Raw genomic sequence first — 165779 nt, 5'->3', positions numbered from 1 at the left:
GTGCTAACGGAGCGGCAGCAACATGATGTTTTTTGTGCGAAAGCATAGTGCTAACGGAGCGGCAGCAACATGATGTTGGTCACTCAGTCGCTGCCACAGGATGTGGCGTTCTTAGACTGAGTTCCTCTTTTTCAGTAGATGGTTGGACACCCAATGAAAAGAAACCAAAACCGCATTCATCTCACGACCTGTAGAGGTGGGAGACTTCTGCTGAATGAAGATAGAATTATTACATGTGAAGGTGGGATAAAAAATGATTATTGGCTTGCATCATGTTCAGATTACCATACCACAAGGTGCTGAAGCACAAGGCAGGGATTTTTATTGTCAGGTTTTAGGGTTGAAAGAGATTGAAAAACCTAATTCCTTAAAAGGAAGAGGTGGATTTTGGTTGCAAGTAGGAAAAATGGAGGTGCATGTTGGAACAGAGGAAGGCTTTAATCGCTTTACTACTAAGTCTCATATTGCCTACCAAGTTGAGGATATAGCATTTTGGAAGGCTAGATTAACAGCGCACTCCATAGAAATAATTGAATCCATTCCAATCCCAAATTTTGAGCGCTTTGAATTTAGAGATCCCTTCGGTAATCGTGTGGAAATGATTCAACAATTATAATCTTTCGAGCAGCCAGTTTACAATTGGCTGCTTTCTATACTGGTACATTTCAATTGATGCTAAATTAAAATCAACTTCGCATTGGCGTAATTGTTGCTGTAGCTATGCTTTCGATACAAAAAACAATTACTGAATGAAGATCAATACATCCTATTGAAACAATTGTAACGAAACTGTAAACTCAGGCGATGAAGCCTTTTATATCAAGCTATTAGGGCAATTTCCAGCAATGCGTGGTAACATTTACCTCAAAGAAGCCTTGCTTTTTCATGCTACGATTAATTCCAATGGCGAGCCAAAATAGGATTAATCCTAGCATTAGCTTTAGGAGGTAACTAACAACATGAATAAACGATTTTTAAGCACTACATTAGCATTATCAATAGGTTTTACTACATTAGGAATGGTACAGCCAGCTGTTCAGCCAATAGAGGTCGAAGCTGCTACTATTAATAATCTCAACAATCAACAGGCTGTTGCTGCAAAGGCAGAGCAACTAATTCAAACTGGTAAAAGTTTAATTGGAAAGGCAACATACAGCAATACGGTATACAAGCCTACATATCCATATAAATTTTCCTGCGCTTCATTTTTGATGTACATTTTTGAGAAAAATGGTGTCGATCTTGCAACGTACAATGAAGATTATATGATGAAGCAAGGAACATATGTAGCTAAAAATCAACTACAAAAGGGTGATTTATTATTCTTTAAAAGTAAAAAAACTGGTACAGATCCTGATCACGTAGGGATGTATATTGGGGATAATAAAATCATTCACATGGCTGATTCTAAACAGAACATCGTAATTTCAGATTTAAGCAGCAAACCCTATTATACAGAGAATTATGTAACAGCCCGTAGAGTATTACCTACCCTACTTTCCGCTAACCCTGCAACAAAGGGTGATAAAGTTGTCGAAAACGCTTATAGCTATAAAGATAAAGTGACGATGAGTTCAACGATTAATGAAAAAAGTCTCCGTTTTACTGGCCCTGGATTTGTCGAGTATGTTTATCGTAAAAGTGGTGTAAATCTTGGTACAACCAATTTAAAAGAGCAAATGAAATTAGGAACTACGGTTTCACGTGCAAATTTAAAGAAAGGTGATTTAGTATTCTTTAATAGTACCCCGGGATCTCAAACACCTTCAATGGTAGGCATATATGCAGGAGATTATCGTATTATGATTCCTAATTCAAATGGAATTATTACTAGAGTAATGTTCGTTGATTATTATGATAAGCATTATATTACGGCTAAACGTGTTTTTTCAAATTAACAACAAATTCAATTTGAGTGAAAGGCTATGACAAAAGCTTATAAACTTCTTTGGTTGCATACTATAGAATAATTATATAAAGAAGTATTCCTCCATGAGGGTACTTCTTTTTTTAAGCGTTAAAAAACATGACCGAGGTAATATTTGAAGGTAAAATTTTTGTCGAAATATAAGAAAATCTTTGTTTTAGGGGAGGCCTTGCTGAATTGGTGAGAATATGTGCACAATTGATTCGTATTGATGTTAGATAGAAGATCATCTGTACTTAATAGAATGATTGGTCAAGGGACATAAGAAATTAGATTGTGGCATAGTTTGTCATATGAATAATTTCTATGAGCGAGTGATGACCCGCTTCCAACGCCAGTGGAACGAAGAGACAAATTTCACGTTCAATGGCAAGTTATCTGTGCGAAAGATAGCAACAGCAACAACGAGTCGGCATCACTGTCGATTCTCTTTCGCACAGAAGTTATTGAGGCTACAATCCTATTTATTGCTTAGGCTTCGTTTTGATACAAAATTTCTTCTAGGTTTTTTATTTTTCTTTCAATTGATTGGCAAACTCTATCATGGATCGACTCGACATTGGTCCCTTTATTAATACAATCGTTTCAGAATCAAGCTGGGATTTTAGTAGATCCAAAACACCTGTGACATCCTTAAATATATGAATTTCTGCCTTCGAGCCTTCCTTTATCGCTTGCTTTGCGATATGCTCGGCTCGATTGCCAATGGTAATAAGCGTATGAATATCTCTTTTGGCAACCAACGAGCCAATTTCTCGATGATACTTTTCCTCAAACCTACCTAATCGTTTAATATCTCCTAAAATAAGAATGACTTTCTTTCCTTTTCCTATTGTATCTAATACTTTTAAGGCTGCTTCAACAGAAGTTGGATTATTGGTCCATGTATCATCTACTATTGTACTTTCTCCTATGCCCGTTGAAAATTCTAGATGTCTGGCCATTGGTTTAAATGTTCTCAAACCAGCGATGGCTGTATTGAACGATAATCCCATTTCCTTTGCCGCAGCGATAGCTGATAAGGCATTGTATACTTGGTGTTCTCCATAGCCAGGGACAAATACATTATACTTTGCACCTGACACCTGCAGTACAAACTTCATGCCATTTTTCATAAATTGTATGGTAGTGGCTTTATAGTCTGCCTGTTCATGTACACCAACGGTAATAATTTTCCCTTTGAAAGTATGCAAGGGAATTTTTTTGGTATTTTCATCATCTGCATTAATAATTAATGTGCCACCTTCTGAAATACCTTCTAAAATTTCCGCCTTTGCTTTTATATAGCCTTCAAGATTTCCACATCCATCAAGATGATGTACACCAATATTTGTAATAATACCAATAGTAGGCTGATAGATCATACATTGATGTTTAATATTTCCTGTATTTCCTAAACCTAATTCAAATATGGCTGCTTCTGTTGACTTATCGATTCCCGTTAAATACGGTAAGGATTGACGAGGTTCATTTTTACTGCTAACAGATGCTTGAACATTCCATTCTCGACTAGCAATATGCTTAATCATTTCTTTTGTTGTTGTTTTTCCACAGGTCCCTGTCAAAGCAACCACTGGTATTTGAAATAGATTTCGATAATAGTCAATAAATGTCCAATATGCCTGCCCAATGCTTTTCACTTGGATAACAGTTGTATTGGCTAATGCATTTTTTAATTCTGCTGACGATTTATCTGAAATAACTAGTGCCGGACCTTTGCGATCTATCTCCTGCCAATTGATAGTATCTCCCCTACTTACAAACATGAGCGTATGACTTTGAGTCAAATCATGCCGGTTATAATAAATTGCCTGCTTGACAGACCATTGTTCAGAACCGCACAATAAATCCCCTTGCAATACCTTCCTTAGGTTTTTTACTTTTATTTGTTGCAAATTTACTCTGCCCCCTTTCTTTGAAATACATCGCTAAGCTAGCGAGAGGTGAAAACAAATTTTATTAAAATATTGTAATGAATTGATAACCAAACTATTCAGGTGGTAATCCTTTCTTTCTTTTTAGATCTGTTGCTAAATTAGAAACCTGCTTACTATACATATCTCCTTTAACAAGAAGAATCGTATTTTCGTCCACTATATCTTGTAATAGTTTATAGGCGAGCAAACTATTTTTAAATGTATAAACTGGTGAACTTAACCCTAAGTCAACAGCATGATCTGCCATAATTCGTGCATGCTCTCCGATAGTAACTAGAACATCTACACCAATTTGATGAATCAATTCTCCTGCCTGCTCATGAATGATATATCCCCATGAGCCTAAATCGGTAATTGTTCCAATGACTGCAATTTTCTTCTTGTCCTTTCCAAGCGTCTGTAAAACTTTTAAAGCTGCCTCCAACGAAGTGGTTGTTATACTCCAGGTATCATCTATAAGCACGGAATGATTAATACCTTCAAATAACTGAAGCTGCTTATTCAGATGCCGAAAGGATTGTAGTTGTTTTGCTGCCATTGGAATGGTTATACCTATTTCATAAACAGCTGCAATAGCTTCTAATGCATTATATACTTGATGTTCACCAAACCCTGGTACGAATACCTCAAAGCTCTCGTTATTATAGATAATTGTAAATAGCATTCCATTATTATGATAGCGAATATTGACAGCCCTAAAATCGCAACATTCATGTTTTCCTATTTTAATAATGTTGCCGTGAAATCTTGAAAAATCTATTTTTTTGGTGTTCTTATCCTCAGCATTAATAATTAATGTGCCCTTTGGATGAATAATATCTAGCATTTCTCCCTTTGCCTGGATATAGCCCTCCAATGTTTTACAATAATTTAAATGGTGTGCCCCAATATTCGTAATAATGCCGATTGTCGGTTTGAAATATTTTCCTGCCTTTGTTACATCTCCAGGTGAGCCAACAGCAGTCTCAAAAACAGCCGCCTCTGTTTCCTCATCAATGCTTAGTAAATATTGTAAAGATGCTGTCCTAGAATTACTGCTAAGAGTTGTTGCAGATACTTTTTTCTCTGCTGAAAGTATATGTTTGATCATCTCTTTTGTTGTGGTTTTACCAGAAGTACCGGTAATGGCTACTACCGGAATATTAAATTGATCTCGATAAAAGTTTACAAATTTCCAGTAAGCTTCATCTGCATTTGTTACTTTTATAGTAATGATTTGCCTAGGAATTTCATTATGACTGTATGACCAATCTGTAACTAACACTAGTGGATAAAGTGGTTCAAGACTTTTCCAATTAACAATACGTTTACTCGTAAAAAGAGCCGTATTAGTTTTTTTCACTTGCTTTAGTCGATAAGCCCCGTGCTGAATCAATGTTTCCTCGGACCCTTGCACTAAATTGCCTGCAGTTATCACTGTTAAGTTCTTCACCGTAAGAGGCTTCATATCAATTTCCCTCCTTTCCTAACTAGTATATGTCTGGTCATAAAAGTTGCTTGGATGTAGACAAGATACATAACTAGAGGAAAACTATTTCTTCGCATATATATAATTGTGATTAAGTATCTCAGTACCACTAAAAGGAGTGATATACCTGAAAACGATTATATTTATCGGTACAAACAAATCTGGGTCCAGTCGTGAAGCAACGAGAGCAGCAGAAAAAATGGGCTTTTTTACAGTACTTTTTACAAACAATGAAAAGCAATTACAGCAGAGAAGAGCCTATCCAGATATCCATAAAATGATTCTTATTGATACGTCAAAAATAGAAGACATGAAGGATGAAATTTATAAATTAACAAAATCAGGATTAGAAATAAAAACGATTGTTAGCTTTGTCGATCCCTATGTCCATATTGCTTCCATCTTATGTGATGAATTTTGTGATAACTATACATCATCAACTGCCATTGAAATGATGGAGGATAAGGAAAAAACTAGAAATTATTTAAAAAATCAATCCTATTCGCCAAAGTTTTTTCTTATCAAACCACATGAATCCGTTCCGACAAACCTAGAATTCCCACTGATTGTCAAATCTCCAAAGTCAACGGGCTCAAAAGATGTTTTATTAGCCAAAGATTCAAGTCAACTAAACGATCATCTCCGTTATCTTCGAAGTAAGAATTTAGGAGAAACTATTATGATTGAAGAATATATTGATGGTCCTCAATATTTAGTAGAGGCAATTGTCTATAAGCGAAAGCCTCATGTGATCGGTATTGTAGAGCAAGAAATTACAAAAGGTAAACGTTTTATCATTACAGGCTATGGGGTTCTTGTAAAAGTTCCATCAGATATACAAACTGGTCTTGAAGAAGTACTTCAATCCATTGTTAAAACATTTAACATTGAAAATGGTGCACTGCATTTAGAGCTTCGTTTAACAAAAAACGGCTGGAAGCTTATTGAGATTAATCCAAGAATTTCCGGTGGCGCTATGAATAATATGATTTTTGCAGCATTTGGCTTTAATTTAGTGGAAGAAACATTAAAGCTATTATTAGGGGAGCCTCCAAATATTCAGCCAAGACATAAAAAATTTGTCTACACAAAATATGTCATTGTCGAAAGTAAAGGCATTTTAGAGAGAGTTATTGGTAGAACCAGGGCATCTAAATCACCAGGTGTGGTAGATGTCTATGTGAAACCTAGAAGAGGAACATTGCTAACCCCTCCTCTATCCATGGGCCATCGCTACGCATATGTCATTGCAGAGGGCACTACATTGGCTGAGGCTAAACAAAATGCTGTCAATGCAGCCAAGGAAATAAAATTCATCTTAAAGGTCGCATAAAAAAGGTGGGGGTACATATATCCCCCACTGCTTTAAAAATATCCCGAGTAATTGTCCTTTTATAATTAGACAATTACTCGGTTTTTTTTTACGCCTTATAAGTGTCATCTAAAAATTTAACTGTCTCAAACATATTCGTTTTACTAGCACCCTTAACTAAAATGGTGTCATGTGGTTCGATTATTTTCTCTAACAGTGCATGGAGCTCATCTTTATTTAGAAAATGATAAACTTTCGCTGGGTCCATCCCTATTGCCCTTGCAGCGGCGCCCATTTCCTCCGTTCTAAAGCCATATGTGATAAAAAGATCTATATCCTGCTCATAAACATATTCACCCAACTTACGATACTCCTCTTCTCGCAAATCCCCTAATTCCCGCATTTGACCAATGATGGCAATTTTACGTTTCTTTGCTATGTTTGTCAGTACATCAATCGCCGCACGAACACCCTGAGGATGAGAATGAACTGTATCATCAATAACAGTAATATTATCACGACAATTATAAATCGTAAGCCGTCTAGGCGGTTTTTTGAAATTCAGCCCTGCTTGAATGTCAACTGGACTAAACCCTAAAGTATCTGCAGCTGCGATGGCATTCAAAGCATTATAAACATGATGTTCTCCTAAAATAGGAATATACATTGTTATTTCCTGTCCCTGAAGCTTTATTTTAAAGGTCATACCAACATCCTTATATTGAATATCATAGGCTTTATAATCTGCGGGACGATGAATACCAACCGTTATAATTTTCCCTTTAAATTGCTGTGTTTCTAAAAACTTAGAGTTATCATCATCTTTATTCAAGATTAATAAACCACTTTGATCCATTCCATGAATTAATTCAGATTTTGCCTTTGCCACACCCTTAATATCTCCATCAAAATTACCAACGTGTGCTAACCCAATATTTGTAATAATACTAATATTCGGTTGAATAATACTACAGTGATTCGTAATGATACCTGGGTAAGCCATCCCATACTCAAGCACTACCGCCTCATGAGAAGCGTTAATTTCCTCAGCATGTTTTTTTGTATGCTCAGTCGTATTCCAATAATCCTTCGACTCGAAAATTTTCCATTTTCTCGATAATATTGAGCCTAGAAAAGCTTTAGATGTTGTCTTCCCAGCACTTCCTGTAATAGCAATAATTGGTTTCTGCTGCTCTTTTGGTTGTGGGTGTGGTTGTGATTTTTGTTGTAGTTTTTGTTGTGGTTTTTGTTGACTAATTTCTTTTTTCACTTGTTTTTGGTTTTTCGCAAGATACATTGCATAGCGAATAGAATTAATCACAACATCTAGTTCTAAATAAAAAGCAGGAGGACAACCTGGTCGCCAGTTTACTTCATACATCCAAATTTTTTGTTGCTCATCTAAGCCCACATCAATCCCAATTTCATCAATCACCTCTCCAAATTGCACCATCTGAATTTCATCTAGGTGTTGAGCTAATGTTAAGGAGAAATGCTCTAGCATGCGTCGAATATCAAAGGCCTCTTCCTTGAATTCCTGCTCCAAGAAAGGATCTAAATAATTCGTAAATCCTCCATTATTGATATTCGGAATAATCGAACCAGCAGGGGCAATTCTCGGATAAATAGTAGTGATAACCCATTTACCCTCGCCATTTTTTTGGACGTGAAGACGGAAATCATAAACCTGACCTGCCTTCGTTTTAGATTGGATATATGGCTGCATGATAAAGGTTCCTGTAGCAAGTTGCCCTTTAATTAATTCATCAAGCTGGTGCTTGGAATATAATCGCTTTTCACTATCCTTTCTTACCTCAAAATTCGTACTACCTGCTTTCGTTATAAAATAAATGCCTTTTCCCTTGCGACCGTCTATCGGCTTAAATACGACTTTTTTATAGTAAGTAAAAAATTTATGAAATAACTCAGCATTTTTTACAACTTCTGTTGGTATTAAATATTTATCAAATTCCTTTGCTTCCTTAAGACGCTTCATTACGTTCCATTTATTCCCTATAGAATGCGTTGTAAATGGGATTTCATCTTTTAATTTATCAATAATTTCCTTTGAAACTGATAATTTTTCTGGACTACCTGCATTATAAACTACATCTGGGAAAGGCATTATTTTTTCGAGCCATTCACCATTTTCATATACCTTTCCTCTTATGGAGCGTTTGTTAAAATCTATGCTTTTTGGTGTAAAATAAAAAAATTGAGCCCCTTCCGCTTTTGCAACGGCTGCATATGCATATGACTTAATAACGGTTGTTGGGTCAAGTCGATGATGCAACATTCCGATAATTGTCATTTATCTCTCCCTTTCATATGATTCTCTCTCTAATCAATTCTGCCAATGCAAATGATTTAGTAGTTTTTATTACCATTTTGGTTCAATGATGAATTTCCCTTTTAGCATGTCAGGTTTTAATAATTGGATTGCAGATATACCACTAAATTCAATGGATTTTTCAGTGGATGTTCTTTCTAACCTCACAACATCAGCTATTAAATTTGTATCTTTTCCTTCATAATCATAGGCTCGTAGCAGTGAAACCGTCCCCCGACAACGCTCGATATCAACACCCTCTATACGGAAATACTCTGTTTCAAACTGATTAACAGTATCCATTAATCGTAAATGTGAGCCATTATGTGTTATGAGAAAGAAGGGAATCGTATCACTTCCAACAATTTTCACAAGCAACTGACCAAAGTATTTAGAATGAAAATCCTTCATGATATCCTGTAGAACCTTAATGTCGTTTAGTGCTTCACATAGAAAATGATTTCTTCTTTTTTCATGATTCAATTTTCTCCAGCCCCTCCCGCGACTTATTGAGTCATCTGTTGAAGCTATAACAAATGATTCAACCCCTCTCGATATCATATGTAGAATGAAGGAATATGACGACTTTTTTCGTCATGCAAACTCAAACTTCCTAATTTTGGAATATTTTCAAAAAACAATTGAAGCTCTAACAAAAAAATGGATCACTAAATAAGTAATATCGTGCCATAGCATTACACTGTTGTTATATCTTATTGTTCAAAGCATAAATAAATTTTTACATAGTTGTTTACCTTTTTCCAATTGAATCGTTATCTAATTAGGAGGGTTGATATGAATGAGGAATTTGGTATTCAATTACATGAAAAATTAAAAGCAGTATACTTTACGCTACTCAAAATGGGCGCTAATAAGCAGGATGCTGAGGATATATTGCAGGAGACAGCTTATCAATTCATCAAATACATAGACGGGATTGATGCAAATTATGCGGAAGCATGGCTATATCGTGTAGCGATTAACAAATATTATGATGCCATACGAAAGAAAAAGCATGCGAACAACTATGTACTCACATTTAACTTGCAGGATTTATTAGATGAACAAACACCTGAATCATACGTACTACAAAAAGAAGCTCAGACTACCATTCAACAAACATTAAGCATGCTTCAGCCTAAAGAAATGGAGTTATTATTATTAAAATATAGCGCTGAATTAACATTAAATGAAATCGCTATTCTTTTTCAAACGACAGATAAAAGCATTAAAACGCAGCTTGCCCGAGCACGAAAAAAATTTAGTGAAGTTTTCGAGAGGACTGGTGATTATGGAGAAAATATCAATTATTAATAACAATGAATCATTTCAACATTTAGTGAAGAATGCCAAACGAAAGTCAGTAAAAAGGATCATTATCATTTCAATAAGTGTTTTTATAAGTATTGTACTCTTATTATGGGGACTAATTGCCATGGGGCAATATTTTATGTATAAGGAAATGGATAAGCAAACTTTGCAGGATTATACCGATAGCCTATTTACAGGCGCTAATATCCAAACAATTAATACTAACTACAATTATTTTTTCTTAGCAGGTACGACAAAATCCGATCAATTTAAGGATATTAATGGTCACCAAATTAAATGGGGTACCATTGAGCATTTTTATACAATTTTAGGAACAAAAGCATATGTTGAAAATAATAGTAATCTAAATGGATACAATAATAGTTATCGAGTATTCCAATTTTATCCCTACACAGAACCAAAAATTGAAAACGACCTGTCTTATTTAAAAACTTTACCACCCTTCTACAATGTAGAGGTTGCTGTTTCCTTCACACAAGAAGTAACGTTTGAAGAGATGATTAAACAATTTCCTACTGCACAATGGGCATGGATTATTCAAAATGGGCTGCTTGAATCTATAGAGGAAGAAAAAGCAGAGGCAGAAAAAATGAAAAAACAAATGCCTACTTTCATACCCCGAAATTATGGTTTAGTAAATGGTGATTCAGCATATGGCTTTCACATCTTAAAAGATCAACCGTTTCAGTCCGCGCAAAATTTTTTAGATGAAGTAGCTACATATGGTAATGATGAACAAGAAGGACTTGCTATTTTAAAAGAGAGAATAAAAGAAAGAGGCGAAGATGCAACAGGATTAAGTTTTCCATACCATGAAAAAGTATACGATGCCGAGATTTTAAAAAATACTATTGGTAACGCAGATGAACATTCCTTAAAGGTTAGTGGTGCTGTCTTAACGGGTACAATTGAAAGCATCCTGCCCTATTTAGAAAATGATGTTGTACACCATATAAGTGTAGGCGTTATTCTACCATACTAAGGAGGTACAGGTAATGAGAATGTTTAGTTATCTATTTATACTTTTCTTTTCAATAGTATTTCCCTATTTTATTATTCAGCATCAGCTACCAAGTCGATTCATACAAATGGCAGCTGTCTTTGTAATCATGCATCTATTAGCACTGCTTTTTGTACATGCTGTGCTTCCTAACTCTCGTAAAACAATAGGCCTTTACCATACCGTTTTTTCAATTGTATTATTCGCGCCCATCTTCTATTGTAGTCAGGTGATATTTGATCAATCTATTGAAAATATTCACAGATTTTATAGCGTTATTCCAACTAGCTATGTCATCTTATTATTAACCGTTATATTCTCTATTAATTTTTATAAGTTTAAAGATTCTTCCAAATAAAAAAAACGTCCATTCATTTGGGCGTTTTCTTGTTGAGACTCTATGGTGTTGTATGTTGTTGATCTCCATGATTTAGTAGAATGACACCGCCAATAATCATGACTATTCCAATAGCTGAGTATAGATTAAATAAATCTCCCCATATAACGATACCCACAATTACGGTAAGTGCCGTTCCTACTCCAGACCATATCGCATATGCTAGACTCAGTGGTAATGTTTTCAAGCACAGGGATAATGAGAAAAACGAAAGCCCATATCCGAATCCAACCGCTATTGATGGACCTAAAATGGTAAACCCCTCTGAAAGCTTAAGCATTGTTGTCGCAAACACCTCACTAATAATCGATAACGTTAAAAACAGATAACCTCTCAATTGTTACTCCTCCTTAATGTCCGCCACCTGCAAGGTTGAGAACAATTACACCAATAATAATAAATAAAATTCCATAAAGTTTTTTTCGATTCATTAATTCCTTATAAAAGATCACACCAATAATGGCTGTTAGTGCCGTTCCCACTCCAGCCCATATCGCATATGCAGTACCAATGGCTAAAGATTGCAATGTTAGGGAAAGAAAATAAAAAGCTGTACCATATCCAACTACGACACCGATAGACGGTAGTATACGTTTAAAGCCATCTGTTTGTTTTAACATTGAGCTGGCAAAAACCTCTGAGATGATTGAAATAAATAGAAAAGCAAAAGCCTTCATGTTTGATTGTCCCTCCTAACCCACTGTTTCAAAGATAGCATTCATTATATAATATTTATTCATAAATAAAGAGACCCTGGGAGCATTCTACTCTTAAGGTCTCTATGATTCTTCATCCTCTACATATTCTAGAATATCTCCTGGCTGACACCCCAATGCCTTACAGATTGCATTTAATGTAGAGAAACGCACGGCACGAACCTTTCCTGTTTTTAAATTGGATAGATTGACAATTGATACATCTACTTTTTCTGCTAGCTCACTTAGCTGCATTTTTCGATCAGCAAGCATTCGATCTAATCGAATAATTATTGTCATTTTTTCACTTCCTAAGCTGTTGCATCATATTCATCTTGTAAAAACGCTCCATATCGGAATACACGGGCAATCGTCCAAATGACTAATCCACATAGTAAAAGAGTCCAATTAACCCCCGTAAATTGGTAGGCTACCCCTTTGATTAATCCCGTTTCGACTAGCAATTCTGCTAATTTAAATTGTTCAAAAATGGTATAGGTTACATACGTACGGAATGCTCCAACTGTTAAGCTTAAAAATACGATAGCATAAGCAATCCATTCCATTTTTCTACTATTCGTTCCTGAAAAAATAATTCCTTTGCTTAAGTTGCTTAACACATTTCTAACTTGCACAACGATAAATAATAATAGTGCTATGTATATTGTAGCAGTAAATAATAATTTCAAGACATTCCATTTAGAGAAATGAAAATCATTGGCTACTTGATTGGCTAATTCGATTTTCAAGCCTCCAAGGTGAATAGAGGCGGCGATCTGCCCATGTACAAGTATATTATGGACTTCCTTTTCCGTCACTATAAATACTGCTACCAAAAGAACACCTATCATTGTTAGCGCAAAAATCATCAGAACCATTAAAATGGTGAAAATTGTGCGTAATCCTTTAGTTAACAATCGAAATTCCTTACTTTGGATTGTCTGCTCCATATCAAGCATCCCCTTTCTTATCTTTTATTATACATTCCATTTTATCTTTTACAATAATTATTTAATGTTTATCGTTAATTAATTATTAAAAGCTAGATAATAAAGTATATTTCATTTCCAACTTGAATTTTTTATTGATGGAAATTCAACGGTAGATCTAGCTAGGAACTAATTGAAGTTAGTGACGTTCTATTAATGACGGAATCTATTCAACTAAACATCTCTTTATTTCTTTTGCACTCTTTGCAATAATTAGAGATAGCTAAACTTTGATAGAAAGGAGGGAGATGTTGTAATCTACCAACATCAATGAAACTATGAAATACATCATAAATTTCTTCAAAGGTCTAATGATTGCTACTATTGTTATCTGTATTTCATTTTTTATGGTAACGCAGCTGTTTAATACGCGTGAAACCACAATTCCTGAAGTTGTGGATGATCGTCCAAGCGTGGAAGAATTTATTGGCTCCATTGCGGAAACTGCACGAAAACTTGGAGCTGAAAATGATTTATACGCATCCGTTATGATTGCACAAGCCATTTTAGAAAGTGAGCATGGTCAAAGTGGACTTAGCGCTGCACCAAATAATAATTTATTTGGAATGAAAGGTCGTTACCAAAATAACTCAGTAACACTTGAAACATCTGAGGACGATGGTTCAGGGAACATGACAACTGTGATGGCTGAATTTCGCAAATATCCTTCCTATGAAGAATCCATGAAAGACTATGTAAGATTACTGCGTAACGGTGTTTCCTGGAATAAAGATTTCTATGCAGGAGTATTTAAAAGCAACACGAAATCCTATACAGATGCCACTAAATTCTTAACAGGTTCTTATGCAACAGATTCCAAATACAATGAAAAACTCAATACAGTCATTGCAAAATATGACCTAGGGCAATACGATAGTCCTGTAAAAAATAAAAAAACAATTACCGTGGCTGACGGTGATTCTCTTACGCATATTGCCGAGGCACATAAGGTGAAAGTAACATCCCTTAAACAATGGAATCAGCTCCGATCTGATAAAATCGAAGCAGGCCAAGAATTAAATATTTATCAATATTAAAATCTCCATGCTACTTTGGGACACCCCTTTGTGGCATGGAGATTTTTAAACTCTTCTTATACAAACATTTATAGCAATAAGCTAAACTACTAACATTCATTTTACTGATTCGTCAATCTTTGAATCACTGTCTCAACTTCAAAAACACGTTTATTTAATGCACCCGTCCTATCCTCTACTTGATGAGCAATTTTTTCAGTGAAATTCCCTAAATTTTCAACAATGTTTTTCTGAAGCTCAGCTTGTCCAGCTTTTAGTTCCTGTACATCACTTTCAATTTTATCTAAGCGCTGCTCAATACCGTCAAATCGTTTATCCATGCCATTTAATCGTATATCCATGCCACCTAATCGTTTATCCATGCCATCTAATCGTTGATTAATCGGTGCTAACTCTTCCCTTAAAACAGAACGCAATAATTCTTTTAAATCAGTGTCCAATACATCCCCTCCTGTCCTTTTACTTTTGATTTATTATAGCATAAAATAATCCCATTCTAACTAACTATTATTAACCATTCATTGAGGATATACATCGATTTTATCTGCTATTTACCCGTAAGAAATTTCATGATCTTCCATCTCCATTTCACCTATGACGATTGCATATTTTACCCCCATAGTTTGATGAAAACAAAAAAGATGCACTCTGTTTTTATACAGAAGCATCTTGCTCAACAAAGGTATTCTTGAAATGATTGGAAATAAACAATTGCACCAATTCACTTCTCCACATTCATTAAAATAAATTAAATAAATATGCTTCCCACAGCCGTAAGTCTTGTAGCTAGGTCTTTGCGATAAAGTGAATGTTTGCTATCCAAACTATTTATACTTACCTCACTCCCTCCAAGTGAAGAATGAATATAAAGGCTATCACCCATATATAAGGCCATATGTCCTGGAAAATATAATAGATCACCCTTTTGCAGATGCTTGAAGGGTATTTGTTTAATCGGAAAACCATCAACAATTTTAGCATCTCGGTAAATCAGTACGCCATGTAGCATATAGACCATTGAACAAAGCCCAGAACAATCAATGCCTAAAGGAGATTTACCTCCCCAACGGTAGGGAGCATTTAAATAGCTTAGTGCTGTTTGCACAACATTTTCTCGGAATTGCGAATCTAATAATCTATTTTCAGCAACTTTTGGTTGAAGCCATTTTCTTCGTGTATATCCTATTTCACCAGATGCTATTTGTACAGACACCCACTCCGAATCGTCCTCTTTACTTGCTAAAAATCGGACAATTGAGCCTTTTACTAGCGTCATTATTTTGCTACTTTGAATTTGCGGATATTGTAAAATATCTGCAAAGCTTTGAATAATGAAATGATTGGCTTCTTGTAGCCAAGTGTTTGTTTTTTCCTCATCCATAATTAAATATTTTTTTTGGCAAAATCCTTCATATCGATAGGCTGTCTGTATACGTACCCAATTAGCATCTATGTTAGCAATAATCTTTACAGGCATGCCATTAAGTACCTCGTCGACCAGTTCGGATTCTTCCTGTGGCATGGCATGTAAATTTGCAATCATTGCCGTCACAATAGCATTCATTTGGTCACCCCTTTCGCTTCATCAAATGCTCATAAGCACTTTTTGAAATCCGACCGATAAGCTGTTTTGCATACTCATTGTTGGTTACCCCAGTTATAAAAACGCCTATCAGATAATCATTTGAGCCATTGTAAACAATGCCAACATCATGCTCGACTGTTTCAAGATCACCTGTTTTATGAGCCATTTTCACATCATCTACTAAATAACGTTTTAGTGATTCATGGACACGCTGACGACTTAAAATATCGATTGTCAACTTACTAAATTGTTTAGGTAGCAGATCTTGTTGATAGATTCGTGAAAAAAGATGAGCCATATCATTTGCTGAAGTGAGATTGTCAATTCCTCTTTCCAGCTTTTCGAAGTCCATCATCTTCCTTTGCAATCTTGTTTGACTAAGACCAATTTGTCGAAAATAATGGTTGAGGAATTCCATTCCGATAAAGTCAATCAGGACATTGGTAGCTGCATTATCACTTGTAATAATCATCCACACCAGTAGCTCATAGATAGTACTTTGTTCAATCCGCTGTTCACTGATAACACTATAGTCAACCCATTCTTCTGGTGCTATTCTAATCTCTTGATGGACATCTTGATGGTAGCGTTCTAAATATGTCAACACCCCAAGTAAAATAGGCACTTTAATTAAACTGGCGCTGGAAAAAACCTCATGTAGCTTTTCCTGTATGAAATAGTGATTTGTATTTGGGTCTTTGACAAATAAATGTACGTTATATGGAGCTTCTTCAAGCATTCTTTGAATAGCACATTCCATATAATATACCTACTCAATAACTCTTATTTGTTGGTTTTCTGTATTCAAAGAGATGGTGCTACCAAGAGGTAAAGACATTGTTGGTAAACAGTGACCACACGTTAAATCCATTAGAATGGGCTTTTTTAGTGGCACTAAAATCTCTTGAAAAATAGTCTGTAACGTTAAACTATGCTCTGGATGCTTCGGGTTATCTGGCCCGCAATTAGTCCAAGCTCCTAATAAAATACCCGCAGCCTCATCAAGCTTGCCCGCTAATTTAAGCTGTGTGAGCATTCGATCTACCCGATGTTCAGTTTCATCAATATCCTCTAAAAATAATATTTTATTCTTAGTATCTATTTCATATGGGGTGCCAAGTGAGGCTGTTACTAGTGTTAGATTTCCTCCAATTAGCTGTCCCGTTGCTTGACCAGCAGCAAGCGTTGTCAAACTGCGACTAGGTGGATTTTTTAGCAGGTAATCATGACAAGTTGTTGCCATCACCTGTTGTTTAAAGGAATTCCATGTATATTCATCCATATCCTGCTGAATAAATTCCGTTGATGGCATAGGCGTATGATAGGTCACAAAGCCACATTTCTGATTAATGGCAATGTGTAAAGCTGTAACATCGCTATAACCAGCAAAGACTTTTGGATTGGCTCTTATTACATCGAAATCTAAAAGTGGTAGAATTTTTGTAGCCCCATAACCTCCACGAATACAGAAGATACCATCAATCGCTGAATCATTAAACATTTGATTGACGTCAGACGCACGAAGTTGATCAGTTCCCGCTAAATAACCATGCCTTGCCTGACATGTTTCTCCAACAACCACCTTTAATCCAAGCCTTTCAACACTTTCAATTGCTGGCTTTAATTTGTCAGGTGGAGTGGCACCTGAAGCGCTAATAAGACCAACTGTATCCCCTATTTTTAAAGCTTTTGGAAATATCATTTGTGTACCTCCATTTGTAGTGATGTTTGGTATTTTGCCATTTCCTCTTCATTTGCCAAGACAAAATGCCCTTCTTCTACTTCTTTAAACGACGGAGGATTTCTATCATAACAATGCTGTGCTGGATCATAGATGTCTACGATTTTATTACGCTCCTTATAGGGATTAGGCTCTGGTACGGCTGATAGCAATGCTCGCGTATAGGGATGAATAGGATTAGAAAACAGCCGCTCTGTTTCTGCTAGCTCAACGATTCTTCCCTTATAAATAACTGCTGTTCTGTCCGTAATAAAGCGTACTACTGACAAATCATGTGCAATAAATAAATAGGTTAAATTTTTTTGCTGCTGTAGGTTTGCTAATAAATTTAAAACTTGTGCACGAATAGAGACATCTAAGGCCGAAATGGGTTCATCTGCAATAATAAATTCCGGCTCCATTACTAAAGCTCGTGCAATACCTATACGCTGACGTTGACCTCCTGAAAATTCATGTGGAAAGCGACTTGAAAACTCTGGTAATAATCCTACATTTAAAAGTGCAGCCCGCACCTTTTGTTGGCGATCCACATCATTGTTGTAGTTTTTGGTATTGAGTAATCCCTCAGAGATAATATAATCAACCTTAGCCCGTTCATTAAGGGATGCCATAGGGTCTTGAAAAATCATTTGGATTTTCTGGGTAATTTCCCGATCCCAGCTTTTCGCAATTTTGCCATGAATGTTCCGACCACGATAAATGATCTGCCCCTCAGTCACATCATTGATACGCATAATAGCTCGACCAATTGTAGTTTTCCCTGAGCCTGATTCTCCAACTAAGCCAAATATTTCACCTTTAAAAATAGTAAAGCTAACATCATTAATTGCCATAAATTTATGCTTACCCTTACCAAAAGCTATCTTTAAATTTTTAACCTCAACTAGAACCTCCTTATGACTCATGTGCATATCGTCTCCCTTCTTCAAAAAATGCCTGCAGTGCTTCAGGAGGTTGTACTTTAGGAGCAAGAGGATCTAACAGCCATGTACGGGCATAATGTGTATCACTTACTTGAAAAAATGGAGGACGTTCCACAAAATCAATCTTTAACGCGTATGGATTGCGTGGCGCAAAGGCATCTCCTTTAATATCTTGGAACAGATTTGGCGGTGTGCCCTTAATGGAATAAAGCTGCTCGCCCTTTGAGCCTAGCTGTGGTAATGAGGAAATGAGTGCCCATGTATAGGGATGCTTAGCATTAAAGAAAATTTCATGTGTCTTACCAATTTCGATAATATCTCCTGCATACATAACGGCAATACGATCGGCTACCTTAGCAACGACACCTAAATCATGCGTGATGTAGACGGTTGTTAGCTCATATTTTTGTTGGAGATGCTTTAAAAGCTGTAAAATTTGCGCTTGTATTGTAACGTCTAGGGCTGTTGTCGGTTCATCGCAAATTAATATTTTCGGTTTACAAGCTAATGCAATAGCGATGACTATTCGTTGACGCATTCCACCTGAAAATTCATGTGGATATTGCCTGAAACGTTTTTCCACATCGTGAATGCCAACATCCTTTAATAATTTCAAGGTTTCTATATATGCCGCTTTACCCTTTAGGGACTGATGTAAAATTACGCATTCCTCAATTTGCTTGCCAATCGTTTTCAGCGGATTTAATGATGTCATTGGGTCCTGAGTCACCATCGCCACTTCTTTTCCTCGAATAGCTAACCACTCCCGCTCAGTGTTAAATTGTGTCAAATCCCGGTTGTTGTACATAATCTGACCCTGATCAATGTAACCATTTTTATCAAGCAAGCCCATGATTGATTTCATTAGCACCGATTTTCCCGAACCCGATTCACCCACTATTGCCATACTTTCACCCTTATACAAATCAAGAGAGATATTACGAATGGCTGTTAGCACCCTGCCACGGAGCGAAAATTTAATCACTAGGTTTTGAATAGTTAAAATACAAGATAGTGCTTGTGTCAATATCCTCATCCTTTATACGTGATTTTTGGGGTCTGCTGCATCTGCAAATGAATTTCCTATAATATAAAATGCAATTGTAATCACACTTAAAACGATACTCGGAAATATAAGCTGATATCGTAATTCTGGAGACATCATTAGCACCCGTCCTTCATTAATTAAATTCCCTAAGGATGGCTCACTAATTGGTAGGCCTAATCCAATGTAGGTTAAAAAAACCTCAGCACCTATAGCAAATGGAATTGCCAGACTCATGCGTAGCATTATGACTGAAATTAGATAAGGTAAGAGGTTTTTTAAAATAATGCGATAATCTGGTGTCCCTAAACATTTTGACGCTAAGTTATATTCACGATCACGCAAAATGACAATTTGATTGCGAATAAACCTCGCCATTTCAACCCAACCTGTAATACACATCGCAATAATAATGGTGGAAACACTAGGACGTAAAATATAAGACATTAAAATCAACACAATGGTTGTCGGAATATTATCAACGATGTTGTATAGTTGTGTAATTGGTAACTCCAATTTACGCGAAAAGCCCCAAAGTGTACCGATTGTTATTCCGATAATAGCTTCTACGATGGCTACGACGTAGCCAATCAATAAAGAGGTCCTTGTCCCTGCCCAAATACGAGACCATAAATCCTGTCCAATGGAGTTTGTCCCAAACCAAAATTCAGTATTTGGAGCAATATTCCGTGCCTGTAGACCTGTTTGTTCATCTAAATAAATTTCAGTAGGAGATTTTTGTGCTGGTAGATATGGTTGAAGAATTGTGAAGGTTATGACCATTAATACGCCGACTAACAATAAGATGGCGATTCGATTTTTTAAAAAGGATTTCCAGGTTGAACGCCAATAGGAATAGTTTGAGTAGGCTGTTTCTTCTGCCTGACGCTCATCCGTTACTGCAAATTCAAATAATGCTTCACGTGATCTATGAGAAATATTATTAATTTCCTCTGAATACATACCCATTAGCGTACACTCTCCCCTTTCCCCAATTTAATCCGTGGATCAACAAGTGCCATGGCAATATCCCCTAAAATCAATCCAATAATCCCAAGTGAAGAAAAAACAAGGACTAAGCCCTGTACAATGGTGTTATCTTGGCGCTGTATCGCATCAACGAGTAAGCCACCCATTCCAGGAATAGAGTACAAAGACTCAATATAAATGGAGCCGGTAATGGTAAAAAGAATCGTTGCAGGTAAATATTGTGCCATAGGTATAAAGGCATTTCGTAAAACATGTTTAAACATTAATGTCCGCTCTTTCATGCCTTTTGCTCGTGCTAGCTTAATATAATCCTTGTTTAATTCATCCACCATATAACGTCGCATCCACATGGCATAGGAGGCAGTTGGTGCTAATGCCATTGAAGCAAGTGGTAAAATCCAGGTAATGGGCTTATACACATCAAAAAGCATTGGCAAATGAAAAATTTCCGTAATATACATTTGAATAACTAAATAGTAAACAGCAGCTGGCACTGCGACGACAATCACTATATAGCCAGTCCCCAATCGATCCAGCCAACGCCCTTTCATTTGAGCCATTAAAATACCAAGTGGAACACCAAGCATTAGAGATAACACAACAGCCCCTAAACCGAAAGCCAAGGAATACATAATTTTATCTGCAATAATTGTAACGACTGGTACATCTGTCCTGTAGGTAACAGATTTCCCCAAATCTCCTTGGAACAATTTACTGTAAAAGTTACCCAGTTGGACCAATAAAGGATCACGTAATCCTAAATTTGTTAAATAAATTTCTTGTTGCGCAGGCGACATTTTATCAGCTGCTGCTCCTAAATAACCTTCCTCTGGCATTAATCGTAATAATGAAAAAACAATTGTTAGGATGATAAAAAGAGTAACCACAGATTGTAAAAGTCGCTTCCCTATATACCACAGCATGGAATTATCCTCCTTTTTCAGAAAGATGAAAGGAGATGCCGATATTTTTTATTCGGAATCTCCTTGTTAACACTACGCCCAACGTTGATCCTACTGTGCTGCTTTTGCTAAGGCATTCGCACGTTCCTGCTCCCACTTTGCTAGCGCTTCTTTAAATTCATCATTGCTCATTGGTTTATCTAAAAGCTGTTGTCCCTTAAATTTCTCTGCTGTCACTCCAAATGGGGAATATTGAGCCTCGAAAGGATTTAATTTAGAGGCAACATAGCCGCTTCCACCTACTGAATAAGGAATGACAAATGCTTCATCAATAAGGAAAGCCTCAGCCTTCGCAAACAATTCATATCGTTTTGCTGTATCGATTGCCGATTTTGCTTCGTCCACTAAGTTTTGATAGTTTGATTTACCATTAGCTTCTGTATAGCCTTCCGCTAGTTCTGGTTTATTGTAAGTTCCATCTACAGTAAATGGGTCCGTATACGTTGATGGATCAGCATAATCAGGTCCCCAGTTGGCTTCTAGTAATGCAAATTTACCAGGGCGACGAACTTCCGATAAGAAGCCTGTGGATGGTCCTGCCTCTACAATAATATCGATATAGTCTGTTCCTAATAATTTCTCAATTTGCTGTTCCACCACTTGAGAACGATTAGCCCAATCTGGACTACCAGCATTATATGGCATTAACACTTTTACAGGGAATGTCGCCTTTCCTTCAAGTGCAGTCATTGCTTTTTCCTTGTATGCCAATGCCTGTTCTTTTTTAAAGGAATCCTGATTCGCAATATCCGCTAACGGTGCTAGTTGCGTATAATCGAGACCATCTACATCAACAAAATTTTTAGGAGTAATTGTATTGCTAAGCAAATCTTTTGGATTATATGGTTCTAAAGTTAACATGGCAGAAACCCGATCAAGAGCATGGAATAAGGACTTACGGAAATCCTTGTTGTTGACTACGACATTCCAGTTGTCAGGCTCATACTCTGCATCAAATTGAGGATTGAAGTTTAGTGCATAGAAGTACGTATAGAAGTTATTTTGCGTTTGACGAACTTGTGATTTTTTCTTATCATCTTTGAACCATTCATCAATAATGGATGTTGGAATACTTGCGGAGTCGATTTCCCCTCGTAAAAATAATTCAGGTGCAACCGTAGCCGCTTCTTTATTGTATTTATAGCGAATACGATCAATAAGCACATTGTCCTTATCCCAATACAATTCATTTTTTACAAGTACACGCTCATTTTGTGGTTCAAATTTGTCTAAAATATAGGATCCGTTATACAGGAAATTTTCACGTGTTGTTCCAAAGCTATCCCCTTTTTCCTCAATAAATTTTCCGTTTACTGGGAAGAAACAGACATAATTCAACATAGAAAGAAAATAAGGAGTAGGTGTTTCTAAAGTATATTCTACTGTATGTTCATCTGTTGCCTTTATGCCAACCTGCTTAAAATCCGTTAACTCACCGTTATAGAAGGCTTCCCCATTTTTAACAACCGTAGCAATCCACGCTGTTGATGATTCATTCTTTGCGTCCAGAACATAATGTAAGCCATCTACAAAATCCTGGGCAACAACATTCGAATATTCCTTCCCATCATGAGTAATCCACTTTGCATCTTCACGAAGCTTAAATGTCCATACCGTGGCATCATCATTGGAAGACCATTCCTTCGCTAAGCCAGGCTGTACGACACCATATTTATCATACTCAATTAATCCATCGACTAAGTTCGCTGCCACCGCAAACTCATTGGTTTCAGAGGTTTTTAAATAATTTAACGTTTTTATTTCCCCTGAATAGACAACGCGATACTCTGATTTTTTTTCACTCGAAGAATCATCACTACAGGCTGCACAAAGCAATGCGACAAGACATACGAAAAGCCACCAATACCTTTTCATCATAGGCATCCCCCTTAGTTTCTTTTTTGTCTCGCATAAAATAAGCAGTTAGATTCACCCCACCTTCACGTTAGAGGCAAGCCGTTAAAATGGAGCGATAAAACTGCTCGAAATAGCACCTGAATGTTCATCTGAATCACATTATTTTATTGTTGATAATCTTGGATAATTTGATATTTGCCCCGATGTTAAAAACGGTTGCTTGCCTAATAGACAAGAAGAGCGTGTCCAATTGCTCGACAAATTGCCAGAATTTATTCCCCTCTCTATAAATTTGCTTATGTTAAGAACTGTAAAATTCGAAGCACTTCATAAAAATCATCTGTGATAAATTCCACTGTATTATGTGGTTTAAATGTAGCATTAGGGTAAAAGGAATTGCGATATGCGCGTGTATGGTCACGATAAATAATTTCTATTTTAAAGTGTTCAGGTAAGGATACTTGTAAGGATTTACGTGGAACTTTCATAGCCTCCTCCACTAGTCTCTTTGTTTCCTGAATGGCCAATTTAGGACTGACACTAATCGTTGCATTACCGATTCCTTCTTTCGTGGCAAAAGTGACAATGTTTTCATTTATGGTCTGAATTTCTTCTGTTAGCCCAACATCCCCGCTAACAAATGAAACTGGAACCCCATGTAATGCTGCTGCATACGTATTAATGAGAAATTCGCTGGCATACTCCCCGTTAATTTTGACATCTGCAAATACACAGAGTGTATGGGCCAAAGGATTGCGCTCACTTCCCCCTTTACTGTGATAGCCAATAAAAATGGCTCGATCAAACGTTTTATCTAATCCTGCGACCATACACATTGGGTCATAGGTCCATCCACGAATAATCTTGCAATGAATGGGTAGATTTGAAATGTCTAAATTTCGAGCTGAATCATGTGCATCCTTTAATAATATTTCAGTAGCTCCGCCAGCAATTGCCCCTTCAATCGCAGCTTCTACCTCCAGGGTCATCTGTTTTTGGAAAAACTGATAATCTGGGGCATTTAGTTCCGTTTCACTCCATACTGTAGTCCCCGTAATTCCTTCAATATCTGCGCTTATATAAACCTTCATATAAAATTAAACTCCTTTACATAATGATTATGAATAACTGCCTGCACTGCTCCGTAACTCGCTGACTGTGCTTGAACTCTCCTAGCCCAAGCAATATTGTTGTAATCAAAATGCCACCATTCCTCTGAGTAGTTGGTAAAGCCTGCCATAGTCATGCAATTATAGAGAAGCCTTCTATAGGTGCAGGCTTTGGGATTCTCATTTGGAAATAGTTCAAAATAACGTGTCGCGGATTTTGCACTGATTTCATCAAAAGCTGTGCCAAGATTCAATGCATGACCATTTATATCCCCCAATGTGATATCGACAGCACCCCCTGTTAAATGGGGAACAAGATGAGCGCAATCAAGGCTTGGAAATGCAACATATCTTCGCGTTTCACAGTCAATTTCTTGTGCAGACAAATGCGGAAATCGTTGTGCAATCTCCTGTGCAAAATGTGTAAACAAATACTGTTGTACTTGAAAGGGACGATAGCCATCATATAACACTAAACTATATATTTTTGGCAATATCGAAAGCGCTTCTTTTAATCGCTCATAGACACCTTCACGTACGTAGATCACCTGTAAGCTATTAGGTATCTTTTGTTGATGGTAAATAGGCTTTGTAAAAATTCTAGGATGCTGTCCTTCGATTTTAATTAGCGGCTCAAAGCTTTCACCCACAGCAATTTCCGAGGAATGAAATGAAGCGTTATTAGCTGTAATCGGATGAAAAATGCTTTTCTTAATATGCATCACTCCAATCAAGCAAAAAAATAAATATTTTTCAGATAATTCAGTTTCTTTACCTATATGCCGTTGACTAGATAAATAGTGAATAAATACATAATAATAGTTATTTTCTAATCATCAAACAATGGACGACATAAATGACTGCTAATAGTCGAAATTTATTCTTTTTCACTTTTTTATGGAGTTTATTCGTAGCGAGTGTTGATAATAACTGAAAAAATAAAAAAAGCTATTGAACCATTTTCATGACTCAATAACTTTTATGAGCTACTACTTTTCGAAAAATGGGTAGGCTTCTACTTTATGCCCATCTCTGCCTACTGTAGTTATTGCCTGTGATAAGGAATTCAAAATGGCTTCCTCTGCTGCCTCTGCCGCTGCCGTAAATAGCTGATTCATAATAGGATGATCCTCGCGAAGCTGTGTGCGTGTCTCCACAAGTTGATTTGATATATGAGGAATACAATGTGCAGTGGTAAAGCCAATAACAATATCACCACTTCCATGGGAAAAATGGCTTCCTGTTCGACCAAGTCCGATACCACAGCGTTTAATAACACGTGTTAATTGACGACTGCTAAGTGGGGCATCCGTTGCCAGTACAATGATAATGGAGCCATCTGTTGGAGGTATAGTCGATTGAGAAGATACAACTGTCTCACCATATCGTTGCGCTAAAAATTCTGTGCTTTGCCCAAAATTACTAAGCACCATACAGCCTATGGTATAGGTGATTGTCTCATAGTGGACAATGCGAGAAGAGGAGCCAATTCCTCCTTTATAGCCAAAACACATCATTCCTTTACCTGCCCCAATTGCTCCTTCCTGTGCAACATCATTTGTTGCAATGCGAATCGCTTCTATAGCATGCTCCGGTGTTACTGAACAGGCGCGTATTGAATTTAAATAACTATCATTACATTCGCCCACGATAATATTAATCGTTCCTGTTGTTTGCCCAATATCATGATTCATGTCAAGCATATATTGCAATGCCCCCTGTGTAACAGCTGGAACACCGAAAGTATTGGTGAGCATAATAGGTGCTTCAATAACCCCCAGCTCATTTACCTGTATTAGTCCCGTTGTTTTTCCAAAGCCATTTAAGACATAGCTTGCTCCTGTAACCTTTTGCTGAAATAAATTACCCTTATGCGGTAAAATGGCGGTTACACCTGTACATGCATATGCGCCATCTTGCGTTAATGCTTCATCAATTGTCATATGCCCCACACATACGTCTGCTACATCTGTAATGCAATTTTTTTCGCCAACGGGCAGCGTCCCAATTGAAATGCCTCTATCCCGAATTTTACCTGGCAATTTTATTCCCCCTTTTGAATAGCTTTCATGACAGCAGCATGGGCATGTATCATCGTTGTATCAAAAACAGGAATATGTATATCATCCTGCTTGATTAGCAACCCTATCTCTGTACAACCAAGAATAACTCCTTGCGCACCAGACTTTACAAGGCTATCAATTACTTGTAAATAATAATGTTTAGAAGAGGGCTTAATTTCCCCTAAACACAATTCATCATAAATGATTCGATTGACCTCTACTCTCTCCTCCGCCTGTGGAACAAGTACAGTAATTCCGAAGGTTTCCACTCTATTCTTATAGAAATCCTGCTCCATCGTATACTTTGTCCCGAGAAGAGCTATTTTTTGTAAACCCGTCTCTACTATTTTATGGGCTGTTGCATCAGCTATATGTAAAATGGGGATCTTAATCCTCTGCTGAATGCTATCCACCACCTTATGCATAGTATTGGTGCATATAACAATAAAACTTGCGCCTGCATTCTCTAAAGAATAGGCAGCTTCAGCAAGCACCTCACCAGCCTTGTCCCATTCCCCCCTCGCTTGAAAATGTTCAATTTTCTGAAAATCTACACTATACAATATACACTTTGCCGAATGTAAACCTCCTAACAGCCTTTTTACCTCTTCATTAAGTAGTCGATAATACTCCGAAGAAGATTCCCAGCTCATGCCACCAATCAGTCCAATTGTCTTCATTTACTTTTCTCCTTTTCTACCATTATATATTAATTTAATCTCAAAAAGGTATTTTCCACTTATGAGGATTCGCTTCGTCTATTGCGCTTCTCCATTTCTTCAGCCGTTCTTTTCAAATATTGCAAATACCTAATTAATAAAATTGGAAGAATTGTGGTCAATAGATTAATACTAGTAAAAAATAGATAAGCCTGTTCCATTTCAATTAAACGTGAGTAAATCAAACCAATTAGGCCGCTAAAAGCCAGAACTAATACAGATGGAATACGTGGAATGAGAAAAGTGATTAATCCTGCCAACATGATTATCACCATAATCATCAGTAAAAAATGCCAGTAAAGTTGAAAATAGAATGCCATCCTCTCTCCTCCTTTTAACATAATATCTTTTTCTTTACTCTTGCATCGATATCCCCATCATATTTTGATGTTATTTTGACTTCAGAAAGTAAACATTTCCACAACCCTTATCTGTTAAGATAGGCTATAATTCTCGATTTTAACACCATAATATTACCATAATTCATTATTTTCAAAAAGTTGATTTTTAATAAAAAATAAGTGTAGACTAAAACGTATTGTGAAAGGAGGAAAGCTGATGGAATGGATATCTACTATTGTCAATAACACGAACTCAATATTATGGACCTATATTCTTATCATACTATTATTAGTAGCAGGATTATATTTTTCATTCGGCACAAAATTTGTACAAATTAGACTTTTCCCAGAAATGTTCCGCTTAATTGTTGAAAAAAGAGAAGGGGAATCAGGAGTTTCGCCATTCCAAGCCTTTACGATAAGCGCAGCCTCGCGTGTAGGGACAGGTAATATTACTGGTGTTGCTTTAGCAATTGGTGTAGGTGGACCAGGTGCAGTATTTTGGATGTGGATCATTGCTATATTAGGGATGGCAACTGCCTTTATTGAAAGTACTTTAGCTCAGGTATACAAGGTGAAGGATGGCGAAACATTTCGTGGTGGACCAGCTTATTATATGGAGAAGGCGTTAGGACAACGCAAGCTTGGGATTATTTTTAGTATTCTGCTAACATTAAGCTTTGGCTTTATTTTTAATGCTGTACAGTCTAATACAATTGCAACCTCTGTAGGTGAAGCGTTTGGTATAAGACCTTGGATTATTGGAGTTATATTAGTCGTATTAACAGCCTTGATAATTTTTGGTGGGGTTCAAAGAATTGTAAAAGTGACACAGGTCCTTGTACCCGTTATGGCTATTTTCTATTTATTTGTCGCACTCTATGTGGTTGTCACAAACTTATCTGAAATCCCTGCCGTTTTCAAGCTTATTTTCACACAAGCTTTTGGACTTCAGGAGGCTGCTGGAGGAGCAATTGGTATCGCCATTATGCAAGGTGTACGTCGTGGTTTGTTTTCTAATGAGGCTGGAATGGGGAGTGTGCCTAATGCAGCGGCTACAGCTAATACCTCACATCCAGCTAAACAAGGGCTTGTACAGAGCTTAGGTGTCTTTTTTGATACGATTATGATTTGTACAGCAACCGCATTTATCATTATTTTAGCGGGCTTATATGACAAAGGAGAAAGCAATGGCATTATCCTTACGCAAAACTCACTTGCTGTCCATGTAGGTGAATGGGCACCTTACTTTATTGCTATTGCCATTATCTTCTTTGCCTTTAGCTCAATTGTTGGTAACTACTATTATGGAGAATCCAATATTGAATTTATGAATGCCCATAAAGGATGGATGTTTGGCTATCGTACGTTAGTGCTGGCAATGGTCATGTTTGGTTCCGTTGCACAAGTTCAGCTAGTATGGAATTTAGCAGATTTATTTATGGGATTAATGGCATTCATTAATATAACGATTATTATGATTCTTGGAAAAATTGCCTTTCTTATTTTAGACGATTTTACAACTCAACGTAATACAGGCAATAATCCAGTATTTTATGCAAAATCAATTCCAGCATTGAAAAATACAGATTGTTGGGACGAAGATCGCTAATACCTTAAAATGCCACTCCTAAATGGAGGTCATTGATTGAAATTAAAACTAAAAAAGTCGATTTGCAGCACATTTTTTGTGGCAAATCGACTTTTTCAGTGTCCTACTATAATGAAATGGCGTTTTTGAAGTTAATAGTTAAATTGACTAATTAACTGTTTTAATTCATCTGCCATATGTGCTAAAGCCTGTGCAGATGCATTGATTTCTTCCATTGAAGCCAATTGCTCCTCAGTAGAGGCAGCTACATCCTCAGATGCACTTGCATTACTCTGTGCAGAGAAGGCCAAGTCCTCTGTAATAGCTGTTACTTCTTGCACGCTTGCTGACATTTGCTCAGAGGCAGAAGAAACCTCATTCATTTTTGGCATAATATCATTCATGCTTGTGAGGATCACTTGGAATTTAGTAATAGCTTCATCAGATACCTTTAAACCATTTTGAACATCCTCTGAAACTTTCGCCATAATATTAACAGATTGTTCAGTCTCTAGCTGAATACTATGAATAAGCTCAAAAATTTGCTTGGCTGATGTCTGAGACTGCTCAGCTAGCTTCCTTACTTCATCAGCAACAACGGCAAACCCTTTCCCATGCTCCCCTGCTCTCGCTGCTTCAATGGCAGCATTTAAAGCTAATAAGTTAGTTTGATCCGCAATGCTCGTAATGACATCTAGAATCGATGTTATTTGCTGTGAGCGTTCATGTAAAGTTTGGATTTTCTGGTTGGATTCTGTCACCGATACATGGATTGATTGCATTTGATCTTTTGTATTTTGGACTGCCTTTCCACCTTCATCTGCTTGATGCGTAGCGTGTTGGGAGAGATCTGTCACACTAGAAGAGATTTCAGCAATATGAAGAATTGCCTTTGAAAGCTCATGAAGCGATTGTGCGTTCTTATTGGCACTCGTTGTTTGTGTATCAGCACTTGATGCAACATCCTGAATGGATATGGCAACCTTCTCCGTTGCGATACTTGTTTGATTCGCATTGGCAGTTAGCTCTTCGGCTGAAGATGCCACTTCCTCAGCATTTTGCTCAATTTTTTGGATAAGTGCACGTAAACTACCTTGCATATCATTAAAGGCTTGACCTAGCTGCCCAATTTCATCCTTAGAGGTTACCACGACTTTTTCTGTTAAATCACCCTTACTAATCGTTACAGCACTATCCTTTAATGCTCTAATCGGTTTAATCACAGCCTTCATAACAAAATAGAAAACAATGGAGCTGATTACAATAGCTGCGCCTAATACCAGAAGTGTATGAGATAAGATCGTTGAAGCAGATTCATCTATTTCCTTCGCAAAAATTGTGCCAGTAATTTTCCAATTGGTCAGCTCATTAGTTGTAAAAAACATAATACGATCATCGCCATTAAAGACATATTCGTATGTCCCAGATGTGCTGTCGTATAATTTATCAAGGAAGCTCTCTTTTAATTCTCCGCCCGCTTCTAAGGTAGGATGAGCAATTACCATATTATTGTCACCGAAAATGGAAGGATAGCCATTTTTACCGATGCTAATGGAGTCTGAGATTTTTTGAAGGTCCGTTAATTTTATATCAACAGCGACTACTGCAGACTGATCCTCTACCTGTCTGGCAATTGTTACAACCATTTCTCCGGTCCCTGCATCAATATAAGGATTAGTAATTACCGTGTCACTCTTAAGTGATTTTGCTTTCTTGTACCAATCTCTTTCCAATGGGTTATAATCTTCCGCATTTATTCTAGGCTCTTGTAAAAATTCACCTTTATCTGTTCCAACATAAATACTTAAAACATCTGGATGAAGCTTTGTATATTGTTGAAATTTTGCGAGTACGGTCTTTTTTGACTCCTCATACTGCGTGGCATCTATTTCTTTACTGAATATACTTACATCATTTATTTTTTCACTAATCGTTTTATCAATAAGTTTATTTAAAATTTCTACGCTTTCATTTGCACTAAACAAAATTTCTTGTTCTATAGAATTTTTAGCCGAAAGGTAGGACAGACTCCCAACAGAAATGACTGGGATAAGTAATATAAGAGCAAATAAAGTATAAAGCTTGCCCTTAAAGCTTCCAAAAAATTGTTTCATGCAACAGTTCTCCTTTTGTCTTCGTTAGCTATAAAAGTTTGTTCTAGAGATGTGTTTGTACGCTATATGCTTATTGGCACTTTAGACACAAAAAGAATGCCGCTTCCCTCCCCTGTTCAACCTTCCCTTCCTTTTCAATTCACCCCAAGCTTTTATCGGACGAAATAACTATTTTCTAACCTCATTTTCATTTTTTAAATATTTCTAAATTTAAGGCTTCTCGATAAATCATATAAAACTTTCGATAAATGCTCAAAATTAATCGATAAATTTAGATTTCCTCTCGATATAACAAATTTAAGCGTATTCGATTGCTAGATCGAATACGCTTACGTGTCAAAAATGAATATTAATATTTAAATGACTGAATGGATTCTTGTAGGTCAATCGCCATTTTAGCCAAATGGGAGGAGGCGGCTGCAACTTCTTCCATCGCTGCGTTTTGTTCCTCAGATGAAGCAGCCACACTTTGCACATTGCCACTTGATTTTATGGATACCTCGCTAATATAGTCGATTTCTTTCACTAGTTTTTCAATATCTAGATAAATTGCTCGTATAGCTGCCGTGACAGCCTGTGTTTGTGCCTGTACATCATTTATAGCCTCATCAATTGCTAGGAAATTATCTCTTGCCACATTCACTTTGTCCCGACCAACCGTTACAGACTCATTACTGTTGACCATGTCTTCCTCGATAATTCGAGTGCTTTCCGTAATTTGCGCAACAACCTTTTCAATATCTATAGCAGCTAAATTCGATTCATCTGCTAAATTTCGAACCTCTTCGGCAACTACTGCAAAGCCCTTACCATGCTCACCGCTTCGTGCTGCTTCTATCGAGGCATTGATTGCTAATAAATTCGTTTGCGTGGCAATATTTTTGATGACGTTCACTGCTGAAACAATCGCTGCTGTATTTTCATCTAAATCATTAACGCGAGTGCTTAGTTCTGCCGTATTATCTGAAATCTCATTCATTTGTTCACTAACATCCCGAACTGAGGAACGCCCTGAACTTGCCATGTTTTTCGTTTCCACTGTGGCATTATTCATATTATCAATACTTGTTGAAATCTCGTTCATTTTTTTCAAGATATGTGAGGATAAATTTCGAACATCCCCCGTAAGAGTGTCCTGCTGTTCAATCCCTTGTGCAATATCTTGAATGGATTCTGTCACCACTTCAGTTGCCTGCGTTACCTCCATACTGCTTGCTGTCAGCTGCTCAGAGGTTGCTGCTACTTGTTCAGAGGATTGCCCAACTTGCTTCATCGTATGTCTTAGCTTTTCTGACATCATATTAAAGGAATTCGCCAGTTGAGCAAACTCATCCTTTGTTTTAAATTGAAGGTGCGTTTGCAAATCACCATTTGAAAACTTATCCATTTCCACAACAGTTTGTTGAATATTTTTTGCAACTCTTCTGCCAAATACAGTGGCAATAATAATACTGATAAGCAGTGAGATAATTGCCAATACTGCAATTTCTTTACCACTTCTATCGCCACTTTGCCTTGTTACCTCGATAAGGGATTGCATCTCCTTTTGCTGTGCTGTTGCCATTGTTTTACCAAAGGTAACTAATTTTAACGAGCCCTCTCCTAATATTGGTAATGCAAGCTGCTGTGCTTGTTGAGACTCACCATTTTGAAACAGCGGCACTATTTTTTCATCAATTGGCTTTTCCCACTCATCTAATTGCGTTAAAAACTGATCAAAATCTGCATTTTTATAGCCAAGTTCTTCAATACGACGAATGGACTTATGTAAGGTATCTCGAATTTCAAGATGATTGTTAAGCATTTCTTCCTTTCCATACAGCATATAACCTCTTATAGCTGCATTTGCTCGAACTGTTTGAAAGGAAATATCCTGATATAAATCGATAAGTTCTGTTTTTTCTTGAATCTCTTTAAGGGTGTGACGGTTATCATTTAAATAGTACATGGAAATACCCGTAATTAATAATAAAAAAATCAACACTAGCCCAAAAGCAAACTGCAATTTTCTTTCTACCGTTATCTTCATAAAGCTCCCTCTATTCTGCTATTGTCATAAACTCTCTTGAGTATAGCCTATCTATAACTATTATCCTAGATGAAGTAAAACGAAAATCTTCATATAAAACTAATTTTTTACAATAAATAAACACATTTTAAAATTTCTTGACTTTTCTATGTTTCAATCGACTGTAACAATTTATAAAATAGATATTGCCTTTTCCATTCAATTCTCCCTTATTTATATTTTAATGTTTTTATTTCCCTTAACTAGATAGAATGACTTATACTAACGGTAAAGTACCTACAATCAGCGGTGCTTTACGGGCAGTTGATCTTCCATTTGTAGTGGGGATCTTGTACCTGACCCTTCGTTTTTGGTACAGTTAAATTACTGCGATAAGATAAAGGAGGTCATTTATATGAGTAAACCAGAATTATATGTGAGCATAGTAGTTGGTCCAAATTGTGATATCGAATCCATTGCTTTAAGATCTGTCTTGGAGTCTTTTGGTGCAAGAGTGACGTTTCATTTGATTGGAAGACCCAATGATTTGATAGATGTACTATCAGGTCAGGATCTTGATCAAAAATTGGATTATTTAATTCTTAATTTTCATGGTGATGAGGGGCGCTTTATTATGCCTGAGCTAGGGGAGGAGGTTTATGAATTAAATGAACCAAGAGGGGTATTTTTTAGTTCACAAGAGGTACTACAATATTGTCAACTTCATGGTGTAAAGGTGATTGCCTCTGGCTGTTCACTAGGTGAAAAGCAATTAGCTTCTGCCTTTTTAGAAAGCGGCTGTCACTCCTATTTAGGACCAGATGATTACATAGATGGCAATGCAAATTTAATGTTTTTAATTAGTTTTATGTATGAAATTATAGCGCATGGAAAAACACAGCAGGAGGCATATGAAATCGCCAAAGCTATAGATACAGAAACCTCCATGTATCAGCTATATTTTTCATAAAATTCAAAAAATCGTAGCTAAAAACAGCTACGATTTTCTTTATTGATGCTTTTTTACCATCGCATCTGTAAAATTCTGAGATTGCCCTCTTGGAATACTTAATGTTTGCCATTGTGAGCCAGTTACTTGTTTCGCAATGTAAATAATTTGTCCCACATGCTGAGCGTAATGTGACATCTGTCTTTCAATCGCATCAATCACCGAATGCTGTTCTCCCCTGATTGTAATAAATTTTTCTAAGTCAGCTTCTGTTAATTGCTCGATGGCATCCAAAAAAACTTGCCATCCTTTTTCCCAAGTTGTTAAAATTTCTTCTGTAGTAGTAAAACTGTCTATAAATTCATCATCCCGATTTCTCGTTGCTTTCTCACCATCCGTTGTTAAAAAATCCGTCCATCGGGATATCATGTTGCCGCTAATATGCTTGACTATAACGGCAATGCTATTGGACTCTTCATTAATAGTCCAATGGAATTGTTCATGATTTAACTGTGATAGTGTTTTGTCACCTTGCTCTTTGAGATTTTTAAACCTTTTACTAATTACATCTAAATAGATTTGTTCGAAGTTCATAAATATTCCCCCTTCTTCAAATGATACGTCAAATTTTGTGAGACATCCAGCAATCAAGGAAGCTCCCTAATAATTGATGTTATCTTTATTTTATATTATTTAACACAGGGAAAGTAGCGTTATCATTATGACCGAGTATAAATTCCTTTACCAACCCAATCATTTTCTTTTGCATAGCCTCTTCATTTGAATTGACTAGATAGGCGATATGAAAAACATAACCATTATGATAGGTGTAAAGCTCATTGGCTGTTGTCGAAGCAAGACTAACCTTATTATTTTTTACATCAAAATGATAATAGTTATACGCCAACGCACCCCCTTCAGTTGGAACAATTTGATGGAATAGTGGACTATTACCTATCATACCTTCGTTTTTAATTTTATTGCCCAACAAATCGCTTGTATCTTCGTTAACATAAAAGCTTGTCAATGGATTACGTTCTACATTCGTAACCGAGAAAATAGCAAATTGCTGATCATTACCGTCTAATGATTTTTGTAAGTATGAAAATTGGAGCTGCGTCTGCAAACGTCCATCTGCCATTTCTGAAGTGACTGCATAAACCTCCTGGTTATTAGCCTTAAAAGGTAATTTCCCAGGTTCAATCGGATGAATTGCATTTCCCATAGCAGCGGCTACCTCTTGCATGGCTTCATAACCTTTAAGTGGATGATAAAATTCAAGGTTTTTGCGAGCATTGAGATGATCCGCAATTTGGAAATGTTGACTATATGTTATATCAGTTCCCTTCACCTTTGTATCAAATAAAGAGGCTAAAGTTGTAGTATCTATGGTCGCTTGTAGTTTGTTTTCTGGCTTAGTTAGCTGTGAGGCGATAAAAAATAAAATAGCAAAAGTAATAGTCAGGGTAATGACTCTATTTGGCCAATGTCGTCGTCTTTGCAGTGGCTGTTCCTGCTTTATTTTCAATTTCACCTGTTCAATAATCGTTTCTTTTCGTCCTGATATATCTGTTAACACTTTTAAAGTATGTTTATTCATTGTAAAGTACCTCCCATTCAATATCCTGAAGATCCCTCTTTAATAATTCCTTCCCCTTTTTCAAACGAGATTTGACGGTTCCCTCTGGAATTCCCAGTAATTCAGCAATTTCCTTTATAGGCATGTCCTCTAAATAAAAATATACAATAGGCTCCCGCTGCTTTATCGGTAATCTTAAAATAGCTTCATCTAAAATTGTTTGTTCATCATGTTGAATAAGTGCATCTTTTATAACGGTTTTTTGCTTTGAAAACATTTTATGTTGCAATACTATCTTTCGAAATGCCCAGCTCTTTAAGTAATCCTTACTTCTATTAATAGTCATTCGTGCTAAGTAAGCTTTTATCTCTCCTCTCTCCTCATAATGTTTTTGATGATGATAGAATTTAATAAATACATCTTGTACAATATCCTCTGCTATTTGTAAATCCTTTGTATAATAGTAAGCAATTCGGAATAATCGCTCTGTATGTTGTTCCATAAGTTGTTCCAAATTTTCTATATCAGGCAATATTTTCCCCTCCTTCTATACTATAAACGAAGCTCAATCTATAAAAGATTATTTTCTACCATAAAAAAACCGTCTCTTCATGTAGAGACGGTTTCCTTCTTGTTTTTATAAATTTTCATCAATATATGTTTCGATATCAGAGGCCATTGTATCAATGGGTACATCTTCAATATTTTTGGCATATCCAGTATACATTTTTACTAAAACCCCATCTTTATCCACTAAGAAAAATTGATTTCCGTGAATCACTTGGTCGGTATTAGGATCATCCTTTACCATAATTTTAGTTGATTTTACTGCGAATTGTTCAATATATTTTTGTGAATAACCAGTAAGGAGATTCCATTTTGATTCATCAGGTACATTATATTTGCTTAGATAATCCGCAAGTACCTCTGGCTTATCAACATCAGGATCCACTGAAAACGCAACAATCTGATAATCTTCCACACCTTTTTTCTTCAGCTTTTCTTGAACCTGCGCCATATTAAAGGACATTGGCGGACAAATAGAAGTACAATTCGTGAAAATATACATCCCAATCCATGGTTTTCCTTTTAAACTCTTCAAAGAAACAGCTTCTCCCCGTTGATTAATATGCTCAAAATCTGGCAGTGCTAAGTCATAATCTGCCTTAAATTTTGTATTTCCACATGCACTAAGTACAGTTGTCAGCATCAAAAGTAGAATGAATCCAATTATTTTATTTTTCATCTTAACACGCTCCCTACCTACATTATCCTCATCCTATCGTATGATCATAATGTTGACAAGGACTCCCAAGTGACAGCTTTCGAACATCTTTGTGAAATAGATTTCACTTTAAGGAAATAAGTGCATCATGAATCGCATCCAGCTTAACCTCTACTCGGTTCAATAAATAAAACGACACTAGAATCGGAAAGCCAATTTCTGAAATCATGTTTAACCACTGCTCCATCTTTAAATTCCTCCTTCACAATTAAAAAATTGAGTATTCTCCTGTTTAAAAAGGTCTTTGTAGTATCATCCCACAAAGACCTTTTCTTCATTATGCCATCACTAATTCAAGTTCTGTCACTTGGCGATCAATGATCCGTGCCCCTTTTATGGCAACTAGAGTACCTGCTTGTCCTTCAAAAACATTTTTAGCGATAATCGTCTGCATAACCTGTTGTATTTCTGCAGTTGTAATAGTTGGCTTCGGTGCATCAATCGTAAGCACGGTTGTTTTTCCTATGGCTGTTTCAAATTGCAGCTCTAAAACTTGTGTCATCTTCTTTCCCCCCTTAGGATAAATCTGTTGTTTCTACTTTGGAAATACTGTCTAACTTATATGAAGATAGACTCGCAATAGCATTCGCTACAGCTACTAAATCCACTGTTGAATGCGAACCATTTACATTTCGGTATGTCTTTGTGGAGAACTTTGGCTCGTTTTGTTCATTGTAGCCAGTAACATACTTTAAACGAAGTGTTGCATTGACAAAATTTACGTTTGTCATAGGTGTCACCCCCTTTCTTACACAATATATACGGACTTATTGCTAAAAGAGGGACATTAAGGATGAATTTTTTTATATTAGCTTTTATAATAGAGTGAGAGAAGGCAAAGAGGTGAACGATTTGTTAACAGGCTGGTTTTTATGGTTTATCTTGTTTTGGGTTGTCGTATTGATTACCTTTATGGGGATAGGCGGATTTTTTATGTTCCGCAAGTTTTTAAAGGCACTACCAAAGCAGGATGGTAAATCGGATTTAGATTGGCAAGAGTTTTATTTAGATAAAACCATTCATTTATGGGGACAACCTGAGAAGGAGCTTTTATATGAACTTGTTAGCCCCGTCCCTGAGCTGTTTAGACAAGTAGCAAAGGAAAAAATAGCTGGCAAAATTGGCGAGCTTGCATTAGAAGAAAAAGCAGCTGCCATTAACCATGACTTAATTATTCGTGGTTATATTCAAGCTACCCCGAAGCGAGATCATAAATTTTTACGTAAAAAATTAGCGGAAATGAAAATTGACATTACCCCCTATGAACATCTATTTGATTAATGGCTACGCTGCACAAATACGTTGTGCGGCGTTTTTCTCTATAGAAAAAGAAACCCCTGCAGAACAATGGATGCATGACCACTTTACCCCGCTGCTATAATTTGTACCCAGATATTTAACAAGGAGAGGATATGGAGCTCCTATTAGAAGCATGCGAAACACTTTGAGCCAAATTATAACCTGGTCCAATATAGCGATTGTGAAATGCCTTGGAAATTGGTCTTCTGCTTTTTTAAAAGTGGAATCGCTGCTTTACGTCAGAAAATGGAGAGATGATATATTGTTATCTTTTGCCTGTTCCCCTTCACTATAGCTGATTAGAAATAGGGAAAAAGAAAGAAATAAAATGGCAAATGAAATTCTTTTCATAAACGCGTAGCTCTTGTTAAAAGGGTACAAATTCCTTTTTTTAAACTTTCCTTAAATAGCTATTGTAAAATTTATTGAAAAGGGACAATCTCGCTTCTCTTTAATAGATTGAACTTTGGATTTTATAAAAATAGAGTAGCAAAGGCATTATCTTCAAAATATACTATGAATGACTACCCATTTACTACTCTTTATGTGCACTTTCAAATGAAAAATACGGTTTAACCTTTTTAGAATGTCCTACTAAATTTCCGAATTGAGTGGAATCTTCTATTTTGATTAGCTTTTTTCAATTAGCTCCTTTATATTAATCTTTGATTTCCTTGAATGTAGGTTGGTTAGAGAACATCTGCATTCAATACTTTCATATTTACTTGCGATGTTATAAGGAGCTTTTTTTAGTTGTATTTGTACCCTATGGTCACATTAAGAGGATTTGCTTCGACTAATTGCTTTTGTTTAGCTTTATTGAATGTTACCCTACTTTTAATTCATGTTTTTTCTGAATCAAATAGTTCGTCAACAGTAGTTTTCAAATTTTTCGCTAAATCAAAAGCTAGTGAAAGCGAAGGGTCGTATTTATTATTTTCAACCGCATTGATAGTTTGCCTTGATACATCACATAATTTCGCTAATTCTTCCTGCGACAATTTTAAAGCCTTCCTAATTTCCTGTATTTTATTTTGCATCTAATCACCATATTTCTTTTTATACACTAATAATGTAATTAAATAAACGATAGACACCACTACTAAGAAAATATAAGGATTTATTCCTCCAGAGTAGCCGCTCGAAAAAAATGAAAGATATAGATTCTGACCGATTTCAATCAACAGCAAGACGATGACCACACTAAAAGCATAAGATTGTGCACGCATTTTAATAAACTTTTTTCTTTCATCTCCTAATGGCACTAATGAACCAAGTGTTAGGAAAATTAAAACAACTGTAATTACTATTACACCCAAAAAGACGAATAACAGCCAATCCACTCAAAATGCACCTCCTTATAAGTAAAACATGTTTTACATTTAGAGTATAACATGTTTTACACTTTTTAGTCAAACATGTTTTACATTATGGATTTTTCAAGGTATGCTATGCTATACATAGAGTTTAATAATTCATAAAAAAAGAGCTATTTGACAATTAAAGATGTCATAATAGCTCTTTGTTATTATTTTCGGATAAATTATGGAGCGATAACATTACATACAGTTTTAGTTACTGAATTATAATTACCGTATGCATCACAAAATTTCTTAGCACCATAATCTAATAATTTCTCTGCTAACCATGAAAGCCCAGCGGCAGCTAAAACTCCTGCTGCCCAAACTAATATTGGAGCTACCATCACAGACACTTCATCATCTTTTTGAAGTTTTGCTAAATCTTCAGCTTCTTCCGTAGATAAATTCTCATAATAAACCTCAATTTGACTAGCTACTTGTTTGTCTAAACCTAATGAAATAGCTTTTTCCTTGTCAAAATCAAAAGATTTAGTATCCTCTTGATAAGTTGAGGATTCATAAACAGCCAAAGCAAGTTTTTCAACTTCTTCTTTAGAATCTACTTCAGCCGCATTAGCAACAGGTTGAGCTAAAATAGCAAAAATTAATGTGAAAACAAGACTTAATGTAACCCAAAATCTAACTTGCTTACCAACAGAATTTAATACCATACCCAAACCTCCTAGTTTTGTTTGCATCTATATTTATACATGTTAATACAATGACACTAACTTGTAGAAAAATAGAGAGCAAGCAATTAAAGATTAATGCACACGCGTGATAATGTAACTATATATAAATTCTGTAAAAAAGTCTATATTGTTTTACATTTCAGTTATATATAACTATTATAAATTGTAATAATTGTTAAATTTATATTTTCGTTATTAAAAAACAATTTAATTTCTACAACATAATCATACGGAAAATATTAATATTTATTCATACAAAACTCATAAATTTAATCTATAGCATAAGTAACTTTGTTTTATACAATATCTATTCTGATAGAGGTAATTTAATCAATGCAACACTCGATAATAACAAGATATCACATTGCAAACACGATTTTGATGGGCTGGTTGCTATTAATCTTTTGGGGTGTAATAATAGTTACAGTTGATTGAAATTGGTTAAAATATATATCTTTGATTTTTTTCAAGTAGCTACTATGGAAGAAATAAACCTGAATGTAGAATGGAGTCATGGACACATCCTGGTTAAGTAAGTATTATTATAACCAAGAGAGGACGTGTCTTTTTTATGAGTCAAAAAAGATTTAATAAAGAATTTAAACAAACTGTTGTGGAGCTTTATCACTCTGGTACACCAGTCAGTCAACTGTCTAGCGAATATGGCGTTTCTGAAGTAACTATTTATAAATGGATTAAGTTACATTCTCCAATCGAAGGTGCAGAAGAATTAACTGCAGCGGAAGTTTCTTCGATCCAAAAAGAAAATCTTCGGTTAAAGCAGGAGATTGAAATCTTAAAAAAGGCTATGACCATATTCGCGAAAAAGTAACAGAACAAGAACTCATTGACCATATTGAAAACGAAAGCGAACATTATCCTATTCAATTAATGTGTCGCGTTTTAAAGGTACCCAAAAGTACGTATTATCAGTCTTTCCACAAGAAACCAAGCGTGTACGAAGTTGAAAACAAAAAAATTACAGGACGTATTTGTGCCATTCACAAAGAAAGTGATGGACGATACGGTGCGCCGAAAATACATGCACAGTTACTCAAAGAAGGCGTGAAAGTTAGTATTAAACGCGTACAACGACTCATGAAAAAAGCTGGTATTCGCTCGAACATCATAAAAAAGTACCGTCCGACGCCAACACAAAAGCCCGTGGAAGAACGTGAAAATATACTTGAACAAGATTTCCATACAACGACGATTAATGAAAAATGGGTAGCTGATATTACGTATATCCATACAATCCGCGATGGATGGTGCTACTTGGCGTCGGTTCTTGATTTACATTCGAAGAAAATTGTAGGGTATAAATTCGGACGAAAAATGACCGTAGATTTGGTCGTTGAGGCATTGGATCACGCTGTACAAGCTCAAAATCCATCCTCAGAATTAATCATCCATACCGATTTAGGTACGCAATATACGAGTGAAACATTTCAAGAAAAACTAAAAAAACACGAAATGATTCCGTCGTTCAGCCGTAAAGGATGCCCGTATGATAACGCATGTATCGAGTCTTTTCATGCGACATTGAAAAAAGAAGAAGTCTATCGAACACGCTATGAAAATTATGAAACAGCTAGAGTTGCACTATTTCAATACATTGAAGGTTGGTACAATCGCAAACGAATTCACGGTGCTATAGGCTTTCTAACACCTGATGAATGTGAAGGTATGTGCCGAGCTATGGCGTAACATTTTGGGATACAAGAAATGTTCCCCTTCACATTTTTGATGCGCAACCTCCATGGATTTCTCGCTCTACATCCTGAGTAGCCTGTCAAAGGCTCTTTTCACTTTGACTGGCTACTCGGGATGTGGAACACTCCATAAATGGTGGTTGCCACAAAACAAAAACTTAACTTTAATGTGTCCGGAATCTTGACTTAGATCCAACCTTTATACATGTTCTTAATAGAGGTGTCTATCGTTTAATTAATTACATAATTAATGTATAAAAGAAATATGGTGATTAAACTGCGAAATAAAATCCAAAACATTAGAAAGGTTCTAGGGCTGTCGCAAGAAGAGTTAGCGAAATTATGTGGCGTTTCGAGGCAAACTATCAATGCGATTGAAAATAATAAATACGACCCTTCACTTTCACTAGCTTTTGATTTAGCGAAAGTTTTAAAAACGACTGTTGACAAGCTATTTGAACCAGAAGAAATATGAGTAAAATTCGCAATATGTACGAAGGAATGACAATGCAATTGGTTTCATAACTCAATTTTTAGTCAATAAAAATGCAGTATAAGGCGAGATATTAGAAGTAGAGCTTCTGAACCTTCTCAAAAATATCGACAAAGTACATCTTGCATTTATAGAAAATTTAGGCTGGACGATTCAATCATTTGATTTAACTGAGCAAGTATCACTGAAATTAGCACCTGAACTATTGCAATCTAAAACCCGCTACTATCAAATTAATGGAAGAGTATATCGGAAAAAAGTAAACAATAACATAAAAAAGGAGCCATCTGAAAAGTCATTTTGAGATGGCTCCTTTGCGACTTGGATAGTGACAATTTATTGTAACTACCGCAGATACAATGTTTTTTAGTGAATAGTTATTATAGAAGCCAGGACTGTTTAAAAAGGTACGATCATGGTTAGGGGCTGTCCAGAAAGTCCCTTTTTATTTCTACCTTCTATCTTTCAGACAAAAGATCTTTATTCTTAAATGGATAGGGTCTTACTTATATTTTTAATGCTTGTTTCAAATTTTTAAACGAGCCCTTTGCAAATAGAAGAATTCCTCCTCTATAGACAATTGCTGTCATAAAAACAACTAGAATGGTTGTCGCGAATAATGCGAAGATTGATAAAATGATGGAAACATAGTGGATTTCAACAAATGCTATTCGGATAAACATAGTAATCGGCGTGAGAAAGGGAATATAGCTAGATATTTGTAACAATGTTGAATTTGGCGACATCACACCGTCCATACCAATAAATAATGCGGCAAGTAATAAAGCAACTATTGGGAAAATGGCTTGTGAAGCTTCTTCTCCATTTGTCATTAGCGAGCCTACTAAACAAGATAAAGAACCATATAACACAAATCCAACAACATAAAATAAGATACCTAAATATACTAGTGTAATGTTTAATTGATCTAGTGCTATATCCTGCAATAATGTTAATCGCTCATAACTCCCTGTTTTGATGGATATAGTGAACACTAATATCCAAATGCTGATTTGTGTTAATGATAACGCTAACGTTGCAAAAATTTTGGCAAACAAATAAGCTTTTGCGGAAATACTAGAAATCATTAGTTCCATCACACGTAAGGATTTTTCTGAAGCAATTGTATTAGCTAGCTGTGAAGCATATAAAATAATTGAAAAGTAGAAAATAAAGATGAAAGCATACACAAAAACCAAATTTGTCGTATTATAGCTACCTGCTTTAACCTCCTTCCTTAAAGAATCTGTTGCTATGTTTACAGATGCGTACATTTCTCTATATTCATCTGCCGTTAAAGAAGCTTTTTGAACATACATATAGTTTTGATAGACATTTAAGAATGTTTGGATCGCATCCATCTCGATATGTTGTTCTGTTTCAGAAATAAGTGTTGCTGAAATTCGTGATTTCTCATTTTCTCCAATAGTTAAAATGTATTCATACTCATTTGTATCCGTTAACATCTTTTGCGCTTCTTCCAAGCTATCAACAAATTGTAAATTTAGTAGTCCCTTTACATAACCAATTGAATAAAAATCCTGTAAATTGGTTGCGACTTCTTGATTGCTGGCAGTTACTAAAATTGGGGCATGCTGCTCTTTTATACCTATCATTTGATAAAGACGATCTATATTAAAAATTGCTGCAATGGCTAAAGCAATCATAATCGTCACAATAAAAAAGCTTTTTGTTTTAAACATCGTTTTAAAATTAACGCAAAACATAATCCAAAAATCATTCATCATGGTGGTCTACCTTTGCAATAAAGATTTCGTTTAATGAAGGTGCTTCTAGTGAAAATTTTGTTATCCTATTGTATTCTTTTAGTCTCGTAAAAATAGTTTGTGCAACACTGCGAGATTGGATTGTGAATGTCACACCTTGTTTTGTATATTTAAAATCCGAAATCCCCTCTAGCCCTTGCAGTAATGAAAAATCCTCACTTCCTTCAATCACCAGCTTATTTTGTCTAAAACTCCCCTTTATATTATTAATATAGCCAGATAAAACAGGCGTTCCATGCTTTAAAATACAGATCCTTTCACATAGTTCTTCCACATGATCCATACGGTGTGAGCTAAATAAAATAGCCGTTCCTTTATTTTCCATTTCATAAATCACATTTTTTAGCAATTCCACATTAAGAGGATCTAAACCACTGAAAGGTTCGTCTAAAATTAACAATGAAGGTTCGTGAATAATGGCAATAATCAGCTGTATTTTTTGCTGGTTTCCTTTCGATAGTTCACCTACTTTTTTGTCTAGTTGTTCTGTTAATACTAGACGTTCTGTCCAATAAGAAATGGCTTTATCGGTTGTTCTTTTTGTCATTCCTTTTAGACGTGCAAATAGTTGAATTTGCTCACGTACTGTTATATGAGCGAACAATCCACGTTCCTCTGGTAAATAGCCTATTGTTGTTTTTGGTAAATGCTGAATTATTTTATTGTGCCAAAGAATCGTACCTGAGGTAGGTGGAACAATCCCAAGTATCATTCGAAAAGTAGTTGTTTTACCTGAACCATTAGGGCCTAAAAATCCTAGCACTTCGCCTGCTTTTACTTCTAGATCTATATTATTCACAGCCGCTTTATTAGCATAAACCTTTGATAGGGCTTGGGTTGCTAACATTTCTTTTGCCTCCTTTGAATAAATAGAATCCCTAATAATAAACAACAATTTACGGTTGAAAAAATAGTTGTATAATTGTCAAAGTTTTTTCTTAAAGCGTAGATCAAAATGACATTGCCTATTAAATAAATCATGACAAGAATCTTGATTTTCATTACTTTAGCTCCTTTCATTAAATTCTAAGAAACCCTTTCTATGAATTCATAACCCAGCGATTCTTCATAAACAACATACGGCAGATACAAAAGATGATGAAAGTTAGCACAAAATTACTAAGAAGTGTAGCGGTAATATGTTGATACTGTACAATTCCAAAGAATAGCTCTTTAAAAATGGCATATAAATTGACAACCGGAATAGCAAAATAAGTAAATTTCAATTCATTCACACCTAAGCCCATCATGTACATTGCTGGGACTATGACCAAGAATAAAATAGGTGTGCTATAAGTTTGCGCCTCTTTTGTCGTTTTCGCTAAAATACTTGTCAGCATTAAGAAAGACGCACAAACTGTTGCGTAAAGAATAGCTACTACGGTTGTAATAACTATAACCATATATGTTTTATCTCCTAGCGAAATGGCTGCCTTTAAATCAGATGTTAAAAAGTTGATTTCTAACATAATCACGATTAATGTGACAATTCCTGTAAGTGCGGCAATCGTGGAAATAGTTAGCCACTTTGCTACTAGTAAAGTTGAACGTTTTACAGGCGTCATTAAAAGAGCCTCCATCGTTTTACGCTCCTTTTCACCAGCAAACAAATCTGATGCTGACGGACCGGCTCCAACTCCAATTGATGCTGCCAAGATTAACGGGATTAAAAAAGCAAGCATCGTTAGTGAAGAATCTCCCTCAACTGTTTGCTCATAAACTATTGAAAATGGTTCAATCATAGAAACATCCATTTGATGTTGTTGTAAACGGTCACGAATAATTGTTTTTTCATAGTTCGATAAGGCGCTCTCTATTTCAGACATAACAACTGAAGAGTTTTGACTTAGCGCATCTCCAATGATTGTAATTTTCATCGTATCATTATTTTTTCCAATATCCTTAACGGCTCCACTAAATTCAAGCCCAATAATGGCATGCCCATCTATAACTGCATTTTTAGGATCTTCTACTTCTATAAATTCAAGATTTTTATAGTTTGCAAAAATAGCCTTATCTGCCTCTTCTATTGATTGTGTCACAGCAATTGTATACACTTCGTTTTTCCCTTGTGAGGCAAGATTTTCAAAAAGAAAAACAAAACCTGTCATCAGTACAATAGGAAGAACAACAGTTAATAAAAGTGTACGACGGTCTCGAAAACAATCTTTTAATTCCTTGATGTAAATTCTAAATAGCATAGTCATCTCCACTCCTTACTAACTTACTCATAAAGATATAATTTAAATCTCGACTACCCTCTTGCTCATATAGTTGTTCAAGGGATCCGTGAAATACTAACTCTCCCTTATGAATCATGGCAACAGCATCACAAAGCATGGATACCTCTTCCACAATATGACTAGAGAAAATAATTGTTTTGCCTTCCCTTTTCAATTGATGGACTAGCTGTCTAAATACATTTGATGAAGTAATATCTAGACCTGTTGTTGGCTCATCAAATAAAATAATGGATGGATTATGAATAATAGTACGGGCAATAGCGACCTTTTGACGCATCCCCTTTGAAAAACCTCCAACTTTCCGATTTAAATAATCTCTCATACCAAACATTTTCGAAAGCTCATCAATCCGTACTTTTGTTTCATGCTTACCTAAACCATACAGCATAGCGAAATATTCAAGATTTTCTCGGGCTGTCATTCGATCATATAGCCCCGTTTCACTCCCGAAAAGCACCCCAATCTGTTTTTGAATCTCTGCCGGTTGCTTTACCGTATTAAACCCTCCAACTTGGACCTGCCCGGTTGTGGGATCTAATAGCGTGGCAATCGTACGAAGTAAAGTCGTCTTTCCAGCACCATTCTCTCCCAGCAGACCTAATACTTCTCCTTGCTTCACTTCAAACGATACATACTTCAAAGCCGTAACATATTTCTTTTTGTCTTTAAACTGCTTTGTTACTTCTTGAATGTTAATCATTGTCTCACCTCATTCAGCTATCTTAGATTAATCTTACAAAGCAATTAAAGGTATGTCTGCCTTTATGTCGCGAATATGCCTTTTCATGTCGTGAATCGGTAATATTATGGAAAAATAGATAAGGGAATCTGTTATGATAGGAAGGGAAGAATATATATTTTGTTGAAGGTGTTATAAATGAAAATTGGTATCGTAGATGATCGTCAAATAGATTTAGATAAAATTCATGGCATTATTTCTTCAGTAGAGGGTGTAGATATTGTTTTTTCAACAACATCAGCAGAGGAAGCTTATGAACAGATTAAGAAACAGTCCATTGAGCTATTAATTGCAGATATTGAAATGCCTCATTTATCTGGATATGAGCTGGCTGATATCATTCATTCTCATGCTTTGAATATCACGGTAATTTTTGTTACTGCGAATAGTGGTTATGCTGTTCATGCCTTTGAGTTGCAAGTACATGATTATATAATGAAACCTTACACAAGGGATCGCTTACTGCAATCTATTGAGCGTTTAATGGAGAAGCAAAAGAAAGCAGAAATTACGGGGCGGCTCTATTTAAAACAGAAGAACAATATACATATTATTCAGAAGAAGGATATTATCTTTATCGAGCGTTCTGGACGTTCTACAACGATATTTACAAAAACAGGTCCAATCAAAACATATCAGACCCTCAATGAGCTGGAGGGAGAGCTACGCGAGCGTGATTTTCTTAGATCTCATCGTTCATTTATTATCAATATTCATTTCGTAACAAACTTCTCTCTTTATGCGAAGAACTCATATATTGTGTCATTTGAAGGAATCGAAGAAAAAGCGATGATTACAAAAGAAAACGTTGATTTTTTACAGAAACATTATTTTTGAGGTGGTTGTGATTTGGCCCGAATTAATACTATTGTCTACTATGCGGTTTTGTTTACCATTCATTTACAAGCACAAATAATATTTTTACAGCTACCTGTTCCAATGTATATGACTGCCTTTATCGTTTTGACCGCTGTCATATTGCTCAGAAATCGCATGGCCTCACCACAGCGAATTTTTTACATCATTCAAGGAATTGTATGTAGTATTTATTTCGTTGTATCCCCTTCTACAATTTATATAAGTGCAATCATGCTTTTCATTGTATTGGAATGGTATAGGAGTAAAGCATTGCGGGAGTTTAAGTCGCTTCAAGAAACATTACGTCAGACAGAAGCACAGCAACAGCAAATTAATGAAACCTTTCGAGTAGTTCGTCAGGAGCGCCATGATTTTTTAAAACATGTGGCAGCATTGCATTTTTTAATGGAAAGAAGCGAGTATTCTGAAGCTAAGGAATATTTACACCAGCTTGTGGATAGTTATGAGGAAACTAATCTCTCCATTAAGGGAGAACGAGGAGTCATCGCAGGGGTTTTACATGAGATGTATAATAAAGCAAAGACATTAAATATAGCTATCCATTATGATTTAGACATCCCATGCTCACAGTTACCGATAGCAGATACACAGCTCGTTGCATTATTAGGAAACATACTTAGCAATAGTATTGAAGCCTGTCAGGAATGGCAAAAACTTAATCATGCACAGGGAAATATTAGTCTTCAGCTATATAAACGAAGCGGCTTATATATTATCACCTGTAAGAACAATACAGTCCCACTTCCTAGAGATATTGTAGATTCTTTATTTGGCCGCTCTGAGATTACAACAAAACAGGGGCATGATGGACTTGGAACGACAATTATAAAAGATGTGGTCCAAAAATATAAAGGTTTCTTAGACTTCACCTATAAAGATGAGATATTTACTTTAAAACTTAAATTCCCTGCCATCCATTAAAAGTAATTTTAGTGCTAGAAAACCGTCACTTTTGAAGTTCTATTCGTCATTCCGTTAGTGCTATCAGTCATTACTAAGATGTCTACCTGTCCCCAAAACGATAAAAAGCCTGCACTAAACACTGGTGTAGGCTTTCCTTTACAAATTTTTAAGCGGAATGGATTTTTTGACTTTGATAAATTGAACAAGCATGGCAATTCGCCAAGGAAGTAACATGGCGAAGGCTAAAATCCAAAACATTCCTGCTAACTCACCAACATCAATGGAGCTACTTAATATCATTTTTGCCACAACTCGGAACACTAATAGCCCAATTAAAATAAAAACGAAGGCTTTTGAACGTTTTAAATAAATATCTTGTCCCTTTACTTCAAATTTTGAAGTAGCAATTAGTATTGTTGAGAACACCATTCCGACTGCAGCAGCCTCTAAAATTTGCATAGGCGGCACACGGAATTGTTCAAATAAAAACATTAACGCACCTGAAGACATTGCGATAGGTGGAATGATAATTTTCTTCTCATTTGTTGGTTTTTTGGATGCTCTCATCCGTATTACCATGACAAAGCTACCCATTAAAATGGCCATTATGGTCGAACCTATAACATAATAGTGAGAAGGGATATTGCTTAACATAAAAAAATCCTCCTCTAATGTCAAATTAACAATTTTGTCCAAGCAATTGATCAACTACAGATTTCAATCTTTCTGGCTCAAATGGTTTTGTGATAAAATCTTTCGCACCACTTTCAATCGCTTCCACAATTAATTTTTGTTGGCCTAAAGCTGTAATCATAATTATTTTTGCATTTGGGAATTCAGGGATGATTGTTTTTACTGCCGCAATACCTGTCATAACGGGCATCGTTACATCCATCGTGACAAGATCTGGTTGTAACTCTCTATACATCGCCACAGCTTCCTTCCCATTGGCAGCCTTGCCGACTACCTCATAACCCCACTCCGTAAACATATTACTTATGGCAACACGCATAAAAAGCGTATCATCCACTACCAAAACTGTAGGCATCTGTTCAACTCCCTCCACGTTAAAGTACGGTATGCCTCTTTAGTTTAGCAGATTAGAAGCCTGTAAATCCACCGAAAATAGGCTGTAACAAGCGTGTAATATATGTTAACCCATCAAAGAATAACAATATCCCAACGGCAATCATGATATAACCACCGATTTTCACTATTTTTTGGCTGTGTGTTCGAATCCAAGTCATACGTGAAATAAAGAATGATAACACGAAGAATGGAATCGCAAAGCCTAAATAATAAGCAAGCATATAGCTAAAGCCTGCACCAGGGTTTGTACTAGCTAACATTATAATCGACGCTAAAATTGGACCAGTACATGGTGTCCAACCAGCCGCAAAGGCTATTCCGATTAGAACGGACCCCAAATATCCTGATGGCCTATTTTTAAATTGGAATTTACGATCCCTCATTAAAAAGTCAATTTGTAGTAAACCTACAATCATTAAACCAAATACGACGATTAAAATAGCCCCAACCTGGCGTAATAAGGTTTGATAATTAAGGAAGAACTCTGCTGCTAATGATGCGCCTAGTCCTATCATAATAAAGATAATTGAAAATCCTAGTAAAAAGAACAAGGTGTGAAAAACTGCACGCTTTTGCATCATGCCCCGCTCAGATTTTAGCTCATCTAAAGTCATACCCGTTATGTATGATAAAAATGCTGGATACAATGGAAGGGTACATGGAGAAATAAAACTCAAAAACCCTGCACCAAAAGCTAAAAATACGTTAATATCTGTTCCCATATTTTTTAATCGCTCCTTACAGTTACTGCATTCATCGTACCAAAAAACACTGTAAAATGCGCCCTTCCTGATTGTGAACGTTTCATGGCAATAAAGTGTTAAAAAAGTGAATTATCCTACTACTCATAGGCAACAATTTCACAATCAGCCTAAGTAGTATAAATGATGGCTCGTGTACTTATGCATTATGCCCCCCGCTTGCATTATCTGTCAACAAAATTCGCGTTATTTCCACAAACATAATTTTCCATTTCAAAGAACCATAGCAGCAGTTGGATCAACAAGTCGTTCCATTCAAAACTTGATTATGTAATTAGGCATAAATGTTAAGGCTTTCCTAAGACATTTACACCTTTGAGTATCATATTGCGCCTTCACAATTGTAGCTCTCCAATTTGAAAACAGGGGTTATAATAATCCAATCAATTGCTACTAGCTCATAAATCGTTCCTTGAGAAGCAGACATAATAGCTGTTGATATACTTTAAAGCAAAAACAGCCAACAGGTAAGACACAAATAGCGTCGTCGTTAACCCGCCATATACTCCTTCATTTTTACCGCTACAGATGCTGATCCCCCATGACTATCTCCAGAAGCTGTGAATTTTGTATAAATGTCAAATTCCAACTCCCATAGAATTCCCCCAAATTCACTTTTACGCACACTATTAATCGAGTATTTTTTCCCTTCTCAGGTCAGTCAGGTACATACCCGAAAGTCTTTACATTGTAAGCTGTATTCTACTATCGTTTTTTCTGTCGATTCCGTTCCCTTCTTGTAGAAATAACTTCTTGCATAAGAAATACACTATCGCTCACATGTTATTGTAATAAACCTTCAAATTCTACCACCTTTTGTTAAACAACAGAATATTAGGTCGTCAGATGATCGAATGATACTAACTATATTTTCGAAATTCAATATTTCCCCAAAATCTTAAAATTCGACATATCAAAAAATTTATTTCCTGTAGTTCCAGGCCATTACACAAAGTATTCACGTTAAAGAGTAAGTAATTTACTTTTCTTCATGTATAATAGAGGTATGATTGAGCATAAAATGAGGTGTAACTTCTTGGAATTAAGAAAAATTAAACCGAAAAAAATATATGAGGAAGTATCTGAAATCCTTTACGAAAAAATCAGAGCAGGGGCATTGAAACCTGGTGACCGTCTTGACTCTGTTGAACAGCTTGCAGAGCAATTACAGGTAAGTAGATCTGCTATAAGAGAGGCACTTTCTGCTTTAAAGGCTATGGGATTAATTGAAATTAAACAGGGCTCAGGAACATTTGTTAAAGGTATCCAGCCTAGCCAACTCGATTTTCCCCTATCGACAGCGATTTTAACAAATAAACAAGATGTCTCCCATTTGCTAGAAGTACGTAAAATCATTGAAGTAGGTGCTGCTGCAAGTGCAGCTATCCATCGAACGGACGAAGACATTCAAACAATGATTCAAATATTGGATGAAATGAAACATGTACAAGGTGATGGCGAGCTAGGTGAAAAAGTAGATTTCCAATTTCACGCGGCAATTTCAAAAGCTTCTCAAAATCCCCTACTTGCAACTATATTAGATCAAGTCTCAGGATTAATGATTGAAACGATGAAAGAGACACGTCGGATTTGGCTATATTCTAAAAAAACAACAAGTGAACAGCTATACGATGAGCATATGCAAATCTTCCTTGCCATTAAACAGCAAAATGAAGAGCTAGCAAAGCATGCTATGGCTTCCCATTTAAGCAATGTGGAAAAGGTTTTAATGCAATATTTTGAAATAACTGAATCAATGAAATAACAGTGGCTGCCTAATTATAGGCAGCTTTTAAATTTTTTGAAAATTTTTGATAAACTCTTTTACTCATTTAAAAAGTTGTAGTATTATAAAAACAATCTATTTGCCTTACCCAAATCATCAGATGACCAGTTGAATTATTAAAATGTATCATTTTAGAGAAGAACTTTGTATAGACAGTGATTCTCTCACTTAGTAAATGTTTCTATCTTGGAGATACATTAAAAGGAGCGATAATCATGAAAGTTACACTATTTGCAACTTGTTTAGTTGATATGTTTCAAGGAGATGTAGGAAAAGCTGTTGTTGAAGTACTTGAAAGACTTGGCTGTGAAATTGATTTTCCAGAAAATCAAATTTGCTGCGGCCAGCCAGCCTATAATAGTGGCTACGTAAAAGAATCTAAAAATGCCATGAAAAAAATGATTACAGCATTTGAACATGCTGAATATGTGGTCTCTCCTTCAGGCTCCTGTGCGTATATGTTTAAGGAATATCCAGAGGTTTTTAAGGAGGACCCGATTTGGGAACAAAAAGCACAAGCATTAGCAGACAAAACCTTTGAATTTACAGAATTTATTGTCAATGTATTAAAGATTGAGGACGTTGGAGCCCATTTAGAAGGGATAGCTACTTATCATACATCCTGCCATATGACACGCCTACTTGGAGTAAAAGAAGCACCACTTAAATTATTACGTCAAGTGAAAGGTTTACAATATGTGGAACTGTCAGGAAAAGATCGCTGTTGTGGATTTGGTGGTACCTTTTCAGTAAAAATGGGCAACATCTCAGGAGAAATGGTTACTGAAAAAGTACAAAATGTAGAACAAACAGGAGCAGATATCCTTATTGGCGCTGATGCTGGTTGTTTAATCAATATTGGCGGTCGAATTGATCGGCAGGGGAAGCCAATTAAAGTGATGCATATTGCAGAAGTATTAAATTGTCGATAGATTAAAGGGGGTAATAGCAATGGCAATGAAAACTAGTGACGATCAATTTAATCATCGAGTAACGAAGGAGTTAGACAATACATTTATGCGTGGAGCAGTGTCAAGTGCACAGGAACGCTTTCAAACACGTCGACTTACACAGGCTGAAGAGCTTGGTCATTGGGAGGAATGGCGCTCTCATGGAGAAGAAATTCGCAAGCATGTGCTAGCAAACTTAGATTTTTACTTATATCAGTTAAGTGAAAATGTTGCACAAAGAGGTGGACATGTTTACTTTGCACAAACAGCAAAAGAAGCAACAGACTATATTCAAGGTATTACAAAAAAGAAAAATGCTAAGAAAATCGTAAAGTCAAAATCAATGGTTACAGAAGAGATCAATTTAAATACTGTGCTAGAAGAGCTTGGTTGTGAAGTTATTGAAACAGATTTAGGTGAATACATTTTACAGGTGGATGATCATGAGCCACCATCCCACATTGTTGTTCCAGCCTTGCATAAAAATAAGGAGCAGATACGGGATGTTTTTAAAGAAAAGCAAGGCTATGATAAAACTGAAAAACCAGAGGAGCTTGCCCTCTATGTCCGTGAAAAACTTCGGAATGAGTATTTGACTGCTGATATTGGCATCACAGGCTGTAATTTTGCCATTGCAGAAAGTGGCTCTATTACACTTGTTACAAATGAAGGTAATGCAGATTTAGTGACTGCCCTACCGAAAACTCAAATTACCGTTATGGGCATGGAACGAATTGTTCCTACATTTGAAGAGATGGAGGTCCTTGTCAGTTTATTAACAAGAAGCGCTGTTGGTCAAAAGCTAACGAGCTATATTACAACTTTAACGGGGATTAAAGAAGAAGGCGATACAGATGGCCCAGAGGAATTTCATTTAGTCATTGTTGATAATGGGCGCTCCGATATTTTAGGAGGCGAATTCCAACCAATTCTACAATGTATTCGCTGTGCAGCATGTGTCAATGCATGTCCTGTTTATCGTCATGTTGGTGGTCATACGTACGGCTCCATCTATTCAGGGCCTGTGGGTGTTGTGCTCTCTCCATTATTAGGAGGTTACGATGATTTTAAAGAACTACCATATGCCTCCACATTGTGCGGGGCATGTACAGATGCTTGTCCTGTGAAAATTCCATTACATCAGCTTATTCATCGCCATCGTCAAGTAATTGTTGAAAACGAAGGAAGAGCCCCTGTTTCTGAAAAATTACTCATGAAAGCTTTTGGTCTAGGTGCCTCCTCCCCTACTCTTTATAAAATGGCGACAAAGATGGTCTCACCTGCAATGTCACCATTTACTAAAGACAATAAAATCTCAAATGGTCCTGGTCCTTTAAAAGCGTGGACAGAAGCAAGAGATTTTCCTGCACCCAATAAAGATAGTTTCAGAAATTGGCTAAAGCAACGTTCTAAAGGAGGAGAGCAGTGATGATAGGTACTATAGAAAATAGAGATGCCTTTTTATCAAAAATCGCTCAGCAGCTTGGACGTGCACCCAAAACTGAGCTTACACAACCTATATGGCAATATCAGCCACAAGAGAGAGTGCTCAAAAATGCAACAAAAGATGAATTAGTAGAGGTTTTGGTGGAGCAATGTAAAAATATTCATACAGACATTGTGTTAACAGATACAGCTAATCTTACAAAGGATTTACAAAAAATCGTTGATAATTATGGAGGTCATACAGTAGTTACATGGAAAGATGAACGTTTTGAACGTTATGGCCTAACATCATTTATGACAGAGCACTGGTCACAAATGGGCATTCAATTGTATGAATGGAACCCGGCACAGCATGAGGAAAATATTCGGCAGGCTGAAAAAGCAAATATCGGCATTACCATAAGCGAAATAACATTAGCTGAATCAGGAACTGCTGTACTTTTTAGTAGCAAGAATAAAGGTAGATCTGTTAGCTTCTTACCGGAGAAATCCATTATTTTAATTCCTAAAAGTACAATCGTTCCACGTATGACACAAGCCGCCCGCTTCATTCGTGAAAAAATAAGAGATGGAGAGCAAATCGCCTCCTGTATCAACTTTATTACAGGACCAAGTAACTCTGCTGATATCGAAATGATTCTGATTGTTGGTGTACATGGGCCTGTTAAAGCAACATACATTGTCATTGAGGACCAGTAATTTTCTCTGGCACTATCGCTACTGATTTTAAATTCATAATGCAGCTAGAAAAACCAGACATCCTTTAAACTGAAGAATGTCTGGTTGTTTTTTGTATACTTAATAAAAGCCTTATTAATTTGTTACTCCCTCAGTGACAATTTCTTTATTATAAAATTCTGGGTGTGCTTCTTTTAAGACAGAAACCCGGAGCAACACCAATGTAATCGTTACAATAATTGCACTTGTAGAGAGTAAAATAGCCGTTGCTGGTAATGTATCGTACAAAATGCCGTACACCATCATCCCTATTGGCATCATCGACATCGCCATCGTTTCCATTAATCCAAATACACGTCCTCGATATTCTTCTGCTATTAACTTTTGCATATAAACACCAATAGGCATATTAATACCCATTTCAAAGATTGCAAAAATAAAGTAAATCACAATATAAAAAATCACAATCGTTAAATACGATAATTTCATCAATAATGGTAATACGGCTAAGCTCAAACTACTTGCTAGCAGCAATAAGCTGATTTTAGAAAAACGTAACGGTACTTTAACCTCTGCCCTTGTCGCAAAATAAATGGAGGCAATGAGCATACCAAAAGCACCAGAAGCTTCGATAAAGCCAAAATGTGTAGATTTTACTTTTAGTAATTCAATAATAATATAAGTCCCACCAACAACAATGGCAGAGAAGAATAAATTAATCCATAATGACATCCACATTACGGTTTTAATAACCTTTTGCTGCTTAATATAGCGAAAGCCACTAGTAAGCCCTTCCCAAATCTTTTCCTTTTTCACATCTTCTTCCCTTGTACTATAAAGATTAAAGTTCATCGTTGCTTCCAAGAGAAAAGCAATTGAATAGGCAATCATATTGACTATTAAAAATACTTTCATTGAGAAAAACCCATACATCATTCCCCCGATTACTGGCCCCCCAATTGCAGCAACAGATACCGATAATTGGTTGAATGACATGGCACGCTGTAATCGCTCTGGATTGACCAATGTTGCGATAGCAGAAGAGAATGTTACACCTGAAAAAGCGGAGCATATCGCAGTAAAAACTGTTGCTACATAAATAGCATAGACCGACATCCCTACTGTTTCTGTATAGAGCAGTAAGCCCCCTACTGTTAAAATCGTTCCTGCTTGTGCAATTAGAACTGTACGTTTTTTCGAGTAATTATCAGCAACATGGCCAGCTATTGGTGCAACAAGTGCTCGCGGTAATACTGAACATATCATGTTGGTCGCAAAGCTTGTTGCAGACCCCGTCATGGCTAAGATATACAAACTAATCCCAAAGGATAGCACATTCGTCCCTAGCATCGCTATCAATTTGCTGGCTGTAAATGTCCATAAATGATAGGTTGCTTTTTTATATTTTGCTGCTTCATCCATTCTAAAACCCTCCAAATTTTTAATAAAAATTAAAAGTTTAATTTTATTAAACAAAATATAGCATAACTTCTACTTTTCACGCAAGAGAAAGTTTAATATAATTAAACAAAGGTTATGTTATAAATAAAGGAGGCGAGGCAGTGAACTCTTTAGGTACACGAATTCGCAATTTAAGAAAGGAACGAAAATTAACATTAGAGGCTCTTGCTGGCGATCGTCTTACAAAAGGAATGCTAAGTCAAATTGAAAATGATAAGGCTAAGCCCTCGATGGAAAGCCTTGACTATATCGCGGAGCGTTTAGGGGTAAAAGCAAGTGAATTACTTGAAGAAATAGCACCTTCTACAATACGACATCTTTTAGAGCAGGTGGAAATTTTTTATGCAGAAATACAGCTTGGTGATACTAAAAACCTGGAACAAACTATAGAGATGATTAAGCCTTATGTTGAAGAGCTCCCACTTAGCTATGAAGCAGGTCGTTTACTGTATATTTACGCGGTAGCACAATATCAAGCAGGCGTAACGACATGGGAATCGCCACTCAATCGTGCACGCTTTATATTTAAAGAAATTAATTTACTGAGTCATTGGTTTGAAACCTATGTTATACAATCAGTTGTATTCATGGAAGGTCGAAACTATAATATGGCTTATTCCTGTATCTTACAGGCTAAGGAAGAGGCTGAGCAGGAAAATTATCAACTTGATTCACGAGATGCTGGGAAATTGGCTTATTATATTAGCATTTTTCAATTAGCCATCGGAGAACATGAAGCAGGGAAACAACTCGTTAAAGAATCGATTGCCAATGCACATAAAAACCAATTTTATTATTATATTGATGATATGTATCGTATAGCAGCGTTTTGTGCCATGGTTGACAATGATTTCGAACAAGCAGAGCATTTGATAACAAAGCTTGAGCAATATCGTGTTTTTGTGGAACAAGCAGATGTGGATGCTTTTATTTTCACATTACGAGCTCACTATTATAACAATTACACCCATGATTATAAAAAGGCACTAGAGGAGATAGAGCGTTTTCGTCCACTTATGGATATGGGAGCCATCAAATTTGATAAAAACCTATATTATTGCGAAAAAGGTAAATCCTTATATTTACTAGGTCGATATGAAGAAGCTAAGGAGGCTTTTGAACATTTTACAAACATTCCTTCCTTCATCCTACATCCATTTGACATTTTAGGCTTTAATGAATGCTTCTCCTATAAGGCACTCTGTTATGCACATTTCGGTGAGTTAACAACAGCCTATGAAATTGCAAAAATGGCCTATATGGATTCACAGGATTTAATCGATCTTCCGTATAAGCAAAAAATTGAAGAAACCTATTATTCCATTAAGGGACAAATTGACACTGTGAAATAAAAATGATCTATTGTGAATTATATATTGCTCATTTAAATAAATTCGAAACTTTATTACTAAAAAAAGGGTAGAGAAAAAAAGAAATTTTCCTCTACCCCATCTAACCCTTACCTGTTATCCCTTCTCATTTCCTTCTGAATCTTGCGTAGAGCTTTTTTCGAGCCACGATCAATATCATGCTGAAGCTTGCGTTCCTTATAGTCTACAAATAATGTTTCCAAATCATAATCTTCAGGATATAGTTCAGTTGCAGAAAGCTCTAATACCAAACGCTTACTATTTACCTCCATAAACTGTTCCTTATAATACACGACAACATTATAGTAATTATCTACTTCTTTGTAGACAAGCCCAACATCATCATAATCTAATAATTTCACTCGATCCCCTTTGGAAAATTTATGGTTCATCTTTGTGCTCTCTTTTCCTATTTTAGGCCTTCTAATTTTACTGTCATGAACCCGTTCTAGCTGGTAATCCTTATTGTCCAAATAGTCCTTGGCACGCTGTAATACTGTTTTGCGAATATTCATTTTCTGTGAAATCCAAAGCGCATTACTTTCGCCAGAGGCACCAATCATTAATTGATACAATGGCTCCAATGTTTCGCTATTAAAACGCATAGCCGCATTCATAAAATCACTGTGCATTTCAGAAAAACGTTTTATTTCACCGTAATGGGTTGTAGCAACTGTTATACAGCCCATATGATAGAATTCCTCTAAAATAGATATAGCTAATGCCGCTCCTTCGTTTGGTTCCGTCCCACTGCCTATTTCATCAAAAAGTAATAATGTATGATTATTCGATGCCATCATAATGTCCGAAAGATTTTTCATATGAGATGAAAATGTACTAAGGGCATTTTCAATACTTTGATTATCACCAATATCTACGAAGATATTATCAAATACAGCTATTTCTGTTCCTTTTTCTGCTACAATATGAAAGCCTGACATGGTTGCCAATGTTAAAAGGCCGATCGTCTTAAGGACTACCGTTTTTCCACCAGCATTAGGCCCTGTTATAATCAAGCTTCGGTAATCTTGACCAATTTCAAACGTTAATGGCACCGCATTGCCTGGTAACAAAGGGTGCTTCCCATTGATTAATTTGATAGTGCCATAATCATTCAAGCTTGGCTCAATGCCTCCTACTTGCTTGCTATACTTAGCTTTAGCAAAAACCATATCATACTGACTAATCAACTCCATATTAATCGTGATTTCTCGAATATTTTCCATCAGAAGTCCTGATAATGAAGCTAAAATCTGATATTCCTCGATAGCTTCCTCCGCTTTCAGGGTCGCCAACTCTACATTTAATTTTGCAACTGCGCTAGGTTCTATAAAAACTGTAGCACCCTTCGCTGAAATTTCCACCACTGTTCCCTGTACATGATTTTTATAGGACACCTTAATAGGAATTGTGTAACGATCGTCCTTTTTACTAATAAAAAATTCCTGTATATAGGTTTTATTTGCACTACTGTTTAAAAATTTTGTTAAGCGTTCTTTAATTTTCTCCTCTGTCGCATCAATATGGTTTCGGATGCGCTTTAGGTCTCGACTAGCCGCTGAATCTACGCGATTAGCTTTAATCGCAAAATTTATTTCCTCTTCTACACTTTTAAATTCAGCCATCGACAGAGCATAGGATGCAAGAACTGGCGCAAAAAACTCCTTCTCCAACATAAATTTTTTTATTTTGCGGCATCCCCGTAAAAAATCTGAAATGCTTATTAACTCACTTGGGTCTAAAATAACCCCTTTTTCAAGCTTCTTGATGGTACTGTCGATATTTGTTACGCCTAAAAAAGGAATATGCCCCTCAGCATCTAAAATGGCCCGTGCCTCTGTCGTTTCGTTCAATCGATTTCGCACAACAGATATGCTAGAACTTGGCTCTAATTTATCCAATAGCTGTTTACCTAACCCACTCACACAGTAGCATTTTACCTTTTCCTTCAATTCATTATATTGTAACTTCTCAAGAGTAGTATAATTCATTGTTAATTCTCCTCACTATGATTTTTTAGAATCATTCATGAAGATACCTATTATTAGATAGCAATGATTTTATAAAAATAAAAAAAGCTGCGGGGATACCACAGCTTTCACATTACAAAGGGTATGTAATAAGCATCCTGAAAAAACCTCATCAACATGAAGTTAGTCAGTGCATTACACGCTTTATAAAGTATTGTAGGTATCTTCATAGGTATTGAAATAAACGCATGACCAAATAAGGGGTTGCTTTTCCATAAATCCCCTGTCGTCAATCATTTTATTTCGATGTAATTATTCCTATTTAGAACCTACTACACTCACAAAAAGCACCTCTCAATATTTTTCATTGTTATCTAATTTGTCATTATCTTACTATATGCAATAAAAAAAGTAAAGGTGCTTTCATCTTCTTAGTAAGACTGAGATATGCTCTTGGCTAACTGACATAAATGTAACAAAGAAAAAACCTGTAGAAAATTTCTACAAGTTCTTATAAGCAGATTTATGATGAGCCTTTCTCGTTTCAATGATTTTCGAGCCAGAAAACAGTAGTAAAGCTACCCAAATAATACTAAATGCAATTAACTCTACCTGACTAAATGGCTCTTTATATAACACAATCCCTAAAATTAAGACAATAGTCGGTGAGACATATTGTATAAAACCTAGTAAATAAAGCGGAATATTTTGTGCACCTTTTGCAAATAAAATTAAAGGTATAGCTGTCACCAAGCCACTAACAATCATCAGGATGTCTGTTTTTGCATCAACATGTAAAAATGAAGCTTGCTGCGTTGTGAACAGATAGACGTAATAGCCTAATGCAATTGGTAAAATGAATAATGTTTCTATAGCTAGTCCTCTAGTGGCATCAAGTGAAATTTTCTTTTTCAATACACCGTAAATGGCGAAGGATAATGCAATAAGCAGTGCTACCCATGGAACAGAACCATAGTTAATCGTTAAAATAATGACTGCAAGAAAGGCAATTCCTGTAGCTCCCCATTGTGCACGATTAAGCGTCTCTTTAAAGAAGATAACCCCAAAAATAACTGAAAGCAGCGGATTAATATAATAGCCTAAGCTTGTCTCAATTAAATGGTTATGTGTAACTGCCCAAATATATAAATACCAGTTCATAGAAATGACAAAGGATGCTCCTGCCAACTGCCAGAAATGCTTTTGGTGTGACCATAAATACTTTAAATCTGCTAGAAGATCCTTACGCATGCCAAATAGGACTACTGCTAGTACCGTAAAGACAAAGGACCAGATGACTCGAGATAATAATATTTCCATACTCGGTACATGCTCGAGTAATTTCCAATATAGAGGAAAGGCACCCCAGAAGACATAAGCCAAGAACGCTGCCAAAACCCCTTTTTTTTCATTTGACATTGCCTCTAACTCTCCTACTCTTGTTGAAATCGATTACGACTTTGCGCAATTTTTAAAGAATAGACTAATTATAGGACTTAGCTCTGGAACTGTAAATGCTTAATTTACAGCCTTTCTATATGGAGCTATCATTATCCTCAGATTCAAGCTCAGAAATATAGTTACGCACCATTCTATAGCTAATATCTGGATTAATTTGCCGCTTAATACGAATATGGATTTCCTTAATACCTACACCCTGCTCCCGCATATCACGAATCATTGATTTGAGAGGGCCTGAAAGTGACTCTCTCGACAATGCAGTGTATTTACTTAATTCAAAAAGTAGCTCAGTATTTTGTCTGCGAAGCTCCTTCAGCTCATCAACTGCACAATTATATTCAGTCAACTTCTTTTGTAATACCACATTTTGCTGCTTTAATTTTTGCACTTCTTCCGTAAGCTGTAATTTTTGTTTTTTTAATCGTTTTCGCTCCTGCTCTAAAATATGATGTTTCTCATCTACATCAATATGCATGGCGTTATACAGCTCTTCCATATGCATTAATCCCTGATACCGATTTTGTGATACGAGTATAAGCGTTTCCGTCGTATTAATGGCAAGTGCCCCATCTTTTAATGTTTCACAAGACAATCCTGTTGCATTTACTTTGCCCATTATTGTTTCTTCACTCCACTACTAGAATCTTCGTGTAATGGTATTGCTATAATAACCATCTATCCACACACTCCCTCCATTGATAATCATTCTCATTAGAATAATCATAATGACTATTTTCTTTTTTGTCAAAGACAAATCTAGGAGAGATCTGAAAAGTAGCTTAAATTCGTATTCATCTCACCACCTATTGAGATGTGAGAATTCTGTATCTCACGCATTTGCTGAAAAAATTAAATATCTTGCGCAAGAAAAAGCTTCTTGCATACTGCAAGAAGCTTTAAGGTTACATTTTTTTCAGTTTTTCATATTCAAGCTGTAGGCGTTCTATACGTTTTCGGCCTTCCTCACGATTTCTCGCTGTCTCCGCTTGAATTTGCTTTGTTTCTTGAATACCAGCCATAATTGTTTGCCATGTTGTTTCAATTGTTTCAATTTTTATGCTTGGGCTACCTGCAGAACGTGCGATATTGACACTATTTTTACTAATATTTTCTGCGTTTCTCACAAGCATTTCATTTGTACGACGGTCCAGCTCACTCATTGAATCTGAAATAAGCTTTTGGCGTTTTAACGTTACAGCATGAATGAGTCCTTGCTTAAAAATCGGTATTGTTGTAACGAACGCAGAGTTAATTTTAGCAATTAAATGATTATTCCCTTGTTGCATCAATCGAATTTGTGGAGCAGACTGGAATGAAACTTGCTGTGCCATTTCTAGATCATAACGACGTTGCTCAAGTAACTCCACAGCACGGAGCAATGTTTCATATTCCATTGCTGCTAATTGATCACCAGTTTGAGCTTTTTGTTCAAGCCCTGGCAATGACGCACGTACTTCGTCAGTTCTTACTTCAATCGCGGCAACAAACTTACTCAACGTTTGGAAGTAGTCTAAATTTTGATCATAAAGATTTTCGAGATCAACCGTATTTCGTTTCATCTCAACTTCATATTTTTGAATTTCACGATAGATCACATCAACTTCCTTATTCATGCTGTCATATTTGGATAGAAACTTTTCTAATTGTTCCTTTCCTTTTGTAAATAGCCTTGTTAGGAAGCCTCCCTTTTTGTCCTCCGCAAAATCTTGAGGATCAAATTTATCCATAATTCGATTTAAGTTATTTAATAATACACTTGATTCCTCAAGCTTACTCGTTTTCATTGTTGCAAGCATTTTATCTGAAAAAGTAGAAATGCCATTCGCTGTTTCTTTTCCAAGCTCTAGCATTGCAATTTGATCTTTTACATCAATTTTTTGTGCTAAGGCATGAACCTCAGGATCTTGCTTTAATGCCAACTGATTTTGAGCAATTTGAGATAACTCTTGCTCAGAAACAAGTACTGGTTTTTGCTCTTGCTCCACTTTTGCTAATGGATTAGGCTGTAATAATGGATTTTCTGATGCGAATGGATCTTTCGATTTTAATAGGTCATTGTTGAATTCAGACATATTGATTTACCCCCTGCGATTTATCTTCTACTATTTACGATTCCAGTACAAAAAAGTTTCATTTATTCAAGCATTGCAAAAAATGAGTTTGTCAATCTATATGAACCCTCCGAATGCTCAAGCTGAAGTCTAAAACTTGTTGGGTTAGAAATATCGACAAAAACCTGCAATTGCTCACGATTATTCAAGATTGAGACTAATTCATCACTCTTAGGTACCTGTTGCTTAAGCTTGTCAAAAAACAGTTCCTTCTCTTCCTTTGATGCGGGACGTTCATTTGATTTTTGTTTTAAAATAGCATCAATTTGTGCTTGCGATAACATAGTTTCAACCCCTTTTATAAATTATAGCTTGTTTTACGAGGAAATTCGACAGAATCCATTAAAAACTTGACATTGTTTTCTATGTTTGACATGCACACACTAAAAAGTAGCTATACTCTGTAAGATTAAGTACAAGTAATTGTACATGAAGTCTTAAAAGTTGCTTAGTTGGAATTAAACTGAATAATTCGATATGAAATAGGGTCATTTTATCAATAACGATAAATTGATCCTTTATGATTTGACAACTTATTCTTCATGAATGATTTTTGTAGTCTCACTATACTATTGTGTTCAGACTTAGAAATAAACTTAAAAGTAATGTTTCTCGCTGGACATACGTCACTTCTTTTCATAATTAATATTAGTGTGTAAAGAATGGAAATCCATAATGGGGGAAATACTGTAGTTCTCTTTTGCAAATAACAAGTCAAAATTAAACAAAATCAATACGGAGGTAAAAAAATGAATGTCCTTGATTGTATCATTATAGGTGGAGGTCCTTCTGGGTTAAGTGCTAGCTTAACTTTAGGAAGGGCTAGGAGAAATATTGCATTAATTGATGATGGGACAAATAGGAATAGAGTGACACAAGCGTCACATGGATTTATTACACGAGATGGGATAAAACCACAAACGTTTAAAGAAATAGCGTTAAACGAATTGGAGAATTACCCATCCGTATCATATCTTAATGCAACAGTTACTGAAATTATGAAGGATATAGGTAATGAGCGATTTACTGTCAAAACATCTACTAGTCAGGAAATTGTTTCAGAAAAAATAATACTTGCCACCGGTGTTCAAGAAATATTTACTTTACCAAGTATAAGAAAGTTTTATGGGAAAAGTCTATTTAGTTGTCCGTATTGTGATGGCTGGGAGCAAAAGGATAAGCCATTAGTGGTTATGGCAGAAAAAGAAGAGCATGTACTGCATTTGACTAAGTTAATTTATAATTGGTCGCAGGATTTGGTTGTCTTAACGAATGGCGTTCACTTATCTAAAGAAGGTACAATGGAGTTACAAAAACACAATATCAAAATTATATCAGAAAAGATAAAAGACTTCATAGGTAAAGACGGGTACTTACAAAAAATAGAGTTTGAAACAGGAGCAACCATTATAAGGTCGGGTGGATTTGTTGCCCCATCTTATTATCGCCCCAATCAGTTTGCTGAGAAGCTTGGCTGTGAAATTGATGAAGATGGAAAAGTAATAACAGATGGTGTTGGTAGAACAACTCAAAAAAACGTATATATTGCAGGGGAAACCGAAAGATCTAAACCCTCCTCTTTAATGATTTCAGCTGCTAAAGGTAATAAAGCTGCGGTTTCAGTAAATACTGATTTAACGATGGAACGCTTTTAATTACGTCATAACACCTTCTGCTTCACCTAAATAGGAACTACACATCAGCGCCAATGTGTTGCCACATATACTTCAAACATTGTGTTAGAGTTAGTATAAGAATTTACGAAGAATGGATTTTGATTTTAGAATTCGTTTTTTCTTGTTGTTTAAAAGGATTGAAGGTTTTTTGTTAAAGTTATTGAACTAACAGCACAGCTTAGTTTATAGACTTATTCTACAATCGGGCGCTATTTTTGAGGAAAACTTAGATAATCAAACGACTTTATAGTTATTTTTTTAGTGTAGTGAAGAATCTTACATCAAAAATTAAACAACTATATTTTTAACCTCGTCCTAAATTTAGAGCGAGGTTATGCTTGTTTGAGCTTTTAAAAAAACTTTATTGTCATTTTACAGCAGGTTCGTTCAATAAGAAAATAAATAAGGCTGTACCGAAAAATCGATTAGCATCGACTTTTCGGACTGCCCCTTTTGAATTATAATAAAATGTTTAGCATCTTATCGCAACTTAACTATTTCAATTTGTTGAACGCTTGACTTTTAATAGTTGCTTCTATCATTTATGTTGTCACTTTTAAGACCGTTTTAATTTTTTGGATCACGCCGCCTGTGCTATAAGTTAAAACACTACGCTTATAGAAGGATAGGCTAAATAAATAAGCGACAATAATCGTTGCTACTAAAATACCTAATGATAAAAGTGGTACCATCCCCCCTATATCAGTAGCCCCAATGCGCATCGGCATAACCATGCCAGATGTAAATGGAATATAGGAGAATATCTTAATAATAAGCGTATCTGGATTGCCGATACCAGATAGCATTACATAGAAGCCGATTAATGTAATCATCATTGCAGGCATTAATACCTGGCCTGCTTCCTCAACTTTGGAAACTAATGAACCGAATAGAGCCCCTACAATTAAATAGAGGACGATTGTCAAGAGTAGGAAAAGTATTGCATAAATAACGTATCCCAGCGACAATTCCTTTACAATGCTTGTAGCAGCATCCCAAATAACTCCATTCTTCACAAATTTAGCATACACAAGGAAAACCACTGCAATAATTCCCATTTGTGTTAAAGCTAATAACAATACACCAGCAATTTTTGCCTTAAAATGGGTAGCAGGTTTGACACTCACTAAAAGCATTTCCATTGCACGTGAGCCTTTTTCGGAGGCAATCTCTGTTGTAATCATAGATAAGAATGTGGAAATAAAGAAGTAGATTAATATACCAACTGCATAGGACACCCATAGTCCTGATTGCTTTTCCTCTTCACTTTTACCACCAGAAGATTCTTCATTTAAATTTTTATTGGAGATAATTGTTTTAGCACTCATAATTTGCGCTGCCTGCTCAGATGTTAATGATAATTTTTGAACAGCATAATGCTGACCCGCATATTGCAGTAATGAAGAGATAGTAGTTTGATCATTTAGTTTTAACGGTGTGTACGTTGCTATTTCAGCATGTAATTGACCATTCTGATCTGTTATTTTAACGATTGCATCAAGCTTCTCGTCCTTGACCTTTTTCTCTAGCTTTGATAGATTGTTTTCATTCTGTAAAAATTTCATATCATCATTGGAAACGAACAGCCCACTTAAGTCGGCAGTTGTTTCATTTACAATGGCTATTTGCTTTGCCTGATCATTACCTGTAAATAATTCCTTTATATCCGACCAAAAAATGGCAACGGACATCGCGAGTATATAAAGACATGTCATTAATACAAAAGACTTTGATTTTAATTTTGATCTATATAGCTGTTTCATTAATAAATTAAACTTCGACAATGTTGCCACCAACCTTATCCTTAAAGATCTCATCTAATGATAAGTAATCTAAACTAAATTTCTCAATATATTCGCCATTGGAAAGCTGTTGGAAAATGCTCTGTGCAAAGCTCTCGTCCTTCAAAGTTAGCACTGTTTGCTCTTTCTCAACGCGTACATCTTTCACACCCTCAAGTGTCAGCAATTGAGTGGTTGACCAATCTGTACGTACAGCCAATTTGGTTTTCCCGTATTGTTTCTTCAAATCCAGCAAACTACCTGAAAACAGAGAGACACCACGTTTCAATAAACAAAGGTGATCACACAACTCCTCAACATTATCCATTTGGTGACTAGAGAACAAAATCGTTGTGCCCTGTTCTTTTAAAAGTAATATGGCATCCTTCAGTAAATCTTTATTGACAGGGTCAAGCCCACTGAATGGTTCATCTAATATTAAGAACTGTGGCTTATGAATAAAGCTCGCAATTAGCTGTACTTTTTGCTGATTCCCCTTCGATAGTGTTTCTGCTTTATCTTTCCGCTTTTCCTCAAGCTCAAATCGGCTTATCCAAAAATCAATATCTCTCTTTAACTCCGCCTTTTTCATTCCACGAAGCTCACCAAAAAAGTATAATTGATCCTCAACCTTCATCGTTGGGAATATACCCCGTTCCTCAGGTAAATAACCGAGAACATCACGGTTAATAGCATTCACTGGTTTACCATCCCATGTAATCGTCCCCTCTGTTGTTTCTTGCAAATCCAAAATCATACGGAAGGTCGTTGTTTTACCAGCACCATTTTGCCCAATTAACCCAAAAATCTCCCCTTTTTCTATGTTGAAATTAAGATTATCTACTGCTGTAAAATCCTTATACTTCTTTGTGACATGCTGTAATTGTAATGTCATTCTTTTTCCTCCCTATTAGTCTATGTAATACTTGTAAGCAATCTGTCTTCCTCTAATCCTCATAAATATGAGTAAGCCATTTTAATTTCTTTTTATGTTTATGATTTCTATAAATCTCAATCGTTAATAAGGAAATTAAGAAGACATTCAATAAACAAATCAATGTTCAATATTCATCGTATCTAAAAAATAAAAAAATCTTTTTTTCGTTTTAATACCATTTCATTGCGATAAATATATTGGTCAGATATACCATTTTCAAATAGAAAAACGAATGGCCAAAACTTTTTTAAATGCTAACCTTGTTCTGCCATATTATTAATCCATTGTTCTTCTCGTTCATAATCAATAAAAAACGAAATTTAAACTTTTTCATAAAGTTACCCCCTTCCTAATCTGAAAATACATCCAGTTCCTTCTTCAAATTTTTACGCACTCGCATAAGCTTAAGGATTGGTCCCACTAATAACATAACGATAAGAATATTAGTACTATTCAATAGCAACTTCAACATATCTGTATGCTGCCCTCCGGAAATACTAACAAGTCCTGTTATTCCAAAAAACAAATTCAGTAGGAGAATTAATGATAGCAACGTAATTTTTTTGGACAAATTACTGATTTTAGTTTTTTTATCAGAGTAAAGTTCAAAGGGCCCTTCATGAGCAGGCTTTCTAAAGAAAACAAAGTTTCCAGAACGGTCTACTTGTTCTATCCCAGAGGATTTGAGTAAATCTAGGTACTCATCCTCATAGGTAGAACCAAATCGCTCCAATTCATCATGGCGATAAATATAGCTACCTGGTTCATCTTGCTCAAATGTAAAACGAATCCAAGTAAATTTTTTTAAATGCCAGCCTTGACTAGCCATCTCATTAACTCTTTTCTCAATATCATACGGATTCATCACTAACCAATATTTATGCAAAGTTCCCATCCTCTTTCGTTATACGGATACCATTATCAAAAAGTTCCCTTAATCTTAAAATTTCATAGTGCACAACTTCTTTTCCACTCTCAGTGATTACATATTCCTTTTTTCGCCCATCATCTTCTAGCGCTTCTATCCAGCCCCGTTCCAGCAAGGTTTTTATCGCACCATAAATTGTTCCAGCCCCAAGCCGAACACGACCATTACTCATTTCCTCTACCAATTGCATAATCCCATAACCATGCCTCGCATCAAATAAAGCTAATAAAATATAATAAACGCCTTCCGTTAACGGCGGATGCTCTTGTGTCATACAAATCCCCCTCTATATCGCACAACAATATATCGACATACGATATAATAAAGAATATATCAGCAGACGATATAGTTGTCAATGTTATTCATGTAGATTCCGATTCTATCTGAGCAGTTCTCTTCGGCATCCGAGCGCTTTCTCGTCCTACCTGAGCAGTTCGCTTCGGCATCCGAGCGCTTTCTCGTCCTACCTGAGTAGTTCGCTTCGCCACCCGAGCGCTTTCTCGTCCTACCTGAGCAGTTCGCTTCGCCACCCGAGCGCTTTCTCGTCCGGCCTGAACAGTTCGCTTCGCCACCGAGCTCTTTCTTGTCCTGCCTGAGCAGTTCGCTTCGCCACCCGAGCGCTTTCTTGTCCTACCTGAGCAGTTCTCTTCGCCACCCAAGCACTTTTTAACCTAATTTTATTGCATACGAAAGCACACTATGCTAGCATGTAAGTAATCACTTGCATGAAAGGAAGTAATTTTTTGTCAACGAAAGGGACCGCTGATCGAATTATTGAAGCTGCATTACATCTTGTCAGTGAAAAAGGTTATACCGCAGCAACAACGAAGGCTATAGCTGAATTAGCTGGGGTTAATGAAGTAACCATTTTTCGCCATTTTGGTAGCAAGCAGGGCATTTTAAAAGCCATTATTGAAAAGTTTTCTTACTATCCTCTAATGCAGCAAGAGCTCACTACAAATGTGACATGGGATTTGGAAAATGATTTATTGAATTTCTCCCTGAAGCACTTTAATTTTTTAATGTCCATCAAAGACTTTGTCATGATTGGCTTTAAAGAGGGTCTACAATTTCCAGAAATTAACGAAGAAATTGCAAGTATCCCTCTTCTTATTAAAAATGAACTTGTTCATTATTTGAAGGAGATGCATCAAAGAGGGAAAATAAAAGAAATCAACTTTGAGGCAGCTGCATTATCTCTAATCGCTATGAATTTTGGACACTTTATGTCACGTGCACGCTTGGGGACTATTGTTTCAGAGATGCCAACGGAGGAATTACTTCAGACAAGTATTGCGATTTTTTCTAGGGGACTCGTTTCCTAGAAAAAATTTTTCTTACTAATGCAAGTAAGTACTTACTTATAAAGGAGGCCTATAGATGAAAGGTTTACAAGCTTTATTTCGTATAAAAGAAACATATATTGGTATAGTTGCTACCATTGCTTTTCAACTTATCTTTTTTTCAGTTTGGATGACTGCCTATGACGGTGTAAATGAGAGAGCTGAAAATTTAAAAATTGGCGTTATTAGTGAGGATCGTGAGATGGGTCAAGAGGTAGCAAATGGACTGAAAACATCACTACCATTTGTCATCGAAGAATTCACTTCAATAAAGCGGGCTGAAGAAGAGTTGAATAAACGTCATATTCAAATGTTGTTGCATATACCAAAAAACTTTACTGCACAAATCCAAGCGGGAAATGAAGGAAAAATTACTTATTCTATTAATCAAGCTAGTGCAAGTATGGTTAAAAGTATGATGGAGAGTACCGCCAAACAACTAACAGAGGAAATCAATCACAATATTTTTCCACTAAAGCAAGAAAAGTCGATTGAAATGTTTTCCCAAAAGTTCGCCCAGCTTCCATTAGAACAAAATATGGCACTACAAATTACAGATTCGGTTGAAGCTACAATTTTGCAGATAAAAGATCGCTCAATTGATTCCACAATCATTAAAACAAATAATGCAGAAGGATTTGCGGCAAACTTTGTACCACTAATGGTCATCATCTCATCATTTGTTGGTGCGATGGTAATGATTATGCAGCATCAACAGGCAGCACAACTAGTGCAAACTTTCGTTTCAAAATGGCAATTGTTCCTAGCAAGGCAAATTATAAATATTGGAGTAGCTTTTGTCTTACCTCTATTAACGATTGCGTTAATGCACCTCTTTAATATTTCAAGTGAGGTAAGCTTCCTAACTATCTATCTCTTTCAAGCATTTATGTTCTGGGCATTCCTATGTCTCGCACAAGTTTTTGTCATGATTTTCGGCAATTTAGGTATGGTTTTCAATATTTGTGCCCTTTCTCTACAGCTTGTAACATCAGGTGTACTTGTACCAAAAACCATGCTTTCTGATTTTTATAACAAGCTGGCTTCTATTCTTCCAGCCACTTATGGAGCAGATGGCTATTACACGATTATTTTTGGCGGAAGTGCTGAAAACCTTCAGCAGAACAGTAGTGCATTAGGAATCATTATTGCTGTCACATTGATTATTTCCTTTATAGCCGTTGCTCTACAAAAAACAAAAAATAAAGAAATAACACCTACTACTGTTCAATAAAAAAATGGTAACTCTGCTTTAAAGCCTTCTTGGATTTTTACCATTAGGTCAATTCTAATTAATTGTCAATAATCTCTTCCAGTGCTGCTTCTTAAATTTCATAGAGGGCCTCTGGTGCTATATCTTTAATTTTGCTCTCAATCAATATTGGAATGAAGCATCTTTAAAAATAGAGGGTTTAACATTCACAGCTCACAAACTTCAACAACTCCCTTCTATAATAAATGTCCGTATTATAGAAGGGCAATATCTCGCCTCTCATCTAACGAGAACAACAGTTAATGGCCAAATCGCAAAATTGCTGCTAATTGTTTATTTAATGTGCTTACACTATCTGCAAAATCTTGACGATACCATTGAATAATTAGACCAATAATTGCATTCGCCTGGTATGCACTATAATAATCAATAGCTATTTCATCATGTAACTTATGCTGAGCTGTAATATCTCTCTTGAGAAGTGAATAAATTCCATCAAATAGCATGTAATAATAGGTTAGCGGAACATTTTTTGAAAAAACGATGCGGTAAAACATTTTAAAGCGCTCAATATGATGAAAAATTCGTATGGTATTTGGATCTAATTGATTCTTGTCTAATCTCGTTACTGCACGGTATGGCTCCTCATAGGAATTATATAAATCCTCCATTATTTCCTGAAAGTACTCCTCAAATAACCCTTCCTTCTGCTCATAGTGCAAATAGAAGGTTCCTCTATTTATGTTTGCAACTCGGCAAATTTCAGCAATTGAAATGTTTTCGAGTGGCTTTTCACTTAGTAAAGTCATTAATGCATTGTGCAATGCTTGCTTTGTTTTGATAACTCTTAAATCATTTACTTTCAAATTTTCTCCCCCATATTCAACAGATTTGTTATATGTGTTCATTACTAAACAGTTCTTTATATTTTGCTTATTGAAATCGCTTACAAATATATTATATTATTTTAATGAACACATGTTCAATATCTAGCTTCATATATTGGAGAAATGTTCATGTAGATAGGGACATTTTCTAAAAAAAATATACAGGAGGTCCTTAAGATGAGATTGGAAGGTAAAGTAGCTATCGTAACAGGTGCCGCATCAGGAATGGGTAAAGCAATTGCAGAAGGTTATGCAAAAGAAGGAGCACAGGTCGTAGTTTCTGACTTAAATTTAGAAGGTGCAAAAGCTGTAGTTGAAGGTATAGAGGCAGCTGGTGGCTCAGCGATTGCTGTTCAAACAAATGTCGCTTCAACAGAAGATTTACAACGCTTGTTTGATGAAACAAAAAAAGCTTATGGACAATTAGATATTTTAGTAAATAATGCTGGTATTATGGATGGAATGGAGCCAGTTAGTGAAATTTCTGATGAGCGTTGGGACAAAGTATTCGCGGTAAATACAACAGCTGTGATGCGTTCAATGCGTATGGCAACAGAGATTTTCCTTGCTCAAGGACATGGTGTATTTGTGAATAATATTTCTGCTGGTGGTCTCTACGGCGCTCGTGCTGGGGCTGCTTACACTGCTTCTAAGCATGCTGTTGTTGGGCTGACAAAAAACACAGCCTTTATGTATGCAGATAAAAATATTCGCTGTAATGGTATCGCACCAGGTGCAGTTATAACAAACATTGCTTCTACCATGACAAACGTGAGCCAAACAGGTGCAGCACGTCAAGGGCTTGGTTTGGCCATTAATCCCCGTGCTGGACAACCTGAGGAGATTGCACAGCTTGCTATTTTCCTTGGTTCAGATGAAGCAAGCTTTGTTAACGGACAAGTTATTGCTGTTGACGGTGGCTGGACTGCTTATTAAAAAATATAAGACACAACTCGATCTGAATTAGGTTGAGTTGTGTCTTTTTTTGTATGAGGAAGAGAAGATTGTGTTCATCCATCTATCGTAAAGCTACGAATTTTTACAGTCAAATGCTCTTGTAGTATAACTGACTGCATTATATGTGACATTAAACTTAAAGTAAAAACAATATTTAATACTACTGACCTGTAACATTACTTATTACAAAATCGACTAAATGAAAAAAGGAGTATGGTCATGAAAAAATTATATGTTGTTTTATTCTTTATTATAATAATTTATGGATGTGATGTTCCTAATCAATCACAGGATATCAATATGGACCCCGATATATTTCCTTACCCTCAGTTGCTAGAAGATATAAATGACAAGCAAGGTGAAATAGAGAATAAAGAGCGATTTGAAAAGTTTTATAATAATGTTCAGCAAAATAAAACAGATCGTATAAGATTAGTTAGATATACACATGAAGGTAATCTGGTGTTTTATTACCTTGAATATCAAAACGAAATAATTGATTTAACAATTGATACTCGAAGTAATATTTATAAGCAAAAAAGTCTTATTCAAACAAATTGTAACTCACTTAAAAAAGTACAAACGACCATTAGTGAAAAATACTCGCTTGAAGGCTGCGATCAACCTATCGACAACAACCTTTTAATTATTGAGAAATAGTAGCTAGTCTTTTATTAGAAACTATTCTCTAAAAGGATCTCAATTTTTAATGAAGCTATAGACCATAATACTATGACTAGATTTAATGAACATTTGTAATATAAGAAAAAGACACACGCTAGGATCAAAAATCCTGTATGTGTCTTACTCCATATTAGTTAATACATACTTTTACCTTTTCTTGAAGGGAATATAGAGCCTATGAAGGCACCTAGTAGAGCAGGCAACATCCATCCTAAGCCAATCTCATAAAAAGGTAGAAAATCTGAATATAGCTGTTCAACTGCTTCAAATAGACCAAATTTTACTGCTGGTATACTTGTAGCTAATGCTCGATAGCCATCGATTAGACTTATGAAAAAAGTGAAGAATATGGCTGTTAAGTAAACAGCCTGCTTATTTTTAAATAATGAAGAGCCTAGTGCTAGTAAAATTAGCACAATTGCAAGTGGATATAAGAACATAAGCACTGGGATTGCATATTGAATAATATTCGTTAAGCCAAAGTTAGCGATGGTAAATGATACTAGACATAGTATGAACACAAACCATTTATAACTAATGTTCGGGAATACTTCGTGGAAAAACTCACTACAGGATGTAATTAAGCCGATACTCGTCTTTAAGCAAGCAAGGACAATAATGATTGCCAATAAAATAGCCCCAAATGAGCCGAAATAGTGATCGGCAATTGCTGCAAAAATTAAACCACCATTCTCGTATGGACCAACCGCTTCCATACTAGATGCCCCCATATATGTGATCAGTCCGTATATGAGCATCATTAATGCCATTGCAAAGATTCCTGATGTCCATGTGGCCTTCGCAATCTCCTTTCGATCCGTGATTCCTGCACTTTTAATGGCATTAATAACAACAATCCCAAAGGCTAATGATGCTAAGGCATCCATTGTGTTGTAGCCTTCTTTAAAGCCTGTCATAAATGCAGTATCTATATAGTCATCCATTGGCTGCTGAAAATGCCCCATCGGCCTTACAATACTAGTAATAATTAAAATAAATAACACTATTAAAAAAGCTGGTGTTAAATATTTACCGATATAATCCATAATTTTCGCTGGATTTAATGAGAAGTAATACACGATGGCAAAAAATACAAAGCTAAATAATACAAGTAGCAGTGTTGTATGCTGTGCTTGAATATATGGTTCAAAACCAACGACAAATGGTACTGTGGCTGTTCGTGGTATTGCAAAAAATGGACCAATTGTTAAATACAGTGCTAATGAAAAAATCACCCCAAATAAAGGATGGACACGACTCGCTAAATCACGTAATCCATTACTACCTGATAAACCAATTGCTAGTATACCTAAAAAAGGTAAACCGATTGCTGTTACTAAAAAGCCTATTAATCCAAACCAAAAGTTAGTGCCCGCTAATTGCCCAAGCTGGATTGGAAAAATAAGATTCCCCGCTCCAAAATACAGTCCGAAAAGCATTGTACCGATGACTGCATAGGTTGAGAAAGGTATTTTCTGTTGCATTTTTGATGTACTCCTTCGATGTAATTGACGATAGCAAATTATTTTAACCAAATGATTTTTCACTACAATTCAATCATAGTATCAGGCATTTATTATAAAAACAATAGTTTTTTCGTTTATCCTTATTCATCCCGCATAAAGGACTGACATCAAGGAAAAAAACTCCGTGAAAAATTCATTCGGAATGTCCTTGTTCTTAGTCCAAAAGAAAAGAGCTGTCATTAGACAGCTCTTAGTTTGCTACAGACCACTCTACATGATCTAAAAATTTATAAACATCCTCATACACTTTATCACGCTCTTTATCTAACGTAATAATATGACCAGAATTTTCATACCAGATAATCTCTTTATCATCTGTTTTTACTGTATTTAGAATAAAAGGTGCACTCTCTTGATACAAATCATCATCTAAAGAACCTTGCATGACTAATGTTGGTGCCTGAATTGTCGATAGTTCTTCTCGCGTTTCAGTTGTTAAACGTGTCACACCATCTAATGAATCTTTAGGTGTAATACGCAGTTCATGTAATTCTGAAATAATTTGATCCTTTGATTTATTTTCAAAGTGTTTATATAAACGAGCATAATGGTATAAACGAGTAAATAAGCCTTTTGAGTTATCGCGTGTAATTGGTGCACACATGGCAACACATGCTTTTACAGGAAACTTCTCGGCTACTTTTAACGAGAAGACGCCGCCAAGTGAAATTCCTACTACTGCAATTTCTTCATAGCCTTTATTTTGTAGGAAGTTATAACCTTCCACAACATCGTTCCACCAATCCTCTGGTTTTGTTTCTAATAATGCTTCTGGCTCTACACCATGCCCACTATATATTGGTGCATGAACGGTATAACCACGTTTGGATAAAAATTCTCCTAGCTTTTTCACATCTTTTGTGCTACCTGTAAATCCATGCAGTAATAGTACGGCTTTTTTGCCTCCCTCAATTGTTAGAGGTTGTGGCTTTATAAACTTCATTTTATAATATCCCCTTCACGGAAATTTGTAATTGTGTATTTTATGTGTCTATCTTAACACCCTTTATTCATAATGTACAATTTATAGTTTTTATCATATCAATGCATTTTACGCATTAACGATGTGAGGTTAAAACGTATTAAATAGCCTTTTCTTCATACTTTGAAAGTACAAAATTTGGATTCGTTTATTTTCAGTACGAATTCTTTTTAAAAATTTTCATGTTACCTATACTTCCTACCCTTTTCTCGTTATAATGCAGTTAGCTCAAAAAATACGGGAATAGAGGTGTTGAGGAAATGGAGTGGCAACAATTAGAATATTTTGTAACAGTTGCAAAGCTTGAGCATATGACACGTGCTGCGGAAGCATTAGCGATTTCCCAACCAGCATTAAGCCGTTCAATTTCAAAGCTTGAAGAAGAATTGGGTGTTCCTTTATTTGACCGTCAAGGACGTTCCATTATGCTCAACAGATATGGGGAATTGTTTTTATATCGTGTTCAACGAATGCGAAAGGAATATGAAAAAGCAGTTTTAGAATTACAGGAGCTCAATAACCCTGAGCTTGGTGATGTCTCACTCGGTTTTCTACATACTCTTGGAACTAGCATTGTACCAGATTTAATTCGTGCTTTTCGTCAACAGCACCCCCAAATCCGCTTTCACTTTACTCAAAATTACTCACACTCACAACTTAAGCAATTACTGGCTGGTGAACTAGATCTATGCTTACTGGCAGCAATTGACACAGAACCTCCTGTTTGCTGGAGGGAGTTATGGCGTGACGAGCTTTTTATCATGGTGCCCATTGATCATCCGTTTGCTCAACGTACAAGCATCAAAATGAAAGAACTGGAACAGGAAAATTTTGTTCTGATGAAAAAGGGATATGCCTTACGTAGAACAGCAGATCGCTTGCTAAATGCCGCTGGGATTAAACCTAAAATTACGTACGAAGGCGATGAAGTATCAACAATTGCTGGTTTTGTGGGTGCCGGACTTGGTGTCTCACTACTACCAGATGACGAAGATTTAAATCCAAAAAAATTAGCTAAAATTCGTGTGGAAGATATGGTCTGTGAACGTATCATCGGGATGGCCTGGATTGAAAATCGTTATCTCCCACCTTCAGCAAGACAATTCCAACAGTTTGTTTTTGATTTTTATAAGAAAAGATAAAAATAAGCGGCAGGTTGCTAAGTCAACCCACCGCTTTTTATTACTTTCCTATATATTTTACTCGATATGAATAAATATCTGAAAAATCACCGTCAACCTCAAAAAGACCTTGCTTTGCTAGAGCTTTCAAGCGATTTTCGATAAATTCTTCATTTAAATAATCATCTATTGCACAAATTGTCTCACCAATGATGCGGGCTGGCAGCAACCATTCTTCATTCTGGTGAACATGTACTCTTTTTGCGCACTCGATTATAATCGCATCTAATGCATCTTCCTCTACATGCACAATACTATCTTTCCATATACGTAGTGTACTTGGGTGGAGTTTCAGGTTCTCCCATTCCTTTGCAAGTCGCTGACATTCATTTATAGAAAAACGTTTTGCCTCTGGACGAAGCTTCATTAACATTTCTGCTGAAAGCTCTCCTGTATGACGTATCATCATGTTGGGCTGAATGCGTTTCAAACCTTCTGTGGCATCAATTCCATAGACCATACTACATTTGTTAATAAACTCACTCATAACATAGCGTAAGCCAATCTCTTCATGTGTATTTTGACTATACCAAACCCAAACATCTACATCGCATGGTAATCTATCAATTTTTTTCATCCAATCTTGATGAAAATCCTCATACAATTCAAACTCTTCATGATCCCTAAAAACAAAGTCTTTAAGCCAATTTTTTCGTTCTTCTAGGTTATTCAGAGGACCAATCGAGAACACATCATTTATACAAATAACAGACTCTTCTCGTTGTAAATGGTTTTGTCGGATTGCATGTTTTATTGAACCTTGTGCGGATAAGCTAAAGGTGATATGTAAAATTGCCATGAACAATTCCCCCTTCTACTGTTTACTCAGTGCAATTTTTATGCCGATAAAGGTAAAGATAACACCTTGCACCATATTTAATCTTTTCGCAATTGCAGGCTTCCCAATTATCACTTTTCTTACTTTACCAGCAAAAATACTAAATAATGAAAATAGGAAAAGTGCTTGAATTAAAAAAATAATACCCAAAATAAGCATCTGTAAAGCCACATGACCATTAGATGGATTTACAAACTGTGGCAATAGTGCTAAGAAAAATAAGGAAACCTTTGGATTTAATATATTCATTAAAATTCCTTTTCTATATAACGCTAAGTAGGCCTGGGCATTTTGTTGGTCCAATGTGAATGGATCGCCTTTCGCTCGAAAAGATTGCCACGCTAAATATAGTAAATATGCCGCACCCGCAAATTTCACAATAGAGAAAATAACAGTCGATTGATAAATAATGGCTGAAATACCAAGTACAGCAGCGCCAATATGCACAAGCAAACCTGTACATAAACCAAACGACGTAGCAATGCCTGCCTTTTTGTCTTGTGTAATGCTTTGTGCTAAAACAAATAAATTATCTGGTCCAGGCATTAATGTTAATATAATTGATGCTCCTAAAAAAGCTAATACTGTTGATAGCTCCAATAAAACTTCCCCTTCTCTCCATTACTTTCAACCATTCCCAAAATGGTTTTATTGTCATTATACTACAGGACATTGCTGTCACCTGATGTTAGTTTATGACTTTATCATGAATTTTGGAAGAAAAAAATTATATACTTAATAATGCTCGTTTTTGCAATACTTTTCTCCTTCAATATCTTATAATGAACATAAATATATTGAAACAAGGTGCATTGTTTTAAAGGAAGAGGTGTTTGTCGATGGCAGTAAGTGATATTGTGGAGCAATATGAAGATGAGCATGGAAATATCTATTATAAAATGAAAACATATGACATTGAAGTGCGTGCTACACAAACTACAGGCTTAGCACCTGTACTTACCTATTGGATGGGTGCTAAAGAAATTACGGACGATATTCGCAATTTACGCTTCAGTCCTCGAGCCCCCTCAAGCTATATACAAGATTATGAGGAATTTCAAGCATTGCTCTACACGAAGGAGCAGCGTGCCATCAACCAACTTTATGAACAAATGAGTATCAAACCCAGAAATATGTCTTCGGGGAAACAGATATTATGGAGCTTCTTTGTAATTGTTATAGCTATGCTTCCACTACTAATCGCCGTTTGGTGGTTCAAGTAATATAGCTATGGTAAATCCTCGTTTACTCACCATTCCTCTCTCGTTTATTCAAAATTTTCTATTAATTTTCCCATTCAGCTTGACAGCAACACGGAAGTAGTGCATTCTTTAGTCAATTACCAAAAAACTGAACTTCTTTATCAAACATATTAATATACTAACGCACGAAGACCAGTACTTAGCAACTACTTGATAAGAGAGCAATGTCCATAGGCTGAAAGGCATGCACAAGAAGACTAATGAACCTCCTTCGTGAATCGTCCTAGCAAAACTAGGCGCAGTCTCAAGCGTTATGAGTAAAGTGGAATGTCAATGATGTTCAATGTAGGTGGTACCACGGAAAGCAAGCCTTTTCGTCCTAGTTTCTAGGATGGAAGGCTTTTTATTGTGAAGGTGTGAGCATTCGCTGAGGTGACAGAAACTAGTAAAAGAATAATTTAGAGAAATGAAGAAGGAGGAAAAAGGCGTGGAAAGAAAAAGGATTGTCGTCAAAATTGGAAGTAGCTCCTTAACCAACGCAAAAGGTGAAATTGATAAAATACGTTTAATGGATCATGTTCAAGCAATTGCTGAGCTGAAAAAATACGGTCATGAGGTATTACTTGTATCTTCTGGAGCAGTCGCAGCAGGCTTTAAACAGCTTGGCTACCCTTCACGTCCAGTAACAGTAAAAGGAAAGCAAGCCGCTGCAGCAGTTGGGCAAAGTTTACTCATTCAAACCTACAATACTTTATTTGGGATTTATGATATTGTGCCTGCTCAAATTTTATTGACTCGTACTGATTTTTCAAAAAAAGAACGTTATAAAAACGCTTGTGCCACATTTGAGGAATTACTTGAGCGCTCAATACTGCCTATTATTAACGAAAATGATACAGTCTCGGTCAGTGAATTAACCTTTGGTGATAACGACATGCTATCGGCACTTGTTAGTGGTCTGGTTCATGCTGATCAACTCATCATATTAACAGATATCAATGGGCTATATAATGCCAATCCCATTAAAAACCCTCAAGCCAAACGCATTGATCGCTTAACAGAGGTGTCTGATGAAATGTTAGGCTTTGCAGACGGATCAAGCTCTAAGGTTGGTACAGGTGGCATGGAATCCAAATTGCTTGCAGCGAGAGCAGCCTTAAATGCTGGTGTCAAAATATTTATAGGAACTGGGCACGGCGCGAATAAGCTTGTAGATATTATGGAAGGTCGTGGAGATGGTACATATGTTGAACATGATGCACTCGCAGTTCTAACAAATAATAAACAGTGGATTGCACTCACAGAGGTATCTGGTAAAATTTTTATTGATAGTGGTGCAGAGCATGCGTTATTAGCAAATGGAAAAAGTTTACTGCCTGCCGGTGTCTTTTATGTAGAAGGTGATTTCGAGAAAGGCGATGTTGTAGAGGTTTATAGTGAAAAGGGATTGCTTGGTCGTGGTGAGGTTTTATACTCTTCCCTTGAGTTAGCACATGCGATGGGAAAACGAACAGCTGAGTTGGCAAACTACCCAATTGAGGTTATTCATCGAGATAAATGGCTAAAAATTCAAACAAATCAAGGAGGAATTTAGATGACAAGCGAAGTTCAACTAAAAGGAAAACTGGCAAAAGCCGCGAGTTATGTGTTAAATATTAAAACTACTTGTGAAAAAAACGATGCTCTTACAAAAATTGCAGATCAATTAATAGTGGATCAGGATACTATTATCGCTGAAAATGCAAAGGATTTAGCTTATGGTGAGGAGCAAGGAATGCCTGTTTCGACACTGGATCGTATTATGCTTAACAAGGAACGAATAGAAGCAATGGCAAACGCCATCCATCTACTTGTAAAATTAGAGGATCCAGTAGGTAATTTACTAGAAAAAATAGAAAAAGATAATGGGCTACTAATTGAAAAACGGTTGGTGCCAATTGGCGTTATCGGAATGATTTACGAAGCCCGTCCTAATGTAACTGTTGATGCAGCAACATTATCTTTGAAAACTGGCAATGCAGTCATTTTACGTGGAAGCTCTTCAGCTAAATTTTCCAATGTAGCAATAGTGGCAAGTATTCATCGTGCACTTGAAAAAACCTCAATTCCTGTTGATGCAGTACAATTAATTGAGGATACAAATCGAGAAACAGCAAAAGAATTGTTCCATCTAAAAGAATACTTAGATGTCTTGATTCCTCGCGGTGGAAAGGCACTCATTGATTTAGTAGTAAGAGAAGCCACTGTACCTGTCCTTGAAACAGGTGCTGGTAATTGTCATATTTATGTGGATCAAACAGCCGATTACATAAAAGCAGAAAAAATTTGTTTAAATGCAAAAACACAACGGCCTTCTGTGTGTAATGCAGCAGAAAGTTTACTTATTCATCCAGATTGGTTTAAAGAATATGGACCACAGCTTCTCAGCACTTTGCACCAGGCAGGTGTCACAATTATTGGCGATGAATTCGTTTGTCAAGCGCTCGATTTCGTTCTTCTAGCTATGGAAGAGGATTATGCAACTGAATATTTAGATTTAAAGGTAAGCGTAAAACTGGTGGAAAATGTGTATGAGGCAATTGAGCACATTAATAAATATGGTACGAATCACTCTGAAGCTATCATTACAGAGGATCAACTAGTGGCAGAAACGTTCTTAAACAGCGTAGACGCAGCAGCTGTCTATCATAATGCTTCCACTCGTTTCACAGACGGTTTTGAGTTCGGCTACGGCGCTGAAATCGGCATTAGTACGCAAAAATTACACGCTCGAGGCCCTATGGGTTTACCAGCCCTTACCTCTACAAAATATTTCATTCACGGTAATGGGCAGATCCGTGAATAATAGTAGAAATTAAAAATAAGCCAGCAGTTGATATACGCTGTTGGTTTTCTTTACTTTTCACGATTGGTTCCGCTAACTTTGTAGAACCTTTCCTCTTGGCTGAGCGGAGGCTTTTCTTGGCCGAGCGATTTTCTTGCTTACCTGAGCGGGGGCTTCTCTTGGCCGAGCGACTTTCTCGCTTACCCGAGCGAGGGCTTCCCTTAGCCGAGCGATTTTAGCTGATACCTGAGCGGAGGCTTCCCTTGGCCGAGCGACTTTCTCGCTTACCCGAGCGAAGGCTTCCCTTAGCCGAGCGACTTTCTCGCTTACCTGAGCGGGGGCTTGCCTTGGCCGAGCGACTTTCTTGCTTACCTGAGCGGGGGCTTCCCTTGGCCGAGCGACTTTCTTGCTTACCTGAGCGGGGGCTTACCTTGGCCGAGCGACTTTCTTGCTTACCAAAGCGGGGGCTTCTCTTGGCCGAGCGACTTTCTCGCTTACCTGAGCGGGGGCTTGCCTTGGCCGAGCGACTTTATAGCTTACCCGAGCGAGGGCTTCTCCTAGCCGAGCGACTTTCTCACTTACCTGAGCGGAGGCTTGCCTTAGCCGAGCGACTTTATAGCTTACCTGAGCGGATTCTTCACTTGGCTGAGCGATTCACTCTTATACCTGAGCAATTTCTTCCCTTGGTCGAGCAGTTTTCACTGTTACCTGAGCAGGTTCTTCCCTTGACCAAGGGATTCGCTCAGACTGAACTTTAAAATGAAGAGAAACTAACCCTGCCCACCTTCATCAAAAGTTAACAACATCATTATAAAAATTTTAGAAAGAAGGTTTTGTATGAACATTTCTGCGATTATAAAATTAACTGTTTCAATGGCACTTTTTGGCTCTATCGGATTTTTTACTGTTCATACTGGCGTGCCTGCGACCGAGCTAGTATTTATCAGATGTATTTGCGCTACCCTCTTTCTGGGAGGACTATGGCTCATCACTGGTGGACATAAAACAGAGATATGGGATAAAAAAGAAATAGTGCGAACACTTATTTGTGGCGTCTTTATCGTCTTAAATTGGGTATTTTTGTTTAAGGCTTTTGAAGAAATGTCGATTTCCATTGCGATTTCTATCTATAATTTAGCACCGATTTTTGTCTTAATTTTTGGCGCGTTATTTTTAAAAGAAAAAATGACCATCCAGGCACTCCTTGCAACAATCACATGTTTTATAGGAAGTATGTTCATTATTGGCTTAAATAATTTTCTATCACTATCCGAATTTATGAAATCAGGCTTTATTTGGGCATTATTGTCTGCCATATTTTATGCGTTTACAATGCTAACAAGTAAAACGATTACAAAGCTTAGTTCCTATGCTTTAACCTATATTCAAACAGCAGTTGGAATTATTATCCTCCTACCATTTATAGATTTTTCACTGTTCGATGGGTTAACGACAACAAATTGGCTATATATTTTAGGGACTGGTTTTATTCACACGGGCTTTGTTTATTATTTATTCTTTGATAGCATTCGCAGTCTTTCTACAATTCTAGTTTCTGTATTAGTTTTTGTAGACCCAGTAGTGGCTATCTTGCTTGATATGTTATTGCTCGATTTTATGCCAAGCCTTCTGCAAACAATGGGCATATTATTAATTTTTGGGGGGATTTTTTATACCATCTACGTTCCAAAGAAAAAACGTGTGTCCCATACGTCAACTTAAACCTAGAGGAGGTTTCTTATGGGTAAGCTTTATACCATTGGTGAATTGTTAATTGATTTTACACCTACTGAACACGATAGTCTCCCTACTGAAGTTGAGCTTTTTACTAAAAATGCAGGTGGTGCTCCTGCCAATGTTGCAGCAGCTTGTGCAAAACTTGGTCAAGAGGCAGCCCTCCTCACACAAGTAGGTCAAGATGCCTTTGGAGATTTTCTTGTGGACACAGTAAGACGGGCAGGTGTCGATACAAATTATATTATGCAAACTAATGAGGGTGAAACAAGTCTAGCCTTTGTGTCACTGATGAAAGATGGAAACCGCGAATTTTTATTTTATCGGCGTCATGCAGCGGATTTACTTTATAGTAAAGAGCAGCTTCCTGCTAATCTATTAACAGCGATGGATATTCTTCATTTTTGTTCTGTAAATCTAGTGGAAAGCCCAATGAAAGAGGCACATATAGCCTTGATCGAACAGGCACATCAAGCAGAAAGTCTTGTGTCATTTGATCCTAATGTTCGTTTGCCATTATGGCAAGATGATAAGGCATGCCGTCAAACCATTTTAGAATTTATTCCAAAAGCCCATATTGTAAAGCTGTCCGAGGAGGAGCTTTTGTTTTTAACAGCGATCGAAGATGAAGAACAAGCAGTCCAAACATTATTTCAAGGAAAGGTACAAATCCTGATAATTACTTGTGGAGCAGAGGGTGCAAGTCTTTATACTAGAAAGCTACATGTCAAAGTACCAGCTGACATGGTCCATACGATTGACACAACTGGAGCGGGTGATGCCTTCATTGGCGCTGTATTAAGCATTTTCCTTCGTCAACAGATAACAGTTGGAAAGCTAATCGATTTTTGTGAGCAATACGCAGTGCCTCTCCTGATTTTCGCTAATCATTATGCTGGAGCCTCCACTGAAAAACATGGTGCTATCGCTTCTTATCTAACAAAGCATGAACTAGCATTTGACTATAATGCCTTCTTTTAATTATAAAAGAGGATGCTACACGCTACTAAATAGTGTTGCTTCAATATTATTTAACCCTCTTTAGTTGACAAAAGCGCAAGAAATCAATTTAGACACTTTGATTTCTCGCGCTTTTTAAGGTTTTGACTAACATCTACTTTTCACTCATAAAATGTTGAATATCCTCTGATAAAATGGCCGTTTCTGACGGATGCCAAAAATATGTATTACCGTCATAGTGAACACCGTATTTATAGGCTGTGGGTTCATCTGTATATAAGATAATCTGATAGCTTATTGGATCTCCAGCGCTTGTATTCGGTTGAAATGCCGGAGCGTCATTACTATTCGATAGGATTTCTAGAAGGTTCTCCATTTTAGCTTTTTCAGTAATTGTAGCTATCTGCTGATTTCCCGCTGGTGTAGCTGATTTATATATCTCTATCTTTTTTACTTGGTCTAAAGATACATCCTCAAAATGCCATTTGTATTCTGAATTATCAATTGCAAAATATATACGATACCCATTTATAGCGGCTTTATCCTTGACAGCAATGATATTGTCTTCCCCTTTAATGGAATAAAGCTTTGTCCCTTTTTCATGAAACGCAGCATCTCCATCTTTTAATTGATAGGATGAATTTGTAACATTATCAGCCACTTTAAAGCGAACTTCCCCTATTTCTTTATCTATGAATGATGCATCGGCTAATTCACTATTCAGAACACCAGTATAATCATGATCGTTCCATTGGATAAAATCTACCCAGTCAATTACTGATTGACCGCCTATAAAAGGTTGACATCCCGCTAAGTAGATTAAGAGGATACTAAGCATTAACCATTTTTTCATCACCATCACCCCTTCAAAATATAGTAAGAAGTTGGTATAAGGGCACCTCAACCGTAATATAAAGATGCTGTTTGGTCTTACCCCTACTTCCTTTTACTTTACAACGTCATTTCACCAATTCTTCTTCATGTCATTTTTGAAATGCTCGAATAGCTTTCGACGTCTGCCAATTTTTTAGCGGACTTAACAGCAGTAAGTATTGCATCCTCCATCACTTTTGTTGCTAAGTAGCCTATATAGTCCACTGGATAGATTGTATTTCCTGTACCTAGTACAAAAATCGTATCACCATCCAGCATGGTATGAACAGGGTATATTGTCCGGGCAAGAGCATTTTGAGTGAGCTGTGCAATTTTCTTTGCCTCTGCTTTCGTAAGCCTGGCATTTACCGCAACTACACCAATAGTCGTATTTGTACCCGACAATGCTTCAGATTGCACATGCTCCTCTAAATATGCACAACAATCAATCCACTCCGCTTTTTCCTTATTCCATGCGCCAGCTAGCGTTTTTCTTGTAGAAGGATCTTTTATATCTCCAACAGCATTTACCGCAACAATGGCACCGACAACTAGATTATCTTTGCCTGCTATAGAAGCACTACCTAGTCCTCCCTTCATGCAAAATTGAGGCCCTGCTAATTTCCCAACAGTGGCACCATACCCAGCACCTGTATTGCCATTTGAAAAAAAGCCAACCCGAGCATTTTTAGCGGCTTCATAGCCCATTGCAGCAGTCGGTCTTGTTTTAGGATTACCAATAAACAAATCAAATAGCACTGCACTTGGAACAATAGGTATTTTGGCAACTCCTGTATCCACTCCAATATCCTGCTCCTCTAAAAATCGCATGATTCCTGTAGCTGCATCCAGCCCAAATGCACTACCACCAGATAAGCTAATAGCGTGTACACGGTCAATTTCATTGATTGGATCTAATGCATCTGTTTCACGGGTGCCAGGAGCAGAGCCTCTTACATCGACACCACAAACTGCACCATTCTCTACTAAAATAGCTGTACAGCCTGTTATTCCTTCCTTATTTTCCACATGTCCCACCTTTACGCCGGGTACATCTGTAATATTTCCAAACATCCATAGTCACCTCTACTTCAAAAAAACTAAATATTCGAATTATTTTATGTAAACACCCTCTTTCGCCGTAGAAGATAATTAAGGAAATCATCATTCCACTAGAAGTCCTGGAGGATAAATGGGGTTAATTTCTATAACCTCACTATTATTACATGAAATCCTTTTCATATTTCCAGTTCATTCAATGATATCATACAACTTTGCTGAAGATATAATCAGTGCTCCGGAAAAACATTGCTTCGATTTGTAACACATGATCTTACAAGCAATTATTAACCAAATTCCTCTCTTTTTTCACGGGTTTTCACCTTCTTTTCGACCGCTCCTCTCTCTTCTAATTTTCAAAAGTAAAAACCAACACCATATTTAACAAATAATTGTTCAAATAGATGCTGGTTTATATAGTTATTGTTGACGTGATTCAGTCATTTGCTTCCACACAGAGCCTTTTGCTTCCTCGCCCTGTTCGATTCGAGCAATCGCCATTTTCACTTGTAGCTTTACCTCAAACTCTTTATCGTCTTCTGCAGCCTTTAATGCAGGTAATGATTGCTCAGTACCTACCTCATATAAATACATGGCTGCTCGCCAGCGAACAAGCTTGTTTTTATCTTGTAAAGCATGCTGCATAGCGTTTTCAAACTCCACAAATCCAAGGTCACTCATACAATCCCCTGCTGTTCGGCGTACGGCTGCACTTTTATCCTGTAATGCCTTTTCCAAATACGGCACAACTGCTACATCCTCAACCATACCTAAATATACAGTAGCCAATCGTCGAATCGACATCTGCTCATCCTCTAAAGCTAAATCAAGCAGAGGTAAGTCATCCAGCTCAGGGTCAGCCATTTGGTCGAGCAACTGGAAACGCTTCTCCCATTCTGGTTGCATAAACTGCTCAACTGTTACTTTTCGCTTATCTGTTTTTATAGCTGCTTTTTCATCATCATTAACGGCTACAACTATTTCTGCTATACGTTCTGAAGAATAAGTGACATCGATCTCCTGTTTGACCGCTTCTGCAATTTCCTCAAGCTCACCATAACGCACACCATAGTCAATCCACTTGCGTTGGAAGATATAATTCTCATCGTCTGCTGTTTCAATAATTTTATTGAAAGCTTCCACAAAGCGTTCACCACAGCTTACACGATACTCTCGTTGATTATCAAATACCTTTACTTGTAGTGGCACCTGCTTATAAAATTGTACATGGACATAAACTTCCCCATAAAATTCATTTGTAGCATGTATTTCGTTTTCTTCTTGTACATTATCTTCCCCTAAAACTTGACGAATACTTGCTAAAATACCTTCCCATGCATATTTCGCATTTCGTTCAACTGCAAAAAAATCAGCCACATGGTAAACGCCCTTGACCCCTTCGATTGCCAAAATTGCTGCAGCTTCACCAGTTGCTTCATTTTTATTATCTTTTGTAAAATTATAGCTTTTTCCAAATGGTAATTCTGTATCCACGACAATCTTCATTGAATTAGGGCTTGGTGTCGGTTCAATTGTTATAATCTTCATGTCTAATCGCTCCTTATCCATTCACAATTTCTTCTAAATAAGACCATCTTTCAATCAAATTTTCGTACTGAGCATTAAGCTCATCTAGCTTTGCCGTTAATTCCTGTAGCTTCGTGAAATCAGAGCCAGCATTCGCAATTCCTTCTTCAGTTTCCATAATGGCAGCCTCTGTTTTTTCAATATCGTCTGCAATCGTTTCCCACTCTTTTTGCTCTTTAAAGGATAGCTTTTTCTTGTCCGATTTTGGCTTTTCCGTTTTAGGTTTCTCAGTCTTCGGCAACTCTACTTTTACAGCAGCCTCCTGCTCACGTTTTGCCAAATACTCACTATAAAGATCCAGTGTCTCCTCTACCTGACCCTGTCCATCTAAAATCCAAAGCTTTTTAGCAATTCGGTCAAGGAAGAAACGGTCATGAGATATAGTGATCACAACACCAGGGAAATGCTCAATAAAGTCTTCCAGCACGCCCAATGTTTCAATATCCAAATCATTGGTAGGCTCGTCTAGTAATAGAACATTCGGCTGCTCCATTAATAAATGTAATAAATGAAGGCGTTTACGTTCCCCACCAGATAATTTACCGATTGGCGTCCCATGTGCATGGAGCGGGAATAAGAATCGCTCCAGCATTTGAGCTGCAGAGTAACGCACCCCCTCTGCATCTGTAATATCATTGGAGGCTTCACGAATATATTCAATCATGCGCTCATTTTCATTCATTTTCGGTAACGTCTGTTTGAAATGTGCTAGCTTTACTGTTGAGCCAACAAGAATCTCACCTATATCCGGTATCAGCTCACCTGCTAGCATGTTCAATAATGTTGATTTTCCTACCCCATTGGCACCAATAATACCGATACGATCACCTTGTTGGAGTATAAATGAAAAATTTTCAAGAATTTTTTGCTGTCCAAATGCCTTTGAAATGTTTTCAGCCTCTAATACTTTTCGACCAAGTCGTGTAGTAGCTAGCCCCATCTCTAACGAAACATCCTCAGTTTTATGCTCTAGGTTTTCTTCAAGTTGTTCAAATCGTTGAATTCGTGCCTTTTGTTTTGTTGAACGTGCTTTCGCGCCGCGACGAATCCATTTCAATTCTGAGCGATAGCGATTGCGGTCTTTTTGGGCAGAGGCTGCTCTCATTTCTTCACGAATAGCACGGGCCTCTAAATAGTCCCCATAATTCCCTATATGACGATACAACGTTTGATCAGCTAGCTCGTAAATATGCGTAGATAATTCATCTAAAAAATAACGATCATGGGTAATAAAAATAACGGCCCCTTTTAATCGTAATACCATTTCTTGCAACCATTCCGTCGATTGTACATCTAAATGGTTAGTAGGCTCATCCAATAAATACAGATCTGCAGGCTCAATTAACACCTTCGCTAAAGCAACCCGCTTTTGCTGACCACCTGACAGTGTTAATACTTCCTTATCGAATGTCTCAATGCCAAGCTTCGTTAGTGCTGTTTTTGCTAGTGCATTGACATCCCATGCTTGCTCCTCATCCATACGCTGCTGCAAGCTAAACAACGTTTTTTGTAGATTTTCTGAGGTAGGGTTTGAAGCAAGAGCCGCTACTGTTTCCTCATATTCACGATTTAACTTTAAAATGGGGGAATCTCCTGCAAACACAGCCTGCAAAACCGTTTCTCCACTAGCAAATGTAGGGTCTTGTGGCAAATAAGCAACCCGATATTTATTAGGTCTATCAATATTCATTGAATCTGCCTCAATCTGCCCAGCTATTATGGACAATAAAGTGGATTTTCCCGTTCCATTAATTCCAATTAAGCCAGCTCGCTCTCCCTCATAAATTGTAAATTCAATATTTTGAAAGAGCGTTTTATCGCCCACTGTTTTTGTTAAATTTTGTATAATTAAATGACTCATTCCACTATTCCATCTCTTTCACGCTTAATATGTAGACGTATTATTGATATCCATTATTAATCATAACACCAAACGACTGGTAAACAAAGAACAACAAACTGAAGAGTGTAGGTCTATCATGAGTGTGCTGATTGATCGTTATCTATTTTTCTTTATAAAATTTGGGGACACTGGTGGTGGAATTCTTTCCACGAATCATCTTCTATCATCATGAGACTGTACAAAATTTTGATATAAAGCTTAACCAAACCTATATGTAAAAAAAAGGCATAGGTGTGCAATTTTAATGCGACACCTACGCCTTTTTCATGATTCATCATTCTAAACCTGCTTGAACTTGGAAATGCGAAGCAAATAGAATATGAGTGTTCCATTTCCTGTAATATCCAGAGTAGTTTCAGGCAATAGAATCGCTGATTAAACGCTCTTTACTTTATCGGCCAATCTCCTTTTGTAACTGCTGTAAAAAGCCTTCCATAAACTGATGGCGTTCATTAGCCATTTGCTTGCCTTTTTTAGTTGTCATTAAATCCTTTAAGAATAAAAGCTTCTCGTAGAAATGTGTGACTGAGGATGTATTTTTAGTGCGATATTCTTCCTCCGTCATAGTTGTTCGCGCTTGTTCTGCTGTGTCATACAGTTTTCGCCCCTTTGCACCACCATATGCAAATGTACGTGCAATTCCAATAGCTCCAATGGCATCTAAGCGATCAGCATCTCGTACTATTTTTGCCTCAATAGATGTTGCTTCAAGCTCATTCCCCCCATTAAATGATACTTGAGCAATACAATCTTGAATATGCCGCTTTTTATCTTCGCTTAATGTTAACTCAGCAATTAGCTGATTTTCTTGCTCTTTATTATTGGTATACTTTTTATCACTTACATCATGCAGCAGCACCGCAATTTTCACGACTTCCGCATCTGCTGCTGGCTCACTATGTAAAATGTCCATAGCATTTTGGTAAACGCGTTCAATATGCTGAAAATCATGGCTGGCATCAAACTGCTCATAAATGCTTCGTACTTTATCCATCAAATCGTTCATGTTCTTCACTCAGTCCCTTCTTTTGCTATTATACTGATAAGTGATATTCTGCAGCAATAAAATTTAGATAAACAAAACGTTTCAATTGACTAATTTTTCAGAATATTATATGATACATATACAGAACAACTTTCTTGTTCTGTATCTCACTATTTCAATGTACGGTAACTATGTTCTTCACAGATTAATGATTAACTTCAGCGGGCTTACAATTGAATAATGTGTTACAAGATGATGTATGTAAACATTTACCAATCATCTAAGAAAAAAAATAAAAGTGAACACTTTCCCTTAGAAATTCTTTGTTTTAACCCGCATAGTGTTTGTACAAATTGAAATAGATGAGCAGTCTGTTAGGCTTGTTTCCACGACCATGAAGCTTAGTTCATATGTTGCAAGTGTACATTATTTTTGTCATTAATTGATGTTACCTTCTTTTATTCAATACAGAATAAGAATGAACGTAGCTTCTCCCTTTAATGAAAAATGTGTACAATCGTTTGCTGACATGATGTAAATAGCTGGCTAATTAGAGTTGTGTGAACAATAAAAGATAATTTATGTAGGCAAATTTTTTCGAGTTACATTTAAGCCATAGAAGAAGTATTATGCTATGAAGGAAGTAGGAACAATTTTTATGTACAGTTATACCCACCCGCTGAAGGGACAATAAAAGCTGCCCATCTCACTTACATGTAGATGATGGCAGCTTTTATTTATTAGGTTTCCGTCCGATATTTCCTACATTGTTATAGAACCTTACCAATAATCCTGTCAATTTCCTGTAGCAGCTCTGCATTTTTCATTGTTGAGCTTAAATATAAATGGCTTTGATCAACTTGAATAACAGCTATATGCATACCTTCTTTAATGCTAGCACTTGGTACTGGCACCATCCTTTCAATATCAAATGTCATCATTAAATCTGGAAATCTCGATTGGATCATTCCTGCCTTTGATAATGTCATATATTCATTCCAGAAAGTTAATTTAACATCCTCAACCGTTAAACTACCAACGTCAAAGCCATTTTCCTTTAAGAGAGAAAAATCCTTCACTTTTCCAGATACGATATGCTTGCCTTTTAATAAATGAATAATATTTTTTAACTTCTCCTCTATTGTTCGCCCTTTTAGGAAGCTATATCCGAGCTCAATAGCGGCAGATATTGCTTTTGGTGCACCGTGCTCCTTCAAATAGCCTATTGTTACTGGATTACGAGTCACCGCTACCAATCCTCCAGCTAAAATAGAAGCATGACGAACTGTTTTTGCTGTGTTTTGTAAGTTTCCTTCAGCAAATCCTTGAATAGCGTAATTCTTTTTCCCACCGGCATAAAATTGAACCGATTGATAATCTAGTTGCTCATGTAGACTTAAGGAACCCATAATGCCAGTCGGGTGGGCTCGTCCATTACAGGGAGCATCGACGACTGGTACGTTTAGCAATACCGATTGTAGCCAGCCATTAATTGTCGTTATGGCACCATTTTCATTTGTAATAATTCCTTTTAGTCGATGGTCCATATACGCATTCATTTGTTGATAACTCCAGCATAACTGTTTATTGGATACATATTGTTCCTCCGCTGAAGGTGCTCCAACCATTGCTACGCACGCTACTAAATCTTCTTGATTTAATGCCGTTATATCGATAAGCTGAGGTTGTCCAGCAGCGAAAATTTCCTCCACTAACTTTAACCCTTCCTCTAGGAGGCCACCACCGCCGCCTCCGAGGATTGCACCCCCATAAACAGCGGCTAAGCCATCTTCATACGTTAACACTTTTACCATTTGCTCTTACTCCTTTCTATTTTCCTATCTTAAGAATGGAAGAGAAGAAGCTATATAAAGCGTCTCCAGCTATAACACCTGCTGCAAAGACGGTCATTTCAGACTCTCTCTCACCTTTCGTTACAGAAGTGAAAATAACACGAAGTAAAATACCGACTAATACAGCCCAACCAGCTATAGGATTAATAAGTAATAAACCGGTTGCAAACAGAATACCCATTTGTCTCTTTGAGCCACCAATTAATTGAATCAATGCCCCGGGAATCGCCCATAGCAATAGCTGCTTCGCTACGTCTCCAGTCACTCCTGATTGGATAGTAGCTGCATATACATGATTGACAGGTGCTACTAAATCCTGCGCAAAATAAGATTGATACGATAGTAAAACAACAACTGCAGAAATTGAAAAGGCTAGCATACCTGCAATCATTTGCTGTTTACGCCCTTCTTTTTCTAATGCAGGATCACTACCGTTTCCGCGTAAAATAAAACCTGTTTTCAAGTCATAGCCCATATCAGCAAATGCTACCCCTGTTGCCGCACTATAGCCAGCTAACAAAGCAAGAGCGGGTGCTGGGAATCCAATTAATATACCGACAATTAGCGTAATAAACGCTACTGCGAATGCGGGGAACCAGCCTGCATGCATCGCAGCAATCCCAACAATAAGCTCGTGCACAAATGCTGCAATTGTTGCAAAAATAATAAAGCCTACTAACATACCAAAGGACATATGTGAAATAATACCACCAAATACAGCGATTAATAACGAAATCGCTAAATAAGCAATAAAGCCTACACCAAAACCTTGTCGAATTTCTTTTGGATCTTTCGAATAGATTAATTCTTCTGATTTTTCAGTCGCTCTTTTACTTAGTAAAGTAAAAGCAACTTGGAAAAGGGCTACAATGCCCGCTCCAATCATAATGCCATGTGGAATATAATATTCATTTAAATCGACATTAAATAATTGGACAGAATATCCTCTTAATAAAAGACCAATTCCAAACATTGTAAGTGCCCAAATATTTCCGATAAATGCTACCCCAAAAGCTGACATTGGAATTTTAAGAACAGACCCCACAATACCGATTAACACCCCACCAATTAATACCTTTGCATTTTTACCGCCTTTATCGCCAGCTTTAATGGCTTCAGCTGTTGCAATCCCTGGTGGCCAAGTACCTGTTGCTGGGAAAATCTTTGTATCAAAAAATTTATATAATAATAAAGCATCCACAAACATCGCTAAAATAACACCAATAAACAAAGGCAATACTAAATTTTCATAGCCTAAAACATACGGAATACCGATTGGTAACATTAGGCTACTCGCTGCACTAAAAGTAGCCGATGATATCGCCGTTTGTATAATATTTTGTCTATGCACGGATTTGAAAGCAATTAGCTTACCAATTGGAATTCTTCCTAAAATCATCGCAAATATAGCCCCGATGATGGATGTATTAGCAGAAATCCCCAAAGTCGTAATCAGCTGTATCCCAATAATTGCCCCTACGACAGATGTTAAGACAATCATTAGTAGAGTTACAGGCTCTAAAGCCCGCGGATGTAATACTTTATTATTCATAGTGTCAGCTCCCCTATTGTTGTTATAGTTTAGATATGTGTGATTGAATTTGATGAGCAATTTTCACTAACTGTTCAAGCATGTATTTCTCCCTTTGTTCGTCAATGTCATATACTAATCCAGAAATCGTCAAAGATGCTATGATTTCTTTCTTATGATTGAATAATGGTACACTTATACCAAAAGCATGTTCATTATACTCCCCTACAGTAACACACCAATTGTTTTGTCGTATGGCTTGCAGTTCCTCTTGTAAATTAGCAAGAAGTTTTTTATGTTCCTCATCAGACTGCTTTTCATGAAAATAGGCTAATAATTCAAGCTGTCTTTCTTCGTCTAAATAGGCAAACATAACTTTACAGGAAGCACCGATATAAAGTGGTGTTTTTGTACCTAATGACACCGCATACTTTATATTTTTATTACTTTCAGCAATTTTTGCTGTCACACCATACTCATTATCCATATAAGTTAGAAATACGGATTCATTGATTTCACTCGCAAGACTTTGCATCAATTCATAAATTGTAAAATGCGGGTCACTTGTATTGGAGAGCGCATCATGAAATATAAACATTTTATAACCTAATTTATATTTTTTCGTTGCTTCATCCTGTAATAAATACCCTGCTTCTGTAAATGTATTGATTGTTCTTTGTACAACACTAGTATGCAATTTTGTCATGCGTGAAATTTCACGTACACCTAATGAGCTTTCTGTAGTTGCGAAGCATTCTAGTATATCCAATGAGTTTTTTAATGTCTTGACAGTCATTTATATATTTCTCCTTTTATGCGTTTTGGTAACCGTAACGTTTTTTAGCTACCTCTAAAGAAATATATCCATTTACCAAATCTTTTTCAATCGCTTTCGTACTTCTCTCTTTTGGATTGCCATAGCCACCCCCTGTTGCTGTGACAAGCTCAATACGATCTCCTTTTTGTAATTCATAATTGGCGAGTACTCCTACTGGCCCCACCTTTGTACCATCTTTTTTATGAATAATGAGATAGTTATGTGAGCCTTCCTCGCCATCATTTAAGCCAAATGGTGCAAATTGATGTCTACCTAAGTTGACGGAAACCTTTTGACCATCATGATTAACGGTATAAACTCGGCGTACACCTAAGCCGCCTCTAAATTGCCCAGCACCAGCCCCATCGCAATTTAAGCTATATTCATCAATTTGAATACCATATTTTGTCTCCGCAATTTCAATAGGAAGATTATACGTTTCTCCATCTCCCATACAATATTGCCCGCTTTGACCATCCTCATCATTTGACGCTCCCCAACCACCTACAGAAGGTTCAACGATTAAGAAGGACTCATTATTTTCAGGATTTTTACCTGTTAAGATAAAAGTGCAAACCGACTGCAAATGTCCTGCTGATAATCTCTCTGGTAAATATGGCGCAAGAGCCTTCCAAATTAAATCTGCCGCTCCAATACGTGCCTCAAAGTTCATGGATACTGGGTGTGGGCGTTTAGCCGAGACAATGGAATTTTCATCCGTTAAAATAGTCAAACGTTTAAAGACTCCCTCGTTAATCACATCAATATCGCCGAGTAATGCTAAGAACATGACACGAACACTAGCCATTAAGCCGAATTGTGAGCAGTTTACTGGCACATTCACAGCAGGATGTGAGCCTCTAAAGTCACAGATAAATTCTTCATCACTAATCGTTACTTTCACTTTTATTGGATAAGGTCCACCCTTTAATGGATCACCTTCAATAAAGTCCTCCGCATAAAATTCACCCTTTGGTAAATGTTGAAGCTCAAGCTCTACAATTTTTTCACCCTTGTCCAATAATTTTTGAATGGACAGCTTCACAGATTCAGCACCAAATTTCTGACAAAGCTCTGCAATTCGTTTTTCACCTGTTTTTAAGGCTGCTACCTGTGCAAACATATCGCCAATGGATAGCTCTGGTAAACGAACATTCGTAGAAATAATTTCATATATACCTTCATTGAGCTCGCCCTTTTGATAAAGCTTCACCCCTGGTAATTGGAGACCTTCCTGATAGATTTCGTTCGAATTACTTGTAAATGAGCCAGGGTCCATTCCCCCTACTTCAGTCCAATGTGCTTTATTTGCAGAATAAGCAATAATTTCTCCATTATAGAAAATCGGTAAAACCAAACCTACATCCGATAAATGCGACCCTCCACCAACATAAGGATCATTAATAATGATGACATCTCCTTCGTTTAATTTCTTTCCATTATCATATTTTTCAATGACACGTTGAACCATAGGACTTAGCATCCCAATAAAGCTTGTCACCCCATTACCTTGGCTAATCAAATTACCCTTGGCATCCGTTAGACCACAGGCATAATCTAACACTTCATAGATAACGGGACTCATGGATGAACGAGCTAATGCAACAAACATTTCATCGCCAATTGCCAGCAATGAATCCTGAATAATTTCTATAGCAAAAACATCTTTTTTCATGTTTTATTTCCCCTCCATCTCTACAATTAGATTGCCGTATTTATCTATTTCAATAGATTGTTTTTCATTTATCACAACTGTAGATGTAGGACTTTCTACAATAGCAGGACCAGCAATCACATAACCAGGTACTAATTTTTGTTGATCGTAGACATTTACCTCTACCCAGCCTGCTTCCTTGACATATAACTTTCTTGTTGCTTTTATACAAGTAGAAGCGTCAATATGTGAGAAATCTAACTCCTTAAACTGGACCGCTTCATCTTTCCCATAAATTGTGAGATGTAAATTCACTAGCTCTATTGGCGTCTCTGGTAAATCAAAAGAGAACTCCTGTTTATGTTTGACATGGAATGCTTTTGCTAATTGAGTTAGCTCTTCTTCATGAAGCGCAATATTTGATGCATTTAATTTAACGGCATGCTCCTGACCTTTATAGCGCAAATCGTAATTTATCTCGAAATAATAATGTTCGTTTGATAAAGGTGCTTCGGCATAAGCATTTTCAATTGCTTCATCAATATTTTTTTGAATAGTAGCTAGATGATGATGATCAAAATTCATTAAACATGTTTGAATATAATCTTGTCGGTATTCTGTCATCATCATCCCTAGTGCTGAAAAGACCGATGAGCCATACGGTATAATGACTTTCTTCATGCCCAATTCCTGCGCTAAATTAATCGCATGTAGTGGACCCCCACCGCCAAAGGCAACCATTGTAAAATCTTCGGGGTCATAGCCTTTACGAATAGAAATTAGCTTGAGCGCATTTAGCATATTAGAGTTGGCAATATCTAAAATCCCTTGCGCAGCTTCTTCTGCTGTCACATTAAACGGCTTTGCGATTGCTTCAGTTAGTGCCTCCTCTACTTTGTCAATAGACACTGGATTATCGAAGTTTTCTAATGATAATCTGCCTAAATAGACATTTGCATCTGTAATTGTTGGCTGTGTATTGCCTAAGCCATACGCAACTGGTCCTGGATTTGCACCTGCAGAATCTGGACCAACCTTTAAGGAGCCAAATTGATCGACACGTGCGATGGAACCACCACCATTACCGATTTCAACAATATCAACAACAGGTGTTTTAATCGGATAACCAGCAAATTTTTCATTTCTTTCAATATAGTAATCTGTTGTAACATTTACCTTTCCTTCTGTAATAAGTGAACATTTTGCTGTTGTTCCGCCTACATCAAAGGCAATGATATTTGACTCATTTAAAAGCTCCCCTAGCTTGGCAGCACCAAACATACCTGCTACTGGACCAGATTCAACGAGATTAATTGGTAATTCCATCGCTTTATCAAAGCTTGTCGTGCCTCCATTTGATTGCATAATTTTCAAATGATCTGTTATTCCGATCGTGCTTAATTTTTCTTTTAAGTTTTTTAAATAAGCATGTGCAATTGGCTTAACATATGAATTTAAAACAGTTGTATTTGTTCTTTCGTATTCCCGATATTCTTTAATCGTTTCGCTTGAAAGTGTGATATACACCTCTGGCCAAAGCTTTTCAATTTCTTCCTTTAGCTGTAATTCATGAATTGGGTTTTTATAGCCATGAATCAATGAAATGGCAATAGCCTCTACACCCAATTCCTTAAATTTGCGAACAATATCACTAACTTCCTTGGTATTAAGCGCTTTCATAACATTTCCTTTATAATCGATGCGCTCATCAATTTCTTGCCGCAAGTACCGCTCTACAAAAGGTTCAGGTTTTTTATACTTAAAATTATATAAGTCTGGACGATTACCACGAGCAATCTCCAATACATCACGGAAGCCTTTCGTTGTAATTAACCCAACTACGCCCCCTTTTCTTTCCGTTAATGTATTAATAATGACTGTTGAACCATGAATAAATGACTCAATCAGTGAATCTTCCGTCACATGTCGCCCTAATACATTTAAAATACCATCCTCAAAATGACCTGGAGTTGTATGTCCCTTGTCAAAATGAAGATTTCCCTTCTCATCTGTATAAACTAGGTCGGTAAAAGTACCACCAATATCTGTTGCGATTTTCAAGTCTTCATCCCTCCGTGTTCCTATTATCGGAACAGTGTTCCAATTAAGAATTAAATAAATTATATGTAAAAGAGAAAGAAAATTCAATGTATTTTTTAAATAAAAATTCATTTGACAATTAAATTTATAGTAAAATTCCACTTTTTCTTACCAATGTTGGGTAGTTATTTATAAAAAGCACCAAATATTACATTACATAAATTTTCCCTAATAGGTAATAAAAGAAAAAAGACCCTGGTCATACACCAAAGTCCTTAACTTCATAATAAGTTTAAACTGCTCATATCCTTTTTAGGAGAGGATGATTATATTTGAAAAGCCTTTTAGAAAATATAAGCTTGTTAGAGAACGTTTACGAATTATCTATGGCCGTACTTCTTCTATGTTCCCTGTTTTCTGTAAGACTTTTTAAAAAATTAAAGCGAGAAAGAAAGCTTTCTGTCTTTGAATTTACAATGTATATGCTCATTCGAATAGCCATTTTTTTATGGCTAACTAGTTTCTTACTTATTCGATATGGTACCTATTTACCTTTGAACTTTTGAGAAATAGTAAAAGCTGCCCTTTCTAACTTAAATGGAGCAGCTTTTTTGTATCTTTATATGCTATGATGTACAACCAAACAATTTTTAGGGCATTTTAGTTAATAAATCAATATTAAAGACAAAAACCAAAATTGCTACAATTCTTCCTGTTTTTTAATAAATATCAAATAGCCTTTTCCCTACTAAATTTGTAGATCCAGTAGCCAACAACATTTAATAAAGCAAATATCAGTATCCACCCAATAGTTAATCTTTTTTGATGGTACGCATTAATCGTTGCCCAAATTGTAAATAAAACTGCATAAACTGCAACACCTATTAAGAATACTACAATCATCAGAATATCCATATGCCTTATTTCCATACTGATATACCATTCTGAATTTCCATTGCCAAATGGATATATATCAAAAATCCATTCAGGTGCCCATGCCGCTTTTTCAAGTTCATAATTTGGCACTGCATTATCTACATATTCAAAAATAGATGTATAATTTTCTGCGTCATGCTTAACATCTTGTATATTATAAATTTGAACTTTTATAATTTGATTTGTACTTTGTACTAAGTTTTCAATTTCTTTGCTTATATCCTCTGTAATGACTTTTTTATTTTCTAAAATATCGAATATTTGTGAGGCAATAACTGCATTTTCATGTGATTTTTGCTCACCTATAGCCCACATAGATCCGAATACAGTTGAACTAAGAACAAGAATTGTTATTGCAAGATAAAGCACCCACTTTGCAAAGGTTTTTTGTGCCCTAAACAATTGCCCTAAAACAGTTCGTATCTCCTGTTCTCCACCAAATCTCTCAATTGCAATTTCGATAGCAACTTCTTCTGATTTTCCTTCTCCCCTTAGCTCATGTACAGCCTCTAATAAATGACTTTTCATTTCTGCCTTTAATTCGATTATTTCTTTTTTATTACCCTCAAAATTGTGATATACCGAATCTACAAACTCTTCGATTTTATTCATGTTTTTTACCCCCTTCCAAAAATGTATCAATAATTGTTTTAACGAAATCCCATTCTAAACACTTTTCTTCAAAACCAACTATACCAAGTGATGTGAGTTTATAATATTTCCTTCTCCCACCCGGTCCTTGTTCTTCGCCCCAGTAAGATTCAATCCATTTATTTTTTTCTAATCGCTTTAAAGACAAATAAAGTGTACCTTCTTTTAATTCAAATTGTTTATCACTTTTTTCTCGTACCATTTTAGCAAGTTCATAGCCATACATATCCTTACTATGTAGCAGTGACAGAATTATTGTGTCAATATGACCTTTTAAAACCTCTTTATTCACTTCCATTTTTTACTCACCCCAATTCAATATAATATATAATACCTAATAATACAAGGTATTCATTTTTATAAAGAAATGAAAAAAGCTGCTCCTATTAGTAAAAGGAGCAGCTTTAACATTTTATATTATCTAGAACAACCCTATTGCATGGCCCTCATTATCCACATCCATACGCAATGCAGCTGGTGCTTTTGGTAAGCCTGGCATTGTCATAATGTCACCCGTTAAGCAAACTAAAAAGCCTGCACCTAGCTTTGGAATAACCTCACGAATTGTAACCGTGAAGCCTTCTGGACGGCCTAGTAAATTTGGTTGATCGGATAAAGAATATTGCGTTTTTGCCATACAAACCGGGAGCACATCCCAGCCAAATTTTTCAATCTGGGCGATTTGTTTTTTCGCTTGGTCGGTAAATTGTACATCTTTCCCGCCATATACCTTTTGTACGATGGTACGAACTTTTTCTTCGATGGATTCTGTTACATCGTATAAAGGGGAGAAGTTGTTTTCTTCATCTAAAACAGCTAGTACTTGTTCAGCTAGGGCAAGACCGCCTTTTCCGCCCTCTTCCCAGACATTTGTACGAGCAATGCGCACATGATTCATTTTACACCAATTTAGTACTGCCTCTAACTCCGCTTCTGTGTCTGTTATAAATCGATTTAATGCGATAATCGGTTCAACGCCAAATGTACGAATTGTCTCAACATGTTTCGCTAAATTTTCGATTCCTTGTAGTAGGGCAGCAACATTTTCCCCTACAAGCGCTGTTTTCGCAACACCGCCATGCATTTTTAAAGCTCGAATCGTTGCTACAATAACAACAGCACTTGGTTTAAAACCAGCTTTACGAGCTTTAATGTTCATGAATTTCTCAGCACCTAAATCAGAGCCGAATCCAGCTTCTGTAATTACTATATCCGCTAACTTACGAGCAGTTTGTGTCGCCATAATCGAGTTACAGCCGTGTGCAATATTAGCAAATGGTCCACCATGTATAATTGCAGGTGTGCCCTCAAGCGTTTGTACTAAGTTTGGTTTAAAGGCATCTTTTAATAATAGTGTTAAGGCACCCTCTACTTGCAAATCACGTACAAATACAGGCTCACGCTCAAATGTGTAGCCAATCACAATACTTGCTAAACGCTCACGTAAATCTTCTATGCTTGTCGCTAAACAAAAGACAGCCATAATTTCTGAAGCAACTGTAATGTCAAAGCCATCCTCACGCGGCATCCCTTGAACAGGACCACCTAGACCAACGACTACTTTTCGCAGTGTTCGATCATTTAAATCCATCACACGCTTCCAAATGATACGACGTGGATCAATGTTTAACACATTGCCTTGATGGATATGATTATCTATAAAGGCTGATAATGCATTGTTGGCAGTTGTAATCGCATGAAGGTCACCAGTAAAATGTAAATTAATATCTTCCATCGGTACAACCTGTGCATATCCACCACCAGTTGCGCCACCCTTTACCCCCATTACTGGACCTAGGGATGGCTCACGTAAAGCCACGACTACATTTTTATTTAACTGATGGAGGGCATCCGCTAGTCCAACGGTTACAGTTGACTTTCCTTCACCTGCTGGGGTAGGACTAATCGCTGTTACTAAAACTACCTTTGCATCCTCACCGTGTGCTGTAATTTTTATTGGATCAATTTTTGCCTTGTAGCGTCCATACTGCTCAAGGGCATCCTCTGGAATACCTGCTGTTTTTGCAATATCCGTAATAGGCTTCATAACCGCTTGACTCGCGATTTCTAAATCTGTTAATGGTTGATTTTTCGTTGTCATTTGGCATCCTACTTTCTATGTTGTTCAATTTCATTATAGACTTTATTGTGAAAGAAAACATAATTAGTTATGCTAGCAATTCGACAATCAATTGACAACTTTGTTCAATTCATGTATGTTCTTAATGAAAATGCATTTTTTCACATTTTCTCGTGTCAGACTTAATTGATGAGTTTTACATTCAAGCGCATTGGAGGCGAATGCTTATGCAACAGGGAATCGTAAAGTGGTTCAATAATGAAAAGGGTTATGGCTTTATTGAATGTGATGATGGAGAAGATGTATTTGTACATTTTACGGGGATCCAAGAGGAAGGCTTCCGTACACTTGAAGAAGGTCAAAAAGTTTCATTTGATGTGGTAGAAGGCAATCGAGGACCACAGGCATCAAATGTTGTGAAATTATAAGCATAAGGAGCTGTTCTTCCACTGAACAGCTCCTTTTTATATTCCAAGTCAACGATTTACCCAATAAAATGCAGCTGGAAAAATAAGCGTTTCCTTTGTTCTATTTGGATCTTTAAGTGTTACCCCAAATGGACCCTCTTTTAAATGACCTAGTGTCATTGTACTTGCAGCGGCTTTCTCATAAAAATCCAAACGAATATTGGGCAATTGTAAGGATGTAAATTGCGCATGTTGCTGAGGCTCGGGTAATTCTAACACTTCCTGCCATAATGCAACCGTAGTCTGTACATCCTTCACAAAAAATTGAACAGACTCCATCGTTATAGTATGATTCGTATCAATCGCTCCACTTTCCTTTAGCTGCAAATATCGCTTCTCATCCTCTTCAGCCCACTCTATCAAAAATGGAAAATCAATCGGCAGCCCTGGTTTCCCAAAGTGTAATAGCTTCCATTCTACAACAGAGCCGTCTGGACGCGTTCTGCTACAGGCATCAGGTCCGTAAACTTCTAGCCCCATTGCATGTAACCTTGCCCCTTGTTCTTCAATATTGTTAGTTCGTAATGCAATTCTTGAAAAACCATAGCGCTCTTTGTCATTCTTAAACGTATAATGTAAGGAATATGGCAATTTTGCTGCCTGTTCAAATAGATCACGATCATAGATAGCAATTTGCTCAATATAGTTTAATCCAAAATAGCTTAACGTATTATATGTCCCCCACATTGTGTGTTGGCCCCCGTTCACTGTATGGATATTACGTTTGTTTAAAAAAACCCTTGAATTCTCTGGTGATTGAACTTGATGAACCAAATGATCAAAATACAAAGTCATATCTAAACCCCCTTTTTTCTCTTTCATTATATACTTTACCTGTTAGTTTTGTTGGTTTAAATTAATATTAAAAAAATTCAAATAGTTACGAATTCACTCTATTTTATGATTACTATTTTTTAATGCGCATCGAAAAGGTTTTTCATTTCTAATAATTAATGGTATATTCACTTAATAATGAGGCGTTAATCCTTAAAAGAGATAAAATATCAAGAGGTGATTAGAATGTCAGACAAAATAGCCGCTTTTAAACTAGCATTAGGGAATTATCCTACAGGTGTTACAGTTGTCACTGCTTGTAATGATAAAAATGAACCAATTGGTCTAACTGTAAATTCCTTTGCATCTGTTTCTATAGATCCACTCCTAATTTTATGGTCACTTGATAAAAAATCGCAGCTCCATCCATATTTTACAGCTACCCAAAAATTTGCGGTCAATATTCTTGCAAGCAATCAGGAACATTTATGTACACTATTTTCAAGTAAAATTCCAGATCGTTTCGCACAGGTGAAGTGGTCAACTTCCATTCACGATCTACCGATTTTACATGATACAGCGGCCATATTACAATGTAAAACATTTCAGCAAATTGACGCTGGTGATCATACCGTATTTATTGGGCAAGTCCTTGAAATTGATGCTACCCAAATAGAGCCTCTACTCTATCATCGAAGACATATCGGTCAAATTCCAAAAAGCTTTTATGAATAGATGATTTCGAAATAATGCAAAAAAACAGGATGATTCAACGTCATCCTGTTTTTTGTATCACTTTTTAAGTCACCTTTTCCTCAACAATCTATTAAGGCAACTTCTCATAAGCTCAAGTTTTTCAGGGAGTTTGGATGAAAAGCATTCCGATATATCATCTCCCCATAATTCGTTATTTTTTCTGTGGAAATCTTTGCTTTTCGAGTCTGTTAATTTGAACGATGACACCGTCCTGAATCGTAATTTGCACTTCACCAAATTCTAAATTTTGAATTGCTTTGGCAATTGCTTCTATTTTTTTGTCATCTACCTTTGCTTGCTGAGCCATACGATACACCCCTTCTTTTCATTCTTTTGTACAAAAGAAGCCTACGCATCAAACTGATTGATAGCCCCTTATTTCCTTCTATTGGATTTGGCACCTACAATGTTGGCAATCAAGGCTTCATGAGGCCAAGTCCCTCTATCTCTCTAGTTAAAAGTATTACGTTTCTTGGAAATAATTCTATAATTCTGAAAACCTAATGTCAATATAAATATTACAAAACCTAGAAGAATACTTTGTTATTTAAAAAATGGGTGTATCTTCTGTAAAAAGTGAGCTTCTGTTCATGTATTTCCTGTTCTTTCTTTTGCCGCAATATATATCCTATGATCCCCAACCTGCATTATTTCTCCATCGTAGTATCGTTTAGTTAGATGGAGCGCACAATAATGAAAAGGACTTATATTTGGGAATGCGTTTGGGAATCTTATTCTTCATCATTAATCTCCCCAATGACATTTTCAACAGCCTCCTTCCAAATGTCTTTGTAATTTAACGTGCTACCAGTAAGCATGAAATTTCCAATATTATCGTAAACCATTGCGAGTACATGTGCTTTTGCTTCAATATTTACATCATGGATAGCTTTAATTTGTACAGCATATTTCAATAATTCATAAAAACTCGCTAAAAAGGTAGATTGTAAATCATATAATCTTTTCATATAGCTTTCATCACGAGATGCTAACAGCATATATTGATTAAATATTTTATTAAAATATGGATCCTTCTTTTGTTCTTCAATTGAACTATACCCAATTTCTAAGAGCTTTGCCTTTAGATTACTTTTTGAAAGATCCTTGAAGTCAAAGGTAATTTCAAGTTTAATTTCTTTACAGATTTCCTCAAATAAATAGGCTATTAATTGATCTTTGGATTGAAAATAATAGTAAATTGCTGGTTTTGATATTCCTACTTCTGCTGCAATCATTGCTAAGCTTGATTTTTCGAATCCCTTTTCCGCAAACATAACATATGCGACTTCTAGAATTTTATTAAAGGTTTGTTCTCGATTCCCCATGATATCCCTCCGTTTTTACCGACCGTTAAGTGAATAATAAATTATATTACTTTGTAAAACAAGAAAAAGCCATGTAGAGTTTTGAATATCTACACAGCTTAACGATTAGTCTTGTTGTAAGCATTCCATTAATGCCTTGGCCGCTTCTGCCTTACCTATCATCTTGATTGGTTGACCTTCTGCTGGAACAATCCAATGCGGTTCTTGTCCACCATATAATGATTGAGAGCTATTTGCTACCATAAATTGAGCATTGGCTGTTTGCATTCGTAGTCTGGCCCTTGATACTAAAAACTCCTCATCATCTGTTGCTTCAAGCTTAAAGCCCACTAAAGTCACATTGGGCTGCCAATCTTTTATTTGTCCTAGTATCTTTGGCGCTTTTTTAAAGTGAATAATAGGTGGCTCATCAGATGGCATTTTACCTGCTTCTTTCATTAAATTACCTGATTGATCATACACCTTGTCAATGACCCAGTCAGAACCAGCTGCAGCCATAATTACAATATCTATCTGTTCTTCCTGCACTGCATGACGAATCTTCTCGCCTAAATCCTCGATGCCCTCAAATCTGATTGTACGCATTTTATCTTTATTTGCTGGGAGCTGTGCAAAATAACCATGCATATATAGAACCCGTGCGCCAGCAGCTAGTGCTGCCTCTGCTAAATAACAGCCCATTGTTCCTCTAGATAAATTTGTATGCCCTCGTACATGATCCCATTTTTCAAGTGTTCCCCCACTTGTAATGAGTACGGTTTTCCCTTGTAATGTCCCCATACACTCACCCATTTTCTTAAAAATCTACAAATACTATTTTAACGTAATGCTAGGAGATGCATCAATGCCGTTTTTCTTGTTCTCTCACTCAACAATTATGCATGATTATTTTGCTCTTGAAGCCAGGTACTTAAAATTTCTGCAAATTTCTTTGTAACAGGAGATGCATGATGCTTCATTGCGATACCAATTGTACGATATCCACCTTGCTTTAAAGGAATTGCTTTTAAAGTAGGCGGTAATGTATTTATCACTAGCTTTGGTAAAATACTGATACCGAGATGGTGGGAGATCATCGAAATAATCCCTACTTCTTCTGATAGTTCAAAGCGAATATTTGGCTTCACATGATATTGCTCCAAAATGACTTTTACATCATTTGTTCCTTTGTAAGAAGTCATGATAAAGGGCATATCCTCTAGTTCAATAATATCAATTACTGTCTTATTGAATAATGGGCTTTTATCAGAGACGATACATAACAGTGGATCCTGCTGAAGTTCTGTAAATAGAAATTGCTCTGATTTTTGCCCATTTAAAAATCCTACCTCCACCTCTCCACTTAGTAGCCATTGTTCAATCTCATAATAGTCTCCCTCACGTAATTCAACTTGTATCCCCGGAAATTGATTGTCCATAATTCGAATAATTTCTGGCATCCAATTGGAGGAGATACTTGAAATAACACCTATTCGTACTTTACCACGAGTAACGCCAAGTATATGTGCCGCTTCCTGCTGTAGCAACTCTTGTGCATCGAGAACATGTCTCATAGCCCTTAGCATAGTATCTCCCTCACTTGTTAATGTAACACCAGCTCGACTTCTATGAATGAGCGCAAAACCGAATTCCTTTTCTAAACTAGAAACGGCGTGACTTACTGCGGATTGCGTTAATCCTAATGCATCTGCAGCTTTTGTAAAGCTTGCCACCTCCGCAACCTTTGTTAAAATCTCATATTTAACTAAACTCATCGTAATCCTCTTTATACATGAATTATTTTAATCCTAATCATTATAAACATTCGTTTTACTAATCACAATACAAGATATATAGTAATTTTTAGTATAAAAACTGTTTTAGTACACAGATTGCAGGTGAACATAATGAGTATCCAAGGAAAAGCAAATTTATTAATGGTAATTGTGACAATGTTTTGGGGATTGTCCTATACCTTTATGGTGATGGGTCTAGAGACATTGGCGGTTTATAATGTAGTGGCATTACGTTGTATCATTGCTTTTGTCGTAGCAGGCATCATCTTTTATAAACGTATGATAAAAGTCGATGTAAAAACATTTAAATATGCAGCTATTCAAGGGTTACTGTTATTCATTGTGTTCGCTCTTAGCTTATTTGGTCTTGAATCAACTTCTGCCTCAAATGCTGGCTTTATTTTAAGTTTAACGGTTGTGTTAGTGCCTATCTTTAGTAGTTTTATCGAGAAAAAATTACCTTCTAGAGCTGTAAGTTTTGCTATTGTATGTACAATGATTGGCATTACTGTTTTAACCGCAAATGGCTCCTTTTCTTTTCAAAAAGGTGATATTCTAGTTGCTATCGCTGCACTATGCTATTCAATTTATCTACTGTTAAATAGCTCTTTTACAAGAAATGTTGAATCCATTTCTTATGGAATTTACCAACTTGGTTTTGCTGGATTATATGCACTTGTTTTAACCTTCTTATTGGAAACACCTACACTTCCAAATTCGTCTAGCTCATGGATTGCTATTATAGGACTTGGCGTCATCTGTAGTGCATTTTGCTTTGTAGGGCAAACTGTTGCACAACAGTATACATCTGCTACACATACAGGTCTAATATTTTCCTTAGAACCGATTTTTGCAGCGATGTTTGCAATGATGTTTATCGGGGAAGGATTGACGTTAAAATTAATAATCGGTGGTAGCTTTATTCTAATTGGAAACCTTTTTGCACAGTTAGAGCATCTTCATGTACTACGTTTTCTTAGAAAGCATCAACATGAAAAAGCGATACACGAATAAAAGACAGTGTGCTCTACACGCTGTCTTTTTCATGTCAATGTATTGCTTTGTAGTAGAAATGAGGTCATTCAATTAAACACTTGTTGCCTTCTATCAAGCGTAAATACTCGGCGCATATATTCAGATCAGCAATCCTACCCTCAAAACAAAAATTTCCTTATGTATTCGATAAAATAACCCCCGCATAAGAGATTTTTATTTAAAAAGACAGAGCGTTCTACACTCTGTCTTTTCATGTTGTTGAAATACTATTATCTCAATGAAATCAAGGTGACAAATTAAAAAGTGAGCAACTTTTTCAAAACGAAGGGCTGATCTCCGTTCCGACTGAGTGCTTTGTAGCTGTCGCTTTGCTTTCGCTACAGAAAACATTTGCCGCTGACGCTTCGCTTTCGCGCTGAGCTTCCTGGGGGCGTCCGATGAGCCGCTTCACTCGCGTTGTGAAGCTCCAGGTTTCATCTGTGACGCTGAATCCCCGAGAAATCACTCAGTCTACATTCCAATCAACCACTGCTCATAGTATTTTCTTCTGGCATTTCACATAATAGTATAGAGATAAATTGAAGTCTTAACCATCACTATTTTGCGTAAAATGGAGCTTTGGTAACATTTTCTATTCAAAAGAAGCGTCAGCAATAAGTGACTTTATGTAAAGTTACAAAGTAGTTTTATGCATAAAATGTAGGTTGATAGCTATTTTGTACCACTATTCTATCCATTTAATGATGGTGAGTAACATGCTTTTACATTACTTTTGAGGAAAGAAAATATTTAAAATTCTACACTATTGCTGATTGGAGTGCAAGGCTACTCGACTCCCGTGGGATAGCGAGACAGACGAGAAACTGAGGCCAACACGAGGTTGGTCACGAAGGCGTTGTCACAGGACGTGACGCACTTAGCCTTCGTTCCTCCAGCGCAGGAAGCGGCTCGTCGCTCGCCCACAGGAAGCTTTGCTCTGTGCGAAAGCGAAGCGACAGCAACAAAGCGAGTAGCCTGGAACGGAAATCACCTTCATTTTAAATAAATATTCACAAAGAGTCCCTTGACCATTTAGTTTTTCAACATATGAAAAAGACAGAGCGTTCTACACTCTGTCTGTTAGTTCTATAAATATCTTCTTAATTGCTCTGCCTCATTCATTCGCTCTTCAGCCTTTAATCGTTCTTCTCGTTGTGAAGCTGTTTTACCAGCTAACAATTCAGGTGCTGTTAAACGTGGATCTAGTGGATCATGTCGGTAATGATTTTCTTCTGAATCGTCTGCTGTTCCCCTGGGATCAACTAAATCTTCACGCTCTGCAAATAAAACAATGGCTCCTTGTTCCACTAGCTGCGCATAATACGCTGTTTGTCCCTCGGTCAAATCGAAACGCTTTAAGCCTTCTGTTACTGCTGTATCGCCAGTGAACCACGATTTAAATTGATCTAGCCAATTACCTGCCTCATGAGTTTTCACATCAGCATCCCATTTAACATCCTCGAATTGATTGGCATCCTTTGCAATAATATGAATGTCCTCTGTGCGATAGCCTTCTAATCGCATACTTTCTAAAATATGAAACATTTCTTCCTTTGTATGTGCCACTTCAATTCTCGGGTTTTGTTCATTCATCATGTTCAATTCCTCCTATTTTGTATGGCTTACTAGGATATTACCCTACTCTCCACTGTAAAAAACCCTTTTCATAAATCCTTTATCAAACTGTCATAATTGTTATACAGTTTTGATATCTGTTTAATTTTTGTCATTTTCGTATCAATTTCGCCTTGGCATAATTGTAGCTGCCGCTACGCTTTCGCGCAAAAAACATCTGCCGCTTTGCTTTCGATACAAAATACATTTGCTGAATGAAGATAAAAATAAAAAATAGGCTAATTGGAGCTGATGCTGCTCCAATTGCCTATTTGTAAAATCCAATTGCTTGTCTCTATTTTTATTTACCAAGGAAGGCTTTTAACATCCACGTATGCTTTTCTAGAGATTGGTACATGGCATTTAGCATATCCTCTGTACGGTCGTCCCCTTCCTCCGCAGCTAGCTCCATTGTTGAGTTTAATGCTTTCATCAATTTTTGGAAATCCGAAATCGTTGTTGCCACCATTTCTTCGGATGTTTCATTTCCTGTTGCCTCTTCTACATATGATAGCTCAAGATGCTCTTTTAACGTCGCGACAGGCTTACCATCTTTGGAAAGAATGCGCTCCGCAGTATCATCGAGATTTAAGGTTGTTTCATTATATAATTCTTCAAATTTTGCATGCAGTGTAAAGAAGGCGTTCCCTGTCACATACCAATGATAATTATGCAATTTCGTATAAAGTACAGACCATGTTGCTACAAGCTTATTCAATTGTTTGTTTAAATTTTGTGTCATCATTTCTCCTCCATCGTGTCAATTGTTCTAGCCATTAGTATGCGTTACATTCATGATTGGCTATACACACATTTTTCCCAATTGACACATTTTCAAACACAGCTATTTTCAGATAAGGTTTTTATTCTTTCTTCATTATGAATATTTAAACTATTCTATAAAATTATTTCACTTTCCGAAATAGTTTCGTTATAATTAAATCACTTACTTTTAAAGGGGTGTTTTTGATGGAGGTTTTACCATTACGAAAAGATGTGCCAGTAGAACAAACGTGGGATTTGAAGGTTTTACTTGAAAATGAAGCAGATTTTGAACCTGTTTTAGCGCAGCTTGTCGAGAATGCATTGTATTTTGAACGCAACTATCAAGGTACAATTACAGATGCTCATAAGGTCATTGAGGTTCTCACAGCTTTTGAGGCATTAGAAAAAAGCATTGTTCCAATTGGTACTTATGCTAGCTTAACAATACAAGCAGATCATACAGATGATGTAGCCCAAATGCGTGCTGCAAAGTTTAGTACAGCAGTCGGAAAAATCACTAGCTCACTATCTTTTGTCCGTAGTGAATTGCTATCATTAGACGAGGAAATTTTAAAGGAAGCAAGTCTTCTTAGCCCTGTTTACAAGCTCTATTTAGAGGATTTGTTAAAAAGAAAGCCCCATCAGCTACAACCAGAGGTGGAAAAAGTATTAGCTGCATTAAATCCTACTTTTGAGGCACCTTACGAAACATACAATACAGCAAAATTAGTGGATATGCATTTTGGAGAATTTGAGGCAAATGGTGAAAAACATCCATTAAGCTTCGTTTTATATGAAAACGGCTGGGAATTCGAGGCAGATACAAATGTGCGCCGTTCAGCATTTAAAGCATTCTCGAATAAACTACGAGAATATCAGCATACTACTGCCAAAATTTATAACACACACATTCAACAGGAAAAAACAATGGCTGATTTACGAGGCTTCGACTCAGTTATTGATTACCTATTATTTGATCAGGATGTCGATCGCTCACTCTACAATCGTCAAATAGACCTTATTACAAAAGAGCTTGCTCCACATATGCGTCGCTATGCTAAGCTAATTCAAAAAGCTAATGGTATCGATAATATGACATTTGCTGATTTAAAAATTGCCCTTGATCCAGATTATGATCCAAGGCTAACGATGGCTGAAGCGAAAAATTATGTTGAAAATGCGTTAGCAGTACTCGGCCAAGATTATACAAATATGATTGAAAAAGCGTTTAATGAACGATGGATTGATTTTGCGCCAAACAAAGGAAAATCCACTGGTGCCTTCTGTTCAAGTCCATATGGAAGTCATCCATATATTTTAATGTCGTGGAATGAGCGTATGAATGAGGTCTTCACACTTATTCACGAGCTTGGACACGCTGGTCATTTTGCCAATACGCATGCTCATCAATCTTATTTTAACAGTCGACCATCCTTATACTTTATCGAAGCACCATCAACAATGAATGAAATGCTACTAGCTAATTATTTATTAACGCATAATGAGGACCTTCGCTTTAAACGATGGGTTATTTCTAATATCGTGTCTAAAACCTATTATCATAACTTTGTCACACATTTACTGGAAGCAGCCTATCAGCGAAAGGTATATGAATTAATTGATGCTGGTGAAGCTGTTAATGCTACAATTTTAAATCAATTAAAACGCACTGTTCTGGAAGATTTCTGGGGTGATACTGTCGATATTATCGAGGGTGCAGAGCTTACTTGGATGCGTCAGCCTCATTATTATATGGGCTTATATCCATACACATATAGTGCTGGTTTAACCATTTCTACTCAAGTATCTCAGCGTATATTAAAAGAAGGCGATAAGGCTGTTGATGAATGGTTGGCTGTTCTTCAGGCAGGCGGTACAAAGTCACCTGTCGAACTTGCTCAAATGGCAGGCGTCGATGTTACAACAGATCAACCACTGCGTGAGACCATTGCTTATATTGGCCATCTTATTGATGAGCTGGAACGATTAACAGTGGAAATGGAAGCAATAAAAGGCTAACATAACAATTTAAGGACCATCTATGCTTTACTATAAGCGTAGATGGTTTTCTTTTTTTGTTCTATTCAGAAAAATTCGTACATATACTAGAACTAGGGCGTCCCTCTATATTTTTTGATATTTCTAAATAGACAATCATTTTTCTTCATACAAAAGTACCGTTATTATTAAATGTATGCAATTTATTTAGCAAAAACCGACTAACAATTTTCAAAGGAAGTGTATCCAATTATGGTAAAACGTAATGATCCATGCCCATGTGGTAGCGGCAAAAAATACAAAAAATGTTGCGAAGGTAAACAGCAGGTAACAGTTGAAACTGTAGCAATTGAAGAATTAGAGCGTGTGCTGCAAACATTTTACATGGAATATCCAGAGCGTAAAGATGTTCGTGCCTATATCGAGCATGTAGGAACATGGCAGCCTAAATTAGAGAGCGTGTTACAAAGAGAACTGATTGAGGCAGTTGCGTTAGATGACTTCTTCTTCCATCAAGAGCCATCTATTTGGAAAGGCTATTTAAAGAAAACAAAGAAAAAAACGGTCAGACCTTCTACTTTAAAGGTTTTAGAAAACTGGTCACAGCCTCATTTATTTATTGGATCTGTCTCCACTGTAGAAGAGAAATATTTCAAGGCTATCCATGTGCTAACAAATGAAGAAATTTATATTCGTCGAGAAAACGACAAGCCAATTCCTGAAGGCATGCATGTTTTTGCCTTCCTCTTACCAGATGGAACAAAAAAATCAGAGCATTATTTAGCTGTTTCAACACTGATTTTCTTCCCTCAAGATCATGCAAAAGTATTTGAGAAATTTAAGGAATCCTTTGAGGGCTCAGAGAAAAAGGTTGGCACATTCCTAAAAGAAAAGCATCTATCCTTCTGGGAATTACTTGTGTCTAATGGCTATAAAGGAGAGGAATTCACAAACTTTGAGAGCAATGTCTTAACCCAAGTAAAGGATTTCCTTGAGCAAAATGATCGCGAGACAGCTCCGATGTTAGAGCTTTTAGAGGATTATTTAATTGAAGGACAACCATCTGCACGCAAAGAAGCTGCGATTGCTGCGGGTGCGATTCGCTATGGACAAGAAAAGGCGTTATTCGAGTCCCTATCCTTGACAGTAAAAGAAATTGCCGCGACGTTCGATATTTCTGCTTCCTCTCTTACAAAATATTATCAAGATTTAAGTAATTATGCGGCTACTAAATAGAGAGTAACTTCGCTTGCACTATTCTAATGGCATAGTGGAAGACCACTAAAATCGTTTCAAAAAATTCAACTTTTGGATTGTATTTGCAAAATTTACTTAAAAATGCGCCGTACGCTGGAGAATACCCCTCAAGCGTACGGCGCATTTATGTATATCAATTTCGCATTAGCGTAATTGTAGCTGTCGCTTTGCTTTTGCTACAGAAAAACCCTTTGCCGGATGAAGATAAAATAGAAAAAAGCTACTTTGTTATCAACAGAGCCAACAACAAGGTAACTTTTTCTATGGTAACCAACCAATAGTAGCATTTCCGATCATATAGTTATTTATGCATTAGTTTTAGTATATATGATTAAGTTTTATTAAAAAGTAAAATTTCGATTACTTACAGCTTTTTACTATAAACTTTTAAAAGCTCGTCTCCTAGAAACTGTAGCCGCTCCCCCACTGTGCATGCCTCGATGCAGAAACGATGAGCTCCTGGTTTTCCGCGATCTTTACGCAGCTGCTTAATCACTAAGCAATCCGCGCAATACGTATCATGCAGTTCATCAATATCTTTCATAACTGTCACTTTATCCATGTTGAACTCTCGCTCCTCCCCTGTCCAAAATTCGCTTCTTCCTATTATGAAGTGAACATTTTGAACAAGCAACTATTTTGTTTATTACCTGAATAAAGTGTAACTACAATCAGGCTTACTTTACTTCCTTCTTCAATGGAGACTTACTGCCCGTCTATACGATAAAAAAATGGCATGAACGAATAATACCTTTGTTGTACAATTAAAATAAAACAAAGAGGTAGGGATTTTATGTTAGAGGTATATATAGATGCTGCTAGTGCAGGAAATCCTGGTCCCAGTGGCATAGGTATATTTATTAAAGGTGAGGGCCATCATATACAAATTAGCGAGTTTATAGGTTCTGCCAATAACCATATTGCTGAGTTTACAGCTTTAGTCCGTGGCTTAGAGGAGGCTCAAAAACTTGGTTCAAGCCTTGTCTCAATTCGTTCTGATTCAAAAATTGTTGTAGCCTCTATGGAAAAAGAATATGTGAAAAATGAGGAATTTAAACCATTTCTCGAGAAGGCATTAGCCCTTGCAGATACCTTCGATTTATTTTTTATCAAATGGGTCCCAGATACTCAAAATAAAGCGGCCGATACTTTAGCCCGTAAGGCCATTCAAAAAGAAAAAAACTAAACCAAGGACTAGGAACTGTTTTTGCCTTAGCGTGCAGTTCCTTTTTTCTATCTCCCCATTTAATATCCCCTAATTTTTTATTTTTATCAGCTTTCTTAGTCATCAAATGTTGCTCTAACATGTAGGCATTTTCTAATAATTCAATACGGATATTGACAATTTTAAAGTACGATGATATTCTTTATCACATTAGTGATTTAGTTAACGAAAGCGAATGATAAAAATCTATTTAGAATGTTAGGAGAATGCTAAAATGAAACGAATATTCGTATTATTTTTCATGCTGACAGCCGTGATGTTTGCATTAGCAGCATGTGGTTCATCAGAGGAGAAAACAAGCGGAACAGGAACAGATAAAACAACTGCTGACAACAAATCCACTGATAAAGAAAAATTAATTATTGGTATTGACGATAAATTTGCACCAATGGGCTTCCGAGACGAAAAAAATGAAATCGTAGGCTTCGATATCGACTTAGCTCGTGCAGCAGCAGAACATATGGGCGTAGAAGCAGAGTTCCAACCAATTGATTGGAAAACAAAAGAAGTAGAATTAATTAGTGGTCGTATCGATTTAATTTGGAATGGCTATACAATAAACGATACTCGCAAAAAACAAGTATTATTTACTAAACCCTACTTAGAAAACGCACAGGCTGTAATGATACTTAAAGATTCATCTATAAAAAAATTAAAGGATTTAGCTGGTAAGGAAGTTGGACTTCAATCACAGTCTTCTGCAGCAGATGCTTTAAATGAAAATCCAATAAACAAAGAAATTAAAACAGTTACTGAATTCGGAGATAATGTTTTAGCATTAACAGATTTAAAAACAGGTCGAGTAGATGCAGTTATTATCGATTCAGTTGTAGCTGAATATTATATGACAAAAGAGCCTGACACATTCAAATTGTTAGATGAGTCATTAGCACCTGAGCAATATGGGGTTGGTGTCAAGCCTGGCAATGAAGCATTATTAGAAAAACTTCAAGCTGCATTAGATAAAATGAATGAGGATGGCACTTCCGCTGAAATCTCTACAAAATGGTTTGGGGAAGATAAAGTTTTAAAATAATTGAATGCTATAAATCGTTAAGAGTTTCCTTGCGAAGCTCTTAATCTATTTGGAGGGAAAAAGAAATGGCGGACTACTGGCAAACAATGGTTTTGCCGATGCTTGAAGGCGCAAAAATGACAGTATTACTGTTTTTCATCGCCATTCTAGTATCGATTCCACTTGGTTTCATATTAACATTAGCAGCAAAGAGCCGTTTTAAACCCCTCTCTTGGCTTGCACATACGTATATTTATGTCATGCGTGGTACACCGCTATTACTACAGCTTTTATTAATTTGCTTCGGTTTACCTATGCTGCCAGTCATCGGCGAGTACTTAGTGCTTGATCGATTTGTCGCAGCATGTCTTGGCTTTATTCTAAATTATGCTGCTTATTTTGCTGAGATTTTCCGTGGTGGATTACTGGCCATTGATAAAGGACAATATGAAGCAGCTCAAGTACTAGGTTTATCAAGATGGCAAACCACGACACGCGTTATATTGCCTCAAATGTTTCGAGTAGCCTTACCAGCCTTATCAAATGAATCGGTCACATTAATAAAAGATACAGCTCTTTTATATGCAGTCGCTGTCCCAGAGCTACTGCACTTTGCACAAACAGCTGTTAATCGTGACTTTACAATTGTGCCGTTCTTTATTGCTGGTGCTATTTATTTAGCGATGACACTTGTTTTAACTGTGCTGTTTAAATGGTTAGAAAAACGCTTTAAATTTGAATAGAGGTGACAATATGGCGCTGATTGAAGTAACAAACTTAAAAAAATCCTTTGGTGAGCTTGAGGTCCTCAAGCGAATTACTTTTTCTATAGATAAAAATGATGTGATTGCTGTAATCGGCCCTTCTGGATCAGGTAAAAGCACTATGCTCCGAAGCTTGATTCATTTAGAAGAAATCAATGGCGGTAGTATTTGTGTAGACGGTGATTACTTGGTGCAAGATGGGCAATATCCAAAGCAGCAGGAAATTAAAGCAATTACCGCAAAAATGGGAATGGTTTTTCAGCACTTTAACCTATTCCCACATTTAACGGTTCAACAAAACCTTGAAATGGCACCAAGCCTAGTAAAAAATGAATCTGCAGATGAAATTACTCATCGCTGTCAAGATTTATTAAAAAAAATTGGACTTGCTGATAAAGCGAAGGCTTTTCCAGCCAATCTTTCTGGTGGTCAAAAACAACGTGTAGCCATTGCTCGTGCACTTATGATGAACCCACAAATTTTATTATTCGATGAACCAACCTCAGCTCTTGATCCAGAACTTACAGGCGAAGTGTTAAACGTTATGAAGGATTTAGCTGAGGAGCATATGACAATGATTGTGGTCACGCATGAGATGGGCTTTGCACGTGAAGTGGCAAACAAGGTGTTATTTATGGATGGTGGCGAAATTATTGAAGCTAATCATCCTGAAGAGTTTTTCAACAATCCTCAGCATGAACGAACAAAGGCTTTTTTAAAGAAGAATTTAAAATAGAAAGACGGAGAGTAGCTTTATGCTATTCTCCGTTTTATTATGTTTAATTGTATCCTTAATGTTATTTTATTGACATACATTTGTAATGTTCTAATGTTAATATCATTTATATATTAAGAAACACGCTTTCAAGTTATAGGAGGATACATAATATGAAGAAGAATAAAAAGTATAGATGGGGATGGGGAATAAAATTAGCGGCACTAGCATTAAGTTCATCTGTACTTTTTTCATCGCTTGAGACAGCATCTGCTGCAACGTACACAGTAAAATCTGGTGATTCTTTATGGAAAATTGCTAGTCAACAGGGAGTTTCTTTACAAACATTAATGAGCTGGAATCATTTATCTTCTTCCACGATTTATATTGGCCAAAAGTTAAACCTTAATACGACGCACTCTACTGTACCTAAATCACCTGCCAATCTAGTACAAATTGCCAAACAACAACTTGGTGTTAAATATACATTTGGAGGAACGAAACCAAGCACAGGTTTCGATTGCTCAGGATACATCACATATGTTTATAATAATGCAGGTATTTCAACGCCACGTAAAACGGCTGCAGGCTTTTACAATACGGCCGAAAAAGTAAGTACACCTCAAGTAGGTGATTTAGTATTTTTCGCAAATACATATAAAGCAGGCATTTCCCATGTAGGTATTTATGTTGGTAATAATCAAATGATCAATGCAAGCAATAGTGGTGTGACGATTGCTAATATTAATAGTTCTTATTGGAAGAAGTACTTTGTAGGATATGGCCGTTTATAGAAACTAGCTGAACTAATATAACCATTAGTTCGGTTTTTTTTTGAAATGAAATCCACTTCAAAAACCTGCTTGCACTTGCTAAAAGAATATGCGGTGTTTTACCATAGTAAACAATAATATGGGCAAGTATCCCTTTGTATATCAGAAATTTTAATCCTAAGGAGTGATAGAATTGTCACGAGTTTTATTTATAAATGGCGGATCTGAGGGGCATATCAATCCAACTATTGGCGTCGTACAAGAGCTTATATCACGCGGAGAAGAGGTGGTGTACTTTACAATAGAAGGTTTTAGAGAGCGTGTGGAGAAAACAGGTGCCACTGTTCGAACATTTGATGGTCAAAAATTTATAAAAGCATTTATTTCAGGAGGAAGAACGTATTTGCTTGAAAGAGTCAATGGACTTTTACTGACAGCAGATATTGTTATCCCTGCCGTACTTGAACAAATTAAAGGTGAGAAATTTGATTATATCATTCATGATTCTATGTTTGGATGCGGACGTCTCCTTGCACAAATTCTTCAGCTTCCTGCAATCAATTCATGCACAACTTTTGCTGAAACCAAATTATCGTTTGATCACACAATAGAGCAATTGTCACAGCATATTCCAAATGCAATACTAGATAAAATAAATGAAAATTATCAAGCGCTGATAGCTAAAATCAAAGCTACCTATAATATTGATATTTATTCTCCCTATGAAGTATTTTGTAACCCTGCCCCACTTACAATCGTTTATACAACTAGAGAATTTCAGCCCTTTGGAGATAATTTTGACCAAACCTATAAATTTGTAGGCCCATCCATTTATCCTCGAAATGCACAAAGGAATTTTGATTTTACTGCTATCAAGGACAAAAACCTTATTTACATTTCAAGGGGTACCGTCATTAATCAAGCCCCGGAATTTTACAAGCTTTGTTTGAAAGCTTTCGCAAACACTCCATACACTATCGTTATGTCTATTGGACAAAAAAACCAACTAGATGAATTAGGAGAGATTCCTCCAAACTTTATTGTCCAGGATTATGTTCCACAAACTGAAGTATTAAAAAACGCTAAACTATTTATTACGCATGGTGGAATGAACAGCACGAATGAAAGTCTCTACTATGGTGTTCCACTAATTGTCATTCCTCAAGGCGCAGACCAGCCCATAATTGCAGAGCAGGTTGCCAAAATAGGTGCTGGTATTCCACTACAGATGCAAACATTAACTGCACAACAGCTGTTCGAAGCAACAGAGCATGTTTTAAAGGAGTCCTCCTTCCAAGAGGCTGCTGTAAATAGCAGTAAAACATTTCAAAATTCAGGTGGCTATCATCGTGCAGTTGATGAAATTTTCAAATTTAAAGATCAAACTACTATCTAGACTTCTTTTTTGTCGCTTTTTAAGCTGAACTACTATTACTAGTGGTTCAGCTTTCAATTTTCTTTAAAATCGTATATCCCCTGTTACATGTTTTGTTTTTATTTTGGCTAAACGCAGTAAATAGATAATAAAAACAACGACCAGTAAACCTGCACCGGTTAGATAAACAGCACTATAACCCGCTTGTACCGCTATTATACCTAAAATATAAGAACCTAAAGCAATTCCAAGGTCAAACATTGTAAAGTATGTTGCAGTTGCATAACCACTACGTTGAAGTGCTGTTGATTGCACGGCTAATGCTTGCAAGCTTGTTGTTACTGCCCCATAGCCAAACCCAATAAAAATAGCTGCGCTTAAAAATAAAACTGGTCCTGCCACAAATGCAAGCATAACTAGCCCTATAGCAAAAGATATAATACCAGGAATAATGACAAACTGCGGTCCTCTTGTATCATAAAGCTTACCAGTATAAGGTCTTGTAATTAGCATGGCTGCTGCAAAAACTGCATAAAATAAACTGGCGATGGCCATAAGTCCTTTTTGCTGAGCGTACACGGATAAAAAGGATAAAACACTCGCATAGGAAAAAGCAACTAAGCTAGCAATAGCCGCTGTAGGAAGTGCTTTGCGCTCAAATAAATCATTCAATTTAAAGGTTAATTTCCCCTGATGTGCAGGTTTAGGTAGATCATCTGTATTCACAGTAGCAGCTAAAATGCCACCAGCTACTATACAAATACTCATCACAATAAATAATACATTGAAGCTACTATATTGAATAAGTAATAAACCGACGAATGGTCCAATCACGACAGCCAAATTAGTGGACATAGTGAAATAGCCAAGACCTGCGCCTTTACGCTTCGTGGGTACAATATCCGCAGCTAAAGAACCTGCTGCAGTTGTGATAATACTAAAGAAGATTCCTTGAATAAAGCGTAGTCCAAGTAAAAGTCCGAATGGATGAATAAATAAATATAAAACTGTACATAAAAAATAGCCGGCAATCGATAAAACTAAAAGCATCTTTTTTCCAAAAACATCTAATAATTTACCTGAAAAGGGACGTACAATAATAGCTGATAATAAAAAACCTGATAGTAATAAACCTGCCTCCTTATCAGTTTGGTGAAGCTCACCAATTGCATAAAGCGGTAAGGTCGTTACGAGCCCATAAAAAACAAAAAACACTGAAATATTTGTTAGAAACAGACTAATAAACCGCTTCGTCCATATTTTAGAATTTTCCTCATGCTGCATGTCAATCAACCTTTCATTTTTTCCAGTAGACTTATAAATTGCTGTTGTTCTTCTACAGAAAGCGACCCTACCATTTCTTCCTCAAATGCTAAAATTGTTTTTGTAATAGCAGGTAATCGTTTTTCTGCTTCTGGTGATAGAGTAACAATCTTTTCTCGTTTATCTGCACCATCTATTCTTTGTACCCACCCTAACGTTTCGAGTCGAGTAATTGCTCTAGTAATACTCGGTGCTTCAACATTTAAATACTTCCAAATTTGAGTTAATGTCATTGGACCATGCGTATGTAAGCAGTATAAAATGGTCCATTGTGAGCTATACAAATTATGCTGTTTTAGAACTTCATTTAAACAATTCGTTAAATAGCGACTTTTTTGGAATAAGGCATGAAATAACGGTATCAAATTTTACCTCCTCGGTTATCCCGCATTAACGGGCAATAAATTTGTATTTATACAAGTTAGGTGAAAGTTCGATTGATGAAGACTAAAAGTCATGCTTCAATTCTAGATTATTTACCTAGCTAAACAAATACTATACGCTTCATTTTTTTCATTGTAAAGTAGGTTGTTTGAGCTTCATAGCAATTTGTTATTATGTACATCTACTTCTTTCAGCTTTTCTAAAATATCAGCAGGGAATTTTTTGAAAGTGTCGAATTTAGCTAGTAAATCACAATAAAGGAGATGGAATCATGGGGAAAAAAGTATTAATAATCGCCGGGGACGCTGTAGAAGCGTTGGAAATTTTTTATCCTTATTACCGCTGCTTAGAGGCTGGCTATGATGTAACGATTGCAGCACCATCAGCAAAGAAACTACAAACTGTATTGCACGATTTTATAGATGGGGTCGATACATATATCGAGCGCACAGCATATGGCTTAGAGGCACATTCATCGTTCGCTGATATTGATCCAGCACAATTTGACGGACTCATTATTCCTGGTGGTCGAGCACCAGAATACATTCGTTTAAATGAGTACGTTCCAGCACTAGTGAGCCATTTCTTTGAAGAGAATAAACCAATAGCCGCTGTCTGTCACGCTGCACAAATATTTGCAACTATTCCTGAGGTGCTAAAAGGTCGTGAACTCACAGCTTACATTGCCTGCAAGCCAGAAGTTCAAGTAGCTGGGGGCACTTACATTGATGCGAACCTTCATACTGATGGCAATTTAGTTAGTGGTCATGCATGGCCAGATTTACCTGGATTAATGCGTGAGTTTATTCAAAAATTAGAACAATAAGGGCAATCGAGTAGGAGACTATCCATTAATTGACTAGTCTCTCTCACACCACCGTACGTACGAATCCGTATACAACGGTTCCATGAAGTCTAACGGACAGCTATTTTGTATCTTCCTGTCCGTTATGCTTTCTGTCTCTCATAGCCACTTGTATTCTCAGCCTTCTTAGTATCGCCTATGGGATTTACCATTGCTATCCACTAAGGAAGCCCATCTTTGGATTGTCTGCTTCATCAAACAAACGAAACTCAAGTTTATATCACACTCCTGTTAGCCTTCCATGAAGCGCAAAATAAGCACTTCACCATAGATAATGAAAGAAGATTAAGCTCTTTCATGGAGTTCAACAAGGAGTCAATTAACTTATATCAATTATTGTGAATATGTAGTGTTAGTGTCTCTTTTCAACAAATAACAAAATTAGTGTTGCCAATGGACCTAATACAAGAGAAAGTAAAAACCAATTTAACCCCGTTCTGTTCTTCCCTTGTGCAAGTGCAGCATTTATCAACGCCAATGTACCCCAACCTACAACATATTGGTTATCCATTATCTGTCCCCCTATTTCATTAACCAGACTGCACCATTAATGTACATTCTAGTGCGTTTAGTTATTACTTACCTTCTAAAGCCTTATAGATAGTGTGAATTGTTTTTTCAGAAATGACTTTAGTTCTTGAGACATAACTATTGCCAGTATCTGCTGATAACAGAGTTTGGAACAAATTTAACAGTACACCACCTGCGTGAGTATGTGCACCATCTACTGCAAAACTTGTAATCTCCTCTACTGATGCAAATATACGAAATCCTTGTGAATCAGCGTAACCTCCAATAATCGTATCATCATTAGGACGACGTGTGATTTTATTGTATGTTATTTCTGGACCTTCATAAATTGGATACATAAATTCTTTTCTCTCCTCTTGGTCTTCTATAGTTTTTGGCTGTTGTGTAATTAGATTCATAGTTTGTAAATCTAAGTATTGTGTATTATTCAAACCAACATTTAGGTTTTTAACTTTACGATCACCCCAACGCATCAGTTTAATAATACCTTCTGCCCATACACTAGCACTAAATGTTTTTGCACTTAGCCCCAAATAATTTGAAACTATGATATGCAAATCGGATTGATGAATATCATCTTTATCTATAATTAATCCTATATTATCTTTATAGGGGCTAACTTCAGGGTATTTAACGATGTAGTTAAAGTTTCCTGTGTGATAGAAGTTACTATATAGTACATCGTATAACAACTGTTCAAGATATTCGCTCAATCGAAGAGGTAGCACACCAGTATTATAATCCTGCTCAGACTTAGCAGCGATCTCTGCTGCTGACGAATTAATCATAATTTCTTTATTAAACTTAGTTATGTGATATTTAATAAAGTCAACAAGATTTTCATAATAAGCACGCTCATTATCATAAATCTTAACAGTGTCATTATCTGGATTACCGATAACATGGTCTAAAGGTAATATTTTAAAAGCACTACGTAGTTGACGGAGTTCAATAGGTGGTATCTTTATGTTGTATGTATCCGTCAACATTGAAATTGTTCGATTAATATGATCCAAACGAATAGCTGACGTGCTTGAAGTTAAGATAGCTACAATTTGTTTCATGCGATATAAGAGGTTTGGGTATGGACTGTATGTACCTTGGAACGGAGTATCAGCATAAGGTTCTCCTATAATATGGGAAACAATTATTTCTGCATCTGGCAACCTAACACCTAATTTATCAGTATTCGTATTCTGATTCAAAGTTTTATTTGGATGTTTGTAAGAAACATCATCCACCATTATACGTCTTCTTAAAGTGACCGCCGCCTGCCAATCTCCATATACATAAGCTAGCAACCCTTCTGACACTGGCGAAGTTCTTTGCGTGACTAATTCTAAAGGCACATTAACAAGGATATCAATGTCTTCCTGTGTAAATGAAATATTTAATTTAGTTAAACGCTCAGCTAAACCTTTACTTGCAAGATCCTTCTTATCTGAGTTGTTAATCATGTTTTCAAACCACCTAAGAAGGTTGTGACTATTCTTCGTGTCTGTTCTAAATTTAGTTAATATATAAGGTAAAACTAAACCTGTTGCCTCATGATATCTTAACCTTACCCCCTCGGTACCGCCTATTAGTTCTAGAGTTTCTAGTGTTAATTCACTAGCCTTAAATTTTGTTTCTGAATCATAAATTAAAAATCTACCATCGTAATACCTCATATTTTGTTACCTCCTCCTGTATACTAAAGGTTTCCATTTACAACGATAAATACTAATGATTTTTCTCGCTTTTATGCCACCTTTAATATATCCCATGACAGGTGGCGTTTGTTGATGATCATATAGAAATAGGCCACAATCTCGTTGCTACATACATCCTTGTTTCCCTGTATTAAATGTACGTAATATCCTACATTCCTTTGAGTTACATTACCTCTTGAACAACTTCATAAGATCGCTAGCTGCGGTCTATTCCCCCTTGTTTGCCAAACATGTTGCGAAATACTTTAATGGTGTGCTGATGTTCAGCCTATTCAGCAATTCTACAAGCTTCTTCAGGAATATGCTTATAAAAACAACCATCTTCAGCGAAAATATCATACGAATGATAGTCGTGCTCAAACGAACCGCCAAAGTCCGCTATTTTAACTATTCCAACCAATTCATGGCCATTGAATGTGAATCGAACTTTTTCACCCAAATTAAATTTCATTGGAGGCAAATTTCCTAACATAATATGTCTTGTTGCAGCCTCCTTCTCCAATTGTCTACGTGTTGCTTCCAATATTTTTAGTGTGTCATTAACTGACATATATTATCTTAAGTAAGGAGTATATAACAAGTAATAAACCCTATAAAATCAACTGCATTTTTTATTATATACTTTAAAACATCTAATACGTAATTGAAAAAACTCTACTAACGATTCAGCCCTAAATGCCATCCTCTTTTAATAACAATGGGGATGATTATTAAGAAATGTTATTTATGATTCTTCTAATAATATCTCCGATTATTACTCCAAGAAAAACAAACAAAATGGGGTCTGTGTAGCAATGGAACAAAATCATGCAATAAGCATTAGCCTACATTTTTGAAACATGGCTGAAGAACAAAAGGGAACATCGAGTGCCATTTATTCTTACTGGAACAAGGCATAGAATGACACTATTTTGCCGTTAGCACAAGAGGCGACTGCCCTTATTGAACAATCGCACTCGTTAGTTGAATAACATAACTTCCAATTTGAATCAATAATCAATTGAATTGGCTATATGCTCATTTTGTGTATTCTAATGTTTTTTTAGGTATGATAAAATAACATTAAATAAAGTATAATTGGTGTAAATTATAAATTCAGGGAATTTAAGGAGTGTGATTCAAGTTTTAATCTCTTTATTCTTAGTGTTTACAATTTTGTTTATAATGGCTTTCTTTCTAACTTATAAACGCTCTTGGAGCTTAAATTTAATTACTTGGGGAGTTTTCTCTGTACTAATTTTTTCACCTATAATCAGCTTTTTTCTTATAATAATACCTCAGTATGTGACAGGAAACTCTTGGGCAGGGTTAATTGGTATGTATGCTTTTCCACTTCTAGAAGTAATTTCACTTCTTATGTTTATAATTGGATGTATAGGTTATATAATAAAGAAAAAAACAATTGAAAAATCGGAAGACATCGTCGGTTAAAAAAAGATAGTAAAGCAGAAATGTTGTTTAAACTAACATTCCTGCTTTTTTTGTATTAAAATATCGCAGAATTTAATTGATTTCGCTTGATACAATTTATCTTAATACATATACGTAATTTGAATATCCCCTATACTCCAACTTTCTCACTTTTGTTTAGCTATTTACAAAATCCTTAACCATAAATATCCCTGTTAGCATTTTCCTTACGCAGTTTTAAATCAATACTGAAGGAAAACCAAAGTTCTTATTCAACTAATCTGCTCCATTAGTTTAAGTACATCTCTTCACAATCTCCAAAGTGATATTACCATAAATTCCTAGCAAAAAACCTCACCTCCAAAATTCTATAGAGATGAGATGTTTATATTCAAACTTTATTACAAATGATCAAACACTTTTATAAAGCTACAACAATCTACTTAACAATTCAGCTAACCTCTAAAAAAAAATCCTTCTAAATTTGATATTGTTTCAAATTCAGAAGGTAAATTAATATTTTTTTGTTGCTAATATTCTTTACTATTTCGAGATGTACAAAAGTTTTTATCGTTCATTTTTTGCGTTTGGTGGTTATTGGGTATTAATAACATGCAATTAGCACAACTAATTATATAATCTTATTTTGTATAAGCATATTTATTATTATGTATTCCAATAATTTACTAGAAATAAAAGAACAATATGGTTGGAAATCATCTGTTTTAGTATTATCAGCGTAATCAGATACCGTTTTAAAAGCAATAAAATCAGGTTTAGGAGACTTAGAGAGGAAACACCCTCTGTATAGCCCGTATATTTCCATATCCACACCTAATAATTTTCTTTCATTTCTTATGATACCTTTTAGAATACTTTCATTTGCAATAACTGCATTCCCACTACTAACTGGACCAATATGGACTGTTGGTAGGGTAGTTGGTTTTTTTCCCTCAAAACTTTTATATAATTCTGCTAATAAATCTTTATTAAAAGCAATTTCCTGTGCTAAAGAATTTAAATTTGTGCTTGAGCTAACATGGGTTGAGGTGGGTTCAAATTCAATAATCCCTCCTTCACCATTAATGTACTTCCCACTTTCATGAGTGTAGCAAGGGTTTGCAAATACGATATCTCCTAAGTTTACTTTAGATTTTATCCCTCCCATTATTCCTAACATGAAAATACATCTTGGCTTAAAATTATCTATCATTTTAAGAGTTGCTATTGTAGAGTCTGCTATACCCATCTGGTCTGGTGTTGAACATACTATTTTAATTTTCCTGCCATCAATTTCTATAGTAGATGTGAAGTATAGTGTACTTAAATCATTGGGAGCTCTTTTAGGTTCCCAATTAAAATCTAACTCTAAAACAAATTCTAATTCTTTTCTTAAAGCGCATAAAATACCAATATGATAATCGTAGTCTAAATTTACTGTACTAGCTATTTCTTTTATAGCACATGTATGTTCAATAGAATACAAAAGTGGAGAGTGCCAAGAATCAGTATATCCGTCGAACTTAGCAACTTTAAAAATAGAATCACTAAACTGAATATTAAATTGAGCGATACTATCGTCATGTTCAGTTAGTACTAAAATAGACGATGGTCTTTGTAAAATATTTTTAGTACGTCTTGTTTCATAAACTAATTCTGAAAGCAAACTAATTCCAGCATCAGCTTTAATACTAGTATTTCTAAACTCAGGAAGTTGAATATCTAGTATTAGTAAATCGAAAGCCTTCTGGATTAATTCAATTCTAGCGTCACGTATATTATTTTGAATAGTAATCTCACAATTATTATCTAACTCTTTAACTATATAATCTTTTAACATTTCTGTTTTTTTAGTACTGTCGTCAACAATTAATATATCTATCATACATAAAATTCCTTCAATAACCGTTTGATATCTATCTCCCAATCAGACTTTCCGGCTTCATAATAAATCATATCTAATAATGTAGAAGTGAATTCTTCTTGAAGCTCTTTTTTCATTTCGCTGAAACTCTTTAAAGCATCGTTTTCACCGAAACTAGCGTATTGTGTAATCACAATTACTGGTGTAAAGATCTTTTTTCTTTTCATTTGAGATAAAATTTCTTTACCAGCAAATTGAACTAATTTCCCCCCTGATGAAGAAGAGGTTTTATCAAAGGTTGGCATAGTCATATCTAATAATATTAAATCGTATTTCTTAAACAATATATTACGCAAGCCACTATTGTAAGAATTTGATGTTTCTATTGTGATTCCAGTGAACTCTGAACATAAAAAGGATTTAATTTTAGCGATTTTGTTAATGTCATCTTCAACTAGTAGTATTTTCAATAGCAAATCCCCCAGTATTTAGTTTTATCTCTAAAAAGTAGTGATTATCATCTGTTATACCGAAGTTTAAGATTGGGTAATCGGATTTAATATCGTATTTCAGTAGTTTGACTATTTTATAAAGGCCTGATCCACCTTCTTGAGAAGCAGGGGAGATCAAACTTGATTCTTCATGATTAGCTATAAACTCAATTTCCTTCTTTTTATTACTCAAGGATTTTTTTCTGGAAATAATCTCTTTATCCGGCAGGTCAAGAGGATTCTTACATAAAATAATTAGTTGTTTATCTTCATTTAGATAGACATTTAAATTTATTTCAAAAGATGTTCGAAAACCACTTCTTTTTAAAATGTTATCGAAGATCGTAATGAATAGTTCGCTAAACCAGTTTAAATATTTCCCGTCTATTTGTAAGTCTGATTCCAATGAGAAATTGGATTGTATATTAGCATTAACGTTTCTACTTTTTATAAATTCCAAAGCAATATTTATTGGAAGATCAATTGGAAAATTATCGATTTCTATTACCTTTTCTTTTGTAAACCAGTTTGATACCTTCTTTATTTGATATTCTAAGTCAGTTTTTAAATCTATCGTTTTTTGATTAAACTCTTGTAAATTTAGTTGTTCATTTGCACATTCATTTATCTCAATAATAGTTTGTATAAAATCGTTAATTTCTTTAAGAAGTAATTCTCTAAATTCAGTTGTTAGATATTCCCTAACTTTAGATAAATTAACTTCTGTAATACTCCATAATTTATCAATAATAGAATTTATAAAGGTATTTAAGGTTAAATTTTTATCGTAAGAGTTTTCAGAGAACATTACCATTAAATCAAAATTAGGGATATTGTAGTTGAATAATGCTAAACTATCATTATTTTTTGTGGTAACTTGTAATGTTTGATCTTTTAAGTTCAATAGTAAGTTATCAATCTGCTTATTAAAATGTTGGAAAGCGTTATCTATATCTTCTCTTATTTTATAATTAGTTATTGCCATTTTACCTATCCAATAATCATTACGTTTATACTGATTTTGACTCGAAACAAAAAGCGTCAAGAAATTATCTTTTTCAAATAATTTTCGTAATTGACCAAATATAGTTCCATGTCTGATTCCCAAACTTAAATAAACATCTAATCCATATTCTTTACTAGAAATAAAAGTATCCCTTACTTGAAAAACTAGTTCGTTGTAAATATCTGAGTATCTGTTTCCTTTTATATTTTCTGCAGTTGGATCCATAGTGAAAACCATAGGCTCCCCTTTATTTCTAGCGCTAGTAAAATACTCGACTATACGATTAAAATTTTCTTCAATTTTTCTAGTAGTTTGCTTTTTAATACCGTCTATATCAACATAAATTTTACTTTTTTCAAGAGCAGCACTATATTCCCTTATTTGCATTTTTTGTGTAATTTCTTTTATTTCATTATTATATATCTCCGAATTTATTTCATCAATTTCAGTTAGTAATATACAAATTCTTATACGTTCCTCTTCCACTTGTTCTTGACTTTCAAAGTAAAAATATTTAGCCATGTTATCTACGGTACAGTATTCATTTAATACATACACTAGCTTTTGCTTATCGTAATTAGTATTTTTAATATCTAATTTGCTTATCAAAGGTATTTCATTGGCTTCTAAGAATTCTTCTAAAAAATCATGCTTTTTTATAGGTAGTCCTGAATTAACAAATTTCGAAAATAGTTCAACGAAAATTAATATATTTATATTTGAGGCATCAAATTCACTAATTAATAAACCTTCATAAATTGAATTGGCATTCACTTCCGTAAGTAAGTTTTTTCCTGTGAAATATGATTCAACAATAAGATTTATAGCAAGTTCAATTTTATCTAAAGCAATATATGATTTAACCTTGCCAATATTAATTTCCGACATGTAAATCTGAGAATTTTTATTATCAATTGCATTGAAACACATTAAAGCCTCACTATATTTTTTGTTTAACAGATATAGATTACCTTTCAAACGCAAGCTTCTGTTAGCTTCAATATTCAATTTACTTATTGAATCGATATCTAATGAATTATATGCTTCATGCACTTTCCTGGTAATACTCTTTTCTTGGTAAATATAGGAAATGTAGATAGTTCTATCCTCTATTTCAGTGAAAAGGTAAGTAAGAACTTGCGGTTTTACAAAATAAGATAATTTATATCCTTTTTTAAAAGAGGGGATATTATCCAAAATGTTATTTCCAAATTTTAACGCAGTACAATAACTCAATAATTTCCAAGCCCATTCATTAGATATATGATCTGAGCAAATTTTTAATATTTTATTAATTATTAATTCAGATTGGTTTTCTTCCTTGTTTGTATAATAACTTAAAATTAAGTTCAAAATATTTTTGTAATATATCCCAGTACCATTTTGAATGAATTTAATATCTTTAGTTAAAAGAGATTTCAAATAGATTTCATAAACCTCTATTTCACTAGGATTTGCTTTTAAAATTCTTTCGCAATGCAACACAGTTTGATCATAATTACCAGTTGAATATTGATCGAAGGTTTGAATTTCTAAATCAAAATTCTCATAAATTTTAGAAACCGGTGTAAGTGTCTGAGATTTAATTTTATAATATGGTGAAAGTTGTAATATCGAGATTTTGTCAATAATACGGATAGATTTATTTATAATATCTTGGTGAATATCGGGTTGGGGCATGTCTATTAAATGTTGTGTTAAATTTACTAATGTGTAATATCTATCAATTATAGAAAAGTTCTCTTGAATATTTAATATTGAAAGTAAATCTAAATCTGCTTTTGGGGCACCCATTGAAAATTTAAAATTAATAAAAGTATTTAAATTATAATTGTCTATTAATTTCCAAGTTTTGATTATTCTCTCTAATTCAATTTCAAATCTTGCAGATGAAACCATCTCATCAGATTTCATTAAAATTATCCATCCAATAATTTTGTAATAAATATTAGCATTACTTTTCATAAGATTATCTATATAGTTCTCACTGGATTCATAAGATTCGTCAATTTTCTTCATCAAATTTATTTTACTCTCAATTAACCATAAACTTAATCCAAACTGAGATTCGATTTCTTTTAAAATTTGTTTACATTCTTCATATTCGGAATTAAAATACAAAAATGTGTACTTGTTTTTCAAATTAAGAAATTTTTGAATTTGTATTCTATAAAACGAAACCCATTCTAATAACCACTCTATTTCGAAATGAATAGAAGTTTTTTCATTTATAAACAGAAAAGGTGGAGATACATTTGTGCTTTGAAAAAGCTGATTGAAAATAATTTTTTTATGATTAGGATTTCTATGTATTTCAAGTAATTTAATTTTTATTGATGAGACTTTTGTGTTTTCTTTTATTTTATATAGATTTAAAGCAGTTTTAATTTTCACTATTTTTGCCCCCTGGAATAAATTTTCTTTAAAAACTATAAATTTGGAAGGAGTTTGACCGATGTTACAAAGTTTTATAGATTTAAAAGATGCTCAAAAAATATCTTTAATTACATCGTTAATAACTGCAACAGTTACAATAATAACTTTATTCTTTACAATAAAAATCAATAAAAATACAATATATACAAATTCAGTTACAAAAGAACGAATTGAGTCAATGAAAAATTTAAAAATAAATTCTTCAGATTTCAATGCGCTCATCTATAATTTCACATCTAATCCAACAGAACCTATAGATCGTAAAAAAATGTATAGTTTAAAAAATCTTATTGAGTATCAACTTAATGATACTCGATTAAATGAATCAGAACTACTAGTTAAAATTAATAACCTAGTATGGTTACATGACTATTATTTTGATTCATATAATAATGATGTGTCTATTTTACATACGGATCTAAAAAATAGAGGAATCGATTATTCAGAGCAACTAATTTACCTAAACAATAAAAAGTTAGTACTTAGCCTTTTAAAAATTGAGTTTGCTTTATTTGAGTCAGCAATAAAAAAACATATTAAATCAGAATGGAATAAAATTAGATCAGAGGTAGATTCCTAAGCTTTTTTATAAACTAATGATAAAAAGACAGAAATATAACTGTTCCTATGAAAACCTTATACAATGCCTAGGGTTTTCACGGGAACAGTTTTATTCTTTCGATTTAGAAAATTATACAATAGTTTAGCATGATTCTGTCCTTTAGAACAGAATTAGGTAATCTTTAAACAGTTCAAAATATCATCAGCTAAAATCTTTGAGCCGTTCTTCACCACAGAGAATGAAAATAAGGCTGGAATAGGAAGGTCGATGAACTATGGTGCATTCCCTTAACATCCGGGATCTGTATAGCAATGGAACCTAATCCAAAATCAAAAAATGTTTTCGTTTTTTAAGGTAATAACCTTTTCTATTTGCTCACGTAGCTTTTTATTCTCAGCCTTCAATTCTTCCATCTCGACTAATTGAATAATGAGATTCTTTTTATCTACTTTTAACTTTTTTATTTCTTCGTGCATAGCTTTTATTTTTTTGATCTTTGCTTGGGTTGGTGTTAAAATGACTTCCTCTAAATCTTGGTACTTATTATTTTTCTTTGCTTGTTTCTCAGCTTCTTTTTCTGCTTTCTGTAGGGCTCTTAAACTTTCTATACGCTGTTTTAATTGTAGGTTGTTGTAAAGGGTAGCTGTTGCTATCCCTGCTTCTTCTGCGACTGTTTTAAAGTTAATATTCTTCGTTTTAGAACGTTTTAGTCGTTTTATTGCTTTATCGACTTTCTCTAATGTTTCTTGATTTCGCTTTCTTGCATGTTCTTTAATACCATATGTGTTATTTTTCATTAATTTGTTCCTCCAAACTATCTACAATCGGCTTTAAGTATATCCACTTCGCTTTTAAGCGTTGATATTCGCGTACCCTACCATCGTTTTCATAACGCTTCATTTCGCTCTCTAAGAGGTTTAATTCACGTTTATGGATTGGATAATAATTTTCAGTTGTGACATAGTTAGGACAGTTGATGAAAATACAGCCATCTCCATTGTCGCAATCACCTCTACGAGTATCTTGAAGGCACACACCGGTAGGTAGTGGGTTTACATACATATTCTTTGAAAGTTCGGAGACAAATGTTTCGATCTCTTCTTCGGTTTTCCCTTTAAATTGTTCACTTAGATTTCTTTGTATAATACTTGCGTTTATTCCTGCGATTTTACTATTTGGGTTCAGAATATCCTTCATCATTTGAGCAATTTTCTCCATCTTTAATCGACTATACCAAGCTGTCATTTCAATACTAACGTGATTGAAGTGTTTCATGATAAAAGTCAAAGGAATTTTTTTATCAATTAAATCGTTGACAAAGTTAACTCTGAACTGATGACTATTCAACTTATACAACTGACCATTTTCATCTCGAATGTCGTGTCTTTTCATAAAGTTAGGTATGCGATTTTCTTGGAATTTACTTGTTTTTAATACGATAATACCATTATATCGAATAAGAAACAGTTCTTCATAACCACTTTCCTTACGGAGATGCTCTGTATATTTTTCTAATTCTTTTACAGTATCTACAACCAACTGATTCACGAATATTTTATGTGTTACGGAGTCATCTTTCTCTGTTTTTGATGTACGGACAATCATATAATAGTCACCATGTGATGTTTTAGAAATACACCCTTTTTTTATTCCTAATACTTCGCTAAGTCTCAATCCTGTTTGACTTTGAATGATAATTCCTGCTTTTGTTAATATATTATTTTCTTTGTGTATGGCGAATTTTAATATTTCGCTAAAAACCTTTGGAGGAATAGATTGGGTTTTTCTGTCTTCTACTTCTGTTCTCCTTTGCTTTGAAAATTGAACCGAAATTTTTGTTAAGTTTTGATTTGGTACAAACCAACCTTCAATTTGTCCTACTTCAATTAATTCTTCTATTGCTTGAAAACATGCATAACATGTAGCTGGTGCAAAAGGTTTCCCTTGTTTTGATATTTGGCTTTTTAAATATATTGCAAAATCTATTAATATTGCATTGTTTATTTCTTGAAAACTATTAATGGAGTGTTCTTTACAGTAACTAATGAACAAACGCATTTTGACAATTTTATACCATACCGTTTGTGGCTTAAGTTTGCTTAATAGATAGTACAAGTAAATTTTAATGACTTCCTTCATTTCCTCACTATGAATATACGAAAAATCAATTATTTTATGAGATTTCTTTGTAGTCTTAGATTTAATTAGAATGGATAAATCCCAAACATCATCCTGAAATTTCGAATTACCAACTGTTGTATCATGCAGCTGAGAATCATTAATCCTTACTTGTTGTTTGGTTTTGTCCATATTTTATTTCCTCCAACTTTTTAATAATATATCTCAAAATATCCATCGTAGGTTTGTAATGGTTTACAAAGTGTTCACCAAACTCTCTATTTACTTCTACTTGTTTTTCTAAGTCAGCTAAATGCTTTTTATGTTCATCAAGATATTGGGGTGTCGTCACAAATCGATTGCATCCAAAACATTCTGCATTTTTAAATAGGTAGAGCATATATCTTCACCTTCAAATGGCTTGGTACAATAACCATCTCTTAACCTTGCTCCTTTGTCTTTGTTTTCAAAAAACCATTTTCGATCTTCTAGATGAATAGTTGAATCGTCCACCTTATTAATATCTCCAATAATTCCGATAGTTCGAAACACGTCAGCTCGTTCCTTATCTTTTACAGTAGCGTAATGTTTCCATGTAACACTCGCATTTGAATGTCCTAACAAATTACTAACGGACTGTAATTCTGCACCTTTGGAAAGCATATCAGTAGCAAGGGTTCTTCGGAACTGATGTGAAGTTAGATTATATAATTCACAATTTGAGTCAAGAATGTTATGTCTTTTTATAAATGATGAAAACCAATAATTATAAGCGCTATGAGTTGGTACACTTACTGGATTTTTATTGTGACCTCTTGCTTTGTGAAGAAATAAATAATTTTTCGTATTTTCATCTGCTTCTTTTCTTAATTCAGAAGTATATCTCTCAAGTTGACGAAAGGCTTTAACACAAACTACATTGATAGGTGTAGGTTTTCGGAGTTGTTGTTTTTTGCTATCCAACCATTTCAACTCCCAACCATGTACTGGATGCTTTTGAAGGTAATCCACTTTTAATAATCGTAACTCGGATATCCTCATGCCAGTTTCTTGTAGGATCGTAATACCCCACTTGATATATGGATTTTTTTCTTTCTTTAAAGCTTGTTTGATTTGTTCAACGACATCATCGGGTATGAAATCAATTTTCAACACTTTATTGATATTTCCAAATTCGTTTCCTGTAAAAATGTTTATAGTGGGTACTACATTAGGTAAATTCCATTGGCCAAAACGAATTATTGCTTTAAGTACATCAAGACAATTCTTTTTATGGTTATAACCAAAGGGTTTTTTAGTCCTTTCACCAACTTGGTTATTTAAAAAAGATAAGAATAAATTAACATGTCTATTTGTTAATTCGTGAAAAGAATGGATGTGATTTTGTTCGGCAAAACGATTAAAATTTTTAAAAAATAATAAATTATTATAAAGATGAGCTAAGGAATTATTCCCATCCTTCCATGTTGACCAAATATATTGTTTGATAACCTTTTTTATACTTTCACTTGTAACAAAGGAAAAATCAAATGAATAGATTTTACCGTAATTTACAGAGCCTTTGTTGGTTTCTTCTAACTTCCACAAATCACCTTTAGGATAATTCACTTTCATCATAAACCTCTAATTTTCCGACTTTCTTCCAATAATCAGTTAAGACTTTTTTTTCATATTTTTTAGCAAGATGAATGTACTGTGAAGTAGTAGATACGTGTTTATGCCCCATAATGCCTTTGATCACAATAACATCTATCCCTACTTCAACTAAATTGGTTGCAAAGGTATGTCGTAAGTCATGAAAGTTAAAATTAAAACCAACCTTAGCTTGGATATCTTTAAATGATTGGTAGATTGCAGAATAGGACAATGGATTACCTTTATCCCGTTCGTTTAAAGCGACAAAAATATAATCGTGGTCTACATCAACGTTATACCGTTCTTCCATGATGTAGTTATCTAATTCAATTAAAGTGTGTGTGGGTATTAAAATATCTCGTTTCTTTCCTTTTGATTTAACATTTTTCAAAATACTCATTTCTTCAGAGTGATCAATATAAGGAACATTGTTAATTTGAAGCCCTAATATTTCTTGTATCCTTGCTCCTGTACTTGCTAAAAGTATCCAAATTAAACGGTCACGTTTGTTATCTATAGCATTGCGGATTTGTTTAATTTGTTCTAAGGTAAGGATATTAAAATCACTCTTTACCTCTTTAACCTTAAATATGGAATGAACTGTTGTATTGGTTGCACGAGCATGTTCTAAAAAGCCTTTAAACACATTAAATCCACGATTGATCTCTTTCATAAGTATCGGATTTCCCACTTCATGAACTTCCCCCAAATAAACATAGAAGTTATATATGGTACTTAATATACGGTTAATTGTAGTGGGAGTACGTTTACTTTCTTGATATAGGACAGGTGTACTGTCATATGGGTTTTCTTTGAAAAGGAATTCTCTAAATTGCTGAATATGTCTTGGTGTTATTTCATCATAAACATAATAATTATGGATAAGAAAATCCCAATATATTTTCAAATCCCTACCATTCGCTATTAAGGTGTTATCTGCTTTGTTGTCTGATTTTAGTTTTTTCATATATTCATATACTGGATTAACAATTTTCATTTCATCATCTAACAGTAGAGGGAATTTACCATTTTCACCTTCTAATATATGTAGTTCCAATTCTATATCACCACCAACACACAATATATACATATTATGTAATAATGATTTTATATTAACATTTTATGTATAAATAATGTATCGTATTTCACTAAAAAATATTAGAATATTTTTTAAACTTTAAAGCATTGTGTATCTCTAAAAATATCAATTTTTTTCCAAAATAAAAATGGTGAAAGGTAGATATAAATCCTACTCTCATTCACCATTTTCTTTCTACTATATTATGTCTCTATGATCCTCATACGTGTTAAACACTTTTCACTTAAGATAACATACAACCAACTCCTTTAATTCATGTAATTTACAAATGTTTCCCTTTGCACTATTTTGGGGATTACTATTGCTGGATTATATATAGTTTTTTGAATCAAATGACTTGTTTTTTCTAAAGAGCAATACAACAGGAATTGCTCTATTGATTTAAAATATGGGGATTAAAATGTGCTTAATATTTAGGACATCTCCCCCCATTTTGAACAAAGATTTATCAAAAGAAGAGCTATTTATAATACCCATATAGTGAATTTTCTAATAAGGATTAAATACTTAAATGATACTTACAGTCGTTATTGAAGTAATTTAAAATAAGGAATCAAAAAACAAATCTTTTAATAGAAGAATCTCCTGTGTGCATATTCTTTAAAATATATTGACCTTGCGTAACTTCTTCTTCTCCTAAGACAATGACAAATGGGATATTCTCACGATTTGCTTTATCCATCGCTTTTCTTATTTTTTTCCCACTAAGCTCGACTTCTACACGATGCTCCTTACGCAAAGCCTTGGCTAATACAAGAGACTCAGCTATTGTATTTATGGGAATAATATAAATATCAATTGGGGCTTGCGGATTCTTTTGTTTACCTAACATCATAGCTGTAAATATAACATCTAACCCAAATGAAATACCTACTGTCGCAAACTTTTCTGTTCCCCCTAATAAACCACCAATTGCATTGTCATAGCGCCCCCCACTACCAATACTTGATTTTATTCGACCATCACGTACGAAGATTTCATAAATCGTGCCAGTATAAATTTCTAGCCCGCGTGCCAGTAGTGGATTAAATAGACAACTTTCCGTAATGCCAAGCATATCTAAGTAACGTTCTAGTTCTAACACTTCGGCTAATCCCTCTTGAATTAAAGGCTCCTCATATTGTACGAAATAAGCAAGTGTATTTTTTCTATTGTCTTGTAAAAAATGTTCGATACTTTTTATTGCTGATTCTTTCAGACCTATTTCTTTTAATTCCGCTAAAACAGCGGCATTTCCCACTTTTTCAATTTTATCAAGTATCAGAATAACTTGGCTTTGGAAATTAGCATCCACTTCGAAAATTCCAAGTAAGCCAACTAATAACTTACGATTGTTATATTGAATAACAATATCTTGCTCTAACTTTTCAAATGCATCTATTGCCATCATCATCAATTCTGCTTCTGCTGCTTGTGAATCAACCCCTACGATATCTACATCGCATTGTGTAAACTCACGAAATCTCCCAGCTTTAATCGGACCATCTCGAAACACTTTGCCAATTTCATAACGTTTAAATGGCATTGGTAATGTAGGGTTCATTGCAATTACCTTTGCAAAAGGAATTGTTAAATCATAACGTAGCGACAGGTCACGTTCTCCTCTATCTGATAACAGATACATCTCTTGTAAGATCTCAGCACCTCCTGCATATTTAGAGGCCATTAAGCTTGTATAGTTTAAAATTGGTGTTTCGAGTGGTTTACACCCGTATGCTATAAATGTGTCTTCTAACGTGCGACGTATATTACGACGTATACACTCTTGCTCTGGTAAATAATCTTGTGTTCCTCTAACATTTTTATAATCCATTTTCTTCATCATCTACACTCCTTTGTTTTTAAGAAAATAAAAAAACCGTACATACATAAGCTCCAACTTCGGCTTAGTTATAATACGATTTCATGAGAAATAGTCTTCCTATTCAATATTAAAAAATTAATAAAGATAGCAAGACTAATGAATATGATGTTGTTTAGTTGCTGATGTTAGACGATTTAAAATCGGCATATTATCCCTCCTATCAATTTATTGGTAACTTTAAACCAAAGTAATATATTTGTCAATTCATTATTTTCTAACAATATTTCTTTAATTGAATTACTTTTTTCTATCTCTTCTTGCCATTTGTATTATCAGCCTTCTTTAGTGATTCCTGTCGGATTCATCATTTCTCCCACTATCCTCCTCAATTAGACAGAAAGCGTACTTGGTATTGTTAAACACATACATCCAATCATACCTAGTCTTCTATGCGATTCGTGTTCCTCCAACAGTTTTTGCCGCCAGCTTCCTTTAGACTCCGCGTCGCCACGGACACCCTTGCTCTTGGCTACAACTACTTCTGTCTTCAGAGTCCGTAACTTACATCCTATTTTCATACACTGCTTGCGCACATAAAAAGGATGCCTTTTGCCAGGCACCCTTTAACTTTAAGCATTATGAGGTTACTTCCTGTAATTCAATGTTTTCTATCTTACTTGTCTTTGTGACATAATGGATTTTTACATAGACCCCAAATTCCTTGTCACTTTGTTTTAGCCATAGCTTAAATTTTTCGATTGTTTTATCCCCTTGAGTTTCTCTTCCCTCATGCAAATAATCCACTATCTTAGCTTGTGGATATTTAATCCTTACCTCTTTAATCGCCACTATACTCCACTTGGCATAGGCTGGAGCCTCCTGTTGGGCAAAAACAGCCGTTGGAATATGTAATGGTGAAGTAAGTAATACAAGAATAGTACCCGCTATTAAACCAAATTTTTTCAATTTAATATCCCCTTTTGATGTATAAACTGTTGTACAAAGCAAAAAATAAGTGCTCCAAAAGCAAAGCATACTTTAGGAGCATTTTTTGATTATTGTTTCGGTTGCTGAGGGTTATTATGAATTACCTGATTAAACTCTGCTGAATATTCTTCCCGATCATTTTTTTTATGGACATCTTCTTTCTTTTTCTTTTTAAAGCTTGTTTTATTTTTCTTTGCCATTTTTAATCCCTCCAAATTTAGTTATTTCTTTTTATTGGATTGCTGATTTTTATCGTGGTTTGTTTTATTATCTTTATTTTTAGCCTTTGCATCAAATTCAGCCGAAAATTCTTCATTCAGGTTGTCGTTCGGGTTATTGTTATTACTATTACTTCTATCGAGGTCTTTGCTTTTGTAGGTACCGAAAGGATTATGTGTTCTAACATTCATCGTCTTTTTACTGTTTTTATTATTTCTATTGCCCACAGATATTCACCTCCTACCTGTAATGTGCTCAGGAATAAAGGATTTATGCTTTGGTGAAAACTTCAATGGTAGAGGATTTATGTATAAAAAAATGTACATTACCAATCTTCTTTAGTAATGTACATTCTTTTTGCCCTTTTAGACAATTGTATATTCAGATATATTTAGTAACGCTCCAACTGCCCCAGAAAAACCGTGGTCATTTATAAAAACGGGTATATGTTTTTTTGTACGTGTATAATTGGCAATTACGCGAGCCAGATGATCGTTATTGCTTAAGGTAGAGCCAATATAAACAATATGTTGCGCATTTTTCTCCTCAGCATATTGTATACTAAGTGTTGTAATCACCTCTCCTACAAGGCCTTGGACAGTAGCAATAATATCTTCTGCTGGATGATTGACAAACTCAGTAATACCGACCTTCCCAAAATTACTAGCTGTTAGATGTCCATCAATTGGTGTATCCATCCCTTGATAGATGTCTTTAACTAGTAAATCAATAGACTCCCGATTACCATGTGAACTCATTTCTCTTATTTCATTGTAATCTGTAATACCCGTTGTAAGCGCTGACAATCCAATTAAAGTTCCGCCGCCAATACCTGTTCCACCAACACGAATATGCGTATTGCCTTCCATATAATGAATTGAAGTCCCAGTACCAATATTCGTGATCATACTACGCTCGAAGAAATAGCCTTCTTTATGTAGCAAAAATCGAACACCTTTCAATGTAGCTTCAAATTCTACTATATAATGAATCGATTTCATTGCCTTTATGACTTCCAGTAATTGCTCTGTACGCCCTCCCGTAACACCAATATCCTCAATATCTGGATGTTTAATAATCCAATCCTTTACAGCCAACAAATCATTCGACGGAAAAGTTGTTAAAACAAGCTCATTGTGCTTATCTAAATAAGCAACTTTTGTCAATGTGCCGCCTGCATCAATACCTATAGCCTTTGGCATACCATTCTCCTTTAACTTTATTCAGTACAATCTCTATTTAAACGGTGAGATATATACTAGATTTTGCTTTTATTCAGGATGCGTTTAAATGCCTGCTGAATAAAGTTCATGCCCCCACTTTGTCATTGGATTTTGCAAGGAGTTATTGTGTCAAAATCCTGACGTATCTTCTATTAATATCACCAGCAAAATTACAGTTACCATTTTTGTCCCATGTAATTGTTTATTTGCCCTTTCTAAACTTTAACGCTGTTGAAATGATTGTGCAATAACTTAGCAAACTTTCATGAAAAAAACACGAAAAATATCAAAATACTTCTATTTTTCACCTTTATTGCGAAAGCATTTTTATTACTTTATCATTTTTCTATTAAAAGAACAAAAAAAGTGAAAATGTATGAATAAACACACATTTCCACTTTCTTTTTTTCAAATATTATTAACGAGCTGAATACCCGCCATCAATCACTAGTTCAGCACCTGTAATATAAGATGCCTCATCTGATGCAAGGAACAAAATAGCGTTAGCAACTTCTTCCGGTTGCCCAAGTCTACCCATTGGTGTAGCTTGTACAAGCATATCCATCGCTTCCTTTGCTTCAGATAATTTAGCTGTCATTGGTGTTTCGATTACACCAGGGAAAACAGTGTTTATGCGGATGTTAAAAGCTCCTAATTCAGCGGCTGCTGCACGAGCAATTGCACGTAGTGATCCTTTAGATGCTGTATAAGCATTCATGCCCGCACCAATAATTGCTGTGTAGGAAGATGTATTAACAATAGAACCTTTTCCTGCTACTTTCATATAGTTTGAAGCATGTTTAATACCTAAGAATGGACCAAAAGCATTGATATTATGCATAATTGTCCAGTCTGCTTGCGAAATTTGATCAGGACCCTTTTCAGATGAAATACCAGCATTATTAATTAAAATATCAATACGTCCGTATTTATCGATGACTGCTTTCGTTACCTCTGCCCAGTTTTCATCTGAAGAAACGTCTAATTTCATTCCCTCTACATGCTCTAGCTCAGAAATTTTTGCTAGGTTTTCTTCGTTAATATCAGCAGCAATAACGGTAGCTCCTTCTTCCGCAAACAATTTTGCCATTGCAGCACCCATGCCTGATGCGCCACCTGTAATAATTGCAATTTTGTTATCTAAACGTCCCATAAATAAAACTCCCTCAATGTCATATTTTGTAGTGCATAAGTCCAGCCATTATTTTGATGAAATAATGTATAGAACTAAATAGTTTACTATTAAACTTTATCATCTTTTTTAAGCGTTTTCAAAGAATATGACTAGAAAATTAAACAATCTGTTTTATCTTTCCTCACATTTGCGATACGATATACTATAGATGTACGACCATGTGAACGGAGGAATAGTAGTGAAAGATCAAAAAACACTTTATAAAGAAGCGATGCAGGTTTTAAAGGAAACTAGCCGCACTTTTTATATACCGATTACTTTTTTAAAAAATGATTTGAAAATGTCAGTGGCTGCTGCCTATTTAGCTATGCGTGCTATTGATGAAATTGAAGACCATGAAAGGCTTTCAAATGATGTAAAATTTGATTTACTGACTGCAACGAGTGAATTATTAAAGGAAACATTTGATGCTGAAGCATATGAAACATTATTAGCACCATATGCTGATGAGCTACCTGAAGTATCTCTTCGCTTAGCAGACTGGCTTACTTTCTGTCCTGAAGGCTCACGAAAAATTGTCCAAGCATCAACGAGTGAGATGTCTTTTGGGATGGCCAAATGGGCAAAAGCAAACTGGCAAGTACACACTCGTGAGGATTTAGATGATTATACATACTATGTTGCAGGGCTTGTTGGCACAATGTTGTCTGAGCTTTGGGCGTGGGGTGCAGATATTCAAACAGATCGCGATTTAGCGATTGGCTATGGACGCGGTCTTCAGGCTGTGAATATTTTACGTAATCAGCACGAGGATATGGATGAGCGTGGCGTAAGCTTTGTTCCGGATGGCTGGACACGAGAGGATTTATTTGCATACGCAGAGGAAAACCTTGCGAAAGCTGATCTTTATATGAAGGATATCAATAAACGGACAGTCCTTTTATTCTGCCGTTTACCACTAGCACTTGCTCATAAAACTTTGAAGGCGATGAAGGATGGCCGTGAAAAAATGACACGAGTAGAAGTCGAAAAAACGGTAGAAGAGGTACAGGCTGAATAATGAACTGAAAACAATGAACCCGAGTATGAGAATATTTTCTTACTCGGGTTTTATTGCTTATAAGGTACCCAGTAGATTAACTATTAATTCATAACTAAAATATACAGATAGCAACGTTAACAACATAAATACTACTTTTTCAACTTTACTGCCTGTTCTGGTGGTTAGTGGGAAACGGACAGAAATGGATACTGGAAAAAACAATTTAACACCCTTTTTTGTCCACATATCCAGAAAAATATGACTTGCCATTCCTAATAAAATTCCTATTGAAATCACTTTAAAAGGAACTAAAGTATGTAGCACCATCACCATTAAAATTAAAAAAAGTAAGCTATGTGTAAAGGATCGATGTCCAAACAACTTATTAACCATTTTTGAAATGATGGGAAACTTTCTCCCGATCTTGCTGCCGCTATGGCATATATCTGGAAGTAATGCACCGATAATACCTGCCCCTACTAAAAGAAGTGGATTATCATTCGAAATTTGCGCAAAGGCTAGACTAGCAGTAATGCCCCCAACAATATGAGTATTCCCTTGCATAGGACTTCCCCTCTCATGTCTATTATGATTGATCCTCCTTAATTTAACACACCTTCCCCTAAAAGGGAACATATATTCCGAACATACACTCCCTTTTTATTTCTAGCTGAGGTAAACTGTAAAAACTACGATAATTACACTTAATTTTCAGAATCATTTCAGGAATTTATTGTATATATAGGATGATTTTCGATAAAAATAAGGACTGGAGGTTATTTATGAAATCAATCAGAGGTATTACACTTATTATACTTATTATGGGAGCCAGTTCTTTACTTTGGTTTTTTGCTACACCCGTAGAGCCGCTCCATTCTTTGGATAAGCTTAGTCACATGATTGGAGGCTTGGCAATTACCGGTTTCTTTCTTGTTTTTTTATTATCAACTAGAATGAAAATGTTAGATCGGTGGTTTCATGGTCTAGAAAATGTCTATCGCTACCATAAATATATAGCTATTATTTCACTGGCATTGGTGATTTTACATGGACAGTTGCAGGAAAGGGTTCCAGATATGGATAAAAGGTTTGAAACTTCTCTTAGTGAATTTTCAAAAGAACTGGGGGAGCTTGGACAATATGGCTTTATCGCTCTTATTTTAATAGCCTTGCTTGCAAAATTTCTAAAATATGAACACTGGCGAGTTATTCATCGATTCATGCTTATTCCCTATACATTCGGAATATATCATGCATATTTTTCTAGCAAATATGACTTACTACAACCTACACCTTTAGGCATTTTTACTGCCATTACGACAACTATAGGATTTATGTCGGCATTATATATGCTAACGATGTATCAGGATATGTTTTTTAAATACACAGGTAAAATTACAGGCATTCAACAAATGGGCAAGAATGCAATTGAGCTCGAGATTACACTTGATAAAAAAATTCCTTATCAATACGGGCAATTTGTTTTTATAAAATTTTTTCAAGATGGACTAGAAAAGGCACCACATCCTTTTTCAATTTCTGGCGGAGGTGGTAAAAAAATTTCCGTTACCATAAAGGTACTTGGAGATTTTACACAGCAAGTTTATCACTCTATAAAAATAAATACACCTGTTGCACTTAATGGGCCGTACGGGCAATTAAATTTTGAAAAAGGGCCACAATCACAAATTTGGATTGCAGGCGGCATCGGAATTACTCCTTTTTTATCCTATTTGCAAGCCAAGCCCATTAATCGTCCTATCGAATTATTTTACACATACCGGGGTGAGGACAATGCTATCTATAAAGACTTTTTACAAGGGTATGCATCGACTAACCCTCATTTTAAAGTGAATTTTATTGATACTATCCAAATGGACAGGCTGTCATTTGAAAGTTATCATGTACCAGCAAATACCAAAGTTTATCTATGTGGTCCTGAAAAAATGGTCAGGCATTTCACTAAGCAATTGAAATCCCATAATAACGATATCACAATAGACTTTGAAGCATTTAAATTTAGATAATACTCACTATTTTCAGGGTACAAAGTGATATATAAAACAAGCTATATAGCCTTATATATCAAGGCTTAGTTGACATTTAAATTATAAAGCATTGCGTAGTGTAAAGCATAATAAAGATTAAACATAGCAAAAAACAGCTACTCACTCTGAACTGTGAGAGCTGTTTTTCTTTTGCCCAAAATAATATAGATACTCATAAAGAATCGATTCCCGCATGCATTATAAACACTGGAAGGCAATCAAAGCGGCTCCTTGTCGTAAGTCGGATGTTAAAGATGCGGAATGGAGCGACAAGTTACTTCATCACGGATTACTCAAAGCTAGCTTCATTCCAGATCGCACCTAATATGAATTGCGAGAATTAGAATTAGTTCGGTATCAGCAGTAGCATTCCCGCAAAGGAAACTGCGATGATAATACCTGCATTGAACCGTTTTTCTCACACTTCAAAAAAACCGCTCAACCGTCTAGCACCAATAGAATATCGACACCAGATGGCTACCTAGTCTTTTTTAAGACTGGCTACACAAGGGGGCGTCCTGGTCATTTGTCATTTTTTGTTTGAATAAGGACTTCTATAACTGTAATTTCATACTTACCGTTCTTAAACTAAATCCCATTTTTTCATATAGCTTGATTGCATTATTCCCTACGTAAGCACTAAGTCTGGCTTCAGAATATCCTTCTTGTCTCAATTGTTCAATGGCAACATTCATTAATTCTTTGGAAATACCTCTTCCTCTAAATGTTTCTTTTACAAATAGCTCATAAATAAACCCGTTTAATTGTTCCGTAAATTGGTCTTTATTTTCCCCAATCAAAATCCATCCCATTAACTCATTATTGTCTGTTGCTATCAAATAATAGCACCCTTTTTTTAGAAGAGGTTCTATAAGGTTTAAAACTTTTTCTTTAGTTGCTCTTACTCCGCCCAGTGTACCATCAAATAAAGCTTGTGGTGAAAGAGCTATAATTTCTTCTAATTCTAAGTTGTTTGGCTTTCTAATTTCCATTTATAATACATCCCTTCTCAATCTCATATTTAGCTTTATTACAAATTTACCTATCTATCATTATAATACCATTTAACATGCCTTTATTTATACAAGCCACCTGTGATCCAACACGGTTGCTACTAGGCCTAGAACACTAGAATTGTCTTCTCCTATTACTTGGTAAGGAAATCACTATAATTTCAAATAAAAAACTCATTCTATATTCGAAAAGGCTATCGTCCAAATAATTGGACGACGACCTTTTCAATTACTATATAGTAAATTTACCTGTTTCCTCTTGAAGATCCTGTGCCAGATGCGCTAATTGCTCAGAAGCTACGGCCATTTCATTCATCGTAGAAGCTTGCTCCTCTGTAATTGCTGACACATTTAATGTATGATCATTTGTCGCCATTGCTTGCTGACTTATCTCTTGAACCTTCGAAGTCATGTCATGTAGTTTTTCAAAGGCATTTGATGTATTGGTACTCGTCTTTTCAATCGTATGTTTTAAGTCTTCAATCGCACTGCTGATTGTATCAAATGTGCTTCCAGCCTGTTGTACAGAATCAATGCCATGGTGAGCAATTTTACGACTTTGTTCCATCATCGAGACAGCCTCATTGACTTGCTCTTGAATTGTCCGAACAACAGTGGCAATGTCTTGTGATGCAAGGCTTGTTTGAGTTGCCAATGCCTTGACTTCCCCTGCAACCACTGCAAAGCCTTTTCCCGCTTCTCCTGCACGTGCTGCTTCAATCGCTGCATTTAAGGACAATAAATTTGTTTGATCTGTTATGGATGAAATCAGTTCGCTCATCTTTTCGATTTGGACGGATTGATTTTTTAAGCTACTTATCAGATTTGCACTATTTTCCACCTGTGTATGCAACTCAGCAATTTCATTCACGAAGGTACGAATTTGCTTGGAGCCTCCACTTGCCATCTGAGAGGTTGCTGCAGATTGCTGAACGGCACTGGCTAAGGCCTTGACAGCAAAATGCATATCCTCACCTAAAACAGATGTGACTGAAGCTAGTTGGTCGCTAACTGTCTGTTGCTTGCTCGTATTCTCTGCTACATGCTGCATAGAGACAGCTACCTCTGTGACGGATTTATTAACCTCTTGGACACTAGCTGTCAGTTCTTCTGCAGCGGAAGCAACTGTGTCTGTTTCAGCTACGATTTGCTTCATCATTGTTCCCAATGCATCTACTGAATCATTATAATACTGTGCCATCTCACCAAATTCATCTCTTGTACTAATCGACATTCTTTGAGTCAGATCGCCTGTAGCTAGATTGCCTAAATGGCCATTTATAGTATGCACTTCCTGACGAATATAGCGTGCAATTAAATAAATAATTACGGATATTACACAGATAAGAATAATACTAATAATAATTTGTTGATATAGCATTGCTTGTACTTCACTATATAGCTCAGTTGTCGGAACGATTAACATAAGCTTCCAAGGCATTCCTTGTATTTGTTTATATTGTAATGTGTATTCTTTACCATCAACTTCTGTTTGAATTAGTTTTTTATCTCCAGCAAATTGATCGATAGGGATTTTTAAGTAATCCTGTACCGTTTCTTGATTTACCTTTTTCACATCTGGATGTGTTAAAAATGTTCCCTTATCATCAATTATAAATGCATAACCACTTTCTCGTATTTTCACCTCCGAAACAATAGATTGGATAGATTCAAGAACATAATCACCTGTGATAACGCCAATTGGGGTTTGCCCCTGTAGAACTTGAATACCAAAAGTAATAAACATCTCTCCTAATGCTTCATCAAAAAAAGGCTCCGTATGTATAATATCATTGGATTGTAAGCTATTTTTGTACCACTCCTGCTGATGGAAGGCATAGGCTGGATCTTGATAAACATCTGTAAAGACAATATTTTCTCCATCTTTATAGGCATATGGTCCAAAGAATTCTCCATTAGCAGCATCCTTTTCTAGCCAGAGCCCCATTCCATAGGTTTCTTTATTTAATGGCAGTAATTGCTCAGCAAAACGTGTAAATTGTTCTCTTGACATGCTATTATCTGCAGTTTCTATCGCAGATTTAGCACTATAGATAAGCTGATTATGTGCATGTAATTTATTTTCAACAGAATTAGACACATCGTCAGCTAATAATGACATCTCATGTTCAATCGAGTTTCCAAGTTCGTTGGAGGCTTTTAAATAACTTATGAAGGACATGCCACCTAGAAATATAGTGATAATGGGAATAAGTATACCAATTTTCGCGAAAAGTCTTAGATTACCCAGTAGTTTTTTCATTTACCTTCACCCATTCATATTATTTTAGTTCTATAGTTATCTATAGTATAAAGGTAGTACACTATGATAAATATGTTTTTTTTGTAACTTTTTACATGATGGGTAAGTAATCAAATTCTACTATGATTTCTATAGATAAATAATAGGCAAATCAAATCTCTCTAATTCGAGCAGTTTACTTGGATTTTTTAATAAACTATCGTATAGTAAATTTCATTATAGAAAAAGGGGTTTTTTAAACAATGACGATAACTAAAAGTTATTTAAATAAAGTAATGCATGAGAGAAAATCGGTACGTAAATATGATGCTAATTATAAAATTCCACAAGCTGAATTGAAGGAATTACTTACGGAGGCAACAACAGCACCATCATCAAGTAATTTACAACCATGGCGCTTTTTAGTGATTCAAGATGCAACTGTAAAAAAGGAATTACGTCAGATTGCTAATAACCAGGAGCAAATTGAAACTGCCTCTGCTATTATTGCTGTATTAGGTGATACGGAGATGTACAAAAATGTTGAGGAAATTTATACCAAAAACTTCGAGCAGGGTTATATGGACGAGGCAACAAAAAATAGCATGATAGAAAATTCATTAAAACTCTACCCAAACCTGCCCAAAGAAATTCTAAAAAACATAGCAACCTTCGATGCAGGCTTAATTTCTATGCAAATAATGCTTTTAGCCAAAGACATGGGCTACGATACTGTTACAATGGGAGGCTTCAATAAGGAAGCTTTTGCAAAACACTTTGAATTAGCAGATCATCTAGTTCCAATTGTCTTAATCGCTATCGGCAAAGCAGCTGTGCCCGCTTATGGCTCCTCTCGTCTAGCTTTAAAAGACATTGTGAAATTTATATAAAGAAAAGTTTTAAAAAAAATCCATAGTGTTAAATATATAACAACAACTTGATATTGAAATTAAAAGCCTGTATCGATAATTTCCAAGTACCGATACAGGCTCTGTTTCAAAGATTGTAGTTATCATTTAAATAGCAATGATTAGCTTATTGAAGAAAATAATAAAGAACAAATATCTAAAATGTTATTGCTTCTTTTTGTTTGAGCTCTTTAATTCCATTCTTATCCTTTTTAACGCTAATTCAGCAGCCATTTTCCCGTTATATTGTCCGTGTTCTTTAACCCAATTTAATTTCTCTTTAGCGGGCAAGTATCTATGGAAACCTAGAATTTCAGCAGCTCTCTCTTGTACCCACATATTCGAGTCTTCCAATAGGGGAATTATTTCATCCAATTGTGTGTAAGGAGTTATAGCCATAATTGAAAACAAATATTGAGTTCTTTTATCTTCATCTAATTCAGGGTTTTTAAGAAGGTTCTTCAATTCTTTAATGGCTTGTACATCTTGCTTTACTTGCAGTTCATCAGTATGCTCTTTGGACAGAGGATAATGTGTTGGAAGTTCATACCAATCACTTTCAGAATTTTCTGATAGAATTTTTATGAACGTGTGTACATTAGGATATACTGGGGACAAGTCTATTTCCTCATGGTTTATAAAGCAAACTTTGCCTGTTTGTGGCCCAAACATGTAAACACCCACATAATTGGAACTATCATCTGTCCATAATGGTAAAACCTCTGAAATATTAACATCTTCATTAAGGTATAAATACATTTCTGTTACTTCTTCAATGGATAACAAGCGTATTAAATAATCATTCTTGTGTTTCATATAGATTGGATTATCGAAAGCATTTATTACTTCCTGAGGTATTGATATGTTTAACAAAGTTGAGATTTGATTAAATAAATTGTCCATTATGTATCCCTCCATTCATTATATTTAAAACTAACTTGAAATTTGAGCCTCTTAGACAAATACTTTTTTCACAGACATCACTAAAAATCCGCATTCATTCTATCAAGCCAAATAGCACTGGAACATTCCACCTGCATTATAGCGTTAAGTTAGCATTACTGCAAAATAGAGTAGTTTTTTTATTATTCCTTAGAAGATTGGTTTCAAGTACGTTAAACGCACTAACAAAATGGGAAAAGGAGCCCGCACTACAAGGCTCCTTCTTTTATATGTCTGAAGTTGATAATTTCGTAAGTGTCTCTGCTAAGATCTTCATTTCAGCGGGTGAAAGTGTAACACCCTTCCCCATTTTTGTATGATCCTCTGACCAATCTCGAATATCGAATTTGGCTTCTCTACCATTCCAGCTAATTAGATTTAATTCCTTCTTCCAGCCCTTATTCCCCTCTGATAAAACAGCGAGTGTTTCAATGATTTCATATTTAATATCTGCCATATACATCCCTCCATTTGTTCATTTGTCATTAAAATTATAGCTCAAAATGTGGAGCAGCAAACATTTAAAATATGAATTCTATACCTTTTTCTTAACCTTCTTTGGTTCCCATAAAGTTGTGTATCCATTCATGATGGAGTAATCATATAAATCTATCAGTTTCGTATTTTCATATGTACGAAAGTAAAAAGGCTCGTTTATGTTTGAGGATAAATAATCATTTCTTATAAGCATTGTTTCTAAATAGAAGCGAGAGGCAATTTTATCACTCTTCTGTAAATTACAAGCATTGCAGGCTAACACTAGATTCCATAGATTATCATTTTGAACGAAGCTCCATGGGATAAAATGGTCAACATGTGTTTTTCGGCGACTGGATGATAAATCACAATGACAGTAGAAACAACGATTTTGTTCAAATTGTGTAAGCACCTTGTAAAAGGTTTCTAATGAACTACGTTTTGAAATCACTTCAATCTTGGAAAGCAAAGCCATTGTGCTTGTTGCTTCATTCACTTTCTCTAAATATTTTACCAAATGATAGTTTGTTAAATTCATAAGGACACGCTGATATTTTTTCATAAACTCATAAACAGGACGATTAAAACGAAATTGTGCCCGTTTAATATCAAATGCATAGAATACACCTGCTGTATCGCCGTAAAATGCACCAATCACATTTTGCTTGCAGTCACGTTTGACATCATGGACAATTTTCAACTGTAACGAATCTTCAAGTTGATCAAATTGCCATTCTGAAGGAACGCTATAGTCATTTACATACTTTTGCAAAATGGTTTGAGCACGAGCTGGTTTATTTTTATTGGGTGACTGCGCTAATTGATGATGGATGATTAAATTCCAATAAATATTGGTGAAGGAGTAAAAAATTTGATCATAGCTAAGTGTTAATTCATCCTCTACATTATATAAGTTTTCAAGTAATGCTTTAAAAAATACATATTTATAGGAAGTCGCGACAGATGAACGATAATAGAAATTGTTAAGATGTTGCCAAATTTCATGCTCTGTAATATATTTCTCTTGTATTTCACCGACCCTTAAATCATGTGACACGTTACTTTCACCTACTCCTCTACTTTCATCAAATAAATCCCTTTAAAAAACCCTCCGCGTTGTTCTTTCTTCTGAGCACGAATTTGCTCCAATTGTTCATAGGAAACATCAAGCTTATGTATGGCCGCGTAAACTAGTTCTAAAATATCTGCAAGCTCTTCTATAGCCTCTTTTTTTGAAGCGGACTCCTTAAATTCTAGAGCCTCCTCTTGCATTTTCTTTTTGATTTCTTCCAAATATTCTTCCTGTTCTACTATTCTTGTTACACATTTTTTGCCACTCGCTTCTATTATTTCTGGTATTAAATCACGGACTAATTTATTATACATTGGCATATAATCCCTCCTTTTTGAACTCCTTTTCATCTAAGACTTTCCATATCTTTGCTGAATCATGCGAATATGTTTTTTCTTCATTGCTTTGGAAATTTGCATTTGTGGTAATAACTGATTGTAAATGGCTTGAATATCTACTTGAGAAAAAATTGGACTAGCAGATTTTTGTTGAGCTTGGATAAAGCGTTTTAACTCTTCTCGTTTTATAACATGTACATTAGAGGAAGTCATCTCCACCTTTTTCAATGTACAGCTTTCACCAAAAACAATAACTGAATGAATGGCTTTGTTTGGTAGCTTTAAAAAGTCTTGAATAGCTCGGGTATGTATAGCATTTTGGCGGATTGGATTAAAAAATCTATCTTCATTCAGCAAATGAAGATAAAGCCTCCGGCGGGATGTCACGGATTTTCAAAGGAATGAATTGTGCGGGCACAATTCAAAATCCGGACGCAATTACGCCAAGGCGAAATTGATATTTTTTTCCTATTCGGCATTGTTTGCGTCCATTGCTGGTGTGCTTCATTTCCAAAAATCCAACCACTATAATTTTTTGATTCCAACACGTATAAGTCTGTTTGATCAATATAAAGTAGGTCAATTTCTGTTAACTCATCCGAATTTTTTTTCGGAATATACACATTAACTAATAACCTATGATTTTTCGATGCATGCTTTTCAATCATTTTTGAAGTTAAATACTCACCATGTCTTCCTTTATTCCATTTAACGGTTAAAATATGATGTTTAGTCAGCTGATAATAGGTACTCCTACGATAATTTTTTTTCATGAAATAAATGCACAGCAATCCACATAGAATAACAACTAGTAACAGGCAAATCCCCCCTTAACCTTGCAATTTTAAAAAATGAATCTTCAACACTAGTATACCAATATTTCCAAGGATTTTTTTTGCAATTTTTTCAGTATCCGCTCAAAAAATCATCATAAAAGCCTCACTCAAGGAAATTATTCTAGTGCAAATATACGATTTCAACTAAATATTACCTATAAATTGTTATGGAATTAACATTTTAGGATTGGTATGATTAGGGGGTATTTTTTTTGAAGGGAGGTTTTATCAATGAGCTATGATTCTTATTATTACAATGATTATGATGCGGCGACGTTTGGCGGATTTCTTTTGTTAATTATTATTGCCTCTCTTGTATTAGGTTTAATTGCATATGTTATTAGTGCACTAATTTATTTTATGGCTTCTAAAACAAACGGCTTCGGTGATATGGCTTACATTGCTTGGATTCCACTTATCAATGTTTATAGCCTTTTTCTGTTAACTGCAGATGGTGTTGATAATGAAACTGTCCGTGCTGCAGCTTTAAAAAATACGCTTATTTATGCTGGTTTAATTATCGTTTCGTTTATTCCATTTCTTGGAATAATTGCATCCCTAGGCGCTGCTGGCTTCATTTTGTACTTCAATTACCGTCTATTCTATAGATGGACTGGCGAAGCTGGGAAAGCTGTCCTATACATTATTCTTACACTTTTAACAGGTGGAATATTCTTTATGATTTATGGTTTAATGCGTATGAACAGACCTTTCGTTGCCTAGCCACAAGTGAAACCTCTTTTTGTCACCTGACAAAAGAGGTTTTTATTAATCACGCAGTTTTACACTATAATGTCTCATAGATTTGGGAATACCTTTTAATGCAAGGGCTCCATTATAAACTAAAAATCGAATTCTATACTCTAAATAGAAGAGATTCGGACACTCGTCCATCTGAGATATCAATTCTGCAATTACAGTTCCTGTCTTAATAAAATCCTTCATTGTTTGTTTCTTATGTAGTTTCGCGATCGTATTTATAATCAATGCATCAAAATAATCCTCTGAAACACTTATTATTTCCCCATTCACCCATCGTCGCAATACATTCCTCGTTTGTGATAAATGTTCCCATTCTTTTTGAAGAGATCGTCTCTCCTGAACAGTTAAAGGCTTGTTTTCACTATTCATAAAGAGCTGGCTTAATTGCAGTGATGAAAGATGCCCTGTATCTCCATATTTATTGTGCTCAGAGGTTTGCATTAGATAGATTTCGTTTGCTTTGTCATTTAATAAATAAAGAAAGAATCGTAAAAGACAATGTTCATTCGCATTGTTTCCAACCCAAATGTAAATTGGTATGTGCGCAGGAATATCATCTATTTCACGTATAGTATTTACAAACTTATTAAATTCAACATGATCATCCTGCTCATTATTAATATTTTCAAATAGCCATTCTTTACGGAAAGCTTGCCCTAACTTGACTTCTAACTGATACACTGGACCGATAGAGAGGTCATCAGGAAATGCAATAATATGTCTTGGGGGAGCAAGTGCCACCCTTAGTGACCCTGCTGCTGATTCTGAGCAAGTAATATGAACCATCTGAGATGAAGGCGTTATGGATTCGTACTGTGATCCTGAACGTTGCTGTTGAATGACACCGTTTATAATTTCTACGATAGTATAAAGCTCCTCCTGCTCAAGATAGAAACTCCAAGGATTCTCTGAGGGTCTACTCTTATCATGATTAAACACTTCAAATTGATGAGAATGCTGTAGTTCATAAGCCTCCCATTCACCTATATTGATTACATCCGTTAAATTGACATATTCAAGTGATTTGATTTTATAAACAGCAACTATATTGGGTTCAATTAAAAAATATACAGATGGAAAGTGAACTTTTACCTTCATAAGCTCATCCCCTTTTTATTTAAATAGTACCATATTTCCTTAAATAATTTCTTTTTCTATTCTCTACCATTATTTTTTCGAAAAAGGAGTTAGCTAGCAAAATAATATGCTATATTATAGTTAGAAAATTTAGAATTTCTTATTTTACAAAAAAGGGGATTGATGAATGTGTATGAAAATATTTTAAGACATCCTGGACCTACACCTATTCCAAAAAAGGTTCAGCTTGCAATGAATCAGGATATTTTTAGCCATCGAAGCACAGAATTTGTGGAACTATATCGTGACACGACTGAATTAGTAAAGCCAGTATTCGGGACAAAACAAGATATTTTATTACTTCCTTCAGGTGGTACAGCCGCTTTGGAAGCAGCTGCGGTGAATACTGTTTCAGCTGGTGAAGACGTTGTTGTTGTGACAGTTGGAGCATTTGGTGATTATTTTGTTTCAATTTGTGAAAAATATGGCTTTAACGTACATAAGCTTGAAAAAGAATGGGGACAAGCTTGTACAGCGGATGAGCTACGTGCATTTTTACAGCCCTTGCAAGCGATTAAAGCTGTTTTTGTAACCTATAATGAAACTTCTACAGGTATCTTGAACCCTGTCGCTGAGCTGGCACAAGTTGTTCGAGAAGAAACAGATGCTTTAGTCATTGTAGATGGGGTAAGCTGCATTGGTGGAGTATCTGCTGAAATGGACGCGTGGGGTGTTGATATTCTTGTTACAGGCTCTCAAAAGGCTATGATGCTACCGCCTGGACTTTCACTTGTCAGCGTCAGTGACAGAGCATGGAAAGTTATTGAGGAAAATAAAGCACCATCCTATTACTTAAATTTATTGAGCTATCGTGGCTGGGCAGAAAAAGGGATGACACCAAACACGCCTACCATCACACTTATCTATGGACTTCATGAGGTATGCAAACTGATAGAGCAAGAAGGCGGCTTTCATAAAACCGTAGCACGTCATGAATTAATGAAAACTATGGTGCGAAATGCGATGAAGGCACTAGCTATTGAACTGTTTACTGAAGATGAATATGCCTCACCAACTATTACAGCAATTTTGGCACCAAAAGGAATAGACCTTGGTGAATTCTTAACACATTTAAAACAACGCTATCATTTAGATTTCGCTGGTGGACTTGGCCACTTACAAGGGAAGATTTTCAGATTTGGTCATATGGGCTATTGCTTCCCAAGCGATATTTTACAAGCTGTTTCATTAATGGAGGCGGCACTACAAGACTTCTCCTATGATTTTGAGCCAGGTGCCGGAGTACGCGCTGCTCACGAAGTTTTTTTAGCAGCTCAGCAAAAACAGCTTCAACGATAGATTATAAAAAATTAATTTTACAATAATGTGTATAGAAAATAATAATTAACCCAAACTATTTAAGATTTCACTTCAAATCCAATGACTAGGAGGGTTAACCCGATGAGTGGGATGGATTGAAAACTCAGAAGGACCATTCAGAACTGAATATAGCTAAAGCACAGTCTTAAAAATTTTAAGACCCATTTGCGGAAGCGAGGCAGTGTGTCATGGAGCATTTAAAGTAAGTGAGAATCAAGCCTGGAATTCTATTTCCAGGCTTTTTATTTTATATTTATCCTACATAAAGTTCAAAATAGTATTCTGTTAAACGTGTTATTCAATACTCAATAACAATACATCATCTTATTCCATTCATAAATTATAGATAATCTATAGTGTAAAATATTAATATTACTCCAACTATACATATAATCCAAGATAGGGCGGAACTTGAACTGCTTGCTATTTTATTCCGGAGCTTAACTAAGGTAGGGTTTATCAACTTCCCAAACGATTTATATCCTAAAAATATAAGCAGAGCTGGTAGAACCATTATAATATTGTATATTGCTATAGTTGAAACCCTTTGATAAAAAGGTATATCTATTGTAGTTAATAAACCAATAGCAGCAAAATATGGTAAGGCCATGCCTGCCTCAATGATAAACGTCGTCACACCAATAATAATAATTGAGAATAAGCTTTGTGTTTTAGGCTTTGGTATATTACTTTTTTTATTTGTGGGAATAAAAAAGCTAGCAGTAAATAATATCACCCCTGTGATGAAGATTACCCAGCTAAATAGTTTATTTTGAAAAATAGTTGAGAATGCTTCTATAATAAAATTTAGACCTAACATCATAATGATACCTAAGGAAAAATACAATAGCACAACCGTAAATAAATATGTCAATAATCTTGATGTTAAATTTTTATTATCTGTTAAAACCAGAAATAAAGTAACACCAATAATTGTAGGGCTTAACATATCTAAAAGAGCTAAGCCGCCCAAATAAATTAATATATCAGTTCCCATCTTTCCCTCCATCTGTGTTCAAATAACTATGATTTATTATCGAGATAATGAATATATGCCTTTTCCAAAAAAGTAAGGACCTCTTGATCAATTGGATATAGGCTATACTTTTTTGATTCCTCAGGTGACATTCTAATGTCCCAAAGCTTATCTAAAAAAACATCTTCGTCATTAAAGTCCTCACCTTTTTTTACATCCATTCTTTCAATAATATTTTGTATTCGTGAATGACTATAACCAAGGTGCAAATATTTCTTTAATTGCCCCACTAAAGCAATCCACTCTAAAGAATCTGGATCACTACTAGCCATGTTAGGAAGTTTTTCTAGTACCTCCGTGTTTTTAATATTTAATTCAACTAGATTATAATTTAATGCTTCTTTAGCATCCTTATTATTATATAAATCAATGATTTTTTTAATTTTAAATTCTTCTCCATCAATCGCTATACCGTTTATTAGCTCCCTTAAACTAATTTCTATCTTTGAAAGACGGTCCTTTTCTTTTATCACATAAGATAGTTGTGTCATTAGACTATTAGACCAGTCCCACTCTTCGGATTCTAACATTATTTTGATCTCGCTTAATTGAAATCCTATAGTTTTTAGGAATTGTATTTGCTGAAGTTTCTTCAACTCAGTATTTGAATATAATCGATGACCCCCTTCAGTTTTTGATACAGGTTTCAAAAGTCCAATTTTATCGTAATATCTCAAGGTTCTAACTGATACACTACTTAGCTTTTTAAATTCATTAATATGAAACAAGCCCATACCCTACTTTCTTATTCATCTGTATTATTAAAAAACATGATTTTAAACATATAACCAATTCCCAAGCCAATTAGCACCCCTGGAAAAGCATTATTAAAAAATAAACCTACTCCAGCTCCAATAATAACAAAAGCATAAATAATTATATCGTCTTTCTTCATCTTAGGATTCCCCTTTTAAATTAGTGTTAAAGTAAATGCTGCTCTTTATCAGTATAAAAGATGACGTAAGGTCACTTTCAAGTAATTAAACATTCCATTACACCAACTTTTGAGGCTGACCTTTAGGTTTAAGGAGGATGGAAAATGAATAAACATACAACCATAGTTTATTTTTAGCATAAATGTGCTTGCAGGCTATTCAGTAGGAGAGAAAGAAGTAATTGTTGTTACTGTGAAAGGAATGAATTCAAAATGACATTAAAGTACACTCAACAAGTAGCAATGTTAGCTTCATTTTCGAGATTTGAATAATGAAGTAAAAATAACAACTACAAGTAAAATATTAATTACAAAATGAATGGGAATACTATTTTATATTTATGTTATGCTCTCTCTTTTCAAGCAAGTGATACTCTTTCATTTGTAAACATAAATATCAAAAATCACCTCTAGGAAAAAGAGGTGATTTTTATCAAACTATATTATAATCGAACAACCTTTTACCAAGGCTACAGATATCTCAATTTGTAAATTAACGTTGTTCCTGCTAACAGCAATCTCCCTGGTGATATATTTTAAATGAAGCTATTAAACCAACCTTCATACCTTTTTTAAATACTCTTCACGCATCTCTTTTGGCACCATACTCCCACCTGTTGCCCAAACAATATGCGTAGCTTGCTCCATTTTGTCTGTTAAATGATGCTTTTCCAAATAATTTTGCCCGTTTTTCATTAACTGTATCGGTCCAAACATCCCAGCATGTGCAGATGGCTCCAAAAATATCCCTTCGCTGTCCATTGTCAAACCTAGTGATGTTAACAACTGTTCATCTGTCACCGTGTAACAACCACTGATATACGTTTCCATCACCTTGCCAACAAACTTTGATGCACGACCAACAGCTAAACCATCTGCTTCTGTTTTATTGTCAAGACCAATATCCTCTACACTGATTGCATCGTGTAGTCCTGTCATTAAACCGATTGTCATGCAAGGAGACGCAACTGGCTCTGCAAAGAAAATATGCACATGCTCTCCAAAAAGCTCTCGAAGTCCATATGCAACGCCACCGGGTCCACCACCAACCCCACACGGTAAATACACGAACAATGGATGTGTTTCATCTACTATAATGTTCGTCTTTTCAAACTGGTGCTTTAGTCTTTTTGCTGCCACCGCATAGCCAGCAAAAAGATCCTTTGAATTTTCATCATCAATAAAATGACAAAATGGGTCTTGATCAGCCTCTCGACGACCTTGCTCCACAGCCACACTGTAGTCAGCCTCATATTCGATGACAGTCGCACCCTTTTCACGCAGCAATGCTTTCTTCCATTCCTTTGCGTCACTCGACATATGTACTACGACATTAAAGCCGAGTTTCTTGCCCATAATGCCGATGCTTAATCCTAGATTACCAGTAGAGCCAACTGCAATTGTGTATTGCTGGAAAAATGCTTGGAAGTCCTTCGTTCCCAACACCACATAATTATCCTCCTTTTTTAGCTTTCCACTGGCAATAGCTAGTCGCTCTGCATGCCTTAATACTTCAAAAATACCTCCACGAGCCTTAATTGAACCTGAGATTGGCAAGGCATGATCGCATTTTAAGATAAATTGACCAGGTATTGAAACATCAAATTTCCTTTCGAGAGCTTTCTTTATCAATGGTATATCCTGAATAGTCGATTCAATGAATCCTTGACTTTCCAAAAGCTCTGGGAATGCTACTTTTAAATAAGAAGAAAAGCGTGTAAGTGTTTCTTCCGCTTCATCTACTTCCTGCATCGAAAAAAGGTTGGTTGTCGCCTCTTTTTGCCAATTTGTATTTTCCCAAAGCACAGTATGCTTATTTGCTAGTTCTTTTAGTATTGGAAATTGATGAAATAGTTCGTGTTTAAGTTCATTTTTCACCTTCAGATTCCTCCATTTTTTTCGCTAAAATTGCTCGTTCACAAATTTGTCGAAATTTCATTTTGAACGAAATATTGTTTTCTTGTGTTCTTTTTTTAGGTCCCTTTGTTCGTCCACCTGCACGTCTAATTTTCTGTCCAACATGTCTCATTTCGAGCAAACGTTCGATATTTTCATTGGACATTTCCCGTCCATTTTGATCAATTGGATACCCTCCCCTTGCCAAAACCATTGCTGCTAAACCATAATCCTGTGTAATGACAATATCGTGTTTTGAAAGCGCATTCACTAGCGTGAAATCAACCGAATCTGGACCTTTAGGAACAATTATTGTTATTACATTATCACGTTCAATACGGTGGGATGTATCGCAAAATAAGATAGTTTCAATCTCAAACTCAGATGATATAGATAACGCTAAATCCACTACTGGACAGGCATCAGCGTCAATTAGAACCTTCACAATAAGGCATCAATCCCTTCTCTTAATTAGATGAATCACTCATTCTATAATTATTTCAATATAATAATTTCACAACCCCTCTTGCTCAATTTTTCACAAACTTTAGACTGTTGGAAAAAGTATTTTATTGAATAGTGTGAAAAATAGATATACGATACACCTATCAAATAATTGGAGGTTTTCATTATGACAACTACAACTGTTAGCAACGAACAATTAGCAAAAGAATACGTCGATGGTGTATTCGAGCAACTAAAACAACAAAATAGTCATCAAGCGGAGTTCTTACAAGCAGCTGAAGAAATTTTCATTTCATTAGTGCCTGTATTTGCACAACACCCTGAATATATAAAAGCCAATATTTTATCACGTATCGTTGAGCCAGATCGTATCATTTCCTTCCGTGTTGCTTGGCAAGATGATAATAATCAAGTACAAGTAAATCGTGGTTATCGTGTTCAATACAGCAACGTAATGGGACCATACAAAGGCGGACTTCGTTTCCATCCTTCTGTTAACGAATCAATCATTAAGTTTTTAGGTTTTGAACAAATCTTTAAAAATGCTTTAACAGGCCAACCAATCGGCGGTGGTAAAGGTGGCTCAAACTTCGATCCAAAAGGTAAATCAGATTCAGAAATCATGCGTTTCTGTCAAGCATTCATGACTGAATTATACCGTCATATTGGTCCAGATGTCGATGTTCCTGCTGGTGATATCGGTGTAGGTGCTCGTGAAGTTGGGTATTTATGGGGCCAATATAAGCGTTTAACAAAAGTAAACGAATCTGGTGTGTTAACTGGTAAAACGCCAGGCTACGGTGGTTCTTTAGCTCGTAAAGAGGCAACTGGATACGGAACTGTGTACTTTGTTAAGGAAATGTTAAAAGATGCAAATGATTCTTTTGAGGGTAAAACAGTCATTGTTTCTGGTTCAGGAAATGTATCAACTTATGCGATTGAAAAAGCACAACAATATGGTGCGAAAGTGGTTGCTTGCTCAGATTCTTCAGGCTATGTGTATGATCCAGAAGGTCTAGATCTTGATGCGATTAAGGAAATTAAAGAAGTAAAAGGTGACCGTATTTCAACTTACGTAAACTACCGTCCAAATGCTACATTTACTGAAGGTTGCACAGGTATTTGGTCAATTCCATGTGATATTGCGCTTCCATGTGCTACTCAAAACGAAATTAACGGTGATTCAGCGCGTACATTAATTTCTAATGGTGTCAAAGCAATTGGTGAAGGCGCAAACATGCCATCTGACCTTGAAGCGATTAACGAATTCTTAAATGCAGGTGTTTTATTCGGACCTGCAAAGGCTGCAAATGCAGGCGGTGTTGCTGTATCTGCTCTTGAAATGGCACAAGATTCAAGTCGTGTATTCTGGTCATTTGAAAAAGTAGATGCGAAATTACATCAAATTATGAAAGATATTTATGCAGATAGTAAAGCAGCAGCTGAAAAATACGGCTATCCAGGAAACCTTGTAATTGGGGCAAACATTGCTGGCTTTATCAAAGTAGCAAATGGTATGCTTTCTGAGGGTGTTTATTAGTAATATTCTTTTTTAACTAAATTAAAATAGCTCTGATACTAGAAGAGTTAACCATGCTTTAAATTTGGAATTTTCTTATTTTATTCAAGATGATGACGAACATTCGTTATCATCTTATTTTTTAGTAGATAAAAGTGAAATAATCACAAAAATAAAGTACTTAAACGAACGATTTTAATATTAATTTATTAAAATATTCGTGTTATACTAATGGGGTACTATGAAATATTGGAGGTTTTTTTGTGGAATTATTGTATACAGGTAAAACGAAAAATGTGTTCAAATTAGAAGATGGTCATTACTTATTGAAATTCAAAGATGATGTAACTGGAGAAAATGGCGTATTTGATCCAGGTGCCAATACTGTAGGATTAACAATTGACGGTGCTGGTCTTGCTGGTCTTCGCCTAACTTCTTATTTCTACTCAAAGCTAAATGAACAAGGTGTTCCAACTCACTACGTAGATGCAAATTTTAACGATGCCACAATGACTGTAAAGCCTGCAACGGTTTTTGGGAAAGGCTTAGAGGTTATTTGCCGCTTTAAAGCTGTTGGTTCTTTCTTACGTCGCTATGGCGCTTACGCACAGGAAGGACAAGATTTAGATTCCTTTGTAGAAGTAACAATAAAAGATGACGATCGACTTGATCCTCCTATTTCTGAAGATGCTTTAGCTATGTTAAACCTGTTAACACACGAAGAATATGCTATTTTAAAGCAACGTACAATTGAAATTGCTAAATTTGTTGCTGCTGAGCTTGCAAAAAAGGAATTAACACTTTATGATATTAAATTAGAATTTGGCCGTGATGCAAAAACCAATGAAATTTTATTAATTGATGAAATTTCTGGTGGCAATATGCGCGCTTACAAAGGCGAACAATACATTGAGCCGTTAGAGCTTGAAAAAATTATGCTAGCTGACTAGTCATTTATTTCCTTCAAATTGGAGGGGATGTTCATATCGCATTTTAATTTGTTCAGTAAGTATTTCCGTACTTCTGAACAATTTTTTTTATTAGACGAAACTTTTCACCAATCCATCCGTATATTGTATAGAATCATATATTTCAAGTTTTATCGCTCTCATTTGTATGAAGTATATTATTAATTTATTTGGAGGTAGTTTAATGGAAAATTATAATGACACACAACAGGAAAGGCCGAAACTTAATCCATTTCTATCTGTTTGGCTGCATCCAAAGCAAACAGCCCGTTATATGATTGACGAAAAAA

The 165779-nt window shown here is 35.7% G+C and carries 165 protein-coding genes (1 of these 165 only partly in view); 53 read left to right on the top strand and 112 right to left on the bottom strand.

What is annotated here, in order from left to right; genetic code table 11:
- Window positions 1-253: 253 nt before the first annotated feature.
- Complete coding sequence (locus tag AC2CGN_RS05755) at window positions 254-616, top strand: VOC family protein (protein ID WP_429981358.1); 363 nt, start codon at window positions 254-256, stop codon at window positions 614-616.
- 343 nt (window positions 617-959) lie between these two features.
- Entirely contained in the window at window positions 960-1898 is a 939-nt protein-coding gene (locus AC2CGN_RS05750) for an NlpC/P60 family protein (RefSeq protein WP_429981357.1), read from the top strand.
- A gap of 538 nt (window positions 1899-2436) precedes the next feature.
- On the opposite strand, the gene AC2CGN_RS05745 is transcribed toward AC2CGN_RS05750, so the two are convergent.
- Together AC2CGN_RS05745 and AC2CGN_RS05740 are read right to left on the bottom strand one after the other, a co-directional pair.
- The gene (locus AC2CGN_RS05745; protein WP_429985047.1) at window positions 2437-3822 is read right to left on the bottom strand and encodes a UDP-N-acetylmuramoyl-tripeptide--D-alanyl-D-alanine ligase; all 1386 of its coding nucleotides are present in this window, start codon (window positions 3820-3822) and stop codon (window positions 2437-2439) included.
- Between the two features lie 94 nt (window positions 3823-3916).
- Window positions 3917-5311, bottom strand: coding sequence for a Mur ligase family protein (locus AC2CGN_RS05740; RefSeq protein ID WP_429985046.1), 1395 nt, complete (start codon window positions 5309-5311; stop codon window positions 3917-3919).
- Between the two features lie 148 nt (window positions 5312-5459).
- On the opposite strand from AC2CGN_RS05740, the gene AC2CGN_RS05735 reads away from it, so the two are divergent.
- Window positions 5460-6665 (top strand): ATP-grasp domain-containing protein, encoded by a 1206-nt coding sequence (locus AC2CGN_RS05735; RefSeq protein ID WP_484513168.1) that lies wholly within the window; start codon window positions 5460-5462, stop codon window positions 6663-6665.
- 88 nt (window positions 6666-6753) lie between these two features.
- On the opposite strand, the gene AC2CGN_RS05730 is transcribed toward AC2CGN_RS05735, so the two are convergent.
- Entirely contained in the window at window positions 6754-8955 is a 2202-nt protein-coding gene (locus AC2CGN_RS05730) for a YheC/YheD family protein (RefSeq protein ID WP_429981353.1), read from the bottom strand.
- Window positions 8956-9024: 69 nt separating this feature from the next.
- Window positions 9025-9456 carry a hypothetical protein gene (locus tag AC2CGN_RS05725; protein ID WP_429981352.1) on the bottom strand — a complete coding sequence of 144 codons (432 nt, stop codon included), beginning with the start codon at window positions 9454-9456 and terminating at the stop codon, window positions 9025-9027.
- Between the two features lie 312 nt (window positions 9457-9768).
- On the opposite strand from AC2CGN_RS05725, the gene AC2CGN_RS05720 reads away from it, so the two are divergent.
- Genes AC2CGN_RS05720 through AC2CGN_RS05710 form a run of 3 tightly spaced genes read left to right on the top strand, consistent with a single transcriptional unit; the run spans window position 9769 to window position 11663 of the window.
- Window positions 9769-10287, top strand: a complete 519-nt coding sequence (locus AC2CGN_RS05720) for an RNA polymerase sigma factor (RefSeq protein ID WP_429981351.1) — start codon at window positions 9769-9771, stop codon at window positions 10285-10287.
- Window positions 10265-11287 carry an anti sigma factor C-terminal domain-containing protein gene (locus AC2CGN_RS05715; RefSeq protein ID WP_484512641.1) on the top strand — a complete coding sequence of 341 codons (1023 nt, stop codon included), beginning with the start codon at window positions 10265-10267 and terminating at the stop codon, window positions 11285-11287. Before AC2CGN_RS05720 ends, AC2CGN_RS05715 begins: the two co-directional genes overlap by 23 nt.
- Before the next feature lie 13 nt (window positions 11288-11300).
- Window positions 11301-11663, top strand: coding sequence for a hypothetical protein (locus AC2CGN_RS05710; RefSeq protein WP_484512639.1), 363 nt, complete (start codon window positions 11301-11303; stop codon window positions 11661-11663).
- 40 nt (window positions 11664-11703) lie between these two features.
- Here the strand turns inward: AC2CGN_RS05710 and AC2CGN_RS05705 are convergent, their stop codons facing one another.
- The 4 genes from AC2CGN_RS05705 to AC2CGN_RS05690 all read right to left on the bottom strand — a co-directional run bounded on the left by AC2CGN_RS05705 (window position 11704) and on the right by AC2CGN_RS05690 (window position 13347).
- Complete coding sequence (locus tag AC2CGN_RS05705; protein WP_429981348.1) at window positions 11704-12039, bottom strand: DMT family transporter; 336 nt, start codon at window positions 12037-12039, stop codon at window positions 11704-11706.
- Window positions 12040-12052: 13 nt separating this feature from the next.
- Window positions 12053-12379, bottom strand: coding sequence for a DMT family transporter (locus AC2CGN_RS05700; RefSeq protein ID WP_283871907.1), 327 nt, complete (start codon window positions 12377-12379; stop codon window positions 12053-12055).
- Between the two features lie 102 nt (window positions 12380-12481).
- On the bottom strand, window positions 12482-12697 hold the full coding sequence (locus AC2CGN_RS05695) for a helix-turn-helix domain-containing protein (protein WP_283871906.1): 216 nt from the start codon (window positions 12695-12697) through the stop codon (window positions 12482-12484).
- A gap of 11 nt (window positions 12698-12708) precedes the next feature.
- Window positions 12709-13347 (bottom strand): DUF2975 domain-containing protein, encoded by a 639-nt coding sequence (locus AC2CGN_RS05690; protein ID WP_429981347.1) that lies wholly within the window; start codon window positions 13345-13347, stop codon window positions 12709-12711.
- A 317-nt stretch (window positions 13348-13664) separates the two neighbouring features.
- Here AC2CGN_RS05690 and AC2CGN_RS05685 point away from each other — a divergent pair, with 317 nt between their 5' ends.
- Window positions 13665-14423 (top strand): glucosaminidase domain-containing protein, encoded by a 759-nt coding sequence (locus tag AC2CGN_RS05685; RefSeq protein ID WP_429987044.1) that lies wholly within the window; start codon window positions 13665-13667, stop codon window positions 14421-14423.
- Between the two features lie 101 nt (window positions 14424-14524).
- Here AC2CGN_RS05685 and AC2CGN_RS05680 read toward each other — a convergent pair whose 3' ends face one another.
- The 14 genes from AC2CGN_RS05680 to AC2CGN_RS05615 all read right to left on the bottom strand — a co-directional run bounded on the left by AC2CGN_RS05680 (window position 14525) and on the right by AC2CGN_RS05615 (window position 27737).
- On the bottom strand, window positions 14525-14863 hold the full coding sequence (locus tag AC2CGN_RS05680) for a hypothetical protein (RefSeq protein ID WP_429990471.1): 339 nt from the start codon (window positions 14861-14863) through the stop codon (window positions 14525-14527).
- Window positions 14864-15171: 308 nt separating this feature from the next.
- The gene (locus AC2CGN_RS05675; protein ID WP_429985039.1) at window positions 15172-15987 is read right to left on the bottom strand and encodes an NlpC/P60 family protein; all 816 of its coding nucleotides are present in this window, start codon (window positions 15985-15987) and stop codon (window positions 15172-15174) included.
- 4 nt (window positions 15988-15991) lie between these two features.
- Window positions 15992-16768 carry a serine hydrolase gene (locus AC2CGN_RS05670; RefSeq protein ID WP_484512635.1) on the bottom strand — a complete coding sequence of 259 codons (777 nt, stop codon included), beginning with the start codon at window positions 16766-16768 and terminating at the stop codon, window positions 15992-15994.
- Between the two features lie 9 nt (window positions 16769-16777).
- Entirely contained in the window at window positions 16778-17710 is a 933-nt protein-coding gene (locus AC2CGN_RS05665) for a S66 peptidase family protein (RefSeq protein ID WP_484512633.1), read from the bottom strand.
- The gene (locus tag AC2CGN_RS05660) at window positions 17707-18654 is read right to left on the bottom strand and encodes an ATP-binding cassette domain-containing protein (RefSeq protein ID WP_484512631.1); all 948 of its coding nucleotides are present in this window, start codon (window positions 18652-18654) and stop codon (window positions 17707-17709) included. The genes AC2CGN_RS05665 and AC2CGN_RS05660 overlap by 4 nt, the downstream gene beginning before the upstream one ends.
- Entirely contained in the window at window positions 18644-19699 is a 1056-nt protein-coding gene (locus AC2CGN_RS05655; RefSeq protein ID WP_429981340.1) for an ABC transporter ATP-binding protein, read from the bottom strand. Before AC2CGN_RS05655 ends, AC2CGN_RS05660 begins: the two co-directional genes overlap by 11 nt.
- Before the next feature lie 12 nt (window positions 19700-19711).
- Window positions 19712-20686: an ABC transporter permease gene (locus AC2CGN_RS05650; protein ID WP_484512629.1), complete on the bottom strand. Its 975-nt coding sequence runs from the start codon at window positions 20684-20686 to the stop codon at window positions 19712-19714.
- On the bottom strand, window positions 20686-21630 hold the full coding sequence (locus AC2CGN_RS05645) for an ABC transporter permease (RefSeq protein WP_429985033.1): 945 nt from the start codon (window positions 21628-21630) through the stop codon (window positions 20686-20688). Before AC2CGN_RS05645 ends, AC2CGN_RS05650 begins: the two co-directional genes overlap by 1 nt.
- Window positions 21631-21720: 90 nt before the next feature.
- Window positions 21721-23544 (bottom strand): peptide ABC transporter substrate-binding protein, encoded by a 1824-nt coding sequence (locus AC2CGN_RS05640; protein WP_484512627.1) that lies wholly within the window; start codon window positions 23542-23544, stop codon window positions 21721-21723.
- A 278-nt stretch (window positions 23545-23822) separates the two neighbouring features.
- Window positions 23823-24617 (bottom strand): M55 family metallopeptidase, encoded by a 795-nt coding sequence (locus tag AC2CGN_RS05635; protein WP_286926510.1) that lies wholly within the window; start codon window positions 24615-24617, stop codon window positions 23823-23825.
- Entirely contained in the window at window positions 24614-25357 is a 744-nt protein-coding gene (locus tag AC2CGN_RS05630) for a M15 family metallopeptidase (protein ID WP_484512625.1), read from the bottom strand. Before AC2CGN_RS05630 ends, AC2CGN_RS05635 begins: the two co-directional genes overlap by 4 nt.
- A 267-nt stretch (window positions 25358-25624) precedes the next feature.
- Complete coding sequence (locus tag AC2CGN_RS05625; RefSeq protein ID WP_484512623.1) at window positions 25625-26677, bottom strand: P1 family peptidase; 1053 nt, start codon at window positions 26675-26677, stop codon at window positions 25625-25627.
- A gap of 2 nt (window positions 26678-26679) precedes the next feature.
- Entirely contained in the window at window positions 26680-27378 is a 699-nt protein-coding gene (locus AC2CGN_RS05620; protein WP_484512621.1) for an aspartate/glutamate racemase family protein, read from the bottom strand.
- A gap of 59 nt (window positions 27379-27437) precedes the next feature.
- Window positions 27438-27737: a hypothetical protein gene (locus AC2CGN_RS05615; protein ID WP_484512619.1), complete on the bottom strand. Its 300-nt coding sequence runs from the start codon at window positions 27735-27737 to the stop codon at window positions 27438-27440.
- Between the two features lie 238 nt (window positions 27738-27975).
- On the opposite strand from AC2CGN_RS05615, the gene AC2CGN_RS05610 reads away from it, so the two are divergent.
- On the top strand, window positions 27976-29370 hold the full coding sequence (locus tag AC2CGN_RS05610; RefSeq protein ID WP_286926515.1) for an alanine/glycine:cation symporter family protein: 1395 nt from the start codon (window positions 27976-27978) through the stop codon (window positions 29368-29370).
- Window positions 29371-29501: 131 nt separating this feature from the next.
- Here AC2CGN_RS05610 and AC2CGN_RS05605 read toward each other — a convergent pair whose 3' ends face one another.
- Window positions 29502-31463 (bottom strand): methyl-accepting chemotaxis protein, encoded by a 1962-nt coding sequence (locus AC2CGN_RS05605; RefSeq protein ID WP_484512617.1) that lies wholly within the window; start codon window positions 31461-31463, stop codon window positions 29502-29504.
- A gap of 349 nt (window positions 31464-31812) precedes the next feature.
- Window positions 31813-33492 (bottom strand): methyl-accepting chemotaxis protein, encoded by a 1680-nt coding sequence (locus AC2CGN_RS05600; protein WP_484512615.1) that lies wholly within the window; start codon window positions 33490-33492, stop codon window positions 31813-31815.
- Window positions 33493-33886: 394 nt separating this feature from the next.
- Between AC2CGN_RS05600 and AC2CGN_RS05595 the strand changes: the two genes are divergently transcribed.
- On the top strand, window positions 33887-34441 hold the full coding sequence (locus AC2CGN_RS05595) for a delta-aminolevulinic acid dehydratase (RefSeq protein ID WP_429985026.1): 555 nt from the start codon (window positions 33887-33889) through the stop codon (window positions 34439-34441).
- Window positions 34442-34480: 39 nt separating this feature from the next.
- Here AC2CGN_RS05595 and AC2CGN_RS05590 read toward each other — a convergent pair whose 3' ends face one another.
- The 7 genes from AC2CGN_RS05590 to AC2CGN_RS05560 all read right to left on the bottom strand — a co-directional run bounded on the left by AC2CGN_RS05590 (window position 34481) and on the right by AC2CGN_RS05560 (window position 38015).
- Window positions 34481-35014, bottom strand: coding sequence for a DUF1572 family protein (locus AC2CGN_RS05590; protein ID WP_286926519.1), 534 nt, complete (start codon window positions 35012-35014; stop codon window positions 34481-34483).
- 85 nt (window positions 35015-35099) lie between these two features.
- Window positions 35100-36020: a hypothetical protein gene (locus AC2CGN_RS05585; protein ID WP_484512612.1), complete on the bottom strand. Its 921-nt coding sequence runs from the start codon at window positions 36018-36020 to the stop codon at window positions 35100-35102.
- Window positions 36013-36531 (bottom strand): RNA polymerase sigma factor, encoded by a 519-nt coding sequence (locus AC2CGN_RS05580; protein WP_484512610.1) that lies wholly within the window; start codon window positions 36529-36531, stop codon window positions 36013-36015. Before AC2CGN_RS05580 ends, AC2CGN_RS05585 begins: the two co-directional genes overlap by 8 nt.
- Window positions 36532-36636: 105 nt before the next feature.
- Window positions 36637-37245, bottom strand: a complete 609-nt coding sequence (locus AC2CGN_RS05575; RefSeq protein WP_429987032.1) for an SCO family protein — start codon at window positions 37243-37245, stop codon at window positions 36637-36639.
- Between the two features lie 103 nt (window positions 37246-37348).
- The gene (locus AC2CGN_RS05570; RefSeq protein ID WP_283871867.1) at window positions 37349-37471 is read right to left on the bottom strand and encodes a YvrJ family protein; all 123 of its coding nucleotides are present in this window, start codon (window positions 37469-37471) and stop codon (window positions 37349-37351) included.
- A gap of 90 nt (window positions 37472-37561) precedes the next feature.
- Window positions 37562-37786, bottom strand: coding sequence for a DUF2922 domain-containing protein (locus tag AC2CGN_RS05565; protein ID WP_286923058.1), 225 nt, complete (start codon window positions 37784-37786; stop codon window positions 37562-37564).
- Between the two features lie 13 nt (window positions 37787-37799).
- Window positions 37800-38015 carry a DUF1659 domain-containing protein gene (locus tag AC2CGN_RS05560; RefSeq protein ID WP_429990482.1) on the bottom strand — a complete coding sequence of 72 codons (216 nt, stop codon included), beginning with the start codon at window positions 38013-38015 and terminating at the stop codon, window positions 37800-37802.
- A gap of 121 nt (window positions 38016-38136) precedes the next feature.
- On the opposite strand from AC2CGN_RS05560, the gene AC2CGN_RS05555 reads away from it, so the two are divergent.
- Window positions 38137-38565 carry a DUF2621 domain-containing protein gene (locus tag AC2CGN_RS05555; RefSeq protein WP_283872791.1) on the top strand — a complete coding sequence of 143 codons (429 nt, stop codon included), beginning with the start codon at window positions 38137-38139 and terminating at the stop codon, window positions 38563-38565.
- Window positions 38566-39425: 860 nt separating this feature from the next.
- Here AC2CGN_RS05555 and AC2CGN_RS05550 read toward each other — a convergent pair.
- The 3 genes from AC2CGN_RS05550 to AC2CGN_RS05540 form a co-directional block, all read right to left on the bottom strand.
- Complete coding sequence (locus AC2CGN_RS05550; RefSeq protein ID WP_283871863.1) at window positions 39426-39623, bottom strand: helix-turn-helix transcriptional regulator; 198 nt, start codon at window positions 39621-39623, stop codon at window positions 39426-39428.
- Entirely contained in the window at window positions 39624-39926 is a 303-nt protein-coding gene (locus AC2CGN_RS05545; RefSeq protein ID WP_429981327.1) for a hypothetical protein, read from the bottom strand.
- A gap of 200 nt (window positions 39927-40126) precedes the next feature.
- Window positions 40127-40615 carry a hypothetical protein gene (locus AC2CGN_RS05540; protein WP_484512606.1) on the bottom strand — a complete coding sequence of 163 codons (489 nt, stop codon included), beginning with the start codon at window positions 40613-40615 and terminating at the stop codon, window positions 40127-40129.
- A gap of 592 nt (window positions 40616-41207) precedes the next feature.
- Between AC2CGN_RS05540 and AC2CGN_RS05535 the strand changes: the two genes are divergently transcribed.
- Window positions 41208-42343 (top strand): IS3 family transposase gene (locus AC2CGN_RS05535; RefSeq protein ID WP_484512604.1). Its coding sequence is split into 2 segments (ribosomal slippage): window positions 41208-41430 and window positions 41430-42343, totalling 1137 coding nucleotides; the frame shifts between segments, so codons are not numbered across the junction.
- Window positions 42344-42598: 255 nt separating this feature from the next.
- A complete protein-coding gene (locus tag AC2CGN_RS05530) occupies window positions 42599-42823 on the top strand; it encodes a helix-turn-helix transcriptional regulator (RefSeq protein WP_429985021.1) in 225 nt (74 codons plus the stop codon).
- Window positions 42824-43347: 524 nt separating this feature from the next.
- Here the strand turns inward: AC2CGN_RS05530 and AC2CGN_RS05525 are convergent.
- The 4 genes from AC2CGN_RS05525 to AC2CGN_RS05510 all read right to left on the bottom strand — a co-directional run bounded on the left by AC2CGN_RS05525 (window position 43348) and on the right by AC2CGN_RS05510 (window position 47571).
- Complete coding sequence (locus tag AC2CGN_RS05525) at window positions 43348-44544, bottom strand: ABC transporter permease (RefSeq protein WP_484512603.1); 1197 nt, start codon at window positions 44542-44544, stop codon at window positions 43348-43350.
- A gap of 34 nt (window positions 44545-44578) precedes the next feature.
- A complete protein-coding gene (locus AC2CGN_RS05520; protein WP_484512601.1) occupies window positions 44579-45475 on the bottom strand; it encodes an ABC transporter ATP-binding protein in 897 nt (298 codons plus the stop codon).
- A 193-nt stretch (window positions 45476-45668) separates the two neighbouring features.
- Window positions 45669-46829 carry an ABC transporter permease gene (locus AC2CGN_RS05515; protein ID WP_484512600.1) on the bottom strand — a complete coding sequence of 387 codons (1161 nt, stop codon included), beginning with the start codon at window positions 46827-46829 and terminating at the stop codon, window positions 45669-45671.
- Window positions 46819-47571 carry an ABC transporter ATP-binding protein gene (locus AC2CGN_RS05510; RefSeq protein ID WP_484512598.1) on the bottom strand — a complete coding sequence of 251 codons (753 nt, stop codon included), beginning with the start codon at window positions 47569-47571 and terminating at the stop codon, window positions 46819-46821. Before AC2CGN_RS05510 ends, AC2CGN_RS05515 begins: the two co-directional genes overlap by 11 nt.
- Window positions 47572-47748: 177 nt before the next feature.
- Here AC2CGN_RS05510 and AC2CGN_RS05505 point away from each other — a divergent pair, with 177 nt between their 5' ends.
- Together AC2CGN_RS05505 and AC2CGN_RS05500 are read left to right on the top strand one after the other, a co-directional pair.
- Window positions 47749-48447, top strand: a complete 699-nt coding sequence (locus AC2CGN_RS05505; protein ID WP_429981320.1) for a LytR/AlgR family response regulator transcription factor — start codon at window positions 47749-47751, stop codon at window positions 48445-48447.
- A gap of 12 nt (window positions 48448-48459) precedes the next feature.
- A complete protein-coding gene (locus tag AC2CGN_RS05500) occupies window positions 48460-49410 on the top strand; it encodes a sensor histidine kinase (protein WP_484512595.1) in 951 nt (316 codons plus the stop codon).
- Between the two features lie 138 nt (window positions 49411-49548).
- Here the strand turns inward: AC2CGN_RS05500 and AC2CGN_RS05495 are convergent, their stop codons facing one another.
- Genes AC2CGN_RS05495 through AC2CGN_RS05485 form a run of 3 tightly spaced genes read right to left on the bottom strand, consistent with a single transcriptional unit; the run spans window position 49549 to window position 51203 of the window.
- Window positions 49549-50046, bottom strand: a complete 498-nt coding sequence (locus AC2CGN_RS05495; RefSeq protein ID WP_429981318.1) for a CcdC family protein — start codon at window positions 50044-50046, stop codon at window positions 49549-49551.
- A 25-nt stretch (window positions 50047-50071) separates the two neighbouring features.
- Window positions 50072-50440, bottom strand: a complete 369-nt coding sequence (locus tag AC2CGN_RS05490) for a response regulator (RefSeq protein WP_283871858.1) — start codon at window positions 50438-50440, stop codon at window positions 50072-50074.
- Window positions 50441-50492: 52 nt separating this feature from the next.
- Window positions 50493-51203 carry a cytochrome c biogenesis CcdA family protein gene (locus AC2CGN_RS05485; protein WP_283871857.1) on the bottom strand — a complete coding sequence of 237 codons (711 nt, stop codon included), beginning with the start codon at window positions 51201-51203 and terminating at the stop codon, window positions 50493-50495.
- A 1075-nt stretch (window positions 51204-52278) separates the two neighbouring features.
- Here AC2CGN_RS05485 and AC2CGN_RS05480 point away from each other — a divergent pair.
- From AC2CGN_RS05480 to AC2CGN_RS05465, 4 genes are all read left to right on the top strand, one after another.
- Window positions 52279-53007 carry a FadR/GntR family transcriptional regulator gene (locus tag AC2CGN_RS05480; protein ID WP_429981317.1) on the top strand — a complete coding sequence of 243 codons (729 nt, stop codon included), beginning with the start codon at window positions 52279-52281 and terminating at the stop codon, window positions 53005-53007.
- 236 nt (window positions 53008-53243) lie between these two features.
- Window positions 53244-53960 carry a (Fe-S)-binding protein gene (locus AC2CGN_RS05475; protein WP_286926859.1) on the top strand — a complete coding sequence of 239 codons (717 nt, stop codon included), beginning with the start codon at window positions 53244-53246 and terminating at the stop codon, window positions 53958-53960.
- Window positions 53961-53979: 19 nt separating this feature from the next.
- Window positions 53980-55407 (top strand): LutB/LldF family L-lactate oxidation iron-sulfur protein, encoded by a 1428-nt coding sequence (locus AC2CGN_RS05470; protein WP_484512591.1) that lies wholly within the window; start codon window positions 53980-53982, stop codon window positions 55405-55407.
- Complete coding sequence (locus AC2CGN_RS05465; protein WP_484512589.1) at window positions 55407-56123, top strand: LutC/YkgG family protein; 717 nt, start codon at window positions 55407-55409, stop codon at window positions 56121-56123. Before AC2CGN_RS05470 ends, AC2CGN_RS05465 begins: the two co-directional genes overlap by 1 nt.
- 114 nt (window positions 56124-56237) lie before the next feature.
- Here the strand turns inward: AC2CGN_RS05465 and AC2CGN_RS05460 are convergent, their stop codons facing one another.
- Window positions 56238-57524 (bottom strand): MFS transporter, encoded by a 1287-nt coding sequence (locus AC2CGN_RS05460; RefSeq protein WP_484512587.1) that lies wholly within the window; start codon window positions 57522-57524, stop codon window positions 56238-56240.
- 140 nt (window positions 57525-57664) lie between these two features.
- Here AC2CGN_RS05460 and AC2CGN_RS05455 point away from each other — a divergent pair, with 140 nt between their 5' ends.
- Entirely contained in the window at window positions 57665-58915 is a 1251-nt protein-coding gene (locus AC2CGN_RS05455) for a helix-turn-helix domain-containing protein (RefSeq protein WP_484512585.1), read from the top strand.
- A gap of 107 nt (window positions 58916-59022) precedes the next feature.
- Here AC2CGN_RS05455 and AC2CGN_RS05450 read toward each other — a convergent pair whose 3' ends face one another.
- The 5 genes from AC2CGN_RS05450 to AC2CGN_RS05430 form a co-directional block, all read right to left on the bottom strand.
- On the bottom strand, window positions 59023-60924 hold the full coding sequence (locus AC2CGN_RS05450) for an endonuclease MutS2 (protein WP_484512583.1): 1902 nt from the start codon (window positions 60922-60924) through the stop codon (window positions 59023-59025).
- Window positions 60925-61404: 480 nt separating this feature from the next.
- Window positions 61405-62322 (bottom strand): EamA family transporter RarD, encoded by a 918-nt coding sequence (rarD, locus tag AC2CGN_RS05445; protein ID WP_286926867.1) that lies wholly within the window; start codon window positions 62320-62322, stop codon window positions 61405-61407.
- Between the two features lie 115 nt (window positions 62323-62437).
- Window positions 62438-62980, bottom strand: a complete 543-nt coding sequence (locus AC2CGN_RS05440) for a hypothetical protein (protein WP_484512581.1) — start codon at window positions 62978-62980, stop codon at window positions 62438-62440.
- Between the two features lie 286 nt (window positions 62981-63266).
- Window positions 63267-64436 (bottom strand): toxic anion resistance protein, encoded by a 1170-nt coding sequence (locus AC2CGN_RS05435; RefSeq protein WP_429985007.1) that lies wholly within the window; start codon window positions 64434-64436, stop codon window positions 63267-63269.
- A gap of 62 nt (window positions 64437-64498) precedes the next feature.
- Window positions 64499-64759 carry a hypothetical protein gene (locus AC2CGN_RS05430; RefSeq protein WP_429981307.1) on the bottom strand — a complete coding sequence of 87 codons (261 nt, stop codon included), beginning with the start codon at window positions 64757-64759 and terminating at the stop codon, window positions 64499-64501.
- A gap of 465 nt (window positions 64760-65224) precedes the next feature.
- On the opposite strand from AC2CGN_RS05430, the gene AC2CGN_RS05425 reads away from it, so the two are divergent.
- On the top strand, window positions 65225-66130 hold the full coding sequence (locus AC2CGN_RS05425; protein WP_484512578.1) for an NAD(P)/FAD-dependent oxidoreductase: 906 nt from the start codon (window positions 65225-65227) through the stop codon (window positions 66128-66130).
- Window positions 66131-66693: 563 nt separating this feature from the next.
- On the opposite strand, the gene AC2CGN_RS05420 is transcribed toward AC2CGN_RS05425, so the two are convergent.
- The 5 genes from AC2CGN_RS05420 to AC2CGN_RS05400 all read right to left on the bottom strand — a co-directional run bounded on the left by AC2CGN_RS05420 (window position 66694) and on the right by AC2CGN_RS05400 (window position 70369).
- Window positions 66694-67944, bottom strand: coding sequence for an ABC transporter permease (locus AC2CGN_RS05420; protein WP_484512576.1), 1251 nt, complete (start codon window positions 67942-67944; stop codon window positions 66694-66696).
- A complete protein-coding gene (locus tag AC2CGN_RS05415; protein WP_054772213.1) occupies window positions 67922-68827 on the bottom strand; it encodes an ABC transporter ATP-binding protein in 906 nt (301 codons plus the stop codon). The genes AC2CGN_RS05420 and AC2CGN_RS05415 overlap by 23 nt, the downstream gene beginning before the upstream one ends.
- Window positions 68828-69218: 391 nt before the next feature.
- Window positions 69219-69764, bottom strand: coding sequence for a DUF2812 domain-containing protein (locus tag AC2CGN_RS05410; RefSeq protein ID WP_429987016.1), 546 nt, complete (start codon window positions 69762-69764; stop codon window positions 69219-69221).
- A complete protein-coding gene (locus AC2CGN_RS05405) occupies window positions 69748-70071 on the bottom strand; it encodes a PadR family transcriptional regulator (protein ID WP_283871835.1) in 324 nt (107 codons plus the stop codon). The genes AC2CGN_RS05410 and AC2CGN_RS05405 overlap by 17 nt, the downstream gene beginning before the upstream one ends.
- Window positions 70072-70159: 88 nt before the next feature.
- Window positions 70160-70369 carry a hypothetical protein gene (locus AC2CGN_RS05400; protein ID WP_484512573.1) on the bottom strand — a complete coding sequence of 70 codons (210 nt, stop codon included), beginning with the start codon at window positions 70367-70369 and terminating at the stop codon, window positions 70160-70162.
- 171 nt (window positions 70370-70540) lie between these two features.
- Between AC2CGN_RS05400 and AC2CGN_RS05395 the strand changes: the two genes are divergently transcribed.
- Together AC2CGN_RS05395 and AC2CGN_RS05390 are read left to right on the top strand one after the other, a co-directional pair.
- Entirely contained in the window at window positions 70541-71122 is a 582-nt protein-coding gene (locus AC2CGN_RS05395; RefSeq protein ID WP_286926885.1) for a TetR/AcrR family transcriptional regulator, read from the top strand.
- A gap of 55 nt (window positions 71123-71177) precedes the next feature.
- Window positions 71178-72374: a YhgE/Pip domain-containing protein gene (locus AC2CGN_RS05390; RefSeq protein WP_484512571.1), complete on the top strand. Its 1197-nt coding sequence runs from the start codon at window positions 71178-71180 to the stop codon at window positions 72372-72374.
- 278 nt (window positions 72375-72652) lie between these two features.
- On the opposite strand, the gene AC2CGN_RS05385 is transcribed toward AC2CGN_RS05390, so the two are convergent.
- Window positions 72653-73219 carry a TetR/AcrR family transcriptional regulator gene (locus tag AC2CGN_RS05385; protein WP_484513166.1) on the bottom strand — a complete coding sequence of 189 codons (567 nt, stop codon included), beginning with the start codon at window positions 73217-73219 and terminating at the stop codon, window positions 72653-72655.
- A 198-nt stretch (window positions 73220-73417) separates the two neighbouring features.
- Here AC2CGN_RS05385 and AC2CGN_RS05380 point away from each other — a divergent pair, with 198 nt between their 5' ends.
- Window positions 73418-74176, top strand: a complete 759-nt coding sequence (locus AC2CGN_RS05380) for an SDR family oxidoreductase (protein ID WP_484512569.1) — start codon at window positions 73418-73420, stop codon at window positions 74174-74176.
- A gap of 240 nt (window positions 74177-74416) precedes the next feature.
- Window positions 74417-74857 (top strand): DUF4362 domain-containing protein, encoded by a 441-nt coding sequence (locus AC2CGN_RS05375; protein WP_484512567.1) that lies wholly within the window; start codon window positions 74417-74419, stop codon window positions 74855-74857.
- Window positions 74858-75015: 158 nt separating this feature from the next.
- On the opposite strand, the gene brnQ is transcribed toward AC2CGN_RS05375, so the two are convergent.
- Window positions 75016-76365 carry a branched-chain amino acid transport system II carrier protein gene (brnQ, locus tag AC2CGN_RS05370; RefSeq protein ID WP_484512565.1) on the bottom strand — a complete coding sequence of 450 codons (1350 nt, stop codon included), beginning with the start codon at window positions 76363-76365 and terminating at the stop codon, window positions 75016-75018.
- A 232-nt stretch (window positions 76366-76597) separates the two neighbouring features.
- Window positions 76598-77350, bottom strand: coding sequence for an alpha/beta hydrolase (locus AC2CGN_RS05365; protein WP_283871822.1), 753 nt, complete (start codon window positions 77348-77350; stop codon window positions 76598-76600).
- Between the two features lie 299 nt (window positions 77351-77649).
- Between AC2CGN_RS05365 and AC2CGN_RS05360 the strand changes: the two genes are divergently transcribed.
- Window positions 77650-78531, top strand: coding sequence for a LysR family transcriptional regulator (locus tag AC2CGN_RS05360; RefSeq protein WP_429981296.1), 882 nt, complete (start codon window positions 77650-77652; stop codon window positions 78529-78531).
- Window positions 78532-78571: 40 nt separating this feature from the next.
- Here AC2CGN_RS05360 and AC2CGN_RS05355 read toward each other — a convergent pair whose 3' ends face one another.
- Both AC2CGN_RS05355 and AC2CGN_RS05350 read right to left on the bottom strand, forming a co-directional pair.
- Window positions 78572-79369 carry a DUF1835 domain-containing protein gene (locus tag AC2CGN_RS05355; protein WP_429981295.1) on the bottom strand — a complete coding sequence of 266 codons (798 nt, stop codon included), beginning with the start codon at window positions 79367-79369 and terminating at the stop codon, window positions 78572-78574.
- A gap of 15 nt (window positions 79370-79384) precedes the next feature.
- The gene (locus tag AC2CGN_RS05350; protein ID WP_484512562.1) at window positions 79385-80008 is read right to left on the bottom strand and encodes a LysE family translocator; all 624 of its coding nucleotides are present in this window, start codon (window positions 80006-80008) and stop codon (window positions 79385-79387) included.
- 239 nt (window positions 80009-80247) lie between these two features.
- On the opposite strand from AC2CGN_RS05350, the gene AC2CGN_RS05345 reads away from it, so the two are divergent.
- The 5 genes from AC2CGN_RS05345 (at window position 80248) to AC2CGN_RS05325 (ending at window position 86149) form a co-directional block, all read left to right on the top strand.
- On the top strand, window positions 80248-80631 hold the full coding sequence (locus tag AC2CGN_RS05345; protein ID WP_429981294.1) for a sodium:proton antiporter: 384 nt from the start codon (window positions 80248-80250) through the stop codon (window positions 80629-80631).
- Window positions 80632-81097: 466 nt separating this feature from the next.
- Window positions 81098-82204 carry a glutamate 5-kinase gene (proB, locus tag AC2CGN_RS05340; protein WP_429984995.1) on the top strand — a complete coding sequence of 369 codons (1107 nt, stop codon included), beginning with the start codon at window positions 81098-81100 and terminating at the stop codon, window positions 82202-82204.
- Window positions 82205-83455: a glutamate-5-semialdehyde dehydrogenase gene (locus tag AC2CGN_RS05335; RefSeq protein ID WP_484512559.1), complete on the top strand. Its 1251-nt coding sequence runs from the start codon at window positions 82205-82207 to the stop codon at window positions 83453-83455.
- 816 nt (window positions 83456-84271) lie between these two features.
- Window positions 84272-85156 carry a DMT family transporter gene (locus AC2CGN_RS05330; protein WP_286923876.1) on the top strand — a complete coding sequence of 295 codons (885 nt, stop codon included), beginning with the start codon at window positions 84272-84274 and terminating at the stop codon, window positions 85154-85156.
- A gap of 18 nt (window positions 85157-85174) precedes the next feature.
- Window positions 85175-86149, top strand: a complete 975-nt coding sequence (locus AC2CGN_RS05325) for a carbohydrate kinase family protein (protein ID WP_429981291.1) — start codon at window positions 85175-85177, stop codon at window positions 86147-86149.
- A 133-nt stretch (window positions 86150-86282) separates the two neighbouring features.
- Here the strand turns inward: AC2CGN_RS05325 and AC2CGN_RS05320 are convergent, their stop codons facing one another.
- The 10 genes from AC2CGN_RS05320 to AC2CGN_RS05275 form a co-directional block, all read right to left on the bottom strand.
- Entirely contained in the window at window positions 86283-86981 is a 699-nt protein-coding gene (locus AC2CGN_RS05320; protein ID WP_429981290.1) for a hypothetical protein, read from the bottom strand.
- Window positions 86982-87106: 125 nt separating this feature from the next.
- Window positions 87107-88075, bottom strand: a complete 969-nt coding sequence (locus AC2CGN_RS05315) for a P1 family peptidase (protein ID WP_484512557.1) — start codon at window positions 88073-88075, stop codon at window positions 87107-87109.
- A 405-nt stretch (window positions 88076-88480) separates the two neighbouring features.
- Entirely contained in the window at window positions 88481-89608 is a 1128-nt protein-coding gene (locus AC2CGN_RS05310) for a conserved virulence factor C family protein (protein ID WP_429984992.1), read from the bottom strand.
- 13 nt (window positions 89609-89621) lie between these two features.
- Entirely contained in the window at window positions 89622-91508 is a 1887-nt protein-coding gene (locus tag AC2CGN_RS05305; RefSeq protein ID WP_484512555.1) for an ABC-F family ATP-binding cassette domain-containing protein, read from the bottom strand.
- Window positions 91509-91941: 433 nt separating this feature from the next.
- Window positions 91942-92556 (bottom strand): HD domain-containing protein, encoded by a 615-nt coding sequence (locus AC2CGN_RS05300; protein WP_484513164.1) that lies wholly within the window; start codon window positions 92554-92556, stop codon window positions 91942-91944.
- A gap of 749 nt (window positions 92557-93305) precedes the next feature.
- The gene (locus tag AC2CGN_RS05295) at window positions 93306-94349 is read right to left on the bottom strand and encodes an S-methyl thiohydantoin desulfurase domain-containing protein (RefSeq protein WP_484512553.1); all 1044 of its coding nucleotides are present in this window, start codon (window positions 94347-94349) and stop codon (window positions 93306-93308) included.
- A 16-nt stretch (window positions 94350-94365) separates the two neighbouring features.
- Window positions 94366-95940: an OPT/YSL family transporter gene (locus AC2CGN_RS05290; RefSeq protein ID WP_484512551.1), complete on the bottom strand. Its 1575-nt coding sequence runs from the start codon at window positions 95938-95940 to the stop codon at window positions 94366-94368.
- 22 nt (window positions 95941-95962) lie between these two features.
- Window positions 95963-96715 carry an IclR family transcriptional regulator gene (locus AC2CGN_RS05285; RefSeq protein ID WP_286923869.1) on the bottom strand — a complete coding sequence of 251 codons (753 nt, stop codon included), beginning with the start codon at window positions 96713-96715 and terminating at the stop codon, window positions 95963-95965.
- Between the two features lie 16 nt (window positions 96716-96731).
- Window positions 96732-98411 (bottom strand): hydantoinase B/oxoprolinase family protein, encoded by a 1680-nt coding sequence (locus tag AC2CGN_RS05280; protein WP_429981282.1) that lies wholly within the window; start codon window positions 98409-98411, stop codon window positions 96732-96734.
- Window positions 98412-98414: 3 nt separating this feature from the next.
- Window positions 98415-100451: a hydantoinase/oxoprolinase family protein gene (locus AC2CGN_RS05275; protein ID WP_484512548.1), complete on the bottom strand. Its 2037-nt coding sequence runs from the start codon at window positions 100449-100451 to the stop codon at window positions 98415-98417.
- A 365-nt stretch (window positions 100452-100816) separates the two neighbouring features.
- Here AC2CGN_RS05275 and AC2CGN_RS05270 point away from each other — a divergent pair, with 365 nt between their 5' ends.
- Complete coding sequence (locus tag AC2CGN_RS05270; protein ID WP_484513162.1) at window positions 100817-100996, top strand: hypothetical protein; 180 nt, start codon at window positions 100817-100819, stop codon at window positions 100994-100996.
- Between the two features lie 163 nt (window positions 100997-101159).
- Here AC2CGN_RS05270 and AC2CGN_RS05265 read toward each other — a convergent pair whose 3' ends face one another.
- The 3 genes from AC2CGN_RS05265 to AC2CGN_RS05255 form a co-directional block, all read right to left on the bottom strand.
- The gene (locus tag AC2CGN_RS05265; RefSeq protein ID WP_429984987.1) at window positions 101160-101978 is read right to left on the bottom strand and encodes a permease prefix domain 1-containing protein; all 819 of its coding nucleotides are present in this window, start codon (window positions 101976-101978) and stop codon (window positions 101160-101162) included.
- Entirely contained in the window at window positions 101971-102315 is a 345-nt protein-coding gene (locus AC2CGN_RS05260) for a PadR family transcriptional regulator (protein ID WP_484512546.1), read from the bottom strand. The genes AC2CGN_RS05265 and AC2CGN_RS05260 overlap by 8 nt, the downstream gene beginning before the upstream one ends.
- A 123-nt stretch (window positions 102316-102438) precedes the next feature.
- The gene (locus tag AC2CGN_RS05255; protein ID WP_429984985.1) at window positions 102439-104118 is read right to left on the bottom strand and encodes a formate--tetrahydrofolate ligase; all 1680 of its coding nucleotides are present in this window, start codon (window positions 104116-104118) and stop codon (window positions 102439-102441) included.
- 206 nt (window positions 104119-104324) lie between these two features.
- Between AC2CGN_RS05255 and AC2CGN_RS05250 the strand changes: the two genes are divergently transcribed.
- Window positions 104325-104525: a cold-shock protein gene (locus AC2CGN_RS05250; RefSeq protein ID WP_004269397.1), complete on the top strand. Its 201-nt coding sequence runs from the start codon at window positions 104325-104327 to the stop codon at window positions 104523-104525.
- A gap of 48 nt (window positions 104526-104573) precedes the next feature.
- On the opposite strand, the gene AC2CGN_RS05245 is transcribed toward AC2CGN_RS05250, so the two are convergent.
- Entirely contained in the window at window positions 104574-105359 is a 786-nt protein-coding gene (locus tag AC2CGN_RS05245; RefSeq protein WP_283871796.1) for a VOC family protein, read from the bottom strand.
- Between the two features lie 225 nt (window positions 105360-105584).
- Here AC2CGN_RS05245 and AC2CGN_RS05240 point away from each other — a divergent pair, with 225 nt between their 5' ends.
- On the top strand, window positions 105585-106073 hold the full coding sequence (locus AC2CGN_RS05240; protein WP_369595338.1) for a flavin reductase family protein: 489 nt from the start codon (window positions 105585-105587) through the stop codon (window positions 106071-106073).
- 172 nt (window positions 106074-106245) lie between these two features.
- On the opposite strand, the gene AC2CGN_RS05235 is transcribed toward AC2CGN_RS05240, so the two are convergent.
- From AC2CGN_RS05235 to AC2CGN_RS05220, 4 genes are all read right to left on the bottom strand, one after another.
- Window positions 106246-106401, bottom strand: coding sequence for a YezD family protein (locus AC2CGN_RS05235; protein ID WP_283871794.1), 156 nt, complete (start codon window positions 106399-106401; stop codon window positions 106246-106248).
- 424 nt (window positions 106402-106825) lie between these two features.
- Entirely contained in the window at window positions 106826-107419 is a 594-nt protein-coding gene (locus tag AC2CGN_RS05230) for a TetR/AcrR family transcriptional regulator (protein ID WP_429984984.1), read from the bottom strand.
- Between the two features lie 105 nt (window positions 107420-107524).
- On the bottom strand, window positions 107525-108199 hold the full coding sequence (locus AC2CGN_RS05225; protein ID WP_484512541.1) for a phosphopantothenoylcysteine decarboxylase domain-containing protein: 675 nt from the start codon (window positions 108197-108199) through the stop codon (window positions 107525-107527).
- Between the two features lie 95 nt (window positions 108200-108294).
- Window positions 108295-109173: a LysR family transcriptional regulator gene (locus tag AC2CGN_RS05220; protein WP_286923858.1), complete on the bottom strand. Its 879-nt coding sequence runs from the start codon at window positions 109171-109173 to the stop codon at window positions 108295-108297.
- A gap of 132 nt (window positions 109174-109305) precedes the next feature.
- Between AC2CGN_RS05220 and AC2CGN_RS05215 the strand changes: the two genes are divergently transcribed.
- Complete coding sequence (locus AC2CGN_RS05215) at window positions 109306-110208, top strand: DMT family transporter (protein WP_286923857.1); 903 nt, start codon at window positions 109306-109308, stop codon at window positions 110206-110208.
- A gap of 1107 nt (window positions 110209-111315) precedes the next feature.
- On the opposite strand, the gene AC2CGN_RS05210 is transcribed toward AC2CGN_RS05215, so the two are convergent.
- Both AC2CGN_RS05210 and AC2CGN_RS05205 read right to left on the bottom strand, forming a co-directional pair.
- The gene (locus AC2CGN_RS05210; RefSeq protein ID WP_484512538.1) at window positions 111316-111825 is read right to left on the bottom strand and encodes a general stress protein; all 510 of its coding nucleotides are present in this window, start codon (window positions 111823-111825) and stop codon (window positions 111316-111318) included.
- A gap of 319 nt (window positions 111826-112144) precedes the next feature.
- Window positions 112145-112585: a Dps family protein gene (locus tag AC2CGN_RS05205; protein ID WP_054770433.1), complete on the bottom strand. Its 441-nt coding sequence runs from the start codon at window positions 112583-112585 to the stop codon at window positions 112145-112147.
- 227 nt (window positions 112586-112812) lie between these two features.
- Between AC2CGN_RS05205 and pepF the strand changes: the two genes are divergently transcribed.
- Both pepF and AC2CGN_RS05195 read left to right on the top strand, forming a co-directional pair.
- Window positions 112813-114627, top strand: coding sequence for an oligoendopeptidase F (gene pepF, locus AC2CGN_RS05200; RefSeq protein ID WP_484512536.1), 1815 nt, complete (start codon window positions 112813-112815; stop codon window positions 114625-114627).
- Between the two features lie 231 nt (window positions 114628-114858).
- The gene (locus tag AC2CGN_RS05195) at window positions 114859-115842 is read left to right on the top strand and encodes an SEC-C domain-containing protein (protein ID WP_429979996.1); all 984 of its coding nucleotides are present in this window, start codon (window positions 114859-114861) and stop codon (window positions 115840-115842) included.
- Window positions 115843-116227: 385 nt separating this feature from the next.
- On the opposite strand, the gene AC2CGN_RS05190 is transcribed toward AC2CGN_RS05195, so the two are convergent.
- A complete protein-coding gene (locus AC2CGN_RS05190) occupies window positions 116228-116425 on the bottom strand; it encodes a zinc-finger domain-containing protein (protein ID WP_283871787.1) in 198 nt (65 codons plus the stop codon).
- A 231-nt stretch (window positions 116426-116656) separates the two neighbouring features.
- Here AC2CGN_RS05190 and AC2CGN_RS05185 point away from each other — a divergent pair, with 231 nt between their 5' ends.
- The 6 genes from AC2CGN_RS05185 to AC2CGN_RS05160 all read left to right on the top strand — a co-directional run bounded on the left by AC2CGN_RS05185 (window position 116657) and on the right by AC2CGN_RS05160 (window position 121751).
- Window positions 116657-117049 carry a ribonuclease HI family protein gene (locus AC2CGN_RS05185; RefSeq protein ID WP_286926007.1) on the top strand — a complete coding sequence of 131 codons (393 nt, stop codon included), beginning with the start codon at window positions 116657-116659 and terminating at the stop codon, window positions 117047-117049.
- Window positions 117050-117302: 253 nt separating this feature from the next.
- Window positions 117303-118124 carry an amino acid ABC transporter substrate-binding protein gene (locus AC2CGN_RS05180; protein WP_484512533.1) on the top strand — a complete coding sequence of 274 codons (822 nt, stop codon included), beginning with the start codon at window positions 117303-117305 and terminating at the stop codon, window positions 118122-118124.
- 65 nt (window positions 118125-118189) lie between these two features.
- Window positions 118190-118846, top strand: coding sequence for an amino acid ABC transporter permease (locus AC2CGN_RS05175; RefSeq protein ID WP_286926005.1), 657 nt, complete (start codon window positions 118190-118192; stop codon window positions 118844-118846).
- Between the two features lie 10 nt (window positions 118847-118856).
- Window positions 118857-119603, top strand: coding sequence for an amino acid ABC transporter ATP-binding protein (locus AC2CGN_RS05170; RefSeq protein ID WP_429984980.1), 747 nt, complete (start codon window positions 118857-118859; stop codon window positions 119601-119603).
- A gap of 152 nt (window positions 119604-119755) precedes the next feature.
- Window positions 119756-120376: a C40 family peptidase gene (locus AC2CGN_RS05165; RefSeq protein ID WP_429984979.1), complete on the top strand. Its 621-nt coding sequence runs from the start codon at window positions 119756-119758 to the stop codon at window positions 120374-120376.
- A gap of 172 nt (window positions 120377-120548) precedes the next feature.
- Complete coding sequence (locus AC2CGN_RS05160) at window positions 120549-121751, top strand: macrolide family glycosyltransferase (RefSeq protein ID WP_484512530.1); 1203 nt, start codon at window positions 120549-120551, stop codon at window positions 121749-121751.
- Between the two features lie 63 nt (window positions 121752-121814).
- On the opposite strand, the gene AC2CGN_RS05155 is transcribed toward AC2CGN_RS05160, so the two are convergent.
- Both AC2CGN_RS05155 and AC2CGN_RS05150 read right to left on the bottom strand, forming a co-directional pair.
- Window positions 121815-123014 carry an MFS transporter gene (locus tag AC2CGN_RS05155; RefSeq protein WP_429981274.1) on the bottom strand — a complete coding sequence of 400 codons (1200 nt, stop codon included), beginning with the start codon at window positions 123012-123014 and terminating at the stop codon, window positions 121815-121817.
- A 5-nt stretch (window positions 123015-123019) separates the two neighbouring features.
- The gene (locus tag AC2CGN_RS05150) at window positions 123020-123418 is read right to left on the bottom strand and encodes a MarR family winged helix-turn-helix transcriptional regulator (RefSeq protein ID WP_286926001.1); all 399 of its coding nucleotides are present in this window, start codon (window positions 123416-123418) and stop codon (window positions 123020-123022) included.
- A 290-nt stretch (window positions 123419-123708) separates the two neighbouring features.
- On the opposite strand from AC2CGN_RS05150, the gene AC2CGN_RS05145 reads away from it, so the two are divergent.
- Entirely contained in the window at window positions 123709-124263 is a 555-nt protein-coding gene (locus tag AC2CGN_RS05145; RefSeq protein ID WP_286926000.1) for a DJ-1/PfpI family protein, read from the top strand.
- Window positions 124264-124654: 391 nt separating this feature from the next.
- Here the strand turns inward: AC2CGN_RS05145 and AC2CGN_RS05140 are convergent, their stop codons facing one another.
- From AC2CGN_RS05140 to AC2CGN_RS05130, 3 genes are all read right to left on the bottom strand, one after another.
- Window positions 124655-124813, bottom strand: coding sequence for a hypothetical protein (locus tag AC2CGN_RS05140; protein WP_313373268.1), 159 nt, complete (start codon window positions 124811-124813; stop codon window positions 124655-124657).
- A gap of 64 nt (window positions 124814-124877) precedes the next feature.
- Window positions 124878-126503 (bottom strand): hypothetical protein, encoded by a 1626-nt coding sequence (locus tag AC2CGN_RS05135; RefSeq protein ID WP_484512526.1) that lies wholly within the window; start codon window positions 126501-126503, stop codon window positions 124878-124880.
- Window positions 126504-126813: 310 nt separating this feature from the next.
- The gene (locus AC2CGN_RS05130; RefSeq protein WP_429986991.1) at window positions 126814-127095 is read right to left on the bottom strand and encodes a hypothetical protein; all 282 of its coding nucleotides are present in this window, start codon (window positions 127093-127095) and stop codon (window positions 126814-126816) included.
- A 563-nt stretch (window positions 127096-127658) separates the two neighbouring features.
- Between AC2CGN_RS05130 and AC2CGN_RS05125 the strand changes: the two genes are divergently transcribed.
- Window positions 127659-127976, top strand: a complete 318-nt coding sequence (locus tag AC2CGN_RS05125) for a hypothetical protein (protein ID WP_484512524.1) — start codon at window positions 127659-127661, stop codon at window positions 127974-127976.
- A gap of 610 nt (window positions 127977-128586) precedes the next feature.
- Here AC2CGN_RS05125 and AC2CGN_RS05120 read toward each other — a convergent pair.
- The 3 genes from AC2CGN_RS05120 to AC2CGN_RS05110 are packed head-to-tail and all read right to left on the bottom strand — an operon-like array spanning window position 128587 to window position 133710.
- The gene (locus AC2CGN_RS05120) at window positions 128587-129840 is read right to left on the bottom strand and encodes a phosphorylase family protein (protein WP_484512522.1); all 1254 of its coding nucleotides are present in this window, start codon (window positions 129838-129840) and stop codon (window positions 128587-128589) included.
- The gene (locus AC2CGN_RS05115) at window positions 129837-130289 is read right to left on the bottom strand and encodes a response regulator (protein ID WP_484512520.1); all 453 of its coding nucleotides are present in this window, start codon (window positions 130287-130289) and stop codon (window positions 129837-129839) included. Before AC2CGN_RS05115 ends, AC2CGN_RS05120 begins: the two co-directional genes overlap by 4 nt.
- Complete coding sequence (locus AC2CGN_RS05110; protein ID WP_484512518.1) at window positions 130270-133710, bottom strand: hypothetical protein; 3441 nt, start codon at window positions 133708-133710, stop codon at window positions 130270-130272. The genes AC2CGN_RS05115 and AC2CGN_RS05110 overlap by 20 nt, the downstream gene beginning before the upstream one ends.
- 61 nt (window positions 133711-133771) lie before the next feature.
- Here AC2CGN_RS05110 and AC2CGN_RS05105 point away from each other — a divergent pair, with 61 nt between their 5' ends.
- Entirely contained in the window at window positions 133772-134332 is a 561-nt protein-coding gene (locus AC2CGN_RS05105; RefSeq protein WP_484512516.1) for a hypothetical protein, read from the top strand.
- A 311-nt stretch (window positions 134333-134643) separates the two neighbouring features.
- On the opposite strand, the gene AC2CGN_RS05100 is transcribed toward AC2CGN_RS05105, so the two are convergent.
- From AC2CGN_RS05100 to AC2CGN_RS05050, 11 genes are all read right to left on the bottom strand, one after another.
- On the bottom strand, window positions 134644-135111 hold the full coding sequence (locus AC2CGN_RS05100) for a DUF6262 family protein (RefSeq protein ID WP_484512514.1): 468 nt from the start codon (window positions 135109-135111) through the stop codon (window positions 134644-134646).
- Window positions 135101-136624: a tyrosine-type recombinase/integrase gene (locus AC2CGN_RS05095; protein WP_484512512.1), complete on the bottom strand. Its 1524-nt coding sequence runs from the start codon at window positions 136622-136624 to the stop codon at window positions 135101-135103. The genes AC2CGN_RS05100 and AC2CGN_RS05095 overlap by 11 nt, the downstream gene beginning before the upstream one ends.
- Window positions 136593-136784 carry a hypothetical protein gene (locus AC2CGN_RS05090; RefSeq protein ID WP_484512510.1) on the bottom strand — a complete coding sequence of 64 codons (192 nt, stop codon included), beginning with the start codon at window positions 136782-136784 and terminating at the stop codon, window positions 136593-136595. Before AC2CGN_RS05090 ends, AC2CGN_RS05095 begins: the two co-directional genes overlap by 32 nt.
- On the bottom strand, window positions 136781-138046 hold the full coding sequence (locus AC2CGN_RS05085) for a tyrosine-type recombinase/integrase (RefSeq protein ID WP_484512508.1): 1266 nt from the start codon (window positions 138044-138046) through the stop codon (window positions 136781-136783). Before AC2CGN_RS05085 ends, AC2CGN_RS05090 begins: the two co-directional genes overlap by 4 nt.
- A complete protein-coding gene (locus tag AC2CGN_RS05080; protein WP_484512506.1) occupies window positions 138027-139124 on the bottom strand; it encodes a tyrosine-type recombinase/integrase in 1098 nt (365 codons plus the stop codon). Before AC2CGN_RS05080 ends, AC2CGN_RS05085 begins: the two co-directional genes overlap by 20 nt.
- A gap of 595 nt (window positions 139125-139719) precedes the next feature.
- Complete coding sequence (locus tag AC2CGN_RS05075) at window positions 139720-140979, bottom strand: histidine--tRNA ligase (RefSeq protein WP_484513160.1); 1260 nt, start codon at window positions 140977-140979, stop codon at window positions 139720-139722.
- A 627-nt stretch (window positions 140980-141606) separates the two neighbouring features.
- Entirely contained in the window at window positions 141607-141936 is a 330-nt protein-coding gene (locus tag AC2CGN_RS05070; protein ID WP_286925998.1) for a DUF3889 domain-containing protein, read from the bottom strand.
- Window positions 141937-142025: 89 nt separating this feature from the next.
- Window positions 142026-142157, bottom strand: a complete 132-nt coding sequence (locus tag AC2CGN_RS05065) for a hypothetical protein (protein ID WP_283871775.1) — start codon at window positions 142155-142157, stop codon at window positions 142026-142028.
- A 21-nt stretch (window positions 142158-142178) separates the two neighbouring features.
- A complete protein-coding gene (locus AC2CGN_RS05060; RefSeq protein ID WP_283871774.1) occupies window positions 142179-142403 on the bottom strand; it encodes a hypothetical protein in 225 nt (74 codons plus the stop codon).
- Between the two features lie 138 nt (window positions 142404-142541).
- Entirely contained in the window at window positions 142542-143378 is an 837-nt protein-coding gene (gene coaW / locus AC2CGN_RS05055; RefSeq protein ID WP_054770428.1) for a type II pantothenate kinase, read from the bottom strand.
- Window positions 143379-143817: 439 nt separating this feature from the next.
- Window positions 143818-144552 (bottom strand): SDR family NAD(P)-dependent oxidoreductase, encoded by a 735-nt coding sequence (locus AC2CGN_RS05050; protein ID WP_429981272.1) that lies wholly within the window; start codon window positions 144550-144552, stop codon window positions 143818-143820.
- 220 nt (window positions 144553-144772) lie between these two features.
- Between AC2CGN_RS05050 and AC2CGN_RS05045 the strand changes: the two genes are divergently transcribed.
- The gene (locus AC2CGN_RS05045) at window positions 144773-145594 is read left to right on the top strand and encodes a squalene/phytoene synthase family protein (protein ID WP_429981271.1); all 822 of its coding nucleotides are present in this window, start codon (window positions 144773-144775) and stop codon (window positions 145592-145594) included.
- Between the two features lie 57 nt (window positions 145595-145651).
- Here the strand turns inward: AC2CGN_RS05045 and AC2CGN_RS05040 are convergent, their stop codons facing one another.
- A complete protein-coding gene (locus tag AC2CGN_RS05040) occupies window positions 145652-146140 on the bottom strand; it encodes a metal-dependent hydrolase (protein ID WP_484512503.1) in 489 nt (162 codons plus the stop codon).
- Window positions 146141-146358: 218 nt separating this feature from the next.
- Between AC2CGN_RS05040 and AC2CGN_RS05035 the strand changes: the two genes are divergently transcribed.
- Complete coding sequence (locus AC2CGN_RS05035; RefSeq protein WP_429984973.1) at window positions 146359-147603, top strand: ferredoxin reductase family protein; 1245 nt, start codon at window positions 146359-146361, stop codon at window positions 147601-147603.
- 575 nt (window positions 147604-148178) lie between these two features.
- On the opposite strand, the gene AC2CGN_RS05030 is transcribed toward AC2CGN_RS05035, so the two are convergent.
- Both AC2CGN_RS05030 and AC2CGN_RS05025 read right to left on the bottom strand, forming a co-directional pair.
- Window positions 148179-148616: a GNAT family N-acetyltransferase gene (locus AC2CGN_RS05030; protein WP_286925992.1), complete on the bottom strand. Its 438-nt coding sequence runs from the start codon at window positions 148614-148616 to the stop codon at window positions 148179-148181.
- A 253-nt stretch (window positions 148617-148869) separates the two neighbouring features.
- A complete protein-coding gene (locus tag AC2CGN_RS05025) occupies window positions 148870-150900 on the bottom strand; it encodes a methyl-accepting chemotaxis protein (RefSeq protein WP_484512500.1) in 2031 nt (676 codons plus the stop codon).
- Window positions 150901-151142: 242 nt separating this feature from the next.
- On the opposite strand from AC2CGN_RS05025, the gene AC2CGN_RS05020 reads away from it, so the two are divergent.
- On the top strand, window positions 151143-151769 hold the full coding sequence (locus tag AC2CGN_RS05020; protein WP_429990515.1) for a nitroreductase family protein: 627 nt from the start codon (window positions 151143-151145) through the stop codon (window positions 151767-151769).
- A gap of 183 nt (window positions 151770-151952) precedes the next feature.
- On the opposite strand, the gene AC2CGN_RS05015 is transcribed toward AC2CGN_RS05020, so the two are convergent.
- The 6 genes from AC2CGN_RS05015 to AC2CGN_RS04990 all read right to left on the bottom strand — a co-directional run bounded on the left by AC2CGN_RS05015 (window position 151953) and on the right by AC2CGN_RS04990 (window position 155389).
- Window positions 151953-152690 carry a HEAT repeat domain-containing protein gene (locus AC2CGN_RS05015; protein WP_429981266.1) on the bottom strand — a complete coding sequence of 246 codons (738 nt, stop codon included), beginning with the start codon at window positions 152688-152690 and terminating at the stop codon, window positions 151953-151955.
- A gap of 265 nt (window positions 152691-152955) precedes the next feature.
- Entirely contained in the window at window positions 152956-153186 is a 231-nt protein-coding gene (locus tag AC2CGN_RS05010) for a YdbC family protein (protein WP_286925989.1), read from the bottom strand.
- A gap of 78 nt (window positions 153187-153264) precedes the next feature.
- The gene (locus tag AC2CGN_RS05005; RefSeq protein WP_429986986.1) at window positions 153265-154263 is read right to left on the bottom strand and encodes an HNH endonuclease signature motif containing protein; all 999 of its coding nucleotides are present in this window, start codon (window positions 154261-154263) and stop codon (window positions 153265-153267) included.
- Window positions 154264-154274: 11 nt separating this feature from the next.
- Window positions 154275-154598, bottom strand: a complete 324-nt coding sequence (locus AC2CGN_RS05000) for a pyrophosphohydrolase domain-containing protein (protein WP_484512497.1) — start codon at window positions 154596-154598, stop codon at window positions 154275-154277.
- A gap of 30 nt (window positions 154599-154628) precedes the next feature.
- Window positions 154629-154973 carry a nuclease-related domain-containing protein gene (locus AC2CGN_RS04995; RefSeq protein WP_484512495.1) on the bottom strand — a complete coding sequence of 115 codons (345 nt, stop codon included), beginning with the start codon at window positions 154971-154973 and terminating at the stop codon, window positions 154629-154631.
- A 26-nt stretch (window positions 154974-154999) separates the two neighbouring features.
- Complete coding sequence (locus tag AC2CGN_RS04990) at window positions 155000-155389, bottom strand: nuclease-related domain-containing protein (RefSeq protein ID WP_484512493.1); 390 nt, start codon at window positions 155387-155389, stop codon at window positions 155000-155002.
- A gap of 294 nt (window positions 155390-155683) precedes the next feature.
- On the opposite strand from AC2CGN_RS04990, the gene AC2CGN_RS04985 reads away from it, so the two are divergent.
- On the top strand, window positions 155684-156175 hold the full coding sequence (locus AC2CGN_RS04985) for a hypothetical protein (protein ID WP_429981263.1): 492 nt from the start codon (window positions 155684-155686) through the stop codon (window positions 156173-156175).
- Window positions 156176-156220: 45 nt separating this feature from the next.
- On the opposite strand, the gene AC2CGN_RS04980 is transcribed toward AC2CGN_RS04985, so the two are convergent.
- A complete protein-coding gene (locus AC2CGN_RS04980) occupies window positions 156221-157312 on the bottom strand; it encodes a DUF1835 domain-containing protein (RefSeq protein ID WP_484512491.1) in 1092 nt (363 codons plus the stop codon).
- Window positions 157313-157480: 168 nt separating this feature from the next.
- On the opposite strand from AC2CGN_RS04980, the gene AC2CGN_RS04975 reads away from it, so the two are divergent.
- A complete protein-coding gene (locus AC2CGN_RS04975; RefSeq protein WP_484512489.1) occupies window positions 157481-158650 on the top strand; it encodes a pyridoxal-phosphate-dependent aminotransferase family protein in 1170 nt (389 codons plus the stop codon).
- A 361-nt stretch (window positions 158651-159011) separates the two neighbouring features.
- Here AC2CGN_RS04975 and AC2CGN_RS04970 read toward each other — a convergent pair whose 3' ends face one another.
- The 5 genes from AC2CGN_RS04970 to AC2CGN_RS04950 form a co-directional block, all read right to left on the bottom strand.
- Entirely contained in the window at window positions 159012-159668 is a 657-nt protein-coding gene (locus tag AC2CGN_RS04970; RefSeq protein WP_484512487.1) for a GAP family protein, read from the bottom strand.
- Window positions 159669-159694: 26 nt separating this feature from the next.
- Window positions 159695-160435 (bottom strand): MerR family transcriptional regulator, encoded by a 741-nt coding sequence (locus tag AC2CGN_RS04965; RefSeq protein WP_484512485.1) that lies wholly within the window; start codon window positions 160433-160435, stop codon window positions 159695-159697.
- A 17-nt stretch (window positions 160436-160452) separates the two neighbouring features.
- The gene (locus AC2CGN_RS04960; protein WP_484512483.1) at window positions 160453-160602 is read right to left on the bottom strand and encodes a hypothetical protein; all 150 of its coding nucleotides are present in this window, start codon (window positions 160600-160602) and stop codon (window positions 160453-160455) included.
- A gap of 600 nt (window positions 160603-161202) precedes the next feature.
- Window positions 161203-162525, bottom strand: coding sequence for a D-serine ammonia-lyase (gene dsdA / locus AC2CGN_RS04955; RefSeq protein WP_484513158.1), 1323 nt, complete (start codon window positions 162523-162525; stop codon window positions 161203-161205).
- Window positions 162509-162982 carry a YaiI/YqxD family protein gene (locus AC2CGN_RS04950; RefSeq protein WP_286925980.1) on the bottom strand — a complete coding sequence of 158 codons (474 nt, stop codon included), beginning with the start codon at window positions 162980-162982 and terminating at the stop codon, window positions 162509-162511. Before AC2CGN_RS04950 ends, dsdA begins: the two co-directional genes overlap by 17 nt.
- Window positions 162983-163168: 186 nt before the next feature.
- On the opposite strand from AC2CGN_RS04950, the gene gdhA reads away from it, so the two are divergent.
- The 3 genes from gdhA to AC2CGN_RS04935 all read left to right on the top strand — a co-directional run.
- On the top strand, window positions 163169-164542 hold the full coding sequence (gdhA, locus tag AC2CGN_RS04945) for an NADP-specific glutamate dehydrogenase (protein WP_484512481.1): 1374 nt from the start codon (window positions 163169-163171) through the stop codon (window positions 164540-164542).
- Window positions 164543-164784: 242 nt separating this feature from the next.
- Window positions 164785-165471: a phosphoribosylaminoimidazolesuccinocarboxamide synthase gene (locus tag AC2CGN_RS04940; protein WP_429981258.1), complete on the top strand. Its 687-nt coding sequence runs from the start codon at window positions 164785-164787 to the stop codon at window positions 165469-165471.
- Between the two features lie 202 nt (window positions 165472-165673).
- On the top strand, window positions 165674-165779 hold the beginning of the coding sequence (locus tag AC2CGN_RS04935; RefSeq protein WP_429984961.1) for a Yip1 family protein. It continues 545 nt past the right edge of the window; the window shows 106 of its 651 coding nt (coding positions 1-106); its start codon is at window positions 165674-165676; its stop codon lies off the right edge, out of view.

The sequence above is a fragment of the Lysinibacillus sp. DFXJR4 genome (assembly GCF_057196045.1).
Note: the sequence above shows the minus strand (reverse complement) of the source record. Positions and strands in the feature narration are given on the sequence as shown.

Bases quoted from the DNA above. Each gene is read 5' to 3' on its own strand.
- AC2CGN_RS05020 (WP_429990515.1), top strand. From the start codon at position 151,143: ATGACGATAACTAAAAGTTATTTAAATAAAGTAATGCATGAGAGAAAA.
- rarD (WP_286926867.1), bottom strand. From the start codon at position 62,322: ATGTCAAATGAAAAAAAAGGGGTTTTGGCAGCGTTCTTGGCTTATGTC.
- AC2CGN_RS05565 (WP_286923058.1), bottom strand. From the start codon at position 37,786: ATGACACAAGTTTTAGAGCTGCAATTTGAAACAGCCATAGGAAAAACA.
- AC2CGN_RS05615 (WP_484512619.1), bottom strand. From the start codon at position 27,737: ATGGCATTCTATTTTCAACTTTACTGGCATTTTTTACTGATGATTATG.
- AC2CGN_RS05715 (WP_484512641.1), top strand. From the start codon at position 10,265: ATGGAGAAAATATCAATTATTAATAACAATGAATCATTTCAACATTTA.
- AC2CGN_RS05700 (WP_283871907.1), bottom strand. From the start codon at position 12,379: ATGAAGGCTTTTGCTTTTCTATTTATTTCAATCATCTCAGAGGTTTTT.
- AC2CGN_RS05670 (WP_484512635.1), bottom strand. From the start codon at position 16,768: ATGGAATGTGCTATTCAAAGAATGCTTGAAGAAGCTCCATATAACGTA.
- AC2CGN_RS05335 (WP_484512559.1), top strand. From the start codon at position 82,205: ATGACAAGCGAAGTTCAACTAAAAGGAAAACTGGCAAAAGCCGCGAGT.
- AC2CGN_RS05195 (WP_429979996.1), top strand. From the start codon at position 114,859: ATGGTAAAACGTAATGATCCATGCCCATGTGGTAGCGGCAAAAAATAC.
- AC2CGN_RS05185 (WP_286926007.1), top strand. From the start codon at position 116,657: ATGTTAGAGGTATATATAGATGCTGCTAGTGCAGGAAATCCTGGTCCC.
- AC2CGN_RS04990 (WP_484512493.1), bottom strand. From the start codon at position 155,389: ATGAAAAAAAATTATCGTAGGAGTACCTATTATCAGCTGACTAAACAT.
- AC2CGN_RS05285 (WP_286923869.1), bottom strand. From the start codon at position 96,715: ATGACTGTCAAGACATTAAAAAACTCATTGGATATACTAGAATGCTTC.
- AC2CGN_RS05430 (WP_429981307.1), bottom strand. From the start codon at position 64,759: ATGTTATCGCAAGCACAAATTGATGCTATTTTAAAACAAAAATCAAAT.
- AC2CGN_RS05540 (WP_484512606.1), bottom strand. From the start codon at position 40,615: ATGGTATTAAATTCTGTTGGTAAGCAAGTTAGATTTTGGGTTACATTA.
- AC2CGN_RS05750 (WP_429981357.1), top strand. From the start codon at position 960: ATGAATAAACGATTTTTAAGCACTACATTAGCATTATCAATAGGTTTT.
- AC2CGN_RS04985 (WP_429981263.1), top strand. From the start codon at position 155,684: ATGAGCTATGATTCTTATTATTACAATGATTATGATGCGGCGACGTTT.
- AC2CGN_RS05035 (WP_429984973.1), top strand. From the start codon at position 146,359: ATGAAATCAATCAGAGGTATTACACTTATTATACTTATTATGGGAGCC.
- AC2CGN_RS05475 (WP_286926859.1), top strand. From the start codon at position 53,244: ATGAAAGTTACACTATTTGCAACTTGTTTAGTTGATATGTTTCAAGGA.
- AC2CGN_RS05300 (WP_484513164.1), bottom strand. From the start codon at position 92,556: ATGAACGATTTGATGGATAAAGTACGAAGCATTTATGAGCAGTTTGAT.
- AC2CGN_RS05635 (WP_286926510.1), bottom strand. From the start codon at position 24,617: ATGAAGGTTTATATAAGCGCAGATATTGAAGGAATTACGGGGACTACA.
- AC2CGN_RS05605 (WP_484512617.1), bottom strand. From the start codon at position 31,463: ATGAAACAATTTTTTGGAAGCTTTAAGGGCAAGCTTTATACTTTATTT.
- AC2CGN_RS05595 (WP_429985026.1), top strand. From the start codon at position 33,887: ATGAGTAAACCAGAATTATATGTGAGCATAGTAGTTGGTCCAAATTGT.
- AC2CGN_RS05515 (WP_484512600.1), bottom strand. From the start codon at position 46,829: ATGCTATTTAGAATTTACATCAAGGAATTAAAAGATTGTTTTCGAGAC.
- AC2CGN_RS05040 (WP_484512503.1), bottom strand. From the start codon at position 146,140: ATGCAAGGGAATACTCATATTGTTGGGGGCATTACTGCTAGTCTAGCC.
- AC2CGN_RS05265 (WP_429984987.1), bottom strand. From the start codon at position 101,978: ATGAATAAAATCGAAGAGTTTGTAGATTCGGTATATCACAATTTTGAG.
- AC2CGN_RS05620 (WP_484512621.1), bottom strand. From the start codon at position 27,378: ATGAAGACAATTGGACTGATTGGTGGCATGAGCTGGGAATCTTCTTCG.
- brnQ (WP_484512565.1), bottom strand. From the start codon at position 76,365: ATGCAACAGAAAATACCTTTCTCAACCTATGCAGTCATCGGTACAATG.
- AC2CGN_RS05065 (WP_283871775.1), bottom strand. From the start codon at position 142,157: ATGGCAAAGAAAAATAAAACAAGCTTTAAAAAGAAAAAGAAAGAAGAT.
- AC2CGN_RS05450 (WP_484512583.1), bottom strand. From the start codon at position 60,924: ATGAATTATACTACTCTTGAGAAGTTACAATATAATGAATTGAAGGAA.
- AC2CGN_RS05180 (WP_484512533.1), top strand. From the start codon at position 117,303: ATGAAACGAATATTCGTATTATTTTTCATGCTGACAGCCGTGATGTTT.
- gdhA (WP_484512481.1), top strand. From the start codon at position 163,169: ATGACAACTACAACTGTTAGCAACGAACAATTAGCAAAAGAATACGTC.
- AC2CGN_RS05560 (WP_429990482.1), bottom strand. From the start codon at position 38,015: ATGACAAACGTAAATTTTGTCAATGCAACACTTCGTTTAAAGTATGTT.
- AC2CGN_RS05010 (WP_286925989.1), bottom strand. From the start codon at position 153,186: ATGGCAGATATTAAATATGAAATCATTGAAACACTCGCTGTTTTATCA.
- AC2CGN_RS05135 (WP_484512526.1), bottom strand. From the start codon at position 126,503: ATGAGGTATTACGATGGTAGATTTTTAATTTATGATTCAGAAACAAAA.
- AC2CGN_RS04980 (WP_484512491.1), bottom strand. From the start codon at position 157,312: ATGAAGGTAAAAGTTCACTTTCCATCTGTATATTTTTTAATTGAACCC.
- AC2CGN_RS05710 (WP_484512639.1), top strand. From the start codon at position 11,301: ATGAGAATGTTTAGTTATCTATTTATACTTTTCTTTTCAATAGTATTT.
- AC2CGN_RS05170 (WP_429984980.1), top strand. From the start codon at position 118,857: ATGGCGCTGATTGAAGTAACAAACTTAAAAAAATCCTTTGGTGAGCTT.
- AC2CGN_RS05095 (WP_484512512.1), bottom strand. From the start codon at position 136,624: ATGGACAAAACCAAACAACAAGTAAGGATTAATGATTCTCAGCTGCAT.
- AC2CGN_RS05330 (WP_286923876.1), top strand. From the start codon at position 84,272: ATGAACATTTCTGCGATTATAAAATTAACTGTTTCAATGGCACTTTTT.
- AC2CGN_RS05280 (WP_429981282.1), bottom strand. From the start codon at position 98,411: ATGAAAAAAGATGTTTTTGCTATAGAAATTATTCAGGATTCATTGCTG.
- AC2CGN_RS05730 (WP_429981353.1), bottom strand. From the start codon at position 8,955: ATGACAATTATCGGAATGTTGCATCATCGACTTGACCCAACAACCGTT.
- AC2CGN_RS05105 (WP_484512516.1), top strand. From the start codon at position 133,772: ATGTTACAAAGTTTTATAGATTTAAAAGATGCTCAAAAAATATCTTTA.
- AC2CGN_RS05610 (WP_286926515.1), top strand. From the start codon at position 27,976: ATGGAATGGATATCTACTATTGTCAATAACACGAACTCAATATTATGG.
- AC2CGN_RS05050 (WP_429981272.1), bottom strand. From the start codon at position 144,552: ATGGGACGTTTAGATAACAAAATTGCAATTATTACAGGTGGCGCATCA.
- AC2CGN_RS05640 (WP_484512627.1), bottom strand. From the start codon at position 23,544: ATGAAAAGGTATTGGTGGCTTTTCGTATGTCTTGTCGCATTGCTTTGT.
- AC2CGN_RS05015 (WP_429981266.1), bottom strand. From the start codon at position 152,690: ATGGACAATTTATTTAATCAAATCTCAACTTTGTTAAACATATCAATA.
- AC2CGN_RS05600 (WP_484512615.1), bottom strand. From the start codon at position 33,492: ATGAAGATAACGGTAGAAAGAAAATTGCAGTTTGCTTTTGGGCTAGTG.
- AC2CGN_RS05165 (WP_429984979.1), top strand. From the start codon at position 119,756: ATGAAGAAGAATAAAAAGTATAGATGGGGATGGGGAATAAAATTAGCG.
- AC2CGN_RS05690 (WP_429981347.1), bottom strand. From the start codon at position 13,347: ATGGAGCAGACAATCCAAAGTAAGGAATTTCGATTGTTAACTAAAGGA.
- AC2CGN_RS05205 (WP_054770433.1), bottom strand. From the start codon at position 112,585: ATGACACAAAATTTAAACAAACAATTGAATAAGCTTGTAGCAACATGG.
- AC2CGN_RS05130 (WP_429986991.1), bottom strand. From the start codon at position 127,095: ATGTCAGTTAATGACACACTAAAAATATTGGAAGCAACACGTAGACAA.
- AC2CGN_RS05675 (WP_429985039.1), bottom strand. From the start codon at position 15,987: ATGAATGCTATTGTGACGGCAATGATTGCAAATTTACATGCCATGCCA.
- AC2CGN_RS05470 (WP_484512591.1), top strand. From the start codon at position 53,980: ATGGCAATGAAAACTAGTGACGATCAATTTAATCATCGAGTAACGAAG.
- AC2CGN_RS05530 (WP_429985021.1), top strand. From the start codon at position 42,599: ATGTATAAAAGAAATATGGTGATTAAACTGCGAAATAAAATCCAAAAC.
- AC2CGN_RS04970 (WP_484512487.1), bottom strand. From the start codon at position 159,668: ATGGGAACTGATATATTAATTTATTTGGGCGGCTTAGCTCTTTTAGAT.
- AC2CGN_RS05570 (WP_283871867.1), bottom strand. From the start codon at position 37,471: ATGGAGCAGTGGTTAAACATGATTTCAGAAATTGGCTTTCCGATTCTA.
- AC2CGN_RS05140 (WP_313373268.1), bottom strand. From the start codon at position 124,813: ATGGATAACCAATATGTTGTAGGTTGGGGTACATTGGCGTTGATAAAT.
- AC2CGN_RS05720 (WP_429981351.1), top strand. From the start codon at position 9,769: ATGAATGAGGAATTTGGTATTCAATTACATGAAAAATTAAAAGCAGTA.
- AC2CGN_RS05075 (WP_484513160.1), bottom strand. From the start codon at position 140,979: ATGGATTATAAAAATGTTAGAGGAACACAAGATTATTTACCAGAGCAA.
- AC2CGN_RS05685 (WP_429987044.1), top strand. From the start codon at position 13,665: ATGAAATACATCATAAATTTCTTCAAAGGTCTAATGATTGCTACTATT.
- AC2CGN_RS05260 (WP_484512546.1), bottom strand. From the start codon at position 102,315: ATGGAAGTGAATAAAGAGGTTTTAAAAGGTCATATTGACACAATAATT.
- coaW (WP_054770428.1), bottom strand. From the start codon at position 143,378: ATGCCAAAGGCTATAGGTATTGATGCAGGCGGCACATTGACAAAAGTT.
- AC2CGN_RS05255 (WP_429984985.1), bottom strand. From the start codon at position 104,118: ATGACAACGAAAAATCAACCATTAACAGATTTAGAAATCGCGAGTCAA.
- AC2CGN_RS05485 (WP_283871857.1), bottom strand. From the start codon at position 51,203: ATGGGAACAGATATTAACGTATTTTTAGCTTTTGGTGCAGGGTTTTTG.
- AC2CGN_RS05315 (WP_484512557.1), bottom strand. From the start codon at position 88,075: ATGTTTGGAAATATTACAGATGTACCCGGCGTAAAGGTGGGACATGTG.
- AC2CGN_RS05575 (WP_429987032.1), bottom strand. From the start codon at position 37,245: ATGAAAAATAAAATAATTGGATTCATTCTACTTTTGATGCTGACAACT.
- AC2CGN_RS05270 (WP_484513162.1), top strand. From the start codon at position 100,817: ATGGCCGTACTTCTTCTATGTTCCCTGTTTTCTGTAAGACTTTTTAAA.
- AC2CGN_RS05100 (WP_484512514.1), bottom strand. From the start codon at position 135,111: ATGAAAAATAACACATATGGTATTAAAGAACATGCAAGAAAGCGAAAT.
- AC2CGN_RS05630 (WP_484512625.1), bottom strand. From the start codon at position 25,357: ATGCATATTAAGAAAAGCATTTTTCATCCGATTACAGCTAATAACGCT.
- AC2CGN_RS05155 (WP_429981274.1), bottom strand. From the start codon at position 123,014: ATGCAGCATGAGGAAAATTCTAAAATATGGACGAAGCGGTTTATTAGT.
- AC2CGN_RS05650 (WP_484512629.1), bottom strand. From the start codon at position 20,686: ATGGGTATGTATTCAGAGGAAATTAATAATATTTCTCATAGATCACGT.
- AC2CGN_RS05585 (WP_484512612.1), bottom strand. From the start codon at position 36,020: ATGAATAAACATACTTTAAAAGTGTTAACAGATATATCAGGACGAAAA.
- AC2CGN_RS05320 (WP_429981290.1), bottom strand. From the start codon at position 86,981: ATGAAAAAATGGTTAATGCTTAGTATCCTCTTAATCTACTTAGCGGGA.
- AC2CGN_RS05325 (WP_429981291.1), top strand. From the start codon at position 85,175: ATGGGTAAGCTTTATACCATTGGTGAATTGTTAATTGATTTTACACCT.
- AC2CGN_RS05740 (WP_429985046.1), bottom strand. From the start codon at position 5,311: ATGAAGCCTCTTACGGTGAAGAACTTAACAGTGATAACTGCAGGCAAT.
- AC2CGN_RS05305 (WP_484512555.1), bottom strand. From the start codon at position 91,508: ATGAGTCATTTAATTATACAAAATTTAACAAAAACAGTGGGCGATAAA.
- AC2CGN_RS05230 (WP_429984984.1), bottom strand. From the start codon at position 107,419: ATGGGGAATCGAGAACAAACCTTTAATAAAATTCTAGAAGTCGCATAT.
- AC2CGN_RS05405 (WP_283871835.1), bottom strand. From the start codon at position 70,071: ATGACACAAGAGCATCCGCCGTTAACGGAAGGCGTTTATTATATTTTA.
- AC2CGN_RS05190 (WP_283871787.1), bottom strand. From the start codon at position 116,425: ATGGATAAAGTGACAGTTATGAAAGATATTGATGAACTGCATGATACG.
- AC2CGN_RS04960 (WP_484512483.1), bottom strand. From the start codon at position 160,602: ATGAAGAAAGACGATATAATTATTTATGCTTTTGTTATTATTGGAGCT.
- AC2CGN_RS05755 (WP_429981358.1), top strand. From the start codon at position 254: ATGATTATTGGCTTGCATCATGTTCAGATTACCATACCACAAGGTGCT.
- AC2CGN_RS05510 (WP_484512598.1), bottom strand. From the start codon at position 47,571: ATGATTAACATTCAAGAAGTAACAAAGCAGTTTAAAGACAAAAAGAAA.
- AC2CGN_RS05025 (WP_484512500.1), bottom strand. From the start codon at position 150,900: ATGAAAAAACTACTGGGTAATCTAAGACTTTTCGCGAAAATTGGTATA.
- AC2CGN_RS05145 (WP_286926000.1), top strand. From the start codon at position 123,709: ATGGGGAAAAAAGTATTAATAATCGCCGGGGACGCTGTAGAAGCGTTG.
- AC2CGN_RS05375 (WP_484512567.1), top strand. From the start codon at position 74,417: ATGAAAAAATTATATGTTGTTTTATTCTTTATTATAATAATTTATGGA.
- AC2CGN_RS05085 (WP_484512508.1), bottom strand. From the start codon at position 138,046: ATGAAAGTGAATTATCCTAAAGGTGATTTGTGGAAGTTAGAAGAAACC.
- AC2CGN_RS05505 (WP_429981320.1), top strand. From the start codon at position 47,749: ATGAAAATTGGTATCGTAGATGATCGTCAAATAGATTTAGATAAAATT.
- AC2CGN_RS05665 (WP_484512633.1), bottom strand. From the start codon at position 17,710: ATGATATTTCCAAAAGCTTTAAAAATAGGGGATACAGTTGGTCTTATT.
- AC2CGN_RS05365 (WP_283871822.1), bottom strand. From the start codon at position 77,350: ATGAAGTTTATAAAGCCACAACCTCTAACAATTGAGGGAGGCAAAAAA.
- AC2CGN_RS05460 (WP_484512587.1), bottom strand. From the start codon at position 57,524: ATGGATGAAGCAGCAAAATATAAAAAAGCAACCTATCATTTATGGACA.
- AC2CGN_RS05295 (WP_484512553.1), bottom strand. From the start codon at position 94,349: ATGGTAAAAGTGTTAACGTATGAAGATGGCTTAGCCGCTGTTTATGGG.
- AC2CGN_RS05380 (WP_484512569.1), top strand. From the start codon at position 73,418: ATGAGATTGGAAGGTAAAGTAGCTATCGTAACAGGTGCCGCATCAGGA.
- AC2CGN_RS05210 (WP_484512538.1), bottom strand. From the start codon at position 111,825: ATGATGAATGAACAAAACCCGAGAATTGAAGTGGCACATACAAAGGAA.
- AC2CGN_RS05660 (WP_484512631.1), bottom strand. From the start codon at position 18,654: ATGAGTCATAAGGAGGTTCTAGTTGAGGTTAAAAATTTAAAGATAGCT.
- AC2CGN_RS05695 (WP_283871906.1), bottom strand. From the start codon at position 12,697: ATGACAATAATTATTCGATTAGATCGAATGCTTGCTGATCGAAAAATG.
- AC2CGN_RS05495 (WP_429981318.1), bottom strand. From the start codon at position 50,046: ATGTTAAGCAATATCCCTTCTCACTATTATGTTATAGGTTCGACCATA.
- AC2CGN_RS05000 (WP_484512497.1), bottom strand. From the start codon at position 154,598: ATGCCAATGTATAATAAATTAGTCCGTGATTTAATACCAGAAATAATA.
- AC2CGN_RS05030 (WP_286925992.1), bottom strand. From the start codon at position 148,616: ATGGAAATTAGAAAGCCAAACAACTTAGAATTAGAAGAAATTATAGCT.
- AC2CGN_RS05435 (WP_429985007.1), bottom strand. From the start codon at position 64,436: ATGTCTGAATTCAACAATGACCTATTAAAATCGAAAGATCCATTCGCA.
- AC2CGN_RS05415 (WP_054772213.1), bottom strand. From the start codon at position 68,827: ATGACATTACAATTACAGCATGTCACAAAGAAGTATAAGGATTTTACA.
- AC2CGN_RS05250 (WP_004269397.1), top strand. From the start codon at position 104,325: ATGCAACAGGGAATCGTAAAGTGGTTCAATAATGAAAAGGGTTATGGC.
- AC2CGN_RS05525 (WP_484512603.1), bottom strand. From the start codon at position 44,544: ATGTTTAAAACAAAAAGCTTTTTTATTGTGACGATTATGATTGCTTTA.
- AC2CGN_RS05225 (WP_484512541.1), bottom strand. From the start codon at position 108,199: ATGGGGACATTACAAGGGAAAACCGTACTCATTACAAGTGGGGGAACA.
- AC2CGN_RS05245 (WP_283871796.1), bottom strand. From the start codon at position 105,359: ATGACTTTGTATTTTGATCATTTGGTTCATCAAGTTCAATCACCAGAG.
- AC2CGN_RS05520 (WP_484512601.1), bottom strand. From the start codon at position 45,475: ATGTTAGCAACCCAAGCCCTATCAAAGGTTTATGCTAATAAAGCGGCT.
- AC2CGN_RS05440 (WP_484512581.1), bottom strand. From the start codon at position 62,980: ATGGGCAAAGTAAATGCAACAGGATTGTCTTGTGAAACATTAAAAGAT.
- AC2CGN_RS05425 (WP_484512578.1), top strand. From the start codon at position 65,225: ATGAATGTCCTTGATTGTATCATTATAGGTGGAGGTCCTTCTGGGTTA.
- AC2CGN_RS05645 (WP_429985033.1), bottom strand. From the start codon at position 21,630: ATGCTGTGGTATATAGGGAAGCGACTTTTACAATCTGTGGTTACTCTT.
- AC2CGN_RS05120 (WP_484512522.1), bottom strand. From the start codon at position 129,840: ATGATAGATATATTAATTGTTGACGACAGTACTAAAAAAACAGAAATG.
- AC2CGN_RS05355 (WP_429981295.1), bottom strand. From the start codon at position 79,369: ATGGCAATTTTACATATCACCTTTAGCTTATCCGCACAAGGTTCAATA.
- AC2CGN_RS05410 (WP_429987016.1), bottom strand. From the start codon at position 69,764: ATGGGAACTTTGCATAAATATTGGTTAGTGATGAATCCGTATGATATT.
- AC2CGN_RS05310 (WP_429984992.1), bottom strand. From the start codon at position 89,608: ATGAAGATTATAACAATTGAACCGACACCAAGCCCTAATTCAATGAAG.
- AC2CGN_RS05550 (WP_283871863.1), bottom strand. From the start codon at position 39,623: ATGCAAAATAAAATACAGGAAATTAGGAAGGCTTTAAAATTGTCGCAG.
- AC2CGN_RS05290 (WP_484512551.1), bottom strand. From the start codon at position 95,940: ATGAATAATAAAGTATTACATCCGCGGGCTTTAGAGCCTGTAACTCTA.
- AC2CGN_RS05360 (WP_429981296.1), top strand. From the start codon at position 77,650: ATGGAGTGGCAACAATTAGAATATTTTGTAACAGTTGCAAAGCTTGAG.
- AC2CGN_RS05590 (WP_286926519.1), bottom strand. From the start codon at position 35,014: ATGAACTTCGAACAAATCTATTTAGATGTAATTAGTAAAAGGTTTAAA.
- AC2CGN_RS05490 (WP_283871858.1), bottom strand. From the start codon at position 50,440: ATGCCTACAGTTTTGGTAGTGGATGATACGCTTTTTATGCGTGTTGCC.
- pepF (WP_484512536.1), top strand. From the start codon at position 112,813: ATGGAGGTTTTACCATTACGAAAAGATGTGCCAGTAGAACAAACGTGG.
- AC2CGN_RS05240 (WP_369595338.1), top strand. From the start codon at position 105,585: ATGTCAGACAAAATAGCCGCTTTTAAACTAGCATTAGGGAATTATCCT.
- AC2CGN_RS05215 (WP_286923857.1), top strand. From the start codon at position 109,306: ATGAGTATCCAAGGAAAAGCAAATTTATTAATGGTAATTGTGACAATG.
- AC2CGN_RS05220 (WP_286923858.1), bottom strand. From the start codon at position 109,173: ATGAGTTTAGTTAAATATGAGATTTTAACAAAGGTTGCGGAGGTGGCA.
- AC2CGN_RS05345 (WP_429981294.1), top strand. From the start codon at position 80,248: ATGGCAGTAAGTGATATTGTGGAGCAATATGAAGATGAGCATGGAAAT.
- AC2CGN_RS05390 (WP_484512571.1), top strand. From the start codon at position 71,178: ATGAAAGGTTTACAAGCTTTATTTCGTATAAAAGAAACATATATTGGT.
- AC2CGN_RS05175 (WP_286926005.1), top strand. From the start codon at position 118,190: ATGGCGGACTACTGGCAAACAATGGTTTTGCCGATGCTTGAAGGCGCA.
- AC2CGN_RS05235 (WP_283871794.1), bottom strand. From the start codon at position 106,401: ATGGCTCAGCAAGCAAAGGTAGATGACAAAAAAATAGAAGCAATTGCC.
- AC2CGN_RS05465 (WP_484512589.1), top strand. From the start codon at position 55,407: ATGATAGGTACTATAGAAAATAGAGATGCCTTTTTATCAAAAATCGCT.